Below are 230,686 nucleotides of genomic sequence, written 5' to 3'. Positions count from 1 at the left end.
CTTGTAACGATTGCACATCGGCGCGCTGCCCCATGGTCATCCGGGCCGGGTCAACCGGTAAAATATTAAACAGGAAAAACACCACAACCACAATACCCAGCATCACTGCTGCGGCATACCAAATTTTGCGGAGCAGGTAAGCTATCATTTTTTAAAGTAAGTGTTTACCAATACATCATACGATGGCATGTTATGATAGTGCCATTTGTTAATTACCACACCATTTTTCATCAGCAATATGCCCGGGTTAGAGCGCACCATGCTTTTTAACGGTACGCCGTCAGCATAAAATATCTCGGGCACCAGGTGATGAGCTTTACTAAAAACCGCCGCATCGGTGGGCGAGTTTGATGTGAGCAGGATAGTTCTGGTATTAAAGTTTTGTGTCAGGTTTATAGCAAGGGCATTCAGCTTATTAATGGCCTCATCATTGGTATGGTTTAAATTATATGCTACGATAATAAGGTTGTAAAATGGATTGCTCAGTAATTCCTGGGTGTAATTGTTGCCCTGCGCATCCTGTATAGCCAAATCGCTAATTTTAGGTTTGAAGCCCTGTTTTATCAACTTGCTTTCCGGGTCGCCTTTTACTTCCCAGTTGTTATCCTTCCAGATACCGCTTTTGGTATAGTCGGTGCTGTTCATGGTCTTTTCGGCACCGGTAGATTTATTTTTCAGGTGATAGGTAATTTCGTATTCGTCGGGTTGCGCGCCGGGTGGCGTTTTCATTTCTTCGGGCAGGTTAGCGCCAACTTTGTACGGCAGAAAATCCAGCACCGGTAAAAAATTATAAGTATAAATACCCACCCCGAACGAAAAGATGACCGCTACAATAAAGGCCATCCGCCCAGCTTCGGGCTTCAGGATAGGCTTTAAACTTTTCCTGCTTGCAAACAGCACCAATACCAGCACCAGCAATATCATGTCCTTACTGAAAGACTGCCACGGGGTAAGCGGTATAGCATCGCCAAAGCAGCCGCAGGTTTGCACCACTTTAAAATAGGCTGAATAGAAGGTCAGAAAGCCGAAGAAAATAATGAGTAATAATAATCCCCAGGTTACCTGCACCGCGCGCCAGCCTATCAGCAGGGCAAAGCCCAATATCATCTCCAGCGCGCAAAGAAATATAGCGAAATACAGGGCATAGCTGCTTAAGAACAGCATATGAAAAACTTCGAAATATTCTTCCAGTTTATACGAAAACCCCAATGGGTCGTTAGCTTTTATCAGGCCCGAAAAAATGAACAACAAGCCCACCACAATGCGGCAAAACCACATCAATGCATTCGGGAATAATGTTTTTTGTTGTGCTTTCATAGTAATAATAGAATAGGCATTATAGGCATCAATTCATTTGCACATCTGCATATTTGCACACCTGCACATTCATTAAGCTACCCCTAATTTTATCAGCGCAAAAACCGAGTAATTCAGCATATCCTGGTAATTAGCTTTTACCCCTTCCGATGCCAGGGTTGCGCCTTTATTATCTTCAATTTGTTTAACACGCAGCAGCTTCATCAAAATCAGGTCGGTTAACGAGCTGATGCGCATATCGCGCCAGGCTTCACCGTAATCATGGTTTTTGGCAAACATCAGATCTTTAGTTTCCTGCACCTTGGCATCAAACATGTTATTTACATGCTCAACAGAAAGCTCATAGGGTGTATCTTCTGTGCTATCCAGCTGCATCATGGCAATAACGCAATAGTTTACAATGCCAATGTATTCGCCGGTAATGTCTTCACCAACCTTCGATACTTTTTTCTCTTCCAGCGTGCGGATACGCTGCGCTTTAATAAATATTTGATCGGTGATGGATTCAATACGTAAAATGCGCCAGGCCGTGCCATAGTCGCGGGTCTTTTTAATGAAAAGCCCTTTGCAAACGTTAATAACCGCGTCGTATTCTTTTGATGTATCTTTCAATGCTATACTAATATAGTAAGGATATATGCCAACAAGCATACTCTTACTTGCAAAGATATAAAGTAACTTTACATCACGTTTAGGTTGACGAGATTAATTAACGCCATGATTTTATTTTACTCTTTGATTGTCTTGATTCTCCCATTTATAATTTTTATAAATGTCCTTATATATCATTTTACCATTAAAAAAGCGCTGAATAATTATATTATTCCCAAGCTAAAAGAAAACGATTTAGCATTTATTCAATATAAATGGCCGGGATTGTTTTCAAATGGAAATTTTAAAAATGCGCCAAAACTAACGCCTATGAATAGAAACGGTCAGCCTTCAAGTTCGCTTTATGCAGATATTATTTATTATACGCCTATGGGTGAAACAAAGAGGGTTACGGCAAGAATTGATACCTCATTTTTTCTTATTAAAAATGTAAGTTACAGTGCTAATGTTTAAGTCGATCTAATGACAGGGATTCCATTTTTTCAGAAAAAACAGACAATTAATGCCGGCGGTAAATTGATAGACCTATCCACCCCGAAGGTGATGGGCATTATTAACCTAACGCCCGATTCTTTTTACGCCGGCAGCCGCAAACCTGCCGTTGAGGATGCCCTGCAACAAGCCGAAAAAATGCTGAATGAGGGCGCTGCCTTTCTTGACCTTGGCGCCTATTCATCCCGTCCGGGTGCTGTTGATATTTCCATCCAGGAGGAAACTGACAGGCTGTTACCCGTAGTAGAAGCTATCGTCAAAAGTTTCAATAATGCGGTGCTCTCTATCGATACCTTTCGTTCGTCTGTAGCCGAAGCGGCGATAAAAGCGGGGGCACATATCATTAACGATATATCCGGCGGTCAGTTAGACGATGCCATGTTTGACACCATTGCCCGCCTGCAAGTACCTTACATTTTAATGCATATGAAAGGTACGCCGCAAACCATGGTGCAGGAAGCAAAGTATGATGACGTATTTAATGAGGTGCTTAGCTACTTTGCGCAGCGTTATGAAAAATTGCGCGCCATGGGCGTGCACGATGTGATCATCGACCCGGGATTTGGGTTTGCCAAAACACCACAACAGGGGTATGAGTTAATGAGTAAAATGCAGGGATTTGAAATGCTGCAATTGCCGTTAATGGCAGGTGTATCGCGCAAGCGGATGATCTATGGCATGCTTGGTAATACCGCTGCAGAGGCGTTAAACGGCACTACAGCCCTAAATACAATAGCCCTAACCAAAGGGGCTAATATTTTGCGGGTACACGATGTAAAAGAAGCTGTAGAGGCGGTAAAGATTTGGGAAATGTGCCGGTAAATCACCGGCGCAAAAGAGGGTGATTTTGATTTTCAACCCCTCTTTACGCGGAACGCGAAGAGAGGGTGGTCCAGCGTAGCGAAGACCGGGTGAGTCGACGCTTACAACTTTTCGTCCTCTTTTAACTTGCCCTTTATTTCCGGATGTTGTGGAGGTAGTTTTTTAACCACATGCTCAATCTCGGTTTGTTCAACATGCACAGCGTATTCCGAAGGTTGTATCAGGCTACCGCTGGCCTCGGCATATACCTGGGTAAATTCGGCGCCTATGTACAGTATGGCCGAAGTATAGTATATCCACACCAGTATTACGATAACCGAGCCGGCTGTACCGTATGCAGAGCTGGTAGCAGTAAACTGAATATACAAGCCAATAAGGTATTTACCAACCATAAACAGTAACGCAGTAAAAAATGCCCCCGAACGTACGTCCTTCCATTTGATCTCCACATCGGGTAAAAATTTAAAGATGATGGCAAATAACACCGAGATAACTATAAACGACAACGCTACATTAATGCCATTAAATACCCATATAGTAAGCCCAGGTAAAAAGTGTTCCAGTTTATGACTGATGGCTAAAACTATAAGGTTAATGACAAGCGAAACCAGCAGCAAAAAGCCCAGGGAAATAATAAGTGAGAAAGATAAAAAACGGTTTTGCAGCAACTTCACCCAACCGCGCTTAGGCTTGGCTTTTACACGCCAAATGATATTAAGCGAGTCCTGTATTTCAACAAACATACTTGTGGCGCCTATTATTAAAGTAACCGCGCCTGAAATTACAGCAATACCTGTTTTGCCCGAAAGATTTAACCCGTCTACCATTCCTTTTATTTGTAAGGCTGCGGCCGGCCCAAAGACTTTTATCATTTCGGGAAATACGGTTGTGAAAGCATTTTTAAATACAATGCTTACCATGCCTATAAGAAGTAAGAGCAGCGGGGCCATGGAAAATACCGTGTAATAAGCCAAGGACGCACTAAGTTTCAGGCCGTTATCATTAACGAAGCCCGAGAAACAGGCAACCAGTACCTTCCACATCTTTTTTAAAAACGCCCGGTTAAAAATTTTCATGGTAACAAATTCAATAATAGGATAATATGTTTACATTTAAGATGATTTGGCTTTTCATCATGAAAAAAAATTCCATAAAACTTACCTTATTCAACCTGCTGTGTATCTGTTTAATGCTAAGCAATTATAATGCCTTAGCACAAAAAACTACTATTTGGATAGTGCGCCATGCCGAAAAAGCTGCTACACCGCCAGATGACCCTGAATTATCAAGCGCCGGGCAAAAACGTGCGAAAGATCTGGCCAAACTGCTTAAACACGAGAAAATTGCAGGTATTTACGTTACCGATTATACACGCACCCGGCTTACAGCCAAACCAACAGCCGATAAATTTACCCTGGTAGCCGAAACCTATGACCCGGCCGATCTGAAAGCTTTTGCAGGCAAGGTGCTTCAATACTATAAAGGCCATAATGTATTAATTGTCGGGCATTCCAATACGGTTATCCCCACACTGGCCGCCTTTGGTGGCGAACGGCCATTCAGCACTTTAGCCGATGATGATTATGATATGATCTTTAAGCTGACCATTAAGGATGGTAATACCGAACTGGAGATAAAAAACTACGGCGAGCAACATCACGTCACTCAAATCCCCGAGAAATATTTGGGCTACAATACCGAACATTTTGTAAAGCCAGCCTCACGGTTTTAGTGCCTATATCATTTTTTTGGCGCCGATAAATAATAATGCCACAACAGCATAGTAGCTACAGTGCGGTAAGGCTGCCACGCTTTAGCCAGCGCTACTAATTCCTCGCGCGTGGTGGCTGGCTCCAAACCTTTTACCCGTTTAAAAGCATTCACCGCCGCAAGATCGCCAACGGGAAAAATATCGGCACGCTTCAAAACAAACATCAGGTAAACGTCCACCGTCCAGTTGCCAATCCCTTTCAGGGACACCAGCTGGGCGCGCACTTCATCATCGGGCATTTGTTCAAACGCGTCCAGATCAATTTGTCCGCTTAATATGGCCTCGGCCAGGTATCGCACGTAAGTCATTTTCTGCCGGCTTAAATAGCAGGACCTCATTTCCTCATCCGTTAGCACCAGCACATTGGCAGGGGTAATTTCCTGCACACGTTCACGCAGTTTATTTAAGGCCGAGAGCGCCGAGGCCAGCGATACCTGCTGCTCTAAAATAATATGCACCAATGATTCGAAACTGTTTGGCCGCGACCATAATGGCGGGTAGCCATAGGTTTGGATAACGCTGGAAAGATCGGTGTCGATGTTGGCCAGTGCATCGCAAATAGTGTGAAAGTTATCGGGTGTAAACTTGTTGAGCATGTAATTGTTATTTAAAAATACTAATTTTTTTAGGAATTGGCGTTTTCTTTTTTCAATTTTACCATATATGAATAACCTGCCCCCTTTAGCCGAACGCATGCGACCTGCCACCCTGGATGATTATGTTGGCCAGAAACACCTGGTTGGCCCGGGCGCGGTATTGCGTAAAGCTATTGAATCGGGCTCGTTACCATCTATGATATTTTGGGGCCCGCCGGGTGTGGGGAAAACTACGCTGGCTTATATCATATCGCAATCGTTGTATCGCCCGTTCTTTTCGCTAAGCGCGATAAATTCAGGGGTGAAGGATGTGCGCGAGGTAATTGAAAAAGCGTCGCTGTTAAAAGAGCAGGGCGAGATTTTGCCGATACTTTTTATTGATGAGATACACCGCTTCTCTAAATCGCAGCAGGATTCATTGCTGGGCGCGGTTGAGCGGGGGATTGTTACGCTGATTGGCGCTACTACGGAAAACCCGTCATTCGAGGTTATCTCGGCTTTGCTGTCGCGCTGCCAGGTTTATATTTTAAAAGCGCTGGAAGAAAGCGACCTGCTGAACCTTTTGGACAAGGCCATGAAGGAAGACGAGGTGTTGAAGCGTAAGAAGATAGTTATTAAGGAACACGAAGCTTTGCTGCGCCTTTCAGGCGGCGATGCCCGCAAACTGCTGAACATATTTGAATTACTGGTTAACGCTTTCGAGGGTAAAACCATCACCCTAACCAACGATGTAGTGCTGGAACATGTACAGCAGAACATGGCCTTGTACGATAAAACCGGTGAACAGCATTACGATATTATCTCGGCCTTCATCAAATCTATGCGGGGCAGCGACCCTAACGGCGCGGTATACTGGCTGGCCCGGATGATAGTCGGAGGGGAAGATCCGCTGTTTATCTCGCGGCGTATGCTGATCCTGGCCGCCGAGGACATTGGCAATGCCAACCCGAATGCCCTGCTGCTGGCCCAAAGCTGCTTCAACGCGGTGCAGGTTATCGGTATGCCCGAGTCACAACTGATCATGTCACAAACGGCCATTTATTTGGCTACATCACCAAAAAGTAATGCGGCCACCACCGCCATCAGTTCAGCTATTGCTTTAGTAAAACAAACCGGCGATTTGCCCGTGCCCTTGCATTTGCGCAATGCACCAACCAAACTGATGAAAAATATTGGCTACGGCAAAGATTACAAATACGCTCATAATTTTGAAGGCAACTTCACCGACCTGGATTTTTTACCCGATGCCATAAAAGGCACGCAAATTTACCAGCCCGGCAATAATCCCAAAGAGAATGAAACCCGGGAGAAGTTGAAAAAATTATGGGGCAACCGCTACAAATATTAAAACACGGGATTTTAAAAGAAAAATAGAAAGAACCGGTAAAAAACGACAAAAGGCGAAAAAATTAACTTTTCGCCTTTTGCTATTTTAGTACTTGTGGAATTGGGTTTATAGCTTGTTCCCGCCGCCAACACCGCCGCCGCCCGATTGATCATCCGGGTTCATGTCATCCTGGTTACCATTGTTCTTATCTTTTTTGCCTTTTTTCCTGCTTCCATCATCAGGTGTTGAGCCAAAACGATAAGATAAAGTGAAGGTATAAGTGCGGCTTGCAAAACGGCGCTGCGACTCAGAATGATACGGATATAACCCTGTTGTGTTATCAATGATCGATCCGAATTTGCGGGTGTTGAATATATCGCGTACGTTGCCGCTAATATTCAGTGCTTTTGTTAAATCGTACCGCAAACCGCCGTCTAAACCCGCCATAGCGCGCTGATGGCCCTGGGTAATTACCTGTGGCGCCTGGTAGTCGCCGCGTAATTGCATGCCTAATTTTTTAACTGGTTTTAAGTTAGCGGTAAGGTTAGCATTCCAGGCAAAACCCGATGATGAAGGCAAGCCTAAATCTGCATTGCCCTGTAAATTACGGTAGTAAGCGTTTACGTTGGCCGTCAAATCAATAGTCTGCGTAGCATTAATCCGGGCAATTAATTCAAAACCGCTGTTTTGGGCAGTTGCAATGTTTTCAAAATGCAAACGGGTTACCGATGTGCTTAACGGCGTACGTATCTGCTGGATATCATCGTTGGTTAAGCGATAATAAAGGGATGAGGTTAAAGTCAGCGTTTTCCAATAGTTAATATAGCTAAACTCAAATGAGTGGGTATCCTCCGGTTTCAGATCGGGGTTGCCCTGCTGGTAATTGTAGGGATCGCTCTTATCCAAAAATGGCGATATCTGCCTGTCGCGCGGGCGGCTTACCCGGCGGGTATAGCTTAATTGTAAAGTTTGATTATCGCTTAGTTTATCGCTTAAAAATAAACTTGGATAAATACGGAAATAATCCTGCGAGTGCCGTTCGCCGTTATCGCGCAGCAAAGTGCGGATGCGGGCATCCTCTAATCGTAAACCACCCTGAATACCAAACTTGCCAAATTGCTGCTGGTAGTTGGTGTAGATAGCATGGATCTGTTCCTGATATAAAAAGTGATTGGTTTGATTAGCGTCGGGCACGTAAGTATTGCCTGTAAGTAAGTCGTAAACATCATTACGGTTATCATTTTGCGCAAAAGTGCTGCGATAGCCGGCTTCCAGTTTACGGCCCTGGCTCATGGGTAAACTAAAATCGGCCTGGAGATTAACATTATAGCTTTTTTGGCCATTATCATTAAACTGCCTGTGTATACTGGTATAGGGGGGAACATAATTGTTGTAGTGGATCAATTGAGAATCAACTGCCGCTTCGCGCCCAATGGAATATCCGACATTTGCCGTTAATACCTCGCCTTGTTTTTTGTAACGATGTTCAAAATCACTATTAAAGTCGTAATTGCTGTTACCGTGACTGTATGATGTTGTATTTTGTTGGGTATAGCGTGTTAATATATGCGCACTATCAACAGTAGTATTGCCAAACTGTGCACGATTACGGTTACGCAGGTTAGCGTTGGCATTAAAGCTAAGCGTGGTTTTATCATCCAGGTTAAAATCTACCCCCGCACGGATGTTATGTGCATTAAAATCAAAAGCCTGGTTAGCAATTTGATTTTGCAGAACCGGGTTATTAAAGGCGTCTACAGATGTACGGTTGGTGTACCCATCCCCTTCACGATGCGCTTTGCGGTAACTGTAATTAGCATACAGATTTACCGATTTGGTTTGATATGCAAGGTTAGCACTACCGTTATAAGTGTGTTGGTAACCAATTGACCCAGATAATGAACCATTTAACCCTAAGCGCGCATTCTTCTTCAACACAATATTAATAATACCTGATTGACCTTCGGCATCGTATTTTGATGATGGGTTGGTGATCACCTCGATATTTTCGATAGAACTTGCTGGGATAGATTGCAAAATATCGGCCATGTTACTGCCGGTTAGGGCCGATGGCTTACCATTGATCAATACTCTTACATTGCTTGAACCGCGTAGGTTAAGGTTACCATCAACATCAACCTGTACAGAAGGTACGTTGCTTAACAGATCGGTAGCTGAGCCGCCCTGGCTTACCAGGCTTTGGTCTACACTAAAAACTTTTTTATCAATCCCGATTTGAATAGTGCTGCGCTGCGCTTTAATGGCAACTTCTTTAAGTACACCCTTTATAGCTTTTAATTTAAGGTTGCTGAAAACGTATACCCGTTTTTTAGGGCTAATGGCAATACTGTCCTTAGTTACCGTGCCGTAGCCAACATAAGTGGCGCGCAACAGGTAAAACCCATCGGCGATATTATCAAGCTTAAAGTTCCCCTGTAGGTCAGTTTGGATGCTTTTTGCAGGTAAATTATCTGATTTCTTTATGAGTGAAACGGTTGCAAATTCTAAAGGCTGGTTGGTGGCGCCGTCGATTAGTTTTCCGCTCACCGAACCTTTAACAGGTACTTGCTGTGCAAAAATGTTAGTGACACTTATAAATAATAACAGACTTAGGACATACTTAAAATTCATGCCGCAAAAGTCATTGTTTAAACCTGTTTTTACTATATAAGCTTTGTAACTTTATTGCTAAGCAGGATAGTACGATGGTAAATTTTTGATTACGAAAGGATATTGTCATTGCGAGGAGCGTAGCGACGTGGTAATCTCGTAGGTTGCAAACCTACGAGATTACCACGCTATCGCTCGCAATTGTAAAGGGTTATTTTAAAGCTTTCGCGCTGGCCAAAACGTCTTCAGTTTTGGGTACTTTATCAAATGCTTTCACCCATTTATGCGCGCTGTTATACATGGCAATATAGGGGGTGGTTTTAACTTCGTAATATTTTTGCACCAGCATGGTATAGCCTTCGGTGCCAAGTGTAAAGTTTACGTATTTTTTCAGGTCGTAATCACGTCTAAATTCACGAATGCCACGGATATCATAATCTTTAGACCAAGTGATCATCACTATCTGGATATTTTTTAACTGGTTCAGTTTGGGCTTTAACTCATACATCATCCGCTGGCAGTGGCTGCAATCGGGCGAGAAGTAAATAATAACCACCGGTTTCTCCTTTTTTAAGTTTGCAGGGGTAAACCAGGTGCTATCAGAGGTTAAAATACGGAATGGCGCGATAGGTTTTGGCTTCACAGCCGTATCGGCTTTTTGTGCTTGTATACAGCTAACCGTAGCGATAAGGATTAATAAAAGCAGTATGCGTTTCATGGTTTTAAGTATTTTTTAATAAAGGTATTTCATCTATTCAGCCTCCAGCAATTCCATCTGCCAGGCTATATGTTCTTCAGTTATAGGATATAACGCGTTATTACGGATAGTCTGATAAACGGCTTCAAATAAATGTGTGTAATCCCCTTTTAGCGATGTAATTTGTTCGGTATGTTTTTTGTCATCTAAATCTGCTAAAATAAGTTTGCCTTCGCAACCAGCCGGCTCCTGCCCATAAGCTGGGTCGGTTGGTTTCATATTTTTATCCAATTGTTCTTCCTGCACATCACATCTATTCTTAATAAAGCTGCCCAAAGTACCATGCACCACAAACGATGGCAGCGGCCCCGCTATCAGCAAACCCGATGTTAAATTTACATTCAATTGGTTTGGATAGGTCAATTGAAAGCTGAAATAATCGATCACTTCCGAATTTTCGCGATGAATAGCCGTTATCTTGCGGAAAGACAGCGGTCGCCCAAACAAACTAATTGCCTGGTCTATCAAATGCGGGCCAAGGTCATACACTAAACCATTGGGCGGTAGGGTTGCATCCTCCTTAAACTTTTTAGGGCTTAACTCGGGTTTGTACCTGTCATACCTAAAATTAACCTCTATCAGGTTGCCCAAACGTCCGCTTTCTATTACTTGTTTAACTGCTAAAAAATCGCTGTCCCAACGGCGGTTCTGATATACCATTACGTGGTTACCAGTTTCGCGGGATAAATCATATAAAGCTTTAAATTCGGCAGTGGTAGCAGCTACGGGTTTTTCTATCAGCACATGCTTCCCGGCTTTTAAAGCTTGCCGGGCAAAATCAAAGTGGGTATACCCTGGTGTATTGACTACAATCAGTTCAATTTCAGGGTCGTTCAGCAACTCGTCTACAGTATTATAACTAACAATACCCGGATATGTACCAGCCATTATTTTCCGGCTGCGCTCAACAACTGCCTTCAATTTAAAGCCAGGGTGCGTACTTAAAAATGGCGCCTGAAATATCCTGCCAGACATGCCGTAGGCCATTAAACCGGTTACAATAGGTGCAGACATAGCTACGCAATTATACGAATTAGTGTTGTGGCTGAAAAATAAACTAAAAGAAAACGGGACCCCTCTTTCAAAGTGTCCCGTTCAAACCGGTATAGGCTGTACGGCTATTTCATTCCATCTTTAATGGTTTGTACATGCTGTAAATGCATTTTCAATGTAGGTAGCGTTTTATCAACAAACGCCTTAATGTCAGGGTCTTTTGCATTTTTAGATTCATCTTCAAACATAGAGACGGTTTTCTTATGATCATCAAGCATTTTATCTATATAATCTTTGTCAAAATCGGCACCCGATTTTTTTGAAAGATCATCGGCAGTTTTTTGTTTATCATCGCTTATAGTAGCGGGTAAGGTAATGTTTTTGCTTTTAGCTAATGCCATTAGTTCATCATTTGCTTTGGTATGGTCAGTTATCATCATGCTGGCAAATTCTTTTGCTTTAGCATTGGTAGCTTTTGTTTGCGCCAGTTTAGATAAGGCAACTTCGGCCATACCGCCATTAGCCGCATCCACAGCAAATTTCGAATCAGTTTCGTTTACAGTAATGGCTGGTGCGCCTGCTGTGCTGCTGTCTTTTTTAGCAGTGTCAATTTTAGCACTATTAGCGCTGTCTGCTGCTTCAGTACTGGATTTTGTTCCGCTGCATGATTGTACCGTCCAGGCAGCGCAACACATCATCATTAAATAAATAAGCTTTTTCATGGTTATTGTTTGTTAATTTTAATTAACTACAAACACCTCGTTTTTAAGTTTTAATTAATTGAATTGTATTTTTAATTTATTTGTGGTTAATGATAATATTAACAATACTATCATATAGCAATGAGTTTGAAAACCATCGCTATGTTTCATTATGGCGGGCCTGCTGTATTCTCACAACTTTTATTATTTTTGGGCGGACAAAAACTAAAAAACAACTATGAACTTTCCAGCTGAATTAAAATACACCAAAGACCACGAGTGGATACGCGTTGAAGGCGGCGAAGCATATATTGGCATTACCGAATTTGCGCAGCGCGAATTGGGTGATATTGTTTATGTAGATATCACTTCGGTAGGAAAAGAGGTGGCAAGTGAAGATGTTTTTGGCACTGTAGAGGCTGTTAAAACAGTATCAGACCTGTTTATGCCGGTAACCGGGACCGTACTTGAAGTTAATTCAAAACTTGATAGTCAGCCCGAACTGGTGAACACCGACCCTTATGGCGATGGATGGATGGTAAAGGTTAGCCTGGCAAATGCAGCTGATGTAGACGGTTTACTTACAGCAGATGCCTACCAGGCTATTGTTGGCGCATAATTTAATAGAATGCTTTTTAAATATCACAGGCCCGCAATTTTGTGGGCCTTACTTATTTTAATATTGTGCAGTATATCATTCGGCTCGGTAGGGCATTCGCACCTATTTTTCCCGGGATTTGATAAACTGGTGCATTGCGGTTTATTTTTTGTATTGACCGTGTTGATGTGCAACGGCTTTATCAGAAAACACAGTACAGATAATTTTGCCGTTATTGATGCACTAAAAGTATTTATAATAGCGTTATCCTATGGTGCGCTAATAGAAGTACTGCAACTATTTGTTTTTACCTGGCGCGGCGCCGAGTGGGCTGATCTATTTTCAGACGCTGTTGGCGCAGGTATGGGAGTTTTTGGTACCTTAGTAATATTATACGCTTCAACAAATGCGAAAAATTAAATACATGGTATTGATTTTGGCCTGCCTGGGCCTTAATTCGTGCGGCATTTTTAAAAAGAGCTGCAACTGCCCGCATTTTTATAAATCAAAATAAGTGCCTTTCCGGGTGTAACACCTGCAATTTCCCCGTGTCTATTTAGCAAAGAAGTAAAATTTTTGTTGTATTTACGAATATTTCGTAAAGTAACTAATGAAATAGTCATCTTAGTAACACATTTATTATTACTACTGTAATTATACTATGAAGAAAACTTTATACCCAATTCTCTTTATTTTATTAGTTGCATTTGGCACGGCTTTCGGTCAGGCACCTAAACGTTTAATCAAGGCAAAAGTTATTAATACCCAAAACGAACCTGTTGAGTTTGCGACAGCATCGGTTATATTAAACGGGCCCGATTCATCTATAGTTAAAAGCACTATGACCGATAAGAACGGGGCGCTTGAAATACCAGGTATTGCCAACGGGAGCTATCGTATCATTATTTCTCAATTAGGGTTAAAACATAAAGTGGTACACTTTAATGTTACCGCGCAAAAACCTTTTGTTGATTTGGGTACGCTAACCATGGAAAATGAAGTACGCAATTTAAATCAGGTAAACATTTCGGCAGAAAAAGCGCCTGTCACCATTAAGAAAGATACTGTTGAATTTAACGCCGGATCGTACAAAACACAAAAGAACGATAACGTTGAGCAACTGTTTAAAAAGATACCCGGTGTTGATGTTGATAAGGATGGCAAAATTACCGCTCAGGGACAGGAGGTAAAAAAGGTATTGGTTGATGGTAAAGAGTTTTTTGGCAACGACCCCAAAGCTGTAACGAAAAACCTGCCGGCTGATGCCATTGATAAAGTACAGATTATTGATGATAAAACCGATAAAGCCAAGAATACCGGGATTGATGACGGCGAACGCAATAAGGTAATGAACGTTACCCTAAAAGCCGATAAAAAGAAAGGCTGGTTTGGCAACATGGCGGCAGCCCGCGGTAATGATAACCGCTACCTGGGCCAGTTTAACATGAACCATTTTGATAATAAAAAACAAATGTCTATCCTATCGTTAAGCAATAATGTTAACGAATCCGGCTTTTCATACGAAGACCTTAATAATTTTGCAGGCGGCAATGCTTTCAGCACCTTTGGCTCAAGCGATGGTTCTAATAGTATTTATATTGGCGCCAATGGACGGGCTAATATTAACAATGCGTTTTCAGGAGTTAATGGCGGTCTGATTACTAACCATACCGCAGGGTTGAATTATACTGACGAATACGGCAAAAAAGGTCAATTGAAATTCAATACCAGCTTTGTAACTGTCATCTCTAAAAACGATATCAGCCAAACATCTAATTTACAGGATGTACCTAATAATTTGTTTACGAATCAGTTTAGCAATGGAAACAACACCAGTAACAGTTACCGGCTTTCGGTTAACATGGAATATAAGATAGACAGTTTGAACAATTTAGTATTTAAGCCTAACTTTTCGTACAGTTTAAAGAAAAATTATTCGTTATTATCATCAGGAACCGCCAGGCAAACTGCCGATAGTGTAAACAATATCCGCCAACTGCTTGACCAAACAACCCACAGTCCGGCTTATGGGGGCCAGTTTACATTGAACCATAAATTCCACAATGGCAAGGGTTCGCTTAATCTTTACACAACCGGGAATTACTCGGCTAACAACGCCGATTACATTAACCAGGCAACCACCCGCTATTTTGTAAGCAGTCAGCCCAGCACTAATACTAATCAGCAGGCATCGCAGGATAATAATGCCAGCTTTTTAACAAGTACCGCATCCTTTGTACGCCAGTTAAACAAGGCAAAAAAGCTATCACTGAATATTAGTCAAACTGCAGATATCCGAAAACAAAACGCTAACCAGTACACGGTTGATTACAACGCTGTCACTGGAAATTATGAAATATTTAACCCTTTATACAGCGGCAACTCTGATAACAGGAGCCATAAGTATACCACTACCGCCGGTTTAAGCAAGGGGGGCGAATCATACACCTTATCAGTTAATGCCGCGGTTGCCGAACAGGGCTTGCATGGTATATCGTATGCCAACAATGTAGCCAATAACGTAAGCCGTGATAGCTGGGCTTTTGTTCCTAATGCCAGCTTTAGTTATCGCAAAAAAAATGGGTATAATTTATATTTTAATGTGGGTACCAATGTTTCCCTGCCATCGGCGACCGATCTGCAAACGGTGTTTAACAATACTAATCAGTTATATATCCGTCAGGGCAACCCCGACCTTACCCAGTCGCGATCGCTTAATGCTAACGTCAATTATAACTATTACGATTTCAAGAATAACAATTACATTAACTTTTACATTAATTACAATACCACCTGGAATGGTTTTTCAACCGCCAGCACTGTGGATGCAAACGGCATCACCACCTCTAAACCTATAAATGTTGATGGAAATTTTAATTTTAGCGGCGGCTTTAATGTAGGCAGGCCCACAAAAATAAAAGGCCTGAAATATAGTTTTGGTTCTTATTCATCAGTTAACCGTAACATTAATTTTATAAATGGTAACCGTAATGCGGTTACGCGTATATCGCCTGCTTTAAATGCCGGCACAAGTTACGACAAGGAAAAACTTCAGCTAAGCCTGCGCTTTTACGGAACATACAACAATGCCGTAAACTCGTACCAGCATGTAGCCGACAGGAGCTATTTTACTTATAGCAATAACGCCAGTGCAAGCGTGCTGCCGGTTAAAGGCTGGCGCATTTTTAGCGATATCAACCAAACACTTTACCGCGGGCAACCCGCCAGCGCCAATACTTCATATTATTTATGGAATGCAGGTATTGAGCATTATTTTTTAGAGAAACAAAATTTAACACTCTCACTAAACGCGTTCGATCTGTTGAACCAGAATTCGGGCCTGCAACGATCTATTAGTACAACCGGCGTAATTACAAATAACCAAACTAACACCCTGGGCCAATATTTTTATATGAAATTGGTATATAAAATAACTAAAGTTGGCGGCGAGAACAAGAATAATGGCTTGATTATCATGCGTTAATAAAGGGCAATAATCTATACAAACTTTTTACAAAAGAATCACATTGCTTATTTGGATTTAATTTAAATAACCTCTACATTTGAATCGTTCTAAATAACGACTAATGAGGCTTTCGCAACTTAAAGTAGGTAGTAAAGGGATAGTAAAGGAATTTACCGACCTGGAAATGTCTGTAAAACTGATGGAGATGGGCTGTTTACCCGGTGAAGAAGTATTAGTGGAACGCATTGCTCCGCTTGGCGACCCTATCGCTATCAATGTATCGGGCTACCAGTTAAGTTTACGTAAAAGGGAAGCCTCGACCATTATTCTGCAATAGCGAATTGAATTGAAAGCCGAGCTGAGAGTTGCACTTGTAGGGAATCCTAATACCGGTAAATCAACACTCTTTAATGTTTTAACCGGGCTTAATCAAAAAATTGGAAATTTTCCGGGGGTTACCGTTGATAAAAAAATAGGCTATTGCGATTTGCCCGATGGCCGCCATGCCGAGATTATTGACTTACCTGGCACTTATAGCCTCTACCCCAAAAGCCAGGACGAATCTATCGTATTTTCTGTTTTGGCCGATAGCCATAACCCGCATCAACCCGACTTGGTTGTGATGGTGCTGGACGCAACCAATCTTAAGCGTAATCTGCTACTTTATACCCAGGTGGCCGATTTAAAGATACCGGTAATTGTGGCCTTGAACATGATGGACCTGGCCAATAAGAACCTGATTAGTATCGACATCAACAAGTTCGCTATGAGATTGGGGGTGCCGGTTATCCCTATCGCCGCGCGCAGGGTTGACGGTATTGATAAACTAAAAGAGGCCATATCTTTCGCCAACAAGTTTGCGCTGCAGCAAGAAAGCATTGACGTAACCGCCATAGCGCCAGGATTAATTGCTAATATAGCCAAGGAAATACCCACTGATAATCCATATTTTGCTTTGCAACTGGCGCACCAGCACGAACACCTGAAGTTTTTAACGCCCGAGCAAAGCCAGCGCATTGAAGATTTGGAAGCGGTGCACGCCTTCCACTCGCAAAAGGCGCAGGCAACCGAAACCATTGCCCGCTATTATTTTATAAACGAACTCTTAGCCGAAACGGTTAAAAAACCCGAAGGCATACAAGGCGAAAGCAACAGCAACCGCATTGATAAAATACTAACGCATAAAATATTTGGCCTGATTATTTTCCTTGCCATTTTATTGTTCATGTTCCAATCGATATTTGCCTGGTCGGCTTATCCGATGGAGCTGATAGCTGATGCTTTTGTTTGGGTGCAGGATAAATTGCACCAGGTGCTGCCCGCCGGGCCGGCCACCAATTTACTTGCCGATGGTATAGTTGGTGGTTTAAGCGGGGTTATGGTGTTCATCCCGCAAATTGCTATCCTGTTTGCCTTTATATCTATACTGGAAGATACCGGTTACATGTCGCGAGTTACGTTTATGATGGACAAGATCATGCGTAAGGTTGGCCTTAACGGGAAATCGGTAGTGCCGCTGATAGGCGGCTTTGCCTGTGCCGTGCCATCTATAATGAGCACCCGTACTATTGAGAACTGGAAAGACAGGATGATTACCATTATGGTTACCCCATTAGTTACCTGTTCGGCCCGGTTACCTGTTTATACCTTGCTGATTGCTTTGGTAGTACCTAACCGCAATGTATGGTGGATATTCAACATGCAGGGCCTGGCCCTAACCGCTATGTATGTGCTCAGTTTGGTTTCAGCCATGGTAGTAGCCTATGTATTTAAGTTTATTTTAAAAGGCCGCGAACGGGGCTATTTTATAATGGAACTTCCGGTATACCGTATGCCGCGTTGGAGCAATGTGCTGCATTCTATGTACGATAGAGCGAAAGCTTTTGTATTGCAGGCAGGTAAAGTAATTATTGCTGTATCGGTTATCCTGTGGGTAATGGCCAGCTACGGCCCCGGTAAGCGCTTTGCAAACATTGATAAAAAGTATAAACAGCCCCAGTATAAAACCATGAACGCAAATGACATGCGCCATGCTATCGCGTCTGAAAAATTAGAAGGTAGTTATGCCGGTGTATTAGGTCATGTAATTGAACCGGTTATTCGCCCTTTAGGTTTCGATTGGAAAATAGGTATTGCGCTTATTACATCCTTTGCCGCCCGCGAAGTGTTTGTAGGTACCATGGCTACTATTTATAGCGTTGATGGCGATGCCGATAAACTGGAAACCGTACAAAAGAAAATGGCCAATGCCATTAATCCCAAAACAGGGCAGCCCGTGTTTACTGTGGCTGTAGCATTTTCATTAATGATGTTTTATGCTTTTGCTATGCAGTGCGCAAGTACTATAGCCGTAGTGTACCGTGAAACCAAAAACTGGCGCTGGCCCGCAGCCCAATTTGCTTATATGACCGTACTGGCATATGTAATTAGCTTCATCACCTACCAGGTATTGAAGTAGAGAGCAAGGGATTTTATCGCAATTGCTTACTTTTGCAGGATGGAAATTTTACCGGCAGATTTACAGCTTTACCTGGAAACCCATTGCGATATTGAGCCTGAAGCGCTTAAAAAGATCAATCGCGATACCTATTTAAAGATCCTGAAACCGCACATGCTATCGGGGCATTACCAGGGACGATTACTGAGTATGCTAAGTAAGATGATGGCCCCAAGCCGCATTTTAGAGGTTGGCACTTTTACCGGCTACGCTACTATTTGCCTGGCCGAAGGGCTTACCGAAACAGGGTTTATTGATACCATTGAAATAAACGCTGAACTGGAAGAACTGCTAAATCAACACTTTAAATCCACAAATGTGGAAAAAAAGATAAGGTTGCATATCGGCCCTGCAGCACAAATAATAGCCGGTTTTGACGGCCCGCCGCTTGATTTGGTGTTCATAGATGCTGATAAAAAAAATAATTTGCTTTACTTTGCGCTCGTACTTGAAAAAGTAAGACCGGGAGGTTTAATTATAATTGATAATGTTTTGTGGAAAGGTAAGGTGTATGGCGACGCCCAGGATACCGATACAAAACTGATCCGCGAACTAAATGACAGCATTGCTGCCAATCCGCAGGTGGAGAAATTGATCCTCCCCGTACGCGATGGTTTATTGCTCATCAGAAAAAAGTAAATTATGAAGAAAACATTACTGCTTACCCTTTTAGTGGTTACTACTTTTGCCGCTTCGGCCCAGGAGAAAAACACTTCACAATCCTACATCGAGAAATTTAAAGACAACGCTATTGCCATTATGCACCAAAGCGGTATCCCCGCCAGCATTATTTTAGGCATTGCCATGCACGAAAGCGCTAACGGCAACAGCGCCATTGCCAAAAACCTGAACAACCAGTTTGGCATGAAAGGCGGCACAACATCGGTATATTACAAAAACAAAAAGAAGGTGCGCAGCGCCTATAAGGCTTACGATTCGGTGCTTGACTCATTTAACGATTTCGCCCGTATCATGACCGAGAAGAAAAAATTCAGCCATCTGGCCGAAGAACTAACTACTACCGATTATGTAGGCTGGGTTAAAGGTATACAGCGCAGTGGCTATGCCAGCAGTAAGAAATGGGGCAGCCAGGTTTTAGCGTTAATAAACAAATACAACCTAAACGCTTTCGATAGCAACAAAAGTGATAGCACCGAATTTGCGCAAGCGCCGATGGTGAAGGCTAAACAATAAATTTTCTTATGTTTGGCTTAATGATAGCCAACTTTTATAAATATTACGCGACAGGTAGCCTGGCTATCATGTCGCTTTTTTGTTTGGGAATAGTTTCGTGCTCATCGCACAAAAAAATAATTAGCAGCGCTAATCCGGGGGTATCCAATAGCGAGGCAAGGCGCAATAACGAAGCCCTGCAAAAGCAACGCCACGACGCGATAGCCAACTATCCTACTTACACCACTCTGCAATATATTGATAAGTTTAAAACTATAGCTATCCAGGAGATGAACCTATATGGCATCCCCGCCAGCATTACACTGGCGCAGGGCTTGTTTGAATCGGGCAATGGCAATGGCGAACTGGCGCGGGTAGCCAACAACCACTTCGGCATAAAATGCACCAGCGATTGGAAAGGCAAAAGTTATTATAAGGACGACGACCAGGTGAACGATTGCTTTCGCGTGTACGACCGTGCTGAGGATTCGTTCCGCGATCATTCGGAATTTTTAAAACGGAAGCGTTATGCGAGGTTATTTGAACTGGACAAGAACGATTATATAGGCTGGGCCAACGGCCTGAAAGATGCCGGTTATGCCACCAATCCAAAATACCCGCAATTACTGATAGGCGTTATCCAAAAGTACAACCTTGACCAATATGACCGTCCGGAAGGTACTGTACAAAAAATAAAACGCGAGGACAGGGTACTTACGCAGATCAACCAAAATATCGGCAAAGCCATTAAAGACTCGCTGGTGAATGCCACGCCAACTGATAAAACCTATACCATTAAACAGGGCGATACACTATACTCCATATCTAAGCGTTTTGGCTTAACGGTTGACGAGTTAAAAGCACTAAACAATATGGCCGACAATACGATTAAGATAGGCCAGAAGCTGGTGGTGGCCAAGTAAAAGGCCCCTCTCCGATGTTAATATTTGTTAAATAATAAAACGCTAAGCATTTAAGGCATAGCTTTGTAGTACTAATGAGGTTTTGGCTTTTGGTATGTATCTGTGGGTTAGCCATACAATCCTTTGCGCAGGAAAGGGTTGCGGAAGGTGTTGTGTTTGATAAGGTAACCAAAGAGCGGATTGCCAAAGTAAATATCATTAACCTGCGCACAAAGCAATCTATTTATAACACCCTTAAGGCCGAATTTAAGATAAACGTTTTGCCCGACGATAAACTTGTGGTTAGTAAACTTGGGTACTTTACCGATACTGTAAAAGTTCCGGCTAACAATACACTGCTTATTTACTTAAGTCCAACAGCTATTCAACTAAAACAGGTAAACATTAAAGATACCTTACAAAGTCCCTATAAAAGGTATTTAGCCACCAAATCGGAATACAGCAAGGCCTATGGCTCTAATGCTTATCGCGATGTTTTGAGCCTGTCGCCAGGCTCGGGTGCGGGGATTAGTATAGATGCGTTATGGACTTCTTTCAGTCGCGAAGGCCGGAACGCCCAAAAACTACAGGGGTATATAGAACAGGAATATCACGAAAACCAGATCGACTTTCGTTTCAATAAACAATTTGTAGCCAATATTACCGGTTTAAAGGACCCCATGCTTACTGATTTTATGCAAAAATACCGCCCGGGCTATTATACGGTTGTCAATGCCAATCAGTACGAGTTCATCGCTTCTATACGGGCTAACTTAAAGCGCTATCTGCGTAATCAAAAGGCATTTTCGCTGCCCGATTTGAAATAATAATCGAGGCAATTATTTGCCGTTATCTAATTTTATTTAAATATTTTAGCAATAGTGTCCATATCTGCATTTGTGGGTTGTCATTAGGTTTTTAACACTTAAAATATTAACAACATGAAAAATTTCTTATTCCTGTACCGGGCCGACTATAATGCCATGCCCGAGCGTACACCCGAACAAATGCAAGCTACCACACAAAGGTGGATGGACTGGATTGGTAGCATTGCCGCCCAAAACCATTTAGTTGACAGAGGCAACCGTTTAGAATCCACAGGCAAAGTATTAAGTGGCAATAACGTAGAAACGGACGGCCCTTTTACAGAAATTAAAGAAGCGCTTATGGGTTACTCCGTAGTTAATGCTGATAACTACGAACAGGCAATGAAACTGGCAGCCGGCTGCCCTATATTACCCGGCGGCAGTATTGAAGTCCGTGAAATAAGCGTAATGTAACGCTGCAATATTATAAACAAGCCCCCACTATATGGGGGCTTTTATTTACAATGGAAAGCCAGGAACTGATACCACATTTATTCCGCACAGAATACAGTAAAATTACGGCTGTGCTTTGCCGTTTGTTTGGCTTTGACCATATAGAGATTGCCGAAGACATTGCAAGCGATACCTTTTTAACCGCATCTGAAACCTGGGGAATAAACGGCCTGCCCGAAAACCCGGTGGCCTGGTTATATGGTGTTGCCAAAAACAAGGCTAAAAATTATTTAAGGCACCACCAGGTATTTACATCAAAGGTTGCGGTGTCACTTAGTTCGGCTCCCCATATGTCTCCAGAATTAGACATCGACCTGTCCAACCAAAATATTACCGACAGCCAGCTACAGATGTTGTTTGCTATTTGCAACCCGCTTATATCGTCAGAGGGGCAAATTAGCCTGGCGTTGCGCATACTTTGTGGCTTTGGGATAAGTGAAATAGCCGATGCTTTTTTAATAAGCAAAGAAACGGTTACTAAAAGAATATACCGGGCTAAGGAGACGCTGCGGCTGGCTAACATAAAAATCGAATTCCCCCCGCCTTCCGAATTGGACAAAAGGCTGGATGTTGTACTGACAACTTTATACCTGTTGTTTAACGAGGGGTATTATTCTGTAAATCACAAAAGTACCTTACGTAAAGATTTTTGTTTAGAGGCTATGCGCTTAGCTTTCCAGCTGATAGAAAATCCCAGTACAAATTTACCAGCGGTTAACGCGTTGCTTGCCTTAATGAGTTTTCAGGCGTCGCGTTTTGATGCCAGGATAGATGAATCCGGCGAACTTATTTTATATGCCGACCAGGACGAGCGCTTATGGGATGAAGAACTGATTACCCAGGGAAAGCATTTTTTAGACCGTGCATCAAAGGGGAAAACTTTTTCAAAATACCACCTGGAAGCCGGTATAGCTTATTGGCATACACTTAAAGAAGACACACCAATTAAATGGCAAAATATTTTAATGCTGTATAACGAATTACTTATTTTAAGCTATTCGCCCATGGCAGCATTAAACCGCACCTATGCCCTTTATAAATGCAAAGGGAAGCCTGCAGCCATAGTTGAAGCAGAAAAATTAAAGCTAAATAACAATCACCTATATTATGCGCTGCTTGGAGAGTTATACACCGATGTTGATAATATCACGGCCAGGCAACATTTCACAACAGCATTAAAATTATCAAAAACACCTGCTGATAAGCTGGCTATGCAAAAGAAAATAGGGCAACTGAGCGTTAGTTAAAAAACATTAAACTTTAATTGAAGCTGATTTTTGCTTTTCTTTGCGCTAACCATGTTAAAAACAGTATCTGTATTATTTTTTATTAGCTGCCTTTATTTTGCTTTGCCTGCATCGGCACAAAAAACTGATAGTCTAAAAAAAGCCGACAGCCTGAAAATTGATACCAACCTGCTGAATAAATATAGAATTGAGCCCCGCCGCAATGCCATTCCCATCCGGGTAAAACCCGCGGTGATACATGAGGAACTGATCCCTGTATCCATGATGGATTATAAAATTAACTATTGGCGCAAATGGATCACCTTTGGCATCAATCTTAACCAATCGGCCTTTAGTAATAACTGGGCTGCGGGTGGCGTAAGCTCGTTAGCCATAGGTGGCAATTTTGATTATAAAACCGAATATAACAAAGCCCCTTTTGATTATACTGCTGAACTATTGGGGCTTTACGGCCGGGTAACGAATAAGGGCCAGATAGCCCGCAAAACTAACGATCGGTTGTTTTTTGATAATAAGGTAGCTACCCAGCTTTCAAAACGCTGGCTCTTTTTCGGGTCGTTAACGTTCGAATCGCAATTTGATAAGGGATATCAATACCCTTCCAATGGTTCAGCACCGCAGCTTATCTCCAGCTTAATGTCGCCCGGCTATTTAACCGAGTCTGTCGGTATCGAGTATAAGCCTAATAAAGTGTTCGATCTGCGGATAGGTACGGGTACGGCCCGTCAAACTTTTGTGCTTGATACCACTATTTATCACCGCATTCCATCCAACTATGGTGTGGCGCCGGGGCGCACATTTAAAAACGAACTGGCTTTCCAGGTAGTAGCTACTTATGATAAGGATATTATGCAGAACATGCATTTTGGCGTGCGTTATGCCGGGTTTATCCCCTATGGGCGTGGTTTGATCAATATCGACCACCGCATGGATGCCGTGCTGATGGCAAAAGTAAACAAACTCATCAACGTTAATATTACCACCACGGTATTGTTTGATAATGATACTTCTACCAAACCACAAGCTACCGAAGGTTTAGCTTTAGGTATTATTTATAAGTTTCCGTGATTTAGTGAGTAGTTGCGACAATAAACAAATCACTAATCAACTACTCACCAATCACTAACCCCGTTTCTTCTTCAAGTTCTGATAATCAATATAATACAGCACTTTAATAGAATAATTATTATTTTTGGGCTGATTGAATGTGTTATCGAAATTATTAAAGTAGCCGTATTTGGCCATATTGGTATTAGTAAGCGACGAGCTTTTCCAGGCTAAACTAAGCACGCTACCCGGCGAGAACTGCCACTCGTATATCATGTCTATATTCCAAACATTATAATTCTGATCGTTAGCTGTATCGAAATGATTTGAGGTAAGGTTAGCTAATTCACCATTTTGCGCCAGGTCAAAAAATTCTTTGTTATTTAATTTAGACCAATAGTGCCTTAACCGGAACGACAAGCCAGCGACGTTATTAAAGGTGTATTTGATATTAAAGATATTCTCCAGCGTTTGCACATTACGGCGGGCAAAAATGGGGTTATTATTCAGTGTATCCATTGTTGAAAAACCGGCGTTGTTTAAGCGTGGCATATACGTTACATCTTCTCCAAACGAAAACTTGTTACTGATGCGATAGTTATAAGAAACTTCACCATCATAGCCACGCCCTTTAAACCTGTTATAAACCCGATACGCAAAATAAATACCACCATGTAAGCGGGTATTACTGTTGGTATTAAGGTTAAAATTAAAGTTATTATCTCCGGATGTGCGGTAATATCGCCCGGCTACCCTGGGTTCATAAAAATCGTTACCTGAGCGGTTATTATTTAAATTAATATTGCTTTGCCAGTTATTTTTGAAACGGAAGTATGAGCCTACGTTAAGATTAAGGTTTTGATAAGCCGATTCTTTAAGTCTGCGCGAATAATATGCATTGGCAAAAACACCCCATTGGTTAAACAATTTACTGGGCTTATAAATAAAGTATTGCAAATTTAGATTATGGTTTAAATAGTTATTATTAAACAATATACCCAGATCGTTCTGGTTATATTTATCATCTACCAGATCCTGCGTAATGGCACCGGTGAAACTACCCTGTGTTTTGGCAAAGCTGAGTTCATAACTATAACCTGTAACCGTTGGCTGATCATGATAGAATAAATTACTCATCATGCCATAGCCGTTTATGTTGTACGAATTTTTCTTATTGTTCAGGTTAAATACCACCCCGCCAACATCGGCATTATAATCCTTGCCAAACCTGTCTACATTGGTATTGATCAGCGTTACTGCCGAATTATTCTTCAGGTTTTGATCAAGCACCAGGATGTTATAATTGGTTAAGGGAGATGTCTCTACCTCCCTGCGGTTACCATTCGCGTCTTCAACAATGGCATTAGCGCTATTGGTAATGGCGTTAAAAAAGCCGATACCCAACCCGTTTGATAACCGCCCTGATATTTTTGTGGCGTTCAATAAGCGTGTTTCGCTTGGGTTGCTTATTACCGATTCGGTTGGTTTTAACCCATCGTAAGCTTTGCCATAATCAATTGGCGATCCGCCTATCCTTCTGCTATAAAATAAATTCCCCTTATTAAACAGCTCGGTGCCTTCGGTAAAAAAGGGCCGGTTTTCTGTATATTTTACTTCAAAAGGCGTAAGGTTTAACACTTTATTATCCGATTGTACCTGCCCAAAATCGGGGATCAGGGTAACATCCAGGGTAAAGCTTTGATTAATGCCGTATTTAACATCCATCCCGCCATTTACCGAACCTGTAGTGTTTTTAACCCCGGCAGTATTGTACGGATAGTGATTTAAATAGGTTGAGAAGTAAGGGTAAAATGCAAGGCGCAATGGCGGCGTAATACTTTTCAATCCGGTTAATTGCCCTTCCTGGTTCATCAAACCGTTTTTCTTAGGGTCAAGTTCATTCCAAAAAAGTTGCTTTTGTTCACTTTGCCTTTTACGGATAAAATTCAGTCCCCAGGTTTGCGCGTCCTTTTTGCCAAAGCGCAATGCCGAGTATGGGATTTTAAACTCTGCCGTCCACCCGTGTTCATCCACTTTCACGTTGCTTTCCCAAACCCCGTTCCACGATCCATCCTCGTTGCTGCCACCGCTGCCTGCCGGGATATACTTTGCATCAAATTGCACACCAGCCGCGGTGACATAAAAGCCTGTGCCATTTATACCATCGAGATAGGTATCCAGTATCATTCCAAAATAATCATCGTTAGCTATATTGTCGCGGGTGGTTAGTTCGCGTGCTACCTTACCGGCCGATGTTTCATGCATGCGGGCAGCTACATAAATAGCCGCGTTATCATAAGCGATTTTAACTTCAGTACGTTCTTCGTTTTTCTCGTGCCGGCCTGCTACCGGGTTGTTTTCAACAAAATCGGTAGCAATGGGGGCGTTCTTCCACACATCATCGTCAAGTACGCCATCAATTTTAGGCGGGGTAGTTACCTTAATGGCTTCCAGTTTTTTAACCGGGGCTTGCGCAAAAACGCATACTGTTAAACAGGATAGGCAAAGGCCAAAGATGGTCTTCATTTTCAGTTAAAAATAGTTATGTTAGCAATAAGACGCCAAAGCTACCCCAATGGTTACACGAAATTTGTTAAGGGATGGTTAAAAAACTGGCAAAATTGTTAAAATCAGGGTAATATAAATTATATATACCTTGTAAAAAATTATCACAAGATGTATTTAAAACTTATCCGATTGTTAATGGCGGGCCCGCTGTTAAGTGTAATATTGAATGTACATGCGCAATCGCCTGTTATTATTTCAAAAGATATACGCTTACCGCAGGACACTACGATTAGCAATTTGCTTATTAGTTCGTTAAACGGTTTCCTGGCACAAAAAGAGCATCCTGCAAAAAACAATAGCTATGTTTTAAAAGATGACCTCCCGGAAACAGCGATACTACTGAGGGAAATGCAGGGCATTGAACAAAACGCCACCTTAAACGATATTAACTTTTATAAGCCGTATCTAACAAATATAATACAGTTGAACAGCGGTGATTTTATAATCCAATTATCATACATCGGGCAAAGCGCAAATACACCTGTAATACGCGGCAGCTACCGGTTTATGGCAAAAAAACAAGATGACCGGTTCTGTTTCTATTCGCCATTAAGACAACAAACAGCTACATGGAAAACCAAACGGGTAAATTATATCACCTGCTATTATAAAGACACCATTAACCTTGCCGAAGTTAAAAGTTATAAGCGAACACTTGATTATTATCAAATTAAATTAAAAACTCCGACACGGCCGGTTAGACTATATTATTGTGATAATTCATCCGAAGTACTTGAGGTATTAGGGGTTGACTATATAGCTAACTATAACGGCATAAAAAATATTAGCCGTACCGTGCATGAAAACAATATAGATTTGGTACTAAATGGCGGTTACACCACAGGCACACGTTTTGACCCACACGACTTGTTTCATGAACGCCTGCGCCTGGTAATGAACCCCGATATTATTAACCGACCAGTTGATGAAGGCTGCGCTTATTTATATGGGGGAAGCTGGGGCTATACCTGTCTTGAAATAAAAGACCGGTTTAAAAAATGGTTGGCCGCCAACCCTAACCCCGACTGGCTAACGTTATACCTCAGTGTGGCTAACTTTGAAGCCGGGCAAAAACCACTTAAAGTGGCTTATGTATTAAATGCATTAATAGCCCAAAAACTTGAAAAAGAAAAAGGGATGCCTGCGGTAATGGAATTGCTTAGTTGCGGCAAACGTGAACAGGGCGATGCCAATTATTTTCGCACGTTGGAAAAACTAACAGGCATAACTAAAGCCGATTTTAATATAAAGATGGCAGCATTGGTAAAAAGTGTTGATTAGCACTTTTTACTGATAAATCTGTATTGTCTTGTTCCTATTCCTGTAAACTATGTGGTTAATTAACTACCTTTGTAACCGCAAATTTTTGAATTAAAAGCACTGAATATAACATGTTTGAAAATCTTTCAGATAAGCTCGACAGGGCGTTTAAGGTCCTGAAAGGACAAGGAACTATTACTGAAATAAACGTGGCTGAAACCATGAAGGAGATCCGCAAGGCCCTTCTGGATGCCGACGTTAACTATAAAACCGCCAAAGCATTTACCGATGATGTAAGGCAAAAAGCCATTGGTCAAAATGTATTGACCAGCATTTCACCCGGTCAGTTATTGACCAAGGTAATGAACGATGAGCTGACCGAGTTGATGGGCGGCACAACGTCGGAAATTAACTTTACCGGTCCGCTAACCATTATCCTTATAGCAGGTTTGAATGGCGCTGGTAAAACTACCTTTAGCGGCAAACTGGCCAACTTTTTAAAAACACAGAAAAACAAAAAACCTTTGCTGGTTGCCGGCGACGTTTACCGCCCGGCGGCGATAGACCAGCTGGAGGTTTTAGGCGGCCAAATAGGCATCCCGGTTTATGCTAACCGCGAAAGCACCGACCCTATTGCCATTGCCAGGGAGGGTGTGGCTTTAGCCAAACAGCAAGGCAACAACGTAGTGATTATAGATACCGCCGGCCGTTTAGCTATAGACGAGGCCATGATGGTTGAAATAGAGCAGGTAAAAGCCGCTGTTAACCCTAACGAGATTTTATTTGTGGTTGATGCCATGACCGGCCAGGATGCCGTGAATACCGCCAAGGTGTTTAACGACCGCCTGGATTTTACCGGCGCGGTGCTGACCAAGTTGGATGGCGATACCCGTGGTGGTGCTGCGTTATCTATTAAATCGGTAGTGAATAAGCCGATAAAATTTATTGGTACGGGCGAAAAGATGGAAGCGCTTGATGTTTTCCACCCCGACCGTATGGCTTCGCGTATTTTGGGTATGGGCGATGTGGTTTCGTTGGTGGAACGCGCTCAGCAGCAGTTTGACGAGAAGGAAGCCGCCGAACTGCAAAAGAAGATACGCAAGAATAAATTCGACTTTAACGACTTTTATAGCCAGATACAGCAGATCAAAAAAATGGGTAACATGAAAGATCTGATGGGGATGATACCGGGCGTTGGCAAAATGATGAAGGATGTGGAAGTGGGCGATGATGCCTTTAAAAATATTGAAGCCATTATCCAATCTATGACCCCGCACGAAAAAGAAAACCCTGACGCTATTAATCAAAGCCGCCGCAACCGCATAGCCAAAGGCTCGGGCACTAACATTACCGAAGTTAACCGCCTAATAAAACAATTTGAGGATATGCGCAAAGTAATGAAACAAATGAGTAACCCTGCCGCTATGGCCAACATGATGCGCCGCATGCCTAAGATGTAATTCGAAAGGTAATAGGATAAAGAAACCCCGGGCAAATATGTTCGGGGTTTTTTGTTTGGGTTTTGCTATCTTAGTAAACCTATGAAAAAATCCTTACTCCTATTTTCTTTTATCATATTCGTCATTAGCCATACTTCCTTTGCCCAGGTTAACGTAGGCGATTCTAAACGATGGATCAAGATGGCGTTGAATACCGGTCAGGTTAAATATAACAGCTCTCAATCAGAAACTGATTCATCCTATACATTCAAGGTCGGGGGTAAGTATAGCGCGCAAGAACTGTATTTTAAATTCGATAAATCGAATAATTGTATTTATCAAAAACGGACCTTTGAATGCGACACTTGCTTTCACAACGAATTGAAAAGTATTTTAGGTAAAAGCAGGTACAAATGGAAGTCATCAGCTAAAGGTGAATACCTTTCAAAATCATCAAAACAACTACTGATGACTGTTGATGAATCAAAGCAATTGTTTACCATTACCCAGTTATACATGCGCGAAAAGGATTATCAGGCTATGTATGATAAAGCAACGGCAATACCGGCAAATTAGTTCTCTACAGGCATTTCGCGCAATTGCTGCGGGGTAAGTTTCATATATCCAGGCGGCGCGTTGAATATCCCCACAGGTACTGATTCATACCTAATCTCCTTCAATGTTGTTTTGGTAACCATCCCGTTTTGATTAGTGCTGAACGCTACCGGCACGCCTAATTCGGGGTTAAACACCATAGTCAAAAAACCGGGGGGCACAGTTACATTGTGGGTAAACCAGGTGCTGGTGGTATCCCCGTTGAATTTATTTTTCATAATATATTGCTGCACGTCGTAACCCGCTATTTTCTTTGTCGCAGTGCCTTTAATAAAATCATACATCTTCATGTCCGGCAATTCTTTTGCCTGGTCATCTTTATTATACTGCACCTCAAAGCGCCTCACGCCCGATTTTAGCAGGCAAAGCATATAATTAGTGGGCTGATGGGTGATCATCGTGGTCGATTCCTGGTCGGTGCCTTGTACGGTAGCTACCGAATCATCTTTAAAATATACCGTGGAGGTTTTAGGCAGGTAAGCTTCGTAAGTCTGTAAGCTATCGGGTAAAGTATATTGCAACTGATATACCATTACTCCTTCTTTCTTCTTAGTGCATGCACTTAAAACTATAACACATAGCACTGCCGTAAACAAAGTAGCTTTATAAATCATATGGCAAAAGTAATGTTTCGGGGTTACAATACGCTTATTTACCCAGTTGGCAACATTATAACCTATCATTCAACACCCATAACATTAACTTATAGTGTATTTTTATTAACCCAAAGGCAACCAATTGGATCTTAACATAGTAATTGTAGGGTAATTTATTTTAAAAACCCAACTATGAAAACACTAAAATCCGGCTATTTCCTAATAGCGACTGCGATGATCACCTTACTAAGTGCATCATGTAAAAAAGACAACAGCGTTAACGATAACCCTCCAAAAGTTTTAACCGGGGTACAGTTAACCACTAATGCCAAGTTTGGCGCCTTACTTACAGATAACAACGGCTTTTCGCTTTATTTTTTCTCTAAAGATGCAGCAAACACCTCTACCTGCATTGATGCCTGTGCTATTATCTGGCCACCCTTTTTTAAAGAAAACCCGTCTATTGGCACTGGTTTATCTGCAACAGATTTTGCTGTGATAACCCGCCCCGACGGATCAAAGCAGAATACCTACAAAGGCTGGCCACTGTATTATTACAGTAAGGATGCCGCTGCGGGTGATACCAATGGCGATGCGTTTGGCAACCTTTGGGCCATAGCAAAAGCCGATTACACCGTAATGTTTGCCAATGCCCAGCTTACTGGCTTAGATGGGGTACAATACACAGACCAGGGCGTAGCAGGTACTGGCAGCTCGCAATTTATTACCGATGCCAACGGTCGGACGTTGTACATGTTTACTAAAGATACCCACAACACAAATACCTTCACCAAGGCCGATTTAAGCAACAATACCGTTTGGCCAATGGCTGAGGTGACTGCCATAGGCAGCATCCCCACAGTACTGGGCGATAAAAGCCAATTCGGCACCATTACTGTGTTTGGCAAAGCCCAATTGGTGTTTAAAGGCCATCCATTATATTATTTTGGACAAGATGCAGGGGTACGTGGCAGTACAAAAGGGGTAAGCTTCCCTACGCCCGGCGCTGCTATTTGGAGAGTAAATAATAACAATACTGTAGTACTGTAACCAATTTATTAATATTTAACAAAAAGGGTGTGTGGCAACTGCCACACACCCTTTTTGTTAAAGCTCTTGTTATGATAAAATGAAGCGTTTTGAGGCGTGCCCCCTCAGCTACTCACCATCATGTCATTACATTAACAGCATTATCAAACTCATCACAATCATTAAGCCGTCTTCAATAATGGTAACAGTGCTCATGGGTAAATTGAATACAGCGCCAAGGCATGCACAGCGTATCCGGCGTTTATTAAGTACGCTTTGTACTACGCCTACTAAACTTACCGACATTACAACCAGTGTTATGATATTGGTGATGTACGGCAGGGCATTGGCTGCATATAAAAAGCCCAGGCCCAGTTCAATAAATACGTAAACAAACCCCCAGGCTTTTACGCGCCTGGCAATCAGATCGTACATGGAATAGCTATCTGCGAACCCCTGTATATCTAAAATTTTAAAAAAAGAAAACACCAGGAAAAACCCACTCATAAAAATCCGCATAGCTTTTAACCAATTAAAGCCTGCTGAGCTATTTCCAGTAATAAACGCAATAACTAACAGGTAAGCGGCTATAACCAAAATAGGCTTATAGGTTTGCAGCCATGTTTTATTTTCGGCTTCATCGCTTTGCGTTATTTTATGGTGTTGTTGTGCAATTTCACTTAACTGGTATTTAGGGTAACCAGCAAGCGCCAATTGCAATTCGGAAGTAGGGATATGTCTCGACATGGTGATATCGGCTGTCCCTTCGGCTAATGAGATATCTATTTTTTGCACGCCGGGTAAGGCTGCTAAAAGGCTTTGTACTTTTGCCAGGCACCCGCTGCAAGTCATGCCGGTTATTTGATAAGTATGTGTCATTTTCTTTAATTTTAATAACACAAAATTACCCCCTGTAACTGCCTTAGGCTTTACATAATTCCGGCAATAAGTTACAAGATTTTACAGGTTATCTAAACTGGCACGATTGTGATTATTCAGTGCCTTAAAAGCCGACGTTGTTAAGCCGGTAACCTGTTTAAACTGCGCCGAAAGGTGCGCCACACTGCTATATCCTGTTTGGTAGGCGATTTGAGATAAAGTCAGTTCATTATAAACCAGTAACTCTTTTACACGTTCTATTTTTTGCAATATGTAATATTTCTCTATAGTTTGGCCTTCTACCGATGAGAAAAGGTTGCTTAGATAAGTATATTCATGATTAAGTTTATCGGCCAGTACTACCGAAAGCTTTAAAACCTGCGCCCCGGTCCTATAATGAACCAAATCAATTATAGTAGTTTTAATCTGCTCTATTATTCGGCTTTTATAGTCGTCTATCAATTCAAACCCAAGAGTCTTTAAACCCTCTTGCAGTTGCGTCAGTTGACCTGCTAGGGGTGCTTGCTGAAAGGTGACTTCGCCCAATTCAATCTGTGCTGGTACAAGTCCGGCCTTTGCAAGCTCGGCTTTAACTGCCATTTTGCAACGGTCGCAAACCATGTTACGGATATATATTTTCACAACTTATATGGGTTGTTGTTTTAAACTATTATTTCTGCGCACAATTTACATCTTTTAAATCAGCTTATATTTTGGCGCTATCCCAATAAGGAACCCATTTGCTATAATTACATATATTCGTTAAAAAAAACATGCCTAACATAACCTGTAAAATAAAGAGCCGATGGTTAATTGTAATATGGACTTTAGCAGCATTGCCAATTACAACTTTTGCCCAGCAAAAAAACCAATATGTGAAAATTGAAACAGCACAGGGTTCGTGCATTGTAATGCTGTATAACGAAACCCCGGTACACCGCGATAATTTTATTAAGCTGGTAAAAAGTGGCTGTTTTGATAAAACTACTTTCAACCGCATACTAAAAGGGTTCGTTATACAGGGCGGCGACCCCGATTCCCTGTACGAGAAAGGCAAAGTATTAAAACCCGAACAACGATGGATAAAGCCCGAGATTAATCCGGCGTTGTTTCATAAACGCGGCGTATTGGCCATGGGCCGCGATGATAATAAAGCAAAAGAATCGTTCTCCACGCAGATTTATTTTGTAGATGGAAAAACCTATACCGACCCCATGCTGGATGCTATAGAAAAACGGTCTGGTATTACCATCCCTGAAGCACATCGCGAAGTATACCGCACCATAGGCGGCACGCCATCGCTGGATGGGAATTATACCGTATTTGGCGAAATAGTACAGGGTATGGACTGGATCGATAAAACAACCGCTGTAAAAGTTAATAAAGCCGGCAACCCTGATAAAGAGGTTTGGATGAAGGTTAGGGTGTTAACGCCAAAAGAGGCGAAAAACTTTGAAGCACATTGATTTAAAATCTATCCTAAAACTTTACAACACTACCTGCTGTAACATTCCGGGGCACGTCGTATCTAACACGGCTACAAGGAAATAATTATTACCAATGCCCGATTTTGAAACCATTTATCTTACCTACTCTCCCCAAATATTCAGGGTGTGTATGGGTTATGTAAATAACCATGAACAGGCTAAAGATCTAACTCAGGAAACCTTTGTTTCGGTATGGCGGAATTTACCGGGTTTCAGAAACGAATCTAAAATAAGCACCTGGATATTCCGCATTGCAACTAACAATTGCCTGCGCGCTATAGAAATAAATAAGAGGACAATTAAGGTTGAGCTGCCTGTTAATTTACCCGAATTGCAGGAAGAATCGGACGAAGAGAAGCTGGCCTTTTTATATCGTGCTATTGGCGACTTGGAAGAAATGGAAAGGATTATCATCTCACTGGTGCTGGAAGATCTACCCCAGGCGGAAATAGCCGACATTGTGGGTTTAAGTCCCGTTAATACCCGGGTAAAGATCCATCGGATAAAAGAGAAACTGGCAAAAAAATTTAAAAGTAATGGACAATTTGAATGAGCTTAAAACAATTTGGCAAACAGCCAAGGCCGACGATTTACCAAGTGCCGCGGAAATGCTGCGTATAGTAAAGCAATTCCGTAATAGAAAACTGCGTAACAAAACATGGGCTATTGTAGTAGGGGTGATAGGGATCATCGTTTCTATAACAATTGTTAGCATTACACCCCATTTAATGTTGAGTACAAAAGCCGGTGTGGCCTGCACTATTGCTGCCTGCGTTGTTTTGGCTACCACAAATATCCGATCTATTAAAAGATTTATTGATTTAAAAGATTGCAGTAACCTTGAGTTTATTTCATTTTTAGAACAAACCCGTCGTAACCAATTATATTATCATCAAAAAACACAGGTAACCGGCATGATACTAAGTTTTGCCGGGATGCTATTGTACCTGTACGAGTTTGTACATAAAAGCCCAATCTTAACCCTGGTTTTTTACACACTGGCGATTAGCTGGATACTATTTATGTGGTTTTATAAAAGGCCACGCGACTTTAAGAAGCAATCGGAAAAGTTAAATGGTACTATTAAAAAGTTTGAAAAAATTACAGATCAAATAAAATGAGAACAGGAAAGATACAAAAACCCGAAATGCTTTTAATCAGCATTGGCTTGCTTATAACAAGTGGCAGCGCGCTTATTAATCGCTGGCTAAACTTACCCGATTTTCTAACCGGTACGCTAATGGGTTTCGGCGTAGGTATGGAAATAGTGGGCTTGGCTTTATTGGCAAAACACAAGCGCAGCCGTTTAGTTAATTAGTGCACCTGCTTACCAGAACCCCCTTCAGCTTTTACAAGTGAAGGGGTTCTGCTTTAATTTTTACGCTCCTATTTATTACTTAACCGCCTTAGCCGTAGGCTCCGGGGTGGGCATAGCAATTCCGTTTACCACTACATTTTCAAACACCAGGCCCTTAAAGTCGTCCCGATCAAACGTAGTGTTTTTGGCAGTTACGTTCACATTGCTCAGGGAAATATCGCCAAAGGTAGTAGCACCCGGGTTACCCACGATTTTCCCTAAAGATGCGCAGCTACCTTTTATGTTACTAATCTTAATATTACGCACTATAGATGTTGGCGGCGCCTGGCCTTTCAAATCAAAATACTGGCTCCAGGGGGCGACATTGAAAATAGCGCTGCCGTTCTCCATGGTAATATCGCTGATGCTGATATTTTCATATTGCTGTGGGGTATCCGGGCGCAGTTTTAAACGCATTACAACCGGTTTACGGGTAATGCAACGCTCAATTTTCACATCGCGTACAAGGGTGGCTTCGCTGCCGCAGGTCATAATACCGCCACCGGCTTCAAAAACGCAATCGTGTATGTAAATACGTTCTACCGGCGGGCTGTCTTTATCCTGCATGGCAAACGGGCCTTTAGAGCCTTTCAGGGCAATATCATCATCACCAACAGAAAAGAAACTGTTGCTGATGGTAATATCCTGCGAACTATCTACATCTATCCCATCCGAGCTTGGCGCATGGTCATCCGGTACTTTACCATCAGGCGCTACAAATCGGCAATTGTTTACAGTTAAATTGCTGCAACGGTAAAGGTGCAGGTTCCAAAAGCCCGAATTAGTGAAGGCTATGCCATCTATTTTTACATCTTTGCAATTTTGGATCAGGGCCAGGCGCGGGCGCGGCACACTCAGGTTTGTAGTTTTAGGGTCGGCTGAGCGTTTGCTGTAAAATTCTTTCCAAAATGGCTGGCCGCTGCCATCCAGCACTCCTTTACCGGTAATGCGCAGGTGCGTTATCTTATCGGCATTTATCAGCGCCGAGGGCCATTCTTCAAAGTGGCCCTCAATTCGGGTACTGCTTTTAGGGTAATCCTTAATATCAGTCGATCCTTTCAGCACCGAACCCTCCAGCATTTCAATATTTACGCCCTGTTTAATAAAAATTGATCCGCTTAAAAATATACCCTTGGGGATCACGACCGTGCCTCCGCCATTTTTTGCGCACTTATCAATTACGGCTTGTATAGCCACGGTATTCAATGTCTTCGAATCACCCACGGCGCCCATCTCGGCAATATTATAGCGTTTAGGGTCATCGTATTTATCTGTATTGTTATGGGCATTAGCCAAATTGCTTGTCGCGATGAATGACGACAATAGCCATGCAGCTATGGTTAGTTTATTATTCATATGTATGTGCTATTTAAGCAGGTTTAATTGTAAAGGCTAACTTACAATTATTGGATCAATATAACCGTACTGGCCTTTCCTGATTTTAGAGGCGTGTTTCTCATAACTTAATTTATCTTTGGCAAAATTTACATCTATGGCAAAGGCATCTGAAGTTAAAGTAGGGAATATATTACGCTTTAATGGCGAACTGGTAACTGTTACCGAGGTACTGCACCGTACACCAGGTAAAGGCGGGGCTTTTTATTTGGATAAATTCCGCAATATTAAAACCGGCAAAATTGTAGAGGCCCGTTTAGGCACCGATGAACAGGTAGAGATTTGCCGTGTAGAAACTAATGATTATCAATATCTGTACGAAGAAGGCGAAAATATGGTGATTATGGATAACGTTACTTACGATCAGTTCAGTATCCCAAAATCTTTGTTTGGCCCGGCGGTAAAGTTCCTGAAAGAAGGCATGAGTGTGATTGTTTCTTTTGAAAGTGAGGAACCGATAATGGCACAGGCACCTAATTTTGTAGAACTGGAAATTACCTATGCCGAACCGGCTGTTAAAGGCGATACCTCATCAGGCGCGTTAAAAACGGCAACGACAGAAAACGGAGTTGAGTTAAAAGTGCCCTTGTTTGTAAACCAGGGTGATAAAATAAAAGTCGACACCCGAACGGGCGAATATGTAGAAAGGGTAAAATAGATTTCCACTGATTTTTCGTTTATTTTTTTCCTTCCGAACTTAAATTTGCTTTTTTTCGTATAAAAGCCAATTAACGTTTGTCAGATAAGATAAGAAATGGCCCAGTCGACAGTTTTTTTATATTTTTTAAAAAAAACAAGTCGTTTTATTAAAAAAAAACATTTTTTTTTCTTGTTGCTGGCCCTTATCCTTTGCAATAAAGGGTTTAGTCAGGTCATTATTCCGGTTAATCTATCAGGGTCCGCAGATACTTCCGTAACCATTAGCTCCAGCAGAAGCGGTAGCTATTGCGGCGACAACAGTTGCGTTGTTTTTGTGGTAACATTAAATCCCGGATCCGATCTTTTAAATATTTCTTCTGGCCAATTAGCTGCCTCAAACTTTTACACCGTTAACTGTGGTGCTCAAACACCGGTAGGTACACCTGTTTGTGTAAGTGGCTTAACTACAGCCAATGTCGCTTTTTGTAAGCCTGGCAATAACTCTATTACTTATACTATAACTGCTTCAACATCCGTACATGCCTCTGGTGACATAACATTAAGGCAGGGCTGTACAGGGGCTATGTCGGTTACAGGGTTAAGTGCATCAACTATTACATGGACTTCGGTATATCCAGGCGCGGCGGGCGCTTATAATTCTTACTTAAGCTGCACATCTGGCTGTACAAGTACAAACGTAACGCCACTTGCAGGCGCACCGGCTTATATTGATTATAAGGTTAGTGGCATTGTAACCAATTGTGCTAACACTAAAACGGATACTGTACGTGTATACACTGTACCCGCAATGACGGTTGCACTCACCCCAACAAATCCGGTTATTTGTTCCGGGGGTTCGGGCAATATTATCTTAACAGCTACCCCATCTGGTGGCAATCCCCCGTATGCCTATGCCTGGAGTACAGGTGCGACAACACAATCCATCACAGTAACTTCTATTGGCACTTATTCCGTTTCTGTTTCCGACAATACAAGTGGCTGTGCGCCAACTCCGCAAAGTGTTACCGTTACCGCCGCGCCAACTCCGGCAGCACCAACGGCCGCCGGCGCGGTTACCTGTGCAAATAGCACAGCTACAGTAACCGCAACTGCACCCGGCGGAACTTATCAATGGTATAACACCGCTTCAGGTGGCACGCCGCTTTTTACCGGTGCAAGTTATACTACACCGGCATTAACTTCAACCACTACTTATTATGTAGAAACTACTGTAGGCGGGTGTATCAGCCCACGTACGGCAGTAACCGTTACGGTTAATCCAATACCTGCCGCGCCTACCGCGGCATCAACTTCAACCTGTAACGGCAGCAGTGCAACCTTAACCGCAACCGCGCCCGGCGGGACTTATGATTGGTATAATGCAGCCTCGGGTGGAACACTATTAGGTTCTGGTTCCACATATACAACACCAGCCCTTACTACAAATACCACCTATTATGTACAGACTACCGTAAACGGTTGTGTAAGCGCACGTACACCTGTTACCGTAAGTATAATTCCAACCCCGGTTGCCCCAACAGCAGCCGGAACCACCACCTGTAGCGGTACTGCTGTAACTTTAATGGCTACTGCACCTGGCGGAAACTATGATTGGTATGATTCTGCGACCGGCGGGACACTATTACTGAGCGGGGCAACGTATACTACACCTGTTTTAACTGCCACCACTACTTATTATGTGCAGACTACCGTAAACGGCTGTATAAGCGCGCGTACACCTGTAACTGTTACGGTAAACGCCATCCCGGCTGCGCCCACGGCAGCCCCGGCCACCATTTGTTATGGCACTACGGCAACATTATCGGCTACCGCACCGGGCGGCACTTATCAATGGTATGATGCGGCATCTGGCGGTACTTTATTGACTACAGGGACAACTTACACTTCGTCACCATTAACAACAAATACTACTTACTACGTTCAAACTATAGTTAACGGCTGTACAAGCCCGCGTTCGGCGGTAAATGTAACGGTAAATCCGGCTACCCCGGCGCCTACTGCATCGGGTACCACAATTTGCAGCGGCAGCCCTGCAACTTTAACAGCCACAGCGCCGGGCGGCACGTATGATTGGTTTTCAGTCGCCTCAGGCGGGACATCATTATTTACCGGCGCTACGTACACTACACCGGCATTAACAACCACCACAACCTATTACGTACAGGCAACCGTAAACGGCTGTGCAGGCCCGCGCACAGCAGTGACAGCGACGGTGAACCCTATTCCTGCGGCCCCTACCGCGCCGGGTACTGCTATTTGTTATGGCAATACTGCCAGTCTGACTGCTACCGCACCGGGTGGTATTTACGATTGGTATGATAGCGCTTCGGGCGGCACCTTGTTAAGCACCGGTGCAAGTTATACTACTGCGGTTTTAACTGCCACGACAACTTATTACGTGCAAACAACGGTAAACGGATGTGTTAGCGCACGTACTGCTGTAACAGTTACTGTTAACCCATTACCAGTTGCCCCAACCGCCTCCGGAAGTACCATTTGCCCGGGTTCAACGGCAACTTTAACAGCCACTGCCCCGGGCGGAACATACAACTGGTATAGCGCCGCTTCTGGCGGAACATCCCTTTATACCGGTGCCTCTTATACTACACCGGCATTATCAACCACTACTACCTATTATGTGGATGCCACTTCCGCCTCTGGCTGTACAGGCCCGCGTACAGCAGTTACAGCAACCGTAATACCACCTGTAGATCCTACTTTTTATTACCCTTCGGGGACTTTTTGTAAAACAGGCACCAACCCAACACCAACTGTAATGTACCCATCCGGTGGAACATTCAGTTCGACGCCAGGACTTGTATTTGTTGATAATCAAACCGGTGAAATAAATCTGGCTGCCAGCACGCTGGGCACATATACTATCACATTTGTTACCAATAGCACCTGCGTATATAGCAGTAGCTCAAGCATTACTATTACAAGTGCACCCGACGCCACATTTAGTTATAGTGGGCCATATTGCCAAAATCAGGCAAACCCCCTGCCTACATTTGCCCCAGGTAGCAGCGCAGGTATATTCAGCAGTTCAGATCCCGCACTTGTATTTTTAAACACAAGCACCGGGGAAATTGATTTGCAGCACAGCGCAACCGGCACTTATACTGTAACAAATACCATTGCGCCTGCGGGTGGTTGCGCCGCAGCATCAGCTACAAATACCATAACCATTAACCCTGTTGCAACTGTAAATGCTGGGATAGACCAAATTGTATGTTCAGGGCAAACGGTTACATTAAATGGCACTATAGGCGGGGGCGCAACCAGTGCCACATGGTCGGGCGGAACCGGAACCTTTTCTAATAATTTATCACCCGCCACTACCTATACATTAGGCCCCGGCGAAACCAGCGTGACGCTCACTTTAACAACCGATGACCCGGCCGGGCCTTGTGGCGCTGTGTCAGATCAGATAACGATTACTGTTAACCCCACACCTGTAGTTACCAGTGCAGCCAGTGCGGTGACCTGTAATAACACCGCCCAGAATTATACCATTACCGGCAGCGTGAGCGGCACAACTTATACCTGGGGAAGGGCCGCTGTGGCGGGCATCAGCAATACTACGGTAAGCGGGCAGACAACCGATCTGATCACCGAAACGCTGGTCAACACAACTTCAGCTCCTATTAATGTGGCTTATAGCATTGTGCCTTTGGCAAACGGTTGTACAGGGCCTACATTTACTTATACGGTTACCGTGAACCCAACACCTATTGTTACCAGCGCAACCAGTGCGACTACCTGTAACAATACCGCACAAAACTATACTATTACCGGTAGTGTGAGTGGTACAACCTATACCTGGGGAAGGGCTACTGTCGCCGGAATCAGCAATGCAGCGGTATCGGGACAAACCAGCAGTACCATTGCCGAAACACTAGTCAATACAACTTCAGCACCTATTGATGTGGCTTATAGCATTGTTCCCGCAGCAAACGGTTGTACAGGGCCCACATTTACTTATACCGTTACTGTTAACCCAACGCCGACAGTTACCAGCGCAGCAAGTGCGGTGCTCTGCGATAATACCGCACAGGCCTATACCATTACCGGTAGTGTGAGCGGTACCACTTATACCTGGGGCAGGACGGCGGTGGCAGGTATCAGCAATACGGCGGTAAGCGGGCAGACAACCGGGGTGATCACCGAAACACTGGTCAATACAACATCCGCTCCGGTCAATGTAGTTTATAGCATTGTGCCTTCGGCGAATGGTTGTACAGGCCCCACATTTACTTACACGGTTACCGTGAACCCCACACCGACAGTTACCAGTGCAGCCAGCGGGGTGATCTGTAATAATACCGCCCAGAATTACACCATCACCGGCAGCGTGAGTGGTACCACCTATACCTGGAGCCGGGCCGCTGTCGCCGGTATCAGCAATGCAGCGGTAAGCGGGCAGACCAGTAACATCATTAACGAAGTATTAACCAATACAACAAACGCGGCGGTTTCAGTAACTTACAGTATCATTCCCGAAGCTAATGGCTGTACAGGGCCGACATTCACTTATACCGTTACCGTGAACCCAACGCCAACCGTTACCAGCGCGGCCAGTGCAACTACTTGTAACAATACCGCACAGAGCTATTCCATTACCAGCAATGTGAGCGGAACTACTTTTTCATGGAGCCGGGCAACCGTGGCAGGCATCAGCAATGCAGCGGTATCAGGGCAAACCAGTAACACCATTACCGAAACGCTGGTCAATACTACAGCTGCCCCTATTGATGTCACTTATACTATTATTCCTACAGCCAACGGCTGTCCCGGGCCGGCATTTACTTATACTGTTACCGTTAATCCAACACCCACGGTTACCAGCGCAACAAGTGCTGTTACCTGTAATAATACAGATCAGAACTATACCATCACTGGTAATGTAAGTGGTACCGTGTTTACATGGAGCAGGGCTACTATTGCTGGAATTAGCAATGCGGCGGTTACAGGGCAAACATCTAATCCCATTACGGAGTCGTTGGATAACACAACATCGGCACCAATAAATGTAATCTACACTATCGTCCCTTCGGCAAATGGCTGTACAGGGCCAACATTTACCTACACCGTTACCGTTAACCCGACACCAACAGTTACCAGTGCAGCAAGTGCTGCTACCTGTAACAATACCGCCCAGAACTATACCATTACCGGTAGCGTGAGCGGCACAACCTATATATGGGACAGGGCAGCTGTTGCGGGCATCAGCAATGCAGCAGTAAGCGGGCAGACATCTAACACGATCACCGAAAAACTCATCAACACCACATCAACCCCAATTGATGTGCTTTACGCTATCACTCCTACAGCAAACGGCTGTACCGGGCCAACATTTATTTATACTATTACCGTTAACCCAACACCAAGGGTTACAAGTCCAGCAAATGATATTACCTGTAACAATACGGCACTAAACTATACCATCACCAGCAATGTTAGCGGGACAACTTATACCTGGGGAAGGGCTACTGTCGCAGGGATCAGCAATACTGCTGTAAGCGGACAAACAACCAATACGATAACTGAAAGCCTGATCAATACCACCGCAACGCCGATCAATGTGCGCTACTCTATCATTCCTACAGCCAACGGTTGTTCTGGCCCGACATTTACCTATACCGTTACCATTAACCCCACACCTATAGTTACCAGTGCAGCAAGTGCAACCATCTGCGATAATACCGCCCAAAACTATACCATCACCAGCAATGTTAGCGGGGCAACCTATACCTGGGACCGGGCTGCTGTGACAGGCATCAGCAATACAGCAGCAAGCGGCCAAACGACGGATCTGATCACCGAAACGCTGATCAATACAACTTCGGCTCCGATTGATGTGATCTATACTATCGTTCCTTCGGCCAATGGTTGTACAGGGCCTACATTTACCTATACGGTTACCGTTAACCCCACACCTACTGTTACCAGCGCAGCCAGTGCAACTACCTGTAATAATATCGCCCAGAACTATACCATTACCAGCAATGTGGCCGGAACTACTTTTTCATGGAGCCGGGCAACCGTGGCAGGCATCAGCAATGCAGCAGTATCGGGACAAACCAGCGGTACCATTACCGAAACACTGGTCAATACAACTTCAGCACCTATTGATGTGTCCTATAGCATTGTTCCCGCAGCAAACGGTTGTACAGGGCCGGCATTTACCTATACGGTTACTGTTAACCCAACACCGACAGTTACCAGCGCAGCAAGTGCGGTGATCTGCGATAATACGGCACAGAATTATACCATTACCAGTAATGTGAGCGGCACAACCTATATATGGGGAAGGGCGGCTGTGGCTGGGATCAGCAATACAGCAGTAAGCGGCCAAACAACGGATCTGATCACCGAAACGCTGGTTAATACTACTTCCGCTCCGGTCAATGTGACCTATAGCATTGTTCCCTCGGCAAATGGTTGTATAGGGCCCACATTTACTTATACGGTTACCGTGAACCCAACACCTACTGTTACCAGCGCAGCCAGTGCAACTACCTGTAACAATACCGCACAGAACTATACTATTACCGGTAGTGTGAGTGGTACAACCTATATATGGGGAAGGGCTACTGTCGCCGGAATCAGCAATGTAGCGGTATCGGGACAAACCAGCAGTACAATTACCGAAACACTGGTTAATACAACTGTTGCACCTGTTGATGTGATCTACACAATCGTTCCTTCGGCAAATGGCTGTACAGGGCCTGCATTTACTTATACCATTACTGTTAACCCAACGCCGACAGTTACCAGTGCAACAAGTGCAACTACCTGTAACAACACCGCACAGAACTATACCATCACCGGCAGCGTGAGTGGCACAACTTATACTTGGGGAAGGGCTGCAGTAGCCGGGATTAGCAATGTGGCAGTCAGCGGGCAAACAGTCAACATTATTACCGAAACGCTGATCAATACTACTTCAGCTCCGATCAATGTGACCTATAGCATTGTTCCCGCGGCAAACGGTTGTACGGGGCCCACATTTACTTTTACGGTTACCGTTAACCCAACGCCTGTAGTTACCAGTGCAGCAAGTGCAACTACCTGTAATAATACCGCACAGAACTATACCATTACCAGCAATGTGGCCGGAACTATTTTTTCATGGAGCCGGGCCACTGTCGCTGGAATTAGCAATGCTGCAATATCAGGACAAACCAGCAGTACCATCACCGAAACCCTGGTCAATACAACTGCTGCTCCGATTGATGTGGTCTATACTATTATTCCTGCCGCTAATGGCTGTACAGGGCCTACATTTACTTATACCATCACCGTTAATCCAACACCGACAGTTACCAGCGCAGCAAGTGCAACTACCTGTAACAATATCGCACAGAACTATACTATTACAAGTAGCGTGAGCGGCACAACCTATACTTGGAGCCGGGCCACTGTTGCCGGGATTAGCAATGCTGCGGTATCGGGACAAACCAGCAGTAGCATCACCGAAACACTGGTTAATACAACTGTTGCACCAGTTGATGAGATCTATAGCATTGTTCCCGCAGCAAACGGTTGTACAGGGCCGGTATTTACCTATACTGTTACCGTTAATCCCACACCTGTAGTTACCAGTGCAGCCAGTGCGGTGACCTGTAATAACACCGCACAGAATTATACCATTACCGGCAGCGTGAGCGGCACAACTTATACCTGGGGAAGGGCCGCTGTGGCGGGCATCAGCAATGCAGCAATAAGCGGACAGACAACCGATCTGATCACTGAAACCCTGATCAACACCACTTCAGCTCCTATTAATGTGGCCTATAGCATTGTGCCTTTGGCAAACGGCTGTACAGGGCCTACATTTGCTTATACGGTTACCGTGAACCCAACGCCCACAGTTACCAGCGCGGCAAGCGGGGTAATTTGTAACAACACTGCCCAGAACTATACCATCACCGGCAGTGTAAGCGGCACCACCTATACCTGGAGCCGGGCCGTTGTCGCCGGGGTCAGCAATGCAGCGGTATCGGGGCAAACAACCGGGGTGATCACTGAAACTCTGGTTAATACAACTTCAGCACCGGTTGATGTGGTTTATACAATTGTGCCTTCGGCCAACGGTTGTCCCGGGCCGGCTTTTACTTATACCATTACCGCTAACCCTACACCTACTGTTACCAGTGCTGCCAGTGCGGTGATCTGTAATAACACGGCACAGAACTATACCATGACCAGCAATGTGAGCGGTACCACTTATACCTGGGGGAGAGCCACGGTCGCCGGTATCAGCAATACGGCAGTAAGCGGGCAGACAACCGGGGTGATCACTGAAACCCTGGTCAATACAACTTCAGCTCCTATTAATGTGGCTTATAGCATTGTGCCTTCGGCAAACGGCTGTACAGGCCCCACATTTACTTACACGGTTACCGTGAACCCAACGCCGACAGTTACCAGTGCAGCCAGTGGGGTGATCTGTAATAATACCGCCCAGAATTACACTATCACCGGCAGCGTGAGTGGTACCACCTATACCTGGGGCCGGGCCGCTGTCGCCGGCATCAGCAATGCAGCGGTAAGCGGGCAGACCAGTAACATCATTAACGAAGTATTAACCAATACAACAAACGCAGCAGTTTCCGTAACTTATAGTATCATTCCTGAAGCTAATGGCTGTACAGGGCCGGCATTCACTTATACCGTTACCGTGAACCCGACACCAACCATTACCAGTGCAGCCAGTGCAACTACCTGTAACAATACCGCACAGAACTATACCATCACCAGTAATGTGGCCGGCACAACCTATACATGGGGAAGGGCGGCGGTTGCCGGCATCAGCAATGCAGCCGTAAGCGGGCAGACCAGTAACACCATTACCGAAACGCTGGTCAATACAACTGCTGCCCCTGTTGATGTCACTTATACTATTATTCCTACAGCTAACGGCTGTCCCGGGCCGACATTTACTTATACTGTTACCGTGAACCCAACACCCACGGTTACCAGCGCTTCATCAGCTGTCGTTTGTAATGGTACCGCACAGGCGTATACCATCACCAGTAATGTTAGCGGGGCCACGTTCTCCTGGAGCCGCGCGGCAATAACCGGTATCAGCAACGCTGCGGTAACCGGTCAAACCAGCAACACTATTACCGAATTACTGACCAATACCACAGCGGCACCTATTGCTGTGCCTTATACTATCATTCCATTGTATAACGGCTGCGCGGGTACGCCGTTCACCTATACTGTAACGGTTAATCCAACACCCGTTGTAACCAATAATCCATTATCACAAACAGTTTGTTCGCAAACCGGCAGTATTGCTGTAAATCTTACGTCAAACGTTAGTGGTGTAATTTTCAAATGGGTGGGTGTCGCTACCGCTCAAGTTTCGGGCTTTACTACCAGCGGCACAGGGAATATACCATCGCAAATATTATTAAATACAGGCACAACGCAAGGTACACTCACCTACACCATTACGCCTTATTATAACGGCTGCCCGGGTACCCCTGCTGATTATATAATAACTATTAACCCCAAACCGTCTACGCCATCCGCCAGCAGTAATTCCCCGGTTTGTGAAAACTCTGTCCTTAATTTAACAACACCGGCAGTTAGCGGGGCTTCTTATGCATGGATAGGGCCAAACGGCTTTACATCAAATGCTCAAAATCCAACCATTAATAATGCTACACTTGCTGCGGGCGGCACATATTCCTTATTAGTTACAGTAAATGGCTGTACAAGTAATGTTGGCAGTGTTAATGTGGTCGTTGTCCCTACACCTGCCGCGCCAAAAGCTTCCAGCAACAGCCCACTTTGTTCCGGTAGTACACTTATTTTAAATGCAAATAATATTGCTGGCGCTACTTATAGCTGGACCGGGCCAAACGGCTTTACATCAAACGTACAAAACCCAACCATAAGTAATGTGACTGCGGCTGCGGGGGGGGTATATTCAGTGACGGCAACTGTTAATGGCTGTACCAGTATTGCCGGCACTACCACGGTTATAGTAAACACCATACCGGGCGCACCTACCACCACAAGCAATACCCCCGTTTGCGAAGGAAGTACGATCAGTTTATCGGTAACCAGTATCCCCGGACTAACCTATACCTGGACAGGGCCTAATAACTTTTTCTCAAACCTGCCAAATCCATCAATACCTGCAGCAAGCCAGGCTAATGCAGGTACTTATTATGTGACCGCTACGGCAGGTAATTGTACCGGCGTACCAACAGCTGTAAACGTAGTGGTTGATGCTACTCCTGTTAATCCTGTGGCTTCAAGTAATTCGCCGGTTTGTGCGGGAGACCCTATAACCCTTACCTCATCAACATTTATTGGCGCCGTTTATAAATGGACTGGGCCCAATGGATTTTCTTCAACCCTGCAAAACCCTGTTATAACCGGCGCTGCACTTACAAACACGGGTACTTATACCGTATCAATTACTGCGCCGGGTTGCTCGGTTACTGCATCTGCCGCCACCGCAGTGGTTGTAAATCAAATACCAATTGCGCCAACGGCGGGAAGCAACAGCCCTGTTTGCGTAGGGGATAATTTAAATCTGACCGCATCGGGCATAGCCGGCGCTACTTATAAATGGACAGGGCCTAATGGCTTTTCTTCAACCCTGCAAAACCCCATTATCAGCAATGCATCGGCCAACGCCGCCGGCACCTATAGCGTAACAGTAACGGTAAATAGCTGTACCAGCGCTGCTGCAACTACCAAAGTAATTATGAGTAAGCCCGAACAGGCTATTGCAGGTAATGATCAGGTGGTATGCGTCAATAATCCGAAAGTTATCCTGGCTGGCAGTATTATCGGCGATAACAACAATGGCGTATGGACCACCAGCGGCACAGGTACATTTTCACCATCAAATACCAGCCTATCGGGTACGTATTCGCCCTCGCCCGCCGATATGGCTGCAGGAAGCGTAACCCTCACCTTAAGTTCTACTAATAACGGTGGGTGCAGTATTTCATCTTCATCATTTAAAGTTATCATAAACCCCACGCCAATAGTAAGTGCCGGCGGCAACAAACTAATGTGTGCTGCTGACCCTACAGTAAACGTGAAAGGGAGCATTATTTATGCTACCGGAGGTAGATGGACAACATCGGGAACGGGTACTTTTATCCCTTCAGATAGGGAAATAAACGTTAACTATATGCCAAGCACTGCCGATAAAGCCGGCGGCTCTGTTAAGCTTACCTTATCATCAACAGGTAATAATTGTATAGCTGTTACCGATGCCATGACCTTAACAATAACACCATCGCCAACTATAAATTTGCCCGAGGTTAAATATGTTTTGCAAGGTCAAAATATTATCATGGACCCCCAGGTGACCGGATCAAATGTTGAATATTTATGGACCCCAGCATCATATTTAAGTTCAAGCACTACCAGGGCACCTGTTTTAAAGGCCACAGAAAGTCAATTATATACTTTAAGAGTTACTGGCCTGGGTGGATGTTTTGTTGAAAAACAAATTATGGTAAATGTGCTTAAACCAATTATACCGCCCAATACTTTTACCCCCAACGGAGACGGTATTAACGACTTATGGACGATAAAAGAATTGTCAGATTACCCCGGGGCGCAAGTATCTATTTTTAACCGTTACGGGATAAGGTTGTTTTATTCAAGGGGGTATGGTATACCATGGGATGGCACCTATAATGGAAAACCAGTACCTTTTGGCACATACTATTATCTTATCGATATTGGCATTTATGGGTCACCATTATCAGGTTATGTTACGGTGATCAGATAGTGTGGTCTTACCAACAGTGCGCCGCGCCGACGTTAACCTGAAGGGATTTAAAAAAATAGCCAATTGCTTATTGGGGTAGAACAGGGGCTGTCTTAAAAATAAGGCAGCCCCTGTTTTATCCAAAATAATTTTGGCAATTGCCTATACCAATTTTTGGTAAGATTATTTTTTCAATGACCCCAGATGCTTATAAGTGTTAATGAGCAAACCTGTGGGTGTGGCCTTCGAGTCAACAAAAGCAAGCTCCCGGGCATCAATATTATCTGATAATAAGCGCTTACCCTTGCCAAGCAAAACCGGATAGGTGATTAGTACAACCTCATCGGCCAAACCCTGGTCAAGCAATACGGATGTTAGCGTTGAACTACCTACAACGATCAGGTCGGGACCGTCCGTCGACTTAAGGTCGCGAATCCCCGCTACAATGTCACCGCTCAAACCTTTTACCGGCCCCCACTGCAGGCTATCAGGCCTATGGGTAACGATGTATTTGGTTGCAGCGTTTATAGCGTTGGCCATTGGAAAATCTCCGGCGGTAGGCCAAAAGCCACTAAATATATCATAGGTGCTGCGGGCCAGCAACAGGTCAAAGCCCGGCCCGTATGCCTCAAAAAGCATTGTCGCCCCGGCAGGGCTTCTGTAGGGTGTGGTCCACGCACCATAGGTGTAGTCGCCGTCATGTTCTATCACGCCATCCAGCGAGATATGTTCAAAGATCCTTATCTTTCTCATTTTGTTTCTATTTTCTATTAGTTTAATAATTATCCAAATTTAAAGAGGATGAGGAGCCTGCGTGATGTGCAATTGCGACAATATGTGGGTGTTTTAAACCATCTAATCCCACCTTGTTAGCGCCTATGCGGGCTATACACAAATAGCGTATGCCGTAATAACGTATCCCAAACGCAAAAAGCCTCTCATCTTTCGACCAAAGGCTCTTTTAAGCCTGATGAGGTAAACCAAACAGGCCTCAGGTCTAACTTTAGAACAAGCTTTGTCTACGCGACAAAGACCCACATATCGAAGAGACCCTGCCGCAGTTAAAAAAATGAAACCGGCATGCCGGCTGATGGATGCAAAAGCCGGCCCCGCTGTGTTAAGGCAATTCGCCTGATGGCCGTTTAATTTGCGTCCCACCTGCTATCGGTTTGCCAAAGTCGGGACTGCCATCTTTTTTCCATTTAAATTGCTGCAGCCGGATATTTCTGTTCCAGTTGCCTTTAGCTTCTTTTTTGGAATGATACATGATCCACCATTCTGTACCATCGGGCGATGTAGTAAAACTGGCATGCCCCACCCCAAACACATCGGGTGTACCGCGAAATACCGGGCCCGATTTTATCCAGTTGCCCGCGTTAAGCGGTGTCCTGGTAGGATCGGCCAATTTTAACTGACCTAAGCGATATGATGGTAACCATGATTCACGGGTAGAATAAATGATGAAGATATTTTCATCGTGCTTTAGAAATTCAGGCCCCTCATTCAAGTTCAGGGGGCCGCCTGTTTCCCAGGTTTGTTCAGGCGATGATATTTTCACCCTGTCTGAACTGATCGTCCAGGGGTTACTCATTTTGGCTATGTACAGGCATTGCGGTGTTTTATCAGTAGTTGGATTATGCTCCCAGCCCGACCAAACAGCGTACAGTTGGTTATTAATAAACCCCACCGTTAAATCGATAGCCCAAAAAGTACCGGTCGGGTCGGTATGGTCATCGCCCGTCTTCAGCATGCCTTTGTCTGTATAAGCACCTTGCGGGTCATCGGTTACCGATTCCAGCACACCGCTGCGCTGATGTATAAATGGCGGGCCCGACTCACCGGCGGCATAATAAATATACCATTTGCTGCCAATATGGTGCACTTCCGGCGCCCACAGACAGGCCTTATTCCAGCCGGTTTTAGGCTGGTGCCATACTTGTTTAAACTCACCTGGCCGCGACAGGTATTTTGATTTACTAATGCTTACCCCGCCGCGTTTTTGCAGGCACATGTAATAATAGCCGTTATCCTTAATTACCCAAGGGTCGGCCCCATCGCCAATTATATTATTAAATGTCCTGGTAGTATCAGTAAGGTTATTATAAGGTTTGGTAGCGCGTACTTTTAAGTTTAGGAATAGTGACAACAGCACAAATGCACCTTTCATCATATTAAACATGCACTTATTCGTTCTTGGTTTTAGTGGCCGATAAATTCGGTTCTTCTGCATTTACATCCTTTCGCCAGCTAAAAAGCAGTTTTTTCAGTTCTTCAACTTTATCGGGCATGGTATTAACCAGGTTATGGTTTTCATCGGGATCATCTTTAAGGTTGTATAATTCAAAACGTTTATCAATATAAAAATTGAGCAGTTTATAATCACCTTTTCTTACCGCGCTCGCCATTCGCGGTTTCCAGTCACCCGTTTCCGATGGATAATGCCAGTAAAAAGTATCTCTATCCGGTTTTATGCCTTTAGTAAGATAAGGTATCAAACTAACTCCGTCTAATAGTGTTGCTGCGGGTTTTGTAATCCCCGCGGCTTCTAAAAATGTCGGATACATATCTATGGTCCAAACCGGCAGGTCTGATTTGGTATTGGGTTTAATTTTACCCGGCCAGCGTATTATAAAATCCTCGCGGGTACCACCCTCATATAACCAGCCTTTACCCATACGCAGCCCCCCGTTATTACCCAGTTTAGCCGGCGATCCGTTATCTGAATAGAAGATCAGGATAGTATTATCGTCCAGGCCATTTTCTTTCAGCGTTTTCATCACCAGGCCTACGTTATCATCAATACGCTCTATCATAGCCGCAAGGTATGGGTTATCTGTATGCGGCGCTTCGTGCCGCGAATCCGGGCCGCCAAAAACTTTTAACGCCATGCCGTCGCCATATTTATTATCAAATTTTTTCTTGTACTTATCTACCAACGCCCCGGGCGCATCAAGTTTGGTATGCACGCTATAAAACGCCAGGTACAGAAAAAATGGCTGCTGTTTATTCCGTTCTATAAAATTTTTAGCCTCCTGGCCTTGCCTGTCGGTAAGGTATTCACCAGGCGCCCCTGAAGTTATCGTACTTATTTTATCATATGGATAAAAATAATCACCATCGGCAATATATTGTGTTTCTGATGCTATTACCTCATCAAAACCATGTTCTTTTGGTCCGCCCGGGTGGTTTTTAAAATCCGTATCCAAATGCCATTTCCCAATTATTCCGCTATGATAGCCTGCCGTTGCCAAAGCCCTGTTTACAGTAACATACTTAGCGGGATCAAGGAACCTGGTGGTTTTCTCGGGCAAAAAATCGGTAATATGTACACGCGCCGGATATTGCCCCGTCATTAAACTTACGCGTGTTGGCGAACAGATAGGCGCTGCCGCGTAAGCCTGGGTAAATAACATTCCTTGTTTGGCCAGTTCGGTTAAATGGGGCGTTTCGTTAAAAGTGTTACCATAAGCATTTAATTCACCCCATCCTAAATCATCGGCCAGGATGAAAATAATATTCGGTTTCCTTTTTGCTCGCTGTGCAAACAGCGTACAGCTGAAACAGGTAATTAAGCATAACAAAACACCCGCAGTATACTTCATAACAATAAGTTAAAAGGTTATAATATAATTTGCAATATAATTAAACCCGGTATGTAAAAAAATAAAACACTGACATTGCTTTTCAAAGAAATTGCACCTCCGCGTTTTCATAAACCCGGCGTGACAGTATAAAAAACCATGATAACTACAATCCCTTGTATCGATCTTTCGACCCAAGGCTCTTTTAAACTTGATGAGGTAGAAGGAACGCGCCAAATGTCGAACTTGTTTGCTGATTAAGAGCTATTTTAGAAAAATAATACGGCCGCTCCGTCAATCGAGACATACTGCACAGCACATCCAATTATTAAATTAGCATTAGTTGATTTTATTTAACTTTACTACAGGAAAATATCCCTAATAATGCTTTATCATAAATGCACTGTAAATTATTGATCATACTTCCTTGTTATAACGAGGAGGCCTCGTTACCCCATTTGTTATCTGAACTTAAGGGTATGCAATTCCCTGTTCAATATCATGTAGAGGTCGTGGTAGTAAATGATCGGTCGAAAGACAATACCAGCAAGATTGCAGGCGATTATGATGCAACGATATTGGATTTGCCAATTAACCTTGGTATAGGCGGCGCAGTGCAAAGTGGATTACTATACGCCATGAAAAACAATTTTGATCTTGCCGTGCAAATGGATGGCGATGGACAACACCCCCCCGCCGAACTTTTTAAACTGCTAAGCTGTTATGAATCATCGGGTGCTAACGTAGTGATTGGGTCAAGGTTTATTACTAAGGAAGGGTTTCAATCATCTTTTACCCGCCGGTTAGGTATCAGCTATTTTTACTTTCTAAATAAAGTATTTACCCGTCGCAATATTTATGACAGTACATCCGGGTTCCGATTATTTGATAAAAAGGCTATCCAACTGGCGTCACTATATTATCCCGATGAATACCCCGAGCCCGAATCGCTGGTTTTCTTTTCGCGGGCGGGATTTATGGTTAAAGAAACGCCCGTTATGATGGCGCGCCGCAATGGTGGGGAATCATCTATCGGTAACTTTGCTTCCCTGTATTATTGCATTAAGGTAACAATAGCAATGTTTTTTTCAGCGATACGTAAAATATAATTATATGGCCAGGATACAGATCATTACTATTATTACAAGCCTTTTATTCTTGTTTTATATTTCCCGTTTAATAATTAAGGGAAGGTTGCGCGAAGAGTATGCTATTGTATGGTGTGTATGCACCCTGGTGTTGGTGATTTTTTCTTTTTGGCGAAACGGGCTTAATGTAATGTCGAAACTATTTGGCGTTTTTGAACCACCCAATCTGGTATTTACAGCTTGTATTTTTATTATCCTTATTTATTTACTGCACCTAAGTGTGGTTGCCTCAAAACTACATAAACATAATAAACAAATTGCCCAGGAACTGGCCCTGTTAAAACAGGAGCTAAAAGCGATAAAGGAGAAGGCCGTTAAAGATTAAGCAATTCATAGCCATAAGGGCCTCCGTTACAAATTTAAACATCAGTTCGTCGCCGCTTGTATCGCCATGAACAATATCTCGCTATGATGGTGCCGTGAAAATCAAAAGAACTATTCTAATCCAGACGCGGGAACCTGTTGTTTTATTTATCGTTTTTATGGGAATTTGCCTCTTGCAGGTTATTTTTCATCAGTTGGTTATTGGGATTTAAGGCAAGGCCTTTTTTTCCGGCTGCAATGGCTTTATCCCACTGCCCCAATTTATTATAGGCTGCGCAAATGTTATTGTAAGCAAGGTCATAATCGGGTTTTATAGCCAATGCTTTGTAACTCTCCTCAATACATTTTTGGTAATTTCCGCTGTTAAAATAAGCAAGGCTTGAGTTTATATAATCCTGCGCGGTTTTGGTTTGCGCCTGTTTATTTTCCGGTTGTACGGGAGTATCTGTTATACGAGCCTTTGCCTGCGCCAAATTATTGGCCGCTAATTGAAAATTGGGTTTTAAAGCTAATGCGTGGTTAAGCGCGTTTATAGCTTGGGTATATTGCCCTAACATGTTATAGGCCGAGCCCATATTATTATACGCTTCCGGAAAATCGCGTTTTAGTTTGATAGCTTCCTTACAGGCTTCAATGCATTTTTCAAACTGCCCTGCATTATAATATTGTAAACTCAGATCAAGGTATTTTTCAGCAGAGGGGGCCTGTTTTACAAGATCAGCTGTCAGGTCGAGTTTGTTTTTACGTTCAATAGCCGCATTCAGATAGTTTTTGGCTTCGATATTATCCGGCGACATTTGAAGGGTAGTAGTTGCCAAACTTTTAAGATCGTTCCAGTTGCCCAGGTTTTGGTAAACATCCATCAATATAATACGCGCGTATAAATTAGCGGGGGCTATGGCTATTGCCTTTTGCAAATTCGCCGCCGCATCGGTATAACGGCCTTTCTGATTTAAATACCTGCCATAATATAAATAGGGATCAGGAGAGGTACCGCCATAATAAAGGCTTTTTTTGAAGTTTTCTTCCGCTTCAGCATCGTGGCCTGTAGCAGCTTTTAATATGGCTATGTTGATATACAGACTTGGATAGTATGGTAACAACTTTAACGCCTTATTATAATAAATTGCAGCTGTTGCATAATCGCCCTGGGCCATTTTTGTGAGGGCATAGTTCATCATCCCGCGGCCATTATCGGGGCTTTTAATGGTAACGTCGTACCACAAACCCTCATCGGTATGCCATACTTTATTGCGCTGGTATGTAGCATAGGCATAGGATGCTAAGGCGAAACATAAAACAAAAATGAATGCAGCTTTATATCCCGGTACATTTTTGGAAAACCATGGCGTTACTTTTTTAGCCAATAAACTAATTGACCAGCCTAAACTAATACATAACCCTACAAAAGGGAAAAACATGCGGTGGTCATTTAATACTTCGCCCAAAGGGATAATACTTGATGTAGGGATCAAGGTGATAAAAAACCAAATAATACCAAAGCTTATAGGGCGCAGCTGTTTTTTTTGAGAGGTAACAAACGCTATCATTATCATCACCAAAATAAAAAGCATGCCCGTAAAAAAACGCCAATTTAAAATATCAGGCAGTAAATGCCAATCTGTATCCGCACTTAAAGCATTAGGCACAAAAAACATCTGGAAATAATGCAAAATAACAAAAGGCTGGGTAATCAAATACTGCAAAGGCGATGAGCCACCCGGCTCCCAGTTTTTAGGTGTTAGTTTAGCTTGCAGCCAGTACATTATTAAACAGCAAATAAACGCCGGCAGTGTTTTTTTGATGACGGCAAAAACTTGCTTAAATCGTTCTTTTTTAAAAGCGTCGTATAAGCTCAACTCTGTTTCAAAAAATAAGATATAAACAAACAATAACGGCGCAAACATAATTGCGGGAGGTTTGGCTAAGGCACCTATAATAACGGGTAACAAATACAAATAATACTTGCGCGACCGTGCCGAGTATTGGTACAAAACAAATCCGCCTACCACTCCCAGGGTCGATTGCAGATCGGCCCGGGCAATAACGTAATTAACCGTCTCGGCTACAGCCGGATGTAGTAAATACCAGGTAACTGAAATAAGGGCTATGTAAGTATTGCGCGTACTATCGGGCAGCGAAATACTAAACACCCTGATAAAAAACCAAACCATCAACAACCCTTGAAGTAAAAATAATATAAAGGTGGTAAGGTGAAAATAAAACAAGTTATAACCATGACCCAGCCAGTAATCAAACGCCAGTGAGGTAACTACAACCGGCCGGTAAGCCTGGTTTGGCGGATACGAACTGATGGTGCTGCCATCCTTAAAAAATAAAGGGATATTGTGAATATTACGGATATAAATATTGTTTTGAACAGTATGAGCATCATCAAAATGAAACTCGTTATGGAAATGGTTAGAATAGGTGCCGGTACACAATATTATCATCAGTAATATACCAAGCCAGAAGTGCCGTTTTTTCACTTTGAATAAGATTAAGTGGCTTAATATATTAATTTTTATCAGGTTAAAAAAACTGTTATTACCGCACTTATCTGCCCCGGTTATTTTGGATTCGTCCCGACATTTAGCGGCCAACATCGCTTTTTTTTAATTATCGAAAATTTGAAAGTGTTTTTTGTCTTCGTTTGGGTTTCGTTTTAATTAAAACAGGTATGCAATTAGGTAAGTAAATGGCATAAAGGTTAAATAATACACCTATGCGAAATATGAATAACTAATATGACAATAGATATTTTTCATTTTTTTTATTTGAAATAAATATTATTTTTTATATTTCAACTTCAAAAATATGAGTAAAGCCTTATCAAACCTGTTGTTATTATTGCTGGCAATATTTTGCTGTAACTTTGCCTTCGGGCAAACGTTAAACCGCACGGTTGTAAGCTCGGGCGGTGGGACGGCAACCGCAGGCAATATTATCCTGGCTTATAATATAGGCGAACCCACAGCTAATTTTTTGGTGAACCAGGCTGCGGGCCAGGCATTGCTGACTGGCTTTATACAGCCCGACTTTGATATAACCCTTACCGCACCCAATAATATCTCATCGCAATTGGTGCTTTTCCCCAATCCAACTCATACAGGTGTAAGCAAACTGGACTTTAAAAATATCCCGGATGGCAGTTACCAGGTAGATATTGTTGACGCCGTTGGGCATGTACTGTACACCAAGACGATTTTATACGCAAAGAACAATAATATTAATGTTGACCTGAATGTAACCAATTTTAAAGGCGGCACGTATTACGTGCGCGTGCGGAATGGCAGCGTACAGGGGCAATTAAAACTGATCAAACTTTAAACCATAAGTTATAGTGAAAAAACCTTTACTTATCACCTTATTCCTCTTGCTGTTTGCCTGCAGTGCTGTATTGGCACAAAGCCAAACATTTAAGTACCAGGCAGTAGCCCGAAATACCAACGGGACGCTGATAACTAATACTGCTATTAACGTCAGGATATCGATACGTAGCGTTAGTACTACAGGCAATGTTGATTATCAGGAAATTCAAAGCGTTACCACTAACCAGTTTGGTACCTTCAGTATAGATATTGGCGCGGGCACTGTGCAAAAAGGCACTTATGCTACTATCCCCTGGGCGGCATCACAAAAATTTATCCAAACAGAGATAGACTTGGGGCAAGGTTATGTTGATATGGGTGCCAGTAAACTGCTGAGTGTCCCTTACGCTATTTATGCATTTAACGCCACCGCAGGCGCAACGGGTGCTACCGGCGCAACGGGCCCAACAGGTGCTACCGGCGCAACAGGAGCAGCCGGAAGCAATGGTACCCCAGGTTTGCAGGGCTTACCCGGCGCTACGGGTGCTACAGGAGCACAGGGCATACAAGGAGTTACGGGAGCTACAGGTGCTACCGGGGCACAAGGCATTACAGGAGCACAAGGCATTACAGGAGCAACTGGCGCTACAGGTGCGCAGGGTATACAAGGTGCTACGGGCGCAACCGGGGCACAAGGCATACAAGGTGTTACAGGAGCAACTGGCGCTACAGGTGCGCAGGGTATACAAGGTGTTACAGGAGCTACAGGTGCAACCGGGGCACAGGGCATACAAGGTGTTACCGGCTCTGCAGGAGCCATCGGTGCTACGGGAGCACAAGGCATACAAGGTGTTACAGGATCGACTGGCGCTACTGGCGCTACAGGTGCTACCGGAGCACAAGGCATACAAGGTGTCGCAGGGTCGACTGGCGCTACTGGTGCAACAGGATCAACAGGTGCCACAGGTGCTACGGGAGCCCAGGGGCCACAAGGTAATACCGGTCCTGCTGGTGTAACGGGTGCTACTGGTGCTACGGGAGCACAAGGAGCTACCGGACCTACCGGCGCACAAGGTGTTACGGGATCGGTTGGTGCAACAGGAGCTACGGGTGTTACAGGCGCTACGGGTGTAACCGGAGCAACTGGTGCAACTGGTGCAACTGGTTCAACAGGAGCACAAGGAGCTACCGGACCTACCGGCGCACAAGGTGTTACGGGATCGGTTGGTGCAATAGGTGCCAATGGCGCTACAGGTGCAACGGGTGTTACAGGCGCTACAGGTGTAACCGGAGCTACAGGCGCAACAGGTGTTACGGGTGTTACGGGTGCTACTGGTGCAACAGGTGCTACTGGAGTTACGGGTGCTACTGGAGTTACAGGTGCTACTGGAGTTACAGGTGTAACCGGCGCGACAGGCGTTACGGGTGCAACAGGTGCTACTGGAGTTACAGGTGCTACTGGAGTTACGGGTGCTACTGGAGTTACAGGCGCTACTGGCGCTACTGGTGTAACCGGCGCGACAGGCGTTACAGGTGCCACCGGTTCTACTGGTGCAACAGGTGCTACTGGCGTTACAGGTGTAACCGGCGCGACAGGCGTTACAGGTGCCACCGGTTCTACTGGTGCAACAGGTGCTACTGGTGCAACAGGTGCTACTGGCGTTACAGGTGTAACCGGCGCGACAGGCGTTACGGGTGCTACTGGCGTTACAGGTGTAACCGGCGCGACAGGCGTTACGGGTGCTACAGGTAGTAACGGCGCTGCCGGTCCTACTGGCGCAACGGGTGCAACGGGTGCTGGATTTGCTAATGGTACTGCTGCTAACCAATTATATATTACTGGTAGTACTCCTTTTGCTCCTACCAGTCCGGTTACTACTTTGCCTACGGCGGCATTCCCGGCATTAACGGGCGATATTACAACTACCGCAGGTTCATTGGCAACCTCTCTTACAACTAATAGTGCAACTACGGGCAATAGGATAGTTACGGCTTTAGGGCAGGCCAACACCGGCACTATACCGGCGGCAAGGCTGGGTACCAGCTCCGGTTCGGCTACAACTTTCTTAAATGGTACAGGCGCATTTAGTTCACCCACCGCCGCCCCAAGTTTTTCTGTAGGTGCAACGGTAACTACCAACACTACTATTTCAGGCTCTTCCGTTGTATATCCGGTAAATGATGGTGTAACGATAACTCTCCCACTGGCATCAACGGCCGGGCAGGTAATTATATTGATAGATGCTACAGCTCAGTCAACAGGTATCACTATACAAAGACAGGGCAGCAATACCATAACCGATGGCCAAAGCGGAAGCGTTAATGTAACTTCAGTTGCTGGCTATGCCATATTCCGCTTGGTAAGTGATGGTGCCGGTCACTGGTACGGTTTCTAATAAATGGAAAAGATGTGGTAAAACAGCATGGTAATGAAATACTGTCCTGAAGTAAATGACTGTTGATTAGGATATTATAGGCCCCAAATTGGGGCCTTTTTTTGTGCATTATAGAAGAGATTGATGTTTTGACGAAGTCACCAAGGTAATCTAAATCTATTAACCGAACAGACTGCAACAAGGTTATGCGGATAATACCTGCCGCGAAACCCTGATTATTGCCTGTATAAATCTGGCCTAAATGTGGGGTATTTAGTACTCCGTTTGAGATTAGCTCCTGTTTCAAACTTGGATTGATCGAAACGAAAGTATTTAAATGTAAACAGATGATCATAAAATGCGCGGGAAGCTATTTTGCTCATTTTTGCGTCTGGCCGTTCATCCTCTTTATACCATCAAGCAAATGGTTAATAGCAACACATCCGCCAATGGACGATGACATACCAGCCTCTATGGCCTGCCCGTCCGGCACTACCAGCATATCGGCAATACCTATCACCAAGTCATCTGCAATTGTGGTACCGGGCCGCACAACGGCTCCGCCAGACCGGTTCATGGCCATATCCAGTAAGGCTTGCTGCCGGGGTATAATGGTAGGCTTGCCTGCCTGAATGATGATAGTGCTGTCGACAAACTTGGTTGATACGATCCCCCTGGCTACCACAGGCTGTTCGGTACCGTTGATGTAGCCACAGGTAAAAACCTCTTGTCCTTCGCTCACTTGGTTAAAAGTACCCAGTTTTAGGTAGGGTACCGCCGGGTGATTGGGGCTTGCCCAAATCAACAGGCAATAATCGTAACTAATGGCACCGAAATAATCTTTATTCAGTAGGTCAAGCAGTATGCCCACCTCGGCTTGTTTGCCGTCAGCAGTGGTCACTTTTATTTTTTTTAAACTGGTAATGGCATTGGTTTTGGGGTCGCGTACAATAGCAGGCGCTATGCTGTGCCAGGTCGTCAATATCAGGCCATCAGCGCGTACAAAAAATCCCGCCGATGGGCGCGGGTCTCCCTCTGTGTTAATTTTAACTGTACAAGCTTTGATGTAGGCTACCCTATCAGGCGTAAGCCATTGCCCCCTTGCAAATAGGGGCAGGCACAGCAGACAGTAGTATAACGTTTTTTTCATAAATTAATGATTCCGCCGGAACCATCGACATACAAATGCACAAGGTTTGATTTGTCAATGGCCAAAAAAGACTTACAAACCGTACCTACTGTCCGCCCTTCAGTTTGCCGGCAAAACTGTACCGCAGGGTAAAGCGCAGTGTATTTGCCAGGGGGCTGGTGCTTTGGCTGGCAATGAGGTAACTAAAATCAAGGCCAAACTCCTGGTATTTGTAACCCGCGCCTAGGGTAAGGTAGCGTCGGTCGCCTTTAGCGGGGTTTTCGTAAAAATAACCTGTACGTATGGCAAATTGCTTGTTATACATATACTCAATGCCTGGCGAGAAAGCGATCTCTTTCAGCTCTTCGCTAAACCCGCCCGGGGCATCTCCAAACGAACTGAATATGCCCGACACAATAGATTTGTTATCATCACTGCCACTGATGATATTACCCCCGGCATCCCTTATAGGCGGGGTAGGCACCAGCAGTTTGTTAATATCAAAGGCAAAAGTGAAGGTATTTAACTGGTCGATAGCAATTTCATCGGCAATGCCTATCCTAAGGTTGGTGGGCAAAAAATATTTATCTCCACCCGTATAATAATTTACTTTGGTGCCAATGTTGGAGATATGGATACCATATGAGAACTGCGCTTCGCGCTTAAACTGCTGGACAGATTTTTTATAGAAGAGGGAAACATCGGCTGCCAGGGCATTGCCCGCATGGCTGCCCGAGCTGCCCAATATGGGATCGGAACTAATAATGGCCGAGTGGATAAACCGTGCAGAGAGGCCTAAAGAAAGGTTCGCGCCAAACTTACGCGCCAGCGTAGCGTCAAACGAAAACTCATTAGGCTGGTACGATCCCAAAGGCACTTCGTTAGCATCATAAACATTAACCTTACCTAGGTTGAAATAACAAAAAGAGAAACCAATGGCGTTGCGCTCATCGATCTTTTTGGCGAAGTTAAGGTAAGCCAGGTTAGCGTCGGGTGCTACATGACGCAGCCAGGGGCTGTATGATAAGGAAATGTGATTGTCGTTATCTAAAAATGCCAGCTTCGAGGGGTTCCAGTGGGTATCAAACTCGGTCGGGGATAAGGCTGCCCCGGCATCGCCCATAGCACCGGACCGCGCATCGGGTGCGATGGTTAAAAAGGGCACGGCGGTGAATATCGAGTTCGACCCGCCACCGTTGGTATTGATACTTTGCCCGAGTGAAATATTAAACAATACCAACAAAAAAAACAGGGGACCAATAGATTTCATTGCGGCGGCATTAGGGCTTTTTATGTAATAAAACTAAATAATTGTGATAAACAGCAACTGTTAAAAATAATACTTTTTTCAATATAATAAGAATATATTTTTATAATATTTATTCTTATCGCGGGATGTTACTTTAAGCAAGATATTATTTAAAAAGCATAGCTTTTCGGCTATTAAATGGCTCACTGTGTACTTGCAAAAGTGTTATATTTAGTAAATTTTTTGCAATGGATTTGAATGCTTGTCCGGTATGCGCCAGGTCATTAAAACTTAAATATAAACTGAAATTTGATATTTATAAATGTGCCGGTTGCGGTCTGTATGTTGCTGATGCCCGTTTTGATCATTCATTTTCATCAAATGTAGATACAGCCGTGCGGGGTACCGGCCTGCGGGAATTGCGCACCGCAAATTTTGAGCTGATCATTGAAGAAATAAAACGCCTGTACCAATCAAACAGTACCAACATCAAGGGTTTGGAAATTGGCTGCGGCAATGGCTGGTGGTTAGCGGTTTGCAAAAAAAATGGGATAAACTGCGCAGGTATCGAACCCGAAACATCTTTTAAAAAAGGACATCAGGAGAACGGATTTGAGGTGACCTATGGCTTTTATCCCGATAAAAAAAACACAACAAAATACGACTTTGTTATTTTTAATGATGTTTTTGAACACATACCTGATGTGAATAGTTTGGCAGCATCGATAAATGCAGATTTAAACGAAAATGGTTACCTGATTATCAACATACCTTTAAGCGACGGTTTTTTCAGCAGATGTGCCCGGGTATTTAATAAACTCGGTATTAAAAGTTTTTTGAACAGGATGTGGCAGTTTGATTTCCATAGCCCACATTATACCTACTTTAATGCGGAGAACCTCAACCAACTTGTCAGTAAACATGGTTTTACAAAAATCAGCGAGTTTAGACTAAATACGCTGGACTTTGACCATATTAAAGAAAGGGTAACCACTGATAAAAAAGTTAGCCGGGTTACGGTGGCCATGGCTGCATTATTAAAGGGTGCTAAACCCCTAATAAATGCCGCCAAGCCTGATATAAAAGTGTTTTTCTTTAAAAAGACATCGTCTGAATGCTAAAGTTTGTTTTTTATTAGCTATGCCGCTTGCCTCAAACATATTTCTTTTTAGCATCGATTTGGAGGATGTTCGGAATTTATTACCCGAGGGGAAACTTTATCGCGAACGTGTGCCGCAAATGACCGGGCAATACCTGGCTTTTTTGAAAAAACACCAGGCCAGGTGCACTTTTTTTGTAGTTGGCGATCAACTGCGTGCTTACCCTGACCTAATTAAGCAAATTATAGACGATGGCCACGAAATAGCCTGCCATACCGATACGCACTTGCCTTTAAACAAGCTAACCGCACAATTATTCCGTGCCGATATGGACAGTTTCCTAAAATCGGCACACAAATTAAGTATAGGTAACATAACAGGCTTTAGGGCGCCAATTTTTTCGTTAACAGAACAAACGGCATGGGCTTACAGTGTTTTGAAAGAGTTTGGTTTTACCTATTCCAGTTCGGTGCTGCCTGCAAAAAACCCTTTATACGGCTGGGAAGATTTTGGTCCCGGTTTTAAATTGATAGATGGTATATTGGAAATGCCCATTACATTGCATCCTCTTTTTAAAACCCCGCTGGCCGGTGGCGTATATTTACGAATGTTCCCATTTTTTATGTTAAAAAGTCCTATTAAAAATCTGACCCAAAAGGCTATTCCGCTTCAAAGCTATTTACATCCGTATGATATCGATTGCGATCAGGAGAGGTTTATGCATCCCGGAATTAACAACAGTAAAGTTTATAACTACCTGATGTATTATAACCGCAGTTCGGTTTTTACCAAGCTGGAGCGCATTATGAACCTTGGGCTTACCATTATACCTTATAACGAATATCTTACCTCTGTTAATTTAAGCAATGTCTAAAATACTGGTTACTGACTGTTGGACACGGAAAACGCTATCAGCTGTGCGCTCACTGGGGCGTGAAGGTTTGATAGTTGACGCGGTTTCCCATACCCGCATAGCACCAGGGATATATTCGTCATTTGTGCGCCAATATTTCATCGTACCAGATCCCAAAAAAGACCCGGAAGGCTACCTGAGATCGATACTTGAATTACTGCAGCGTGAGCAGTATGCATGTATCATGCCATTTGAAGAATCGTCTATCGAATTGTTTTTAAACGCCCGTGCGCAAATAGAACAATACGCCAGATTGCCCATACCATCGGCAAAAGCCTACCATGCCGCAAATAACAAGTGGGAGGTGTTGCAATTGGCCAAAAAGTTAAATATACCCATGCCGCAAAGCCACCGGCCCGAAACTCCCGCTGAAGTAGACGAGGCTTTAAACGCACTGCAATTCCCCATCATTATTAAACCGGTAAGCAGCAGCGGGTCACGTGGTATAAAAAAAGTAACGAACAGACAGCAGTTTGATAAAGATTATGCCGAAGTTGTAAAAGCCTACGGTTACCCAATTATACAAGAATGCATTGATTGGCAGGGCGAGGGTTGCGGAGTTGGCATATTGGCACAGGACGGAGATATTCTGGCCAATTTTAGTTATAAACGCTTGCGCGAATTCCCGGTACAAGGCGGTCCCAGCACCCTGCGTGAAAGCACAGCCGACGATGAAACAAAATTGTATGCCGCCAACCTGCTGAAAGAACTGAACTGGGATGGTGTGGCCATGGTTGAGTTTAAACGTGATCCGGTAACTAAAGTGCCTAAGCTTATGGAAATAAACCCCAGGTTTTGGGGGTCGTTGGATTTGAGTTATGTTGCGGGAGTAAATTTCCCCTACCTGTTGTATTTGTTTGCCACCGGGCAGCAAGTTATGCAGCCCATTTACAAAACCGGGACTATAGGCCGATGGCTTTTGCCGGGTGATCTGGCGCATTTTTTAGGTAACCCCAACCGGTTTAAAATGGAGCCCTCATTCTTTAATTTTATTAATGATAATACTTATTATGATGACTTTAAAAAAGACGATATTAAAGGCAACATAGCTACTGTATTATGTACTATTGCGATGGTGTTTGACCCGGAAATATGGAAAATAGGTGTGTTTAGGAAGTAAATATTACAAAGCTTCTAAAGTGAGACGATGACAACTATCGTGCATATTTCAAATAAATTGCATAAAAAACGAAAGGCACAGTAATATCACTGTGCCCCTGTTCGACTTGTCGTCTTCGGTAGCGGGAACGCGTCAAAAGTCGAACCTTTTGGAAGATTTACAGGAGATTGAAAATGTTAAAGAATATATTAATGGCCTATTAAATATTTGACAATTTGATACATAAAATCCTAAATCCATTTTACATTTAATGTTAAGGAACTACTAAAACAGTATTTGCAACTTCGCGCTCACCGGCATGGTCGTACTTCTTGTTATCTGATGGATAATTGACTATACCATGGTCGGGTTCGCCCTTAATGTACATGGCAGATGATCCGCCACCATCAAGGTTAAGGGCGGTAACGCAGCCCAGCCAACGCATGGTTTGCTGAAGTTCTATAAGGTTCATCCCAGCCGATTCTTCGAAACGGCCATCAACTACCAATAGCATCGTTGTACCATCGGCTAGTTTGCCCACAGCGGTACGCGGGTGGCGTTTCCTGCTAAAGTCATCGGTTCCAATAGGCATATTCTTATTATCAATTATTAGCAAAGGCCCCGACGTCATGATATCACGGGCACTTATTGTATTCTCCCATTCAAAATTTAATGTATCGGGTTTTAAAATAGTCGCTCCGCTATCGCTTAGTGCAAGCACACCTAATTGGGGACGTCTGCGGGCAGTTTGTTTTGCGGCAATTTTATTAGGGGTAATCAAAATACCATCTTTACGCAGGTACGTACCGGATCGGTTGTAGGCCAGTTTAGAAGGTTCCAGTTTGGGCACATGGTTTAATTCTGGGTGGCTGTCAGGGTCGGCACCACGCATTTTAAAGAACGAACCATTAATGCCTGCCAGCGCATGGTAACGTTTGGCTTGCTGCGAGGTTGTTTCCAGCGAATCGGAGTACCCCACTATTAAACGTACACTTTTGGTATGCGCAGGTATAACGATGATACTGATATTCTCGTTTGCGCCAAATAAGCTATGATTGGTAAGGTGCGTGGTTTTCCAGTAAACTTTAGCATTTATTTTTTTAACCGACCAAGTGGCATGCACTAACGCAACAGAATCTGTTTGCGCGAATAAACGGATGCTTAATAATAACGCGCAAAGCAGCACGGGGTACTTTTTCATAGACGTACTTAAATAATGGAAGATATAAACATAATGATAAAAAGGGAGCCCCCGCGCAGGAGGCTCCAATATTCGTTTTAGTGACCGGCTATCACGCAAATAGCGTCCTGCATAGTAATTCGTTGCTGATAATATTGATCGTGTGGGGTACCGGGTATAGCGCTACAGCTTCCGTCCCAGTCGGGATAGTCAATTACAGAAATACCGCCGGAAACACCACCATTGTTACCCTCTTTAGCGGATGTTACTCCCATCATGTACATGCTTGATGAACCGCCGCCATCCATATTGATCGCCCACGTTGGATGAAAAAACCGCTGCACAAATTCTGTCGCATCGGCTGTAGTCATGCCGTACCTTGCAGGTGCGGTAACTGAACCTAACGCGTAACAATCATCTGTTGCCGTGCCACCATAAGGTATTTCTATCCCATCAATGCATATCAACAGTATATGATTGTTAATTATTGGTAAAGCAACAATACTACGTGCAGCTATAATATCACGTAAATTCTGAGGTGTGGTGGGGCTGGTAACCCCCCAATCAGTTTTGAGTAGCGTATTATTTTCAATTGGTACACTATTTCTGATTAATAAAGGTGCCCCAGACATCATATATGGCCTAAGTGTCGGGCTAAACGGATCCTGGTTCATATCGCTTTGTTCCATGCCGGGGTTGCCAGAAGCATCAACATAAAACATAGCATCATGATAATGCCAGTAACGTGTATGGTCACCGGCGTTTGCCCCCTGCGTCCATGAATCAGCCAACCAATAACTGGTGCCGCTATTGCGCAAATAGGCACAGAATTTTCCGTTACTACCTGTAGCGAATGTACCACTCATTGCAGCTATCACGTTGGTTGGGCTGCCTATAATATTGGATACCGTGGTATGGTTAGCCTGTACATCAATATGCTTGAAATCCAGGTGATTTACGCTCAAATCAATATCTATCACGTTAATGTTTTGCGATTTGTTGGTTGCAGCGCTTGGCAGATAAAACCTGTTTCCCCGGTATCTATACCATTTAACACCCGCATAGGTACTGGTATCCATGGGTGTCCATCCCTCCGTAAACTGAATAACACGTGTTTCAGGAGTTAATTTGCGTATGGTATGATTAAATGCATCGGCCACGTAAAAATTACCTGAGTTATCGATAGCTATAGAAGTAGGGGTGTCAAATTTGGTATTGAACCTCCCGTCAGTAGTGCCATTGTAGCCACCTGTTCCTGCAACCGTGTTTACATATGAGCCGGAGTTGCTTATACGGCGTATTTGATGGTAGCCAATATCGGTTACATAAATACAGCCATCGTTAGCTACCGTTACACCGTAAGGCTGGCCGAAAGTGGCTACGCCATTGTCGGCGTCTACATCGTAACTTGTTCCGGCTACACCTGCAAGCCTGTACACAGCCTTTGCTGTTGTAATTTTACGGATGCAATTATTATTACGGTCGGCAACTATAACGCTACCGGCAGCATCAATTGCCACACCTGAAGGGTTATTGAACTCGGCGGCTGTACCGGTACCAGCCAAAAAGCCAGCCGTGCCCGATCCGGCGTAAACCGAAGTGGTATAAGAGGAGCCACTGTGCGCAATTTTTTTAATGACATTGTTATGTGCATCTGCCACGTAAAGTGTCGAACCGTCCGATGTAACAGCAACATCGATAGGAAAGTTAAAAGAATTGGGGGCTGTGCCGCCGCCGGCGATAGTTGTTACTACACCTGCTGAGGTTATTTTACGGATACGGTTGTTGTCGCGGTCGGCGACATAGATGTTATTCGAGCCATCGATAGCTATCCTGATAGGCGAATCGAACCGTGCCGCAGTGCCCGTGCCATCAACTAACCCGGCTGTGGTTGACCCCGCAAACGTAGATACCACACCCGCCGGAGTGATTTTGCGGATAAGGTTATTGCCGCAGTCGGCAACAAACATATTACCATTCGAATCGAACGCTAAACCTTCGGGGGTATGGAAGGTAGAAGTTGAGGGCGTGGAGCCGTTTGTAGTACCATAAGTACCCGCAGTGCCAGCATAAGTAGACACATAGAAAGCCGAATCGTTGCTGGCTACAATGCCGTTTTCTTTAAGTTTAGGCGAGCCGAAGGCTGAACCTGTGGCGTCAACCGGTGTTACAGAATTTAAAGGTTTTTTGCACGAGCACATACCTATGGCCAATGCAAAACATACATAGATAAAATTTTTCATACGGTGTTTTAATTAGTGTTAGATGATTTAATAACATAAGTGCACATATATAGCAGCCGCTTGGTTATTTAGCTGCCGGGTAGATCGTAATTTGGGTATACCTCCTTTCTTTGGTTTACAATTTGATCCTGGTGCGTTCTAATTAATGGCCCCCCTTTTTAGTAGATGCAGGGTTATCTTAAATATTTTCGTAGTATGGGTTCAATAAGTGGTTGCAGTTTTTCTACAAAACGGAAACTACCTAAGTCATTCGGATGAATACCATCGGTGCTGCCCTCGTGGTCGTCGCCTAAAAAGCCATTGGTATCGAGGTAATAGAAATCTTTGGTTTTAATTTTTAGCAGATTATGGGCAATACTATCTATGGCCATGTTCTGCGCTTTTACCATAGCATTAACTTTGGCATCAACAAAGCTTTGTTCGCGCACAATGCTGTTCAGCATGATGATGGGTTTACCGGGATGTGCCGCTTGTATGGCTTTGATCATATTCAATGCGCGCTCTTTCACCACCGCATCCGATGAGTTGGGGATACAATCCAATATGTACGCATCAGCTTTAACATCATTAAGCATAGCTATAACCGCTGGTTCCATTTTTGCACTACCACTGACACCGGCATTTATAAAATCGAACCCTAAACGGCGCGATAGTGCGGCCGGATAGGCCAAGCCGGGGCGACTCGCCGAGGCTCCTTCGGTAATGCTTGAGCCATACACTAATACGCGCTTTTTAGTTTCGGGGCGCGATTTGATGTAACTACCCGAGTCGATACCTATTTCAAGACTGCTCAATTCGGAATAGATGGGCAGGTACAGGGTGAAACTTTTTTCGCTGTTATCCATATTTTCCACCAATACACCATTGCTACAATCTTTATCCGGCCGCCCTACACCTGAATATTGCCACTTGCCATTTTTGTGTACATACAGATCTAACCCTTTACTGGCTATTGGTGTAAGATTGGGGTAGGTAACGGGTTTGTTTACGCACCATTTGGCGGTAATACTGGTACTATTAGTACTAAAGCAAACCGCTAACCCTGCTGAATAGGTATACAAGCGTTTAACAGCAGCCGGCATTGCTTTGTAGTTAACGGTATCAACTCGTTGGAAGGGTTGTACTGTTGTAAACATTTTACCCGATGTATACAGCGTGGCGGCATTAGTATAAACCTGCTTTTTGGCTTGCGCTTGCAGGTGGGAAGGTACCGCGGTTAATAAAATAATGAAGGCCGTCGCTGTTAATTTGCGGCCAATGCCAAACATGATTGATCGTTTCATATGAAATTTAATACAATAGGTTATCCGTTCGCGCCTGTTTTCGACCTGATGAAAGAGGCTAATTGGGCGGCGTTACTTAAACCTTCCCGGATTTTACCAGGAAGGTTTGTGATCTTTAAAATTGGATAAGATTATTGCCCGAGTGGAATTCTATTTCCAACCAGGGTTTTGAACAATTTTGGGGTTTAACGTAATATCTTCAGATGGTATAGGGTATAAATAATCCTTATTCTCATCAAAAGTAATGGTGATACCTTTTAGTGGGAAGAAATTGCCCGAGGTGCCATTGGTAAGCGCTTTTTGCGTGACGTTAACAATGCTGGATGTGCCAGTCGGTGCGCCGGATGCGTTGCCATTGTGCAGGTAAACATCGGTTTTGCCATCGTTATTAAAATCAAACGCTCCCAGGCTTGGAAAATAGATGCCTAATAGCGGCTGTTCTATTTTTTTACCTTCTTTCCAGCGCATCAGGTCATCCCAGCGCAGGCCTTCGTTAAACATTTCAATGCGGCGTTCACGACGGATTTCCAAAATAACCCCTTTATTCGCACCCTTATCTACGTTAGGATACTGGGTCAGCAAAAATGGGTCGGGACTGGCATTTGCCGCAGCCATGTTCATGTTTGGCATGCCGGCGCGCGCACGCAGTAAGTTCACAGATTTATCCAGATCGGCCTGGGTTAAAGTGCCCAATTCAGCTTTCGCCTCAGCATAAACCAATAAGGCTTCAGCGTATCTGAATAAGATAAAGTCTGCGTAACCTCCGTTAGACACCCATTGATCACGTGTTGAAAGCGCTTTAATAACCCGGTAACCGGTAGTAGTAATGCTCAAATTAACAGGCTCGCGAGCGGTTTCGCCGTAGGCCGCAAAGTCGGGGCCGGCGGTGGTTTGGGTCAGGCGCGGGTCGCGATTTTGCATTTCATCGTAAAATTGCTTGGTTTGATAATTAGGGATGTCTGTAAAACGTGTGCCATCTTTCATCAGGTAGGTGTTTATCATATCCTTAGGGATCCCGTAGGCGCCACCGGTAGCCGAGGTCATAAAATAGTTTACACCGTTTGTGGGCGGAAAAGTTTTGTTATAATCCCGCGCTAAGATTGTTTCTGTAGCATCCTGATCTATACGGGCAAAGTAATCTCGGTAGGCGGTAGCCGGGCCACCAGCTGTATATAGTTTGTAAGCCCCCGAACTGATCAATGCATCGGCAGCCGAAACAGCTTCGTTAAGCATGGTTTGATAATTGGCAATACCATGATATTTGCGCCACGTACCCTCAAACAAACAAATGCGGGCTTTTAAAGCCAATGCGGTGTACCCGGTAATGGTGTTAACCTGCACAGTTTTAGGGATGTTGGCAATAGCGTAGTTAATATCGGCCAGCACGGTATCCATCACCACCGTGCGTGAATCACGTGCACGGTAAAGATCTGGGTCATCCGCAGTTAACACATGTGTGTATAGGGGTACATCGCCAAAAGTTTTTACCTTATCGTAATAAAAATATGCTCTGAAATAGCGGGCTATACCGCCATATTTTTGCTTTGCAGCAGCATCGGGACATTTACCATAATTTGCCAGAAAATAGTTTATCGAACGTAAAGCGGCAAAATTCCAACCGCCTGATCCACGCGCTACAGGCGTAACCCGGGCGCCTTTTACACGGTCGGTAGCCAGCAGGGGCAATATGTTGTCAGACGATGCATCATCTGTGTAAACAGTATATACAAGTCCCGACGAAACCGGTACCAGGTCATAAAAATCGTTTGTGTACACCTGCAGGTCCGTAGCATTGTTAAAAAACGTCTGTGCGTCTATTTTATCAGGTGGTGTTACATTAAGGTAGTCTTTTTTACAGCTTACGGCGCCAATGGTAATTAAACCAATTAATGCCATGTATATCTTCTTTTTCATCTTTTTTAAGGTTATAAAGTAATGCTTAAACCAAGTGAATAAACTTTGCCTAACGGATAAGATTCGCCGGCACGGGCTATTGCACCCGAACTGGCACTGGTATACACGTTTTGTGGACTTGAATAATCAATGCCCGAGCCTGCAGTTTCCGGGTCGATGTATTTTGTAAGGCCGCCAAAGCTCCAGGTAAATAGGTTTTCGCCAGTGAAGTATACACGTAACCTATCAATGCCAGCTTTTTTGGTCAGCTTTAAGGGGAAGGTGTAGCCTATGGTTAGGTTTTTCACCCGTAAATAACCTACATTGGTCAGGTAATAGTCGTTAATCTCGCCCAATGACCGTAAAGTGCCTAATGAAGCATAGCCCCTTACCGCCTGCGGATAAGTATTACCGGGATTCTCTGGCGTCCAGGCATTGGTGATTAAGTCTTTACGGATAAATGAAAGATATGGCCTTTCGTATGGCCCCCAGTAAATATCACCGGTTGGATACCAATCCTGGTGCATAACACCTGTACCTGCTACCATCACATCAAAATTTTTCCAATCGGCGCTGAAGTTAAAGCCGAACGGAAATTTAGGCATTACGTTACCGATTTTAACCAGGTCGCCATGATCGGCAACGGTGTTTTTACCTTTATTGATAGCACCGTCACCATTAACATCTACGTATTTAATATCACCGGCATGCAGGCCTTTCCATTGTGCGTTTTGCACAATGTTTATCTCGTAGTTGTATACTTGGCCTAATGATGTTGCCGGGTTTACAAACTTAGCCTGATAGGCTGCCGCCTCCGCGTCCGATTGGAACTGTCCATCAATGTGGTAGCCATAAATATCGCCTAATTTCTGGCCTTCATAAAATGCGCTCATTAAGCCGCTTGGGTTAGGATATTTCGTTATTACACCTACAAAGTTGTAAAGGCTGAATGTGGTTTTAAGGCGCAACGGAGAACCAGCCAAATCAAAGTTGGTATTGTAGCTTAATTGTAGCTCGAACCCTCTATCGCGCAGGCTGGCAATATTTTCTTTGGGCTCTGAAGCTCCGAAAACCGATGGCAACGGTTGGCCGGGAACATACATACCCGATACGTTTTTCTCATACCAATCGAACGACACATTAAAATGATCGTTAAATAAGCCAAGGTCGGCACCAAAATCTATCGTTTTTGAATTCTCCCAGGTTACCACACTTGGCAATGGCGCAGGGGCGCCTACATAGTTAAGTTTTGCTCCGTTAGCTAACCAAAAAGTTTGGCCGGCCGAAAGGATTTGCGAGAAGGTATACAGGTCGATGTTCTGGTTACCCAACTGGCCATATGATCCCCTCAGTTTTAACGAACCGATAGCCTTTTGCAATGGTTTGAAAAAACCTTCGTGACTAACGTACCAACCGGCTGATACCGATGGGAAGAAACCATAGCGACTGGTTATGGGGAAGCGGGAAGACCCATCATACCGGCCGTTAATTTCTAATAAATATTTGTTTTTATAATCGTAATTAAACCGGCCAAAGTATCCCCGAATAGCCCAAAGGCTGCCATTTCCTGTCGCCTGCAATAAGTTAGTACCCAGGTTCAAACTTGATAAATTGCTTACCAGTAAGTTTCCCTGTTCGGCGGTAATGTTATCGGCACTAAAGTCTTCCTGGTTGTAACCCAATAGCAATTTAAAATGATGGGCATCATTAAATAAGCTTTTGCTGTAAGTACCATATATGTTCAGCGCATTGTAATAGTTGCGGTTACGCTGTTCGGTGAGGGTGTTTAAACCTACCGTCTGTAAATTCGCTTTTAGGGTAGTTAAATAAGTAATAGGGTTTTCGCGTGTGGTAACAGCGGCGTGATTAACTGTATTGCTATAGTCAAAGTTAAACACCAGGTCTTTAATTGGTGTTAAACGCGCGCTAAGCGTATTTACAAATTGCTCTGAATAAGTTTTTTGAAAGCTGCTTTTATCGCCCAAAGCGGCAACTTCGCCATAACCGTTAAAATCGTAAGGTACGCCATCTATACTGCTGGGCATAAACGGGAATAAAAAGTAATAAGTATTACCATTGTAAATGCCGGTTGAACTAACATAGCCTGCTTTAGAACCGCCATATTCCGTCATGTCGGCGGTGCTTACCTGTATGTTGTCAGAAATGCTGAGCCATTTGTTAATGTTGTAGTTCAAGTTGCCTTTGATATTGTATTTAATAAGCTTAGCGTCAACATTAGCCTGTATGGTACCAACATTGTAAGCCCGGCCCGATAAATAGCCCTGCACCTTATCGTTACCCCCTGAAATAGAAAGATTGTGTGTTTGCGATGGCTGCCATTTCCTGAAAAGCATATCGTACCAATTGGTTTTACCAAAAAATTTGTAGCTACCATCGGCTTGCTTTTCGTTAAAAGGCGCTAAAGTACCATCGGCTACCTGGCGCTCTTTGGCGTAATCGGCATCGGTATAGTTGGTGTAATTAGTGCCATTATACCCTGATAAGAAAGCATCGACGATTTTGCCGTATTCGTACGGGTCAGAGATATAATCGGTGCGCACAATTGGCGTGGTGCGGCCAAAGTTATTGGTATAGTTAACCACTGTATTACCAGCTTTGCCTTTTTTGGTGGTAATCAATATCACACCAAAAGAACCGCGGGCACCATAAATCGCAGCCGAAGCCGCATCCTTTAAAACGGTTACCGTTTCGACGTCCAGCGGGTTTACTCGGTCGATATCGCCTTGTATACCATCAATCAATATCAACGGTGAGCCACCGTTTACCGAATTAAAGCCACGAATATTGATATCGGGTTTATCGCCCGGATTACCCGTATTGGCCTGGATATTTAAACCCGGTAATAACCCCTGCAAAGAATTGGCAATATTTGGGGTTGGATGATAACCCAGATCCTCACTTGATATTTGGGCGACAGCGCCGGTTAAGTTCACTCTTTTTTGTGTGCCGTAACCTACTACCACTACTTCATTTACCGCCTTGATATCTTCCAGCAATACCACATTACTTAAACTGGGATCGTTAGCGGCAATCTCCTTTGAAACATACCCCGTATAAGTGATCAATAAAATATCATCAGCCGGGATGTCTTTGATCTCAAACGTACCGTTCACATCGGCAACCACAGCTTTGTTCGATTTTTTTGAACGTATAGTAGCACCGATTAAAGGCACCCCCTTGCTGTCTATAACCTTGCCCCGCACGGTAATAGGGGCAAAAGCGGCTTCAGCCATTGCGGCGGTAACCGGCCTTTGCTGCAGTAAAATAGTTTTATCCACTATTTTATAGCTTAGCGCGATGTTTTTGAAACATTCGGTCAATGCGTCTTCAATGGAAGCATCACTAATATGGATATTAACTTTTTGCTTAACGTCTTTTGAATCGTAAAAGAACACATAGCCAGACTGCGATTCAATGGCTCTTAATACCTTTTTTAATGGCGCGTTATTTTCATCGAGCGTAATACGCTGACTGAAACTTTTTGCGCTAACCTGCACCAATGCCAAAACAAGGAAAAGGGTAGTTAATTTCATCACCATCAATAATTTAGGAGGGAGCCACACCTTGGGCATAGCTTTAGTAAAAACATAAAATTTCATTACTTTTGTAAAGTTTGGGTTAATGACTTGAAATAGTTCGCCAATTATTTATCCCGGTTGCTATCGGGAAAAGGGTTGACCCAAATATTGCCGTAGATGTGCTTCGACTCACTTCTGCGGTTTTTTTTTGAGCGCCCTGCTGCGTATTAACGCCGATATTGTAAATGTTCTCTCATATGGTGCTGTTTATATTGGTTAAGTTTATGGTGTTACAATGATTTTTCGTCCTTCCAGTCTAAAATGTATTTGTTTATAGCTTAAAATATCCGATACTTTTAGCGCGCTGGTATTGCGATATATTTTACCTGAGAACTGCCGCTGCGGTATTTTACCTTCATAACTCACATCCACATCGTACCAGCGGGCCAACTGCCGCATTACGGTTTCTATACTGGCATCGTGAAACTCGAACATACCTTTGTGCCAGGCAACTGCTTCTTCTGTATCGGCATTCTCATCCAGTTTAATGGTTTGGTTAGGTTGCACAATAGCTTGCTGACCAGGTTTTAAGGTTAGGTCACTACTTTTGTTAGTTAACCTGATACTGCCCTCAAGCAAAGTGGCTTTAATATTAGGTTCATCGCTATAGGCGTTGACATTGAATTGGGTGCCCAAATCTTCAATTGTTTGCCCAGCTACACGTACGCGAAACGGCTTAGCAGCATTGTGTACCACTTCGAAATAAGCCTCGCCGGTTATTTCTACCTGCCTGCTGTTACCTGTAAATGCGGATGGATAAGTGATGGATGATGCCGCATTTAACCACACACGTGTACCGTCGGCTAATGTAAGGTCAAATTTGCCGCCGCGTGGGGTTTTTAAGGTATTATAAGTCACCTCCTCAACAGCGGCATTATGGTCCGATTTATAAATGACTTTACCGTCGGCTGTTTTATTAATCACAGCATTAGCTTCCTTAGCCAGCTGGCCGTTTTGGGCGTTAGTAAGGTTAATTTGTTTACCGTTGGAAAGGATCAGTACAGCTTTGTTGCCTCCTGGGGCAATATCGTGCTGCATTACATGTTTGGCTACCAAACGCGGCGGCGCAACTTCATTTTTTCGGGTAATAAAATAAACTGATACGCTGAGAGCCAGTAATACCGTCGCTGCCACAGCTATGCGCGGCCAAAGGCTTTTTTGTTTTCGTACCTGTACTACAACTTGATCCTTATCAATCACATGCCTTAGCCTATCTAAAACTTTATCGCTTAAGATATGCAGATGAGCATCATTCCCTTCAAACTCAGGGGTTTCTAATTCATGGGTAATAAGCTGGCGTAAATAAGCCTTGCTATCCGTATTAAAATAGCTGATAAGCGATTCCACCTCGGCTGCAGTACAGCGGTTCTCGAGGTAACGGCTAAAAATTTCTTTAAGTTGGGAATTTTCCAAACAGGTGCTTTTTAACGCTATTACGCATGAAGCATAACCGGCATATGCTCGGATAAAAAATATTTTTAAGATTTGAATATTTGCGACGCGCTGGCCACCATTAGCGTAAGTAGGGCCAGATCGGCAGAATTGAAATACTTTTTGACAGCACGACCAGCTTTTACCATATGGTCGTTTACGGTTCCGGCAGATATGCCCAATAACGTGGCTACCTCGTCGTAGCTTTTACCTTCTATTTTACAGAGGATGAAAACTTTTTGGCGCTGAGGAGGCAGGGATTCAATAGCCTGTTTTAAAAGTGATTCATTATCTTTCAGGTCGAGAGTGTCTTCTGTATCATTACACAACTCGGTAGATATCGCGACTAAATGGGCCAGCAGTTTTTTATCATAAGCGGCACGCCTGAAAAGATCGGTGATTTTATTTTCGGCCATCCTGAACAGATATGGCCTTAACGATTGCTCGGCGTCGATAATTTCGCGCCTCTGCCAAAGTTTTAAAAAAATATCCTGTAAAAGTTCGGCAGCAATGTCTTCATCTTTCACCAAAAGGATCAGTTTTTTCAGGATGCGTACGCTGTAAAGCTGATAGAGTTTTTCAAAAGCCCGCGCATCGCCGGTATTTAACCGCCGGATCAACTCTTTTTCCGCTTCTAATGCTGCCGGAGTTTGGAGATACATGAAACAGTATGCTTAACAGTTTTGAATGCTCAATAATAAACATTCCGCATATAAAGCTAAGTACAAATATTTAATGTTAATACATTGGAAACAATTTGTTTACATGTTTATAAAAAATGTGGCTTTTTTATTAAAAATGGCGTTTGAAATAGGTTAAGGACTGACTTTGAGACTGATTTATACTATTGAAACTGATTATTTCATTTGCTCAGAAGGCAGCGAAATGTCAAACATTTATCAACATATACTAATTTGGAAGCTTAGCAGGAAATAAAAAGAGCCTTCGATCTTCCGACCAAAGGCTCTTTTAAACTTGATGAGGTAGCGGGAGCAGGACTCGAACCTACGACCTTCGGGTTATGAGCCCGACGAGCTACCAACTGCTCCATCCCGCACTATTTTGTTGTTGTTACATAACGGACATAACCCCGAAATGTTTGTTCCAATTATCAAAAATGCGATTTGCACTCCGTTTTAATTGGACTGCAAAGATATAATTCGTTTCTTTGCAGTCCAAATAATATTTTAATTATTTTTTTATGAGTCATAAGGCGGGTTTTGTAAGCATCATTGGCAAGCCTAACGCGGGTAAATCCACGTTAATGAATGCCCTTGTGGGCGAAAAAATGTCCATCATTACCCCAAAGGCCCAAACTACCCGTCACCGTATTTTAGGTATGGTGAATACCGATGACTACCAGGTGGTGTTCTCTGATACTCCCGGCATCATTAAACCGCACTATGCCCTGCACGAAAGCATGATGCACCAGGTGCAGGGGTCGATAGTGGATGCCGACCTGATTTTGCTGGTGACCGATATTAACGAAAAACACGACGAGACCGACGTGATGAAAAGGCTGGAGGGTGTTCAATCACCGGTGATCGTATTGATCAACAAGGCTGATCTAAGCGATGCCGATACTATCAACCAAAAGGTAGCTTATTGGGAAGAAACCTTACAGCCGTTGGCCGTGTTTGCCATATCGGCCTTAAAAGCGCCAAATACGCAGGAACTGCTGAAGTTTATTGTGAGTTACCTACCCGAACATGCGCCTTATTATGAAAAGGATGCGCTGACCGACAGGAACGACCGGTTCTTTGCATCGGAGATGATACGCGAGCAGATATTTAAACAATACAAAAAAGAAATTCCTTACAGCACCGAGGTTATTATCACCGCGTTTAAAGAGGAGGAAAAGCTATATCGCATCAGCGCCGAAATTATTGTTGAGCGCGACTCGCAAAAGAATATCATTATTGGCCAGGGCGGCAGTATGCTTAAAATAGTAGGCACCTACGCTCGCCGGTCGATGGAAGATTTCTATCAGAAAAAGATCTTCCTGGAGATGTTTGTGAAAGTAATAAGCGACTGGCGCAGCAAAAAAAATTACCTGAAGAAATTTGGGTATGATGATTAAATAATTCTAAGTTCTGAGTAATAAGTCCTGAGCCCCCGATCTCCCTGATTATTCACAACTTTTCTTATAAATTAGTGTTGACTTAAGACTCAATACTTAAAACTTACGACTTAACAAATGAGTAACATAGTAGCCATAGTGGGCAGGCCCAATGTAGGCAAATCAACATTATACAACCGTTTAACCGAAAGCCGCAAAGCTATTGTGGACGATTTTAGCGGCGTAACCCGCGACCGTCACTACGGCGTAGCCGAATGGGTAGGCCGTAACTTTACTGTTATTGATACCGGCGGCTATGTAGCCAACAGTGATGATGTTTTTGAAGCTGCCATCCGTGAACAGGTAATTATCGCTATTGAAGAAGCCACTGTTATCCTTTTTGTAGTTGATGTAACCACCGGCATTACCGATCTGGACGACGAAATTGCAACTTTGCTGCGCCGTAGCAAAAAACCGGTATTTGTGGTAGTAAATAAGGTAGACCATGGCCTGCTACAATCTGACGCCAGTATATTTTACAGCTTTGGCCTGGGCGAGATATATAATATTTCATCCATGACCGGCAGCGGCACCGGCGAACTGCTGGACGAGGTAGTGAAAACCTTTGACGAAGATGTTGTTGAAGAGAACACCCTGCCCAAATATGCTATTGTTGGCCGTCCTAATGTGGGTAAATCATCTATCATTAATTCATTAATTGGTAAAGACCGAAATATAGTTACCCCGGTTGCCGGTACCACGCGCGATAGTATCCATATCCACTACAACCAATACGGTCACGAGTTTATGCTGATCGACACCGCCGGTTTACGTAAAAAAACGAAGGTGAAGGAGAACATCGAATTTTATTCGGTGATGCGCACTATTAAAGCACTTGAAGAAGCCGATGTAGTGATCCTGATGCTTGATGCCGTAGAGGGTATAGAATCGCAGGATGTGAATATTTTTCACCTGGCCGAAAAAAATAAGAAAGGTGTAGTAATAGTGGTCAATAAATGGGATCTCATCGAAAAAAACACTAAAACAGTAAAAGTTTTTGAAGAGACCATTCGCCAAAAATTGGCGCCGTTTACCGATGTGCCAATCGTGTTTACATCGGTAACCGAAAAGCAGCGTGTGCTTAAAGTGCTGGAAACAGCTAACCATGTTTACAGCAATCGTGCTAAAAAAATACCTACATCAAAGTTAAATGATGTGATGCTGCCAATTATAGAGAACAATCCGCCACCGGCATTAAAAGGCAAGTTTGTGAAGATAAAATACATTACTCAAATTAAGGGTACGTCGCCCATGTTTGCCTTCTTTTGTAACCTGCCGCAATATATTAAAGAAGGTTATATGCGCTTTTTAGAGAACAAACTGCGCGAGAACTTTGATTTTACAGGCGTACCTATACAGATATTCTTCAGGCAGAAATAATCCTGAGGTGAAAGGTTAACGGTAAAAGGTTTTACAAGCAGGCCGAAGCATCATGCTTCGGCCTGTTTGTTTTGGGATTTAAAACTCCACGTGCACCCTTAATGAAAACACATTTACCGGGCCACGGTCTTTGTTATAAGCCGGGTTTATAATAAACTGGTAACCGGGACTTAGCCATATCTTTTTTTCCAACGCGTTTATTTTGTAGTATGCTTCGGCAACCATTTCTGTACTATAGTTTAGTTTGCCATCGCCAATAATAAAGCCATAGCCGCCGGCTGCCAAATAATCCCGGTGATCCTTAGAGAGGCCGTTAGCTACAAAGGCCAGTCCTAACTCGTCATCGGCACGCTTCCATGATTTTCCTTTCAGCACACCGCCAAAACTAAACGAGCGGTCTATTTCGGTAAAAAACCAGGTTTGCGTTTTGCCATCGTTATAGCTCAATTTTGCAAATACACCCAGGTCATTGATCAGGCTTTGTTCGGCATTCAATCCAAAGCCAAATTTGCGGTGGCCGTAAGTCAGTAAGGTATCAACTTCCGGATTTACCGGCTTACGGTTCAGTGCATCGCGGTAGCTGCCCATTTTTCCATTATTATTAAAGGCCAGCAGGCGGAAGGCGCCCGGAAGACCATTCATGTTATAGCGTTTTTCAAACTCCAATGTTTGGCTGTTGGCTTTGCCAATCCGTTCGTCCCAGATAGCGCCATTGGCTTCGGTAGTTACCATAGTGTAAGCAAAGCGCAGTGTCCAGGTGGGTTGGGCAAATTTAGTATATAAACCCATTACATATCCCCGGGTGTTGGCCGGGTAATCCCAGGCGCCGTTGCTCATCAGCGACCAATTCATAAACTGTGTGCGCGGGTCGTGGCTGTAGCTATTGTTATCAAAATAATCGGCCATACCAAACTTACCGATGGTAAAGCTGAAATGCCTTTTGCTTAAAGTACCTGCCAGTTGGTTGGCTTCATCGGTCAGGGTGTCTTTATCATTGCCCCACTCGAAATTTTGAGTATAAAACAAACGCGCGATATATATTTTCGGCGCATCGCCACCTACACGGAAGGTTTCGCCATTGGGGAACCCGGCTACACCCAGTGTTTTACTCAGCCCCGCCCCTCCCGACATCTCGGGGTTAAAATAAACCTGCGCGCCTTTCCATAAACGTGCGCCACCATACAAAGTGGTGGTTAACGATGTCTGGGTTTCCTCGCCTGTTTGCAGGCTGTTATCGCCCGTATATTTTGCGCTGAAGGCCGGTTTATTTTGGGTAATGATCGTCTGCTGAAAATGCAGGTTAAAGCGTTGCTGCTTCAGGGTATCCTGGGCAGATGCTGTAAAGCAAGTAGTTATAATGGCTATAGTAAATAGTATCAGTCTTTTCATATGGTTAATAAACGCTTAGGCATAAAAAATGTTTAAGCAAATCTAATAATAAATTTAGGCAAGCCTAAATTTATTTGCATTCCATGTAAAACTGATCAAGGTAGGCCTGCATAAATTGGTGTCGCTGCTGGGCCAGTTGTTTGCCCGTTGCTGTGTTCATTTTATCTTTCAACAGCAAAAGTTTTTCGTAAAAATGATTAATGGAAGGTGCAGTAGTATTTTTATACTCCTCTTTGGTCATATTTAGGTTAGGAGGTATTTCGGGATTATATATCTCCCGCCCTTTAAACCCGCCATAAGTGAAAGCGCGGGCAATGCCTATAGCGCCAATGGCATCCAGGCGGTCAGCATCCTGTACAATGCCCATCTCTATGGAATAAAAACCAGGACTATCGAAGCCGGACTTGAAAGACATATGCCTGATGATCTGCGCCACATGTTCTACCACCTCATCCTCAACACCAATACTTTTTAAATAATTTGCAGCGGTACGGGGGCCTATTTCCTCATCGCCGTTGTGGAACTTACTATCGGCAATATCGTGCAGCAGGGCGGCTAACTCAACGGTCAGGTGGTCTACCGTTTCAGTTTGTGCTATTAGCCTGGCATTATTCCAAACCCTGTAAATATGCCACCAATCATGGCCGCCTTCAGCATTTTGAAGGGTTTCCTTTACAAAGTCGCGCGTTCTTTCAATAATTGTGTCTCTGGTCATATAAGCAGTCAAAGCTGCAAATATAACACGATAAAGGCCCGTTAAACTATATTTCGTTAACTACATGTAACAAAGTGTCGTCATTCAGGCTTATCAGATCAACAGGGTCAACATCCAATATTTGGGCTATTTGAAACAACCTTTCAACTGTAATTTTTGTGTATCCCAGTTCAATTTTGCTATAAGCATTTTGCGATATAGCTAATTTTACCGCCATATAATCCTGGGTATACTTTTTTGATTCCCTGATCCTTCTGATGTTTACGGCTACTGATCTGATTTTACTTTCCAGTGTTTCCTTCATAAAATGAGCTAATTGTGATCGCCCTATTTACGAGATTTGAAAACGCCCGGATTTCTGCCTGCCTAAAAAAAATTAAAATTTGTGAGTAAAAATGCTGTCCATTTTTAGGCAACCACTTTTGGTTTCACCATTTTTGATGCGATAAAGGCAAAAAAGCCCATTATCAAGCCAAAAATTATGCCCGATGGGATGGCTAAAAACAACGTATATAATCGTGGATGGGTTCCCATTTTATTGGTCATGTCTGCCACACCGGGATGGTGCGCCATATACGAACTAAAAAAGATAAGGTGCCCCATAGTAACCCAAATGCTGTTAAAGAGGCTTAATACAAAACCATGCAGGAAATACTTGCCTGTACAAACTTTGGCAATAACATACGCACAGAAAATAAATATCACCAGCCAAAAACACCATTCAAATTTTTCGGGGATAAGCGAAACGGTGGCAAAAGCCATAATTAGCCCAAACAGGGACAATTGCAGTAAAAGTTTAAGGTTCATAAGAGTGATAAATTGATACTTAAATGTAAGTATTAATTTATTAATAAAAGCAAGAAATAATAGATATTAAATTATCGGTCAGTTAGTTATGCTTTCCTGATCGTAAAATGGCTTGTGTTTGGTTATCATTAAAACCACACCATTGGTAGCTTTTTCGCTTATTATCCCTTTAGCTGCTTTTTCTTTAAACTGGTTAATTACTTTAATGCCTGCTGTAGGTGTTTTATTAATTACTGCCGCGTTAATATTCCGGCCATCAGCAAAAACCGGCTGGCTTTTTGCTACGGATGTAAAGTGCGCCTCTAATTTTGCGGTGTCGGTATTACGTGTGGGCACAGCATTGTTTGCACTGTATTTGTGCGCGTTTTGGTCGATAGCGTTTTTTGTTTTTATGGTGGCAAGATTGCTTACGGTATCTTTACCATTACTTTCGGTATCGTTATCTTTAAGTGCGAAACTGATGGGGACAGTAAACTGTGCACGCACCAATCTGCCATTTTGCATGGCCGGTTTCCATTTAGGCGAATTTTTTATCACCCTAACCGCTTCTTCATCGGCACCACTGCCAATACCGCGCAACACTTTAATATCGGTTATGGAACCATCTTTTTCAACCACAAAGGTCAGGAAAACTTTACCCTGTACATGGTTTTCGCGCGCTACGGCGGGGTAACGGATATTTTTAGACAGGTAGTTGCCAAAAGCGGGCAAGCCGCCTGGAAATTCGGTCATTTGCTCAACAGCGGTAAATACTTCATTGCCTTCATCGGCCATTGTTTTATCCCCTGTTAGCGTAAAGCTAATAGGGATGGTAAACTGTTGCCTGATGGCCTGCCCGTTTTGCATGGCGGGCGCCCATTTAGGCATTGCGGCTACTACTTTTAGCGCCTCTTCATCGGCGCCGCCGCCAATGCCATGTATTACTTTAGGATTGCTGACCGTCCCATCCTTTTCAACTATAAAAGTACAATAAACTTTGCCCTGGATATTTTTTTGCCGGGCTTCCGCGGGATAACGGATATTGCCGCCTACATAACTATTAAAAGCCGCCTGTCCGCCGGGGAATGATGCATTTTGTGTGATAGCAGTATATTTAACGTTGCCGCTTAAATTAACCGGCTGTAAACTGCTTTCGTCCATTGCAGCCTGGCTGGCGGCCTGTTCATTTTGCCTGATAGCTGCAGCGAGGTCGGCCTGGTCATCGGCCGATAAATGTTCGGGGTCAAATGTCCGTGCGGCGGGCGTAGTAAATACGTGTTGGGCGGTATTGTTAATAACCTGTATGGTTTTACTGTTATTTACCGTTGCCGACGACAGTACCAGCATCAGCATAAATAACGGGGCCGACAGCCCATATTTCATCAGCATTACCCGGTTCGATTTGTTTTTGTGCAGCATCATAATACGCCGCTTCAATAAACTGCTATTAAAAAACGGGTTAACCAGGTGATACGGCGGTGTAATAAAGGTTTGACTAAGCAGCAGCATAGCGTATTCTGCTTTATTAGCGCCGGCTTTTAAAACATCCCTGTCGGCAATAAATTCATGGATATGCTTAACAGCGTTGCGGTACATGTATACCACCGGGTTAAACCAGTTTAGTATCATAATGGCTTCCAGCAGTAAAATATCTGCCGAATGCCAATGCCGCGCGTGCGCCTGTTCGTGCGCGGTAATTACCTCGTTATCCGTATCCCTTTCTTCAATTCTTATCCTGTTAAAGAATGAATAAGTAGTATCGGATTTTGGCTGACTAATAACATAATTGATAACGGCCAGCTGGTAAAAGAATTTAACGGTAAGTACCAATATACCCAGCGCATAAATACCACCGGCTATTTGCCCCAAGGTTAAGGCATGTTCGGCTTTGGCAGTGACATTGAAACTATACATTACGGCAGGACCCACATGGTAAATTGTTTCCTGTACCTTTTGTGTAATAAACAGGGTTTTTATCCAGTCGGACTGTATCACCGGTATCATGAACGACAATAACGCCGAACTTACCAGGTATACCCTGTTCAGGTTAAAAAAGGTCTCCTTACGCAGAAATAATGCGTAAAAAGTAAAAAACAATGTGAGGTACACATTAGCCAGTAATAAATAATGCCACCAGGTCATATATATTTATAGTTAAGCCATTATTTGTCTTTCAGTCTTTCTATCAGCTTCATAATTTCATCCGCTTCTTTCAGGTCTATCTTTTCTTTTTGGACAAAGAACGAGAACATCCGTTTCACTGAATTATCAAAATAGCCATTTAAAAGTTTATCGGTCGCAAAATACTGGTACTGTTCGCGGCTGATGATGGGGTGGTACTGGTGGCTTTTACCAAATGCGGTATGATCGATAAACCCTTTGGTTTCCAGTATCCTGATAATGGTAGACACCGTGTTATAAGCAGGTTTAGGCTCCGGCAAAATATCAATTACATCTTTAACAAAACCCTTTTTTAATTGCCAAAGCACCTGCATAATCTGTTCTTCGGCACGGGTTAATTCTTTAATTTCCATAGTACAATAGTTTAAAGCCCCATCTGGCACGGGGCAACATGCATGTTTACATAAAGCTAAAACTAATATTTTAGTTTCGCAAATTTATTTGCACAATTAAAACATTTTAGCTACCCTGCGCTTTCTAATCCCAATTATGAATATCACCTTTCACGGCGCTGCCCGGCATGTAACCGGCAGCAAACATTTATTACAATTAAACAACGGCACCAATATATTGCTGGACTGCGGCTTGTTCCAGGGCCTGGGCGAGCATACCGACGATATGAACGGTCACTTTGGCTTTAATCCTAAAAAGGTTGATCACATGGTACTATCGCACGCCCATATTGACCATTGCGGATTGATACCACGACTGGTAGCCGAAGGCTTTAGCGGGCCAATATACTGCACCCCTGCAACGTTAGACCTGGCGACGATATTATTGCTCGATTCGGCCAAGATACAGGAGCAGGACATTAGCTATACCAATAAGCACCGTAAAAAGAAGGGGCTACCGCCGCTTGAAATTTTATATACTGAAGCGGATGTAAACCAGGCTTTAAGCCAGTTTAAAACGGTAGATTATCACCAGGAGTTTAATATTACACCCGATGTTAAACTTTATTTTAGCGATGCGGGCCACGTAGTAGGCAGCGCGGTAATGCACCTAACCGTGACCGAAGATGGCAAAGAAACCCATATTACTTTTAGCGGCGATGTAGGCCGCTATGGCGATATGATACTAAAAAGCCCGCAGAACTTCCGCCAAAGCGATTATATTTTGCTGGAATCGACCTATGGCGATTCGCTGCATGCGGATATTGGGCCTATAGAGGATGCCCTGCAACAAATTATTAACGATACCTGTATTAACCGCAAAGGGAAGGTGATCATCCCGGCATTCAGCGTGGGCCGTACGCAGGAAATTTTATACGCCCTGAACGCATTAGAGCTAAAGGGCGAGTTACCGGCGGTACCTTATTATGTTGATAGTCCGCTATCGCTAAAAGCTACCCAGGTTTTAAAGGACCATCCCGAAGTTTTTAACAGGAACGTTAACAAAGTGATGCAAAAGGACAGTGACCCTTTTGATTTTAAGAACCTGCGCTTTGTGGAGTCGACCGAGGAATCTATCGCTTTAAATGAAAACCCGCAACCCTGCGTTATTATCTCCTCATCGGGCATGGCCGAGGCCGGGCGGGTGAAGCACCACATTAAAAACAACATCGGCAGCAGCAAAAACACCATACTAATGGTAGGTTATTGCGAGCCAAACTCGTTAGGCGGCCACCTGCTGAACGGTGATAAACAGGTTTATATTTTTGGCGATATGTATAACGTGGTGGCCAATGTGCAGGCTATTAATTCGATGAGCGCCCACGGCGATTACGAAGACCTGTTACATTTCCTGGCCTGCCAGGATGCCGGCAAAGTAAGTAAGGTGTTTTTAGTGCATGGGGAATATAATATACAGCAACGCTTTGCACAACGCATTAAAGATGCTGGTTTTAACAATGTTGAAATACCATTTCAGCATCAGAAGATTGTGCTGGAGTAAATTTTAAAAATCAAGCTCCCCTCTTGAAAGTGGGTGTGTTAGCCGGGTGTGATGGCGGGGGGTATGTCCTTTCGCATTAAAGGACATACCCCTACCCCTCTCTCAAGAGGGGAATCGCACAAATCCCCTGCTTTCATTCTTTATCTTTTCACCTTATTCAGCACCAATTGCCAGTTCACGTAAGTTTCGGTACTACCGGTCAGCTTTTGGATCAGGTCAATAGCATCCGGGAAAAAGTATTCGGTTAGCACCAATGTGCCTACTCCGTTTTTAGGGTTAAAAGGTGTACCGGCTACATAATCCTTCTCGCCATTATTGGCGCGTTTCTTATCAAACGCAACAGTGCTGTTCACAAATTCGCCGTGTGTTTTGGCGCCGGTAAGATAAGGCAGCAACCATTCCACCGACTTTTTGATAGATGTCTGCGCAGGCGATTCGTAGATATAGTAATTAACCCCGGTGGCGCGCTTTAAAATGATGGCCAGCTTTAGCATGGGTTCCAGGTCGTACACATGGTAGTGCAGGGCATCGCGCAGTTTAAAATCAACACTCGACCCATCAGGCAGCAGGTTCTTTGCTATTTGCTCGCGCAGGCCGTCAATAGCATATTGCTGATACTTTTTATCGCCAATGGCAAAACCGATCTCGCCAATTTCCTTCAATCGGTGCGAGTGCCAGTTATTGTACGACGTTTCTCTGCCGGGTTTAAACTTTTTAATTTCCATTTCGGCGGTTTGCGTCAGCCAGTTGCTGATCAGTTTATTATTGGCCGCGTCCAGGTCGCCTTTTATCAGGTCGTAAGCCTCTACCGCCGGGTCAAGGTTGGTATCATCAATGGGATCGCCGTTAGGCACATTCTTTTGCGACCAGGCGGCCAAAAACTCAACCGCTTTATCCAGGTATTTCTTATTGCCCCCGGTGCGGTACATTAAAGCCAGCGCATACATTTTGCGCATATCATTAAAAGCCAGTGCCGTTGCTGTTTTTTTAGGGTCGCCTTTTAAGCGCCCTTCGGTATGGATGGTATCAATAGGATTTGGGGTGTCCGTTAATGCGGCATCGGCAGCTTTTTGCATTTCCATAAAACGGGCTTTGGCCGAAGCATCGGTACTGCATAATTGCTTTAGTTTGCCAATTTCGGCAGCGTTTAAACTTACATATTGCGCATTTGCGGCAAAGGCAAAGCATGCCATAGCGGCCAACAGGAATATTCTTTTCATATCACAGGTTTATAATTATATGAAGGTATAAAAGCCCCATGGTTTAAGCTAATAAAATGGGTTTGGCTTATTGGCTTTTTGTTATGCTGGTTAGGCATGGAATTTGCCAATGATTATTAGATTTAAATGAAAAGTTGTAAATTTATATTATGACATTAACAGAGTTAAAAAAATCCATCCACGAGAAGATCGATACGCTTGATAATCCTGAGTTATTAGAGTTGGTTAATCAATTAATTCAAGAAGAGCATGCTGTTTATGAAGTTCCTGAAGAACATTTAAAGGATATTGAACAAGGGAAACAAGATATTAAAAATGGTGACTTTATAACACTTGAACAATTTGAAAAGCGATATGAAAAATGGCTAAAAGATTAATTGTATCAAGGAAAGCCTATCTAAATATAGATTACATCATTGAATTTAATAATACCAGAAATCAATCAAATACATATTCTATAAAGTTCGTTAAACAAATTTTTAAAGAATTTAACGTTCTAACAAAACATCCATTTTTAGGAAAACCGACAAGAAATAATAGTTATGTATTAATCTGGAGAGATTATTGCATTTATTACCTTATAGAGAATGATCGAATAATAATCCTATCTGTCAATCACCAAAAGCAAAACATCCGGTAACTCACAACCCCTTCACAAACTCCCTCATTGCATCCCCCGGGTTTTCCTGGCGCATAAAATTCTCGCCGATTAAAAATCCGTTAAAGCCGGCTGTTTTTAATTGCTTAATGGTTTCTGTATTGCTGATAGCACTTTCAGATACCTTTAAAAATTCGGCAGGGATATGTTCAGCCAGTTTAAAAGATGTTTCTACCGATACGGTAAAATCGGCCAGGTTGCGGTTGTTTACGCCTATAGCATCAACATTGGGGTTTATGCTGCGTTGCAGTTCTTCCAGGTTATGCACTTCCAACAGCACGCTTAAGCCTAAGCTTTTAGCCAGCGAGGCCAGGGTTTGTATCTCATCCGGGGTAAGGATAGCGGCAATCAACAGAATAATATCCGCGCCCCAGGCTTTGGCTTCCAACACCTGGTATTCGTCTATCATAAAATCTTTACGCAGCAGCGGAACGCTGTTAACCCTGCGTGCTGCGATCAGATCGGCCGCCTTACCCATAAAAAATCCGGTGTCGGTTAGTACCGATATTGCGGATGCGCCAGCAGCTGCATAACCGGTGGTCACATCCTCGACAGTCACCTTATCGTTGATGATCCCTTTCGATGGCGAACGGCGTTTAAACTCAGCAATAATGCCCGTGCGGGCCGGATCAAGCAGGAACTGGCGCAGCGAATAGGGCTGGCGGTTAAAAAATTCCGTTGCTTCTAATTGGGCAATACTGGTTTGCTGTTTAGCCGCGGCAACTTCTTCACGTTTGCGGACAACTATTTTATCAAGGATAGTCATTGTTCAAAAGTATGTCATTGCGAGGAACGAAGCAATCGCACACCCAAAAAGCGGTTATGCATAGTTCGCGATTGTTTCGTTCCTCGCAATGACAGGTGGAGTATTGTTAGCTATTTAACCAATTCTGCATCATTTCTTTCCCATATTCCGTCAATACCGATTCGGGGTGGAACTGTACCCCACGGACATCATATTGTTTATGACGCAGCGCCATAATGGAATTATCTTTTTCATCAATGGCGGTAATTTCCAGGCTATCGGGGAAACCCTCGCGCGATACAACCCACGAGTGGTAACGGCCTACGTTTATAGAATCCGGCAACCCGTTAAATAATTTTTCTGAACCATCGGTTACTTTTATAGGCGTAGCAATCCCATGCATAGGCCGGCTTAAATTATATAGCTGACCGCCAAAAACCTCGGCAATGGCCTGCTGACCTAAGCACACCCCAAATATACTTTTTGTAGGCGCGTATGTTTTGATCACATCCAGCAATAGTCCCGCTTCCGATGGGATACCCGGACCCGGCGAGAGAATGATCTTATCAAAAGCGGCAACATCCTCCATTTTGAATTGGTCGTTACGCCATACCTCGCATTCCAGGCCAATCTCATTAACCAAATGCACCAGGTTGTAGGTGAAAGAATCGTAATTATCTATTATTAAAATTTTATTATTCATTTTGCACGTCCATCCGCTATAAAAAAGGCGAAAATTATTTATTATTATTTAAAATTATCTTTAATTATTCGATTACAGTTCCGTTGCCATCTCTAACGCCTTGCGCAATGCGGCAATCTTATTATCCACTTCTTTCAGTTCACTCTCCGCTACCGAATCGGCTACAATGCCGGCACCGGCCTGGTAGTGTAGGGTATTGTTCTTACTCAAAAATGAACGGATCATAATAGCGTGATTAAAATCGCCGTTAAAGCCTAGATAGCCTATAGCGCCGCTATAAAAGTTGCGTTTGATATTCTCATTTTCGTCAATTATCTCCATAGCCCTGTATTTTGGCGCACCGCTTAGTGTGCCGGCAGGGTAGGTATCGGCCACTACTTTAAATGATGATACGCCAGGGCGCAAAGTCCCACTTACGTGCGATACCAAATGTATCAGGTGTGAATAATACTGCACTTCTTTAAAGGCCTTCACTTCCACGTTGGTACAATGGCGGCTAAGGTCGTTACGGGCCAGATCAACCAGCATTACGTGTTCGGCCGATTCTTTGGGGTCGGCTTCCAGGGCGCGGGCTATTTCGGCGTCTTTCTCGTCGTCGCCGCTGCGTTTAAAGGTACCGGCTATAGGGAATATGCTGGCTACACGGTTCTTCACGGTGATCTGTGCTTCGGGTGATGAACCAAAGATCCTGAAATCGCCGTAATCAAAATAGAACAGGTAAGGCGATGGGTTGATAGACCGCAGCGCACGGTAAACGTTAAATTCATCGCCGCTGAATTGTTGCGAAAACGCCCTTGAGGGGACGATCTGGAACACATCGCCGCGATAAATATGCTGCTTCATTTTCTCTACTATGGCCATAAAGCCCTCGTTCGTGAGGTTACTCTGTTCGCTTCCAGCCGTTTGAAAATGATATTCAGGGAAATTTTTGTTACGGATTAGGTATGATATTTTCTCCAGGCCTTTACCGTCCCCTGTTTCACCTACCTGATTCTCAAAAATATAGAGTTCATTCTTGAAATGGTCTATCGCTATGATATATTTATAAATATGGTACTGCATTTCGGGGATGCGGCGCGAAGTATCATCCGATTTTTTTAAACGGATAGTTTCAAAATGCTCAACCGCCTCGTGCGTGAAATAACCGAATAAGCCGTTCGATATGATCTTCAGCTTGGTATCCGTGGTTTCAAACGCCGCCAGGAATTCGTCTATCTTAGGTAACAACTCAAACTGGCCTGCCTTATAATCTTCCTGTGTACCATCCGGGTATTTAATGTTCAATTCGTTGGCGGTAAGTGTTAAGCCGCCAATGGGTTCGCAGCATACATAGCTCATGCTGTTTTCGCGACTATGGTAATCCGAACTTTCCAGCAGCAGCGAATTTGGGAATACATCGCGCAGGCGCAGGTAAATGCTTACCGGCGTGGTGGTATCAGCTAATAGCTTCGTGTGTGTGGTATTAATTTTTATTTTTTTCATTAGTATATGTAAATGGCCTAAAACGAAAAAACCCGGTGTTGGTGCACCGGGTTCATAATAGGTTTATAATCGCTTAGTTATTCAGATCACAAATTTACCGGCTGCCAAAATTACTTTGGTGCCACCAGCTAAATTTATGGTTGATTTGGATCATTGGATAGCAAAAATATAAATAAAATTTAATCTGCAAACTTTTTCTCAAAAAAACATTTAATTGGTCATACCCAGCAACGGTCTGTGGCTTTGTATTATAGCTACAACTATTACCAAAGTAGCTAAAATATAAAATATGGCAATGGCCCGGTGCTTGGCTTCAGGCGCAACAGCTTTCTTTGAGCGGCTATGCCCAATAGTGATCAACACAATGGCAATGATCATCATACTAATATGTTCAACCGTCCAGTAACGCAGTTCATTATTCTTCATGGTGCTGCTGGCAAATTGTACCAGCGGACTTAAAAAATAAAGTATCAACCCAATAAGTAATTGTGTATGCGCCGATATCATGGCAAACAAATTCATCTTGCGGTTACCATTGGTATAAGGCTTTTTGCCCAGCCAGCCTGCTAATGATTGTATAATGGCTATCAGCACCAGTATAAAAACGATGTAACGAAAGCCCGAGTGGAAATTTTTAAAGAAAGTGTACATAATGGATTATTTTATTTCAAATATATAGATGCGTTATGATATAATGAATATCCTGTGATGATTATTCTGCACAACCTTTGACGCTTATAAATTTATGCTTGTATGCCCAATTTATTTGATTAGTGCCCGCCAATCTTGTTTTTAGCGTCTAAATTCAACCGGAATGATGTAACAAATGTATGATATTAAGAGCGATTGCACCCCCCGAAGGTAATTTTCAATATTTTAGTAAAAAAACCCTTAAACAAAATGAAGAAACTATTACTTTTTTGTTTTGCCTTGTTACTTATGCATTTATGCCGCGCCCAGGATACCTACCCGGTAAATGGCGCGTGGGATATCCGCCCCGGGCAATACGCATTTACCAACGCTACTATAGTAGTTAGCGCTGATCAAACCATAACCAACGGGACATTACTGGTTAAAGACAGAGTTATTGAAGCCGTGGGCACAGGCGTTGCCGTACCAAAAGGCTATATAACGATTGATTTGAAAGGCAAATTTATCTATCCTTCGCTGGTTGACGCTTTTACCAGTTACGGAACACCCGAAATCGCGCGTGCCCAGTTTGGTGCGGGTGGCTTTACAGGCATCCGTACTTCGGTAATGTCAACAACCAAGCCGGGCGCTTTTGGCTGGAACGAAGCCATTAAGCCTGAAATGAATGTAAAGAGTATTTTCCATGTTAATTCAACCGCTGCGGCCGATCTGAAAAAATATGGCTTTGGCGCCGTACAATCTATCATCCGCGATGGTATTGCCCGTGGTACCGCATCGGCGGTAAGTCTTGGCGATGAGCGTGATAACTTTGTGATGTTGAATGATGTTTCATCAGCTAACTATTCTTTCAGTAAAGGCACAGCCGCTACTAATTATCCTTCATCATTAATGGGTAGCGTGGCTTTATTGCGCCAATCATACTTAGATGCACAGTGGTATAAAAACACGAAAGAGGAATATAACATATCGTTAGACGAATTTAACAAAACCCAAAACTTACCGCAGATATTTGAAGTTGGCGACCCTGCCAGCATATTGCGTGCTGCCAAAATTGGTAAGGAGTTTGGCAAGCAATACATTTACAAAACCGATGGTAAAGAGTATCAGCGTATAGATGCCATGAAAGCGCTGAACAGTACGTTCATTATCCCGCTTAGCTTCCCTGCACCGTATGATGTAGAAGACCCTATTGATGCCCGCAGCGTAAGCTTTGAGCAATTGAAAGATTGGGAACTGGCGCCAACCAACCCGGCAGCTTTAGAGAAAGCCGGTATTAAGTTCGCTATTACGTCAACTGGTGTAGCCAGTCCACGCGATTTCTGGACAAACCTGCGCAAGGCTATGGACTTCGGTTTGACTGAAAAACAAGCTTTAAACGCGCTGACCACTGTCCCTGCCGAAATGCTGGGCATCAGTGATAAAGTAGGCACGCTTACTAAAGGTAAAATGGCCAACTTCCTCATCACTTCAGCAAACTTATTTAAGGCTGACAATGTGATCTACGAAAACTGGGTGGAAGGCCGCCAGTTTGTGGTAAGCAAAATGGACGTATCTGATATTAAAGGTAAATTCACCATCACCGGTGATGGCCTTGCCAATACTACCTTAACGGTAAATGGAACAGCTGGTGCTTACACCGCAACTATCGATCGCGCTGGTGCCGATAGCACCCGTGCTACAGGTACATTTACCCGTGCCGGCGATATTGTAAGTTTATATTTCGATTTCCAGAACAAACCCAAAGGCGCTATCCGCTTATCGGGTTATATCGCCTCAACTTCACCTTTAACCTTCAAAGGCGAATCAATTATGCCTGATGGCACCATGGGCAAATGGACAGCCACATACAGTGGCCCTGCCCCTGCAGGCGGCTTTGGCGGTCGTGGTGGCTTTGGTGGTAACCGTGGTGGTGCCCCTGGAGGCGCCACTGGTGCTGATGCGGCTAAAACAAACACAACTGTTGGCCCGGTAATTTATCCGTTTGTGGCCTATGGTAACGCAGCATTACCAAAAGCCGAAACTACCTTATTTAAAAACGGCACCGTTTGGACCAACGAAAAAGAGGGCATCCTTAAAAATACCGACGTACTGATTGAGAACGGCAAAATTAAAGCTATTGGTAAAAACCTTGCTGCGCCTGCAGGCGCTAAAGTGGTTGATGCTACTAACAAACATATCTCTGCCGGTATTGTAGATGAGCACTCGCACATTGCAGCTACAGGCGGTATTAACGAGGGTTCACAAGCTGTAACTGCCGAAGTGCGTATCCAGGATGTTTTAGATGCTGAGGATATTAACCTTTACCGCCAACTGGCCGGTGGTGTTACAACCTCACACATCCTGCATGGTTCGGCTAACCCAATTGGCGGTCAAACCCAGTTGATCAAACACCGCTGGGGTGTATTGCCTGATGAAATGAAATTTGAAGGCAGCGATGGCTTCATCAAATTTGCATTGGGCGAGAACGTTAAAGGCAGTAACAACAACGGTATTAACACCAATCCGCGTTTCCCGCAAACACGTATGGGTGTAGAAGAAGTTTATATCGACGAATTTACCCGCGCCAAAGAATACCTGGCTGCACGTGCTGTTAAAGGCAATAATGTGCGCCGCGATCTGGAGCTGGATGCCATTGGCGAGATACTGAATAACAAACGCTTCATCACGTGCCACTCTTACGTACAATCAGAAATTAACATGCTGATGCATGTGTCTGATTCCATGGGCTTCCACATCAATACCTTCACCCACATTTTAGAAGGTTATAAAGTGGCTGATAAGATGAAAGCGCATAACATTGCCGGTTCAACCTTTAGCGACTGGTGGGCTTACAAAAATGAGGTGGCCGAAGCTATCCCATACAATGGTAAACTGATGCACGAAGTTGGTTTGGTTACAGGCTTTAACTCAGATGATGAGGAGATGGCCCGCCGCCTGAACCAGGAAGCTGGTAAAGCCGTAACCTATGGCAAAATGAGCGAGGAAGAAGCCCTGAAACTGGTTACCCTGAACCCTGCTAAAATGCTGCACGTTGATAATAAAATTGGCAGTATTAAAGTTGGCAAAGATGCCGACGTGGTAGTGTGGTCGGCTGACCCGCTTTCAATTTATGCGGTGTGCGAGAAAACCTATGTGGATGGTATACCTTACTGGGATATTGAAAAAGATGCCGAGAACCAAAAAGCGATAAAAGCCGAAAGCGGCCGCATCATCCAAAAAATGATAGAAGCTAAAAGTGGTGGCGCTGCTGTACAAAGGGGCGCAGGTAATGCTGGTCGCAGGCCACGTTACGAATGCGAAACTTTGGAAGAAGGTAATTTTGTAGTAGCAGATGATACTTATGTACAAGATGCGAAGGAACGTGCTGAACAACACGCGGCACAAAGGGCACAGAACAAATAATCCTTAATTGAAAACGAACATGAAAAGAACCATATTAAGTTTAGGAGGATTATTGCTTGGCACAGTCCTCACATACGCGCAGGCTAACATATCGCCTGCAAAACCACAAGGCAAAGCTATCGTTATTACCGGCGCTACCATTCATATTGGTAACGGGAAGGTGATCAATAACGGCTATATCGCTTTTGATAAAGGTAAAATTACGGCCATTGGCGAAGGCAGCGCACCCGCAATCAATGGTGCCGATGTTATTGATGCTAAAGGCAAACAGGTATACCCCGGCTTTATTTGCCCGGTAACCACCTTAGGTTTGGTGGAAATTGAAGAAGGCGCGCGTGGTACAGTGGATGAAGCTGAAACCGGCGACCTTAATCCGCACGTACGGTCGTTAATTGCTTACAACACGGATTCAAAAGTTATCCCGACTGTACGCTCGAACGGGGTATTACTGGCACAACCAACGCCTACCAGCGGGTTAATTTCCGGCGAATCATCGGTAGTGCAACTGGATGCCTGGAACTGGGAAGATGCAGCATATAAAAAGGACATTGCAATTCACTTAACCTGGCCAAGTGCGGGCGGCGGCGGTCGCCGTGGCGGCGGTTTCCGCCGGGGCGCTATCCCAACAACCGGCCCGCAGGAAACCCCGCAAGAGCGTGCCCAAAAAGCGCTGGATGCCATTACTAACCTATTTGCCCAGGCTAAAGCCTATTCAGAAATTGCCAAACCCGAGGTTACCAACTTAAGGTTTGCAGCTATGAAAGGTTTATTTGATGGTAGCAAAAAACTGTTTGTAAATGCCGATGGCGCTAAAGAAATAGTTCAGGCTATCAACTTTGCAAAGTCGTTCGGCATATCGCTGGTTATTGTAGGCGGTAAGCAATCGTACCTGGTAGCTGACGCTTTGCGCGAAAACAACGTACCGGTAATTATCCGCGAAACACAAACCGTACCTGAAAGGGACGAGGATGATGTGTACCTGCCTTATAAATTACCACACCTGTTACAGGATGCCGGTGTATTATATGGTTTAACTGGCATCGCTTTCTGGCGCCAGCGCAACCTGCCTTTCGAGGCTGGCCAGGCAGTTGGCTACGGTTTAAGCAAAGAGCAGGCCTTGTCGATGATCACCATGAACAACGCCAAAATTTTAGGGATTGATAAAACTACCGGGACACTTGAAACAGGCAAGGATGCCAACCTGTTCATTTCAGGCGGCGACGCTTTAGATATGATCACCATTGATGTTCAAAAAGCCTTTATACAAGGCCGTGACATTAATTTGGACAATCTGCACAAACAACTTTACCGAAAATTTGCCGGTAAATATGGTTTGGAGCCGAAGTTGTAAGAATTATCTAATAACCTTATTAAAGGCCGCGATATATATCGCGGCCTTTTTTTATTATTTTAGTACCAAACCCATCACAATGCAAAAGTTTAAACTATTAACAATTTGCCTCGTTATATCAGTTATTACTAGCTGTGGCATCAATTACAAATATTTAAAGCATCGCGAAACGCCCTATTTTACTAAGGCAACCATTCAATTTACTAAAACGATAGGATCTTTAGTACGGAAAAAATTTAAAAACGGCGGGCATAATATTGCACCTTATATCGTTAGCGGGGTAATGCCTGCTGATGAATATATTGATACATCTTCCCTTTATCGGGATAAATTAGTGAGCTATAGTGCCCGCATTGAGACCGAGGATACGGACATTATACGAGTGATCTGGAGTTACGATCCCAAACAATATGAAAGCGCCCCGCCCGAGCCAATACTATTCCCCTATCCACATGAAATAAGCTATACGAACAGGCATTATCTCATGAAGTTTGTCCCGGTTGACGATTTCAAACGGATGCGACTGGAACACGTGTGGGATAACACTGACAACGTTCCGGGTATAAAATTCAAAGATGTTCTGTATCTTTCCCGCACCTACAGTCCGGCTAAAGGCGATTTCACAAGTCAGGTTTATCCCCAGCTGTTTTACAATGAATTTTCAAGCCTTGGAGAAATCTTCGAATTTGTTATGATCGATGGCAAAAGAGTGAAATGCTACCTGATTACTTCCGATATGTACGATGGCAATTCACCGCATTACATTCGGTGGAAAATAAAAATTTAGCCCATTCGTTACACATCCGTAAAGTTAAGGTCTTAGCAAAGTCATATTACATGTTGCAACATTTTATTTTGGCCTGATATTAGCACTTTTGGTCAAAACAATTAATGTATGCGTATTGAAATAATTTCCGGCAGCCCGCGCCATAACAGCGTAACTAAGCGGTTGGCCCTATATTTACAACAATTTTTTACAGATAAAACCGAACACAGTATTGGGTTGATTGACATGCGCGAACATGAGCTGCCTATGATACAAAGCGTTTTCTCAAACCCGGAACAAGCACCCGAACAGCACCGCGAACTGGCCGCCCGTATGTTCGCCGCCGACGCGTTTATACTGGTTACCCCTGAATATAATGGCAGTTATTCACCGGCGTTAAAAAACCTGATCGATCATTTTCCAAAACAGGTACATAAAACATTCGGGCTGGTTACCGCATCGGTAGGGGCGCTTGGTGGCATGCGCGCCGCACAGCAATTATTATTATTAATGGGCGGCATATTTGGCATTGCTTCACCTTACATGCTGGTTACGCCATTTGTAGACAAGAAATTTGATGCTGATGGTAATTTGTTAGACGAATCATTCCAGGCCAGCGTAGATACTTTTGTCCACGAGTTTTTATGGCTGGCGGAAAGGGTTTCAAAATAGCATAACGAGAGGCGTCAGGGGTATGTCCTTTTTACGATTCGTAAATTTAAAGGACAACCCTATTAAAGTTTTTGCTAACTCATTTGTAGTGCATCCCCTCTCTCATTTGTAGTGCATCCCCTCTCAAGAGGGGAATTAGCATTTCCTATTTAAAGCGTACCATCAAATTGGGCGTCATTGCAGGCATCTTGATTTTGTAGCGATAGCTGCCGTTAAACTCGTCCTCTTCTTTCAAAAATTCGTGGCCTTTTTTGCTGATCCAAAACGTTTCTGAATATGTTGATCCGTTTGGCGATTTCCCCTCCTCATACAGTTTCCAGCAATCAACTTTGGTATTATCCAGCAGGGTGATCACTTCGCTGCCGGTTACTTTGTACAATACATATTTTGGCGGCGATAGCGCTGCATCGTAAAAATTTATAGCAAAGGTTTTCCCAGGCGCCAGGGGCAGCATCTCAAAAGTTTCTATATCCAGGTTCCAGTTAAAGTTAGGTTCGGTAAAATCGAGTTTAAAAGTTTTGTGTACGTTCCCGGCTATGGTATCAGCACCTGCAATTTTGTTAAGGTACCAGTTATACGCCCGGGTTTTCGCCCCGTTAGATTCGGCATGATAGACAGGCGAAAAATCAGACGCTTTATTAACCGAGTACACCGTGCGGTAACTGGCGCTATCGGCCCCTAACCAGTGCTGGCTGATATTAAAAACTGCTTCTCCATCGCGCATGTCTTTTTTGATATCGCGCAGCCATAGCCAAAACCTCAAAGTATGGGTTTGTTTAGGCTGCTGAAAATAAACCAGGTATTGTTTCAAGCCCGGGTTTAGGTACGCGGTGTTCAACTGGTGCCCTTTTTTTAAATTAATGGTATCGATTTTCTGGGCATTGGCTGTTAATGTCCCGATTAATAATACGATGGCTAACATGCCACGATAAACATAATTGCGCATAGTAATAGTTTTGAGGCTGTTAGATTACGTGACAATGGTTTTTGTTACACAGGTAACCGATTACGAAGCATAAAGGTGAGATTGGCCTGTCAATCAGGTAAGGCCCGAACAAGAAATGATATAAAATGAACTTAATCTTAAACAAATCAAACCAAAATTATATTTTTGTAGAAAATAGATCGCATACACAATACATATAGCATATGAAAGGCTTTATTTCAAACACATTCTTCGGATATTTTAATTACCTGCTGGCTGTTACCATGATGGCATCGCCCTGGTTATTCCATTTTGTTGACGCCCGCGGCGCTGCATTATTTTTCCCTTTTATGTTTGGTTTGCACCAATTGATCATGGCTATCTTCAGCCGTGCAAAAGGTGGAATGGTAGGTGTGTTCCCGGTGCAAATGCATTGCTTCCTGGATACATTTTCGGGCTTTGTATTAATGTGCACTCCGTGGATGTATGGCTTTGCCCCTAAAGTATGGTTGCCACATGTAGCATTTGGCGCTATTATTTTCATATTAGGCGTATGGACAAAAAACTCGCCACTAATTAATCAACCGCATGAAATGGTGCCTGAACGCGGCATTCAATCAACCGATGCGCACGAAGGACGGATGATGGTGTAATTAGCAGAATTTACTTACGATATAAAGAGGCCCCGATTTTTGGGGCCTCTCTCGTTTTAAGTTATCGGTATATAAAAATCAACCCTGCTTAAATTTTCAGGATGCTGGGTAAAGTCATTATGATATATCTCAAAAACATCCTTATCCGATTTTTTATAGCCATTCTTGCTCAGCCATACAAATAGCTCGCCCCAAACCGGGCCAAAATCTTCGGGTTTAATTTCATAATGGCCTACTACATATTTCCCTTTATTAATAGTTATTAGCCCAACCGCTCCATCCACGGTGATAGGGTCTTTTAAAATCAGGCAAGCGCTCATCCTGATTTTTTCCGGCGCTGTTATTTTAAAACTATCATGATAAATGGTTAATGGTTGAATATTGCCATCCCTTAATAAGCCCTTTTCGGCTGCCCAGGCAAACAACTTTTTATAAGTAATATCCAGGTTATCATGACCAATGTGGGAAATATAAGCTAGTTTCAATTCAGGCATTTCTTTTACTTCAATATTTGCATTCATAGTTTGCAGTTTTTGCTCATCAACACTGCAAATGTATGGTTCAAACAAGCCGGGGCTTTGTCCATTCTTGCTATTCGCTTGACTTATCTTGCTAAATCGGCCAGGGCACGTGACTCGAAATAACGTGGGGCTAATCCTATAAAACTTTTTAAATGCCCGTGTAAACGATGAATTACTGCTGAAACCATATTTAGTATATAGTTCGGTAATACTTACCTGCTTTTGCCGCATTAATACTGCCGCAGCCTTCTCTATCCGCTTGCGAATGATGTAACTGTTTAGTGGTTCATTCACAACCGATTTAAATACCCGGTGAAAATGGTACGGCGAAAAATTAGCAATGCCGGCAATTAAATCTATTGACAACTCGCTGTCAAGATGTTCATCAATATATTGGATTGCCTTATTTACCCGCTTGATGTGATCGGCTACAACGTCAGTATTTTTAGCTATTGCCATTATCAAATTTATAAAAAAAGCGACCGTATCAATTAAATGATACCGTCGCTCACATTAAACTAAAAATATAAAGAAAGCTAAAAAGCCATCCCGATGGTTGAAAGCGGGATGTCCCTATTAAGAGCAGCCCATACTGCTGCCACAATTTAAACATTTATAACATGTACCCGAACGCACAGTGGTATGCCCGCACACATTACAGGCCGGCGCATCGCTTTGTACACCCATGCTTACATCAAAACTTACCTGTTTTTTGGCGGCAGTATTGTTTACTGCAACCGGTTCATAAACATTGCTTTGGTCGGGATTAAAATCGTCGTCGCTTAGTTGAGGATTACCGGTAATACCATTCTGTTCGGTTAACACATGCACCAGGTCGGTACGGTTCTGGTATTCGTAGCCTAGCATCCTGAAGATGTAATCGATAATAGAAGTTGCGCTTTTGATGTTATCATGCCCCATTACCATCCCCGCGGGCTCAAAGCGCGTAAAAGTAAATTTCTCTACATATTCCTCCAGTGGTACTCCATACTGCAAACCAACCGATACCGCAATGGCAAAGCAGTTCATCAGCGAGCGGAAGGTAGCGCCTTCCTTGTGCATATCTACAAATATTTCACCCAGAGTACCGTCTTCATATTCGCCTGTGCGCACAAATACGGTTTGCCCGTCTATACTGGCTTTTTGGGTAAATCCACGGCGTTTGGCAGGAAGGCTCTTCTTCTGCACTACGCGTGATAGTTCGCGCATAAAGTTAGTATCCTTCGATTTTTCCATAATGGCTATGGCTGCCTCTATCACCTGCTCGGGGGTTAAATCACTTAGCTTTACGTTGGCAGCTTCACCCAAAACTTCCTCTACGGTTTCCAGCTTATCGTCGGCTTCTTCCTTAACATCCGATTTGGTTGATAATGGTTGAGATAACTTACAGCCATCGCGATACAGCGCATTAGCTTTCAGGCCCAAAGCCCACGAAAGCTCGTAGCAATCTTTTATCTCATCTACCTGGGCCTCGTTGGGCAGGTTAATGGTTTTAGATATAGCGCCCGACAGGAATGGCTGTGCTGCAGCCATCATTTTAATGTGTCCATGCGCGTGGATATAACGTTCGCCCTTGGCCCCGCATTTATTGGCACAATCAAATATTTCGTAGTGTTCCTGTTTAAGGTAAGGTGCACCTTCAACGGTCATAGTGCCGCAGATGTATTCATTAGCTTCGGCTATTTGCTGTTTGCTGAAACCTAAAGCACGCAGCAGGTTAAAATCATGCGCATTGTATTGTTCGGTGGTAAAGCCCAGGCGTTTCAGGCAATCTTCGCCAACTGTCCACACATTAAAACCAAAGCTAACTTCAAAAGCCGATACCATAGCCTTATCCAGCTTCTCCAGTTCAGCATCGGTAAACCCTTTGGTTTTTAAACTCTGCAAGTTAATATGCGGCGCATTGTTTAATGTAGCGCTGCCTTTAGCGTAATTAATAATAGTGTCTATCTCATGTTCGGCATAACCCAAATTGCGTAAAGCTGCAGGCACCGCCTGGTTTATTATTTTAAAGTATCCACCACCAGATAATTTCTTAAATTTTACCAAGGCAAAATCAGGCTCAATCCCGGTGGTATCGCAATCCATTACCAGTCCTATAGTTCCCGTTGGGGCAATAACAGTAGTCTGGGCATTGCGATAGCCATATTTTTCGCCCATTTCCAAAGCTTTATCCCAGGCATTGCAAGCGGCGCTTAATAAATAATCGGGGCAATGTTTTTGATCGATGCCGGGAGGGGCTATTTCCAGACCTTCATAGTTTCCGGTAGAGTTATATGCAGCGTAACGATGATTGCGCATTACGCGCAGCATATGCTTTTTATTTTCCTCGTAGCGGCTAAAAGTTCCTAATTCGCGGGCCATCTCGGCCGATGTGGCATAGGCTGTACCCGTCATAATAGCGGTAATAGCGCCGCCAATTGCCCGGGCCTTGTCACTATCATAAGGGATACCGTTTACCATCAGGGCCGAACCTAAGTTAGCATAGCCTAAACCAAGCGTACGGTAATCATATGATAATTGTGCTACCTCTTTAGACGGGAATTGTGCCATCAATACCGAGATCTCTAACACAATGGTCCAAATGCGGCAGGCATGTTCAAAGCCTTTTACATCAAAAGCGCGTGTTTCCTTATCGAAAAAATGTTCGAGATTAATAGATGCCAGGTTACAGGCTGTATTATCCAGGAACATATATTCCGAACATGGGTTCGAGGCATTAATGCGACCGCCCTCTGGGCAGGTATGCCATTCGTTTATGGTGGTATCAAACTGCACCCCCGGATCGGCACAGGCCCAAGCTGCAAAAGCGATATCATCCCATAGTTTTTGTGCCGGGATAGATTTAATGGCCTTACCGCTCATCCTACTGATCAAATCCCACGGTTTACCGCCTTTTAAGGCATTAAAAAATGCATTGGGGATACGCACCGAATTGTTAGAGTTTTGGCCGCTAACGGTTCGGTAGGCCTCTCCTTCGTAATCAGAAGAGTAGCCGGCAGCAATCAATGCGGCAACCTTCTTCTCCTCTTCAACTTTCCAATTTACAAAGCTTTCTATTTCGGGGTGATCAAGATCTAAACAAACCATTTTGGCTGCCCGGCGTGTAGTACCGCCCGATTTGATGGCCCCCGCGGCACGGTCGCCAATTTTCAGGAACGACATCAGGCCTGATGAATAACCGCCGCCCGAAAGCTTTTCGTTATCACCACGTATTTTACTAAAGTTAGTGCCAACACCCGATCCATATTTAAAAATCCGGGCTTCACGAACCCACAAATCCATAATGCCGCCATCATTCACCAGGTCATCATCAACCGAAAGTATAAAACAAGCATGCGGTTGCGGCCGCTCGTAAGCTGAAGTTGATTTGCTTAGTTTCCCCGTAGCGGGATCGACATAATAATGGCCTTGTGGCTTCCCGGTAATGTCATAAGATGTATGCAGACCTGTATTGAACCATTGTGGCGAGTTTGGCGCTGCCAGCTGGCCAACTATGGTATAAACTATCTCATCATAAAAAACCTGGGCATCAGCCGCCGAGGCAAAGTAATTATATTTTTCGCCCCACACTTTCCAGCAATTGGCCATACGATGGGCTACTTGCTTTATGCTTTTCTCAGCACCGGTAGTCCCGTCAGCTTGTGGCACCCCTGCTTTGCGAAAGTATTTTTGAGCTAATATATCTGTAGCCACCTGCGACCAGCTTGAAGGCACTTCTACATCGTTCATTTCAAACACTGCGTCGCCGCTGGGATTGCGGATAATGGATGAGCGTTTGTCATATTTAAACAATTCGTATACAGGTATGCCATCTTTGGTGAAATACCTATCCAGCTTTAAACCTTTACTATTTTCGGCAGCTTGTTTTTTTGTAGATGTTTTGCTCATTTAAGTAGTTGTGTTAAAGTGAATTTGCCGTTAAGAAAATGTGAAAGGGTTTTAAATCAAATTTATCTTTCACAAAAAGGTAATCCATCGCCGAGTTTTCAACATATCAACAGACTGGCGCCTGTATTGAATGCGATTTTTAATATCAGGCTTATTTTCAGATATTTAAACGTGTGGAAAACTAATAAAACAGGCGGTTTTTATAATTGTTACTACTTAATTGTACCCATACTACTTAAACCATTAATATAGTGTGCAGTCATAAGTTTGTATACTTACTTAGCCATGAGAATAATAAGCATTTATTGGGATTATTATTTCGGTACCAACCACAGGCTTATTTTAAAAGCCTGTAAAGCCGGGGTATATTAATACCAGGGGCTGTGTATTGCAGCCTGATTAAAAAAGGATTTGCTATGTTATTTATTAATAAACCCATAGGGCATATTAGTAAATACCCCGCCGGTAATTACATCATTTGTTACCGAAACAATATTGCCACTACTGTCATAATTTGCTGTTTTATTACTGAAACTAAATGTACCGCTTATTAAACCACTGGCAGTATTTATTGATGAAATAGTGAAGGTGCCATTCCCCGAAGCTGCCGTTGCAACCGGTACAAACACGTAACTTCCGTTGTTATCTTTTTGTTGAGTGCTGTACACCATTAGTGGATTGCCAGAATTATTAACTGTATTGGCGCCCGTGGGAAAATCGTTTGTAGCAACAGCATTACTTAATGTAACTGTACAGGCTATTTGTTTTTGGCTATGTGTACCAGTAAAACTGAATACTTTAGTTTTGGTTGCAGTATTATAAATAATGGTAGCATTAAGCGTATCCGGCGTCCAACTTGTTCCATTTATAGTTGCTGTTAGTTGCGCTGGGGTTGTGGCAGGATCGCCCGAAGTGCTTTTTTTACAGTTTTGAAAAAACAGGATAAGCAGGATTGCTAATGCAGATAAGGAGATTTTTTTCATGATATAGGTAATTTCCCACGTTAACGGCGATGCTTAGGTATCCTGTATATCACTTACGTGTTTTTCACATATTTTAACATTTGAAATGAGGTCGAAGGTTGAAGATAAGTTGAGAAACAAGTTCGGCATGACGGTTTAGCATAACAAAAAGGGGAGCAATTGCTCCCCTTTTTGTTATGCTATAAGACCAATCTCTAATTAACCAGCCTTTAATCCCTATAATTAGTCAATCACCGTAACTTTAAGCATATTGGTTTTACCTTGCTTGGCAATTGGCACGGCAGCAGTATTAATAACTACATCGCCAATTTCAATCAGGTTTTCTTTTTTCAGGATGTTGTTTACATCGCTGATGGTTTTATCGGTGCTTTCTAATTTATCATAGTAAAACGCTTTTACACCCCAAACAAGGCTTAGTGCGTTCAACAGGTTTTTATTTGATGTAAAAATATAAGTGCTTGCCTTAGGGCGATGGCTTGAAATTTCGAAGGCTGTGTAGCCCGAGAAGGTCATGGATATAATACCCACTGCGTTAGTATGCCCCGCTAAATGCACGGCCGATTCGCAAACAGCGTTGCTAATGGTATTTGAAACAGGTATTTTATCGTATGCTTCTTTTGATGAGTTGAACGGATATCCCTGTTCTTCCACATTACGGACAATTTTGGCCATCGTTTCAATAACTATTACCGGGAATTCACCAACCGATGTTTCACCACTCAACATCACTGCGTCGGCACCATCTAATACCGAGTTAGCCACGTCGTTCACTTCGGCGCGTGTTGGGCGCGGGGTGGTGATCATGCTTTCCAGCATTTGGGTAGCAATAATAACAGGTTTTGAAGCCGCGCGGCATTTGCGGGCAATCATTTTTTGCAACAAGGGTACTTCTTCCAATGGCATTTCCACACCAAGGTCTCCGCGGGCTACCATTATACCATCAGTTGCTTCAATAATACCATCTATATTGTCAATAGCTTCGGGTTTTTCAATTTTAGCAATAACGCGCGATGCTTTTCCGCTACGGCTGATAATCCGTTTCAATTCCACAATATCCTCGGCAGTACGCACAAACGAAAGGCCTATCCACTCTACATCATTCGCCAAAGCAAAATCAAGGTTTATTAAGTCTTCTTCGGTTAAGCTTGGAATAGATACCTTGGTATTTGGCAGGTTAACGCCTTTGCGCGATGTCAGGATACCGCCGTGCACAACTTCGCAAACCACCAGATCTTTTTTGTTAGTTTCAATAACCTTCATTTGAATTTTGCCGTCGTCCAGCAAAATAATTTCGCCGGCTTTTACATCCTGCGGGAAGGTATCGTAGGTAATATATATCTGGTTATCATCGCCAATACATTCCTGCGTGGTCATGTTAATACGTTTACCATTGGCCAGGTGTATGCCGCCATCTTTAACCAAGCCTATGCGGATCTTCGGGCCTTGTAAATCGGCCAGGATACCTACGTTAACTTTATATTTATCGTTTATTTCGCGAATAATGTCGATTGTTTTCTGATGATCTTCAGGCCTGCCGTGCGAAAAGTTAAGGCGGCAAACGTTAACGCCCGCTTTTATCATAGCCATCAATACGTCTTTTTTAGCCGACGCAGGGCCCATTGTAGCAACTATTTTGGTTCTGTTGTAAGATAATTTCATATTTATTGGTTTAATACGGGCTTAGCAGCCGCAATATAGTGTATTTATAACACCTTGTAAAAATTGCGCTAAAATAACAGATTTTCCCGTGATTTTATCTTTTTCGGATCAATCTTTATCGCGGCTACCACTTCGGGTATTTTATTTAGGCCGTTAATAATATCATTAAGGTCCTGGTCGTCTATATAATTTTTGATCATTAAAAAATAATCGGCCTCGCGCATTTCAGGAATTAGAAGACCATCGGCACCCCGATTTGCGATAAGATAAAAGGAGGTTTCGCTTGCTTCCCAATAATACTCGTACATGGAAAAAGGTACCGCCTGGGCAGAAGTTGGATAAATATTTACCTCCAGATCATCAACCCGTACAAAATTAAAGTGCAAATACTTGTTCACAAGGTAACAAAGGCGATAATCTTTCTGGGCTGATGTTATAGCTATCAGCACAAAATCCAGGTCGATTTCAAACTTTAAAAGCTTTTTATTCAAAGTAATATACTTAAGTTCGTAAAATTACAAAACAGAAACATCAGGACTAAAATATTGTTACATTTAATACAAAGATTTTAGATTTGATATTTGATTTAATTTATTTTTCTTTGCACAGAATTAATTAATCATTTAAAACGTAAAGACTATGTCTGATATCGCTTCAAGAGTTAAAGCTATTATCGTAGAAAAATTAGGTGTTGACGAAAGTGAAGTTACACCTGAAGCAAGTTTCACCAACGACTTAGGTGCTGACTCTTTAGACACCGTGGAATTGATCATGGAGTTTGAAAAAGAATTTAACGTGGCCATCCCTGACGATCAGGCAGAAACCATTGGTACCGTTGGCCAAGCCATCGCTTACCTTGAAAAAAACGTTAAATAAGCTTCCTTTTTAACATTCTTAGATGGAGTTTAAAAGAGTTGTTGTAACCGGGCTTGGTGCTCTTACTCCTATTGGCAATACAGTTTCAGAATATTGGAACGGATTGATCAATGGAGTAAGCGGCGCAGCTTTGATTAAAAGTTTTGATACCACAAAATTCAAAACACAGTTTGCCTGTGAAGTAAAGAATTTTGATGCGGATGCTTTTTTAGGCAGAAAGGACGCACGTAAACTGGACCCTTTTGTTCAATACGCGCTGTATTCTACCGAAGAGGCTGTGAACGACGCCGGTTTAAATTTCGAAAAACTGGATACCAGCCGCATAGGTGTAATATGGGGTTCGGGCATTGGCGGCTTGAAAACCTTTTTAGACGAGGTGGTTACCTTTGCCAAAGGTGACGGTACGCCACGCTTCAATCCTTTCTTTATTCCTAAAATGATAGCTGATATAGCCCCGGGCCATATCTCTATTAAATACGGTTTACGCGGCCCTAACTTCACTACAGTTTCAGCCTGTGCATCATCAAACAATTCGTTAATTGATGCCTTTAACTACATCCGTTTAGGCAAAGCCAATATGTTTATCAGCGGTGGTAGCGAAGCTATTATTAATGAAGCTGGCATTGGTGGCTTTAATGCCATGCACGCCCTTTCAACCCGTAACGATGACCCTGCAACCGCCTCGAGGCCTTTTGATCTTGACCGCGACGGCTTTGTAGCTGGCGAAGGCGCAGGTACCATTATACTGGAAGAACTGGAGCATGCCAAGGCACGCGGCGCTAAAATTTATGCAGAAATGATGGGTGGCGGCATGAGTGCCGACGCTTATCACATGACTGCACCACACCCTGAAGGGTTAGGGGCGGCGCTTGTAATGAAAGCGGCCTTAGAAGATGCGGGCATGACATCAGCCGATATTGATTATGTGAACGTTCACGGCACATCGACCCCAATTGGCGACCCGCAAGAAGTAAAGGCAATAACCGACGCTTACGGCGATGATATTTACCGCATCAATGTTAGCTCAACCAAATCAATGACCGGTCATTTATTAGGTGCAGCTGGCGCAGTGGAAGCTATCGCAGCTATTATGGCTGTGAAGCACGATATTGTACCCCCTACTATAAACCACTTTACAGACGATCCGGCATTTGATCCACGTATTAATTTCACCTTTAACAAAGCACAAAAACGTGTGGTAAGGGCGGCGCAGAGTAATGGGTTTGGATTTGGCGGGCACAATGCTTCCGTTATATTTAAAAAATACGAAGACTAAAGTTTACTAAATGCCAATAACAGGGTTTTATAAGCTTTATCTGTCACCGAACAGAAAATATGTTAAACAATTAAATAATTTGCTCGGCTTTGTACCGGGCAATTTGTCTTTATACCGCATGGCATTCCGCCACAAATCGGTAGCCGCCAACGTAAAAAAGGGCGTAAAAAACAGTAATGAGCGGCTTGAGTTTTTAGGCGATGCCGTCTTGGGCAGCGTAGTAGCCGAGGTATTGTTTAAATTATACCCATATGGCGACGAAGGTTTCTTAACCGAACTACGATCAAAAATTGTAAGCCGGGTTAACCTTAACCAGCTGGCCCGCAAGCTGGGTTTTGAAAACCTGATTGAATATGATAATCGCATGGTAAGCAATACCCGCCAGGGATCTTTACTGGGTGATGCATTTGAGGCACTAATAGGCGCCGTATACCTTGATAAAGGTTATGATTTTACCAAGAATTTCCTGATCAACCATATCATCAAGTCGCACATTGACATCCATACACTTGAGCAAACTGAAACCAACTTTAAAAGTAAACTGATCGAATGGTGCCAACGCCATGGTAAAGATGTAAGTTTTGATTTGGCGGAGAACCAGGAAGGGGAAAGCACTAAACTATTTAGTGTACACGCTGTTATCGATGGTGAAATAATGGGCCTTGGCAAAGAATTCAGTAAAAAGAACGCGGAAAAATTAGCCGCGGAAAAGGCCTGCGAAGCTTTAGGAATATAAAGATTAGTGCAAAGAATTGCCTTCATACCAATTTTACTAAAGCTTTATTATGCTTTTTTAGAGAGCTTAGTAATATGTGTGAATAAGATAAAGCAAAAGAGCATATTCGATTAGTCTTTAAAACCTTTCAAATATGCTCTCCGATGCTTCTTTTTAAGTCGGGATGAGAAGATTCGAACTTCCGACCTCCAGCACCCCATGATTGCTCTATATTGCCTTTAATGTTGTTAAATCTGTTAATAAACGATGTATTTACACTTTGTTACCTTGTAAGGAGTAAACAAAGAGGTAAACATTTAAGAGTAAAGGTACAATCTTCGATAGTTTTATCATAAGCATAAGTTTAAGTGAATAAATGAATTATGATGCTCTACAGGCGTAAGGATTGACTAAATGCAAGGAGGAACGGAATAAATAGGTTTAGGTAGACATAGGAGCGTTTATGCCGTAGTTCCTTGCCTTGTGTCATATCCTCTTGCCTAACTTTGCTAATAATTCATTACTTCACCTACCTATGTCTATAATTTCCAATTCAAGAATTTCAATATTTCTTACTTTATAGGGGTAATACAAAAGCTGAATTGGATACAATGTTAATTCAATAAAATGAGGATTTCTTAGTTTATAGGGGTAGTTAAAATCTTGAATCAATATAAAAAATGATAGCTATTGCCACTCTAACCTGACTTTTTAAAAGGTAAAACTTCTTGGTGAAAGCTTAATGTCAATTGAGGAATGTTGAAATTTCTTGGTTTATAAAGGTATCGCAAAATCTTGAATCAGCATCATGGACAGTTAATAAGCAAGGGTATATACCCTCCGTTAATAGCTGGATATCGTGCGCGGATTCGCATAAGAACATCTTCCCTACCATTTAAAAGATAAACTCACTTTAAAACTACTACCAGTTGTACAAATCCCTACTATCATCTAATAATACATTGGGTAAGCTGTTAATCCCTGTAATTACCACAATGGAGGCTGTGTCTGAATACGTATTGCTGAAGACGTTTAATCCTTCATTCGGAAATAACACGTTAAATGAATACTGTTCCATCATTTCTTCAAGCCTTTTCTTTTCTACCCTTCCTATTGCCGAGCTAGTTATCGCTGAAATGATTACTCCTGTTTGGCGGCGGTCTTGATCAAAGATTTTTTTTATAAAGACCTTAAAAGAATTAGGTTTAGATTCACTCATGTAAACCAACTTCTCAGTAGGGGAAGGCAACAGCTTCACGTTGTCGTAAATCTCCACATTTTTGTTAATCATAGCTTTGATTAACTCACTCATATTGATAATTGGATTATCCAATACAACCATCGATTTTCTTTGCTTGTCTACGATAACATAGGTATCATTTCTTTTAACAAGAACATATCTTGAGTTAAGGTTATTCAGTATATCTCTCTGTAAGTCCATTATTGTTAACCTAAATACGGTGTATTGATATTGAATGTAATTCTCTGATGCCCTATCGGTAATATCACCGATTGAATTTGAGGAGAGCCTGAATCTTGAACAGATTCGAGCCATTGAATATCATATATACTCGGAAATACGGTTCCGTTAGGGTGCGTATGTTTAATCAAAATCTCCTTTTCATCAACAGGTAATGAAACGCTATTATTATCACCAATGTACAAAAAGTATCCCAACTTGCCGATTGTAAATACAACAGCGAATTCAATTTTAAATCTAACAGTAAGAGTTCTTAAAACCATGTCTGAAGGCAAGTTATCCAGGTATATAGCATATCCATACCTTGGCAAACCATTGTTTTCAAACATTTCTAATAGCTCTTCTGGGAGAAACATGCTAAGTTATGCTAATTCCTTGGCATACATTTCAGCTTGTTCCAGCACTGTATCGGTAGCACGAGCTTCATCGTCAGGTGGGTATTTATGGAAACGTAAAACTCGTTTTACTTCCCGCTTTACCCTGTCTTTAACCGATTGACGGACAGTCCAGTCAATTGTGGTGTTGCTTTTTACCCGTTGTACTAATTCCTTAGCGATGATAAGTAGCTTGCTATCCCCTAACATATCCATAGCCGATTGATTGCAGGCAAGGGCGTCATAAAATGCCTTCTCGGGCTCGGTTAACCCTAATGAGTTACCCAGCTCGGTTTCCCGGTTAACATCATGTGATAACTCAAGCAACAGTTCCATCATTTCAAGGGCGGTAATGGATTTGTTATTGTATTTATTGATAGCAGCCATTAGCTTTTCAGTAAGGCTTTTGTTAACTACAAGGTTCTTCTTAAAACGTATTTTAATTTGATCTGAGAGTAATTTCTTTAGTAACTCAATAGCGACATTCTTTTGCTTCATGTTACGTATCTCGTTCATGAAATCTTCGCTAAATATTGATACCTCGGGTTTGTCTAAGCCTGCCTGATCTAACAGATTTACTATGCCATCAGTTGCTATGGCGGTTTCAACCATTGATTTTATGGTGTTCTCAAACTCTCTGCGGCGTTGGCCGGTTACGGCTATATCGAATTTTGCTAACCGTGCTTTAACGGCCTGAAAGAATGCCACATCCTCTGTTATTATCTTAGCTTCCGGCTCTGATTTGGCTAAGGCATATGCCTGGCCTAACGAAGTAACTTCTTTGATATATCGCTCTTTGCCATTATCTAAGCCCAATATATGTTCTTCCGCTTCCAATATTATGTCCATTTTAACACCTGTACTGGCTTTGAAATAAGGCTTGTAATCGAAGTTGTGATACATCTGCTCAACAACTTCAAGCTTGGTAAGCATTAAGTTAACAGCTTCCGCAATGTCAAGTGTAATAGCGCCATTACCATTATTCTCCGTGTAAGTTTTTAAGGCCGCCTTCAGGTTGCCCGTTACTGGAACATAATCTACTATTAAGCCTCCTGGCTTATCATTAAATACCCTATTAACTCTTGCTATGGCCTGCATTAAGTTGTGGCCGCTCATGTCTTTGTCAAGATACAACGTATGCAATACCGGTGCATCAAAGCCCGTTAACCACATGTCAACCACAATAACCATTTGCAATGGGTCGCGCTTTTCTTTCAAACGTGCAGCTATTAATGCACGTTTGGCTTTGGTTCGGATATGATCTTGCAAATGCTTCTCATCAGATGAACTACCAGTCATTATAACTTTAACGCCCCCATACTCATCACGGGTGTCATGCCATTCAGGTTTGAGCGCTACTATCTCATTATATAAAGCCACTGCAATATTGCGATTCATAGCAACTATTAATGCTTTCCCGCTAAAGACCTCTGCACGGCTCTCAAAATGAATAAGTATATCCTTAGCTATCATTTTCAATCTTTCGGGATGACCAATGATTGCTTCTTGCCGTGTTGAACGCTCGATCGCCTTGTTAATAGTATATTCGGGCAACCCTTCGGCCACCATATTCAATTGATTCTCTAAATCTTCAGTAAATATCCTGTCAAGTTTCAGTTTTGCAAACCTATTTTCATAATAGATTGGCACGGTCGCTCCGTCCCTTACGGCGCGCTCTATGTCGTATATATCTACGTACTCACCAAATACGGCTTGAGTATTCTTATCATTACTTTCAACGGGTGTGCCTGTAAAGCCGATAAACGTTGCACCAGGCAAGGCATCGTGCATGTGCTTAGCAAAGCCATAAGTGGTTTCGTTACCAACTTCGTTGCCGGCAGCATCTTTTATATACCTAACCTTAGCTTCAAACCCATATTGAGTACGGTGGGCTTCATCAGCAATCACAATGATGTTGCGCCTATCGGATAGTTGTGCGAACTGCGTTGAACCTTCTTCGGGCAAGAACTTTTGTATGGTAGTGAAGAACACACCACCCGATTGCCGGTTTTTTAATTCTTTTACCAACGCTATTCTGCTCTCTATTTGTACAGGCACTTGCCTCAATAATTGCGAGCAATTGGCAAACGTATCGAAGAGTTGCTCATCCAGGTCGTTCCTGTCTGTAATAATAATTACTGTGGGGTTGTCAAGCGCTTTAACCAATAGGCCAGTAAAGAATACCATTGATAGCGATTTGCCCGAACCCTGTGTGTGCCAAACCACACCACCTTTACGGTTGCCTCCTTCAATACTGGCTTCCTGTGCCGATACGATAGCTTTCTTCACGGCATAGTATTGATGGTAAGCAGCTATTTTCTTCACCACTTCAATACGTACTGTTTTAGTAGCTAAGTCTTCAACTTTAGTCTTTTCAAATACAATAAAGTTTAATATCAGATCGGTAAGGACGGTTGTGTTTAATAACCCATCCATCATTACCGCGAGTTCGCTGGTCTTGTTAGAGGCGATAGTTTTACCATCAGCAGTTTTCCAAGCCATAAAGCGTGATATATCGCTAGTTATTGTACCTAATTTTGCTTCCAAGCCATCACTTATAATCTCGAAGCAGTTGTAATTAAACAATGTTGGTATCGTGCGATGATATGTTTGGAATTGATGGTATGCTTTCTCGACTGTTGCGTTGTGGTCTGTTGCATTTTTAAGTTCAAGCACAACAATTGGCACCCCGTTAAGATAAAGTATAACATCAGGCCGCTTATGCTGGCCATTCTCTATTATTGTTACCTGATGAGTAACATGCCATGAGTTATTAGAAGAATTTGCCTCGTCGATAAGCTTGGCCTTAACCGTTCTTTCTTCGCCATTATCAGTATAAACAACATCAACTCCTTCAACCAATAGCTTATGAAAGTATTGATTGCTCGCCATTAAATCACTATGCCCAGGTGTACGCAGCACTTCCTTTACAGCTTGTTGCAAAGTTGCTGATCCAATGGTTGGATTGATGCGTATTAAAGCATCTTGCAGATAAGTTTCAATGACAACATCAGCAAACCCGTTCCGAAGGGATGTATCAACATCGGGGTCAAGCTGGTGTGGATGGATATAGGTAAAGCCTTTAGTTTGCAATACCTCTATTACCCATAGCTCTATGTCATTTTCAACTACGCGTGTCATGCTTCGGCCATTTCGGTTAGTTTAACAGATCCGTTCATTAATTTAGATAGAAGGGTATCGCGTAGACTTTCTAATTGATGTATTTGTTTAATGTTGTTATTTATTTTCGCCAACAAAAGGGCGGTTCTTTCACTAAAAGCCGAAACTTTTAAGTTGTCAGGTCGTCTTAATCCTAAATTGGTTATTAAATCAGGACTAACTCGTTGATGACTTCCGCTTGTTCCTGAAGCAGCGCTGCTTAATGTATCCGTCACATCCGAAGATTTAAGAAAGAAATAAATGTACTCACGAAACGCGTCTTCTTTTGCTTCAAAAACCTGAAACTCCGTTGAACAAACGCTGATGTTTTCCGCTTCATGTATATACCAAACCCTTGAGGTTCCTGGATTTAATTTTGATATCAATGTTTGATTAGATCGAACCTGATATTTATTACTAAGAATGGCAGAACCAAATTCATGCTTAGGTTGCTTACCATGATCATAAGATGGCAAACTATAATGATGATAGATTTGATTTGGATTGGCTGCTGGATTTATACTTACTTTTACGTGGTTTGCAATTGTTGAAAAGGAAGTTTGCTCCCAACTATCCTGCGCCTCTACAATAAACATCTGCTTGAAAAAGGTTTCACCTAAAGACTCAAGTGTGTTGCTGTTGCGCTGTAACAAGTCTATTTTATCATCTATACTGCTGAGAACCTCAGTAATAGCAGAACTTATCTGTGGATCTTTAGGTGCGATAATATCTAACTTCCTCAATGATCCGAGTGTTATATAGGGCTGACTTGTGCCTGTTTTCTGTGCTTCTAATACGTTCCGACCAGTCTTAGACTGAAGGTAATAAAACAGCCATTTGGCTTTAACTTCATCGAGGGTCTTGTAAATCCCAACATTTTTAACAGCGTATTCAACAATCGCGTTTCTTTCAATATAACAAAAACCGCAATATTCTCCTATCATGCTTACAATGACATCCCACTGATCAACCTTACTTCGCCTGATGATTTTGTTGTAATCGTCCAAACTAATATGATAAGCGTTTTCGATATCAATTTCCCTTCCTTTAATATGCTTAGACGTAATTAGTGGCAAACCATTGGCGACTTGCTTAGGACTATCGTGCGTCCCATCTGTTACTTTATGACAATATTTGTCAGCCTTTAAAACCTCCCAACCAAATGGAATTAATCCATATTCTGTTTCAATCCAATCAGACATTTGAGGCCTCCACAATTTTAGAAAGGTTTGACTTAATTCTTTCATTCAGTGCCGATTCTTGTAACATTTGGTTATGCAGTTCTATTTGCAAATAATTAAACCGCTCAGTGAAGTCAAAATCATCCTCTTCGTCAGGTAGCCCTATAAATCTGCCGGGAGTTAATACAAAATCCATAGCTTCAATATCAGCCACAACAGTTGATTTGCAGAAACCAGGTATATCTTCGTATTCATCTCTGGTATTTAACCAATGATGGTAAGTCTCTGATATTTGTTTTATATCGTTTTCATCAAATTCTCGGGTACGCCTGTTAACCAAGTGCCCTAGGTTACGAGCGTCAATAAATAGTACTTCACCTTTACGTAAACGATTAGTATCACGATTTAAAAACCAAAGGCAAGCGGGTATTTGTGTATTTAGGAACAACTTTGTTGGTAGATTGATAATGCAGTCTATTACACCGGCCTCAACCATATTCTTTCTTATTTCATACTCACTACCTTGTTTAGTAGTTAATGCTCCTTTACTTAAAACGATTCCTGCTTTGCCTTTAGGCGCAAGGTGATACAAGAAATGTTGCAGCCAAGCGTAGTTAGCGTTGCCATTGGGTGGAACACCATATTTCCAACGTCCGTCCTGCCTAAGCAACTCCCCACTCCAATCTGACACATTAAAGGGTGGGTTGGCTATAATATAGTCGGCTTTCAAGTCGGGGTGTGCATCTTTAAGGAAGCTGCCTTCGCTATTCCATTTCACTTGTTCAGGGTCAATACCGCGTATGGCTAAATTCATTACGCACAGCTTCCATGTTGTTTGGTTGCTTTCCTGACCGTATATAGTAATATCATCAATTCTTCCCTGGTGTTGCTCAACAAACTTCTCAGACATTACAAACATACCACCACTACCACAGCAAGGGTCGTAAACCTTACCCTTTGTTGGTTCGAGCATAGCGATAAGTAATGATACTACTGAGCGAGGCGTGTAAAATTGGCCGCCTTTACGGCCTTCTGCTAACGCGAATTGACCAAGAAAGTATTCGTATACTACGCCAAATAAGTCTTTACGTTGGGCAGCCTCTGTGCCCAAATCCATGTTGTTAATTAAGTCTATAAGTTCGCCAAGCGTAACTTTATCAAGCTTTGATTGCGCAAATTGCTTAAACAATACACCGCGTATCTTCGGGTTGTCCTTTTCAATCAAATCCATCGCTGTGTCAACTTCCTCGCCAATGGTTGGCAGTTTAGCCCTGGTTACTATGTAATTCCAGCGGGCTTTCTCCGGTACAAAGAATACATACTCTGCGCTGTAAACCAACTTATCTTCGGGGTCGTCATAAGCATACTCGCCCTCCTTCTTTAATATCTTTTGGTGCAATACATCAAAGGCATCGGAAACGTACTTTAGAAACAGTAAGCCTAACACGTAGCTTTTGTATTCGGCAGCATCAATGTTCTTACGAAGCTTATCGGCAGTGAGGAACAGTATCTGTTCCATTGGTTTATTATCCTGAGGTTTAGCTGGTTTAGTTTTAGCCATATCTACAATACGTGATTTGCTAAGTTATGAGATTAATAGCAGTTTGAAAGTTAAATATACAGATTGGCTGCTACCAATCAAATAGCAATCCTTGTCTGCCATTTATAGGGTGAGCCGCACTCACAGGATTGAAAGGCGTACTGAACTTTGACTTATCATTATTACCTCTTAAAGGTCTAAGCCAAATGCGGCTCTTTTCAGGCTCGGTAAATTCGATGTAATAAGGTATATAATGTGTACCGACCAAAGTTGTGCAAATTTGGTAGCCCGTGTAAAACTCGTTGCTTAAACTGTTCATGTGTGCTATTTCACCTTGTAAAGAGTTAAATAGCATATTGATCAAAGCCATTTTACAGCAAGTCAAATCAAGGTCAGCACCGTAAAGCTGTAAAGAACGGTCTATCTTAGCTGTGGCTAATAGCATCCTGCCACTGCCGCAAGCAGGATCTAAAACGGTTTGCGATACCCGAGAGGTTGTGCCGATTTGCATCATCGCCATCATATCGCACAAGTGCTGAGGAGTGAAGTATTGCCCCATGTGACCCTTAGATATTGCGTGCATATAAAGTTCGCCCAGCGGGTCTGTAAAGCCATCTGCGAGGTCACCAATCATAGTGATAAGAGTTGTTAATTGCTTGACTTTGGGGTGGGTTTGATAAGCCTCAATGACGGATTGCTGTTCGGTTTCATTGTTGCACTTTTTGAAGAGTAACAGCGTCCAATTCAGCATTTCAGTGAATACAGTAGGCAGTGATTGGCCGTAGGCAAATCGTTCGAACTCGGTTAGCAGGTGTTTAATCTGTGTCATGGCAGAAAGTTTTTAGTCGAGGGAATTCTCGAACGAACTCACTGCTGAACAGCAGAATAAAGGCAAGGTGGAGATATAAGTAAATGCGGAGGCTCCCGATGGGATACCCATTTACGTTATACTACCTTGAACGAAGTGACTGTATTACTGTTGTGAGGCTAACTTTGAGTAGAGAATCCGTATCGAATCACTTTTTTAGGGAATTTGAGTATTATTGTCGAACAGCCTATTAACCGTAATGATATGAATTATAAATATGTAAAGAACATAGGGAATGGAGGTTTCGGAATAGTCGATAAGGTGCTTGGTAACGATGGCAAGCACTATGCGAGGAAAACTTTTCAAGTTAATCAAGGTCCGGGCTTTCCATTGAATTTGGAAGCTAACGTAAAAAAACGTTTTATCAGAGAAGCAAAGATGCAAAGTGGTCTTGTTCATCCGAATATCGTTCCCGTCATAGAGAAAGATTTGGATTCAGATCCGCCATCATTCATCATGCCTTTGGCTAATAGCACCTTGGAGGAGGATTTGACGAAAGATAACACTCTCAATGGTAATTACATGAATGCGATATTGGATATCATAGCAGGCTTAGAGGAACTACATGCTATGTCAATTTATCACAGAGATTTGAAACCAGCAAACGTATTAGGCTACATTGATCCTGCAACTGGCGTTACTAATTACGCTATCACTGATTTTGGTTTAATGTCAATCTCTGTAACCAACATTTCAGCTATTACCCAAACAGGGATGAGGATGAAATCCGATTATTACACTGCGCCTGAAATTGTAAAGGATTTGAAGAAAGCTTCCGCTCAAAGCGATATATATTCGTTAGGTTGCATTTTGCATGATATGGTCGCTACAGATGACAGGATACCGTGTAATGAAATTAAGGATTCATGTGACTTTGGCGGAATTCTTTTAGCTTGCACAAGGCAAGATCCAGCGAGAAGATTTAAAAGTGTTACAGCTGTCCGGGATGCACTATTGTCTTTGGGTCAGGTAAGTCTGAAACCTAAAACCTATCATGGGGCACAAATATTTGATTTGCTTGCTAAAGATGCGGATGATCTCGACGAACATGAATGGCAAAGCATAGTTGATTTCATTGACGACAATGCTGATAGCGATGACTCTAAAGCTGTATTGAGAAAGTTGTCTTTAAAACAAATTGATGCAATCATCCTTGGACATCCCAAATTGGCTGCTAAACTTGGTATAATATATGCTGACTGGATAAGAACTGAGTCTTTCTTATGGGATCAGTGTGATGGCTTGAGTATCAGGCTCGAAAAGTTTATAAATTCAGGCAAAACTGATGTCAAGGCTGAATGCCTAATGGCTATGCTTTATTTAGGTACAAGTCATAATCGTTTTTACGTTGAACGCAAATTTGCAAGGCTTATAAATAAGGAATTGGAATTGGATGTAGCTAAAAGATTAGCAATAGAGTTACGAGCAGATAGCGAAGACGCATGTCGGGCTATCAGTCATTTAAAAAGGTCTATTGATGTAACACTAAGTGAAATCCATCCTTTGCTAAATGAAACTATAAAGGAAATTTGCTATGCAAGATAGTCACTACATATTTACTGAAATTGGGCCAAGGCTTGAAAATCAAGACGCAGTACATGTTGGCATCAAAGCACAGTATTTAATTGCGTGCCTTGCAGATGGCGTTGGAGGGGAAAATTGCGGGAGTATCGCTTCTACACAAAGTATTCAATACTTTATCGAAATGGTTAATCCCAAAGAAGAACGACTTGACGTAACTATCCAAGAAGTACATAACGAAATAGTTTTATTACAAGCTAAGGACCCTCGATGCAAAGGTATGGCATCTACCTTCACAGCGTGTGTCATCGACGGGATGAAACTTGTCGGTTGTCAAGTTGGCGACACAAGGCTTTGTGTTTTGCGAGGAAACGGAATTAAACAATTGACTGAATTGCATACTGAAGCTAATCGACTTTATAAATCAGGTCAGTTAACAAAAGAAGCTTATGCAAATTATCCCAGAAAAAACATTATAGAAAGTGCAATCGGAATGAAGACTGTACCCAAAGTACAGATTTTTGAATTTGAGTTGCACCCTAAAGATAGGTTGCTACTAACTAGTGATGGAATTCATGACTTGGTCACTAAAAGAGAGTTTAGAGACCTATCATTGAAAAGTGAGACAATTGAAAGTTTTGGGGAGAATATTAAAGGATGCTTGAAAAATAAAGTACTTCAGGATAACGCTTCTTTTATCGTCATTGGTATATAATGCTATCGAGCCTGTAAAACCAACGATGGCGAAGCAAAGTTGGTTGCGAGTAAAGCAAAAGGTCTCGGTAGAGAAAGCCTGCAAGGTGACTACCGAGTATCTACGACAAATAACTGGCGATGTGAATGAGCACTGTGGAGTTTGTATTATCAATCATTGGTAACATAGACGTGGCATAAGTAATGCAATAGATTAGTTAGAGCTTTCAATATACCTTAGCCATTCCGCATTTTCAAGAATATATTTTTCATCGATTTCGCTTAGCTCCATCAAATCACGCAATGTTCTACCAACTTTGGTTAATCCTAAGTTGACAAAGTGGTCGGATGGTATCATAAACTCTAGTTTAAATTCTAGCTCTGCTATTACCCCCATTTGTTTCATCTCTTCTACTTCCAAAGCTAAATCGGCTTTAGACGATTTTAATGGGGCCTGTGTAGAAAAACCTACTTTATTTGAAGTAGATAAAGTATAAAGTAACTCGGTACCAGGTAATGGTTTTCTCCGTTTAATTAGTTCGAATTTCGCACTATTCGCAAGCAGTTCTAACATCGTAAGCTGTCTAAACGACAACTTATCAGCGAGTCTCAATAGTAAATTTGCATAACCCCTGTCAATATTGGATTCAAAGTATATATTCGCAACAAGATAGCCATAGTGTTTTATTTTCAGCTCCTCGAACTCACGTTGTGCGAATTGTAAAGCACCTTCTAATATTTCTTGTGAAGCAGAACGTTCATTACTATCTCCATTGAATAACCCATCAGTCCTTGGCTGTTCGCCATTTTGAACCCTTTGATTAATTTTAGAAAGGGCATAACTAAATGCTGCGCCAACCCTAACTCGTTCACGATCTCCAAGGATACTTTGCTTTATATCCGCTCCGATCGATGCAAATGTTTCAATAATTATTGGAGACATTACACTTCCAACCATTGCGCCTTCAATCCCGGGAAAATGTGCACCTAATCCTGTAGCGATAGCCGTTCCAGTGATGGAAGAACCTAAACGAATCCAATCAGTGATAGCTTTTGGATCAACTTTTATGCTTGACGGAATTAATTTAGAATGACTCATCTGCTAATATAAAGAATTTAGCTCACCGTTCCTACGCGAATAGAGCCTGTCGTCCCTCAAAAGAAACGCGTGAGCGTGATTGAGGGAATGCTTCACAAAGGCTTGGCGCTGGTTTTGACTTTGGGCCTGTGCGTTGCAACTTCAAAACCTGTGATCAAGACTGAAGCGACAGGCGAGGCGTAGGTGAGCAAAATTGTGATGAGCGATTTGCTTAATATAATAAACGTTGCAAGCTTCACCTGGTTGCAAACCAAGTGAAGTGAAGCATTAGTGAATGTATTAAAAGCAAGAGGAAGCGAATATGGAGCAACGTCATTCGCTATTGCCAAAGTGGGTGCCGGATTGCGACAACGGAGCAGTTACCTTTTAAAGTGTCAGCATGACTATTTACAAGGTAACAACATCTGGCGACTGCTTTGCAGCGTTTCAGTTGCGAAATGCGAATGTTCCTGTGCGGTATGGCCTGTACGGTTGGACAAGTCAGAAGCGCAGCTATCCTTTGCTCTCTTAAGCAACTCCCGAGGGTAAAGGAATAGCGTAGCTTATGATAAAAAATTTGAGGTTTACCACCATAAACTTCACGGGCAGTCCACCATGTTGAAGATTAAAGTTTCTGTTATGTGTTTAACTAATTGAATATAAGCTAATTGACAACGGTTTCATATTGTTAGCATTGTGCAAAAAAACGACGTTATGTGCAAAACTATGGCGTACAAAAGATTTGTTAGGCCCTTATCTTTGTAAAAGCGAAAAGGAAGCGCAATGCTTCCTTTCGACCTGTTTGATTTGCAAATGGTAACCTGGCAAGGTTATCAAGAGAACTGACTTAAATGCTTTATATGCAAGTTTAGCAGTCCGTTGGGGTCCTGGGTAGGTGACAGCCTATTCCAGGACTTTTTTGTTATATTAAATTTGATATAACAAATGTAAGAGGATAATAAGAAACTTAATTAACATAAGCAAAAGAATTCTCAACAAACGTACGAGAAGAACTACAAGCACAAGAACCAAAAGGAGCACGAGCACAACGAAAAATCAGAACAACGAGAAGAGATTGCACAATGCGACACGTAAACTAAACGCGAGCAACGAGGGATTAGTGAGTTTGCGATGTTGTAGGAAGGTTCTTATAGTTAGAACATAGATGGAATTTTGCTTTGTATATCCTCAAGCAGGCTTCTCAAGCGTGCATTTTCATCTGTCAGTTCCATTATGGTCACTTCATGTTTTGCAGTCAACAGGCTCTCGGTTGCTGAATAATTGACAAACTTTTTATATAATCGAGTGATGTCCTCTATTGTAGCTTTGCAGGTCAAAGTAAGCTCTCTATGGAATGGGTCGGTATAAGTGAAACGTATTGGTTCTGTAACATAAGATATTGTATCCACTGAAGGATCGTATTTAGGCAATATACTTTCAATAGCTACGCTCCATCCATTGATTACAAAAACATTGCCGCCACTAAAGCTGTTAACTCCATAACTTTTATGTGTTAAGTAAACCTCTACGTAAGGCACACTTCTAACCTGCGTGAATGTTCCAAATGTTGATTGGTTACCAAGAACCAATGTTACAGTCATAAATGAAAAGTCTGATGATGTTAGGACATCTCTTCTTTGAAACTGGAATTCAGAGTTAATGACAAAGTATTGTGTCTCCTTAGATATTGGCATAACAGTTGATTTTAAGCAATATATAAATTATTCCTTAACCTATTAATGTTGGGTTGTATTTCATGTTTTAAAAAGAGCCAACGAGTGCGGCAGGCTCTGTTATTTAATTAATTTACCTTTTAAAGAAATGAAGGAAAGCTACTCTGTGCGCATTGTGGTGTCCCTCTGACGCCTAGTCCTTGATGTGATTTCAGCAGAAACTAAATCCATTGTACTGGCACCGGCTCTGGCACAAACTGATTCTATCTTGTTGCCTTCCTTCAATGCGATCATCAAACGCTCAGCTGTATAAGAACTTGCCTCTAATGGATAGAATTGAACGATTACAGCTTCACCATCAGAAGTGATTATTTGCATCACACCATTATTGTAATTCACCGCTCCAATAGTCCCATTCACAATATAGCGGTTTACGTCAATATCACGCTGGTTATCAGGTGTAGCATACAAATCGGAAAAGCTAAATGAATAAGTGGGTCTTGAAGTCACATTTGGCACGACATTGCTGATTGGCCTTGTAGTGTCACTAGTAACGGTTGGGGTTATGGTAGGTGGTTCAGGCGTTACTCTCGCACTATCAGCAGTTGGCTGAACAATGTGTTTATAAAGCAGTGTGCGGATGCCGCTTTCCTTCTGCCAGTAATGCCAGTCCTGAAATTTATTGAGCTCATCGATGTTTATATCTCCGATATGTAGAAAGGTTTTATCCGCATTACCGTATTTATCAGTACCGTTTGATTGTAAGTAAACTTCGCATATTCCTGATTTACCTTTTAAAAGGTCATACACTTTGTAGTCCAATTTGTCAAAGTCACCATTGAACTGATTGAAGCCCGTCATGCCATAGCTCCAGGGAAACTCAGTTACGTTTAGTTGATAAGGCGTATAGCCTTTGAGTTCAAGGTAGGGTTTGCTTTTGAACATGCTAACAGCTTTATCCCGCAAGTCAGGTGTGAAGGCTACTACCATAGCAAGTACTATAAAGCCATAAAATAAATACTCGAAAGTCTGTTTAAGGTTATTTTGCATCTGTGTGAGGTTTGGTACCGATGCAGTCCGTCAAAGGTGGGTTGTAAACACAATAAGCGCAGGACTGAACTTAGTCTGCGTCTTAGAGGTACGGCAAATACCTGACAACAACAAACAAGCCAGTACCCACGCCTATCGCGCGGGTGCCTGAACTAATTTGCTCTCGTTGTCTAATTAAATTTGCCGTTTTCTAAGACAAGAACAATAAGCTAAACACTTATATCTTAATTATATGTAATGGTAAGTTTTACTGTACTGCTGTTACCTCCGTTTCCAACGAAGATAACAACTAAGTAAATATTATGCTACTGCCATTACAGCTTTTCTTTTTTCTGAAGCTGGTTTATGTGGTATCACTTTAAGCGTATGATGCCTCATTCGTTCTTCAACGGTTTCATACAATACCGAGCAATCATAAATCACATAGTCAGTATTAACACAGCGTTCAATGTTGATGTTTGTTTGTTCTTTAGCCGTGTAACTGTATAGCATCCTAACGAAACGTGATGTAATAGTTGAGTATTCAGAATCGTTTCCGTTCATTAGTTCGAAGCCAAAGTGGATTGTTAGTTCATCTGCTTCACATTCCAAGCTTAGGTATAGCAGAGGACTAATAATTTCGTGGACTTTGGTACCGAAGCCCATTGGCGAACGATCTTCACGTTCAAGGATGCATCTAAGCTCATGCCTCTCCAAGGTAGCCAACAGCTTTTTAGTGTCCTTCAGTAGCTTAAAATAGGCATCTTTTACTACCTTATTAAAAGGTAACTGCGCTGATGTAGCGGCTTGTGTGCTTTTCATGGTTATTGGGTTAAGGGTTAATAAATAGGTTAAAATGAAAATAGCCTGGCTATTGGCCAAGCTATTGTAATGTTCGTGTGGTAACCGACTTAGTTACCTTGTAAAGAATGAATAAATCGCGGCTCCTGTACCTGCAACACTTTGTCGTAATACGCTTTAAAGTCAGGTTGTAACTGAGCTTCACTTGTATTGCGATCAAGTGGATAAGCCCTAATCATGTGCCTGATGTCGCTTTCACAAGGACAACTGCTGAAAGCAAATTCTACTTCATAGGTGTAAAGCAAGGAGCAGTTTAAGGCCCAATAAAATGAAGGCGTCATAAAGCAGTGCATACCGAATATTCCCTCCGAGGTATCATGTTTATAATCACGTTCGAAGTATCTCTCTGTAGGTTTCAGATGCTGCTGTTTTATAAAGGTGATGATGCGGTGATAAGCAGCTTCTGTACTTTCGTTCATCATCTTTACATACTTTTCGGGCCTGCTCATGGCTATAGTCCAGCGTTTGTTTTGTTTGGTTTTGAGAAATAAATTGTTTTGCACTTCCATTGGTTAATGATTAAATAGGTTAGTGATTAGGTGAGGTTTAGTTGATAGCTATCCAGGTGGCAGCATTGCTTGACAATGCTTAGTCAACTTAGCAAGTTTCTTCCGTAGGAACGAAAACGAAGCGACTGGGGTAGGCTATTGGCTTAAACCTCACGTAAATATTTAGTTTGATATCGGACACTGGCAAGGGGGTACAAATCAGAGCTAAGCGCGTGTTTAAGCCACAGATTAACTTTTGAAAACTCGATCACTCAAATAATCGACCAAAGTATAGATAGAGGCAGGGGTAGGTATTTTAAGGCATACTGAAAAAAATATTTTTAGAATTTAGCGATACAAGGTCTATATATATAATGTGAAGTTTTAGCGCATTCAGAAATCTTGCTATTTCTAAATTAGGTGTATACATTCGCTTATTAAACAAACGTAATGCAAATGAATATAAATGATTTAGTTTGGGACATGACCCAAAGCTTACACGATGATGTACCTTATAAAATAGTAGCCATCCATGGAGATGAAGCTGTGATAGAGCGTACACAACTACTAAACGGGATGCTGTTTGTTAATCAATCAATCAAACTATCAAGCTTGAAACTGATTGTTTAGCTGTCGGTAAAATCGTTAATGGCAAAAGCAGCTCTATGGCTGCCTTGTTGCCTAACTCAAGAATTAGAGACCCTGTATTAAATTAAAAAAAACAACAATGTCTGAGTTAGATTGATAGATTATCATCAACGATTGCATACCCTAACCGGATATTTTTATCGTCATGCCATAGCGCTTAGCTTCAAACGTTTTCTTTGTTGTTAGGATGTAAACGTTTTCTTTAGAAATTTGGGAACGCTTACCTTCAAAGTAACGAAGGATATGAGCAGCTGATACCCTATATGTGATACCTTGTTTCTTATATATAGCGGTTAACTCATCAACGATCTTAGATTCGGGAACTGTTGTGTATTCAGAAAATCTAGACTGTACAAATGGTGCTGCTGCTACAATGATATTGTGTGCTTTGGCTGCTTTGATTGCTGCTTGAATAGTTTCTCTAATGTATTCAGTTCCTTCTAAACCGTGCAAGCCCAATAGATTGTAAGCCTCACCTATCAATGGATAATTTCTATACAAAGTTGCTTTGATCTGCGCTAAATCAGGAGTAAGAAGTATTGCACCACCTGGCTTTGCAGTGTACCTATCCATTAGCATAGCAACTTGCCGCCACTTATCTTTTTTGGTTGGTTGCCGTGAAAGTCGCCTGAAATCATTGTCGCCAACAACATACTCCTCTGTAGCATGGGTAATATTAAAATGGTCAGATACTTCAGTATATGCCTCTTTTAATCTATCAGAAGATACATAATAGTTCTTAACTCGCTCTTCATTAAGGTCGTTATCGATCATAAAGTTATTGCGTTTACCCTCTGTAAAGAAACTTGCTATCGGAGAGTTCTTCACAAAAAATTCGAGAGTTTCCTTACTTGCTTTGTGCTTTGCCTTTTTGAACAACATAAGGATATGTTCATACGTATCTAAGCATCCATTTAAATAGTTCGAAGCTTCGTGCTCATCCATTACCGCTAAGAAGGGGTCATAATTTGTTATGTGGGTCAGACTTGTAACGCCTTTACGGAAGCGTCCTGCTATCTGTATTACCTCGGTATGTGGGTCAAGTATACTATGGTCAGCAAAAATGATATCGGAAATCATTATAACATCAGGTTTGTGATTCAATAGAATATCAAAAGCAGAAAAGTAGCGACTGGTGAAGAAATTGTATCTACCCATCTGTTTTACGCTAAACTCACTTGAAGCGTTCATATACCCTAACTCCATTAGCTTAACAACACTTTCATTCCCACAAAAAACTTTGCTTTCATACTTAATTGCTAATGTTTCAATGATTGCGTGGATACCTTTCGTCGAATTGATAAAGATGCATACTGTCTCACTTTGCAGGTCATCGAGTTTTGCCTTCAACGATGCAATGACATTGTTCGTACTAAGGACTGTCAATGGCTGGCTATAATCAAACTCTGGTTGAATAAAATAGTTGACAAACTCTTTAAATCGGTCGTCACTAAACGGCAGGGTTGTAGCAGATACTAATGCTTTGTTTTTAAACCGAAAGAACAAGTCAAGTGGTGCTGCTATGGCACCGCGATATGAAATGTCCGTGATAATGCGTTCGCATTCATCGTAAAGTAAGAACCAATCAGCATACAATGACTCCAATTGGCCGTCGAAAGCTTTCATTACTTTACTGATAAAACCTTCGGGCGTGGTAAGTATCTTCTTGTAGTTCCCTGGCTTTAAGAGGTAAACCTTTATATCGTCAACATCAATACCTTTATAAACTCCGAGGATCTGTTGGTCGGTAAACATTTTATTATGCTCCTCAACCTTGCTTTTAATCACAGGCACATTCGGTAAGATTATAATACTACGGTGCTTCGCATATCGGATTTCGTATGTTGTTATGCCACACCCGGGAACAATCTTATGAGTAATGCTGTTAGTGGGTATACCTGTTGATTTGTATGGTTCAATATCGCTCAAATACTTATGTATTGGTAATGCGATTACGTTACGTTTTAAGTACATCTTGATAATAGTTTTCCTGTCAATGCTGTTAAGGCACTGTTAGGCTGTTAAAAAAATAAAATTGATTAAGCCCGGTACGGATGTACCAGGCAATTGATGCTTAGGCGTTCATCGCTTCTTCAACAAGTTCCTCAAGGGTAAAACCTACTACAAACTTGCCGTTCATGTAATCATTTAAGAAACGTGTTGTACCATCTTCAAGGATAAATTTACCTCCCGTATTGGCGTTAACATGTTGCAGGTTAAGGTAAGCATACCTACGGCCTCCTTTGTCTGTTCTGGACGCGATAGTTCCTACTATTCGTAGACCTTCTGACATGCCTTTTAAAATCTCTTGCATTTCGGAAATTTCCTGTGGTCGCAGGGTCTTTACAAATGAAAGCAATGTTTCATTGTTGTAATACGCATTAGTTCCATCCTTGCCTAAGAATTGTTTTGCCGTCAACTTGGGCCTACCGTCATTCAGTAGCGCAGCGATTGTTTCGCCATGAAGTTTATTATAAATGTTCATTGTTTTCCTCGGCTTGGTTAATACCGATTGAGGCAAGTATCGTAATACCAAATAGTACCTCAGGGAAATCAGGTCGTGCTAACTTTTTTTGTTTTGCTTTCCTTTCTTTTGATACGTTTTGCGTATGCGATGATATTTGAACGCATGTAGTCCTTTGCCTGGTAGTCATTACTAACAAATGGTTTGGGAACCATCAGCTTTAAACAACACAACATTTCATAAAGGAATGTAAGTTGCGCGTCCGTAAAGTTTTGATTCTTCCTTACCTTCATGTGTGTTTCACCATTAAGATAAGGAAGTAAGCTGAAAGCGAGTTCTGTATTTTGTTTATCCCTTAAGGCTTGACTGACTGATTTGAGGTCTTTAATTGTCATGCGTACTGCACGTTGTAATTCTTCCTGGATAACCTCACCTCCGTTGCCTAAATACTGTGGGCGTCCGTTCAAGTCATTTATATTCAACTTATCCACGTTGTTAAGGATACTATCATGCACCCATTGTCTCAACACGGGGTCGGTTAAACTAAAGGACCCCTCGCCGCTTTGAATCAGTATGGAACTTAATAAGCTGTTTTGCATTGTAACAATTAGTCCAGCAAGCTCTTTAGTTCGCAGTGCAACTCTGTGTTCATCCACAATTGCATCCAACTCTGCCTGTTGTTCGATTAAACGGGTTAAAGCTATGAATAAAAGGTCATCGTTATGATGTTGTAATCCATTACTCGTTGTAAGTTCAGTAAAGGCATTGCAAACCTCGTTTGCTGTTTCAAAGGTTGTATAAGTGTTAACTTCAAGTGCACATCCTTCAGCGTATGATTGCTCAAATGATTCAGCAGTGCTATCAAATTGCAGGTACTTACTTAAGACCTTAAAATTAGGCTTCAAATGAAACACGAGTAACTCCATATCCAAAGGTAAAAAAAGTGATGGAGGTGTTCCATCACCAATTTAAACTTCAAACATCTTATTCTCCCAACTTTCAATCTCACCCTTTTCAAACTCAGCTAAGTATGTCTGAGTTTGCTCTTGCGTGGCATGACCTAAGGCTTCGGTTATATAAGCAGTGTTAGCACCGGAACGTTTTAAACCTGTCGCATATGTATGTCTCCCAACGTTTGTCGTCAACTTCAAACTCGGTTCATCTATCAAATTGGCAAGCTTCTTGAGATTGTCATTAACGGCTTTAAGGGCTGTTTTCTTTCTCGTGTACTGTTGTTTTGTAGTGGTGTGTATTTTAGGATTGAGTATAGGAAACACATAACCTCCTGGTATCTCATATTGCTGTTTAAAGAACTTCAAAATAGTAAGTGCATGGCTGTTAAGTGGAATGTTGAACTTTCCACGTGTCTTCCTACGAGTATAAGTTAGCGTGTTGTCTACTATATCTTTCCATTTAAGAAAAGTCATGTCAACAAAGTTCATTCCTCGACAGTAGTAGCTAAAAAGAAACACCTGCTGAGCAAAGTGCAGAGATGACCCTGGCTTTAAGTCCAAAGCTTTAATTTTACTAACTCTATCCAGCATTATCGCAATCTTTTTAGTGTTGTGATCAAGACGCTTGTTGATGCTGTACCTCTTCTCGCCAAATGGGTATTCGTCCTTATTAAATAACTTATCCTCAATAGCTTGGTTAATAACCCTTTGAAGGTTACGCATCTTCACGCTTATCGTGGTATCCATGTTGTTGCGAACATTACGCATCCAGTATTCAAAACTTTCAAGGAAACGGAAGTTAACATCAATCAACATAGCCGAAGGCTTGAATTTATTTAATATACTCTTATTCTCCCTATACAAGCCAGCCATTCCCTCGCGTTGTTGTTCTTCTAATATTAAGATTTGCTGAGAGTAGTAGTCCTGGAGGGAGACTGATTGGACTGCCTCTGCCACAACGGTAACAGGTGTTGTCGCATACTCTTTGTGTTTAAGGTCTGCTTCAAATTGCTCGAAGCTAAACATAATGTTTTGCTCCTCGTAGCGTGTAAGGATGAGTTGCGCTTCCGTTAGCTTTGTTTTTAAGATGCTGTTACATTCTTTATAAGGTAAAAACGTTTTCCGGAACTTGCCCAAGCCATTGTCTTCCGCCTCAGCAGGCTTCCAATCAGCGGTCGTGCATCGCCATGGTAACGATTGATTAGTTACAAGGGTGCTAAGTGGATAATAGCGGCTTTGCCTTTCGTGTGTTGCTCTAATAGCAACTGCATATTCATTGTTAGATAATTTCTTTGTAGTCTTTAAAACTACTGCTACTGTAGCCATAACTTGTTGTGTTACGACAATTAGGAGTAATCACGGGGGTAAACAAAGGAGTAAACAAAAGCAGAAGAGCATATCCGATTAGTATTTAAACCTTTCAAATATGCTCTCTGATGCTTCTTTTAAGTCGGGATGAGAAGATTCGAACTTCCGACCTCCAGCACCCCATGCTGGCGCGATACCGGGCTACGCTACATCCCGAGCTTTAATTAATTCATGAGCTACAGCGCATAACCTTCTATTAGCTGATTAAACACTATGTTGAATTATTTTTATAATAGTAGTACACGTATTACAACGCAAATATAAAAAGTTGAGTTCTATGTGCAAATGTTAAATGAAACCTTATTGGCAGTTAAATCATTTTATTTATCAAAATAAATCGATGGGCATCCTACTTTGGTTGGCAACGCTCCAAAGAGCTATATAGACTTACAGTAATCTTTTTTATTGGCATTTAATTTGCCTTGTAGTTGACACAGAAGCAATAAGTTGTTTAACCTGCGGTCGCAATTCATGTCCATTTTTGTAAAACAACTTATTTATGACCCAGAATAAAGAGATGATTGATGCTTATGAAAAAATTTAAAACACCCCTATTAATTGCCTGTATACTGCTTGTAGCAGCCTGCAATAAGCTTTCTAACAACATAGTGCCTTCGCCTGTTAACCAAAAAACTAAACCAGCCTCCCTTACTATTGTGATATTAGGTTCATCAACAGCGCAAGGATTCGGGGCCAACCCTATAGATTCATCATGGGCAAAAAAGCTACAGGTTGCTGTCAATAAAACAACACTAGCTAACTTTATCAATTTAGCTTACGAGGGATATACTACCTACAATGTTTTGCCAAGTAACTGTATAATTCATGGGAAACCAACGCCTGATACCGCCCGTAATATCACTAAGGCTTTATTGTATAAACCAAACCTGGTGCTTATTAGTCTGCCAAACAACGATATAGCCGCTAATTATACTAATATGGAGATTTTAAGCAACTTTCAACGGCTTACTCATGTGCTGGATTCTGTTAAGGTTCCTTACATTATTTTTGGCACTCAGCCTCGCGATTTTAGCGCCGCCACAGAACGTATGCAGCTGAAAACACTAAACGATACACTGAAAAGTGTTTATTCCTATCATGTAAACGATTTTTTAATGTCACTAAGCACCCCTACCTACTCCATAAAATCAACTATGGAATATGGGGATGGCATACATCTTAACAATGCAGGACACACTGTTATTTTCAATTCAACATTACAGCATCCGATATTAAAGCAACAGCTTGAGCAATGACATTGTGGTGCTATTATGACCCGAGGTTTGTTTGAAAAAGAAAGGGAAAATACTGTAGGAGCATTTTCCCTTTTAGTGGTCCCGACGAGAATCGAACTCATATCTAGAGTTTAGGAAACTCCTATTCTATCCGTTGAACTACGGGACCTATTGAATGTGCAAATGCGCGGATGTACACTTTTGCAAATTCTTATTGCGTTTGCAAAAGTGCAAATTATACCTGATTTAGGCAAACCCATTTACACATACGCATATTTGCATATGTGAACATTTAAAATTACCTGATTACCGACCCATTATGCATGCCTTCTCCTGGTGATACAAAGGTTAGTTTCCCTTGTGCGTTTTCGGCCATTAGGATCATCCCCTGCGATACAATGCCTTTTATTTCGCGCGGTTCAAGGTTTACCAATATGCTTACTTGCCTGCCAATAATATTCTCGGGCTCAAAGTGCTCGGCAATACCCGATACCACCGTGCGCTGATCGATACCAGTATCAATGGTCAGCTTCATCAGCTTTTTAGTTTTGGCTACCTTTTCAGCAGTAAGTATAGTCCCTACACGGATATCCATGGTGGCAAAGCTTTCGTAATTGACATCAGCTTTCGCGGGGGTAATTTCCGGTACGACAGCTTCAGCAACAACCTGCTTTTTAGCTTGGAGCTTGGCTATTTGTTTTTCAACCACTTCATCCTCTACCTTTTCAAATAGTAATGATGCCGCTGCCAATTCGTGCCCGTCGGCAAAAACCGCTTCTTCATCAAAACCAATATTATTATTCGGCCAATTTAGCATAGCCAATATCTTTTTGGCCGTGGCTGGTAAAAATGGCTGCAAGCCCGTAGCTATATGCACTATCAGCACCAGGCAATTATGCAACGCTTCGCGCGCGCCGGCTTCGTCGGTTTTTATGGTTTTCCATGGCTCCTGCTCGGTAAGGTAACGGTTACCCAAACGGGCCATATCCATTACAGCCTGCAGGCCCTGGCGAAATTTGTAGGCATCCAGGCTGCGTTCCATCTCATCGTACAAATTGCCTATTTCTGTAGTCAGGCTATCATTTTTTAATATAGCGCCACCTACAACTTTTCCGTCAAAAAACTTATGCATCAATATCATCACCCGGTTAACAAAATTACCCAGTATAGCTACTAATTCGTTATTTACGCGGGCTTGGTAATCCTTCCAGGTAAACTCGCTGTCGCTGGTTTCAGGCAGTATGCTGGTTAAAACATAACGCAACTCGTCCTGCTTGCCAGGAAACTCTTCCAGGTATTCGTGCAGCCAAACCGCGTGATTGCGTGATGTGGACAGTTTATCGCCTTCCAGGTTTAAAAACTCGTTTGCAGGCACGTTCTGCGGCAATATATATTCGCCATGTGCATGTAGTATGGATGGGAAAATAATACAGTGGAATACAATATTATCCTTACCAATAAAGTGCAGCAGACAAGCATCGTCGGCTTCATCTTTTTGTTTCTTCCAGTATAGTTGCCAGTCTTTACTATTATCTATAGCCCATTGCTTAGTGGCCGATATATAGCCGATAGGTGCGTCCATCCAAACGTAAAGCTTTTTGCCTTTGGCTTCTTCCAGCGGTACATCAATACCCCAATCCAGGTCCCGAGTCATTGATCGGGGCTGTAAGCCCGATTTTAACCATGAGGTACATTGCCCAAATACGTTCACTTTCCATTCACCTTCTTTATCAGCAATCCAGTTCTCCAGCCAGGGCTGGTATTTATCCAATGGTAAAAACCAGTGTTTGGTGGGTTTTAATATAGGGGTCTTTCCACTTAGGGTTGATACCGGGTTGATCAGGTCTGTAGGGTTTAGCGATGTGCCGCAACGCTCGCACTGGTCGCCGTAAGCATTTGGGTTACTGCAATTAGGGCAGGTGCCGGTAATGTAACGGTCGGCCAGGAACTGTTGGTAGTCCTCGTCAAAATATTGTTCGGAGTATTTTTCTATAAACTCGCCTTTCTCGTACAGGTTCAGGAAGAACTCCTGCGATAGATCATGATGTATGGGCGATGAGGTGCGGTGATAAATATCAAAACTAATCCCAAACTCCTCGAAGCTTTGTTTGATCTGTCCGTGGTACTTATCAATAATAGCCTGCGGCGTTGTGCCTTCTTTTTTTGCTTTTATGGTGATAGCCGCCCCATGCTCATCCGACCCGCAAATGTATACTACGTCCTTTTTCTTCAAACGCAGATAGCGTACGAAAATATCGGCAGGCATATAAGCGCCGGCCAGGTGCCCAATATGCAAAGGGCCGTTAGCATAAGGCAGCGCCGAGGTAATGGTATATCTTTTATAATGATCAATTTGTGACATAGGGTGCAAAGATACTGAATAGTCCGGAAGTGGGAAAGACGGTAAGCCCGGAAGCTGGTCGCCCCCTCAAATCATGGTTTACATGGTTTACATGGTTTACATGGTTTACAAAATTCTATGTAAATTTTTAGTTAACTAACTTATTATAACATAATTATGTGTTTACACATGGCAAAATGTGTAAACCATACAAAGATGCCATTAACTGCTTTGCCTTAAATTTGCCGACCGCCTATCTTTAAAATCTTTCGGGCTTCTTACTTACCGTCTTCCGGACTTTCCTATATTTGAATCCGGGCTTTCCGACTTACAATGTTCCGGATTAACTATGATCATTCCACATTTAAAAAAGGGCGATAAAATAGCCATTACCTGTCCTGCCAAAAAATTACCGAGACCAATGACCGAAGCAGTTAAAGTGCTGCAAAGCTGGGGCCTTGAAGTAATACAGGGCGAAACCCTGCAAGCCAGTTATCACCAGTTTGCCGGCGATGACGAATTGCGTGCCCGCGACCTGCAAAACTTTATTGATGACGATAGCGTAAAAGCCATTATTGCCGCCCGGGGCGGGTACGGAACAGTACGTATAGTAGATATGGTTGATTACAGCAAGCTGGCCACTCACCCGAAATGGATTGTTGGGTTTAGTGATATTACAGTTTTACATAGCCATTTGCATACTAATTACGGGCTGCAAACCATCCACGGGCAAATGCCGGTAAATGTACCCGACGCTTCGTCACAATCGCTTATATCGCTTAAAAAGACCCTGTTTGGCGAAGCCGTTACCTATAGCTTTAAATCACATAGTTTAAACCGGGCGGGTGAAGCTTCGGCCCCGGTTATAGGGGGCAATTTAAGTTTGCTTATCGCGATGCTGGGTTCCGTATCAGATATGGATTATACCGGTAAAATATTGTTTCTTGAAGACGTAGGTGAATACTATTATTCAATAGACCGTATGCTGCATACCCTAAAGCGCGCTGGCAAGCTAAGTAAGCTGGCGGGTTTAATAATTGGCGGGTTTACCGAGCTAAAGGATAATGATATCCCATTTGGCATTAGCCTGCATAACATAGTAATGCACCTGGTTGGCGAATATACCTACCCGGTTTGCTTTGATTTTCCGGCAGGCCATATTCCCGATAATCATGCTATCATTTTCGGTAAAACATTAAATTTATCTGTAGAAGATCACCATGTAACCGCATCATACACTTAAAAACATCACATATGGCAATTTTTGGCAACTTAGGTAATTACCGCAATTTTGGCTTACTCATTATCCGCGTAGGTTTAGGCTTAATGTTCATCTTTCATGGCTTGCCTAAATTAGAAGGCGGTGTAAAAAGTTGGGAAACAATAGGCAGCGCTATGGGCAGTGCAGGCATTCATTTTTTCCCGGTATTTTGGGGACTGGCATCGGCTGTAGTTGAAACAGTTGGGGGGTTTCTGCTTATTTTAGGTTTAGCTTTCCGCCCGGTGTGTTTATTATTAGTTATTGATTTGGTGGTGGCCGCCCTGTTCCACTTTCACAAAGGAGAGGGGCTGATGGGCGCATCGCACGCCATTGAAGATGCCATTATGTTTGCCGGATTGTTATTTGTAGGCCCGGGTAAATACAGTGTCGATAAAAAGTAGCCATATAAAAAGCCCCGGGATAATTAATATCCCAGGGCTCAAATCGTCCCGGTTTCATTCTTATATTATAAATTATGGAAAGCCCCGGTTGCTTGCCCTAATTAACATTTGGAGCGTTTATCTTCCTATAGCTGGGTTATATACCTGCTCGGTGGCCGACATTGGCCAGATATAAGCGGGTGCTGTTGCCGGCAATACGCCAATAGTAGCGCCCTTAGCCGGGATATCCATGTGCAAGCGCCATAAATCTAACCAGCGTTTGCCTTCAGCTAAAAATTCGATATTTCTTTCTTCCAGGATATTGGCTATAGTAGGTATAATAGCGGGTGCTCCCGGATCTGAACGCTGCCTAACCGCGTTCAATAAAGCAATGGCCTGAAGATCGGCAACACCGTTTACATTTACACGTGCTTCGGCCAGGTTAAGCAATACTTCAGAGTAACGCATAACCGGTGCCCAATCTGTATACGGCGAGCCGGTTGGGTACTTGTTAGAATAAGTTTTGGTACCCGATACTTTTGTTAAGCCACGGCGTGCATCTGTCGCCCTCCAGTTAGGGTCGGTAAACAATTGGCTGGATGCATTAATGTAAAATTCACCTGTTGTATTAACAAAATATGTAGCCAGTTGATTTTGGGTACCAGGGGTTTCTGCAGTAGTGAACGGTAACGAGAATACAGACTCGGTAGTTGTGTACGGCGTTTTGAAAACATTGGCAATATTAGCCTGCAGCGCATAAGGTACACCAGTTGTCGCGGTAAACGGAGCGGTAAGCGTTACAATTTTATTAGCTTGTGTAATTACGTTAGCATAGTCGCCTTTAGCTAAATAAACGCGTGTTGATAGCGCTATCGCTGTATTGCGCGATGCGCGGGTAGTATTTGATGTAGCATCAAGCGTTGTACCTGTAGTGAAATATGCTAAAGGCAGGTTAGCTTCGGCAAAAGTAAGGTCGGAAATAATTTGCGTGTAAACCTGTGCTACTGTAGCGGGTGCCAGTGTATAATCACCAGCAGATGAATTACCTGTAAGGCGCAATGGTACACCCGGGCTTGCGCCGTTACTAACCGCATAAGGCTGGCAATACATGTTTAACAACGCGAAATAATTTAACGCGCGTAAAAAGCGTGCTTCAGCAACATAGTTGTTAGTTAATGTAGCGTTCCCTAATACTGCGCTGCCCGAAGCTGCCATACCATCTATAAACAAATTACAATCGTTAATAGAAAGGTAGCATTGTCCCCATAAACCTACAACTTCGGTATCGTTACTGGTGTTGGCTTCCCGCCAGGTATTGTAATCAGTGATACCATTTGACGTAGCATTTATCCAGTTATCTCCTTTAGCCTCGTCGGCTTCAATATAGCGCCCTCCAAATGACGCGCCACTGCGCACGGTAGCATATAGACCAAGCACCCCAGCTTGTATACGCGCTACTGTACTAAATTGTGCATATCCTTGATTTGATATTGACGTTGGTAGCGCGGGGGTTAAGGCTGATTTTTGGCACGAGTAGCATGCAAGCAAGCCGACGCACATTGATAATATAATTTTCTTTTTCATCTTTGATCTCTTTAATAATTAAAATTTAAGCGATATACCAGCCGTGATAACCCTTGCATTAGCGGCCGTATTACGATCTATACCCTGGGTAGAGTTACCTGTACCACCTGCGCTAACTTCCGGATCCGGCCCGGGATACTTGGTTATAATAGCCAGGTTTTGTGCTGATACAAATACACGCAAGTTTGAAATATTTACCTTACTGGTGATGTTTTTAGGTATGGTATAACCAAAGTTAACTGTTTTTAATTTCAGGAAATCGCCTTTATAAACATTAAAATCGGATGGAAGACCTGTACCGTTAGATACGTTATCACCATAGTAAACCTGTGGATATTGTGCCGTTTGGCCTGGTGTAGTCCAGTGGTTAAGTATTATGGTGGAGTTATTCCAAAAACGCTGATCGGTTAAAGTGGCTTGTGTTCCATAATAAACACTAAAACCTAACTGATAGGTACATAAGATGTTCAAATCAAACCCTTTGTAACTGAATGTATTACTAAAGCCGCCATATGCTTTTGGCGTAGAATTGGCATAGTTAACCGCATCAGCTGCCTGGGTAATGGCCGGCGCGGCAGTACCATCCATGTAATACCATTTTTGCGTTGGTGTTGCCGTAGTACCTGTAGGCGCGTACTCCACTTTAGTTCCAGCAGCGTTTATCCAAATACGACGCCCGTTGTTAGGATCAACACCGGCTGAGCGGATCATCCACAAATTACCGATAGAGTAGCCCACCTGGCTGATATTAGTGATCTCGCTTGTGGTAGTACCGCTGGTATATTGATTGATACCGGTTGCCAGGGCTGTAATTTTATTTTGGTTAAAGCTAATGTTAAAATTAGCGGTCCATCTGAATGATGAGTTTTGAATAATACTTGCATTCAAATCAAATTCCAAACCTTTGTTCCACATTGAACCAACGTTAACCAGCGGGTTACTTGCTAAACCAGCTGATGGTGGGGCCGGAACGTTATATAACAAACCATTAATATTGTTATAATATGCTGCTGCATCCAGGGTCAGTCTGTCTTTAAAGAAACCAACGGTGAAGCCGATATCAGTTTTTTTGCTGGTTTCCCATCCTAATTTATCATTGCCGGTTGAACTTGGCAATACGGTGCCCTGGCCGTTATATAAACCAGAAGCGCTGTATAAGGTATATGAACCAAAGTCGCCCACATTGCTATTACCAACCTGCGCATAACTACCTCTAAGCTTCAAACTGCTGAAAACCTTGTCAAAATGCATGTTGTCCCAAAATTTCTCCTTATCAACCACCCAGCTAGCGCCAAAACCCGGAAAGTAGCCGTATTTTTTGTCGGCGCCGAAGCCCGAGTAACCGTCGCGGCGGATTGTTCCCGACAAAAAGTATTTCTCATCAAAGTTATAATTCAAACGGCCAAAGAAGGAAACCAAATAGTTTACCCCAATGCCGCCGCCGCCATAGGTAGTAGTTGAATAACCGGCCTGAATAACGTTGAACGCAGGATCAGACAAAACCGAACGGTTTAACTGGAAACTGTTTGTATTGGTACCACGTTGTTCGTTACCTAATAATAACGAGAAGTTATGCTTACCGAAAAAAGTGTGATCAAATTGTGCAGTATTGTCCCAAACATATCTTTTGTTAGTAGACTCAAAAGCAAGCGCCGAAGCAGTGTTAACACCAGAAACATAGTTAGTGATTGGGTTTGTGAAGCTGTCAGCGGTATTAAATATAATGTCGGCACCATACAATGTTTTCAGGGTTATCCACGGTGTTGGTTTAACCTGCAGGTAAACGTTGGCCGAAGTATGGCTTATCTCTGCATTAGCACGGTCGAGTGCTAATGCTGATACTGGATTGGTATAAGCAATAGTACCGTAAGCCGAACCTACGTTACCTTGCGTGCCCATACCTGCACCGTTGGTATTATAGCTTCCGTCGGCATTATAAGGAGATATATCCGGTGGAAGCAACAACGCCTCGCGGCCTAAACCGGCGGTGGCATACTGCTCGCCCGCAAGTGATCCTGAAGTAACTGCAGCAAGGCTTAACTGATCTACATAAGAAACTTTCATGCCCAGTGTAATGTACTTGTTAGCCTTATGATCAATGTTAAAGTTCATCCCTTTGTTCTTATAGGCATCGCGTCTGATAATGCCTTCCTGACTGCTCCAGTTGGCCGATCCATAGTAAGTTGTTTTTTCTGTCCCGCCGCTAATGCTGGTGCTTACATTATAGGTTTTACCCGTGTGGTAAACAAGGTCGGCCCATTTGGTATCAACCTGGTTGCCGGAAGCATCGGTGGTAAAACCTGCATGGCCAAAACCACTTGCTGGTACTGTTGCCGCGCTATAAACCCCCGCATTTACCATTGCCTCATTTTTTAAAGCGACGTACTGCGCTGCATTTAGTACCTGCGGTAATCTTGAAACATTAGTAACACCAGTGTAAGCATTCACACTTATAACCGCGGTGCCCTTTTTACCTTTTTTGGTTGTGATAAATACTACACCATTGGCACCCTGGCTACCATAAATAGCCGTTGCGGCACCATCTTTGGCAATGTCAATACTTTCAATATCGTTAGGATCGATATTCGATAATGCGCTGCCACCAGATTCGTTACCATAATCGCCTGCAAACACCGTAACACCATCTACAACAAATAATGGCTGCGAACTCAACGAAATGGAGTTTGTACCGCGGATACGGAAAACCGGGGTGGTATTTGATACACCATTTGCAATGGTAATCTGCGCACCCGGTGCGCGGCCACCTAAAGCCTGCTGAAAGTTTTGAACCGGCTGTTCAACCACCTCTGAACCTTTTACAGTGGCGATATTACCCACATTGGCACGCTTGGTAGTAGTACCATAACCCACCACCTGAACCTCTGCAAGTGATTTAGTGTCCGATTCGAGCGATACGTTTAGTATGCTCCCGGTAATCTTTTCTGTTTTTTTCAAATAACCGATGGAAGTAAATACCAGCGATTGAGGCCCCGAAGGCACCTTGATGGTGTAAGAACCACTGCCATTGGTGGTGACGCCGGATTTTGTACCAGCCACAACAACTGTTACGCCAGGGATCGGCGCGCCGTCATCTTTACCGGTAACTGTACCGGTAATCGTTCTTGATTGTGAATAAGCTTTTGAGCTCAATAACAACAATACAAAAACAAATTTGAGTAAATTTTTTTTCATGCGTTAATAGTTTGATCAATTAATTCCGTTAAATTATGATAAAATCAACAATTATACAATATGTATTATCAAAATTTTAACAAAAAAGCGCGCAGATTAACAAACATCTAAGGGCACTTTTCACGTTATACGAAATATTATTAATAGAAAATTAATTAATAACAATATTATGATAAACAAACCTTGTACTTTTCACTAACATACGCGTACAACGCATTTAATAATTACTTAATAAGTAATTATTAAATGCTTGTTTTTTATATTATAGGCTTAAAAGCCTAAATTTAATTGAAGCAAACTCCGAAAGCATTATACAAGTTAAAAACAAAAAAAAGCCCCCCGATTGCTCGGGGGGCTTGATTATTTAAAGTGGTTTCGTTAAGGAACAGTAACTTTGTAAACTAATTTATTGAATTGATCCACAATTGTGCCTAAACCATCCGCAGAGTTAATAATTAGCGGAAGCGCATAAATAGTAGTTGGATTAGCTGTTTGTAAAGTTTTTACAGCCGCAGCATCAACTACAAATTGTATAACGCCTTGTCCCTGTGCAAGGGTTGCAGGCACCGCGCCAATAATTGGTACAGTGGCACTCGCAACAACTGGCTGACCAGTACCCGGTGGAATTGTGACATTTGTTGAACCACCAGTAATTGTATATGTACTTGCGGGTAACAAGGTGTAAGTTGGCGCAAGCGCAGTCAACTGTGCCTGGGTCATTAACGATGCGTTAACAGTTACTGCAGCAGTTGTAGGGCTTGGCGATTGTACCGTAACCAAAAAGTTAACATTTATTTTACCTGTACTGGCTCCAAGTGCAGCTGTTTGCAATGCTGTACCTTTATTTGCGGCTAGTGCAAAATCAACCACCGGTGCATTGTCTTCGAAATGATATTCCCTCGATTTATCTTTAAGGCATGAGCTAAATAAAGCCGTGGCCATTAAAGAAACTAAGGCAATTTTTATATTAAATAGTTTTTTCATTTTCTTTAATTTTTAAATTATTTGGCCCAAAAAATCTTTGAATATAAGTCTGTCCCGCCAGCTTGCGCGCTAACGTTTACACCGTTGGTATTAAATTCTGTTGTTGGGTACGGCAACCTTTGTACATATTGTGTGGCGGTAACACCAGTTAAAATAGACAATGGTACTTTAGGATAACCTGTACGACGTAGTTCAGTATAAGCTTCTAATGGGTTGTACGGATCAAATGATGCCCATTTTTGGGTAATAATCGCTTCTTCTCTTAAATCATCGGATGCTAACGCTGGATAAGCGTGAGTAGCTAAGTAAGCGCTAGCTTGTGCGCCAGTTAAACCCAATTCGATAAACGATGCAGTAACACCATTGTTATAAGCAGCAGCCTGTTCGAGAGTACCGCCCGGCATTAAGCCTGCTTTAATTGCTTCAGCTTGCAGGAAGTAAGATTCGGCCGCGCTGATAAGCGGTGCGGCTTTAGTTGGATTTAACACAAATGAACTTAACCTGCTTGGAGTTAAACCCGGAGGCTGAGTTTCTCCCAATTTAGTACCCACCACAGTGCCACTGGTGGTATTCTTAGCGTAAATTTGGAATAAACGAGGATCATTAGGGGCAGTATCAGTCCCTGTACCGCTCCATCCTAAGCCTGGTGATGGTGCCGCACTTCCGCCGCCTGGTGCTGTAGCAGATGCGTTACCTGCACCAGTATTTACAAAAAAGTTGATCGCAAACGTGTTAGCTTGATAAACTGGTGTGTTAGTTTGTGTAGCGCCTGATGCTTTGAAACCATAAGCTACATCAAGAGGGGCCTGCAAAACGTCGGTATTAGTATAACCTGGCTGTACGTTACCTTCAGATGAGGTAGTAAGATAGCCGAAAGAGGCAGTAGCAGCTATAGATGTAGTAAGCGCGGCTTTTTTTGTTGCAAATAACGCAGTGTTTGATGACTGGTGAATTGCCAGGCGCAATTTTAAAGTATTAGCAAATGCAGCCCATTTCAACATACCGGTTTTGTCGGTAGCACCATAAACCAGATCAGATTTACCTGGATATGTGCTTGTAGCTGGCGCTGTATTGATCATATTGATCGCAGCATCCAATTGCTTAACCAGGTCATCATAAATGGCTGAACCATTATCATAAGAAGGGTTCAGATTGGTAGGATCTAAAGCGCTGCTATATGGCACGTTGTTATATTGATCCACCAGTTGCTGAAAATCATACGCGATCATAATTTTAGCAATGGCTATAAAATTAGGATTGGTAGTAGCCTTCAGGATCGAATTATAATTCGAGATATTCAGATACAACGATGTAAAGTTATCATATGTATCAGTGGTAATGGAATAAAGCAGCAGTGACGGGCTGGGTTGAAAACTTGTACTATAAGCCATATAACCATCCCAGGCTAAATATTGCACCTGGCTTGTACCATTAGTTATGGTGGCCGTACGGGTAAGCGCGCCTGTCAATTGCAGCGCCGGGGTAGTAACCGCCGGGGTGTTGGGGTTATTAGCCAGCTCGCTCAGGTATGTTTTCTTACAACTGCTTCCGGCAATAGCAAGTGTTATTAAAATTGTCGAGATATACTTTTTCATTATTTGTCAGATTAAAATGTAAGATTTAAAGTAGCTCCAAAAAATCTTGATGGCGGAAGCTGTGAAGTGCTTTGTGAACCTGTAGCATTACCTGTCCCTCCAAACTCAGGATCGGTATGGAACCTGTTAGAGGCTGGTACTATCATCAGCAGGTTACGGCCATTAATGGCAATTGAAGCTCTTTTAATTGCCTTGGTTTTTTTAACCAGTTGTGTAACATTAAATTCAAGGTTTGCTTCACGTAATTTCCAAAATGCAGCGCTGGTAGTATAAGTACTTGCAACAGTATAAAATGAACCGCTATCCCAGAATAGTAAGTTACCATCCCGAACGGCTACATTGGTATTAGGAACATAAACCGGTGCTGCAGTAGTACCAGTATTGATTACTGAATTTGGGAATACAAAACGTTCGCGGCCATTTGTCGCTGAAAACGCCGAAGAACCTGCAATAGTAGCAGAACGCTCTGTACCGTCATAAAATACGTTACCTGTGCGGAATTCTTCTACTAAATTCAGGGTCATAAATTTGTAGGTCAATCTTTGATTTAAGCCTAAAATATATTTAGGTGTCATACGGCCCAAATTAACCAGGGCAGCAGCGGTTGAAGGATAGCCCGTTGTAGCGCTAACAATAACGTGGCCTTGCGGATCGCGGGCTACATCATTAGCAACTAATACTGGGAAAGGTGATCCCACCAAAGCCTGCTCGTTACTACCTATGGATACTGAATTTAAGCCGTTAAGTAATGAAATTACCTTTGAATCCTGGATAGCTAAGTTACCACCAAATGATAAACCAAATTTATTTCTTTGTTGTTGCAAGGCATCTACGTCCAGTTTAAATTCGAAACCGTTATTCTGCATATCGCCCACGTTAACCAAAGTGTTTTGATAACCAATTGATGGGGTGGTATTAATCCCGATAGTTTGATTGGTAGTATGATCATTGTAGTAAGTTACGCTACCATTAATACGGCTATCAAGAAAGCCAAAATCAACACCAACTTCAACTTCTTTGGTAATTTCGGGTTTTAGGTTGGGGTTATTTAAGGTAGTATTTAACGATAAACCGGCTAAGCTACCATAAGGGAAATTGGTTGCAACACTGTAACTGGTTGGTATATAGCCGTATGGATTTACGTTAACATCACCCACTTGTGCGTAACTGCCCCTTACTTTTAAGTAGTTAATAACTTTGTTGCCTTTTAACATTGGCAATGCGTTGGTTAATATAACTGATGCATTTACTGAAGGGAACCAGATTGAGCGGTTAGCATCGTTAAGGCGCGAATCATGCTCATTTCTTAAAGTACCTTCAATATTAGCCCAATCCTTGTAACCAACACTTAAATCTCCAAAATAAGCTATTTGACGTATTTTTCCGGTAATAACACCAGTTGAAGGTATACCAGAAGCAAACGCAATATTATAAAAGTTCTCTATCAGCAAATTTGTAGTGCTATTACTTATTTGATTACCATACTCTTGCCAGATAGTGTTACCTACACGCAGGTTAGTTTTAAAATCGGTAAAAAAATCATGATGAAAACTTGCAATAATGTCTTGCGTTAAACGAGAGTAACCTTGCGGGCCCGCTATACTAGAGTTGTTAGCAAAGAACGAACCGTCACCAAACTGAGTAGTGTTTGTTACGTTACCCGGAACAAGCGGTACACCTGCAGATGAAGCCCTGTTACCTGTGCCTCCTGGATCAGATAGCGCATAGTCAGAGTAATTAATTTGCGCTACGGTATTTTGAGATGTAATATTGCCAAGGTTATCAGCTAAACGATAGGTTATATCAACCCATTTAGTCGGGGTTAATGTACCGGTAAAGCTACCATTAAATGCATCTAAGCGACGGTTAGTACGATTATCATGCAAGCCGGCGTAGGGGTTAACATCATAAGAATTAAAGAAAGTACTGCGGTCAGCAAACGGCGCAGTGATATCCTGAAAATTTTGCAGCGGTGCCCAACTTGGCGTATTTAACAACGTGCTGTAAACATTGTATGGACTAAGGTTGGTATAAGCGCTGGTATAGCTGGCGGTGAAATCTGCCTTAAATATACCATAAGTACGGTTAGCACTTACACGTACAATGTTACGTGTATACTTTTCGCCGGGAGTTGGATTTGTTCTGTCTAAATGGTTGGCAGAAATATTAAAGCCGTTAACATTATCACCCTGGGCATAAGACACGTTTTGCGTTGCACTATGGCCTGTTTGAAAAAATGCATAACGCGGATCAACCGAAGGTGTAGCATAAGGATATTTCTGTACAGTTCCATCCTGCAAAGGTATACCTAATACTTCCATGTGCCCATCATAAGCCGGGCCGTAAGATTGGTTTTCGTATCCAGGTACACTGGTAATGAAACCGGTAACAGCATCAGCAAACGGAACACCTTCACCACCATAACTGCCAAAACGTGTTTGCAGTTTAGGAAAATAAGCTAATTTCTCTAACTGGTAAGTGCTGGTTACGTTAATTTGCGGAGCACCTGAACGGGAACCTTTTTTAGTGGTAATAACGATAACACCATTTGAAGCTTCAGAACCGTAAAGAGCTGATGCAGATGGCCCGTTCAAAATGTCGGTGCTTTCAATATCATCAGGGTTTAAAGTATTCACATCATTTGGTGAAATTGGCACACCATTAAGTACTACTAACGCAAAGTTGTTGCCATTAATGTGACGATTACCCCGTAATATAAAACGGGTTTGCGGGTCGATACCGTTATCTCCTGTGGTAACCACCAAACCAGCCACCTTAGCAGTTAAGCCGTTAGTGAAATTTGTTGCGCCACTCTGGGTCAACTCTTTGGTTCCAATAGTTGTGGCGGTGTAACCCAAACTACCTGAAGTTTTCTTAACACCAAAAGCGGTATTAATTACAACTTCACTTAATTGGTTCGCTGAAGCTTCCAGCGTCACACTCACTACGTTGTTTGCGGGTACAGGAACCTCTACGGTTTTGTAACCTGTAAACGATATAGATAACGTTGCTCTTGGTGGTACGCTGATGGAGAATTTGCCATCTCCATTGGTTTGTGTACCGAAAGATGTTCCTTTAACCACGATTGAAGCACCAGGAAGCGGCAAGCCATCCTCCTTTGCCTTTACAGTACCAGTAACAGTTCGGTTTTGTGCAAACACCTGGCTGGAGCACAGCACGAGAAAGCACAAACTTGCTAGTAGAAGTTTTTTCATGTTAATAATAAGATCAGTTAATACTTAGTTAATTAATTCTAAAAGTAATATTAAATTAATAACAAGAGAAATTTTTTGTTAAAAAATGTTAAAAATCAACTCTTTTTTATATTGATAATTAACAAAATTTAAAATATTTAGTACTATGTATTGCATAATACAATCTAAAACATATATCTTTGTATTATGATTGTAGAAAACACACAAACCCAAATGCGGAAAGGAATACTGGAGTATTGCATACTTTCCATTATAGCTAAGGGCGAAATATATGCATCAGACATTATTGCTGAGCTAAAAAAAGCCCAACTGCTTGTAGTTGAGGGTACTCTGTACCCGCTGCTTACCCGTTTAAAAAACAATGGCTTGCTTACCTATAACTGGGTCGAGTCGGTTTCGGGGCCGCCACGTAAGTATTACACGCTATCCGATGAAGGCAGGAACGTACTTAGCCAGCTGGATACTACCTGGCAGGAACTGGCCTTTGCCGTACAAACATCTATTGAAGGAAGAAACAACCCCAACGCTTAACATTAACAAAATCATGAATAAAACTATCATCATAAATATAAACGGCATCGTTTTCCATATAGAAGAGGATGCTTACGAAGTGCTAAAGAATTACATGACAGATGTAAAAAGGCATTTCCTTGATTCGGCAGATAGCCTGGAGATCACTACAGATATTGAAAACCGCATTGCTGAGATGTTTAACGAATTACTTGCACAGGAAAATAAACAGGTAATTGTTGAGCAGGATGTGCAAACGGTGATAAGCCAAATGGGTACAGTTGAGGATTTTGCTTCGGCAGATGAGGACGGCCCGCAAGCCCCCAGCCATGCCGCCTATACGCAAGCTACCCAAAATCGCCGCCTTTTCCGCGATCCGGACGATCATCTGGCGGCAGGTGTGTGCGCTGGTATTGCTAATTATTTTGATATACAGCCTGTTTGGATACGGTTGGCATTTGCTGTGGCGTTTTGCTTTTTCGGCACAGGCTTGTTCCTATACATTATTTTATGGATAGTAGTACCAAAAGCTATTACCCGCGCCGACCGCATGGCCATGAAAGGCGAGCCGCTGGACCTGCAAGGCTTTAAACGCAACTTTGAATATGAATTAAAGGGCGTACAAGGTTCGGTAAACAACCTGCACAGCGAGGCAAAGCCTTTTATTTATAAGACACGCGACTTTGCCGGCGATTTCTTCGACCATCTGCGTTCTTTTCTTGGCGGTGCCGGTAAAGTGCTTATCAAGCTGCTGGGTATTGCTATTATGCTGGCCTGTATAGGGTTTACCATAGCATTAATCGTAGGTATGTTCACTTTCTTTGCTTACGGGCAGCGGAATATAGTGCATGTTTTTCCATTCAGCATGTTAAACCACGAGTATAATATGCCTTTTATGCTGTGCGGATTCTTGTTATTGTTCATCCCTTTAATAGGTATGGCCTTGCTGGCAAGTCGCCTGGTATTCAACCGTACAACTGTTGGCCGTACTACAGGTTTCACTTTATTGGCAGCCTGGCTGGTATCACTATTTGTGGTGGTTTATTACAGCATCCAAATAGCAGCCGAATTCCGCTCGGGTGGTAAAATGAACCAGACAGTTAATATTGTACCTAATGCTAAAAACACGTACTATCTGAAAGTAAACGACGTAAAATACCTTACTGCTGAGGATAGCGCCAAGCTGGACCTGAAACACTCGGTAGCCGGCAGGATCATAGTTGACGATAATGAGTATAACAACGATTGGGATGACAACAATATGCCGAACAATGTGAGCATTAGCATTGAACGCAGCGATGTAACCCAACCTGTATTAGTAGAATCATTCAGGGCGCGTGGGCGCGACTACGCCGATGCTTTACAAAACGCGCAGGACATTACCTATCATTTTACCCAGAAAGACAGCGTGTTGACCTTTGACCGCCACATACAGCTGCCACATAACAAAGCATGGCGCGGACAGGAGGTTAGGCTTACCCTTAAAGTGCCATTGAACAGTAAACTGGTTATTGACCGCGAGATGGACCGCTACCTGGACGGTATTAATGTGTACGATTGCCAGGAGAACAATAAGCTTGACCAATCTGCACCGGCCCCATTTATTATGACCGAAGGCGGGTTACAATGCAAAATTGACACGCTGGCCATAAAAGCCGATACCACAAAAAATGAACAATGAAAACCCAATTGAAATATATAGCCCTGCTGCTGGTCAGCGGGGTTATTATTCCCTTATGCAGCAATTGTTTTAAGGCAACAACACACGCAGGTACCATTCCCGCAGGCAAACAGGTTATGGATACGCCCATAAAGCGCGACGGCAGTTTCCATTTTTATTTTATTAATGATGTTACCGAGAAATTATTACCTGTTTTAACTTTTTTTAAATAGGCGTAACCAGGTACTGCATTTCTGCATCATAATACAAATCCGGTTACGGCCCAGTTCTGCTCCGGTTTATTAATCTTTTAATATCAAGTTTTTAAAAAGACAAAAAATCTTTAACAGGATAACTATTGCCAAAATTATACACTTATAAATCACTCAAAATGAAACCATTCACAAATAAATTACACCTTATATATATACTGCTATTGGCTTTGCTGCCAGCAGCAGGGTTTGCCCAGGGCCCAAAACCTTCGGCAAAAATTACAGGCAGCATTATTACCGCCGAAAATAAACCGGTTGAATTTGCCACAGTAAGCTTATTACGCGCCAAAGACTCGTCGGTAGTTAAAGGCACGCTGGGCACAGACAAAGGCACCTATACATTAAATAATATTGTCCCGGGCAATTACGTGGTTAAGGCTACCGCGGTTGGATACACTAAAGGCGTAAGTAAAACCATTGCTGTAAATGCACCAGCTACGTTTACCGTACCAGCTATAAGTGTCCGGGCATCGGCAAAAACATTAAAAACCGTAAATATTCAAACCGCGAAACCATTACTTGAGCGCAAACTTGACCGCATGGTTATGAACGTAGAAAACAGCGCATTGGCAGCCGGCAATTCGGCTATGGATATATTGGAGCGCGCGCCCGGTATAAGCATTGATAAAGATGACAACATTAGTCTTAATGGCAAAAATGGTGTCACGGTAATGATAAATGACAAGTTAACCTACCTGTCATCAGCACAATTAGCTACACTGCTACGTTCAACTGATGGCAATAACATCGCTACTATAGAACTAATCACTAACCCATCAGCTAAGTATGATGCATCAGGCAATTCGGGTATTATTAATATCAAACTAAAAAAGAACCGCCAGGTTGGTACCAGTGGTACGCTTACCGCAGGAGCTGGTTACGGGATATTCTGGAAGGATAACGAGAGTCTTTCTTTAAATCACAAAGAAGGGAAATTGAATATCTATACCAACATTAGTCACAATGATGAGAACCGCGAAAACAATATTAATATTAAACGCGTGGTACAACAATCGGCCGGGAGCACTTATTTCGATCAAAATAGTCGCTTAATCTCTCCAAATCATTATAACAACTACCGTGTAGGGGCCGACTACGATCTTTCCAAAAAGAACACCATTGGTTTTGTAGTAAATGGCTATACTAATTTCGAAAGCGATAGCAGCAGCAGCGCAACACGTATTGGAAAAACTATAGCAGTAGGCGATTCATCGCTGAAAAGCAATTCGCAAAGCTTACAGCATTATACCAACTTTGCCGCCAACATGAACGATCGCTGGCAAATAGACACCCTTGGCCAGGAATTAAGCATCGATTTGGATTATTCCCGCTTTAATAACGAAGTGAATGCCAATTACCTGAATAGTATCTATTTCGCTAACGGTTCGTTAAAACAAGCCGAGTACCTGCGCAACCAATCGCCATCTATTATTAATATACGCACCGCTAAGGCCGATTATACTTATCCATTTTCAAAAACATTGAAACTTGAAGCCGGCGCAAAGTTCAGTAATGTAAAAACTGACAATAATTTATTAGCTGAATTACGCAATGCTTCCGGTAATTATGTAAACGACCCAAGCCGGACAAACCACTTTATTTACCAGGAAAAGATTGACGCGGGTTATGTTAACCTGGGTAAAAGCTATAAGAACACCTCATTCCAGTTGGGTGTCAGGGCCGAGTACACTACATCTAACGGCTACCTGGTTAACAGTCCGCCAGTGGTGAAGCATTATCTGGACTTTTTCCCAAGTGTATTTATCAATCATAGCATCAATAAAAAGAACGATATCGGCTTCTCTTATAGCCGCCGTATCGACCGCCCTGATTATGGCAGCCTTAATCCATTTGTATTTTATTTGGACAAATACACTTACCAGCAGGGTAACCCGTTCCTGAAGCCGCAATACACCCACGCACTTGAAGTTGACTATACCTGGAACAAAACCATCAACGTGGCATTAAACTATAGCCACACTACCGATGTAATTAACCAGATCATCCTGACCGATACCGTTAAAAAGGCATCATATCAAACCAATTTGAACTTACAGGTGCAAAACTCGTACAGCATGAATTTCAGTTCGCCTTATACTATTGCCAAGTGGTGGACAGGTAATGCTAACGTGAATATGTTTTACAATAAGTTTGAATCGAACGGCTTACTGGGGGCTAACTTAAACGATGGCTCTTTTGCCTACCAGGCCAGGGCTACACAAAACCTTACCTTTATTAAAGGCTACCGTATAGAAGTCACCGGCGTATACCGTTCGGCACGTACAAATGGCATATTTAATATGAAGGAACAATATACTGCCGATGCAGGTGTTAGTCATAGCTTTGCTAACAAGAGGGCAAATATTAAGCTGAACATGAGCGACATATTCAATACCCGCCGCAATAATGTAACCAGCATGTATCAATCGGTAAACCTGGAAGTACACCAGAAAAACGAAAGCCGGGTTACCCGCCTCACCTTTACCTACAGCTTTGGCAACAACAAAATAAAAGCCCGCCAGCATCAAACCGGCGCCGACGCAGAAAAGAGCCGTGTTGGCGGAGGTAACTAATACACATCCGCAAGCCTATTGAAACAGGCTGATATATTTATAAAAAATCCCGGTTACGCATGTAGCCGGGATTTTTTTTCGTTCCGGTGTAACCTTGGGGTACATTTCTGCATCTTAATAACAAAATCCGGTTACGGCCCAGTTCTGCGCCGGTTTAATAAAAGCTTTAATAAACAATTTAAAAAGACGAAAAAATCTTAAAGGATAACTATTGTCAAAATTATACACTTATACACACTTAATAATGAAACCATTTACCAATAAACTATATCTTATATATATACTGCTACTTGCATTTATGCCCACGATAAGTTTTGCCCAGGCTATAAAACCGGCCGCCAAAATTACGGGGAGCATTGTTACTACTGAAAATAAACCTGTTGAATTTGCTACCGTTAGCTTGCTGCGTACCAAAGATTCCGCGATAGTAAAAGGGGCGCTTGGTAACGAAGCCGGTGTATACGCACTTACCAACATAGCCAACGGTAACTATATCATTAAAATAAGCGCGGTTGGTTACAACAAAGGCTTAAGCAAGCCATTTACAGTAAGCGGAAATAATGTGACCGTGCCCGCCATCAGCATGCAATCTTCGGCGCAGGCATTAAAAACAGTAAACATCCAATCGGCACGACCGCTAATTGAACGCAAACTCGACCGTACAGTAATGAACGTGGAGAATAGTGTATTGGCTGCAGGTAACTCGGCTATGGAGATACTGGAACGCGCGCCCGGCGTAAGCATTGACAAGGATGACAATATTAGCCTGAATGGCAAAAGCGGCGTAACCGTAATGATAAACGATAAGCTTACTTACCTATCGTCAGCGCAACTGGCCACGCTACTGCGTTCTACCGATGGTACCAATATTGCCGCCATAGAACTGATCACTAACCCATCAGCTAAATATGATGCTTCGGGCAATTCGGGTATTATCAATATCCGCTTAAAGAAAAATCGCGAAGTGGGCAGCAGCGGTAGCATCACTACCGGTGTTGCCTACGGTCACACGTGGAAAGACAATCAAAACCTGTCGCTGAACCATAAAGATGGTAAACTGAACATGTTTGGCACTTTTAGCCATAACGATAATAGTAACCTGCAAAATCTGAATATCCGCCGCGTGGTTGATAGCGTTGGCTCGCTTACCTATTTCAACCAATATACGCCCATGCAAAACACTAACCATAACAACAGCTATCGTGTTGGGGCCGATTACGATCTAACCAAGCACAACACCGTAGGCTTTATTGTGAATGGCTATGATAATACCCGTGTAGATAATTTACCTACCGTAACCTACATAGGTAAAACATTGGATGTCACCAACGCTTTGTTAAACAGCACATCCGAATCGCATCAGCACTATAAAAACTTTGCCGCCAACGTTAACGATCGCTGGCAGATAGATACCCTGGGCCAGTCGTTAGGTATCGACCTGGATTATGCCAAGTTCAGCAATACCAATAATGCCGCGTATGCTACTTATAGTTATAAACCCAACGGACAGCAATCACAAGCGCCGGTATTTTTGCGCAACCAGTCACCATCGGTTATTGATATCCGCACCGCTAAGGCCGATTACGCTTACCCTTTCAGCAAATCGTTAAAATTAGAAACAGGCGCGAAATTCAGCGATGTAAAAACCGATAACAATTTGCAGGCGCAAAGGCAAAACGGCGCAGGTGTTTATGTAAATGATGCTACCCGCACCAATCACTTTGTTTACCAGGAGAAAATTGACGCGGGTTATGCTAACCTGGGCAAAACCTGGAAAAAAACATCTGCACAAATTGGCGTACGCGCCGAATATACTACGTCGTTAGCTACCCTGGCCGGGACGCCGCCTGTACCGCGCAATTACATTGATTTTTTTCCAAGCTTTTTTGTTAACCACACCTTATCTAAAAGGAATGAAATTGGGTTTTCCTACAGTCGCCGTATCGATAGGCCAAGTTATGATAACCTGAACCCATTTGTGTTTTATTTAGATTCGTTAACTTACGTACAGGGTAACCCTTTCTTGAAGCCACAGTATACCCATGCGTTTGAACTGCATTACACCTGGAATAATACGATAAACGTAAACCTGAATTACAGCCATACCAGCGACGTAATTACACAGATAATTTTGACAGATGCCGTTAAAAAGGCCACCTTCCAAACCAACCTGAACTTAGATGCACAGGATGCTTACGGGTTAAATATCAATTCGCCTTATACTATTAATAATTGGTGGAGCGGCAATGTTAACCTGAATACGTTTTACCTGCTTAATAAAGCAAACAATTTGCTGGGGGCTAAACTAAACGTTGGCCAGCTTGCTTACCAGTTCCGCACTACCCAAACCTTTACCTTTATTAAAGGCTATCGGTTGGAAATATTAACTAACTATAAATCGGATATTAAAGTCGGTATTTACGATGTACGCCCGCAGTATAATATAGATGGCGGTATCAGTCACTCTTTTGCCAACAAAAAGGCAAACATCAAATTCTCGGTAAGTGATATATTTAATACACGCACCAACAATGTAAACAGCATGTACCAATCGGTTAACCTGCAAATAACTCAAAAGGGCGAGACACGTGTTAGTCGGTTAACATTCACTTACAACTTCGGTAACAATAAAATAAAAGCCCGTCAACACCAAACCGGCGCCGACGACGAAAGCAACAGGGCAGGGAAAGGTTAAGCCCCCCGGCCCCCTGAAGGGGGAATAATGTGCAAATGAGAAAATGTGCAGATATGCAAATGAAAAAGAGGTGTTCAGATTTAAATCGGGACACCTCTTTCGTTTAGTTCTTTAGGCTTTATAACTCCCCTTCAGGGGGCTGGGGGCTTCTTACTGCCCTACCATAAACACCGCGTTGCTAAACAGCAGCTTGCCATTCTCCCAAAACTCACGGAACAGGGGATCGTCAACCATATAAACTACCGTGCCGCGGCCCAAGTTTTGCACGCCAAGCAGCATGCCGTCGGCAATTTTGGCTTTGCTTTTCTGGCCTACAAAGCCCGCGACATAGGCGTCTTTCTTTATGGTTCCTACATTCCAGCCGTTATCGCCCAATAGTTCGTAAATATTATCGTCAAGCTTTAGCGTGTAGTAATAGTTTGGCAAACCAAAGCCCAGCGGGTGACTGTTATCCAGTTTCATGCGGTAGATGGCGCCCGGTACTGTCGAACGCAAGGCCTCGTGTTCACGCTCGCTGTAAATTCTAACTTCTTGTACTTTTTTAGTTTTACTTTCGTCTTTTTCGTCCTTTTTATCCTTTTTTACCGCTGCGAACCCTTTCTTATCGCCCAACTGACCGATAGCATCGCCCATTACTATTAATTTACCGCCGTCGCGTACCCAAGCCTGTAATTTATCAGCCGGTAATTCATTGTAATTCCCATCAGGAACGATCAGTACGTCAAAATCTGCCAGTTTTACCCGGCCCATATCCTGATAGCGCACCAGCGTTACCGGGTAACCTATTTGCTGTTCAAAAAAATGCCATATTTCGCCCATCGCCTCCGAATTGGTGCCCTCGTTACTTAGCAGCATTACACGGGGCTTACTGATAAAGTGCACTTCTTTCGACCCGATATCCGCACCCTTATCTACAAAACCCGAATTAAGCGGCACCAGCCTGCGCCCAAACATATTGGCCGTTTGCACTACCACCTGATCAAAGTCAGACCGGCTATTGCCCGCTTTGGTGATGATAAGCGACCCCGCGCTAAACTTTTTACCGCTCGTTTCAAAAGCATTTTCGGCATAGCGCACTTTAACGCCTTTTTTTAGCAGGGCCGCTAAAAACTTCACATCCTCTATTGATTGCCAGCCGCCCACATAAGCATAGGCTTTGGTGGCATCCATTGGGGCTTCGGTGGTGTGGGTGTAATTGGTTTCAATACCTTTTATAGATTCCTTTACACCGTAGGCTTTTAACCCATAAGCGTAAGGTAAGGACCATGCCGTAATATCATACGTATTCGAATCGGCCACAAAGGTTTTGGGTTCGAACAATACATTCAGCAATACCGATTTTGGCTGATAGGCATTAATGACCATATCATCGGCGGTAATATTAAATGGTTCTGATTTGGCTGTGAAGTAATTATAGCCGCTAAGCACCGGCTTATTTAAGCCGAAGGCATACTGAATGTTATTCCTATCCAATAATTTGGCAAGCGCCGCTATCTTATCTTTATTCTCATTTTTAACTACATAGGTTTTATACTCGCCCGATGGGTTGGTACGGCTGTCGTCAAAAAACTTTTTGTATTCAGCTAATACTTTTTGCGCGTTCAGCGACGCTATCTCTACCGTACTTAAACTATTTGATAAATGGTGCTCTATCCTGTCGGCCAGGGTCAGCGTATCGCCGCTTTTGGTTAGCACTGCCAGTCCGCCGCTAATACCGCCCTGCTCATAGGTCATCCCGATGGAACCGTTATAGAGCGGGTAAGTATCGCCATACGATGGATATAGCAGGTCAAACTCCTCGCGGGTAAAATACATCCAGCCATTCTGGTCGAAATATTTAGCGTTGTTTTTACCAATGGTGGTTTGAAATTCGCGCTGCCAGCTGGTAATTACCCGGTGGAAAGGTTCGGCAGCCGGAGCAAAATAGTAAGGGCTGTTATACCCCTGTTCGTGAAAATCAACATGGATCTGCGGCAGCCATTGATTAAATAAACCCACGCGCGCCTGTGTTTCTTTTTGAACCTGCCAGGCCCAGTCTCGGTTCAAATCAAAATAATAGTGGTTCACCCGCCCGCCAGGCCAAGGTTCGGTATGCTCGCGCGAGGCATTACTGGCGTCGGGTATCATATCGCCCACCTGGTTGTAATAGTTTACGTAGCGGTCGCGCCCATCGGGGTTAAGGCAGGGGTCTATCGCTACTACCGTGTTTTTTAACCAGGGCTGAGTACGGGTATTAGCCGGGTCGGCCAGATCAAACAGTGCCTGCATAGCCGCTTCGCTTGATGATGGTTCATTACCATGCACATTATAACTTAACCACACAATAACCGGCGGATTGTTAATGGCCGGGCTTTTTTCCAGCCCCGCTAACGACAGGTTGTATTTGCGGATGGCATCCAAACGGTTAATATTCTCTTCCGAACCGATAAACATAGTCATCAGCGGGCGACCTTCGTTAGTGATGCCGTATTGCAGCAACTTTACGTTTTTAGAGTTTTGCGCCACATACCTGAAATACTCGGCAATACGCGAGTGAAAGGTAAAATGCGTGCCCAGCTTATAGCCCAGAAACTCGGACGGCGACTGCAGCGACTGCGCCCCAGCCAGGCTGTAAACGGTTAGGAATAAGATAAATGAGAGTAATTTTTTAATCATACGTAAAAGCTAATTTAATAAGATTTATTGGGATAAACTACAGTCTGTAACATACTGACCGTCATGCCGAACTTGTTTCGGCATCCCATTGTGTAGGTTACCTATGTTATTATACTTTGCAGATGAGATGCCGAAACAAGTTCGGCATGACGCGATAAAACTCCCGCTCAAAATCCGCACATTTGCATATCTTCAAATTTGCACATCTAAACCCATGACACCCGCACAGGCGCTTCAAAAATATTACGGTTACAGCGAATTCCGTCACAAGCAGGAAGAAATTATCCGGCAGGTATTAAACGGCGGCGATGCTATGGTGCTAATGCCTACCGGCGGGGGTAAATCGCTTTGTTACCAATTGCCTGCGGTATTGCTGGACGGACTGACAATTGTGATCTCCCCACTTATTGCCTTGATGAAAGACCAGGTTGATGCGCTGAACGTAACCGGTATCCCCGCGGCTTATTTGAATTCGACCCAAAGCAGCGGCGAGCAGCAGGCTATCATAAGCCGCTTAAAAAACAATGAAATAAAGTTGCTATACCTGGCACCCGAGCGTTTGTTTAAAACCGGCAACCGCTTAACCGAGTTTTTGCAATCGTTAAAGGTCTCGCTTATCGCGATAGATGAGGCGCATTGTATATCGCACTGGGGGCACGATTTCCGCCCTGAATACCTGATGCTGGCAGGTTTGAAAGATGCCTTCCCGGCTATACCGGTAATTGCGCTAACCGCCACTGCCGATCAGCTAACCCGTAAGGATATATTGGAGAAACTCGCCTTGCATAACCCCGCGCAGTTTGTATCATCATTTAACCGGGCAAATATTACATACACCGTTACGCCTAAAAAGAACAGCCTGAACCAGTTGCTGGCCTTTTTGGATCAACATAAAGATGATTCAGGGATTATCTACTGTTTGTCGCGGCAATCGACAGAAGATTTGGCAGCGCAACTAAAAAAAGAAGGCTTCCTTGCCGAAGCTTACCATGCGGGTTTAAGTAACGATATTAAGGCCCGCAACCAGGAAGCTTTTCTGCGCGATGAGGTGCGCATTATTGTGGCTACCATCGCCTTCGGTATGGGTATCAATAAATCGAACGTGCGCTGGGTGGTGCATATGGACCTGCCAAAAAACATTGAGGGTTATTACCAGGAAACCGGCAGGGCCGGTCGTGACGGCCTGCCATCTGACGCGTTACTATTTTATTCGCCGGGCGATGCCTTCAAGCTGCAAAACTTTGCCCGTATTGAAGGTAACGAAGACCAAAGCCGCATTATGCTACGCAAACTGGATGATATGGTAAAGTTTTGCCAGCTGACTACCTGTCGACGCAAATATCTGCTGAATTACTTTAACGAGAGTTTCCCCGACACCTGCGGCAGCTGTGATGTGTGCCTGAGCGATTATCAAAAGTTTGACGGAACACTCATCGCCCAAAAAGCACTGTCGGCCGTAGCGCGGTTAAAAGAATCGTTTGGCAGCGGCTATGTGATAGATATTTTGCGCGGATCGAACAACTCGAAACTTCGCCCCGAACATAAACAACTAAAAACTTATGGCATTGGTGCCGATTTGAGCAAAGCCGACTGGCAGCGTTACCTGCGCGAATTGATCACTCTTGGTTACCTAAAGGTATCCGATGGCGCTTACCCTGTTTTAATGCTGACCAATAAAAGTGAAGCCGTTTTAAAGGGTCAGCAAACTGTTGAACTCACGTTAAGCCAAACCACCGAAGAAGAGCATCACGAAGCATTACCACACGAAGCCGAACTGTTATCCCGTCTAAAAACCATCCGCACGGAAATTGCCAACCAGGAAAATGTGCCGGCCTATATCATCCTGTCGGATGCTACTTTGCTGGAACTGGCTACCTATCTGCCGCAAAGTATGGACGAACTAAAATATATCTCGGGCTTTGGCGAGGTGAAACTGGCTAAATATGGCGAGCTGTTTTTAACCACCGTTGTAAATTATTGTGATGAAAAGGGGCTGGTATCGCAAATAAAAAACCGCCCCGTAAAGCGCGAGCGCAAAGCCATCAAAACAAGCAGTAAAAACACCCGTAACGATAGCTTTGAATTATATAAACAAGGCAAAACAATTGCCGAAATAGCCCAACTGCGCGAACTTAACCCGCAGACTATTGAAAACCATCTTTACCAGTTTATACAAACCGGCGAACTGGAAGTAACCACCTTCGTAGCCGAAAGTAAAATACCCACCATTACCGATGCCATTGAAAGCTACGGCGCCGAACGCCTGGCCCCGCTAAAAGAAATTTTAGGCGATGATTATAGTTATACCGAAATTAAAGCGGTTGTAGCGTGGATGAATAGAGAGCAGTTCACCCGCCGCTTTTTACATTAAAGGATGATAAGTTATTGACCGCGTACCTACATTAGTTTCGTGGCCTTAGCCTTAGTCCCAGCATTACATTCAACACACCGGTTACTACAAATGCCATAGCGGTCCAAATTAAAATGGTCATTGAACCAAACACCGGGTTAAACCATATCATCCCAACAAATAACAATATCACAATGGCGCCCAATATCAGCACCGCTGCGTTGCCATGTTTGCGGTAAGCCAGCACCGTAATCCCTTTAAACAGAAAATAAAACCCTATGATGATGCGCAACACCACTAAACTTGCCGCCAAATGGCTCATCAGGATAAGGCCCAGCAGCAGGTCTGTCAGTCCGGCAAATAAATGCCAGCCGCGGTTGCCCGTACCGTAATCGCGGTAGGCGCGCAACAATTCGGCTACGCCGGCTAAAAGTATAATAAGGCCGAACGAGAAACCCAGCGCCACAAAGCCACTGGCCGGTTTGGCAAACAGATACACCCCCAGGGCTATAAATAACAACCCTCGTATTATAAACACCCACCAAAGGCGCAGGCTGCGGTCAAGCGTAATTTCCATGTGATTGAGCTTTTTTATATCAAACTGAAAATGATAGAAATGGTTTTGAGCGAGGGGTTGCCTTTATTTATTATTATCTAAAACCTCCATAAAAATCGCCTACTTATTTCTCATTATCCAATAATCATTGTTTATGATTATAATTTTAATTATAGTATTTATCTATAACTCATTGACCTTTTCAATAATATAAGCCACCAAAAAAGCGTATTTTTGCCTTAAATATTAATAACACTTAAAAATATACAACTATGTTAACGATAGGACAGAAATTCCCTTCATTTTCTAAAACAGCCGTAGTAAGCCTTGAAAAAGGTAAAGAGTTTGAAACCATCACTTCAGATTTTTTGGTGAATGAAGATAACGTTTGGACTGTAATGTTTTGGTGGCCAAAGGATTTCACTTTTGTTTGCCCCACAGAAATTGCAGAATTCAATAAAAACTTTACCGAATTTCGTGACCGTGATGCCCGCCTGATCGGCGCTTCAACCGACTCTGAATTTGTACATGCAGCCTGGAGAAGGGACCACGACGATTTGCGCGATTTGAAATTCCCGATGCTGGCTGATACTTCAAAATCATTGGCTGAAGACCTGGGTATTTTAGAACCAACCGAAAAAATCGCTTACCGCGCTACTTTTATTATTGATCCTCAGGGCATTATCCGTTGGGTTAGCGTTAACGACCTTAGTGTTGGCCGTAACGTAAAAGAAGTTTTACGCGTACTGGACGGTTTACAAACCGACGAACTTTGCCCATGCAACTGGGAAAAAGGCCAGGAAACTTTAACAGTTTAAAATAACCTCACCCCAAACCCCTCTCCAGCAGAGAGGGGCTTTATTCTTATTCTATTAACTAAAACAAATAAGTCTCCCCTACAGGGGGAGATTTAGAGGGGGCCCTATGAACGAATCTACCGAAATAATCAACGAAATATTAACAGCCATTGGGGTTGATACCGCCTACCGTACCGAAAGCCTGAGTTTGCTGGAGAAAGGTGAATCGCGTTACCTGCGCGATTTGAAACTGAATTTCACCAGTACCCTTACGTCCGAGCATTTAAGCACAAAAGAGTGCGCATTGCTTGGGCTTAGCGTGGCCATCAATAATAATAACATCCCGCTTACCCAATATTTTACCCGTTACGCCGAAGAACAGGGCGCTACCGCCCCGGATATAGCCGAAGCAGCAGGTTGTGCATCGTTATTGGCGGCTAATAATGTTTTTTACCGCTTCCGCCATTTTACGCAGAAAGAAAAATACACACAAATACCTGCACGCATCCGCATGCAGCTGATGATGAAACCAGTAACCGGCAAAGAGTTTTTTGAACTGATGAGCTTGGCTATTTCAGCAGTAAATGGATGTGAAATGTGTGTGAACGCGCACGAAGATTCTTTAATTAAACTTGGCACTACCGAAGAGCGGATCTTTGACGCAGTACGTATTGCATCGTTAGTAACCGCTACCGGGAAAGTTATTTTTTAAATATCCTTTTTGTCATTGCGAGGAGCGAGCACGTGGCCATCTTATAGTATCGTTAATCGAGCTGTGAGATGACCACGCTATCGCTCGCAATGACAATTCTAGTTTACTTGTACCATCTCTATTCATTTCCTACCCTTCGTTAATTCTCTTCTTAGAAGCAGACCTGAGGATGTTTATATATCGAATACCTGCAGCACAAATTCTGCATAGCTTAAACTACTGTCCTTTGCTTTCCTTCTTAAAACTACTGGCCTTAATAATCAATATGACTTTTCAATAGCAAATCTTGTAGTACATTTGTCAGGTAAACTTACAAGTTTAGCTGACAATAAAACAGTGGACAATCAACAGACACGTCAATTAGCCAGTAGCCTGCGTAATATTGTTACAAGGCTTACTAAAAAACTGCGTAAACAATCGCCGGCGGGAGAAAAACTGTCTTTAACCGAACGGTCTACCATCGCATTGTTAGATCAGCATAAGCAATTGCTACCCAGTGAGCTTGCTGATATGGAGCACATTACCAAACAATCCATGTCGCAGGTGCTCAACCACTTGCTGGAGATGGGACTAATTATCCGTACAGCTTCAAAAACAGATAAACGTAAAGTACTTATCTCCCTAACAGAACAAGGCGCAGCATTACTTTACAAAGTGCGTAACGAGCGCGAAGAATGGCTAAATAAAGCTTTGAACGAGGTATGCAGTCCAGAAGAGCATGAACTTTTGCAAAAAACATTAGTGTCACTTGCTAAACTGGTTGATTGGGAATGATGAATTTATAATTTAAACAAGGCCTCTCCCAAAAGGGAGAGGGTGCAAGGAGAAGTGAGGTAATGAATATTAGTACATTTAAAGCTATTAAAAGCTACAACTACCGGTTATATCTTTTCGGCCAATCTGTTTCGCTGATTGGCACCTGGATGCAAAAAACCGCTGTTAGTTGGGTGGTATACGAACTGACACAATCTAAATTTATGCTGGGCCTGACGTTGTTTGCCAGTATGTTCCCTTCATTTTTGTTCTCCTTTTTAGGAGGGGTAGCCGCCGATAGGTATAATAAGTTCCGCCTGTTATTAGTAACCCAGGTGGCCTCCATGGTTCAGGCTGTACTATTAACCATATTGGTGTTCACCAAAAGCTATAATGTATGGGAGATAATAGCACTTAGCGTAATGCTGGGGATTATTAACGCCTTTGATGTCCCTGCCCGGCAGTCGTTGGTGTATGATATGGTTGATAATAAAGCCGACCTGCCGAATGCCCTGGCGCTTAATTCATCTATGGTAAATCTTTCAAGGCTGATCGGCCCGGGTATAGCCGGCCTGGTTATTGAAAAATGGGGGAACGACTTTTGTTTTGGGCTGAATGCGCTAAGTTTTGTGGCGGTTATTGGTTCGTTGCTGATGATGAAACTGCCTGAATACCAGTCACGCCCCCATACCAAAAACATGTTTGGCGAACTGAAAGAAGGCTTTGTATACCTGAAAAACACACCCAGCATTTCCTTCATTTTAGTAATGTTAGCAGCAATTAGTTTATTTGTACTGCCTTACAGTACGCTAATACCGGTTTACGCTAAAGATATTTTTAAAGGGACCGCATCAACTTTTGGTGTGATAGACAGCGTAATTGGTTTGGGCGCATTTTCAGGTGCAATGTTCCTGGCATCTTTAAAACCCGGCCGCGATTTAAAAAAGATCTTAGCGATAAACACCTTGATATTTGGCGCTGGCTTAGCCCTGTTTGCACATGAAACCAACTATCCCCTGGCCTTAATATTCGCCACACTAAGCGGCTTTGGTATGATGTCGCAAATAACCATCAGTAATACGCTGATACAAACTACCGTAGCGCCTGAAATGCGTGGCCGGATCATAAGCTTTTACGCCACCGCTTTCTTTGGGATGCAACCGCTGGGCGGATTGCTGATTGGCGGATTATCGCAGTGGATAGGGGTACAAAATACTATTCTGGCCGAGGGCGGGGTAGCTTTGGTAATTGGTGTATTGCACCTGCGTTTCCTAAGGAAAAAGAAAATACAAAAAAGGGAGCAGGTGATACTGGAACAGCAGCCCGTAGAATTAGCCCCATCGAATATCATCCGGAATAATCCATTTCTAAACAAAGCCTCTTAGCATTCAGTTGTTACCCCCCGGTAAAGGGATTACACCAAACGTTCTGATGGAACGTAATAAATGCTGGTTTACATTGTTACCAACCAACCGTTCCTAACGGAACGGTTCTTATTTTCATCCCGTAGGGATGTTAGGTGGGTAGAAATAGGAGAAATTGCACCGTTCCATCGGAACGATTGGTGATGACCAATATGCCTTTTCGTTGCTATTACTCAGTAAAGGGGGTTAAAACCGGCGCGGTAATCTCATAGCTGGACTTCCAAACTATGTGATTACCGCGCCGGCTCACCTTACGCAAACAAATTGCGTTATATTTTATCTTAAAACTTATTAAACCCGCCACCCATTTTAACTATCTGGAAGCTGTCGTACGCCATTTTCTTGTTGTATTCCATGGCCAATGTTTTATGGTTAATCAGGTCTACAATGGTTCCTATAAGGCAAAAACCCCCAGTAAAAAAGTAAACAAGCCCCATTCCTATCTGGCCCAGCACAAACCGGTGCACACCAGCTATGCCTAAAAAGCCTATCAGTGTAAACAGCAACACATCCTGTGCGCTTTTGCGTTTGCCTGCATAAACATTAAAGAAATATTTTTGCTGATTTTCGTCCAGTCCTGCGGTAGCTTGTTGTAAAAAGCCTATTTCTTCGGCGGTAATACCGGGAAGCATCATATAGGCGTTAGGTTGCATGTCCATTTTATTCTGTTTTAATGATTGATTGTGATGTAAAACTAAGATACAACTAAACATTGGCCTAAACAATATTGGCGGGCAGGGCAAACATATCGGCGAACGACGGTTTTTTGGCGGTTAAACTACGCTATTGAAAAGGGGGATGGTAATATGTCCGATATTGATTCAAGGCTAAGGTATAAACCCGCCAAAGCAGTACACCCAATACCGGTATGCCAAACCAATGGGCATGAAACGATGCGCTGATATTCCCCCGAAACAAATAACTGATAGCATGCCCAATACCACAACCGGGACACCAGGTTATCCCCATACGCCGAAACGGACACAGTACAAAATGCGGTTGTGCCGGGTCGCTGAAAGCCAGCGCTATTAAAGCAGCTATCCAAAATAATAGTTCAAAATTTGTCTTGATAAACTTCAGCACATATCAAATATAGGCATAAAAAAACAGCGTCCCGATTTGACCGGGACGCTGTTTTATTGAATGAGATACTAATCTTTAATCTTTAATTAACTAATCTCTCCCTTAAAGTGTCTTATGCCTATTCATCAATATTAACGAAACCGCAAGCGCTTCTAAAATACCTACCAGCAACGCGCCAAACATGCGGCCCGAAAAATCGGTAAAGTTTACGCCGCCAGATACATAATTGAGATATAAAATAGCTATAAACACGGCAATAACACCGCCAACTATCAATGTTTTAAAGCATTGTACCAAAGCCTCCAGGAAACTAATTACGCCGCTCATTTCATTTTCGCGGTAAGCGCGCACCCCAAAAAATAAACCAACAAAGGGGATCAGTACCGATAAGTATTCGTATGGGGCTATTTGATGCGCGCCGGTGGTATTGTAGCCCATCCAGTGCATGGTGAATAGCCATAAACCGCTAAGTATGCCTATTACAAGGCCGGTAATAAATGCATTTTTCATTTTGTTATAATGTTTGGTTAAATCAGCTTAAACACAAACCACAGGTTTGTAATGTAATAAGTATAATCAGGCGTGGTTTGTTTTATGTATACGGTGTTTTTTGCTGAAAAGGTTGTCTGTAATAATATTTATTACGGAACATACAGGCCTGAATTTTGTTGCAGGTTAACCGCCCTTAACTAATCACAAACACCTATATTTGCATTGGTTTGAATGTCCGTGATATTTTAGAGCAGTATAAGGCTGACGAACGGGTGAAGCAATTGGCTACAGCGCTAAATGCTTCAAAAAACCCAAGGGTACAGCTGCGTGGTTTGGTTGGATCGAGTGATGCGACCGTGGCGGTAGCTTTGTATTTTTTGCAGCACAAGCCCATGGTGTTTGTACTGCCCGACCGCGAGGAAGCCGGCTTTTTCCAGGCCGACCTGGAAAGCCTGACCGGCAAAGAAGTGCTGCTTTTCCCTTCATCATACCGTAAACCATTTGAATTTACCCAGCCCGATAGCAGCAACGTTTTAGCCCGTGCCGAAGTGCTGAATGAGCTTACACACACCACCGATTTCGGCCAGCTGATAGTTACTTACCCCGAGGCACTAGCCGAAAAGGTGATCGACCGGGCATCACTGGAAAAGAATACGCTGGAAATTGCCGTTAACAGCAAACTCAGTATCGATTTTATTAACGAGTTCCTGGTTGAATATGATTTCGACCGGGTTGATTTTGTGTACGAACCAGGCCAGTTTTCGGTACGCGGCGGTATTGTAGATATTTTCTCCTTTTCGCACGACCTGCCTTACCGGGTAGAATTCTTTGGCGATCTGATAGAATCCATCCGTACTTTCGAGATTGAAAGCCAGCTATCTGTTGAACAGGTAAAAAGCATTACCATTGTACCCAACGTACAATCCAAATTCCTGACGGAGCATAATATTTCCCTGCTGGAATTTATCGACCCCGCGACCAGCATCTGGATAAAAGATGTGCAGTTCACCTTTGATATTATTAAAGATGGGTTTAAAAAAGCGACCAATTTATGGAAAGCGCTATCTGCAGATGAAAAACAGCAGAACCCGGATTGGATCGACCCCAAGTTTAACTTTACCGATGACAAGCTGATTGCCGATCAACTGCACGATTTTGCTATTACCGAATTTGGTAAGCAATTTTTTTATACCGCTAATCAAACCGTTAGTTTCGACATCCGTCCGCAGCCGTCTTTTAATAAAGATTTTACACTGCTGATCCATAATTTTAAGAATAACGAAGCCGAGGGCATCACTAATTTTATTCTTACCGATTCAGCACGCCAGGTAGAGCGGCTTTACGCGATATTGGATGACCTGGATAAATCGGTAAAGTTTACCCCGCTTAGTATTTCCATCCGCGAAGGCTTTGTTGACCGCGAGCAGAAAATAGCCTGCTACACCGACCACCAGATATTTGACCGTTATTATAAGTACAAGTTGAAGAAAGGGTATCAGCGTTCGCAAGCCATTACCTTAAAAGAACTGCGCGACCTGAAGCCTGGCGATTATGTGACGCACATTGACCATGGTATTGGCAAATACGCCGGCCTGGAAAAGGTTGAGGTAAGCGGCAAAATGCAGGAGATGATCCGTTTGGTTTATGCCGATAACGACTTGCTGTATGTGAACATCAATTCGTTGAACCGTATTTCCAAGTATAGTGGCAAAGAGGGCACAGTGCCTAAAATGAACAAACTGGGTACCGATACCTGGGAAAGGCTGAAGAAAACCACAAAAAAAAAAGTTAAAGACATTGCCCGCGACCTGATCAAGCTTTATGCTGTGCGTAAGGCCCAAAGCGGTAATGCTTTCTCGCCCGATAGTTACCTGCAAACCGAACTGGAAGCATCGTTTATTTACGAAGATACCCCCGACCAGGAAAAGGCTACAGCCGATTTCAAGAAAGATATGGAATCGCCGCACCCTATGGACAGGCTAATATGCGGCGACGTAGGTTTCGGTAAAACCGAAGTAGCCATCCGCGCGGCATTTAAAGCAGTTGCCGATAGCAAACAGGTAGCCGTATTGGTGCCTACTACCATTTTGGCAGCCCAACACCACAAGACCTTTACTGACAGGCTAAAAGGCTTTCCGGCTAATATTGATTATGTAAACCGGTTTAAAACCAGCAAGCAGATAAAAGAAACGCTTGAAAAGTTGAAGGAGGGAAAGGTTGATATCATCATTGGCACACATCGTTTGGTGAGCAAGGATGTGAGGTTTAAGGACCTGGGCCTGATGATCATCGACGAGGAGCAAAAATTTGGGGTGTCTACCAAAGAGAAGCTAAAACAAATGCGTGCTAATGTGGATACGCTGACGCTGACGGCTACGCCAATCCCGCGTACACTGCACTTCTCGTTAATGGGTGCACGCGATCTTTCTATCATATCAACTCCGCCACCAAATCGCCAGCCGGTAGTTACCGAGTTGCATGTATTTAATGATAAACTGATAAAAGAAGCCATTGAATACGAGCTTGACCGCCAGGGACAGGTGTTTTTTATTCACAACCGCGTGGCCGATCTGCCGCAACTGGGCGGGATGATCCATAAACTGGTACCTAAGGCACGTATTGGTATCGCCCATGGGCAACTGGAGGGTGACGCGCTGGAAGATGTAATGCTGAAGTTTGTGAACCATGAATATGATATACTGGTGGCGACTACCATTATTGAAGCCGGCCTGGATATCCCTAACGCCAATACCATTATTATCAATTACGCCCATATGTTTGGCTTGAGCGACCTGCACCAGATGCGCGGTCGTGTGGGGCGAAGCAATAAAAAGGCTTTTTGTTATTTGTTAAGTCCACCGTTATCAACCTTGACGTCAGAAGCCCGCAAACGATTGAGCGCCATTGAGGAATTTAGCGATTTGGGCAGCGGCTTTAACGTAGCCATGCGCGATTTGGATATCCGTGGCAGCGGTAACTTGCTGGGAGCAGAACAAAGCGGGTTTATTGCCGAGATCGGTTTTGAAATGTACCATAAGATACTGGATGAAGCCATACAGGAACTGAAAGACGATGAGTTTAAAGGCGTATTCCCGGATGATAAACCTCGACCATATGTAACCTTTACGCAGATAGATACCGACCTGGAGATTCTTATCCCTGATGAGTATGTAACCAATATAGGCGAACGTTATAACCTGTACACCGAATTATCCAAACTTGAAAACGAAGCCGAGTTGCGGGCTTTCGAACAGCAATTAGTAGATCGATTTGGCCCGATCCCACCCCAGGTAAACGATTTGCTGAACACCATGCGCCTGCAATGGCTGGGCAAAATAATTGGCTTCGAGAAGATCTCGCTGAAAAAGAATGTGCTGCGCGGCTATTTTATAGCCAATCAGCAATCGCCGTACTTTGAGACGAACGCCTTCCAAAATGTGCTTACATTTTTGCAATATAATCACCGTCGCGCAAACCTGAAAGAGATCAAAAACAGCCTGCGGTTAAGTATCGAAAATGTGCCTGGTATTAATGAAGCCGTTTCTTTATTAGAAGAAGTAGCGGGAACTGTCGATATACAATAACTCAGCTCTTAAAACCCTGTCGTAGTTTTAGTCAAACTTCTGTTTAACTGTGTTATCTGACATAACCAGCTTTATTTGTGATGGATCGGTCACAATAATTTCGGGTTTGTTTTTGTATTCAATGATCTTTCCGGTAACTGTAACGTCCTTGCCTTTATAATCAACTTCGGGGTTGCCTTTAAATTTTGCTTTATCGGCACCGGGTATCATTAAGGTAAGTAATTGATTGGGGTTATAACCGCCGATATCCAACAAGGTCATTTTGTTGTTCTCAAAGTATTTACCGCTAAAAACTTTGTCGGTTATGGTAACGGTTTCACCAATATGTTTGGCTGCGTCTTTAGCCGGGATAACGGTTTGTGCCGATACCTTGCCGGCCATTACCGTAAAAAATGCCAGTATAATGATATTTTTCATATGGTGAAGATAAGAATTACTTATAAGAGATACATCATGGGAATTAGGGCCAATAAATATATTAAACCTGCATCGGGACACCTGGGTAACTGCTCACACAGCCGCAAAAGCATGCAGGTATTTATCAATATACTCCTGTTTACTTTTGCTTTTATACTGCATTATAAAGCGCGGATGCTCCAGCGCTATGATCTCGCCAAAAAACTGGAACTGTTCATTCAGCTTGTTTAAAAACTTTTGGTTTTGCCCGGTACCAAAACAAAAACAGATATCCGTAGCTACGCCTAAGGCAATTTGCGCTTTAATATTATTTATAATGTCGTCCCTTACTGCGGCAATTAATTGCGGGCTATCGTAATAATTATAGTTAACCTCTTTCCCTTTGTTATCCATCTTCACAAAACCCAGCGGAAATGCCGAGTTGAAATAAAACTTGCTGTAAAACCGCTCAGGGCCGCCGTAAGCCTTTATCATTTCATAAATGAATACCGACGACGGCTCGTGCGTTTCCGGCCCGTTATAAGCAATATGGCATTCACTTTTCAAGCGTTTCGGGTCGGTAAACGGGATACCGGTTAAGCCGCCGCCAAACCTGCCGGGATTTATGCCGATAACCAAATGGCGCTGATTATTATCATCGTAATATTTTTTATAAAACTGGCTGGCTATTTCCCTAACCGATTCGTGAACAAACGGATTCATAATAGCAATCCCATCCGGCAGTTTATTATCAAAGTGCAGGTTATTATTGAAGTTGATCACTCTATCGGCAAACGTCATAGTGTAGGTTAATGTAAGAACAAAAGTAACGTATAAAACAAAAAAGCGCCCTGCTTTAGGGCGCTTTAATATCTTTCGGTCTTCCAGACTATAACTTAATCTCTTCCTCTTTTGCGTTAAAGAAATGGAACTCGGTAATCTGATAGGCCGGGTTCGATTTAACTTTTATCCACTGGTTGTATTTAAAGTACCATTTCATCTGGCGTGTTACCAGGCCCTTTTTAATGTAAGCTTCAATATACGGATGAACGCAAAGTGTAATACTTTTTTCATTCTGTTCAACCAGTATATAGTTAAAATTATTCTCAATATCGTCCAGCAACAATATGGTAGGGCGGATGGTGCCGGTACCATTACAGGTAGGGCAAACCTCGCTGGTTACAATATTCATTTCAGGGCGTACACGCTGGCGGGTAATTTGCACCAGGCCAAATTTGCTTGGCGGCAAAATTGTATGCTTAGCGCGATCGTGCGACATCTCCGACTTCAGATAGTCGAACAGGTCCTTACGGTTATTCGGCTTATGCATATCAATAAAGTCGATCACCACAATGCCGCCCATATCACGCAAACGCAACTGGCGGGCAATTTCCTTCGCAGCCTCTTTATTTACCTGGAAAGCATTTTCTTCCTGGTTCTCTTTGTTAGCTGTGCGGTTACCGCTGTTTACGTCAATAACGTGCAGGGCTTCCGTGTGTTCAATCACCAAATAAGCACCACCGGCCAGGTTCACCGTTTTACCAAACGCACCTTTTATCTGCTTTTCAATACCGTAATGCTCAAAAATGGGGTCCTTGTGCTTATGTAGGCGTACAATGTTCTCCATCTCGGGCGATATATCATGCACGTACGATTTGATCTCTTCGTAAATAGAGGTCTCATTTACGTAAATATGCTGAAAATCGGGGTTTAACAGATCGCGCAGCAGGGTACTGGTGCGGTCAATTTCGCCCAATACTTTTTTGCCGGGATCGGTAGCGGGTAAGCGGGTAATAAACGTTTCCCACTTAGATACCAGGTCAAGCAAATCCTTCTGCATTTCTTCAACACCCTTACCTTCAGATACCGTACGGATGATAACACCAAAATGCTTTGGCTTAATGCTTTCTATGATCTTGCGCAGACGGTTACGTTCGGTATTGCTTTTTATCTTTTTCGATATAGATATCGCTTCAGAAAAAGGCACCAGCACCACATAGCGGCCGGCTATAGATATGTCCGAACTTAATCGCGGCCCCTTGGTAGAGATAGGCTCTTTAGCTATTTGTACAGGAATTAACTGGCCTTTAGTTAATACCTCGGATATCTTACCCGATTTATTAATGTCGGCATCCATTTTAAAATTATCCAATAGCTTAGACTGGTACCCGCCGCTTTTAACCTGTTTGGTTAATTTAAGCAAGCTTTGTACCTGTGGCCCAAGGTCAAGATAATGCAAAAAGGCGTCCTTCTCGTATCCTACATCAACAAAAGCGGCATTTAACCCTGGCATAATCTTTTTGATACGGCCAAGGTAAAGGTCACCAACAGTATAATTATTGCTGATATGCTCTTTGTGTAGTTCTACAAGTTGTTTATCCTGTAATAAGGCAATAGTAGCCCCGTTGGGGGTCGAATCGATAATTAATTCTTTTATCAACTGCTACTCCATTTCTTAAACCAGGCGAAATGCCCGGTTATTGCTGAAGGTAAACAATAAAATAACAAACCCGTTAAAAGCAGGTAAAATAAGCTATTTTTCAATAGCTTATTTTTTCTTATGCCTGTTTTTTCTCAAACGTTTTTTACGTTTGTGCGTGGCCATTTTATGTCTTTTACGTTTTTTACCGCTTGGCATAGTTGTAATTTTTTAATGTGTTAATTAATTTTTTAATTCTTTTATAAAATCATCAATGCGCTTCCCAAAAGTCGGGTCGGGCATTAGTTCTTTACATTTTTGATAAGCATCAATTGCTTGTTGCTTTTGGCCCAGCTGCTTATAGCTTTCGGCCAGGTAAAAATAAGGTTCAACCTCGGGCTTTTGAGCTATCAGTGTTTTAAACCTTACTACCGCCTTTTCATACTGGCCCGATTTCATCGAGAACATCCCTAAATTAAGGTTTGCGCTCCGGTTATTCGGGTCTTTAGCAACCACCTCCAGCAACAAGCTAATCCCTTGCATGGGCGATGGTGCGCCGCCATTTACATAAGCTACGCCTAAGCCGGCTTTTGCATCCAGGTTATCGGGCTGCAATTTGTTAGCGTTCTGTAAAGCCTCCACCGCGTTCATCACAAACGCCGATTGAAGGCTCGAATCCTGACTTAGCCTGTACGCATCATTAAAGCGTGTACCGGCGTTTAGCCAATCGTTAAAATCATGCTGTTTGCGGGCAAGTTCAAGGTAGTAAAAGGCAGCAGGCGCGGGTTGGTTTACATCATCCCATTGTTTGGCCAGTTGCCTTTGCAGTTCTTCCTTTTGCTTTTCGCCTGCAGCTTGTTTTAATTGCGATTCCAGGTCGGTTATTTTTGCCGATAAATTGGCCCCGATAGCGGTTTTGGCTGTTGCCGAAACCATATCTGCACTAATATTTGCAGCCGGCGCCGGTTTTGAACCAGCTACCATGCCGTTATTAGCGTGGCCTTCTTTAGGTTTAATTAAACCTTTTACCGGCAATGAGTACAAATAGCCCACTATAACAAGTACTGCTACAATGATGGCTATTTGTTTTCCTTTCATGCCCCTTTAAATTATTTAGCTGATTTTGCTTTGTTACCTGTCCTTACTTTTTCAACAAAAGTTTTGGCTGGTTTAAAACTTGGCACAAAGTGCTCGGGGATGATGATGGCAGTATTCTTTGAAATATTACGCGCTGTTTTTTTAGCACGTTTTTTCACTACAAAACTTCCGAAACCTCTAACATAAACGTTTTCGCCGCCTACCATAGATGTTTTAACCACCTTGAAGAACGCCTCAACAGTTTCCTGAACGTCTACTTTCTCAATACCTGTCTTAGATGAGATCTCAGCTATAATTTCTGCCTTAGTCATATCTGATTTTCTTTTTATTTATTATGTAAATACTTAACTGTTTTGGGGTTGCAAAAGTATTGCTTTATTCGGAAAGATTGAAATAAAAGATGATTTTTTTCCACATCGCCCATAAATCGTTACAAATGACCTATGCTTATTGCTTATTTTTGTTCCTTATGGACTTCCCTAACGAGCTATTGCATTGGTATCACCAAAACAAACGCGACCTGCCATGGCGGCATACAAATGATGCCTATGTGATATGGCTTTCGGAAATTATTTTGCAGCAAACACGTGTAGAACAGGGGCTTCCTTATTTTAACCGTTTCCTGGAAAAGTATCCTACTGTAAGTGATTTTGCCGCCGCTACCGAGGATGAGGTGCTAAACCTATGGCAAGGATTGGGCTATTATTCGCGTGGCCGCAATATGTTAATAACCGCAAGGCTGGTACAGGAACAATATGGGGGTGTTTTTCCATCATCGTGGGAACAGCTGATAAAACTAAAGGGTATTGGCGAATATACGGCTGCCGCTATCGCATCGTTTGCGGGTAACGAACCGCGTGCCGTGGTTGATGGAAATGTGTACCGTGTACTGGCCCGGTATTTTGGCATTGACGAGCCTATAAATAGTACGCAGGGCGCAAAAACCTTCCGCAAGCTGGCAAATGAATTGCTTAACCGCAATGAGCCCGCACTGCATAACCAAGCCATGATGGAGTTTGGCGCGCTGCTTTGCAAACCCAAAAACCCGGCGTGCGGTATTTGTCCGGTTAGGGAAGGCTGCTATGCTTTTAAGCATAATGCTATTACTACACTTCCTGTAAAACTTAATAAACTTAAAATTCGTAAAAGGTTTTTTAACTATCTATTAATAAAAGATGGCGACCTTATTTTAATGCATAAACGAGGAGCAGGGGATATTTGGACCAATATGTACCAGTTACCGTTAATTGAAACAGCCGAGCTAATGGAGCCGCACCATGTGCTTGATTTACCTGCAGCAAAGTCTTTTTTATCTGAAAACACCAGTGTAAAAGCTATATCGGCAGTGCATAAACACGTGCTTACCCATCAGCATTTATACGTTAGGTTTATAGAATTGGATGGTTTTAAGAACAAGCCGACAGGGGACTTTTTTTTCATAGAAGTAAAAAAAATAAAAAATTTAGCGCTCCCTCAAATCATTTTTATATTTTTAACTAAATTTTTAAATTAAAAACTAATTTCCCGTTTTAAACTATGTCTGGAATTAATAAAGTTATCCTTGTAGGGCACTTGGGTAAAGATCCTGAAATTCGTCATTTAGAAGGAGGAGTAGCGGTAGCAAGCTTTCCGCTGGCTACTTCCGAAACTTTTAACAAAGATGGCAGGAAAGTTGAGCAAACCGAATGGCACAACATTGTAATGTGGCGGGGGTTAGCCGATGTAGCTGCTAAGTTTCTGCAAAAGGGAAAATTGGTTTACATAGAAGGCAAAATCCGCACACGATCGTTTGAAGACAAAGAGGGCGTTAAAAAGTACACCACAGAAATAGTAGCCGAAAACTTTACCATGCTGGGAAGGAAAAGTGATTTTGATGATAATAACCAACGTACATCCGTAAAATCTGAAGGCGTAACCGATTTTGGCGCGGCCAATGACGATTTGCCATTTTAGCCAAAAGGGCCTTTTAAAACACGAAAACGCCCGGTGCAATGCACCGGGCGTTTTTTGTATATATTATTGTCATTGCGAGACTACCTTCCTCCGGGCGGGCAATGTTCCTTTAAATACTGGGTATATAGCGTGCGCAGGTGTAAACTTGTACCCGGCCCTTCAAATATGCCATGCGTACGGTTGGGGTACGACATCAGCTGGAACTGCTTGTTATACTTAACCAATTCATTGATCAGCATTTCAGCGTTTTTATAGTGTACATTGTCATCACCTGTACCATGGATATACAGCAAATTACCACGCAGGTTTTTGGCATAGGTAACCGGTGACCCTTTAATAAACGGCTCGCGCCCGGCAGCATCTGTCGGCACGCCCATATAACGCTCCTGGTAAATATTATCGTACGATAATTGCCAACCTACGGCAGCTACTGCTATCCCTGTTTTGTATATCTCAGGATATTGGAACATCAGGTTAAGAGTGGATGAACCACCGCCGCTCCAGCCCCAAACGGCCACACGACTTGAATCCACAAACGGCCATTTTAAAATTTCCTTAGCAGCCATTGCCTGATCGCGGATATTAATTAAGCCGATATTTTTGTAGATAGATTTGCGCCATTCGCGGCCTTTGGGTACAGGTGCGCCACGGTTATCCAGCGACATGTAGATATAACCATCATTGGCCATGCTACCCACATACTCGCCGTTACGGCCAACACCATACCTGTCTGGCGCTGTTTGCGAAGCCGGTTCACCATACACAAAAAACACAACCGGGTATTTCTTATTCGGATCAAAATTGGTTGGTTTAACCATCCAGCCGTCCATTTCAATGCCATCCACTGTTTTTACCTTAAAAAACTCGGGGCCTTTTGCTTTATCAGCCGGGTTAACTGAAATTACAGTACCGCTTAAATGTTTATGATCGGGCAAGCTTACCGTTTCGCTTGCCGGTAGGGTATAGCTGTTAGAGAAATTATGCGAAGCTATTTTGCCATTCGGCGATATTTCATAGCTGTGTGTGCCGGGCTCATCCATTGGGCTAACGCGTGTAGCCTTGCCGCCGGTAATTTTAACACTATATAGGTATTTCTGCGTAGCATTATCCGGAGATGCCGTGAAGTAGATCACCCCGTCGGCCTCATCAACCTGGTCAATGCTTATTACGTCGTAATCACCTTTAGTAATTAATTCCTGCTTACCATCGCGGTCGACAGTGTAAATATGGTTCCAGCCGTCTTTTTCGCTTAGCCAAACAAACTTTTTGCCTTTATCCAGCCATGTCCAGCCTTCGGCATCGCGCACATCAACCCAGGCTTTATCTTTTTCGGTATAGATAACATGCGCGGTGGCATTTGAAATATTAGCGATAAAGATCCGGCTCTCATTTTGCGGACGGTTCAATTGTAATAAAATCAACTCGTTACCATTGCCAGCCCATTCCATACGCGGGATATAGTGCTGTATCGGATCGCCCGGAACATTCATCCATTTAGTTTTTGCGGTAGCCACATCAACTACGCCAATTTTGCACGAACTTGGGTTTTCCCCGGCAACTGGGTATTCCACCGGAACAGTAAATGAATAGGTAGAATCGGTAGTATTCAGCATCAGATAGTTGCGTATCTTGCTGGCATCTATTTGCCAATAGGCAATGTTACGCCCATCCGGCGACCAGCGGAAACCGTCGCGGCAATCAAATTCCTCTTCGTAGGCCCAGTCGAAAGTGCCATTTATAAGCTTTTTTGTTCCGTCTTTAGTAAGCGGTTTTATAATACCGGTGGCCAGGTCCTCCATATAAATATTGTGTTCGCTCACATACGCCACTTTGCTGCCATCGGGCGAGAATTTGGCAAACATCAATGATGATTCGGGTTTACCTTTACCCAGTTTTTTTAAGGTCTTCTTTTGCAGGTCGTACACCCAGTAATCGCCGCGGGTATCGTAGCGCCATACGCGTTTGGTATTAGTGTTTAACAATACTTTGTTACCGTCATCCGAAAATGAAAACCGGCGTGGAGATAGGGCTGTTTCACCTTTAGGGGTTAACATAGCCGCCGTTACGATGGTAGTACTTTTTGAGGCATCGCGAATGTCCAGCTCAACAATATTGCCGCCTTGCAGCCGATAGTACTGATAGCCATCTTTTGCCCATTGGGTGCCGCCGCGCTGTGCCATTGTTACCTGACACATAAGCAATAAACAACCCATTAATAAAATTGTCCCGGTGTAGTGAAATTTTTTATGCATTCTTTTTAATTTTTTGTGATTTTTAATGATTATAGTTAAAACTTTAACGGTATAATGCATTATTAAAATTTGACGTTAAATTAATACTTTCTTCAGCATAAATTAGGGGTACGGTCATGAAAAAAATATTCTTCTTTTGCATTGGTTTTATATTGTTAACCGGCATGGCCAAAGCCCAGGCCGACAGAAATAATTTCCTACGGGACAGCCTGGATGTTTACATGAACCGCGCACTAACCAATTGGCGCATACCAGGCGCGGCGGTGTGCGTGGTGAAAGACGGCAAAGTAGTGGTGATGAAAACCTATGGCGTGAAAGAGCTGGGTCTTACCAACAAGGTTGACGAGAACACGCTGTTTATGATAGGCAGCAATACCAAGGCCTTCACCGCTACCGCTTTGGCCATGCTGCAGGATAAAAAACTGCTATCGCTGGATGATAAAGTAACCAAATACATTCCCGAGTTTAAACTGGATAACAAAGCCGCAGGCGAACAAGCTATTATCCGCGACCTGTTATGCCATCGCCTGGGGTTCCAAACCTTCCAGGGCGATTTCACTTTTTATAATACCAATCTGTCCCGCAGGGAAGTGATAGAAAAAATGGGGCATGTGAAAGCGGTTTATCCTTTCCGAACCAAATGGGGGTATACAAATTCGGCATTTTTAACTGCCGGCGAGATCATCCCGAAGGTGACCGGCAAATCGTGGGAGGCTTACCTGAAAGATAATATTTTTGCCCCATTGGGCATGACCAATACCTTAGCGCTTACTGCCCAAATGCCCCAGTCGTTAAATCGTACTGCCGCGCACACGCTGGTTGATGGCCGCCTGATGGCCATACCTTATTGCCAGATTGACGCGCTGGCCCCGGCAGGCGCCATATGCTCATCTATTAACGATATGAGCAAGTGGGTAATGGCCCTGCTGGATAACGGTAAAGTAGGCAGCCGACAAGTGATACCCGCGGCGGCTATTGCCGCCACCCACGAGCCCCAGGACGTGGTAAAAAGCATCCGCCATTTAAACGGGGAAACCAATTATGAACTGTATGGCATGGGCTGGTTTTTGCAGGATTACGCAGGCCATCGCCTGGTGATGCATGATGGCGGGGTAAATGGTTATGTATCGTCGGTAACATTGGTGCCACAGGACCGTTTAGGCATTATCATCCTTACCAATACCGACCAGAATAGCCTTTACGAAGCCTTGCGCTGGGAAATTATGGATGCTTACTTTAAACTGCCTTACCGTAACTACAGTGAAGCCTATTTGAATTTTTTCAAAACGAACCAGGCTAATGATCAGTTAATTGATAAAAAACTACGCGACTCGGTAGCCCTGCATTTACCCAGTGCTTTACCTTTAACCGCGTACACGGGCAAATATTTTAATGATCTGTACGGCAACATGACCGTTAGCATTGGCGGCGAGCTTGATCAGTTGCAGCTACGTTTTGAGCATCACCCCAAAATGTTTGCTACCGCGCAGCCTTTAGGCGGCAACCGTTTTTACGTGGTATTTTCGGACCCGGAATTTGGCAAGGCTGTATTCCCGTTCACGTTCTCGGGCGGTAAGCTAAGTGGCGTACGGGTTAAGGTAGCCGATTTTATTGAACAAACACCCTACGATTTTAAGAAAGTGCAATAATGATCTTTTTGTCATTGCCACGCTCGCTGCAATGACAAATTGATTATGTTATTTCGAACTCAATATATACAGCGGCGCCGCATCTTCCGATAATTGTTGTTTATTATAGGCCACTGTAATTTTATAAAAGCCCGATTTATCTACTTTTCTTAAAGCTTTTACCGATATCTGCCTGGCCTGCTGACCTTGTTTTTTATAAATGATGCGGTAATTTTTATCATCGCGGTTAGCTAAGGCATTAACCAGCGAGTCGACGGTGTGCTTGTCATCGTAAATTAAGGTGCGCTTGCTATCAAAGCTTAAATCGCTGCCGTTAAGTACATAGGTTACTGTGTCGCCGGGAAAATCTCTGTTAGCCCCGGTACGCAGCGTGTTTTTAGACTGGCCGGTGTTCTGTTGAGCGGTATTTTGTTGATTAGTGCCCTGCTGGTTGTTATTTTGGTTGTTGTTTTGCTGAGTGGTTGTCTGCTGGGCGTAAGCGTTGGCACTAAACAGGCCTGCGCAAACAAGGGTTATTATTGCAGCCCTTATGGCTTGTGTTTTTGATGTTTTCATAACGGTTATAATAGTTCACACTTTATAACCAATAAACGCGCTTTCTGTTCGTATAAAAACAACCGTATGCTGCGGTAAGCATTACTCCGTCGCAACGGCTGGTAATAATGATAAAAACAAAAAGCCACTCAATGAGTGGCTTTTTGTTATGGTAGTAAATTTATTTAAATGGCGGTTTCACCACTTTGGCTTTAATTTTATTATCGCGGATAAGGATAAATATTTCCGATCCTTCCTTAGCAAATTCATTTTTTACATAACCCATGCCAATGGCTTTTTGCAACGATGGCGATTGCGTACCCGAGGTTACCCGGCCAATGTTATTCCCATCGGCGTCAACTATCTGGTAATCATGTCGTGGTATCCCACGGTCTATCATTTCAAAACCTATCAGCTTTTGTTTTACGCCTTCGTTTTTTTGCTGTTGCAAGGCAGCACTGTTCACAAAATCCTTACTGAATTTGGTTACCCATCCCAGGCCGGCTTCTAATGGCGATGTATTATCATCAATATCGTTGCCGTATAAACAAAAGCCCATTTCCAAACGCAGGGTGTCGCGCGCGCCCAAACCAATTGGCTTAATACCAAAGGCTTCGCCAGCCTTAAAAACGGCATCCCATAATTGCTGCGCATGTTCGTTTTCTACATATAACTCAAAGCCGCCCGCGCCGGTATAACCGGTTGCAGAGATCAGTACGTTATCAATGCCCGCAAATTTGCCCTTTTTAAAGGTGTAGTACTCCATCGATCCAAGATCGGTATCGGTCAGGCTTTGAAGCGCCTCGGCTGCTTTAGGGCCCTGTACAGCCAGTAACGAAGTGCGGTTGGATATATCTTTCATATCTACACCAAAAGTGTTATGCTGACTTATCCAGTTCCAGTCCTTTTCAATGTTCGACGCGTTGACTACCAGCATATAGGTTTTATCATCTATGCGATAAACCAGCAGGTCATCAACAATGCCACCGGTGTTATTTGGCAGGCACGCGTATTGTACCTTGCCATCGTACAGTTTCGATGCATCGTTACTGCTAACTTTTTGGATCAGGTCTAAGGCTTTATCACCCTTCAGGATAAACTCGCCCATATGACTTACGTCAAACACGCCAACGGCTTTGCGTACGGTTTCGTGCTCGGCGTTGATGCCGTTATATTGCACAGGCATATTGTAACCAGCAAAAGGCACCATTTTAGCGCCCAGTTTAATGTGTGTATCGGTTAATGCGGTATTCTTCATAAAATTTATTGGTGCGCAAAAATAGGGAAATAAACGCAGATTATTTACCCAGTACCTTATGGTAAAATTTAACCAGGTTAACGCTAATGGCATGTATATCGTGCTGGTTCTCAATCATGCGGCGGGCATTAAGGCCAACGTTTTGGCAAAACTCCTCATCGGCAATACAGCGTTTAATGGCATTAAAAAATTCGGTACGGGTATCGGCAATCAGGATGTTCACGCCATTGGTGTATTGTATCCCTTCGGCACCAAGACTGGTAGAGATAATACATTTTTGCATAGCCATCCCCTCTACAATTTTCACCCGCATCCCCCCGCCTGAAAGCAGCGGGACGATCATAATGGACTTGCTGTTCACAAACTCCAGCGCATCGTCAACCTCTCCCTGGATATATATTTTGCCCATTATTTCGTACTCATCAAACTGTTCGGGAATATCGTTACCGGCTACATAAAACTTAACCCTCAGGTCGCCCTCTACTAAATCGTTATGAAAGTTTTCTAAAAACCATTCAATCCCCTCCCGGTTAGGCATCCAATTTAACGACCCTAAAAAGAACAGGCTCGGGTACTCGGTTTTTTCGGGCTCGGGCTGGTACCGTTGCATATCTATCCCAACCGGTATCACATCAATGTTCACTTTTGCGCCATAGCCTTCCATGGTTATTTTATCCTGCTGGGTAAATACGGCAATGGCATCAAAACTGTTTAAGTGCTGTAGTTCATATTTCTTTATACGCCGGGCTACCATTTTCAGGAACCAGCGTTTAAACGGATCGTTTTTTTGTATAGCCAGGCGTTCCCAAACCTGGTGTTCTATATTATGGGCGCGATAAACCAATTTGGCTTTAGAGTTTTTGCGGACCCCTTCAAGGTAAGGTGCAACAAATAACCCCTCAAATTGGATAATATCATAAGCGGTATTCCTCACTTCGCCTATCAGCAGGCGTTCGAAAGCGGGATCATAATATTTATCGATATTAGCAGAATGCTGACTGAACAGGTTGATGAACGCATCCAGCATGGAGATGCTGGTATCAATAGGGTACGACCGGTAGTTGATCCGTTCCAGCAACTCGTCGGTTTCCATCACTTTACCATTTTGCTTCTTATCGTTCAGTGAAACCAATGATACATTGTGCCCCTGGTTAACCAGGCCCCTGATGGTGTTGCCAACCACAATGGGGTAGCCGCCGTTTTGGGGGAATGGTATACGGTGCGTCAGTATCAATATCTTCACAAAGGGCTTGTTTGCTGGTTTGTTAACAAAAATAGCATCCTAAGCCCGGCAAACAAACTATTTTAAAAAATACTTAACTGCGGGTCGCTTACGCGGAAGGTGCGGCGATGGTAGGGTGTATAGCCAATTTTCATCACCGTTTCGCGATGCTTAATGGTAGGGTAACCTTTATTGGTATGCCAATCGTATTCGGGGTGTTCAAGGGCAATTTGTTTCATGTAATCGTCCCGGTAAGTTTTAGCCAGGATAGATGCCGCCGCAATGCTAAAATACTTACCGTCGCCCTCAACAATACAGGCATGAGGAATGGTTTTGTATTTATTGAAACGGTTCCCGTCTATGATCAGGAACTCGGGTTTTAGGTGCAGCAGGTCAAGTGCCCGGTGCATAGCCAGAAATGACGCGTTAAGGATATTGATCTCGTCAATCTCAAAATTATCAACCGATGCTACCGCATAGGCAATGGCTGTTTGCTCTATTTCGGTACGTAGCTGATACCGGTCGGCTTCGTTCAGCTGCTTTGAGTCATTCAGCAAATAATGGTCAAAATCGTGCGCCAGGATAACCGCAGCAGCAAATACCGGCCCGGCCAAACAGCCACGCCCAGCTTCATCGCAACCGGCTTCAAGAAGATCGTACTGGTACCTGGCTAATAACATCGCTACAAAATTACACTATAACGTAATGTTAGCAAGAATAATATTTGCACACTGTTTGTTAATAACCCCAATCTGTAGGTTAGGCAGATCAGAAATTAAATCATGAAATCAATCTGCTATGATAAGGGGGTCTACATGAATAGGAAGGCTGAAAATGTCTCTAAAATATCCTCAACGTCAGCAAAGTAATATCATCAATTGGCTTGCCTTTTACAACCAGGTTCAGGTGGTCCATCAGCATTTGGTTAAACCTGTCGGGCGAGTGTTCGCCGTTATTGATCACAAATTTCACCAGTTGCTCCTCGTTCCATTGTTTACCCTGATCTACCTCATAATCCATCAGTCCATCGGTATAATTAATAATAAGCGTACCTGGTTCCACATCAATTTCGCCCTGGTTAATAAAAGGCAGCTCTTCAAAAGCGCCTATCATGGTAGTACCTAATTTTAACGCTACCGCCTCGCCCTCGGCATATAATATCGATGGGTTATGCCCGGCATTGATATAGTTCATCTTGCGGGTTTGCTGGTTGTATTTGGCCAGGAACAGGGTTATAAATTTCTCGCCCCGGGTGTTTTTAATTACAATGCTATTCAACCGCTCTATAATACTGGTCAAGTCATCTTCTACCATGGCCCAGGCACGCAAACTGGCCTGGAAGTTGGCCATCAGCAAAGCGGCCGAGATGCCCTTACCCGACACATCGGCAATACACCAGATCAGTTCGTGATCGTTTATACGGATAAAGTCGAAGTAATCGCCGCCTATATTTTGATGGGGCAGGTATTTGGCGCCTATTTCCACCGCCGAATCGCGGTGTAACCTCACGGGGATCAGCATATTCTGCACTTCCGACGCCAACTCCATTTCGCGCTGAAAACGTTCGGTCTCTAACCGCTGGCGGAACAGCTTTTTGTTTTGCAACGCCACAATAATGGCATTAACCAGCGTTTGGATAAAGGCCAGGTCGTTATCCACCATTTCGGCGCTTGAGTTGAAATCGCCTATAAGTGTATATGCCAGGGGCTTGTTTTTATCGTAAAAAGGGATAAAGTAGCTATAGCCTTTCAGCAGGCCGGGCTCGTTCCCATTAAGTTTGGTAGGCAGACGAATTTTTTTTAGACCGGAGCAGGCTTTTAACAATACCGGCAATGTTTCAAACTGACCGCCGTATTTTGATATGCAAATAAAGCTTTTATCTTTCTCTATCATCAACCTGAACTTGCCCACGTTCAGGTGCGTTTGCAAAATAGCCTCCATCATTTGGATGAGGACAGGCGTAGACGAATTTTTGTTAATAGCCCGGGTAATTTCAAGTAATGAGTTTAACTCTGACTGCCGTTTAAGCAGCAGGCGTATCAACTCGTCTTCACCCTGATCTTGTTTAGTGTAATGCATTAGGCAGCCTTTGAAGCTGACACTAAAATAGAAATTAATTTTTTATAATCGGGTACTCTGCGATTTTATATCAAAAGCATCGCGCAAGCCAACAGTCACCAGGTTAAAAGCATACACCATCAGCATAATAGCCAGGCCGGGAGCCAGTGCTAAATAGGCCAGGTCCATAATAATGTAGCCGTAATGTTCGCGTATCATGCCGCCCCAGGTGGGCATAGGCGGCTGCGCCCCAAACCCAAGAAAACTCAGGCCTGCTTCCAACAAAATAGCCGAAGCAAAGTTTGATGAGGCCAGCACCAGGATGGGCCCTGTAATATTTGGCAAAATGTGCCGGGTAATAATGCGGTAATTATTAAAGCCCATAGCGCGGGCTGCCTCAATGTATTCAACTTGCTTTAGTCCCATTACCTGTCCGCGTACCAAGCGGGCAACTTCTACCCACATGGATAAGCCTACGGCAATAAATATTTGCCAAAGGCCTTTGCCCAGCGCAAATGATAAGGCAATAACCAGTAATAATGCAGGCAGCGACCATAAAATATTCATCAGCCAGCTTAAGGCAGCGTCAACCTTGCCGCCGTAATAACCCGCCGAAGCACCTATAACTACACCGGTAATTAAACTGATAATAACTGCCATTAAACCTACCGAAAGGGAAATACGGGTACCAAGTATCAGCCTGCTAAGCAAATCGCGCCCGTAAAGGTCGGTACCCAGTATGTAGGTTTTTTTAATGATCTGGTTTTCTTTTATCTCGTCAGCAAACTTATCATACAACGCTTTACTTAAGGGTAAATGCGTTTGTTTCCCGGTATACCAATTGATGGTAACTTCATCATACTTATTATATTCGGCCTTTTTGCCGCTCACTACCTCAAAAATGTTATAGGCTTTATGTTCGGGCTTATCCTCGGCGCCAATATATTCATCTACATAAATAGAATCTTTAATAATACGCCAGGCAGTGACGGGCACATTAGTATAAAAATCGGGCTGGCCCGACCATAACTTTTGGAAAATGTTAACCGTATCTACAGCGTTGCTTTTGCGGATGCGGAGCATGGTAAAACTGCTGCCGGGCTTCTTCAGGCTTATCTGTAGTATCATGTCGTTAGCCTGCGGGGTGCCATCGGGCATAACAAGATAACCCAGTATTGCGATAACAACCGAAAGCGCAATAAATATCAAGCCGCCAACAGCAAGTTTGTTGCGTTTAAAGGCATACAGCGCACGTTGGGTTGGGGTTAGATCAGCCATTTAAAAGTTCAAAGTCTTCAGTCTGCTAATATACATTTTACCAATTTTGGAGAATAAGAAATGAAGAATTTGATTTTTTACTAACGACTTAAGACTTCCGACTTATTTATTCTTCATCTCGTCTTTTATCGCACGCAAAAACTCGTTGGCATGTTGCGAACCAATAATATAGATCAGGCCGTCACGGTCGGTTAAATGGATGGCATCACTGCCGGCGGTATAAAATCGGATGGTGCCGCTTTTGTGCAAGTTATAAACCGGGTTATTGAACAGGTAGCGGCTATAGCTGCCCTTTTCTACCTTTACAATGCTGTTCAGATCTATTTTAACCAGTTTGCTGCTCCATAAGCCATCGATCAACACGCTTTTGTTAATTACACGGATGCGGAAGTGCAGCAGGAATCCCATTAATATAGAAATAATAATAATGGCAAAGCCCACTACTGCCAGCAAGTCGCCGTTACGTTCGCGTTCGTCGGTAAAAAAGTAGGCGGCAAAGCAAAACATGGCCAGCACCAAACGGATGGTTATCGGTATCCATTCGCGGCCCAGGTATTGTTTTTCTATAAAGACCGAATTATCGTTCATGGTGTTTTATACAGTTCGAATATAGTAACTTTTTTAGTTTTACCGCTCACTTTATAACGGTCATCCAGACGGTATCCGGCAATCCAAATTACTTCATTATTGCCATTTACCAATACCGGCACCTGGTTTTTATGGTGCAAAGGTACTTTTTGATGTATAAAAAAGTCACTCAATTTTTGTTTTGACCGCATTCCAAGAGGGTAAAAATAATCGCCTCGCTGCCACGGCCTGATACTGAGCGGATACACCAGCTTAGCTGCATCTACCGAAACAGCCATTGGGTTATCTTTAACAATTAACGGGCTATCATCGTGCAGCAAAGTTAAACGGTATGGGCCGTAGTTTACCCCGGCAGTATCGTTGTTTATTTCTATAGATGATAAAATATCCCCTGCCGTACTTTTCAATATCAGCTCACCGCGATCTAACAATAACGTATATCCGGTCGTTTCAAATATTCTTCCCGCGTGTTTATCCAGCGAAGCTATTATACTATCCACGTGCTCCTGGTTAAAACCGTAAGGTTGCAGCAGGTGAAATAATAACAAGCGCTGCGGTTTCAGGTTTTTAACGGCATCAACAGACAGGTGCAGTTCTCCATCATGTTCGGTAAAACGCTGCCTTTGCCGGGATACTTCCAATTCAAGCAACGTTTCCAGTTCGCGGAAATGCTGCAGGTTGCGCTCAAATGTTTCTTCCAGCGAAGGATTAAGTTCCTTTAGCTTGGGGATAACTTCCAGTCTTATTTTGTTACGGGCATATTTTGTGGAAGCATTACTGCTATCTTCAACATACGCAATGTTATTCGCGGTTACCAGGTGTTCAATTTCTTGCCGTTGCATAAAAAGCATGGGCCTTACCAGCGCGCCGTTTTTGGGCAGTATGCCGTGCATGCCGGCAATCCCCGTCCCGCGGGTAAGGTTCAACAATATTGTTTCAATCGTATCGTTTTGGTGATGCGCTAAGGCAATGGCATCATAGTGGTTTTGTACACGTATGCTTTCAAACCAATGATAGCGCAACTGGCGTGCCGCCATTTGAATAGATATTTTATGCTGGCGGGCATAGGCTTCTGTATCAAAATTAATGGTATGAAAATTGACCTTTAAAGTATCAGCTAACCCGCGGCAAAAAGCCTGATCGGTATCGGCAGCGGCGCCCCTTAACTGGAAATTGCAATGTGCAATGCCGAAATGATAACCCGCGGCAGCCAGTAAATGGGCCATTAAAACCGAATCCGTGCCCCCGCTAACCGCCGCTAAAACCTTGCTCCCGCTGTTAAAAAGCTGGTTTTGGTCAATAAAGCGACTGAAACGATCGGCAGGGAGCATGCAGCAAAATTATTAATTTAATAAGCGCGACCAAAAAACTAATTTTGTCAACGTGAGGAAACAGCTCTTAACGTATATTATACTACTGCTTTCTGTAGCTGCCCTGGGGCAGAAAAAAATGACCATTAACCTAACCAGGTCCGACAAAACTATTGGCTCGAAGCTGAACGGTGTGGATATTTTTAGGGTATATAATGGCACTTTTGTACAGAAGTTCTCGACCCTGCGGGCAGATAGCGCCATTATTTATCCCAATACAAATACTTTCGATGCCTTTGGTCACGTAGTAATTACCCAGGGCGATACCCTGCATGTATATGCGGATAAGCTGAACTATAACGATAATACCAAAACCGCACTGTTAAACGATCATGTGAAATTGGTAGATAAAGACGCTACTTTAACTACCAATATCCTGAACTATAATACTGCTACCAAATACGGCACCTATATAGAGGGCGGTAAACTGGTAAATAAAGAGAACACCTTGGTAAGTAAAAATGGCTATTACTCGGCTATTACCCGCGATGCTTATTTTCGTTATGATGTGGTAACCACCAGTCCCGATGCGTTGATAAAAACAGATACCATGCGCTACAACTCTGGTTCGCGCATTACTTATTTTTACGGGCCTACCCATATTTATGGTAAAAAGGATAAAGACACACTTTATACCGAAAATGGCAGTTATAATACCCGGACTGAGCAGGCTTTTTTTGGCAAAAAGAACCGCTATTCGCAAGGCACAAAATCGTTAAAAGGGGATAGCTTATTTTATGATAAGCTGAAAGGTTACGGAAGGGCTATTAGACATATCACCTTTGAAGATACCGAACAAAAAACTACGATAAAGGGCAACCTGGGCGAATATTATAAAGCCGAAGACCGTGCGGTAATCACACAAAACCCATACGTTATTTTTGTGACGGAAGACAAGGATACCACCCGGAAAGATACCGTAAGCAAGATGGCACCACCGCCGCAAAAGCAGGATGGCGTAAAGGAAGCGATTAAAAGTGCTGCAACTACAACAAAAACGGCCCGACTGGATAACCCGCAGGCAAACATCCCGAAAAATATCCCGGCAGGGAAGGCAGACTCGCTGGCTAAAACCATAGCGGCCATGCCAGCTGTAAAAAACACCATGCCGGTAATTACTGATAAGCAAAAGGACAGTATAAAAAACATCGCGTTAAGCAAAACAGCCAACCTTGCCGCGCCTAAAAATACCCGGGTAGCTACAGTTCCGCAAACAACAAAGACCACTATCCCTGCTGCTAAAGATAGCCTGGCTGCCAAACCCGCCTTAGCAGTTAAAGACAGCGCCCGCCGGGTAAAGCGCGATACCATGTATATTGGCGCCGATACGCTGGAAACGCAGATTGTTACCTATAAGTTTTTGAAAAACCTGCAGGAACAGCGCCGGCTGGCTGGCATACACGACACCAGTGTTGTCCCGCGCAAACCTTTTGTGCCTTATACCAAGGCTACTATGCCCAAATTTCTTATAAAGGAAATGCCCCAACCGATATTTGATGTGCCTACGTTTAAAGACAGGCCTTTATTTAGCAAGGTTGTAACAGATAGCACAAAGCTGGCGGCGGCGGCAAGAGGTGCAAAGGATACTACGGCAAAGACAACCGTGAATGTAAAAGGGGCTAAGAATATAAAACCGGTTGATAAGGCAAGCGCTGTAACCGACAAGAATAAAAAGACGGATGCAAAAACGGGGACTAACCGCCAAATATTAGGCAAGGCCAAAATGCTGGCCGATTCGCTTAAAGCGGATTCTATAGCAAAGATTGTCAAGCCGAAATTAAGCGATACCAGCCGGATAAGAATATTAAGCGCGCACCATAATGTACGTATATTCAAATCCGACCTGCAGGGCAAATCCGATTCACTTTTCTATAGCTCGGCCGATTCTATTATCCGAAGCTTTGTGAAACCCATATATTGGACACAGGGCGCACAATTATCCGGCGATACCATCTATATGGAAATGAAAAACAAAAAGCTGGATAACATGGATGTGTTCCCCAACGCGCTAATTGTTTATATAGAAAAAAACGACTCCACCCATTTTAACCAAATGGCGGGCAAGCGCTTGCGGGCCTATTTTAAAGACAGTAAAATATCGCACGCTACGGTAAGGGGCAACGCGGAAACCGTTTATTTTAACCGGAACAAAGCAGGCAAGGTGACAGAGATGCAACGCTCGTTAAGCGGGGGAATAAACCTTAACATGAAGAACGGTGAGATGGCTAATACCGCTTTTATATTAAGTCCGGATCATAAAGTAACCCCTATAGCCAAAGTAAAGGAAGATGATAAAATACTGAAAGGCTTTATCTGGAAACCAAAGGAGCGCCCAGCTTCAAAAGAAGATGTGATTAACCCGAAAAAGCATGTGGTTGAAAAACCCGCACCTGCAGGCAAAGGCAAAGCACCGGTTAAGGGGGCATTGCAAAAATCAGCGGGGAACAAAACCGATTCGGTTAAAACTATAAAACCCCAATTAAAGGCGCTTAAAAAAGATTCGACTGTTGCTAAAGCAGATTCGGTTACGAAATTGCCAGCGGTTAAAGTAAAGCGGGATACGGTTGCGAAGAAGCCTTAATAATCGCATAACAATAAAACCGCCCCGGATTAACGGGACGGCTTACGGTTTATGTATTGGTTTAGCGTGCGTAGTTAGTTATTTAACAGGTAGATTTTAAACTCGTTAAAATCAGCTTTTAGGGCCGTTGCCTGTTTGGGTTTTGCAGACAAGTTTTTTACCTGCTCAGGTATCTCAACCGCTTTGCTAATTTGCTTCGGAAATACATCGGGGAACTTGCAAGGGTGCGCGGTAGAGAGGAATACGCCAGTGGCGCCATTGTCCTGTTTTTCCATATAGTCAGTAAGCGCCAGCCAGGCAATAGCGGTATGCGGACAGGCCACATATTTATACGCGCCAAATATTTTTACAATGGCTTTCACGGTATCCTCGTCGTTAAAACTATAGCCGGTGATGAGTTTTTTTAATGCCTCGGTATCATTTTTAAACAGGTCGGCAATGCGCACCCAGTTGCTGGGGCTGCTTACATCCATGGCGTTGCTTAAGGTAGCTACGGTTGGTTTGGGCTGATATACCCCTGTCTTTAAAAATTCGGGCACGGTATCGTTTGCGTTTGTGGCCGCAATAAACTGTTGTACAGGCAAGCCCATTTTCCAGGCCAGTAAACCTGCCCCAATATTACCAAAGTTGCCACTTGGCACAGCAAATACCACTTTGTTTTTACCCTGGCGCAATAGCTGCGCATAAGCGTTAAAATAATAAAAGGTCTGCGGGATAAGCCGTGCTATATTGATAGAGTTGGCAGATGTTAACCTGAATTTCTCATTCAGCTCCGTATCTGTAAATGCCTGTTTCACCAGGGCCTGGCAATCATCAAAAGTGCCGTCAACTTCCAGTGCACGGATATTTTGTCCGTTAGTGGTCAATTGCTGTTCCTGCATACCGCTTACTTTGCCTTTGGGGTACAGGATAGTAACCCGGGTATTGGGCACCCCTAAAAACCCTAAGGCTACCGCACCGCCCGTATCGCCTGATGTGGCAACCAAAACGTCCAGCTGCTTTTCACCGGCTTCTAAAAAATATGCCATCACCCGACTCATAAACCGCGCGCCAAAATCTTTAAAAGCTAGTGAAGGTCCATGGAATAACTCCAGCACATATACATCTTCTTCCAGTTCAACTACCGGTGCGTCAAAGTTTATCGCATCGTTTATCAGCGCTTGCAAGTCACCGTCAGGAATAGCACCCTGTAGCATATGTTTAGCCACCGTGTAAGCAATCTCGGGTAAAGTGTATTTATCCAGGTGATCGATAAAGTCCTGTGGTAGCGGCGATATTTCTACCGGCATGTAAAGCCCTTTATCCTGGGGCATGCTGTTAAAAACAGCTTCTTTGAAGTTTACTCTTGATGATAGATCGTTAGTGCTGTATAGTTTCATTTTTTTATTGTGATTTCACCGATGTTGCTTCGATTTCACCGATTTACTTTTTATTATTTGTCATTGCGAGCGTAGCGTACCAATCGCACACCCTCAAAGCGATTTGCATAGTTCGCGATTGCTTCGTTCCTCGCAATGACAGTTGGGGTAGGGATTACAAAACCCTTGGCCCTTTATCATTTATGGTTGATACGTAGCTGTTGGAATTGATCTTTATTCCGGTTAAAAATGCCTGCAGTTTTTTGGTAATATTATGTGCTGTTTGCTCATCGCGGGTAAAGGCAAATACCGATGGGCCCGAGCCTGAGATACCAAAACTTACCGCGCCCAGTTCCATCGCCATATCGCGCATCTGGTAAAAGCCGGGGATCAGCATGCTACGCACAGGTTCAACAAGTACGTCTTTCATACTGCGACCGATCAGGTCTATATCATTCATAAACAAACCGCTTACCAGTCCGGCTACATTGCCCCATTGGGTTACGGCATCCTTCATGTTTATTTTGTTGCGGATGATCTGCCTTGCTTCGCGGGTTGGTACATCCACATCGGGGAATACAATAGCACAATACAGTCCGGCGGGATGTGGTAAACGCACAACATCCAACGGCTCGTAACTGCGGATAAGCACAAAGCCGCCCATCAGCGCCGGGGCTACGTTATCTGCATGGCCGTGCCCGCAGGCCATTTCCTCGCCTTTCATGGCAAAGGGTAATAGTTTAGCTACGTCGTTATCATCACCCAGCAGGGTTTTTATGGCAAACAACCCCGCCACCGTGCTGGCCGAGCTTGAACCCAGGCCACTGCCTATCGGCATTTTTTTATGCAATTCAATATCCAACCCCAAATGCGGCTGACCGACGCTTTCCAAATAATGCCTTACACTTACGCTCACGGTATTCTTAGCCGGATCAAGTGGCAGGCGGCCGTTATCGCCGGTAATTTTGCTGATGGTAATGCCGGGTTTATCGGTAACACGCATCACTACTTCATCGCCCGGCTCGTTCACGGCAAAGCCCAGTACGTCAAAACCGCATACTACGTTGGCGACAGTAGCTGGCGCGAAGACCTGTATTGTTTTGCTGTCTTTCGCTTGGCTAACTTTTTTATCAGGCAGAATTAGATCTTCCATTTCCTTTTATTTTTATAAATTATGTCATTTCGAAACGTAGTGAGAAATCTTATACTGTTTGATTTGTCGCGCGTATAAGATTTCTCCTCGTACCTCGTTCGAAATGACATTTCGTTTATTTTGTTTTTATATCATTCGCAATTGGCATTCCACACTTCGCATTTACCCTAATTCGCGCCCACGTTTATTAAATCAGCAAATACACCGGCGGCGGTAACCTCGGCGCCGGCGCCGGGGCCCTTTACCACCATTGGGCGGTCTTTGTAGCGATCGGTATTAAAGGCTATAATGTTATCGCTGCCGCTCATGGTATAAAACGGGTGTTCCGCATCTACCATTTGCAGGCTGATACTGGCTTTGCCATTTTCCAGTTTACCAATGTAGCGCAATACCTTATTCCCGCTTTCAGCCTCGTTTTTCAGGTTATCGAAGAAGGCGTTCTCGGCTTTCAGTGTCGCATAAAAATCTTCCACGGTGGCGGCGTCTAAACTGGCTTGCGGTAGTATATTGTCTATCTGCACATCGGTGGCTTCCATTTGGTAACCGGCGTCGCGGGCCAGTATCAGCATTTTTCGCATAAAGTCGGTACCACGCAAATCATCACGCGGGTCAGGTTCGGTATAGCCTAATTCCTGCGCCATTTTTACCACATCATGGAAGTTAGCGTCGCCTTTAAAGTTGTTGAAAATAAAGGATATAGTCCCCGAAAGGATAGCCTCTATCTTCTGCAGCCTATCGCCGCTGGCCATCAGGTCTTTTAATGTGCGGATGATTGGCAAGCCTGCGCCAACATTGGTCTCATAAAAGAAGTCGACACCGTGCGCACGGGCAGCATCATGAAAGGCTTTGTACTGGTTATATTTACCCGAGTTGCCTATTTTATTACAGGTAACTACCGATATATTCGATTTAAAAATACCTTCGTAAAACTCAATAGGTTTTGGACTGGCCGTATTATCAATAAATACGCAGTTTGGCAGGTTTAGGCTCTTCATGCGGGCCACAAACTCGGCCAGGTCGGCTTGTTCGCCTTTGCTTTGCAGTGTATCTTCCCAGGTGTCCAGATCGAACCCATCAGTATCGAATGCCATTTTACGGGTGTTACTAATACCGGCTATTTTTACCTGTATGCCATTATTCTCTTCCAAGAACCCTTTATGCTGATTTAACTGCCTGAATAAAGTTTTGCCGATATTACCCGTACCTAAGCAAAAGGCATGCAGGGTTTTATTCAATTGACTAAAGAAGGCATCGTGCACAGCATTCAGCGCCTTGGCCAGGTCCTTGCCAGAGATGATCACCGAGATATTATATTCTGACGAACCTTGCGCAATGGCGCGGACATTCACACCGTTACGGCCCAGCGCATGGAACAATTTACCCGACATACCAGGCGTTTGCTTCATGTTTTCGCCCACAATGGCCAGCACCGACAGATCTTCTTCTATCACCGGATATTCCAATTTTTTAGCTAAAAGCTCCAGTTCAAACTCTTGCTCTATCAGTTGTTTAGCACGCCCGGCATCGTGAGGCTGCACCGCGAAGGTGATGCTATGTTCAGATGATGACTGAGTGATGAGTATCACGTTGATCTGCTCGCGGGCCAGCAGCGAGAATAGCCTGCCGCTAAAGCCTGCTTTGCCTACCATGCCGCTCCCCTCCAGATTGATGATGCTGATCTTATTCACCGATGAGATACCCTTGATAGCCAAACCGGATGCTTTGCAATCCGACCGGATCACTGTGCCTTCAAATGCGGTATCGAAAGTGTTTTTAATTACGATAGGGATTTTCTTCAGGAAAGCCGGTATCATGGTTGGCGGGTAGATCACCTTCGCGCCGAAGTAAGAAAGCTCCATCGCCTCGGTATAACTCAATTCGGGCAGCGAAAAGGCTTTTTTAACCATGCGCGGGTCGGCGGTCATCATACCGTTCACGTCGGTCCATATCTCAATTTCACTGGCATTCAGTATCGAACCAAAAAGCGCCGCAGTATAATCGCTGCCGCCACGGCCCAGTGTGGTTACATTACCGGCATCGTTACTGGCAATAAAACCGGTGGCGAATAAGATTTTGCCGGGATTAGCTGCATACAGATCTTTTACCAAAATGCCGGTCAGGTCCATATTAACCTTGGCCTGCCCGTAGGCGCTGTCGGTTTTAATCACTTCGGTAGCATCAACAAATACACAGCCCGGAAAATATTGCAAACCTATGCGGCTGATCATCAATGTTGAACAGCGTTCGCCATAACTCAGTATCAGGTCGCGGCTTTTGGGGGTAAGTTCGCGCAGGGTCAGCACACCTTGCAGCAAATCTTCCAGTTGGTTAAAGTATAGCTTAAGGCGGGTAAATACCGGGTTTTGCTGCTGCACATCCAGCAGTTCTTTAACTACCGAAAAATGGCGGGTTTCCAATTCAGCTAGGTGAGCGGTAAAATCTTTACCGTTTGCAGCATTTTCGGCCATCTCGGCCAGCAGGTTCGTTACCCCGCTCATAGCAGATAGCACTACTACCGGAGCACCGTTGCTTAGGTCCTCTTGTTTTAATATATCAATTACAGTGCTGATGCTTTGCGCGCTGCCTACCGATGTCCCTCCGAATTTTAAAACTTTCATTATTAGCGTTATTCAATTGTGTTAAACAAAAACGCCTTCCTCTTTGCTGGAGGAAGGCGTTTTTGTGGTTCTGTATCTGTTACACCAAACGATTATCTTCCTCCAAGGTTTATCCCGGTGGTAATAATAATTGTTGTTATGGTGTTGTTAATTATCATGCTTTTTAATGACGACAAATTAAGTAGATTAATATTAAAGATGCAAGAAAAAAGAATAATATTTTTTATGACGGCAAAAAACAGGGTAAAACAGCAGGATAATTTTACTATGCATGCATAATTAAGAATATTGTTTTGAAGACAGAAGTGGGTTGTTAAATCCTGTCTTCCTTTCAATCGGTTTAATCATGGTTCAGACTATTTCCGTAATTTTACCCCCTATGCAGGGACTCATCATAAAATCTACCGGAAGCTGGTACCAGGTGCAAACGCCGGATGGCAACCGCTATGAGGCCCGCATTAAGGGCAAGTTCCGTATTAAAGGATTAACTACAACTAACCCCATAGCTGTTGGCGACCAAGTTGATTTTGAGTTTGAACCCGGCAGCGATAACGCCGTGATCAACCACCTGCACCCGCGCAAAAATTATATTATCCGTAAGTCTATCAACCTTTCCAAACAGGCGCAGATCATTGCGGCTAACCTCGATCAGGCTTTTTTGGTGGTTACGCTGGCTTCGCCACGCACGTCGCTGGGTTTTATCGACCGGTTTTTGGTAACTGCCGAGGCTTATGATATCCCGGCTTGCCTGATCTATAACAAACTCGACCTGTTTAGCGACGAAGGCCTGGAAATACTGGCCGACCATAAAAGTATATACGAAAAGATAGGGTATCCCTGTTATGCAGTTTCTGCATTAGAGGGAACTAATATTGAAATTATTCGACAGCTCATCGCCAATAAAACAACCTTGTTTTCAGGCCATTCAGGTGTGGGAAAATCAAGTCTCATTAATGCTTTGCTGCCCGAACTGGCCATCCGTACAGGAGAGGTATCCGACTGGAGCGATAAGGGCATGCACACTACCACTTTTGCCGAAATGCACGAATTGCCCGGCGGCGGTTTTATTGTAGACACGCCCGGCATACGCGAATTAGGCGTGATAGATATTGAAAAAGGCGAGTTAAGCCATTTCTTCCCCGAAATGCGCGAACGTATGAACCAGTGCCGTTTTAACAACTGCCGTCATATTAACGAGCCTGGCTGCGCCATAGTTGCCTCGGTTGAGGCTGGCGAGATTGAACTATCCCGTTACGAAAGTTACCTGAGTATTTACCACGGTAACGATACCAGGGCTTAATTAATTGAACCTGTAGCGAAACCGGAGATAAGTACGTATTAACTATAAACCATCAATCACTAATCTAATCATGGCTTTCAACCTTAAACCACTTTCATTTGCAGCGGGCTTGCTGCTTTTACTTAGTTCGTGCGCAACGGTTTACACACCGGCGCTGTACCATCAGGATATTGCCTATATGCCCAAACCTGCATCGTTTGATTCGGTGAGCACAAAAGTTTATGTCTCTGCTGGCGCTAATATTTATCCCGACGCTTATTTCAAGGATATGGTTTATAGCGGACAGGCCAATTTAAGCGTAGGCCATACTTTTAAGGGCTTTAACATGGCCTACGGCGTTTTCACCGAGCTTGGCGATTATAAAAACAGCGGTCAGGATTATTCGTCTCCCAACTATTTTTCCGACCGTTCTTTTGGAGCGGTGGGTGGCCGGTTCTCGGCTAACTTATACAAGAAATTCGATCATGCCGATTTCCGTTTCATTGGTGTTGAAGCCGCCTATAGTCACGAATATGGCGATTTTGCTACTTTAAAAAAGAATCTTAAGCCTGAAAGCTATTATTATGTTGATCCCAGGACCGACCTGTTTTCGGTAGGGTTAACCAGCGAAGTGCTTTTTAATTCGGCAGAAAACCCGCAGCTACGCCATGGTTTGCGGGGCTTTTTAGGCGTTACGCTTGGGCATAATGAGTTAAACAACACCTTAAATAAGGATGATGAACCAGGCGAAAGGCTATTTCGCGAAGTGTTCCCGAAGTTTAGTTATTTCATCAATTACAAACATCTTTTCGGTATAATTGACGTAGGCAACGGCTTTATGGGCCGCATTGGTTATAGCTTTTAAGGCATTACTAAAACCAATTTATTTATCCTCGACGATTCACCAGGCATACTGGTTGGCAATTGCATAGCCTGGCCATTTTTCCAGATGGTTGCTATCCCCGAATGGCTATAGCCGCCCGCATATACATCCGTTCCATTAACAGCAATGCTTAATGCTGCAGACAGGGCACCCGAGTCGTGGAAAATGACCTGTCCATTTTTCCAAATGGTTGCGCCATTGTTATTGCCGGCAACATATACATCATTGCCCGAAACAGTAATGGCATTGGCTACGGCCTGGCCCTGGGATGCAAGCTGTACCCTAACCCCATTTTTCCAATAAACTGCGGTAACGGTGCTATTGATAACCCCGTTACCGCATAAGTATACATCACTCCCGCTTATGGTCATGGCCGTAGCATCAGAGGATGATGTGGTATCGCGCACTTTTACCAGGGCCCCATTTTTTACATAGCCTGCAACCTGGGTATTGGTGGTTGTAAGGGCATTGGTCAGCAGGTACGTATCGCTGCCGCTAAATGCCAGGTCCAGATAATCCCGAATGCCCGCTATAGGGGGTAACGTTATAGCTACATCGTTTTTCCAGATTACCGGATAAGTGCTGGTACTTGTACCAGCAAAGCCAAACATGTAGGTATCGTCCCCGCGGAAAGCAATGCGTTTTATGGTGCTGGCTGCAAATCCCGCCGAAACGTCCTTTAAACCGCCATTTTTCCAGTAGGCAGCCCGGGCCATACCATTGGTGCCGGTAAGCGAGCCTGCTGTATAAATAGCTGTACCGTGTAGTGCAATGGTATTTGTTAAAGCATTAGCAGAGATAGGAGCCTGTAGCGACATAAACTGCCCGTTCTTCCAGTAAGCAGGTGTGGAAATATTGGCCATGCTGACACTACCCAGGGCAAAAATGTCAAAAGAAGGTTTGGGTGCTGCGCCTTTTTTACAGGCTGATAAAAGAACAATAACTAATGTAAGGCAAAACGTAATATTTCTGGTAGATAACATAATAAGTATAATGGTTATTAATTTATTTGATCTTGTCCTTAGACACCTGCTAATACCGCCTTTTTATTAATTAGGTTGCCTCTTAATACGACGCGGACTTTGTTTTGGATAAATCGGTAGGTAAAGGATCATCACACCCCAATTCTATAAAATAGAAATAAAGTGTTTACCTTTCTCTCGTGCCACAAAAGCGGACAACAGGCACTAATTTTTTATTTTGATAAAATATGCGTGCAGTATTACAACGTGTTTCTGAAGCCAAATGCACGGTTGACGGCCATATTACCGGGCAAATAAATAATGGCTTTTTAGTTTTATTAGGGATAGAAGATGCCGATACCGGCGAGGACTTGCATTGGCTGGCGCAGAAGATTGCAGGCATGCGCATATTTGGCGATGAGAATGGTTTGATGAACAAAAGCCTGGCAGATGTGGATGGCGACATCCTGCTTATCTCACAATTTACCCTTTTTGCCCAGACAAAAAAAGGCAACCGGCCCTCGTTTATCCGTGCGGCCAGGCCAGATAAGGCTGTCCCCCTGTACGAGCAGATGATAGAAGTGCTAACACAACTTACCGGTAAAAAAATTGCCACCGGCATATTTGGTGCCGATATGAAAATTAGCCTGGTGAACGATGGCCCTGTTACTATAATAATGGATACAAAAGATAAAGACAACCATTAACAACTATGACGATAGAAGAAGCCCAGCAATTAGTAGATAACTGGATAAAAACCACAGGTGTCCGCTATTTTAACGAACTAACTAATACCGCCATGCTGATGGAAGAAGTTGGCGAGGTAGCCCGTATTATGGCCCGGCAATATGGTGAACAATCGTTTAAAAAATCGGATACCGAAGTTAACCTGGCCGATGAAATGGCCGATGTGCTGTTTGTGCTGATTTGCCTGGCTAACCAAACCGGCATTAACCTTACCGAGGCGCTGGAAAAAAACCTGGAAAAGAAAACCATCCGCGATGCCAACCGTCACAGGGATAACGAAAAGTTACAATAGTTATATGCTTTAAAATTAAAGGCCAGCCATCGGGATTATGATGATTGACCATTTTAAGAATATGTTATAACGCCAATAAAGCCTTATTTAATCGCCTCCAATTTTACGCAAAGCTCGAAGCGCTCTTTATTTTCAACCAGTTTAAACATAGGGTCTGGCGAATCGTTAAATTCGATTTGGCGAATGTTTCTAAATCCAACTTTTTGAAGCTCGTTAATGGCTGATTCATTATCCCAAAGCCACAGGTGACCCAGGTAGCCAAACGCCTGTTTAGCACGGCCCTTTAAAGTAGCCGGGCGCTCGTCCATTCCCATAATGGTTCTTTTGATAAACCGGATACAAGCTTCAGGATCACCTTTTGCCTTATCGGCAAGATAATCGTCAACCAATACTTTAATATCCGGCATAATTAACCTGAATGTGCCACCCGGTTTCAGCATTTTATAAGTATTGGCAATTGCTTTCCTAAAATCACCTAACGACATATGTTCAAGCACGTGCGAGCAATAGGCCCCATCAACCGAGTTGTCTTGTATCCCGGGCAAGCCCTTAGTAATATCGCCGTATTGCACGTTTTTATCAAAAACCTGCCCAAGGTTACTGCGCAGTAACCAACCCAGTACCGGCGTATTCTGGATACGTAACGTTGGCGAAACATCAAAGTTTTTCCACTCGGGCGGGGCACATTGTCCGCATCCATAATGCACGTACAATTTATTATCGTTCATTTGTTGTTAAGCAGGGCTTTATTTTGTTAAAGTGAATCAGGCAAATTTAAATCAAGTAATCTGTATCAAAAATATTTCAAAAAAAATACTTGTAACTTTAATACTACATCGCATTATTTTATAGGTGCTGCCGGTCGCGCAGGGTTGGGCGGCGGGGTTACCGTTGTTGGCGGCGCGGTTGGCACACGTTTTATCCGGGCGTTCAACTCATCAATAGGCATAGTCAGCATGCGGCCAACAGGCTGCTTGCCACGGTAGGTAATTACCCGCAGCTGTTTAGCATCTTTCGGCACAATTAATGGCGCGGTATATTTTGGATAGAACCTGTCGGGGAATGAATTATCGAAACTGTAATAAATATCCAGGCCGGGAACCTCGGTTGTTAACTCAATCCTCAATTCGTTATTCGGAGCTATGGATGGAAGAAACGAGGGATCGTATACACTTGGCGCATATTTTATTTCCGCCTCATCTAAACGCTGAAAATGACTTTCAACCCGGCTAAAAAAACCTGGCCAGTTTTTTGTCCCTTTGGGCGACCATACCGATTCGGAAATAGCCATGCCACGCGGCCAAAGCATATATTCTACCTGGCGAAAGTTGTATACCTGTTCTGTCCACAGGTTACCCTGGCCGCCTTTTATCAAACTGGCATTTACACCATCGGGCACAGGTTCAAACTGGTAAGCCTTGCTTAAACGCAACGATGCATAAACATGCGGCTCGGTAATACGGTCGGATTGCATATAATCCAGGTAAGCAAAGTCGGTAGGGCTCATTACTACCTCGTGGCCCTGGCGGGCTGCTTCAATACCGCCTTTAACCCCGCGCCAGCTCATTACAGCTGCATTAGGGCCAAGGCCCCCTTCAACAATTTCATCCCAGCCCATAAATTTTTTGCCTTTGCTTTCTACTATTTTTTCCAGGCGTTTTTCAAAATAGGCCTGCACCTCTTTCATGTCCTTTAGGGTATCTTTTACCATTAGGGCTTTTACGGCATCGCTTTGAGCCCAAAAGTTTTTAGCACATTCATCGCCACCCATGTGCATGTAGGGGAATGGGAACAATTGTGCCACTTCGGTTACTACCTTATCTAAAAACTCGTACACTTTCTCGTTAGCCGGGCATAGGGTATTATCAACTAAGGCGGTATTGCCCGTACTGGACCAGTTCATAATTTTTTCGCCCGAGCGTACATGGTATTGGTCTGCGCCCGGCGTGCACGATAGTTCGGGGTACGCCACTACTGCTGCCAGGCTGTGCCCGGGTACATCAATTTCGGGCATAATATTTACATAGCGTTCCTTAGCGTAAGCCACCAGTTCGCGGATATCATCCTGGGTATAAAAGCCGCCATAATCGCGGGGTTCATCAGCCGTTGGGGGTATAAAGGTGCCAAAGTCGCCTACTTTTTTAACGTTCCAGGCGCCCACCTGGGTTAGGCGGGGCAGACTTTTAATTTCTATACGCCAACCTTCGTCATCGGTTAAATGCAGGTGAAGTAGGTTAAACTTGTATTTAACCATATCATCAATAAAGTGCTTCACTTCGGCCTTAGTAAAAAAGTGGCGGGAAACATCAAACATCAGTCCGCGCCAGGCAAAGCGCGGGTAATCGGTTATCTCTACAAAAGGGATCTTCCAGGTTATGCCGGTTACCTTGTCTGCGCTTTCAATTTGTTTAGGCATTAACTGTACCAGTGTTTGTACCCCATAAAACAGGCCTGCCGGCTGGTTAGCTCTAATAACAACCCCTTTTGCTGTTACCGACAGGTGGTACCCTTCCGCACCTATCACAGGGTCGGCCTTGGTGTTTAAAGCAAGCCTGATCACGGCTGGTAAAGCCTGCTGGGTAGCTGTAACAAATATGCCCGCGTTGGTTAATTTGGCAGTAAGGTAATTACTCACCGGCTTTGCAGAGGCTGGCGCCACTATTATTATATTTTTATGCAGCGTAAGGCTGCCCGTATGTTTAACTATGTTAACCGGCTTAGGAATAATGGCCGGTTCGGTGTTGGCAGTTTGCGCTATAACAGCGGTACTAAACAGGCAAATGCCCGTTAGCAGGAATAGTTTTTTCATAGTAGCAGGTAGTTATCCGATTAATTTAGCAGTTCAAGCACTTGCTTTATGCTTTCAACACTTTTAAACCTATCATGTTCAATATTATTATCAATTTGTTCGTGCGCCCAGGTAATGTGGTAGGGCACATGCACGGCATGGCCCCCAACATTTAGTACCGGCAATATATCAGATTTTAACGAATTACCCACCATCATCAACTCGTGCGGTTGTATATCCAGGTGACGGATCAGCTTCATATAATTGGCATCATCTTTTTCAGACATCACTTCGATATGGTGAAAATAATGGCTCAGGCCCGATTTACGCAATTTGCGTTCCTGATCAAGCAGATCGCCTTTGGTGGCTACCACTAAACGGTATTTCCCTTTCAGCGCTGTCAGCACCTCTTCAACACCTTCCAATAATTCAATGGGTTCATCCAGCACCGCCTTGCCTAATTGAATAATACGGTCTACAACATCAATACTAATGGTTTTGTCGGATACCGTCATGGCGGTCTCTATCATCGAGAGGATAAAGCCTTTTACGCCATAACCATACAACGGCAGGTTGCCAATTTCTATTTTCAGCAATTCGCGCTCTATATTATGCTGCGACAGGTAGCCGCTCATTAATTCACAGAAGGCTTCTTCGGTACGTCTGAAATAAGGTTCGTTCACCCAAAGGGTATCATCGGCGTCAAAAGCTATCACTTTTATATCCATGTCGCTAAATTAGTGTCTAAACAATAACAATTATATAAATTGATTCGCATTTGATGAAAAAGCCTCCGCTTAATCTTCTGCTAACGTATATATACATTTAAAACAAAATATACCCTATTTATCTTTTATATTACACCGTTTTTAATTTCCCCGTAACAGAAACGCCCGCGATGGAAAAAATTGTAAAGATACTTGAGATAACAGACGTAACACATAATGTAAAAGCCTTTAGGATAGAGAAACCTGACGGCTATCGTTTTGAGCCCGGACAAGCTACTGAAGTATCTATTAATAAGCCCGAATGGAAAGACGAAAAACGGCCCTTTACCTTCACCAGCTTAAACGAATGGCCTTATTTGGAATTTACCATTAAAGGCTATCACGACCATGACGGGGTAACCCATAATTTGCACCAGCTAAATGCAGGCGATGAATTAATACTGCGCGATGTTTGGGGTGCTATCCAGTATAAAACTGATGGTTATTTTATAGCCGGCGGGGCAGGTATTACACCCTTTATAGCAATATTGCGCCATTTGCATAAAGACCGTAAACTACGCACTAACCAGCTTTTTTTTGCCAATAAAACTGAAAAAGATATTATTTACCACCACGAACTGGACGCCATGCTGGGTAAAAATGCGCAGTATATCCTATCGGTCGAGCAAAACCCCAAATATGACAGCGGGCACATTGACAAAGCTTACCTTACCAAGCACGTTAAAGATTTCAGTAAGCCATTTTATGTTTGCGGACCTGATGAGATGGTGAATGGAATAGTAGCGATATTAAAGGAATTGGGCGCCGACCCCGATTCAGTGGTGTTTGAAAAGTAACTACAGCTGCTTCTCGTAACAATAAAAGCGCATACCGGGGCGAAACTCCAGGCCTATTTCTCCGGCGAACACGTAACCGGTTTTAATAAACAGATTCTGCGCAATAGTATTCTGACTGTTGGTATCGATCCTTAAAAATTTGATCCCCCTGCGAATAGCTTCTTTCTCGGCTTGTTGCATTAACGCTACAGCAATACCCTGCCCTTTATAACGCGGACTAACAGCCAGCCGGTGTACCACAATAGCGGTTTCACTAATATCTAAACCAACCTGTGCATATTCAGGGTATTGTTCGGTAGTGATAGCAGCAACACCTGCAATTTCGCCCGCTACATCGGCTAACCAAAGCTGGTTTACATTAATATCCTGTTCAAAAACGGCGGGGTTAGGATAAGTATTGTCCCACTGTAAATTCCCAACGGCACGCATTTGGGGGACAACCTCTGCAATTACCTGCATAATAGCAGGGATATCGTTTAATGTGGCAACACGTATTTGCATGGGTGCAAAATAAGAAAATTTGACTCACCCCGCGACATTTCATGTGCGACCCTCTCTTCGCTTGCGGCGAAAAGAGGGTGGGAAGCAGCGCCGACCGGGCGAGTTACACCAACACCTCACAATTATATCCGCATGTGCGGAGCAGGTGCTTTGTTTTTTCGGTACAAATGTTCTCCCCTTCAACGCGCAGCACCCTGTCGCAATCCTCCAGATCGAAGTTTACGCGGCTGCCCGGGAACAGCGATACCAGTTTTGCTACCAGTAAATCAGCTGTTCCTGTTTGTTGTACATCCGTTTTAAAAACCTCTATCATATTGGTTAATTGTTATTGTTCCAGTACCGTTTTTAAGTTTGTAAGGCTGGTGTGCAGGTCTTTTTTTAACGTCTTTTTCAGGTTAAGCACTATGTGCATTAGTTTCATCATAAAATTGCGTTTACCAAAAAAAGCCCAGGTAACTTTGGTTTGCCCGTTGGTCAACCCTTCTGTTGCTATGTACGATTCGGCCTCGCCCTGAAAAGGTTCGATAAACCGCAGGTGATAGTCCACCTTTTTGTTGTCGGTAAGACCGGTAATGGTTTGTTCGCCTTTGCCAACCTGCTTATTATCGCTTTCCCAGGCGTAAAAGAAGCCCACGGTGCCATCGGTGCCTTTAAAGGTTTTGCGCACGTTAGGGTCAATCATTACCCATTTATTGTATGTGCCCTGGTTTTCAAGATATTTTACGTAATTGAACACAGTTGCCACTGGTTTGTTTATTACGATGTCCGTTTCAATCGCATAATCATCGGATGATAGTGCCGCAGCAATAAGTAATACAACGATAATTGCACCGATGATAAGAAAGATGATACTTAGTATGCCCATAACATTTCTGTTTTAATTTTAATTATTAACAGCTGCTTTAGCCGCAAGCCTTTTGTGGTAATAGATGTATGATACTGCCAGCAAGGCAAAAAATATCAGCATGGGCGCAGCTTGCGTCACCGTTGCGCCAGTGGCTAACGATGAATAGGTAGCGCCTATTAAATCGAAGGTAAAACCGGCATAAGCCCATTCTTTCAATTTAGGGAAACCAGGTATCAAAAGCACAATACTACCTAAAACTTTAGCAACACCAATAAACGATACAAAGTAAACCGGGTAACCTAATTGATCGTGCACCATTTTAACGGCTTCGGGTGTGGCCATGGCATCAACAATACCTCCGCCGCCCATTACAAGGCATATCAGCACGGTGCTTATCCAGCATATGATATTTGTTTTTTTCATGATCCTGTTGTTTTAAAGTGATTGGTTTTGGGGCTGCACTTTTACAGTTTCATATTTATTCCAGAATCCATAGGTTACAAACAAATAGGCCAGGAATACCAAAGGCAAAATAACGTATGAAACAGGGTGATGCGAGCAAATGTGGGAGACAAATGCCCCGATAAATGTAAAAGCCAAACCGGCAAACGCCCATTCTTTAACCAATACGTATTTTGTTTGCAATAACGCTACAACCCCCAATAATTTCAGCACACCCAAAAGCGGCATGATATAAATAGGATAACCCAGCTGATGCAATGCATCAATACCCGCCTGTTGTTTGGTAATGCCACCAATGGCATCAAAAGTGGTGAACAGGCATAACAGGATAACCAGCACCCAGTATATAATTTTAATAGTTTTTGGTTTCATGGTTTTAGTATTACTTATTGTAATTCAGCATCCAGCTGATGCCGTATTTATCTTTTACAGCACCAAATATGGCACCCCAAAACTGATCTTTCAACGGATCCATAATAGTACCATCAACAGCCAGTTTATTAAAAAAGGTATTGATCTCTTCTTCGCTGGTACAGGTAATGGCCAATTGTATGATATTGCCGGCAATATGGCCGTTAGGGCCCGACATATCAGAACCCATCATAATAATATCATCGCCATTTGTAAGCGCGGCATGATAAATAGCCCCTTCGGGTGCCGATTGCCAGTATTGCTCCATTGGCGAGCCCTTTACTTCACGAAATTCCAGGTCGCCGCCAAAAATGTCTTTGTAAAACGTCATCGCTTCACGTGTTTTTCCGTTAAAGCCGATGTAGGGATTGATTTTGCTCATGTCTGCTGTTTTTTAAGTTTATATTCCTTTTTTATAAAGATAATTCTGTCACATCACCAGTCACCATGTCGGTACGCATTAGTGCCAGGCATAAAAGTTCGGAAGGGCTTTTATACCATTCAATACAATGCGCCGAGCCATCGAGCCGTTTATCCGCCACCAGTCGATTAAATATATTCATAATCATCATTTCATTCTGCTGCCAGTTCATCAGCGTTTCGCCCAGGTAAAAACCCTTTTGTATACTAAAAGGCGATAGGCCTAATTTTATTCCTTCCCCATCAAAGTTCTCGGAAGCGGCAGCACGGTACCTGATCACCCCATTCTGCGGTTTTGATATTCCAAAAACATCGCGCCCCTCCATATTTTTTACTATCTTATTTAACCGGTCAAAGGCTTCCATTATACCCCTGGGAAACGATTTTGCCTCTACACAAAAAACCTTCACATCATGCTTTATACTATACAACTCCATTTCTAATTAACTGAACAATACAAAATTAGGGCAAAACACCCTGTTAAAAAGGGTGTAAATACGGCATTATGAGGCGGTAAATGCGACAATTGTTTTTTAATTTAGCAATATGAAGCACATATCAATCCTTGTACCGCTTGGGCATACCAGCTTGCCGAATATCGACGGCAGTCACCAGATATTGTCGCAGGTAAACACTTTTATGGCCGACATGGGTAAACCGCCATTATTTAATGTACAGCTGGTGGGGTTAGATAATCATATACCACAACGCAATGGCATGTTTACCATTAAGCCTGATGTACTGGTTACCGATGTGGCAAAAACCGACCTGATCATTATCCCGGCCATGTATGGCGATATTGCTGAGGTAGTGGAAGCGAACAAGGTATTTTTGCCCTGGATAGTTGAGCAATACCAAAAAGGGGCACAAATTGCCAGCTTATGCATTGGGGCTTTTTTCCTCGCATCAACCGGGTTGCTTGACGGCAAGCAGGCGGCCACACATTGGTCGCTGGCGCATGTTTTTCGACAAATATACCCTGACGTGAATTTAGTTGACGATAAGATTATGACCGAAGACGACGGCATTTATACCAGCGGCGGCGCTTATTCGTATCTTAACCTGCTGGTTTACCTGGTTGAGAAGTTTGCGGGGCGCGAAATTGCTATCCTGATCTCTAAATCGTTTATGATCGATATCGATCGGATCAGTCAATCGCCGTTCATCATTTTCCAGGGGCAAAAAGCGCACGAGGATGAGCCGGTAAAAAAAGCACAGGAATTTATTGAAAATAATTTTGCCGATAGAATTACGGTAGACCAGCTTGCGGATATGCTGGCCCTTGGCCGCCGCAGTTTGGAAAGGCGCTTTAAACACGCCACCAGCAATACCGTTACCGAGTATATACAACGCGTAAAGATAGAAGCCGCTAAAAAAAGTTTTGAAAGCAGCCGGAAGAATATTAATGAAGTTATGTACGATGTAGGCTATACCGATACCAAAGCCTTCCGCACCGTATTTAAAAAAGTAACGGGGCTGTCACCGGTGGAGTATAGGAATAAGTATAATAAGGAACTGGCAGCTTAGCCAGGTTGGCAGTTTTAAGTTTGCAGTAGCTGGTGTATCTCTTATTACCGCTACTGCAAACTTTTCCCTACGGCCTTGGTGGCGGTGGTGGCGGTCCCGGATGACGCGGCAGATTCACGTGCGGCAAAGTGATGTGCACTCTGCTACGGCGATGATAAACCCTGCGGTGTACTACTGGGCGACGCAAAACAGGGCGGCGTAATGCAGGGCGCGGGCCTGGTGGCTTTGGCGGCGGCGGTGGTAGTTGCCTTACCACAGTAATAGTGGCTGTTTCCTTAACCGCTGCATTAACAGATACTGTTGCTGTAAACACAAACAAGGCTACAGCAATTATTCTGATGATCTTCATGCTATTAAAAGGTTAAATGAGTTGATTATGATAGTTAACCGTTATAGCAAGTTAATGTTTTAATAGGACATTGAAAAACAAGCGCATGTCATTTCTCCTCGTACCTCGTTCGAAATGACATGCGTAACACTTGTCGCTTGTATAAGATTTCTCCCTTCGGTTCGAAATGACAGGTTTTTTATCTATTAAACCAATTCCTTCTTTTTCACATTCACCGGTTGGGGTACTTTTACATAATAGCCTGTACCATCGTAAACACGTTTGCGCGGATGGCTTTGGCAGGCGGGACTACAGCAGCCTTCCAATTTTTCGCCGCAGGTATCGCATTGGGTAAAGTGTTCGTTGCATTCCGGGTTGGCGCAATTGATCATCTTATCGCTAGTGGTACCACAATTGCGGCAGGTAGAAACTACAACCGGGTTAACCGTATTCACATCAACCGAAAGCCGGTTATCGAACACATAACACTTGCCTTCAAAATCCTTACCACCCGTTTCCTTGCCATATTTAATGATTCCTCCGTGCAACTGGTAAACATCATTAAACCCTTCGTGCAGTAACAGCGCCGATGCTTTTTCGCATTTGATGCCGCCGGTGCAGTAAGTTAGTATTTTCTTATCCTTAAATTTTGCCAGTTCGTTGATCTTGGCGGGGAAATCGCGAAAGTTCTCGATATCCAGCGTCACCGCGTTTTTAAAGCGGCCCAGGGAGTGTTCATAGTCCGACCGCACATCAAGGATCACCACATCGTCCCTATCCTTCATCGCCAAAAACTCGACAGGTTCAAGGTGTTTGCCGGTTTGGCGGTTAGGGTCTATCATGTTTGGGTCGCGCAGGCCCGAATGCACAATTTCCGATTTATAGCGGCAGTGCATCTTTACAAATGAAGGCTCGGCTACGTCGTCAATTTTAAAATCGGTTTTGGCAAAGCGCTCATCAGCGTGTATGGCATCCATATATGCCTTACAGGCCTCAACCGTGCCCGAAACTGTGCCGTTCAGGCCCTCTTCGGCTACAATAATACGGCCTACCAGGTTCAGGCTTTTACAAAATTTTAAATGGTCGGCGGCAAATTGCTCCGCATCTGCTATTGTTGAATAACAATAGTAAAGTAGTGTTTGATATTTTTCCATGAACCATTGATACTGCTGCAAACAGCGTTTAATGCGGTGCAAAGATAAATATTTAAGCCGAGACCTGAAAACTGAGCTTAGCCCCTGCGGCTAACACGCCTGCCCTGGGCCTTCAATATCATTTTTATGGCTTCTGCTAATAATCGCTGACCGTCTTCATTTAACACAGGGTTTGCTCTTTCATCATTCACCTCGTACATTATTTGACCGGCCTTATTACGTTCAACATTTAATTCCTCGTCATTCTTCCTGAATTTTAAATAACCATTAGGCGACATATCGACCACCGCTTTGTTGTCTTCGGCAAAACCTATTCGGCCCGTATACTCAACCCGAATTGAATTTTGACCATCGTGTATGGAGATAGTATTGTGCCTCCCCCAATTACAAGATGCAGCGATAAGCGACAGGCTTAACGCTAAAAAAAGTATTTGCAATTTTTTCATGTTTGAATTTATTTAATGATTTAAACAAAACTAATATAAAACATGGTAATATGCAATACATAGTACTATAAATTATTATTTTATTTCATCTGCAATAAAAAAAGGCCGCAAAATTTAATTTACGGCCATTTATATTGGGTTTATTCCAGCTTTTAGTCAATCATCTCAAAACGAGTGTAAGGCACCAGCACTTCAGGTATTTTTATGCCGTTTTCGGTTTGGTTGTTCTCCAGCAATGTAGCCACAATACGCGGCAGGGCCAGGGCGCTGCCATTCAATGTATGCGCTAACTGGGTTTTACCTTCAGCATTGCGGTAACGCAGTTTAAGCCGGTTGCTTTGAAAAGTCTCAAAATTCGATACAGATGATACTTCCAGCCAGCGTTGCTGGGCCGCGCTCCAGGTTTCCATATCGTAAGTTAGGGCCGATGCAAACCCCATATCACCGCCGCACAGGCGTAGTACACGGTAGGGTAAGCCCAACTTCTGCAACAGGCTTTGCACATGTTTGCTCATGCGTTCAAGTACATCGTACGATGTTTCGGGCTGTACTACCTGCACAATTTCCACTTTATCAAACTGGTGCAAACGGTTCAATCCACGCACATGCGCACCGTATGAACCAGCCTCGCGGCGGAAACATGGCGTATACCCACAATTCTTCACCGGCAGTTCGTCGGCCTTTAAAATCACATCCCGGTACAAATTGGTAATAGGCACTTCGGCGGTCGGGATCAGGTATAGGTTATCCAAACCAACAAAATACATTTGTCCCTCTTTATCAGGCAATTGCCCGGTACCAAAGCCCGATGCTTCATTTACCAAAAGCGGCAGCATTACTTCGGCATAACCCGCTTTCTCGGCCTCGTCTAAAAAAAAGCTGATCAATGCGCGCTGTAACTTAGCGCCTTTTCCTTTATAAACCGGGAAACCTGCACCGGTTATCTTTACGCCCAGTTCAAAGTCAATCAGGTTATATTTTGCCGCCAATTCCCAGTGTGGCAATGCATTTGCAGGCAATTGTGGTTTATCCCCATTTTCCAGCACCACTTCGTTTTCTTCGGGCGTTAAGCCTTTGGGAACGCTGCTATGCGGCAGATTAGGCAGTAACACAATTTTTTGTTGTAAAGCCTCATCAACCGCGGCTAATTCTTCAGTGAACTTTTTAATATCTTCTTTCCAGGCGCCGGTTTGACCTTTTAAAGCTTCGGCTTCCTCTTTTTTACCTGTGCGCATCAGCTCGCCAATTTGTTTGGCTGATGCGTTGGCTTTAGACTGCAAGTCTTCGCTGGAAATCTGTAACGAACGGCGTTGCTCATCTAATTTGATGATCTCATCAACCAAACCTGGCTGTTTGAAATTTTTTACAGCCAAACGTTCTAAAACCTGTTCCCTGTTATCGCGGATATAACTAACTTGCAGCATTATTTAATTTTTTAGGCAAAGATATAATTAGTTCATGGTTTATGGTTCATTGTTCATAGCGAAAATTAAACCGTACATCCAAATACCATGAACCATTATCTATGAACCATGAACCCAACCGGCAAACTATACTTAGTACCAACACCCATAGGCAACCTGGAGGATATGACCTACCGGGCCGTCCGTATATTAAAAGAGGCCGACCTGATATTGGCTGAAGATACGCGGACATCGGCACCAATGCTGAAGCATTTTGGGGTTATCGGGCGCGTATTTGCCCACCATCAGCACAACGAGCACCAAAGCAGTAGTGAGATTGTTAAGTTTTTATTGGAAGGCAAAAATATTGCGCTGATATCTGATGCGGGTACGCCGGCAATTTCCGACCCGGGTTTTTTCCTGGTGCGTGAAGCTTTAAAACACGGGATAGCTATAGAATGCTTACCTGGTGCTACGGCATTTGTCCCGGCACTGGTGAACTCCGGCTTCCCCACGGATAGGTTTTGCTTTGAAGGGTTTCTGCCGTTGAAAAAAGGCCGGCAAACCCGTTATAAGGCTTTAGCTGCAGAAGACCGCACCATTATTTTATATGAATCGCCACACCGATTGATGAAAACGTTGGAGGAAATGATTACCTACTTTGGTGCCGGCCGCCAATTATCCGTATCGCGCGAGCTGACCAAGATGTTTGAAGAGACCGTACGTGGAACAGTAGCTGAAGTAAAGGCTTATTACGAAACGCATCCGGCCAAAGGCGAGTTTGTAATATGTGTGGAAGGTGTTTCCGCCAAACCATCGAAAGAAAAAAAGTACAGGGATGAGGAAGAGTAACCAATTTCACTTTCCAAATTGTAACTTTACAGCATACAACGCGCTTCAGCATGTCCGATAAACGCATACCGATACTTACTCATCAGCAAATTCAGCAAAAGCTGGACAGAATTGCTTACCAGATATTAGAAGATAATTTCGATGAAACCGAACTGGTAATTGCCGGTATTTTGCCCCGCGGCAACTTCCTGGCCGCGCGCCTGAAGAAAATATTGGATAAAATAGCCCCGTTCAAAAGCATGCTTATTACCATTGAAATTGATAAAGTAGCTTCTCATTTAACAGCTAAATTGGATACCGATATTGCCGTATGCGCTAATAAAGTAGTGATATTAGTTGATGATGTGTTAAACAGCGGCAAAACCCTGGCCTATGGCTTCGGCGTTTTCCTTGATGTGCCGCTTAAAAAGCTGCGTACAGTGGTCTTAATAGACCGCAATCATAAAAACTTCCCAGTAACTACAGACTATGCGGGAATAGCCCTGTCAACCGTTTTAAAAGAGCATGTAGAAGTAGTGCTAAGCGAAGAAGGCGGCCAGGACGAGGTTTATTTGAGATAATTTACTATTTCACCAGTACTACAACTACCGTATCTAATACCTCCCGGCGGGTTTTCCTGTTCAAAAACTGCGGTTTTAGCATCGATATCCAGTAATTATCGTACGATTTCACCGGTTCGGTGTCCCAGCCCTTTTTAATTAACCCGTTAACAAAATGACTATTCCCGAACAGATAAAATGGTTTTGCCGGGATAGGGCCACGGCCATATGGATCGATCGTTTGTATTTTTCCCCGGATGTAGAAATCGAGCGGAAAATTGTAGGCATCACCGGTTTGCGCTACCGGGTAGTTATGGGTATTCAGGCGGTTTATATCAAACGCCGCCTCGCTGCCAGCCTGATATTTTAATAATGACGGGTAGAACGCCAGGTTAAGATACAGATTGACCACAAACGCTGTAATAACCGTGCGGATAAAGGTTTTGCGGATATCGGTAACGCCCACATGCTTGGGGATAGACATCAGCATGATCAACAACACTATGATGATAATTACCACCGGCCAAATTGGCCCGGCGGGTTTGAAAAAATATTGCAGGGCTACAATTACTCCCAACAGCAATACAATAATTACCGATTGCGCCCGCTGTATCGCGTATCTGCTTTTATTTTCTTGTACGCCCGACAGATAAGCCGCCAATTGAATAGCAAAAAGTGGGAAAACGATATTGAGATAATAAGGGAGCTGAAATTTAGATGCCGAGAAAACCAAAAAGGTAAGTAAAGCCCCACACAGACAAAACCATTGGCTGTTTTTAACATCCTTACTTTGCTTGCGTATGGATTGGTAAATAGCCGCGAATAATAATAACGACCACGGCAAAAAAGCCCAGGCCAGGGTATGCACAAAAAAGAATGGGTCACCGCTGCCTTTTATGGGACCGGTGTTGAAAAAGCGCCCAAATTGGCTATCCCAAAAAAAGAATTTTACACCCGATACGTTGTGCTTATCAAAAACCAGCTTTTCGGGATGCAGATCAAACTGTTGGTACAGGCAATATATCTCGGGTAATATAAAAATCGCGGTAAGCACAATAGCCAGCAGCCAGCGTAAATGAAAAAGCTGCCGCCATTGTTTGGTAATTATTAAATGCCCAACAATAGCGCCCCCGATAGGAATAACGGCAAACATGCCCTTAGTCATAATAGATAACGCGGTGAACACGCAGCCCCACAATAGCTGCCAGTAATTATTCCTGGTATAGGCCCGGTATAAATGATAAATAGCTGCGATGATCAGCCCGGTTAAATACGGCTCGGCACGCACATCATTATTGGATATAATAATGTGTTCGGCTGTCAGCAATATCAATACCGACCATAAGGCTATTTCCTGGTTATACAGTGCCTTAGCGAAACGGTAAGTATAAACCGCACCCATCATTAAAAACAGGATGCCTGGCAGCTTATATGCCCAGGTTTGAAAGCCAAATGCCTCGAAAAACAAAGCGGTAACCCAAAACGGGAAATGGGGCTTATCTAAAAATTCCTTGCCCTGGGCGTACAGATCAATATAATCTTGCCGCTGTACCATGGTTTTGGCAATGCTGGCATAAAAGGTTCCATCCGGACCAATAATAGTGATGAATAACCCGCTGAAATTAACCAGCACTCCCATGCCAATTAAAATATAAAGCCACTTAAAATAAACAGGGTTGGTTTGCGGGTTCATTGCGGGGGTAAAGATAGGGGAATTTAATTTCCCCCAATGTCATTTCGAACGAGGTACGAGGAGAAATCTTCTGCGTTTGGCATATCGCATGTAGAAGATTTCTCCCGCTGGTCGAAATGACATATTAGTGGTATTACTTACAATACTGTGTAATAAACTTATCGGCACGGTCGCTGCCAATATTGCGGATAAATTTCCAGTCGGTACATGCGCCATCCTGATCGCCTTGTTTTAGTTTATCAGCGGCTTGTTGTAGTACGTCGTCAATAAGTTCATCATCGAAACCCAGTTGTTTTTTCAGGGCCAGTATATAGCTTTCTTTGCTGGTATCTGCTTTACCGGCATATTTATTTTCGTAATAATTAGTTACCGCGTTTTCCAGCTCCTGCCGGTTGCGGTAGGCCGTAATGGCTTGTTCGCGGCTCATTTGTGTAGTTGTTGCGCAGCGCGACATATCTGGCTCAAAACGGATGGGGATGGTTAAATTGGCGGCTTCAATGCCGGGCTGTAATATCCAGTGCCCACGGGTCATTTTTACCACGCGCACAGCTTCATCATCCAGGTCGATGCCTAAACCAGGTGAGGCTTTTACCTGGTCTACAGTCCCATTTTTATTAACCCTGAAACTTATCTGTATAGTGGCGCCAATACAGTTCTTTACCGAAAATTCCGGATAAACGATATGGTCTTTCAAAAAGGCAGCAAGTGCTTGTTCGCCGCCTTTAAAGGCGGGCTGGGCAAATACCGCACAACAGCTGAATGACAGGACTATATATAAAACCAAACGTTTCATCATACATAAATATAAACGTTAACAAGTTAATTACATTATAGTTAGCGGCTGATAAACAAAAAAAGCCAACGTAGTAGTTGGCTTTTATATGATGTTATATTGGAACTTTGCTTACCACGATGACATATTAGCGTCCATCCAGTTAATGCGTTGCTGTAAAAAGTCTTTATAGTAAGCCACCTCTTTATCATAGCTGCCCAATACCACGGCATTAGGCCATACATAAGTATTAAGGATAGGCCAGCGTTCAAAGTTTTTTTGCTGAGATAATTTCAGATCAGCTGCAGTTTGGTCTATATCTGTAAATATTTGTTTTACTTCTTTATCTTTTATAGCGGCCCAACGGTTACGCACTTTTATAATAAAAGCGGGGTCCTGCGCTAAGCGAAGAAACCAACCGTCATCCCGGATAAACCAGATACCGGTAGGGTTTTTAGCCACAGTATAATCAATATTTCCACCGCTCAGGTCAAAGTCCCAAACCGGGCCCATGCCTAATTTGCCATTACGGTCCTTATAATAAAATATACTGCTAAACAATCTTGCATCTTCGTTTTGGACTATCTCATTTGTTAAATACCAGTTAACGAACGAATCGCTATTGAGGTATTTTTGATAGCCATTAACAGGGTCGGTAAAGTTTGCGGCATATATAGCGTCTTCCGTATCCTGTATGTATTTTTTAATATAAGCCAGTTGCTTAGCCGTAGGCACATCCGGCGATTTTACTGCAAAAGGATACCCTTTATTTGAATTGAACCATACGTCGGCGTCGCGTTTCTGGTCAAGCTCCAGCAGGTAACCACCCGTGTTATCGGCATCAGTTACGTTTTTATCTGTCAGTTCATTAATATCTACACGTCCTTTATTCACTTCAACCTGTGGGGTCAGTAAATAGTTGCCTACAAAATCACCGTTCAGCACCACTTCTACAAAGCGGCTATCTGGCGCCCAGTCCGACCCAAGCCTGCGGGCCAATAACATGGCTATGCGGTTGCGCATTAAGGTCTTATCATCATAATTAGCCAGTAACACCCAGTTTTTAGCGGCCGTCATACCCAGCATCGAAATTTTTGAGTCGAATTTTACGCGGTAGGGCTTTTTAAGAAATGCGCTTAATGTCCAGGTCGAATTACCGTGCCCGCGTATTTGCATGGTCATGCTCGTCACATCTTGTGGATAGGCCTGATTAGCGTCAATCACTACCTTGCCTTTTACATAAACCTCTTTTGATACGATAGCCGACGCGGATGTGATATACAGGATAGGCAAGCCGGTAAACACCTTAATCTTAACCGTATAAGTGTTTGTAACCCCAGATTTAGAGATAACGCTGAGCGTTACAGGCTTAGTAAAATCTGTAACGGTTACACCGCTTACCTGCAAAGTATCGCCATTTTTAATATTTGTGCCTTTGTTTTTTACCGCGTAGGTCAACGCAAATTTTTTGCCGACCTTATAATCGGGGACAACTGCCGTTATCTCGCCATTGGCGATGGTACAGGTAATATCAGTGGTTATTTTACCAACATTGTTTTTCGCCTCAATTTTAACCGACGTTAAAACGGCGCTATCAACCGTCACTACTGGTGTAACAGGGATAACCTCATCAACCTTAGCGCTTTTTTTACAGCACAAAAATGCTGCGGCAATAAATAAAAACAGGGCGTATTTCTTCAGCATATTTTTTCTCAAAATGAATATTACATCTAAATTGTACATAAATAACCCATGCGGTATTTATCCCACATATGGGTGCCTATCGAAAATTAGCTGTTTTTTGGTAGTGCAATACTTACAATAAACTTCTTTGGGGGTACGAGTTTATCAGTGCGTTGCAATGAACGCTGCAAAGGTAATAATATTTTTAAAAAAATAATTATAATGCTGGTAGCCAGTTGCTTCTTTTATAAATATTCTCCCAGGTTAAAACCAATAGACCGGTCATTCCTTTAGTATATATCTATAGTTTACTTAAATAGATAATTATGTTACTACCATTTGTTTTTGTTGCAATAGCAGTTTTTGTAGTGCTTGCAATTGTGTTGATCGTCAGGAAATCGAAAGGGAAGAAAGAGCTAAACCCCAATGTAGTATCGAAAGACAGGATAAAAGAGAAGCCGGCAGATGAGCAGCAGGATTAAGATTGGCGGCAATGATTAACAAACGAAAAAAGCCTCACATTTCTGTGAGGCTTTGTGGGAGTTACTGGGTTCGAACCAGTGACCCTCCCGATGTAAAATCGGGATGCTTTGAGCCTGCTGAGCTAAATTTTATTAATAAGCTTTTCTATCATTACCCGGCTTTTCCAGGCTTTAATTTGCTTTTCACGTTTAAGCGCATCAGCTTTGTTGGTATATTGTTCTGTGTGTTTTACTGTCCAGTCGCCTGTTTTTCCAGTAAATCCCGCATGATTAGTATTATGCTTCGCAAGTCGTTTCGCAATATCTTCGCACGAACCGACGTAGTATTTATTCTTTGAAATGGAATAAAGTATATAAACAAAATACATCATTAAATATAACGAAAAAAGCCCCACATTTCTGTGAGGCTTTGTGGGAGTTACTGGGTTCGAACCAGTGACCCTCTGCTTGTAAGGCAGATGCTCTGAACCAGCTGAGCTAAACTCCCTTTGTTTTTGTTTTGTCCGGCGGTTAGTGACTCTTCCGATTGAAATCGGAATGCTCTGAACCAGCTGAGCTAAACTCCCGTTTTGGGACTGCAAATATAGGCGTATGAGGTTACTTCGCAAAAAATAATTTAAATTATTTGTAACGGCCTTGTTTTAAGCTATTTGCCCGCTTCAAAAGCACCAAGATCTGGCGCCTTCCCTTTAAAGGCGAAACCAATATCCTCGCCCTTATCAATAAACTGACTGTTTGGTTTTAATTTCATAAAGCCATTATCAGGCAGGTTGCCATCACTTTTGCGCGGGGCTACAAGCAGCTTTTCATCAAGACTTACAAAATCTTCCGCTGTAGCCTTCAGGTTCAAATCGAAATAGTTGTGGCTTATGTCGCATTTGGCGGCATCCAGCATGGTAACTTCGTTGTTGCCTTTGTAGCCCAGGTTGTTGCGCATTTTATGGTTATAGCCGGGTACATCAGCCATTACATCATCGCGCAGGCGGTTCATCATATTAAAATTTACCCCGTTGCGGTAAGCGCTGTTATTATACCAAAAGCTGCCGTTAATGTGGTGGTTAGCATAAAACCCATTAGCTTTATTGCCTACTGCTAAGCAAAACTGTATGGTATTTTGCGGTACTGGATTCGGCACCTCGCTACCCGGACGACGGGCATAACCCCCGGCTTTAAAGCCGTTGCCATCGCCGGCGCTTTTAAAATTGGCATCGAAACCATTATAAAACGCCCAGCAATTTTCAAAGGTAGTGGCTTCGAAGGCGTTAATACAATCATAACCATCGTCGCTGTTAAACCAGGCGCGGCAACCCCTGAAAACATTACCCTTACTGCCAGGCTGGGGGTGGCAGCCAAAGCCATCGGTATTGCCGCCACGCCCATTTTCCGAAAAATCGTCGTAATTACGGTAGGCATCACAATTCAGGATCAGGTTGTCCGACCCGTTCAGTAAATAGAAACCGATGGCCATACCATCGTGCATACTTAGCATTTCATAAATGTTATGGCTGCCATGATTTTCAAAGCATTCGGACTGTGTATGCGTCTTTATAGTAACCTGTACCCCGGTAACTTCAAAACCCTTCAGGTGTATCCACGATCCGGTGACATAAAAGGCTGCCACCCTGAAATTAGCTGGTTTAACAGCCGAATATTCAAACACCGGTTTTTCTTTTGGGTAGGCCAAATAACTAATGTATTTGCCTGGCGCACCACTTTTATCTAAAAAAGTAACGCAGGCATAACCGCGTAATTGCCTGCTTATCTGTTCCTCCTTCATATGGTAAACGCCGCCACGGATATAAACCGTATCGCCGGGGTTAACCAGGGACTGCGCCCGCTGGATAGTGGACAGCGGCTTTTTCAAGGTTCCGGGGTTGTCGTCCTTCCCATCAACTGCTACATAATAAGTTGCCGAAAAGGATGCAAAACAACGCGCAGCAAAAAACAGGGTAAGTAAGGCTAATTTTTTCATTGGTAACTAATTGGTAAGTAAATCTCTATTTTTAACAGCAACCGGGCATCCTGCCGTATCCTGTTCTATCGGTAACAAATATGATAGATGGAAATTTAAATAAGCGGGGATGAGAAGCAAAAGGTATCAAAAATTAAACCGGCCGGTAGGCACACTTTGCGATTTGAGGGGGTAGATAACCACACACGCGGCAATAACCACGCTGCTGATCAGCACAAAATCAAAGTATGATGCCCATGTGGTGCCCCGTTCGCCAAAACCATTTATAAGAATTGCGAACAGTACCAGTAACAAACCTTCGAGCGCTGCCCAGGCTATTAGCTTTTTATTTTTTAATGATGTTTTGAATTCACAAATACGATCAAGCGCGACCTGGAATAAAAACCATAACGGCAACGATAACAACAGGCATTCCAGCAACAAAGTCAAATATCCGCCAAGCGGCAAATAAGCGCCCTCGCCCCGTGACGCAAAAAAATAGATGATATACACATGCGGAACGGCCAGTGCCGAGGTAAGCCATATCCTGAACGAATATTGTAGCGAATTGTAATACATAGGGTTTAGTGCCGTACAAATATAATTAATAAGCTTAATTATATTAAAGCAGAATTACCCGGTGATACATTGATAGTTTGCTAATATTACGCCCGTGCCTGTAATTATTTTGTCCTGCAGTTTTAATCGGGTAAATGGCGTACCCTGGTCAAAAAACCTAAACCCTTCGCCTAAAACTACGGGATGTATCATTAATATCATTTCGTCAACCAAACCATGCTGCATAAGCGAATGCACCAGCAAACCGCTGCCAAAAACAATCAGCGTTTTATCGTGCTCCTTTTTTAGTTTGGCAACAGCCTCGGTCGCTTCGCCTTCCAGCAATATCGAATTCTTCCAGGAATGTTTGTAATTAGGATTTTGTGATGCTACGAATTTCTGAACATCAGTGAGCGCCTGTGTCATTGGGTGTGATGGCTGCCTTACCTGCCAGCCTTCAAAAAGGTCTTCATAAGTTGTGCGGCCAGCCAATAATGACCAGCCACCCGCCATGCTTTTACCTATTATTTGCTGCATTTGCGGGTCGGCGCCAGCCATAGACCAACCACCGTGTTTAAAATTATTGCGGGTATCTTCATCGGCACGCGCCGGTGCCTGATAAACGCCATCAAGTGTTAGGTGTTCTATCACTACAACTTTGCACGGTGTATTTGCCATAACTGATATATTAACAGGTTTTAGTACTATTAACTAATAAGGGCTAATATGGTTTCAAGCTTGGCATTTATACCGCATTTACCGGGCTGCCTGCCCAGTTGGTCCCCGGCGCTAAACGTTCCCCTTTCATAACCAGCGATAATGGTTCGATATGATTATCATTACCCACTTCACTATCGTATAAAATAATAGTGCGCGCGCCAACGTTCACCCGTTCGCCAATTTTTACATAACCAATCTTCATCACCCTGTCTTCAAACAAATGTGTTTGCGGGCCACAATCTTCGTTCATGGCGGTATCGTCGCCAATTTCAATCATATCGTGCTCGGTAAAATCGGTAGTGTTCAGCCAAACGCGTTTCCCTGTTTTCATGCCCATCAGGCGCAGGGCTAAAGGAAGCCAGGGGGTGCCTTGCAGGTATTCAAGTAAAAAGGGAACGGCCAAAGCTTCATAAGTGGTAGTAATAGCCTCGCTACGCCATACTTTCCAGGTCCACATAGGTTTTTGTTCGGCTTTGTATTTGCCTATAAATATCCATTTTAACACCACCGTCAGCAGAAAAGCCGGGATACCCATCAAACCCAGGTAGTAAATAGGGAACCAGAACAGGCCTTCAAAAAAAGATTTATCTACAATAATATCATGCCCATAAGCAATGAACAGGATACTGAAACATATAATGGCGCTTTCGGGTAAAATAATCCGTATAAGCTCTACCATCCCGCGGGCAATTTTGCGTTTCCACGATGGGCGCGATACCAGCGATACATCAAAAGCATTACTTTCCTGCCGGCGGGGTATGGCTATGGCCGGCGAACCGAACCAGTCGCGGGCATTATTATCGGCCATTTGTTCCGGTGTTGGCGGGGTTGATAATACCCCGATCAGCATATCAGAGGGTAATGAATATCCCTGGGGGATCAAGGCGCTGTTGCCCACAAAACTCCGGCTGTTAATGGTAGTTTTTGCCAGCACCAACTGCTGCCCCCGGATGTCGGCTTCGCCAAGGGTTACCGCATCGGCAATAAAAGCATCATCTCCAATCTCCAATAAAGGATGGGTAGCGCTGCTGGCCGTAGATACCTCGGTGTTTTTCCCAACCTTAGCCCCCAGCGCCCTAAAAAACGTACCAATATAAACCGTAGCATAAATAGGGTGCATTACCACCAGGCTTAGGCTCATCAACTGGTCGGTAAACCATTTACGCACATAAAACCAACTATAAACGGGATACTTGCCGGGTTTAACTTTATACTGCAGCAAACGGGTCAGTAAAATAGTTTCAGCAGCAAACAAGGCAATGTATAATGCCGCCAGCGCAGGCACATTTACCAGGTAATTAAAGTTATAATCGGGCGCAGCATTATCAAGGTTGTTTACCGTAATAATGGTTGGGATAAGCGGGGTCAGTATAATGAACGGGAACGCGAATACCGATAGGGCAAACACCAGCTTATAACGGCGCATGGTACCTTCGCTAACCGGTATAGGCTGCGGCATATCGGCTAAGCTTTTAGTTTCTTTTAGCACCGCTGGGCTGCCCTGCCATACCTCACCGGGTTTAATCGTTTTTCCTGCCTGCAAATAACTCAGGTCCTGCAATTCCGCCCACTCCTCCATCACAGCGCCGCCGGCAATTAGTGCGCTGCTGCCAATGTAGGCATGATCTCCCAGGCTAATGCGGCGCAACTTCAACCACCCATCTTCTACATAAGCGTTGTTCAACGCCACGCCCGAACTGATGCTGACATCGGCCCCGATGGTTAACAGGTCTTCGGCGCCAATGGTTAGATTGCTCAATTGCGCATCGGGCGCAACTTTTACGCCCATCCACCGCAGGTAAACGGGGTAAAGCGGCGTACCGGTTAAAAACTGGACCGGCAATAAGTTCTGTAGTGTCCGCACAAACCACCAGCGGAAATAGTAACTGCCCCAAAGCGGATAATCGCCTTCCTTCATACGGCCTATCAGCATCCATTTTGACGCGATGGCTATTAACGTAAAAAATGGCGGGATAAGGCAAAATAGGCCAAGGGCTGTACCAATAGCGTATACTTTGCTTTCCATGTCCTGTTCTATATAGTAATAGCCCAGGTAGGGGATAAACACCTGTATGGCAAACAGCCCGTATATGATCATCAGCGATAGCGTTTGCGCAGCCCAGCAGGTATAATAGCGCCAGCTTTTCACTTTATTAAACTCGCGCGGTTGTTGTTCGGCAATAACTTTTTCCTCCCAGTTGGCGGCCAATACTTTTAGAGGGCGGTGCATGTACACATCCTTTAACGATGCCTGCGGCATGCCGGCATCCCTGCGCAGGCGCGATACAAAAGCCGCGGCCAGTAGCGAATGCCCACCCAGATCGTTAAAAAAGTCTTGTTCGGGGTCGATAGTTTTACCAGGGAATATTTTGTTAAGCACGGCATAAAAACGCACTTCAATTGGCGCGTTCATATCCAGTGTATCGTCCGTGGCAATATCGTCAAATGCCGATAGTTGTTCGGGTACAGGCAAGGCCTTGCGGTTAATTTTACCGCTGGGCATGCGGGGCATCTCGGGCAGGGTTACAATTACCGATGGCACCATGTACGATGGCAGTACTTTTCCTAACTCTGCGCGTATCAAATTTTCTTCCACACAAAGCATGTCCTTCAGCACAATATAACCCACCAGATGCTCCTGGTCGCCGGCGTCTTTTTTCACGGCTACCACCGCCGATGAGATACCGTCGATAGCGTTTAGGCGCACTTCAATCTCACCCAACTCTATCCGGTAGCCGCGCAGTTTTATCTGGTCGTCAAAACGGCCCTGCAAATCAATGGTGCCATCGGGTTTTATCAGGGCGGCATCGCCGGTACGGTATATTTTATCGCCGGGCATATCGGTTAACCCGGCAGGTTTATCTACAAATTTCTCACGGGTTAGCTGCGGCAGGTTCACATAGCCTTCGGCCAGTCCGGGCCCGCTGATAATTAATTCTCCCTGCTCGCCTTGTGGTACCTGGTTCAGGTTTTCATCTACTACTGCAAGGTTATAATTTGGCAATGGGTCGCCAATGGTAATTTCATCCCCAGGGTGCAAACGGGCTATGGTTGCGGTCACCGTGGTTTCAGTGGGGCCATAGCTATTGTAAAACGCACGATTAGGATTAGCGCCCCATCGGTTCAATACCTGTTTAGTACAAGCCTCGCCGCCCGCGTTTATTAACCGCAGCGTGGGGATATTATCATCCATAACCGCCAGTAAACTCGGCACAGCATGTAATATGGTAATGCCCTGTTGCTTTAATATATCAGCCAGTTCGTCGATAGATTTTGATGTGGTATTATCGGCAACCCAAATAGTGGCGCCGGCTAAATAACTTATCCAGGTTTCTTCGCACCACATATCAAACGATACCGAGAAGCCCTGGTAAACACGGTCGGCAGCAGTAATGTTAAACACACTTTGCTCGGCCCTTACCAAATGGCAAATATTGCGATGACTGATAGGTATTCCCTTAGGTTTGCCGGTACTGCCGGATGTATACAGTACATACGCGTTATTTTCGGGTATAGGGCCGTCACTGATCGCTACCAGCTCATCGCCGGATGGCATTGGTATTACCGTAAAGATAGGGCAACTTAAATTCAGCAAGTCTTCGCTAAAGCAAGCTGCGGCACCTACTTCAGTCATTACCAGTTCCACCCGTTCGGCTGGTTGTTCGCGGTCTATGGGTACATAAGCTGCTCCCACTTTTATAATACCCAATATGGCTGCATGTAGTTCTACACCGCGTTTATGCCATATGCCAATTTTATCGCCGGGGATAATCCCATTTTGGATAAGAAAGTTCGCTATGGCATCACTCCAGCGGTCAAGTTGCGCGTAAGTAATACTTTTATCTTCAAAAATAAGGGCAATGTTAGCGGCATATGCTATGGCGCTTTGCCTGAACATTTGCGCCAGGGTTTCATCACGTAACAGGTCGGGGCGAACATCACCACAGATAATACCGGTATGGGTTGCCAAAGTTAAAGCAGGGTTCACTTAGGGGAAATAATTAGGTTCCTGGTTAGGACACTCAATACTAAGGAATGTTTAACAGGAAAACTATTTTTAATGAACAGAAAAGCGATTCTTCACTAAAAATTCATTTTTTCAGGAAATTACATCGCTATATTTTTTCCTATCCGGGGATCTTCAGGCAATATTTCCATTTCAGGGAAATCAATATAGCCCGCGTACCACTGTATGGCATCAATTACGTCGAGCGCATCGTCAGGGGTAACGTTAATGGTTTCAAAAGCATATAATTTACCATGGGCATAACCATATAACTGTATCTCGTTAGTGTTCGGATCAAAGCGGTCCTTATCAATACAAAATACATTAACCTTTAACCCAGTATCCCGCGAGTGTATAACGTCCCGACAAGGGTTTTTCGGGTCGGTAGCTAACAGATATACATTGTGATCCATAATAAAAGTTAACAAAGCTTATAGCAGTTGGTTTCTATTATCTCAGTTATTTATAAAACATCATGCCCCATCCGCTATAAATTATTGATTAATAACATTTCCCATGAGTTAAAAAATACTCGCTTTGGGGAAGTAATTCCCATGGGGTATTAAGTATTCCTCAATTAAATGGCTGTTTTGGCTAAAATAGCCCGGGTTATTTAACTGGCATAACAATTGGATTAGATTTAATGCCCTCCAAAGGGCTGTTTTTCATAGGTAGATGTAGGGCCGGAATTAACTGCGAGAGTTGATCCGGTCTTTTTTTTGATACCTTGTCCCGCCTGTGGATTATTTATCAGTATACAAGTCTGCATTGCTGTTTCTTAATATCACCACCAAGCAATTTAACATTCATATTGTACAACCAATATAACAAAACTATACCTTTGAGTTATCATAAATTTAATAACGATGAAAGAAATATCAGTACAGGAGTTAAAAGATAAAATTGACAACGGCGAGGATTTTCAGTTAGTAGATGTACGCGAAGACTTTGAATATGAGATGTCGAACCTGGGCGGCACGCTGATACCGTTAGGCGGCATATTAATTGAAACCGATAAAATTGAGAAAGACAAACCTGTGGTGGTAATGTGCCGCAGCGGCAAACGCAGCGCAGTAGCTATTATGCAGTTAGAGGCGCAGGGCTTTACTAACTTATATAACCTGCAAGGTGGCATTACCGCCTGGGCGCAGGAGATTGACCCAACTATGCAAGTATACTAATGGGCGTAAAATTATTTTTAAACGTGCTATATACTATTGGTATATTTATATGCGCGGTTATTGCCTATTGGGGTTACCAGCATGCACGGTACGAGTTTATTATGGGTGGCATATTTGTAGCCGCCCTGTTTATTATACTTAAAATAAAACTACTGAAGGATTTAAAAAACCCTCAGAAATAACCTTAACCCCTTAAATTATGTTTATCGCAATTTTGGGGATCATTGTGCTGATTGTTGGCATGGTGCTCCGCCGTTCGCCCGAACCCGGCAGCCGTTTTGGCGGCATAGCCGTTTCTGTTGGTGTAGTGCTTTTTGTACTTGGCCTTTTGTTATCGTGTTTTAAAACTATTGAACCCGGTAAAGTAGGCGTACAGGTGTTGTTCGGCAAGGTGCAGGACAATGTTTTGGAAAGCGGACTTCACGTGATCAATCCGCTGGTTGATGTTACTACCTTCGATATCCAAACCCAGAATTACACTATGAGCGGCACCCATAACGAGGGGGATGTACAGGGCGACGACGCTATCCGCGTATTATCATCCGATGGATTAGAAGTAACTATCGACCTGTCCGTGCTGTATAACGTTATCCCTTACAAAACACCTTTTATTATGCAAAATATCGGTGTCGATTTTAAGGATAAAATTGTTCGTCCGGTTACCCGCACCGCCCTGCGCGATAATGCAGTGGCTTACCAGGCAGTCGATCTTTATTCAACCAAACGCCAGGAATTCCAGAATAAGATCAACAGCACTATCAGCAAAAATTTTGAGCAGAATGGTTTACGGGTGCAACAAATACTGGTGCGCAACATCAGCCTGCCCCAATCGGTAAAAGCCAGTATCGAATCGAAAATAAACGCCGAGCAGGAAGCACAGAAAATGCAGTTTGTGCTGCAAAAGGAACGCCAGGAGGCCGACCGGAAGCGTGTAGAAGCGCAGGGTATTGCCGATTATCAAAAGATATTAAGCACAGGTCTGTCCGACAAGCAATTGCAGTACGAGGCTATAAAAGCACAAAAAGAAATTGCCCTATCGCCAAATACCAAGGTGATTATAATGGGAGGCAAGGGTAACCCGATAATGCTTAGCGATAAATAAAATTTATTTCACCACCCCGCGTCATTGCGAGGAGTGAAACGACGTGGCAATCCCCGGCTTACAGAGCAGCTCTGCTTATTGGGGATTGCCACGCTACGCTCGCAATGACATGATTAAAACACAAAAGCCCGATGCAAACACATCGGGCTTTTGTTATTTCGGTTGGTAACTACCTCTAATCACCAATTAACTAATCACTATTTAGCAATACTGCTCAAACGCGCCGATCAGGTTATCGGCTATCATTTGTGCCGGGCGGCCTTCAATTTGGTGGCGCTCTATAATGTGCACTAATTTGCCATCCTTAAACAATGCCATTGATGGTGACGACGGCGGGTATGGCAACATATAAGCACGGGCTTTATCAACTGCATCTTTTTCCATACCGGCAAATACGGTTACCAGTTTATCGGGGTGCTTTTCGTTAGCGGCAGCCATACGTGCTGCGGGGCGCGCGTTAGCAGCAGCACAACCACATACCGAGTTTACCATCACAAATACAGTTCCTTCACTTTCAATGGCCTGGGTTACAGCTTCCGCGTCTTTCAATTCGGTAAAACCAACTTTGGTCAATTCTTCCCGCATTGGGGCTACTAAATATTCTGGGTACATCATTTTTTATGCTCTTTTTTTACAAGTACAAAAATATTAAAAATATATCCAATAAACTTTTTTACCCGAATTATAACATTATGCTGACCTTTTCCGTTTAACTTGAACCTTGACCAACGTGCGTAACAAACACAACGGTTAAATTGTTTTTAAACTATTGATTTAATTATTGCATGAACTTGAAACAGATGTATTTGAGGAGGAATTTTTTTACGAAAAAGTCATCGCAGCAACCCTTAGCTGATACTATCCACATTAAGACTAAAAATCTTAAGCGATTAAAAACATTAACCGGCATAACCCTTTTAGGCGCCGTAACCCTGTTTAGCATTGTGATAAACCTATCGCATAAAACCGAAGAGCAGGCTAACGAAAAAGCACAACTGGTAGCGCAGATCAATTCGTTGCATCAGCAACTGGGCCAGGAAGCAATGGCGCTTGATTCGGTAAACAACAAGCAGCAATCCAGTGATGAAAAGGCCATGACCTATATTGGCAGCATTGAGCAAAAGCTGACTAAAATTAATAATTACCTAAGTAAGCGCGGTTTGCATGGCTTTAGTTTTAAGCATATTGCCCCTGCAAAAAAAAACGACAGTAAAGAGGCCACCGCGCAGATCTATTCAAAATACGATAGCTATCTGACACGTTTGGTTAACAACGTGGCTTTTATGCCTATGGGCTACCCGCGGATGAGCGCTTTTACATCGTTTTTTGGTTATCGCGGCAACCCGTTTGATTTTGGTAACAGCGAGTTTCATCCCGGTATTGATTTTCGCGGCAAAACTGGCGACCCGGTTAAATGTACCGCCAACGGCACTGTAGAATCGGCCGGGCCAAATGGTGGTTATGGCAATTGTATCCGCATTAAACACATTAACAACCTGGAAACCCTATACGGGCACCTATCGCATATTAATGTGCACCCCGGTCAGAAAGTTAGTGTGGGCGACGTGATTGGCAAAGTCGGATCAACCGGCCGTTCAACCGGCTCGCACCTGCATTACGAAGTGCGCCGCAACGGTAAGCCTGTTAACCCTAAAGAATATCTGACGCTGAATTAATATCAATACAGCTATGCATATACCATTTCATACCAATTGAATATGGATTTTTAATACGAGGTTATTATATTGCACCTCCTAATTGTATTTGAATGAACGCTAAACGAAAAGATGTAAGTACTGTAATTATTCTGAATAAGAACCAGCATGGTACTAAAACCCTTCAGATCAAAACAAAGCATATTAGCAGGTTTAAACATTATGTTTTAGGCGTATTAGGCATAATTATTTGCCTGTCGGGCACCATAATTTACCTGAATAAGCAAAACCAAAAGCAGGAACAGGAAAAGCAACGACTAATGGCACAGATAGTTAGCCTTAAAGGGCAGCTGCCTGTAAAGGAAGTTAACAAAGCCGATAAAGATAAAGAAACCGCCCAGTCATACATCCAGGCTATTGAAAACAAACTGCAAAAGATCAACGGCTACCTGCGCAAACGCGGCTTGCCGGGCTTTTCAACCAAAAGCGTAGGCGGCAATGGCGATACCGAATCGGCTAAGCTGACCGATAAAGAAAAATATTCGCTGTATGATGAATATCTGGGCAGGTTAACCAAAACTATGGCCGCTACGCCCCTGGGTTACCCGCGCATCAGTTCCTTCACTTCGTTTTTTGGTTATCGCAGTGATCCGTTTGATAATGGCGCTGCAGAGTTTCACCCCGGGATTGATTTTAAAGGCCAAAAAGGCGATGGTGTAAAATGCACCGCTACAGGTACGGTAGTTTTTGCCGGCTGGTTTGGCGGCTATGGTAAATGCATCCGCATACAGCACATTGGCGGACTGGAAACCTTATACGGGCACCTTTCGCGTATTGAAGTAAAGGTGGGCCAGAAAGTAGAAGTTGGTGACAGAATAGGTGCAGTGGGTTCAACCGGCCACTCAACCGGTGCGCATTTGCATTATGAAGTACGAAAGAACGGCAAACCCGTAAACCCGGTAAAGTACCTTACTGTGAACAGTTAAATTATCCTACATAGCATTTATGGCCCTTTTTAAAAAGAACGGAAGCGTGGAGTTAGATCAGCAGACCATATCGAGCATCGTGAGCGAAGGTTGCGTAATTGAAGGCAACCTAAATGCCCCGGCATTTGTGCGTATTGACGGGCAGATAAACGGGAATGTAACTATTGAACAGGGTTTGATACTGGGCGAAAAAGGGAACATTCAGGGCAATGTACAAACCAAACAAATGGTGGTTTACGGCCATATTGATGGAGATATTACTACTGACGTATTAGAAATTCGCAGTACGGGTAAAATAACCGGCAAAATAACCACAGCCCGGATACAGGTTGATGCTGGCGCCGTGTATAACGGCAGCCTGAGTATGGCTTAATTGGCCATTGGTCATTTCGCAGCGCTGTCATTAGCGCATTGTAAATGACACAACCTTTCAGCATAAACCAGATAGCAGTGGAAAGCCCGGACAAAGCGCAGCGTAGTGAGGATTTGTAACGGATAGCAGGAACGACCATTAAAACAGCATAATCACTGCTTTTCTAACTCATGACCAACAAAAAGTTGATTTTATTTATCGTGTTATCAATAATCCCTTTTGTTGCGTTAGCGCACGGAGAAGAGGCTTTGCTTACGTTACTTATCATACCGGTATCTATAATTATTTTCTTC

At 43.3% G+C, this 230,686-nt stretch carries 197 protein-coding genes and 4 tRNA genes (2 of these 201 only partly in view); 85 read left to right on the top strand and 116 right to left on the bottom strand.

Features of this window, described 5'->3' with window-relative positions:
- The 3 genes from IRJ18_RS20800 to IRJ18_RS20790 form a co-directional block, all read right to left on the bottom strand.
- Positions 1–148 carry the start of an ABC transporter permease gene (locus IRJ18_RS20800; protein ID WP_194108200.1) on the bottom strand. It extends 911 nt beyond the left edge of the window, so the window shows 148 of its 1,059 coding nt (coding positions 1–148); the start codon lies at positions 146–148; its stop codon lies beyond the left edge, outside the window.
- Positions 145–1,317 carry a BT_3928 family protein gene (locus tag IRJ18_RS20795; protein ID WP_194108199.1) on the bottom strand — a complete coding sequence of 391 codons (1,173 nt, stop codon included), beginning with the start codon at positions 1,315–1,317 and terminating at the stop codon, positions 145–147. Before IRJ18_RS20795 ends, IRJ18_RS20800 begins: the two co-directional genes overlap by 4 nt.
- A gap of 72 nt (positions 1,318–1,389) precedes the next feature.
- On the bottom strand, positions 1,390–1,968 hold the full coding sequence (locus IRJ18_RS20790; RefSeq protein ID WP_194108198.1) for a DUF1599 domain-containing protein: 579 nt from the start codon (positions 1,966–1,968) through the stop codon (positions 1,390–1,392).
- A gap of 66 nt (positions 1,969–2,034) precedes the next feature.
- Here IRJ18_RS20790 and IRJ18_RS20785 point away from each other — a divergent pair, with 66 nt between their 5' ends.
- A complete protein-coding gene (locus IRJ18_RS20785) occupies positions 2,035–2,382 on the top strand; it encodes a hypothetical protein (protein WP_194108197.1) in 348 nt (115 codons plus the stop codon).
- 9 nt (positions 2,383–2,391) lie between these two features.
- Positions 2,392–3,243 carry a dihydropteroate synthase gene (gene folP / locus IRJ18_RS20780; RefSeq protein WP_194108196.1) on the top strand — a complete coding sequence of 284 codons (852 nt, stop codon included), beginning with the start codon at positions 2,392–2,394 and terminating at the stop codon, positions 3,241–3,243.
- Positions 3,244–3,344: 101 nt separating this feature from the next.
- Here the strand turns inward: folP and IRJ18_RS20775 are convergent, their stop codons facing one another.
- Positions 3,345–4,319 carry a YihY/virulence factor BrkB family protein gene (locus IRJ18_RS20775; RefSeq protein WP_194108195.1) on the bottom strand — a complete coding sequence of 325 codons (975 nt, stop codon included), beginning with the start codon at positions 4,317–4,319 and terminating at the stop codon, positions 3,345–3,347.
- Between the two features lie 59 nt (positions 4,320–4,378).
- Between IRJ18_RS20775 and IRJ18_RS20770 the strand changes: the two genes are divergently transcribed.
- Positions 4,379–4,975, top strand: a complete 597-nt coding sequence (locus IRJ18_RS20770) for a phosphoglycerate mutase family protein (RefSeq protein WP_194108194.1) — start codon at positions 4,379–4,381, stop codon at positions 4,973–4,975.
- Positions 4,976–4,983: 8 nt separating this feature from the next.
- Here the strand turns inward: IRJ18_RS20770 and IRJ18_RS20765 are convergent, their stop codons facing one another.
- Positions 4,984–5,610 (bottom strand): DNA-3-methyladenine glycosylase family protein, encoded by a 627-nt coding sequence (locus tag IRJ18_RS20765; RefSeq protein WP_194108193.1) that lies wholly within the window; start codon positions 5,608–5,610, stop codon positions 4,984–4,986.
- A 67-nt stretch (positions 5,611–5,677) separates the two neighbouring features.
- On the opposite strand from IRJ18_RS20765, the gene IRJ18_RS20760 reads away from it, so the two are divergent.
- Positions 5,678–6,958 (top strand): replication-associated recombination protein A, encoded by a 1,281-nt coding sequence (locus IRJ18_RS20760; protein ID WP_194108192.1) that lies wholly within the window; start codon positions 5,678–5,680, stop codon positions 6,956–6,958.
- A 105-nt stretch (positions 6,959–7,063) separates the two neighbouring features.
- Here IRJ18_RS20760 and IRJ18_RS20755 read toward each other — a convergent pair whose 3' ends face one another.
- From IRJ18_RS20755 to IRJ18_RS20740, 4 genes are all read right to left on the bottom strand, one after another.
- A complete protein-coding gene (locus tag IRJ18_RS20755; protein WP_194108191.1) occupies positions 7,064–9,568 on the bottom strand; it encodes an outer membrane beta-barrel family protein in 2,505 nt (834 codons plus the stop codon).
- A 190-nt stretch (positions 9,569–9,758) separates the two neighbouring features.
- The gene (locus IRJ18_RS20750) at positions 9,759–10,265 is read right to left on the bottom strand and encodes a TlpA family protein disulfide reductase (RefSeq protein ID WP_194108190.1); all 507 of its coding nucleotides are present in this window, start codon (positions 10,263–10,265) and stop codon (positions 9,759–9,761) included.
- Positions 10,266–10,298: 33 nt separating this feature from the next.
- Positions 10,299–11,318 (bottom strand): Gfo/Idh/MocA family oxidoreductase, encoded by a 1,020-nt coding sequence (locus IRJ18_RS20745; RefSeq protein WP_194108189.1) that lies wholly within the window; start codon positions 11,316–11,318, stop codon positions 10,299–10,301.
- Between the two features lie 104 nt (positions 11,319–11,422).
- A complete protein-coding gene (locus tag IRJ18_RS20740; RefSeq protein WP_194108188.1) occupies positions 11,423–12,019 on the bottom strand; it encodes a DUF4142 domain-containing protein in 597 nt (198 codons plus the stop codon).
- Positions 12,020–12,236: 217 nt separating this feature from the next.
- On the opposite strand from IRJ18_RS20740, the gene gcvH reads away from it, so the two are divergent.
- From gcvH to IRJ18_RS20680, 12 genes are all read left to right on the top strand, one after another.
- Complete coding sequence (gene gcvH, locus IRJ18_RS20735) at positions 12,237–12,617, top strand: glycine cleavage system protein GcvH (protein ID WP_194108187.1); 381 nt, start codon at positions 12,237–12,239, stop codon at positions 12,615–12,617.
- A gap of 9 nt (positions 12,618–12,626) precedes the next feature.
- Positions 12,627–13,016 (top strand): VanZ family protein, encoded by a 390-nt coding sequence (locus IRJ18_RS20730; RefSeq protein WP_194108186.1) that lies wholly within the window; start codon positions 12,627–12,629, stop codon positions 13,014–13,016.
- A gap of 241 nt (positions 13,017–13,257) precedes the next feature.
- On the top strand, positions 13,258–16,080 hold the full coding sequence (locus tag IRJ18_RS20725; RefSeq protein WP_194108185.1) for an outer membrane beta-barrel protein: 2,823 nt from the start codon (positions 13,258–13,260) through the stop codon (positions 16,078–16,080).
- Between the two features lie 103 nt (positions 16,081–16,183).
- On the top strand, positions 16,184–16,399 hold the full coding sequence (locus tag IRJ18_RS20720) for a FeoA family protein (RefSeq protein WP_194108184.1): 216 nt from the start codon (positions 16,184–16,186) through the stop codon (positions 16,397–16,399).
- Positions 16,400–16,408: 9 nt separating this feature from the next.
- Positions 16,409–18,520, top strand: coding sequence for a ferrous iron transport protein B (gene feoB / locus IRJ18_RS20715; RefSeq protein WP_194108183.1), 2,112 nt, complete (start codon positions 16,409–16,411; stop codon positions 18,518–18,520).
- Between the two features lie 39 nt (positions 18,521–18,559).
- Complete coding sequence (locus IRJ18_RS20710; RefSeq protein ID WP_194108182.1) at positions 18,560–19,198, top strand: O-methyltransferase; 639 nt, start codon at positions 18,560–18,562, stop codon at positions 19,196–19,198.
- 3 nt (positions 19,199–19,201) lie between these two features.
- Positions 19,202–19,753, top strand: a complete 552-nt coding sequence (locus IRJ18_RS20705; protein ID WP_194108181.1) for a glucosaminidase domain-containing protein — start codon at positions 19,202–19,204, stop codon at positions 19,751–19,753.
- Positions 19,754–19,761: 8 nt separating this feature from the next.
- A complete protein-coding gene (locus IRJ18_RS20700) occupies positions 19,762–20,655 on the top strand; it encodes a glucosaminidase domain-containing protein (protein ID WP_228072977.1) in 894 nt (297 codons plus the stop codon).
- A gap of 74 nt (positions 20,656–20,729) precedes the next feature.
- The gene (locus IRJ18_RS20695; RefSeq protein ID WP_194108180.1) at positions 20,730–21,461 is read left to right on the top strand and encodes a peptidase associated/transthyretin-like domain-containing protein; all 732 of its coding nucleotides are present in this window, start codon (positions 20,730–20,732) and stop codon (positions 21,459–21,461) included.
- 114 nt (positions 21,462–21,575) lie between these two features.
- Positions 21,576–21,914, top strand: coding sequence for a YciI family protein (locus IRJ18_RS20690; RefSeq protein WP_194108179.1), 339 nt, complete (start codon positions 21,576–21,578; stop codon positions 21,912–21,914).
- A 50-nt stretch (positions 21,915–21,964) separates the two neighbouring features.
- Complete coding sequence (locus tag IRJ18_RS20685) at positions 21,965–23,200, top strand: RNA polymerase sigma factor (RefSeq protein WP_194108178.1); 1,236 nt, start codon at positions 21,965–21,967, stop codon at positions 23,198–23,200.
- 51 nt (positions 23,201–23,251) lie between these two features.
- The gene (locus IRJ18_RS20680) at positions 23,252–24,268 is read left to right on the top strand and encodes a DUF3078 domain-containing protein (protein ID WP_194108177.1); all 1,017 of its coding nucleotides are present in this window, start codon (positions 23,252–23,254) and stop codon (positions 24,266–24,268) included.
- A gap of 54 nt (positions 24,269–24,322) precedes the next feature.
- On the opposite strand, the gene IRJ18_RS20675 is transcribed toward IRJ18_RS20680, so the two are convergent.
- Entirely contained in the window at positions 24,323–26,773 is a 2,451-nt protein-coding gene (locus tag IRJ18_RS20675; protein ID WP_194108176.1) for a DUF5916 domain-containing protein, read from the bottom strand.
- A 150-nt stretch (positions 26,774–26,923) separates the two neighbouring features.
- Here IRJ18_RS20675 and IRJ18_RS20670 point away from each other — a divergent pair, with 150 nt between their 5' ends.
- From IRJ18_RS20670 to IRJ18_RS20660, 3 genes are all read left to right on the top strand, one after another.
- Positions 26,924–28,096 carry a hypothetical protein gene (locus IRJ18_RS20670; RefSeq protein ID WP_194108175.1) on the top strand — a complete coding sequence of 391 codons (1,173 nt, stop codon included), beginning with the start codon at positions 26,924–26,926 and terminating at the stop codon, positions 28,094–28,096.
- Positions 28,097–28,206: 110 nt separating this feature from the next.
- Entirely contained in the window at positions 28,207–29,535 is a 1,329-nt protein-coding gene (gene ffh / locus IRJ18_RS20665) for a signal recognition particle protein (RefSeq protein WP_194108174.1), read from the top strand.
- Between the two features lie 81 nt (positions 29,536–29,616).
- Positions 29,617–30,090 (top strand): hypothetical protein, encoded by a 474-nt coding sequence (locus IRJ18_RS20660; RefSeq protein WP_194108173.1) that lies wholly within the window; start codon positions 29,617–29,619, stop codon positions 30,088–30,090.
- On the opposite strand, the gene IRJ18_RS20655 is transcribed toward IRJ18_RS20660, so the two are convergent.
- Positions 30,087–30,743, bottom strand: a complete 657-nt coding sequence (locus IRJ18_RS20655; protein WP_194108172.1) for a hypothetical protein — start codon at positions 30,741–30,743, stop codon at positions 30,087–30,089. The genes IRJ18_RS20660 and IRJ18_RS20655 overlap by 4 nt on opposite strands.
- 174 nt (positions 30,744–30,917) lie before the next feature.
- Here IRJ18_RS20655 and IRJ18_RS20650 point away from each other — a divergent pair, with 174 nt between their 5' ends.
- Positions 30,918–31,775, top strand: a complete 858-nt coding sequence (locus IRJ18_RS20650; protein WP_194108171.1) for a hypothetical protein — start codon at positions 30,918–30,920, stop codon at positions 31,773–31,775.
- 126 nt (positions 31,776–31,901) lie between these two features.
- On the opposite strand, the gene IRJ18_RS20645 is transcribed toward IRJ18_RS20650, so the two are convergent.
- Entirely contained in the window at positions 31,902–32,633 is a 732-nt protein-coding gene (locus IRJ18_RS20645; RefSeq protein WP_194108170.1) for a heavy-metal-associated domain-containing protein, read from the bottom strand.
- 81 nt (positions 32,634–32,714) lie between these two features.
- Positions 32,715–33,275 (bottom strand): helix-turn-helix domain-containing protein, encoded by a 561-nt coding sequence (locus IRJ18_RS20640; RefSeq protein WP_317174117.1) that lies wholly within the window; start codon positions 33,273–33,275, stop codon positions 32,715–32,717.
- A gap of 131 nt (positions 33,276–33,406) precedes the next feature.
- On the opposite strand from IRJ18_RS20640, the gene IRJ18_RS20635 reads away from it, so the two are divergent.
- The 4 genes from IRJ18_RS20635 (at position 33,407) to IRJ18_RS20620 (ending at position 35,438) form a co-directional block, all read left to right on the top strand.
- Positions 33,407–34,099: a peptidylprolyl isomerase gene (locus IRJ18_RS20635; protein ID WP_194108169.1), complete on the top strand. Its 693-nt coding sequence runs from the start codon at positions 33,407–33,409 to the stop codon at positions 34,097–34,099.
- A 94-nt stretch (positions 34,100–34,193) separates the two neighbouring features.
- Positions 34,194–34,673: an RNA polymerase sigma factor gene (locus tag IRJ18_RS20630; RefSeq protein ID WP_194108168.1), complete on the top strand. Its 480-nt coding sequence runs from the start codon at positions 34,194–34,196 to the stop codon at positions 34,671–34,673.
- Positions 34,657–35,241: a hypothetical protein gene (locus IRJ18_RS20625; RefSeq protein WP_194108167.1), complete on the top strand. Its 585-nt coding sequence runs from the start codon at positions 34,657–34,659 to the stop codon at positions 35,239–35,241. The genes IRJ18_RS20630 and IRJ18_RS20625 overlap by 17 nt, the downstream gene beginning before the upstream one ends.
- The gene (locus IRJ18_RS20620; protein WP_194108166.1) at positions 35,238–35,438 is read left to right on the top strand and encodes a hypothetical protein; all 201 of its coding nucleotides are present in this window, start codon (positions 35,238–35,240) and stop codon (positions 35,436–35,438) included. Before IRJ18_RS20625 ends, IRJ18_RS20620 begins: the two co-directional genes overlap by 4 nt.
- Positions 35,439–35,513: 75 nt before the next feature.
- Here the strand turns inward: IRJ18_RS20620 and IRJ18_RS20615 are convergent, their stop codons facing one another.
- Complete coding sequence (locus IRJ18_RS20615) at positions 35,514–36,833, bottom strand: glycoside hydrolase family 28 protein (protein ID WP_194108165.1); 1,320 nt, start codon at positions 36,831–36,833, stop codon at positions 35,514–35,516.
- Positions 36,834–36,969: 136 nt separating this feature from the next.
- Between IRJ18_RS20615 and efp the strand changes: the two genes are divergently transcribed.
- Entirely contained in the window at positions 36,970–37,530 is a 561-nt protein-coding gene (gene efp, locus IRJ18_RS20610; RefSeq protein ID WP_194108164.1) for an elongation factor P, read from the top strand.
- Between the two features lie 315 nt (positions 37,531–37,845).
- Positions 37,846–49,311: a PKD-like domain-containing protein gene (locus tag IRJ18_RS20605; protein ID WP_194108163.1), complete on the top strand. Its 11,466-nt coding sequence runs from the start codon at positions 37,846–37,848 to the stop codon at positions 49,309–49,311.
- A 162-nt stretch (positions 49,312–49,473) separates the two neighbouring features.
- Here the strand turns inward: IRJ18_RS20605 and IRJ18_RS20600 are convergent, their stop codons facing one another.
- From IRJ18_RS20600 to IRJ18_RS20590, 3 genes are all read right to left on the bottom strand, one after another.
- Positions 49,474–50,043 carry a dihydrofolate reductase family protein gene (locus tag IRJ18_RS20600; protein ID WP_194108162.1) on the bottom strand — a complete coding sequence of 190 codons (570 nt, stop codon included), beginning with the start codon at positions 50,041–50,043 and terminating at the stop codon, positions 49,474–49,476.
- Positions 50,044–50,407: 364 nt separating this feature from the next.
- Positions 50,408–51,460 (bottom strand): glycoside hydrolase family 43 protein, encoded by a 1,053-nt coding sequence (locus tag IRJ18_RS20595; RefSeq protein WP_228072975.1) that lies wholly within the window; start codon positions 51,458–51,460, stop codon positions 50,408–50,410.
- 13 nt (positions 51,461–51,473) lie between these two features.
- Complete coding sequence (locus tag IRJ18_RS20590) at positions 51,474–52,892, bottom strand: sulfatase (RefSeq protein WP_194108161.1); 1,419 nt, start codon at positions 52,890–52,892, stop codon at positions 51,474–51,476.
- Positions 52,893–53,269: 377 nt separating this feature from the next.
- On the opposite strand from IRJ18_RS20590, the gene IRJ18_RS20585 reads away from it, so the two are divergent.
- Positions 53,270–53,980 carry a glycosyltransferase family 2 protein gene (locus IRJ18_RS20585; protein WP_194108160.1) on the top strand — a complete coding sequence of 237 codons (711 nt, stop codon included), beginning with the start codon at positions 53,270–53,272 and terminating at the stop codon, positions 53,978–53,980.
- 4 nt (positions 53,981–53,984) lie between these two features.
- On the top strand, positions 53,985–54,344 hold the full coding sequence (locus IRJ18_RS20580) for a DUF2304 domain-containing protein (protein WP_194108159.1): 360 nt from the start codon (positions 53,985–53,987) through the stop codon (positions 54,342–54,344).
- Between the two features lie 142 nt (positions 54,345–54,486).
- On the opposite strand, the gene IRJ18_RS21260 is transcribed toward IRJ18_RS20580, so the two are convergent.
- Positions 54,487–56,832, bottom strand: coding sequence for a tetratricopeptide repeat protein (locus IRJ18_RS21260; protein WP_194108158.1), 2,346 nt, complete (start codon positions 56,830–56,832; stop codon positions 54,487–54,489).
- A 328-nt stretch (positions 56,833–57,160) separates the two neighbouring features.
- Between IRJ18_RS21260 and IRJ18_RS20570 the strand changes: the two genes are divergently transcribed.
- Together IRJ18_RS20570 and IRJ18_RS21255 are read left to right on the top strand one after the other, a co-directional pair.
- Entirely contained in the window at positions 57,161–57,673 is a 513-nt protein-coding gene (locus IRJ18_RS20570) for a T9SS type A sorting domain-containing protein (RefSeq protein ID WP_194108157.1), read from the top strand.
- A 13-nt stretch (positions 57,674–57,686) separates the two neighbouring features.
- Positions 57,687–60,050, top strand: coding sequence for a beta strand repeat-containing protein (locus tag IRJ18_RS21255; RefSeq protein WP_317174116.1), 2,364 nt, complete (start codon positions 57,687–57,689; stop codon positions 60,048–60,050).
- A 358-nt stretch (positions 60,051–60,408) separates the two neighbouring features.
- Here IRJ18_RS21255 and IRJ18_RS20560 read toward each other — a convergent pair whose 3' ends face one another.
- Complete coding sequence (locus IRJ18_RS20560) at positions 60,409–61,179, bottom strand: S1 family peptidase (RefSeq protein WP_194108156.1); 771 nt, start codon at positions 61,177–61,179, stop codon at positions 60,409–60,411.
- A gap of 85 nt (positions 61,180–61,264) precedes the next feature.
- Positions 61,265–62,428, bottom strand: coding sequence for a type IX secretion system outer membrane channel protein PorV (gene porV, locus IRJ18_RS20555; RefSeq protein WP_194108155.1), 1,164 nt, complete (start codon positions 62,426–62,428; stop codon positions 61,265–61,267).
- A 227-nt stretch (positions 62,429–62,655) separates the two neighbouring features.
- Here porV and IRJ18_RS20550 point away from each other — a divergent pair, with 227 nt between their 5' ends.
- Genes IRJ18_RS20550 through IRJ18_RS20540 form a run of 3 tightly spaced genes read left to right on the top strand, consistent with a single transcriptional unit; the run spans position 62,656 to position 65,540 of the window.
- Positions 62,656–63,528, top strand: a complete 873-nt coding sequence (locus IRJ18_RS20550; RefSeq protein ID WP_194108154.1) for a class I SAM-dependent methyltransferase — start codon at positions 62,656–62,658, stop codon at positions 63,526–63,528.
- Positions 63,529–63,547: 19 nt separating this feature from the next.
- Positions 63,548–64,381: a DUF3473 domain-containing protein gene (locus IRJ18_RS20545; RefSeq protein ID WP_194108153.1), complete on the top strand. Its 834-nt coding sequence runs from the start codon at positions 63,548–63,550 to the stop codon at positions 64,379–64,381.
- Entirely contained in the window at positions 64,374–65,540 is a 1,167-nt protein-coding gene (locus IRJ18_RS20540) for a carboxylate--amine ligase (protein ID WP_194108152.1), read from the top strand. Before IRJ18_RS20545 ends, IRJ18_RS20540 begins: the two co-directional genes overlap by 8 nt.
- A 253-nt stretch (positions 65,541–65,793) precedes the next feature.
- Here IRJ18_RS20540 and IRJ18_RS20535 read toward each other — a convergent pair whose 3' ends face one another.
- The 3 genes from IRJ18_RS20535 to IRJ18_RS20525 form a co-directional block, all read right to left on the bottom strand.
- The gene (locus IRJ18_RS20535; protein WP_194108151.1) at positions 65,794–66,720 is read right to left on the bottom strand and encodes a phosphodiester glycosidase family protein; all 927 of its coding nucleotides are present in this window, start codon (positions 66,718–66,720) and stop codon (positions 65,794–65,796) included.
- Positions 66,721–66,797: 77 nt separating this feature from the next.
- The gene (locus IRJ18_RS20530) at positions 66,798–68,942 is read right to left on the bottom strand and encodes a phosphodiester glycosidase family protein (RefSeq protein WP_194108150.1); all 2,145 of its coding nucleotides are present in this window, start codon (positions 68,940–68,942) and stop codon (positions 66,798–66,800) included.
- Between the two features lie 173 nt (positions 68,943–69,115).
- A complete protein-coding gene (locus tag IRJ18_RS20525) occupies positions 69,116–70,225 on the bottom strand; it encodes an SGNH/GDSL hydrolase family protein (protein ID WP_228072972.1) in 1,110 nt (369 codons plus the stop codon).
- Between IRJ18_RS20525 and IRJ18_RS21175 the strand changes: the two genes are divergently transcribed.
- On the top strand, positions 70,226–70,354 hold the full coding sequence (locus IRJ18_RS21175; protein WP_262893298.1) for a hypothetical protein: 129 nt from the start codon (positions 70,226–70,228) through the stop codon (positions 70,352–70,354).
- Between the two features lie 21 nt (positions 70,355–70,375).
- Here IRJ18_RS21175 and IRJ18_RS20520 read toward each other — a convergent pair whose 3' ends face one another.
- The 5 genes from IRJ18_RS20520 to IRJ18_RS20500 all read right to left on the bottom strand — a co-directional run bounded on the left by IRJ18_RS20520 (position 70,376) and on the right by IRJ18_RS20500 (position 78,205).
- Positions 70,376–72,139, bottom strand: a complete 1,764-nt coding sequence (locus IRJ18_RS20520; protein ID WP_194108149.1) for a RagB/SusD family nutrient uptake outer membrane protein — start codon at positions 72,137–72,139, stop codon at positions 70,376–70,378.
- 11 nt (positions 72,140–72,150) lie between these two features.
- Positions 72,151–75,738 (bottom strand): TonB-dependent receptor, encoded by a 3,588-nt coding sequence (locus tag IRJ18_RS20515; protein WP_228072970.1) that lies wholly within the window; start codon positions 75,736–75,738, stop codon positions 72,151–72,153.
- A 201-nt stretch (positions 75,739–75,939) separates the two neighbouring features.
- A complete protein-coding gene (locus IRJ18_RS20510) occupies positions 75,940–77,130 on the bottom strand; it encodes a FecR family protein (protein WP_194108148.1) in 1,191 nt (396 codons plus the stop codon).
- 65 nt (positions 77,131–77,195) lie between these two features.
- Positions 77,196–77,810: an RNA polymerase sigma factor gene (locus IRJ18_RS20505; protein WP_194108147.1), complete on the bottom strand. Its 615-nt coding sequence runs from the start codon at positions 77,808–77,810 to the stop codon at positions 77,196–77,198.
- A 322-nt stretch (positions 77,811–78,132) separates the two neighbouring features.
- Positions 78,133–78,205: transfer RNA gene (locus IRJ18_RS20500), tRNA-Met, on the bottom strand.
- Between the two features lie 144 nt (positions 78,206–78,349).
- Here IRJ18_RS20500 and era point away from each other — a divergent pair.
- Both era and der read left to right on the top strand, forming a co-directional pair.
- On the top strand, positions 78,350–79,228 hold the full coding sequence (era, locus tag IRJ18_RS20495; RefSeq protein WP_194108146.1) for a GTPase Era: 879 nt from the start codon (positions 78,350–78,352) through the stop codon (positions 79,226–79,228).
- 117 nt (positions 79,229–79,345) lie between these two features.
- Positions 79,346–80,647, top strand: a complete 1,302-nt coding sequence (gene der / locus IRJ18_RS20490) for a ribosome biogenesis GTPase Der (protein WP_194108145.1) — start codon at positions 79,346–79,348, stop codon at positions 80,645–80,647.
- Positions 80,648–80,725: 78 nt separating this feature from the next.
- Here der and IRJ18_RS20485 read toward each other — a convergent pair whose 3' ends face one another.
- The 6 genes from IRJ18_RS20485 to IRJ18_RS20460 all read right to left on the bottom strand — a co-directional run bounded on the left by IRJ18_RS20485 (position 80,726) and on the right by IRJ18_RS20460 (position 86,071).
- Entirely contained in the window at positions 80,726–82,036 is a 1,311-nt protein-coding gene (locus tag IRJ18_RS20485) for a carbohydrate porin (protein WP_194108144.1), read from the bottom strand.
- A 70-nt stretch (positions 82,037–82,106) separates the two neighbouring features.
- A complete protein-coding gene (locus tag IRJ18_RS20480) occupies positions 82,107–82,751 on the bottom strand; it encodes an HD domain-containing protein (protein ID WP_194108143.1) in 645 nt (214 codons plus the stop codon).
- A 46-nt stretch (positions 82,752–82,797) separates the two neighbouring features.
- Positions 82,798–83,055 carry a helix-turn-helix domain-containing protein gene (locus IRJ18_RS20475; RefSeq protein WP_194108142.1) on the bottom strand — a complete coding sequence of 86 codons (258 nt, stop codon included), beginning with the start codon at positions 83,053–83,055 and terminating at the stop codon, positions 82,798–82,800.
- Between the two features lie 104 nt (positions 83,056–83,159).
- On the bottom strand, positions 83,160–83,558 hold the full coding sequence (locus tag IRJ18_RS20470; RefSeq protein WP_194108141.1) for a hypothetical protein: 399 nt from the start codon (positions 83,556–83,558) through the stop codon (positions 83,160–83,162).
- Positions 83,559–83,636: 78 nt separating this feature from the next.
- A complete protein-coding gene (locus tag IRJ18_RS20465) occupies positions 83,637–85,679 on the bottom strand; it encodes a M56 family metallopeptidase (protein WP_194108140.1) in 2,043 nt (680 codons plus the stop codon).
- A gap of 20 nt (positions 85,680–85,699) precedes the next feature.
- Positions 85,700–86,071, bottom strand: a complete 372-nt coding sequence (locus IRJ18_RS20460) for a BlaI/MecI/CopY family transcriptional regulator (RefSeq protein ID WP_194108139.1) — start codon at positions 86,069–86,071, stop codon at positions 85,700–85,702.
- Positions 86,072–86,207: 136 nt separating this feature from the next.
- Between IRJ18_RS20460 and IRJ18_RS20455 the strand changes: the two genes are divergently transcribed.
- Entirely contained in the window at positions 86,208–87,611 is a 1,404-nt protein-coding gene (locus IRJ18_RS20455; RefSeq protein ID WP_194108138.1) for an MBL fold metallo-hydrolase RNA specificity domain-containing protein, read from the top strand.
- Positions 87,612–87,751: 140 nt separating this feature from the next.
- Here IRJ18_RS20455 and IRJ18_RS20450 read toward each other — a convergent pair whose 3' ends face one another.
- Positions 87,752–88,831, bottom strand: coding sequence for an alginate lyase family protein (locus IRJ18_RS20450; RefSeq protein WP_194108137.1), 1,080 nt, complete (start codon positions 88,829–88,831; stop codon positions 87,752–87,754).
- Between the two features lie 149 nt (positions 88,832–88,980).
- On the opposite strand from IRJ18_RS20450, the gene IRJ18_RS20445 reads away from it, so the two are divergent.
- Together IRJ18_RS20445 and IRJ18_RS21320 are read left to right on the top strand one after the other, a co-directional pair.
- Positions 88,981–89,208, top strand: a complete 228-nt coding sequence (locus IRJ18_RS20445; protein WP_194108136.1) for a hypothetical protein — start codon at positions 88,981–88,983, stop codon at positions 89,206–89,208.
- On the top strand, positions 89,193–89,471 hold the full coding sequence (locus IRJ18_RS21320; RefSeq protein WP_194108135.1) for a type II toxin-antitoxin system RelE/ParE family toxin: 279 nt from the start codon (positions 89,193–89,195) through the stop codon (positions 89,469–89,471). The genes IRJ18_RS20445 and IRJ18_RS21320 overlap by 16 nt, the downstream gene beginning before the upstream one ends.
- Before the next feature lies 1 nt (position 89,472).
- Here IRJ18_RS21320 and trpC read toward each other — a convergent pair whose 3' ends face one another.
- From trpC to IRJ18_RS20420, 4 genes are all read right to left on the bottom strand, one after another.
- Positions 89,473–90,255, bottom strand: coding sequence for an indole-3-glycerol phosphate synthase TrpC (gene trpC / locus IRJ18_RS20435; protein ID WP_194108134.1), 783 nt, complete (start codon positions 90,253–90,255; stop codon positions 89,473–89,475).
- A 106-nt stretch (positions 90,256–90,361) separates the two neighbouring features.
- Positions 90,362–90,937 carry an anthranilate synthase component II gene (locus tag IRJ18_RS20430; protein WP_194108133.1) on the bottom strand — a complete coding sequence of 192 codons (576 nt, stop codon included), beginning with the start codon at positions 90,935–90,937 and terminating at the stop codon, positions 90,362–90,364.
- A 72-nt stretch (positions 90,938–91,009) separates the two neighbouring features.
- Positions 91,010–92,419, bottom strand: a complete 1,410-nt coding sequence (locus IRJ18_RS20425; RefSeq protein WP_194108132.1) for an anthranilate synthase component I family protein — start codon at positions 92,417–92,419, stop codon at positions 91,010–91,012.
- A 210-nt stretch (positions 92,420–92,629) separates the two neighbouring features.
- Positions 92,630–93,070, bottom strand: a complete 441-nt coding sequence (locus IRJ18_RS20420; protein WP_194108131.1) for a cytochrome B — start codon at positions 93,068–93,070, stop codon at positions 92,630–92,632.
- 249 nt (positions 93,071–93,319) lie between these two features.
- Between IRJ18_RS20420 and IRJ18_RS20415 the strand changes: the two genes are divergently transcribed.
- The 4 genes from IRJ18_RS20415 (at position 93,320) to IRJ18_RS20400 (ending at position 99,261) form a co-directional block, all read left to right on the top strand.
- Positions 93,320–96,472 (top strand): amidohydrolase family protein, encoded by a 3,153-nt coding sequence (locus IRJ18_RS20415; RefSeq protein ID WP_194108130.1) that lies wholly within the window; start codon positions 93,320–93,322, stop codon positions 96,470–96,472.
- Between the two features lie 19 nt (positions 96,473–96,491).
- Positions 96,492–97,823: an amidohydrolase family protein gene (locus tag IRJ18_RS20410; protein WP_194108129.1), complete on the top strand. Its 1,332-nt coding sequence runs from the start codon at positions 96,492–96,494 to the stop codon at positions 97,821–97,823.
- Positions 97,824–97,902: 79 nt separating this feature from the next.
- On the top strand, positions 97,903–98,610 hold the full coding sequence (locus IRJ18_RS20405) for a hypothetical protein (protein ID WP_194108128.1): 708 nt from the start codon (positions 97,903–97,905) through the stop codon (positions 98,608–98,610).
- Between the two features lie 108 nt (positions 98,611–98,718).
- On the top strand, positions 98,719–99,261 hold the full coding sequence (locus tag IRJ18_RS20400; protein ID WP_194108127.1) for an NADPH-dependent FMN reductase: 543 nt from the start codon (positions 98,719–98,721) through the stop codon (positions 99,259–99,261).
- 145 nt (positions 99,262–99,406) lie between these two features.
- Here IRJ18_RS20400 and IRJ18_RS20395 read toward each other — a convergent pair whose 3' ends face one another.
- Complete coding sequence (locus IRJ18_RS20395; RefSeq protein ID WP_194108126.1) at positions 99,407–100,207, bottom strand: DUF3108 domain-containing protein; 801 nt, start codon at positions 100,205–100,207, stop codon at positions 99,407–99,409.
- 203 nt (positions 100,208–100,410) lie between these two features.
- On the opposite strand from IRJ18_RS20395, the gene IRJ18_RS20390 reads away from it, so the two are divergent.
- Positions 100,411–100,839 (top strand): SPW repeat domain-containing protein, encoded by a 429-nt coding sequence (locus IRJ18_RS20390; RefSeq protein ID WP_194108125.1) that lies wholly within the window; start codon positions 100,411–100,413, stop codon positions 100,837–100,839.
- Positions 100,840–100,895: 56 nt separating this feature from the next.
- Here the strand turns inward: IRJ18_RS20390 and IRJ18_RS20385 are convergent, their stop codons facing one another.
- The 5 genes from IRJ18_RS20385 to IRJ18_RS20365 all read right to left on the bottom strand — a co-directional run bounded on the left by IRJ18_RS20385 (position 100,896) and on the right by IRJ18_RS20365 (position 108,384).
- On the bottom strand, positions 100,896–101,819 hold the full coding sequence (locus IRJ18_RS20385) for an AraC family transcriptional regulator (protein WP_194108124.1): 924 nt from the start codon (positions 101,817–101,819) through the stop codon (positions 100,896–100,898).
- A 117-nt stretch (positions 101,820–101,936) separates the two neighbouring features.
- Complete coding sequence (locus tag IRJ18_RS20380) at positions 101,937–105,251, bottom strand: vitamin B12-dependent ribonucleotide reductase (RefSeq protein ID WP_194108123.1); 3,315 nt, start codon at positions 105,249–105,251, stop codon at positions 101,937–101,939.
- Positions 105,252–105,670: 419 nt separating this feature from the next.
- Positions 105,671–106,234 carry a hypothetical protein gene (locus tag IRJ18_RS20375; RefSeq protein WP_194108122.1) on the bottom strand — a complete coding sequence of 188 codons (564 nt, stop codon included), beginning with the start codon at positions 106,232–106,234 and terminating at the stop codon, positions 105,671–105,673.
- Between the two features lie 222 nt (positions 106,235–106,456).
- Complete coding sequence (pyk, locus tag IRJ18_RS20370; protein WP_194108121.1) at positions 106,457–107,893, bottom strand: pyruvate kinase; 1,437 nt, start codon at positions 107,891–107,893, stop codon at positions 106,457–106,459.
- A gap of 68 nt (positions 107,894–107,961) precedes the next feature.
- Complete coding sequence (locus tag IRJ18_RS20365) at positions 107,962–108,384, bottom strand: IPExxxVDY family protein (protein WP_194108120.1); 423 nt, start codon at positions 108,382–108,384, stop codon at positions 107,962–107,964.
- 148 nt (positions 108,385–108,532) lie between these two features.
- Between IRJ18_RS20365 and IRJ18_RS20360 the strand changes: the two genes are divergently transcribed.
- From IRJ18_RS20360 to rnc, 3 genes are read left to right on the top strand one after another with little or no spacing between them, the layout of a single operon-like run.
- Positions 108,533–108,769: an acyl carrier protein gene (locus IRJ18_RS20360; protein WP_008508386.1), complete on the top strand. Its 237-nt coding sequence runs from the start codon at positions 108,533–108,535 to the stop codon at positions 108,767–108,769.
- 22 nt (positions 108,770–108,791) lie between these two features.
- Complete coding sequence (gene fabF / locus IRJ18_RS20355; RefSeq protein WP_194108119.1) at positions 108,792–110,045, top strand: beta-ketoacyl-ACP synthase II; 1,254 nt, start codon at positions 108,792–108,794, stop codon at positions 110,043–110,045.
- Between the two features lie 10 nt (positions 110,046–110,055).
- The gene (gene rnc, locus IRJ18_RS20350; RefSeq protein ID WP_194108118.1) at positions 110,056–110,781 is read left to right on the top strand and encodes a ribonuclease III; all 726 of its coding nucleotides are present in this window, start codon (positions 110,056–110,058) and stop codon (positions 110,779–110,781) included.
- A gap of 901 nt (positions 110,782–111,682) precedes the next feature.
- Here rnc and IRJ18_RS20345 read toward each other — a convergent pair.
- From IRJ18_RS20345 to IRJ18_RS20320, 6 genes are all read right to left on the bottom strand, one after another.
- Complete coding sequence (locus IRJ18_RS20345; protein WP_194108117.1) at positions 111,683–112,201, bottom strand: hypothetical protein; 519 nt, start codon at positions 112,199–112,201, stop codon at positions 111,683–111,685.
- 5 nt (positions 112,202–112,206) lie between these two features.
- On the bottom strand, positions 112,207–112,596 hold the full coding sequence (locus IRJ18_RS20340; protein ID WP_194108116.1) for a hypothetical protein: 390 nt from the start codon (positions 112,594–112,596) through the stop codon (positions 112,207–112,209).
- A gap of 6 nt (positions 112,597–112,602) precedes the next feature.
- Positions 112,603–115,755, bottom strand: coding sequence for a type I restriction endonuclease subunit R (locus IRJ18_RS20335; RefSeq protein WP_194108115.1), 3,153 nt, complete (start codon positions 115,753–115,755; stop codon positions 112,603–112,605).
- The gene (locus IRJ18_RS20330) at positions 115,752–117,020 is read right to left on the bottom strand and encodes a restriction endonuclease subunit S (protein ID WP_194108114.1); all 1,269 of its coding nucleotides are present in this window, start codon (positions 117,018–117,020) and stop codon (positions 115,752–115,754) included. Before IRJ18_RS20330 ends, IRJ18_RS20335 begins: the two co-directional genes overlap by 4 nt.
- On the bottom strand, positions 116,968–118,515 hold the full coding sequence (locus tag IRJ18_RS20325) for a type I restriction-modification system subunit M (RefSeq protein WP_194108113.1): 1,548 nt from the start codon (positions 118,513–118,515) through the stop codon (positions 116,968–116,970). Before IRJ18_RS20325 ends, IRJ18_RS20330 begins: the two co-directional genes overlap by 53 nt.
- Positions 118,516–118,585: 70 nt before the next feature.
- Complete coding sequence (locus IRJ18_RS20320; RefSeq protein ID WP_194108112.1) at positions 118,586–119,323, bottom strand: N-6 DNA methylase; 738 nt, start codon at positions 119,321–119,323, stop codon at positions 118,586–118,588.
- Positions 119,324–119,566: 243 nt separating this feature from the next.
- Between IRJ18_RS20320 and IRJ18_RS20315 the strand changes: the two genes are divergently transcribed.
- Together IRJ18_RS20315 and IRJ18_RS20310 are read left to right on the top strand one after the other, a co-directional pair.
- A complete protein-coding gene (locus IRJ18_RS20315; RefSeq protein ID WP_194108111.1) occupies positions 119,567–120,907 on the top strand; it encodes a serine/threonine-protein kinase in 1,341 nt (446 codons plus the stop codon).
- Positions 120,897–121,598: a PP2C family protein-serine/threonine phosphatase gene (locus IRJ18_RS20310; RefSeq protein ID WP_194108110.1), complete on the top strand. Its 702-nt coding sequence runs from the start codon at positions 120,897–120,899 to the stop codon at positions 121,596–121,598. Before IRJ18_RS20315 ends, IRJ18_RS20310 begins: the two co-directional genes overlap by 11 nt.
- A 192-nt stretch (positions 121,599–121,790) precedes the next feature.
- Here the strand turns inward: IRJ18_RS20310 and IRJ18_RS20305 are convergent, their stop codons facing one another.
- From IRJ18_RS20305 to IRJ18_RS20285, 5 genes are all read right to left on the bottom strand, one after another.
- Positions 121,791–122,675, bottom strand: a complete 885-nt coding sequence (locus IRJ18_RS20305) for a hypothetical protein (protein WP_194108109.1) — start codon at positions 122,673–122,675, stop codon at positions 121,791–121,793.
- Between the two features lie 1,133 nt (positions 122,676–123,808).
- Entirely contained in the window at positions 123,809–124,348 is a 540-nt protein-coding gene (locus tag IRJ18_RS20300) for a hypothetical protein (protein ID WP_194108108.1), read from the bottom strand.
- Between the two features lie 138 nt (positions 124,349–124,486).
- The gene (locus tag IRJ18_RS20295) at positions 124,487–125,377 is read right to left on the bottom strand and encodes a hypothetical protein (RefSeq protein WP_194108107.1); all 891 of its coding nucleotides are present in this window, start codon (positions 125,375–125,377) and stop codon (positions 124,487–124,489) included.
- Positions 125,378–125,677: 300 nt separating this feature from the next.
- Positions 125,678–126,238 carry a hypothetical protein gene (locus IRJ18_RS20290; RefSeq protein WP_194108106.1) on the bottom strand — a complete coding sequence of 187 codons (561 nt, stop codon included), beginning with the start codon at positions 126,236–126,238 and terminating at the stop codon, positions 125,678–125,680.
- Between the two features lie 29 nt (positions 126,239–126,267).
- Positions 126,268–126,726 carry a hypothetical protein gene (locus IRJ18_RS20285; RefSeq protein WP_194108105.1) on the bottom strand — a complete coding sequence of 153 codons (459 nt, stop codon included), beginning with the start codon at positions 126,724–126,726 and terminating at the stop codon, positions 126,268–126,270.
- A gap of 435 nt (positions 126,727–127,161) precedes the next feature.
- On the opposite strand from IRJ18_RS20285, the gene IRJ18_RS20280 reads away from it, so the two are divergent.
- Positions 127,162–127,335 (top strand): hypothetical protein, encoded by a 174-nt coding sequence (locus IRJ18_RS20280; RefSeq protein ID WP_194108104.1) that lies wholly within the window; start codon positions 127,162–127,164, stop codon positions 127,333–127,335.
- Between the two features lie 141 nt (positions 127,336–127,476).
- Here IRJ18_RS20280 and IRJ18_RS20275 read toward each other — a convergent pair whose 3' ends face one another.
- From IRJ18_RS20275 to IRJ18_RS20255, 5 genes are all read right to left on the bottom strand, one after another.
- On the bottom strand, positions 127,477–129,282 hold the full coding sequence (locus IRJ18_RS20275; protein ID WP_194108103.1) for a hypothetical protein: 1,806 nt from the start codon (positions 129,280–129,282) through the stop codon (positions 127,477–127,479).
- Positions 129,283–129,427: 145 nt separating this feature from the next.
- Positions 129,428–129,838: a hypothetical protein gene (locus tag IRJ18_RS20270; RefSeq protein ID WP_194108102.1), complete on the bottom strand. Its 411-nt coding sequence runs from the start codon at positions 129,836–129,838 to the stop codon at positions 129,428–129,430.
- A 68-nt stretch (positions 129,839–129,906) separates the two neighbouring features.
- Positions 129,907–130,743 carry a hypothetical protein gene (locus IRJ18_RS20265; RefSeq protein WP_194108101.1) on the bottom strand — a complete coding sequence of 279 codons (837 nt, stop codon included), beginning with the start codon at positions 130,741–130,743 and terminating at the stop codon, positions 129,907–129,909.
- A 42-nt stretch (positions 130,744–130,785) separates the two neighbouring features.
- Positions 130,786–132,096: a site-specific integrase gene (locus IRJ18_RS20260; RefSeq protein WP_194108100.1), complete on the bottom strand. Its 1,311-nt coding sequence runs from the start codon at positions 132,094–132,096 to the stop codon at positions 130,786–130,788.
- Positions 132,097–132,220: 124 nt separating this feature from the next.
- Positions 132,221–132,294 (bottom strand) — tRNA-Pro (locus IRJ18_RS20255).
- Between the two features lie 374 nt (positions 132,295–132,668).
- Between IRJ18_RS20255 and IRJ18_RS20250 the strand changes: the two genes are divergently transcribed.
- On the top strand, positions 132,669–133,394 hold the full coding sequence (locus tag IRJ18_RS20250) for an SGNH/GDSL hydrolase family protein (protein ID WP_194108099.1): 726 nt from the start codon (positions 132,669–132,671) through the stop codon (positions 133,392–133,394).
- Between the two features lie 76 nt (positions 133,395–133,470).
- On the opposite strand, the gene IRJ18_RS20245 is transcribed toward IRJ18_RS20250, so the two are convergent.
- A tRNA-Arg gene (locus tag IRJ18_RS20245) sits at positions 133,471–133,542 on the bottom strand.
- Positions 133,543–133,671: 129 nt separating this feature from the next.
- Positions 133,672–135,735 (bottom strand): methionine--tRNA ligase, encoded by a 2,064-nt coding sequence (gene metG, locus IRJ18_RS20240; protein ID WP_194108098.1) that lies wholly within the window; start codon positions 135,733–135,735, stop codon positions 133,672–133,674.
- Between the two features lie 328 nt (positions 135,736–136,063).
- On the opposite strand from metG, the gene IRJ18_RS20235 reads away from it, so the two are divergent.
- The gene (locus IRJ18_RS20235; protein WP_194108097.1) at positions 136,064–136,957 is read left to right on the top strand and encodes a S66 peptidase family protein; all 894 of its coding nucleotides are present in this window, start codon (positions 136,064–136,066) and stop codon (positions 136,955–136,957) included.
- An 11-nt stretch (positions 136,958–136,968) separates the two neighbouring features.
- Entirely contained in the window at positions 136,969–137,376 is a 408-nt protein-coding gene (locus tag IRJ18_RS20230; protein WP_194108096.1) for a DoxX family protein, read from the top strand.
- 117 nt (positions 137,377–137,493) lie between these two features.
- On the opposite strand, the gene IRJ18_RS20225 is transcribed toward IRJ18_RS20230, so the two are convergent.
- The 5 genes from IRJ18_RS20225 to IRJ18_RS20205 all read right to left on the bottom strand — a co-directional run bounded on the left by IRJ18_RS20225 (position 137,494) and on the right by IRJ18_RS20205 (position 147,925).
- Entirely contained in the window at positions 137,494–138,939 is a 1,446-nt protein-coding gene (locus IRJ18_RS20225; protein ID WP_194108095.1) for a RagB/SusD family nutrient uptake outer membrane protein, read from the bottom strand.
- Positions 138,940–138,957: 18 nt separating this feature from the next.
- Positions 138,958–142,131 carry a SusC/RagA family TonB-linked outer membrane protein gene (locus tag IRJ18_RS20220; protein ID WP_194108094.1) on the bottom strand — a complete coding sequence of 1,058 codons (3,174 nt, stop codon included), beginning with the start codon at positions 142,129–142,131 and terminating at the stop codon, positions 138,958–138,960.
- A gap of 378 nt (positions 142,132–142,509) precedes the next feature.
- Positions 142,510–143,115 carry a DUF1735 domain-containing protein gene (locus IRJ18_RS20215; RefSeq protein ID WP_194108093.1) on the bottom strand — a complete coding sequence of 202 codons (606 nt, stop codon included), beginning with the start codon at positions 143,113–143,115 and terminating at the stop codon, positions 142,510–142,512.
- Between the two features lie 17 nt (positions 143,116–143,132).
- Positions 143,133–144,710 (bottom strand): SusD/RagB family nutrient-binding outer membrane lipoprotein, encoded by a 1,578-nt coding sequence (locus tag IRJ18_RS20210; RefSeq protein ID WP_194108092.1) that lies wholly within the window; start codon positions 144,708–144,710, stop codon positions 143,133–143,135.
- 11 nt (positions 144,711–144,721) lie between these two features.
- Positions 144,722–147,925, bottom strand: a complete 3,204-nt coding sequence (locus IRJ18_RS20205; protein WP_194108091.1) for a SusC/RagA family TonB-linked outer membrane protein — start codon at positions 147,923–147,925, stop codon at positions 144,722–144,724.
- A gap of 186 nt (positions 147,926–148,111) precedes the next feature.
- On the opposite strand from IRJ18_RS20205, the gene IRJ18_RS20200 reads away from it, so the two are divergent.
- The 5 genes from IRJ18_RS20200 to IRJ18_RS20180 all read left to right on the top strand — a co-directional run bounded on the left by IRJ18_RS20200 (position 148,112) and on the right by IRJ18_RS20180 (position 155,635).
- Positions 148,112–148,456, top strand: coding sequence for a PadR family transcriptional regulator (locus IRJ18_RS20200; protein WP_194108090.1), 345 nt, complete (start codon positions 148,112–148,114; stop codon positions 148,454–148,456).
- 13 nt (positions 148,457–148,469) lie between these two features.
- Positions 148,470–150,116 carry a PspC domain-containing protein gene (locus IRJ18_RS20195; RefSeq protein ID WP_194108089.1) on the top strand — a complete coding sequence of 549 codons (1,647 nt, stop codon included), beginning with the start codon at positions 148,470–148,472 and terminating at the stop codon, positions 150,114–150,116.
- Positions 150,113–150,328, top strand: coding sequence for a hypothetical protein (locus IRJ18_RS20190; RefSeq protein ID WP_194108088.1), 216 nt, complete (start codon positions 150,113–150,115; stop codon positions 150,326–150,328). Before IRJ18_RS20195 ends, IRJ18_RS20190 begins: the two co-directional genes overlap by 4 nt.
- Before the next feature lie 158 nt (positions 150,329–150,486).
- Positions 150,487–152,940, top strand: coding sequence for an outer membrane beta-barrel family protein (locus IRJ18_RS20185; protein ID WP_194108087.1), 2,454 nt, complete (start codon positions 150,487–150,489; stop codon positions 152,938–152,940).
- 298 nt (positions 152,941–153,238) lie between these two features.
- The gene (locus IRJ18_RS20180; RefSeq protein WP_194108086.1) at positions 153,239–155,635 is read left to right on the top strand and encodes an outer membrane beta-barrel family protein; all 2,397 of its coding nucleotides are present in this window, start codon (positions 153,239–153,241) and stop codon (positions 155,633–155,635) included.
- A 150-nt stretch (positions 155,636–155,785) separates the two neighbouring features.
- On the opposite strand, the gene IRJ18_RS20175 is transcribed toward IRJ18_RS20180, so the two are convergent.
- Positions 155,786–158,290, bottom strand: coding sequence for a M14 family metallopeptidase (locus IRJ18_RS20175; protein ID WP_194108085.1), 2,505 nt, complete (start codon positions 158,288–158,290; stop codon positions 155,786–155,788).
- A 214-nt stretch (positions 158,291–158,504) separates the two neighbouring features.
- Here IRJ18_RS20175 and recQ point away from each other — a divergent pair, with 214 nt between their 5' ends.
- Positions 158,505–160,661 (top strand): DNA helicase RecQ, encoded by a 2,157-nt coding sequence (gene recQ / locus IRJ18_RS20170; protein ID WP_194108084.1) that lies wholly within the window; start codon positions 158,505–158,507, stop codon positions 160,659–160,661.
- A gap of 31 nt (positions 160,662–160,692) precedes the next feature.
- Here recQ and IRJ18_RS20165 read toward each other — a convergent pair whose 3' ends face one another.
- A complete protein-coding gene (locus tag IRJ18_RS20165; RefSeq protein ID WP_194108083.1) occupies positions 160,693–161,217 on the bottom strand; it encodes an HdeD family acid-resistance protein in 525 nt (174 codons plus the stop codon).
- 251 nt (positions 161,218–161,468) lie between these two features.
- On the opposite strand from IRJ18_RS20165, the gene IRJ18_RS20160 reads away from it, so the two are divergent.
- From IRJ18_RS20160 to IRJ18_RS20145, 4 genes are all read left to right on the top strand, one after another.
- The gene (locus tag IRJ18_RS20160; RefSeq protein ID WP_194108082.1) at positions 161,469–162,014 is read left to right on the top strand and encodes a peroxiredoxin; all 546 of its coding nucleotides are present in this window, start codon (positions 161,469–161,471) and stop codon (positions 162,012–162,014) included.
- Between the two features lie 106 nt (positions 162,015–162,120).
- Positions 162,121–162,705 (top strand): carboxymuconolactone decarboxylase family protein, encoded by a 585-nt coding sequence (locus tag IRJ18_RS20155; RefSeq protein ID WP_194108081.1) that lies wholly within the window; start codon positions 162,121–162,123, stop codon positions 162,703–162,705.
- 336 nt (positions 162,706–163,041) lie between these two features.
- Positions 163,042–163,479 (top strand): MarR family winged helix-turn-helix transcriptional regulator, encoded by a 438-nt coding sequence (locus IRJ18_RS20150; RefSeq protein ID WP_194108080.1) that lies wholly within the window; start codon positions 163,042–163,044, stop codon positions 163,477–163,479.
- 62 nt (positions 163,480–163,541) lie between these two features.
- On the top strand, positions 163,542–164,843 hold the full coding sequence (locus tag IRJ18_RS20145; RefSeq protein WP_194108079.1) for an MFS transporter: 1,302 nt from the start codon (positions 163,542–163,544) through the stop codon (positions 164,841–164,843).
- Between the two features lie 320 nt (positions 164,844–165,163).
- On the opposite strand, the gene IRJ18_RS20140 is transcribed toward IRJ18_RS20145, so the two are convergent.
- The 3 genes from IRJ18_RS20140 to IRJ18_RS20130 all read right to left on the bottom strand — a co-directional run bounded on the left by IRJ18_RS20140 (position 165,164) and on the right by IRJ18_RS20130 (position 166,475).
- On the bottom strand, positions 165,164–165,541 hold the full coding sequence (locus IRJ18_RS20140) for a TM2 domain-containing protein (RefSeq protein WP_194108078.1): 378 nt from the start codon (positions 165,539–165,541) through the stop codon (positions 165,164–165,166).
- Between the two features lie 124 nt (positions 165,542–165,665).
- A complete protein-coding gene (locus IRJ18_RS20135; RefSeq protein ID WP_317174114.1) occupies positions 165,666–165,965 on the bottom strand; it encodes a DUF2752 domain-containing protein in 300 nt (99 codons plus the stop codon).
- A 102-nt stretch (positions 165,966–166,067) separates the two neighbouring features.
- A complete protein-coding gene (locus IRJ18_RS20130; RefSeq protein ID WP_194108077.1) occupies positions 166,068–166,475 on the bottom strand; it encodes a DUF4199 domain-containing protein in 408 nt (135 codons plus the stop codon).
- Positions 166,476–166,684: 209 nt separating this feature from the next.
- On the opposite strand from IRJ18_RS20130, the gene mfd reads away from it, so the two are divergent.
- Positions 166,685–170,041, top strand: a complete 3,357-nt coding sequence (gene mfd, locus IRJ18_RS20125; protein WP_194108076.1) for a transcription-repair coupling factor — start codon at positions 166,685–166,687, stop codon at positions 170,039–170,041.
- 27 nt (positions 170,042–170,068) lie between these two features.
- On the opposite strand, the gene IRJ18_RS20120 is transcribed toward mfd, so the two are convergent.
- The 5 genes from IRJ18_RS20120 to IRJ18_RS20100 form a co-directional block, all read right to left on the bottom strand.
- Positions 170,069–170,458: a hypothetical protein gene (locus IRJ18_RS20120; RefSeq protein WP_194108075.1), complete on the bottom strand. Its 390-nt coding sequence runs from the start codon at positions 170,456–170,458 to the stop codon at positions 170,069–170,071.
- A 93-nt stretch (positions 170,459–170,551) separates the two neighbouring features.
- Positions 170,552–171,238 carry a uracil-DNA glycosylase family protein gene (locus IRJ18_RS20115; protein WP_194108074.1) on the bottom strand — a complete coding sequence of 229 codons (687 nt, stop codon included), beginning with the start codon at positions 171,236–171,238 and terminating at the stop codon, positions 170,552–170,554.
- A gap of 88 nt (positions 171,239–171,326) precedes the next feature.
- On the bottom strand, positions 171,327–172,877 hold the full coding sequence (locus tag IRJ18_RS20110) for an Rne/Rng family ribonuclease (protein WP_194108073.1): 1,551 nt from the start codon (positions 172,875–172,877) through the stop codon (positions 171,327–171,329).
- Between the two features lie 222 nt (positions 172,878–173,099).
- A complete protein-coding gene (locus tag IRJ18_RS20105; protein ID WP_194108072.1) occupies positions 173,100–173,954 on the bottom strand; it encodes a tetratricopeptide repeat protein in 855 nt (284 codons plus the stop codon).
- A gap of 11 nt (positions 173,955–173,965) precedes the next feature.
- Entirely contained in the window at positions 173,966–174,265 is a 300-nt protein-coding gene (locus IRJ18_RS20100; protein ID WP_194108071.1) for an HU family DNA-binding protein, read from the bottom strand.
- An 89-nt stretch (positions 174,266–174,354) separates the two neighbouring features.
- Between IRJ18_RS20100 and mutY the strand changes: the two genes are divergently transcribed.
- Together mutY and IRJ18_RS20090 are read left to right on the top strand one after the other, a co-directional pair.
- Positions 174,355–175,467: an A/G-specific adenine glycosylase gene (gene mutY, locus IRJ18_RS20095; protein ID WP_317174113.1), complete on the top strand. Its 1,113-nt coding sequence runs from the start codon at positions 174,355–174,357 to the stop codon at positions 175,465–175,467.
- A 23-nt stretch (positions 175,468–175,490) separates the two neighbouring features.
- Entirely contained in the window at positions 175,491–175,907 is a 417-nt protein-coding gene (locus IRJ18_RS20090) for a single-stranded DNA-binding protein (RefSeq protein WP_194108070.1), read from the top strand.
- Between the two features lie 80 nt (positions 175,908–175,987).
- Here the strand turns inward: IRJ18_RS20090 and IRJ18_RS20085 are convergent, their stop codons facing one another.
- Complete coding sequence (locus IRJ18_RS20085; RefSeq protein WP_228072965.1) at positions 175,988–178,102, bottom strand: S9 family peptidase; 2,115 nt, start codon at positions 178,100–178,102, stop codon at positions 175,988–175,990.
- A 173-nt stretch (positions 178,103–178,275) separates the two neighbouring features.
- On the opposite strand from IRJ18_RS20085, the gene IRJ18_RS20080 reads away from it, so the two are divergent.
- On the top strand, positions 178,276–179,808 hold the full coding sequence (locus IRJ18_RS20080) for a serine hydrolase (protein ID WP_194108069.1): 1,533 nt from the start codon (positions 178,276–178,278) through the stop codon (positions 179,806–179,808).
- A gap of 48 nt (positions 179,809–179,856) precedes the next feature.
- On the opposite strand, the gene IRJ18_RS20075 is transcribed toward IRJ18_RS20080, so the two are convergent.
- From IRJ18_RS20075 to tilS, 8 genes are all read right to left on the bottom strand, one after another.
- Positions 179,857–180,363: a hypothetical protein gene (locus tag IRJ18_RS20075; RefSeq protein WP_194108068.1), complete on the bottom strand. Its 507-nt coding sequence runs from the start codon at positions 180,361–180,363 to the stop codon at positions 179,857–179,859.
- A gap of 160 nt (positions 180,364–180,523) precedes the next feature.
- Complete coding sequence (gene gcvT / locus IRJ18_RS20070; RefSeq protein ID WP_194108067.1) at positions 180,524–181,600, bottom strand: glycine cleavage system aminomethyltransferase GcvT; 1,077 nt, start codon at positions 181,598–181,600, stop codon at positions 180,524–180,526.
- A gap of 40 nt (positions 181,601–181,640) precedes the next feature.
- Positions 181,641–182,843, bottom strand: a complete 1,203-nt coding sequence (locus IRJ18_RS20065) for a glycosyltransferase family 4 protein (protein ID WP_194108066.1) — start codon at positions 182,841–182,843, stop codon at positions 181,641–181,643.
- A gap of 62 nt (positions 182,844–182,905) precedes the next feature.
- Complete coding sequence (locus IRJ18_RS20060) at positions 182,906–183,502, bottom strand: ribonuclease HII (protein WP_194108065.1); 597 nt, start codon at positions 183,500–183,502, stop codon at positions 182,906–182,908.
- Between the two features lie 160 nt (positions 183,503–183,662).
- Positions 183,663–184,901: a PP2C family protein-serine/threonine phosphatase gene (locus tag IRJ18_RS20055; RefSeq protein ID WP_194108064.1), complete on the bottom strand. Its 1,239-nt coding sequence runs from the start codon at positions 184,899–184,901 to the stop codon at positions 183,663–183,665.
- A 42-nt stretch (positions 184,902–184,943) separates the two neighbouring features.
- On the bottom strand, positions 184,944–186,158 hold the full coding sequence (locus tag IRJ18_RS20050; protein ID WP_194108063.1) for an ABC transporter permease: 1,215 nt from the start codon (positions 186,156–186,158) through the stop codon (positions 184,944–184,946).
- Positions 186,159–186,260: 102 nt separating this feature from the next.
- Positions 186,261–186,746 carry a hypothetical protein gene (locus tag IRJ18_RS20045; RefSeq protein ID WP_194108062.1) on the bottom strand — a complete coding sequence of 162 codons (486 nt, stop codon included), beginning with the start codon at positions 186,744–186,746 and terminating at the stop codon, positions 186,261–186,263.
- Positions 186,743–188,077 (bottom strand): tRNA lysidine(34) synthetase TilS, encoded by a 1,335-nt coding sequence (tilS, locus tag IRJ18_RS20040; protein WP_194108061.1) that lies wholly within the window; start codon positions 188,075–188,077, stop codon positions 186,743–186,745. Before tilS ends, IRJ18_RS20045 begins: the two co-directional genes overlap by 4 nt.
- 52 nt (positions 188,078–188,129) lie before the next feature.
- Between tilS and IRJ18_RS20035 the strand changes: the two genes are divergently transcribed.
- A complete protein-coding gene (locus IRJ18_RS20035) occupies positions 188,130–190,697 on the top strand; it encodes an OstA-like protein (protein ID WP_194108060.1) in 2,568 nt (855 codons plus the stop codon).
- A gap of 74 nt (positions 190,698–190,771) precedes the next feature.
- Here IRJ18_RS20035 and thrC read toward each other — a convergent pair whose 3' ends face one another.
- The 3 genes from thrC to thrA all read right to left on the bottom strand — a co-directional run bounded on the left by thrC (position 190,772) and on the right by thrA (position 195,826).
- Complete coding sequence (thrC, locus tag IRJ18_RS20030; RefSeq protein ID WP_194108059.1) at positions 190,772–192,076, bottom strand: threonine synthase; 1,305 nt, start codon at positions 192,074–192,076, stop codon at positions 190,772–190,774.
- Positions 192,077–192,230: 154 nt separating this feature from the next.
- On the bottom strand, positions 192,231–193,208 hold the full coding sequence (locus tag IRJ18_RS20025) for a homoserine kinase (RefSeq protein ID WP_194108058.1): 978 nt from the start codon (positions 193,206–193,208) through the stop codon (positions 192,231–192,233).
- Between the two features lie 167 nt (positions 193,209–193,375).
- Positions 193,376–195,826, bottom strand: coding sequence for a bifunctional aspartate kinase/homoserine dehydrogenase I (gene thrA / locus IRJ18_RS20020; RefSeq protein ID WP_194108057.1), 2,451 nt, complete (start codon positions 195,824–195,826; stop codon positions 193,376–193,378).
- Positions 195,827–195,844: 18 nt separating this feature from the next.
- On the opposite strand from thrA, the gene IRJ18_RS20015 reads away from it, so the two are divergent.
- The 3 genes from IRJ18_RS20015 to IRJ18_RS20005 all read left to right on the top strand — a co-directional run bounded on the left by IRJ18_RS20015 (position 195,845) and on the right by IRJ18_RS20005 (position 197,970).
- A complete protein-coding gene (locus IRJ18_RS20015) occupies positions 195,845–196,105 on the top strand; it encodes a hypothetical protein (RefSeq protein WP_194108056.1) in 261 nt (86 codons plus the stop codon).
- Between the two features lie 100 nt (positions 196,106–196,205).
- A complete protein-coding gene (rsgA, locus tag IRJ18_RS20010) occupies positions 196,206–197,126 on the top strand; it encodes a ribosome small subunit-dependent GTPase A (RefSeq protein WP_194108055.1) in 921 nt (306 codons plus the stop codon).
- A gap of 70 nt (positions 197,127–197,196) precedes the next feature.
- Positions 197,197–197,970: a hypothetical protein gene (locus IRJ18_RS20005; RefSeq protein ID WP_194108054.1), complete on the top strand. Its 774-nt coding sequence runs from the start codon at positions 197,197–197,199 to the stop codon at positions 197,968–197,970.
- Here the strand turns inward: IRJ18_RS20005 and IRJ18_RS20000 are convergent.
- Positions 197,967–198,971 carry a hypothetical protein gene (locus IRJ18_RS20000; RefSeq protein WP_194108053.1) on the bottom strand — a complete coding sequence of 335 codons (1,005 nt, stop codon included), beginning with the start codon at positions 198,969–198,971 and terminating at the stop codon, positions 197,967–197,969. The genes IRJ18_RS20005 and IRJ18_RS20000 overlap by 4 nt on opposite strands.
- Before the next feature lie 227 nt (positions 198,972–199,198).
- Here IRJ18_RS20000 and dtd point away from each other — a divergent pair, with 227 nt between their 5' ends.
- Together dtd and IRJ18_RS19990 are read left to right on the top strand one after the other, a co-directional pair.
- Positions 199,199–199,657 carry a D-aminoacyl-tRNA deacylase gene (gene dtd, locus IRJ18_RS19995; RefSeq protein ID WP_194108052.1) on the top strand — a complete coding sequence of 153 codons (459 nt, stop codon included), beginning with the start codon at positions 199,199–199,201 and terminating at the stop codon, positions 199,655–199,657.
- Between the two features lie 5 nt (positions 199,658–199,662).
- A complete protein-coding gene (locus tag IRJ18_RS19990) occupies positions 199,663–199,989 on the top strand; it encodes a nucleotide pyrophosphohydrolase (RefSeq protein WP_194108051.1) in 327 nt (108 codons plus the stop codon).
- Between the two features lie 83 nt (positions 199,990–200,072).
- Here the strand turns inward: IRJ18_RS19990 and IRJ18_RS19985 are convergent, their stop codons facing one another.
- The 3 genes from IRJ18_RS19985 to IRJ18_RS19975 form a co-directional block, all read right to left on the bottom strand.
- Entirely contained in the window at positions 200,073–200,717 is a 645-nt protein-coding gene (locus IRJ18_RS19985; protein WP_194108050.1) for a class I SAM-dependent methyltransferase, read from the bottom strand.
- 113 nt (positions 200,718–200,830) lie between these two features.
- Complete coding sequence (locus tag IRJ18_RS19980; protein WP_194108049.1) at positions 200,831–202,798, bottom strand: beta-N-acetylhexosaminidase; 1,968 nt, start codon at positions 202,796–202,798, stop codon at positions 200,831–200,833.
- 20 nt (positions 202,799–202,818) lie between these two features.
- Positions 202,819–203,505, bottom strand: a complete 687-nt coding sequence (locus IRJ18_RS19975; RefSeq protein WP_194108048.1) for an HAD family hydrolase — start codon at positions 203,503–203,505, stop codon at positions 202,819–202,821.
- 170 nt (positions 203,506–203,675) lie between these two features.
- Here IRJ18_RS19975 and IRJ18_RS19970 point away from each other — a divergent pair, with 170 nt between their 5' ends.
- Complete coding sequence (locus IRJ18_RS19970; RefSeq protein ID WP_194108047.1) at positions 203,676–204,341, top strand: FAD-binding oxidoreductase; 666 nt, start codon at positions 203,676–203,678, stop codon at positions 204,339–204,341.
- Here IRJ18_RS19970 and IRJ18_RS19965 read toward each other — a convergent pair whose 3' ends face one another.
- The 7 genes from IRJ18_RS19965 to IRJ18_RS19935 all read right to left on the bottom strand — a co-directional run bounded on the left by IRJ18_RS19965 (position 204,342) and on the right by IRJ18_RS19935 (position 207,419).
- Positions 204,342–204,842, bottom strand: a complete 501-nt coding sequence (locus tag IRJ18_RS19965; protein ID WP_194108046.1) for a GNAT family N-acetyltransferase — start codon at positions 204,840–204,842, stop codon at positions 204,342–204,344.
- A 103-nt stretch (positions 204,843–204,945) separates the two neighbouring features.
- A complete protein-coding gene (locus IRJ18_RS19960) occupies positions 204,946–205,155 on the bottom strand; it encodes a hypothetical protein (protein ID WP_194108045.1) in 210 nt (69 codons plus the stop codon).
- A gap of 12 nt (positions 205,156–205,167) precedes the next feature.
- A complete protein-coding gene (locus IRJ18_RS19955) occupies positions 205,168–205,707 on the bottom strand; it encodes an SRPBCC family protein (RefSeq protein ID WP_194108044.1) in 540 nt (179 codons plus the stop codon).
- An 18-nt stretch (positions 205,708–205,725) separates the two neighbouring features.
- Positions 205,726–206,112 (bottom strand): DoxX family protein, encoded by a 387-nt coding sequence (locus IRJ18_RS19950; RefSeq protein WP_194108043.1) that lies wholly within the window; start codon positions 206,110–206,112, stop codon positions 205,726–205,728.
- Positions 206,113–206,124: 12 nt separating this feature from the next.
- On the bottom strand, positions 206,125–206,523 hold the full coding sequence (locus tag IRJ18_RS19945) for a DoxX family protein (protein WP_194108042.1): 399 nt from the start codon (positions 206,521–206,523) through the stop codon (positions 206,125–206,127).
- A 10-nt stretch (positions 206,524–206,533) separates the two neighbouring features.
- The gene (locus tag IRJ18_RS19940; RefSeq protein WP_194108041.1) at positions 206,534–206,944 is read right to left on the bottom strand and encodes a VOC family protein; all 411 of its coding nucleotides are present in this window, start codon (positions 206,942–206,944) and stop codon (positions 206,534–206,536) included.
- 31 nt (positions 206,945–206,975) lie between these two features.
- Complete coding sequence (locus IRJ18_RS19935) at positions 206,976–207,419, bottom strand: transcriptional regulator (RefSeq protein ID WP_194108040.1); 444 nt, start codon at positions 207,417–207,419, stop codon at positions 206,976–206,978.
- 109 nt (positions 207,420–207,528) lie between these two features.
- Between IRJ18_RS19935 and IRJ18_RS19930 the strand changes: the two genes are divergently transcribed.
- Positions 207,529–208,509 (top strand): GlxA family transcriptional regulator, encoded by a 981-nt coding sequence (locus IRJ18_RS19930; protein ID WP_194108039.1) that lies wholly within the window; start codon positions 207,529–207,531, stop codon positions 208,507–208,509.
- A 67-nt stretch (positions 208,510–208,576) separates the two neighbouring features.
- Here IRJ18_RS19930 and IRJ18_RS19925 read toward each other — a convergent pair whose 3' ends face one another.
- The 4 genes from IRJ18_RS19925 to serS all read right to left on the bottom strand — a co-directional run bounded on the left by IRJ18_RS19925 (position 208,577) and on the right by serS (position 211,861).
- Positions 208,577–208,858, bottom strand: coding sequence for a hypothetical protein (locus IRJ18_RS19925; protein WP_194108038.1), 282 nt, complete (start codon positions 208,856–208,858; stop codon positions 208,577–208,579).
- A 185-nt stretch (positions 208,859–209,043) separates the two neighbouring features.
- Positions 209,044–209,991 carry an oxygen-dependent tRNA uridine(34) hydroxylase TrhO gene (trhO, locus tag IRJ18_RS19920; protein ID WP_194108037.1) on the bottom strand — a complete coding sequence of 316 codons (948 nt, stop codon included), beginning with the start codon at positions 209,989–209,991 and terminating at the stop codon, positions 209,044–209,046.
- A 77-nt stretch (positions 209,992–210,068) separates the two neighbouring features.
- Positions 210,069–210,437, bottom strand: coding sequence for a hypothetical protein (locus IRJ18_RS19915; RefSeq protein WP_194108036.1), 369 nt, complete (start codon positions 210,435–210,437; stop codon positions 210,069–210,071).
- 152 nt (positions 210,438–210,589) lie between these two features.
- Complete coding sequence (gene serS, locus IRJ18_RS19910) at positions 210,590–211,861, bottom strand: serine--tRNA ligase (protein ID WP_194108035.1); 1,272 nt, start codon at positions 211,859–211,861, stop codon at positions 210,590–210,592.
- Between the two features lie 108 nt (positions 211,862–211,969).
- Here serS and rsmI point away from each other — a divergent pair, with 108 nt between their 5' ends.
- Together rsmI and IRJ18_RS19900 are read left to right on the top strand one after the other, a co-directional pair.
- A complete protein-coding gene (gene rsmI / locus IRJ18_RS19905; RefSeq protein WP_194108034.1) occupies positions 211,970–212,692 on the top strand; it encodes a 16S rRNA (cytidine(1402)-2'-O)-methyltransferase in 723 nt (240 codons plus the stop codon).
- Between the two features lie 50 nt (positions 212,693–212,742).
- Positions 212,743–213,252, top strand: a complete 510-nt coding sequence (locus IRJ18_RS19900; protein WP_194108033.1) for a phosphoribosyltransferase family protein — start codon at positions 212,743–212,745, stop codon at positions 213,250–213,252.
- Positions 213,253–213,256: 4 nt separating this feature from the next.
- Here the strand turns inward: IRJ18_RS19900 and IRJ18_RS19895 are convergent, their stop codons facing one another.
- From IRJ18_RS19895 to IRJ18_RS19885, 3 genes are all read right to left on the bottom strand, one after another.
- The gene (locus tag IRJ18_RS19895) at positions 213,257–214,924 is read right to left on the bottom strand and encodes an ArnT family glycosyltransferase (protein ID WP_194108032.1); all 1,668 of its coding nucleotides are present in this window, start codon (positions 214,922–214,924) and stop codon (positions 213,257–213,259) included.
- A gap of 133 nt (positions 214,925–215,057) precedes the next feature.
- Positions 215,058–215,720: a TonB family protein gene (locus tag IRJ18_RS19890; RefSeq protein ID WP_194108031.1), complete on the bottom strand. Its 663-nt coding sequence runs from the start codon at positions 215,718–215,720 to the stop codon at positions 215,058–215,060.
- A gap of 108 nt (positions 215,721–215,828) precedes the next feature.
- A complete protein-coding gene (locus tag IRJ18_RS19885; RefSeq protein WP_194108030.1) occupies positions 215,829–217,400 on the bottom strand; it encodes a CotH kinase family protein in 1,572 nt (523 codons plus the stop codon).
- A 305-nt stretch (positions 217,401–217,705) separates the two neighbouring features.
- On the opposite strand from IRJ18_RS19885, the gene IRJ18_RS19880 reads away from it, so the two are divergent.
- Entirely contained in the window at positions 217,706–217,861 is a 156-nt protein-coding gene (locus tag IRJ18_RS19880; protein WP_194108029.1) for a hypothetical protein, read from the top strand.
- Positions 217,862–217,983: 122 nt separating this feature from the next.
- Here IRJ18_RS19880 and IRJ18_RS19875 read toward each other — a convergent pair whose 3' ends face one another.
- The 7 genes from IRJ18_RS19875 to IRJ18_RS19845 form a co-directional block, all read right to left on the bottom strand.
- Positions 217,984–218,232, bottom strand: coding sequence for a GIY-YIG nuclease family protein (locus IRJ18_RS19875; protein ID WP_194108028.1), 249 nt, complete (start codon positions 218,230–218,232; stop codon positions 217,984–217,986).
- A gap of 41 nt (positions 218,233–218,273) precedes the next feature.
- Positions 218,274–218,348: transfer RNA gene (locus IRJ18_RS19870), tRNA-Val, on the bottom strand.
- A 159-nt stretch (positions 218,349–218,507) separates the two neighbouring features.
- Positions 218,508–219,833 (bottom strand): right-handed parallel beta-helix repeat-containing protein, encoded by a 1,326-nt coding sequence (locus IRJ18_RS19865; protein WP_194108027.1) that lies wholly within the window; start codon positions 219,831–219,833, stop codon positions 218,508–218,510.
- 126 nt (positions 219,834–219,959) lie between these two features.
- Positions 219,960–220,391, bottom strand: coding sequence for a hypothetical protein (locus tag IRJ18_RS19860; protein WP_194108026.1), 432 nt, complete (start codon positions 220,389–220,391; stop codon positions 219,960–219,962).
- A 54-nt stretch (positions 220,392–220,445) separates the two neighbouring features.
- A complete protein-coding gene (locus IRJ18_RS19855; protein ID WP_194108025.1) occupies positions 220,446–221,048 on the bottom strand; it encodes a dihydrofolate reductase family protein in 603 nt (200 codons plus the stop codon).
- Between the two features lie 67 nt (positions 221,049–221,115).
- Positions 221,116–225,078 carry a Pls/PosA family non-ribosomal peptide synthetase gene (locus tag IRJ18_RS19850; RefSeq protein WP_317174111.1) on the bottom strand — a complete coding sequence of 1,321 codons (3,963 nt, stop codon included), beginning with the start codon at positions 225,076–225,078 and terminating at the stop codon, positions 221,116–221,118.
- Between the two features lie 119 nt (positions 225,079–225,197).
- Complete coding sequence (locus IRJ18_RS19845; protein WP_194108024.1) at positions 225,198–225,509, bottom strand: hypothetical protein; 312 nt, start codon at positions 225,507–225,509, stop codon at positions 225,198–225,200.
- Between the two features lie 453 nt (positions 225,510–225,962).
- Here IRJ18_RS19845 and IRJ18_RS19840 point away from each other — a divergent pair, with 453 nt between their 5' ends.
- The 3 genes from IRJ18_RS19840 to IRJ18_RS19830 are packed head-to-tail and all read left to right on the top strand — an operon-like array spanning position 225,963 to position 227,379.
- Positions 225,963–226,277 carry a rhodanese-like domain-containing protein gene (locus IRJ18_RS19840; RefSeq protein ID WP_194108023.1) on the top strand — a complete coding sequence of 105 codons (315 nt, stop codon included), beginning with the start codon at positions 225,963–225,965 and terminating at the stop codon, positions 226,275–226,277.
- On the top strand, positions 226,277–226,459 hold the full coding sequence (locus IRJ18_RS19835) for a DUF6358 family protein (RefSeq protein ID WP_194108022.1): 183 nt from the start codon (positions 226,277–226,279) through the stop codon (positions 226,457–226,459). Before IRJ18_RS19840 ends, IRJ18_RS19835 begins: the two co-directional genes overlap by 1 nt.
- Before the next feature lie 17 nt (positions 226,460–226,476).
- Positions 226,477–227,379, top strand: a complete 903-nt coding sequence (locus IRJ18_RS19830) for a prohibitin family protein (RefSeq protein ID WP_194108021.1) — start codon at positions 226,477–226,479, stop codon at positions 227,377–227,379.
- 201 nt (positions 227,380–227,580) lie between these two features.
- Here IRJ18_RS19830 and IRJ18_RS19825 read toward each other — a convergent pair whose 3' ends face one another.
- Positions 227,581–227,991, bottom strand: a complete 411-nt coding sequence (locus tag IRJ18_RS19825) for a BrxA/BrxB family bacilliredoxin (protein WP_194108296.1) — start codon at positions 227,989–227,991, stop codon at positions 227,581–227,583.
- 194 nt (positions 227,992–228,185) lie between these two features.
- Here IRJ18_RS19825 and IRJ18_RS19820 point away from each other — a divergent pair, with 194 nt between their 5' ends.
- The 4 genes from IRJ18_RS19820 to IRJ18_RS19805 all read left to right on the top strand — a co-directional run.
- Positions 228,186–229,055: a M23 family metallopeptidase gene (locus IRJ18_RS19820; RefSeq protein ID WP_228072963.1), complete on the top strand. Its 870-nt coding sequence runs from the start codon at positions 228,186–228,188 to the stop codon at positions 229,053–229,055.
- A 92-nt stretch (positions 229,056–229,147) separates the two neighbouring features.
- On the top strand, positions 229,148–230,020 hold the full coding sequence (locus IRJ18_RS19815) for a M23 family metallopeptidase (RefSeq protein ID WP_194108019.1): 873 nt from the start codon (positions 229,148–229,150) through the stop codon (positions 230,018–230,020).
- A gap of 19 nt (positions 230,021–230,039) precedes the next feature.
- Positions 230,040–230,393, top strand: a complete 354-nt coding sequence (locus IRJ18_RS19810) for a bactofilin family protein (protein WP_194108018.1) — start codon at positions 230,040–230,042, stop codon at positions 230,391–230,393.
- Between the two features lie 170 nt (positions 230,394–230,563).
- Positions 230,564–230,686 carry the beginning of a hypothetical protein gene (locus tag IRJ18_RS19805; RefSeq protein WP_194108017.1) on the top strand. It continues 210 nt past the right edge of the window, so the window shows 123 of its 333 coding nt (coding positions 1–123); the start codon lies at positions 230,564–230,566; its stop codon lies off the right edge, out of view.

Source organism: Mucilaginibacter boryungensis (genome assembly GCF_015221995.1).
Classification (GTDB): Bacteria; Bacteroidota; Bacteroidia; order Sphingobacteriales; family Sphingobacteriaceae; genus Mucilaginibacter; species Mucilaginibacter boryungensis.
Note: the sequence above shows the minus strand (reverse complement) of the source record. Positions and strands in the feature narration are given on the sequence as shown.

Coding starts and splice junctions, on each gene's coding strand:
- IRJ18_RS20320 (WP_194108112.1), bottom strand. CDS start 119,323: ATGACACAGATTAAACACCTGCTAACCGAGTTCGAACGATTTGCCTAC.
- IRJ18_RS20145 (WP_194108079.1), top strand. CDS start 163,542: ATGAATATTAGTACATTTAAAGCTATTAAAAGCTACAACTACCGGTTA.
- IRJ18_RS20710 (WP_194108182.1), top strand. CDS start 18,560: ATGGAAATTTTACCGGCAGATTTACAGCTTTACCTGGAAACCCATTGC.
- IRJ18_RS20685 (WP_194108178.1), top strand. CDS start 21,965: ATGGAAAGCCAGGAACTGATACCACATTTATTCCGCACAGAATACAGT.
- IRJ18_RS20430 (WP_194108133.1), bottom strand. CDS start 90,937: ATGAATAATAAAATTTTAATAATAGATAATTACGATTCTTTCACCTAC.
- IRJ18_RS19955 (WP_194108044.1), bottom strand. CDS start 205,707: ATGGGCATACTAAGTATCATCTTTCTTATCATCGGTGCAATTATCGTT.
- folP (WP_194108196.1), top strand. CDS start 2,392: ATGACAGGGATTCCATTTTTTCAGAAAAAACAGACAATTAATGCCGGC.
- IRJ18_RS20270 (WP_194108102.1), bottom strand. CDS start 129,838: ATGAACATTTATAATAAACTTCATGGCGAAACAATCGCTGCGCTACTG.
- IRJ18_RS20535 (WP_194108151.1), bottom strand. CDS start 66,720: ATGAAAAAGTACCCCGTGCTGCTTTGCGCGTTATTATTAAGCATCCGT.
- IRJ18_RS20195 (WP_194108089.1), top strand. CDS start 148,470: ATGAATAAAACTATCATCATAAATATAAACGGCATCGTTTTCCATATA.
- IRJ18_RS20080 (WP_194108069.1), top strand. CDS start 178,276: ATGAAAAAAATATTCTTCTTTTGCATTGGTTTTATATTGTTAACCGGC.
- IRJ18_RS20425 (WP_194108132.1), bottom strand. CDS start 92,419: ATGAAAAAAATAAAAATTAATACCACACACACGAAGCTATTAGCTGAT.
- IRJ18_RS19895 (WP_194108032.1), bottom strand. CDS start 214,924: ATGAACCCGCAAACCAACCCTGTTTATTTTAAGTGGCTTTATATTTTA.
- IRJ18_RS20525 (WP_228072972.1), bottom strand. CDS start 70,225: ATGAAACGATCAATCATGTTTGGCATTGGCCGCAAATTAACAGCGACG.
- IRJ18_RS20285 (WP_194108105.1), bottom strand. CDS start 126,726: ATGGAAGTGCAAAACAATTTATTTCTCAAAACCAAACAAAACAAACGC.
- IRJ18_RS20235 (WP_194108097.1), top strand. CDS start 136,064: ATGATCATTCCACATTTAAAAAAGGGCGATAAAATAGCCATTACCTGT.
- IRJ18_RS19880 (WP_194108029.1), top strand. CDS start 217,706: ATGTTACTACCATTTGTTTTTGTTGCAATAGCAGTTTTTGTAGTGCTT.
- IRJ18_RS20265 (WP_194108101.1), bottom strand. CDS start 130,743: ATGGAGTTACTCGTGTTTCATTTGAAGCCTAATTTTAAGGTCTTAAGT.
- IRJ18_RS19830 (WP_194108021.1), top strand. CDS start 226,477: ATGTTTATCGCAATTTTGGGGATCATTGTGCTGATTGTTGGCATGGTG.
- IRJ18_RS20785 (WP_194108197.1), top strand. CDS start 2,035: ATGATTTTATTTTACTCTTTGATTGTCTTGATTCTCCCATTTATAATT.
- IRJ18_RS19810 (WP_194108018.1), top strand. CDS start 230,040: ATGGCCCTTTTTAAAAAGAACGGAAGCGTGGAGTTAGATCAGCAGACC.
- IRJ18_RS20750 (WP_194108190.1), bottom strand. CDS start 10,265: ATGAAACGCATACTGCTTTTATTAATCCTTATCGCTACGGTTAGCTGT.
- IRJ18_RS19925 (WP_194108038.1), bottom strand. CDS start 208,858: ATGAAGATCATCAGAATAATTGCTGTAGCCTTGTTTGTGTTTACAGCA.
- gcvH (WP_194108187.1), top strand. CDS start 12,237: ATGAACTTTCCAGCTGAATTAAAATACACCAAAGACCACGAGTGGATA.
- IRJ18_RS20260 (WP_194108100.1), bottom strand. CDS start 132,096: ATGGCTACAGTAGCAGTAGTTTTAAAGACTACAAAGAAATTATCTAAC.
- IRJ18_RS20520 (WP_194108149.1), bottom strand. CDS start 72,139: ATGAAAAAGAAGATATACATGGCATTAATTGGTTTAATTACCATTGGC.
- IRJ18_RS20450 (WP_194108137.1), bottom strand. CDS start 88,831: ATGAAAAGAATATTCCTGTTGGCCGCTATGGCATGCTTTGCCTTTGCC.
- IRJ18_RS20085 (WP_228072965.1), bottom strand. CDS start 178,102: ATGTGTCAGGTAACAATGGCACAGCGCGGCGGCACCCAATGGGCAAAA.
- IRJ18_RS20395 (WP_194108126.1), bottom strand. CDS start 100,207: ATGCGCAATTATGTTTATCGTGGCATGTTAGCCATCGTATTATTAATC.
- IRJ18_RS20360 (WP_008508386.1), top strand. CDS start 108,533: ATGTCTGATATCGCTTCAAGAGTTAAAGCTATTATCGTAGAAAAATTA.
- IRJ18_RS20205 (WP_194108091.1), bottom strand. CDS start 147,925: ATGAAAAAACTTCTACTAGCAAGTTTGTGCTTTCTCGTGCTGTGCTCC.
- IRJ18_RS20340 (WP_194108116.1), bottom strand. CDS start 112,596: ATGTTTCTCCCAGAAGAGCTATTAGAAATGTTTGAAAACAATGGTTTG.
- IRJ18_RS20315 (WP_194108111.1), top strand. CDS start 119,567: ATGAATTATAAATATGTAAAGAACATAGGGAATGGAGGTTTCGGAATA.
- IRJ18_RS20620 (WP_194108166.1), top strand. CDS start 35,238: ATGAGAACAGGAAAGATACAAAAACCCGAAATGCTTTTAATCAGCATT.
- IRJ18_RS20180 (WP_194108086.1), top strand. CDS start 153,239: ATGCCCACGATAAGTTTTGCCCAGGCTATAAAACCGGCCGCCAAAATT.
- IRJ18_RS20025 (WP_194108058.1), bottom strand. CDS start 193,208: ATGGAAGATCTAATTCTGCCTGATAAAAAAGTTAGCCAAGCGAAAGAC.
- rsgA (WP_194108055.1), top strand. CDS start 196,206: ATGCAGGGACTCATCATAAAATCTACCGGAAGCTGGTACCAGGTGCAA.
- IRJ18_RS20225 (WP_194108095.1), bottom strand. CDS start 138,939: ATGAAAAAGAAAATTATATTATCAATGTGCGTCGGCTTGCTTGCATGC.
- IRJ18_RS20250 (WP_194108099.1), top strand. CDS start 132,669: ATGAAAAAATTTAAAACACCCCTATTAATTGCCTGTATACTGCTTGTA.
- recQ (WP_194108084.1), top strand. CDS start 158,505: ATGACACCCGCACAGGCGCTTCAAAAATATTACGGTTACAGCGAATTC.
- IRJ18_RS20155 (WP_194108081.1), top strand. CDS start 162,121: ATGAACGAATCTACCGAAATAATCAACGAAATATTAACAGCCATTGGG.
- dtd (WP_194108052.1), top strand. CDS start 199,199: ATGCGTGCAGTATTACAACGTGTTTCTGAAGCCAAATGCACGGTTGAC.
- IRJ18_RS19900 (WP_194108033.1), top strand. CDS start 212,743: ATGTCCGATAAACGCATACCGATACTTACTCATCAGCAAATTCAGCAA.
- trhO (WP_194108037.1), bottom strand. CDS start 209,991: ATGGAAAAATATCAAACACTACTTTACTATTGTTATTCAACAATAGCA.
- IRJ18_RS20305 (WP_194108109.1), bottom strand. CDS start 122,675: ATGAGTCATTCTAAATTAATTCCGTCAAGCATAAAAGTTGATCCAAAA.
- IRJ18_RS20790 (WP_194108198.1), bottom strand. CDS start 1,968: ATGCTTGTTGGCATATATCCTTACTATATTAGTATAGCATTGAAAGAT.
- IRJ18_RS20090 (WP_194108070.1), top strand. CDS start 175,491: ATGTCTGGAATTAATAAAGTTATCCTTGTAGGGCACTTGGGTAAAGAT.
- IRJ18_RS20300 (WP_194108108.1), bottom strand. CDS start 124,348: ATGCCAATATCTAAGGAGACACAATACTTTGTCATTAACTCTGAATTC.
- pyk (WP_194108121.1), bottom strand. CDS start 107,893: ATGAAATTATCTTACAACAGAACCAAAATAGTTGCTACAATGGGCCCT.
- IRJ18_RS20405 (WP_194108128.1), top strand. CDS start 97,903: ATGCAAAAGTTTAAACTATTAACAATTTGCCTCGTTATATCAGTTATT.
- der (WP_194108145.1), top strand. CDS start 79,346: ATGAGTAACATAGTAGCCATAGTGGGCAGGCCCAATGTAGGCAAATCA.
- rsmI (WP_194108034.1), top strand. CDS start 211,970: ATGAACCCAACCGGCAAACTATACTTAGTACCAACACCCATAGGCAAC.
- IRJ18_RS20325 (WP_194108113.1), bottom strand. CDS start 118,515: ATGGCTAAAACTAAACCAGCTAAACCTCAGGATAATAAACCAATGGAA.
- rnc (WP_194108118.1), top strand. CDS start 110,056: ATGCCAATAACAGGGTTTTATAAGCTTTATCTGTCACCGAACAGAAAA.
- IRJ18_RS19980 (WP_194108049.1), bottom strand. CDS start 202,798: ATGAAAAAACTATTCCTGCTAACGGGCATTTGCCTGTTTAGTACCGCT.
- IRJ18_RS20590 (WP_194108161.1), bottom strand. CDS start 52,892: ATGAAGTATACTGCGGGTGTTTTGTTATGCTTAATTACCTGTTTCAGC.
- IRJ18_RS20465 (WP_194108140.1), bottom strand. CDS start 85,679: ATGACCTGGTGGCATTATTTATTACTGGCTAATGTGTACCTCACATTG.
- porV (WP_194108155.1), bottom strand. CDS start 62,428: ATGAAATCTATTGGTCCCCTGTTTTTTTTGTTGGTATTGTTTAATATT.
- IRJ18_RS20000 (WP_194108053.1), bottom strand. CDS start 198,971: ATGTTATCTACCAGAAATATTACGTTTTGCCTTACATTAGTTATTGTT.
- IRJ18_RS19985 (WP_194108050.1), bottom strand. CDS start 200,717: ATGAACGATAATAAATTGTACGTGCATTATGGATGCGGACAATGTGCC.
- era (WP_194108146.1), top strand. CDS start 78,350: ATGAGTCATAAGGCGGGTTTTGTAAGCATCATTGGCAAGCCTAACGCG.
- IRJ18_RS20115 (WP_194108074.1), bottom strand. CDS start 171,238: ATGACGTTTGCCGATAGAGTGATCAACTTCAATAATAACCTGCACTTT.
- IRJ18_RS20615 (WP_194108165.1), bottom strand. CDS start 36,833: ATGAATAATAAACTAACCATAGCTGCATGGCTATTGTCGTCATTCATC.
- IRJ18_RS20175 (WP_194108085.1), bottom strand. CDS start 158,290: ATGATTAAAAAATTACTCTCATTTATCTTATTCCTAACCGTTTACAGC.
- IRJ18_RS20730 (WP_194108186.1), top strand. CDS start 12,627: ATGCTTTTTAAATATCACAGGCCCGCAATTTTGTGGGCCTTACTTATT.
- IRJ18_RS20625 (WP_194108167.1), top strand. CDS start 34,657: ATGGACAATTTGAATGAGCTTAAAACAATTTGGCAAACAGCCAAGGCC.
- IRJ18_RS20400 (WP_194108127.1), top strand. CDS start 98,719: ATGCGTATTGAAATAATTTCCGGCAGCCCGCGCCATAACAGCGTAACT.
- thrA (WP_194108057.1), bottom strand. CDS start 195,826: ATGAAAGTTTTAAAATTCGGAGGGACATCGGTAGGCAGCGCGCAAAGC.
- IRJ18_RS20415 (WP_194108130.1), top strand. CDS start 93,320: ATGAAGAAACTATTACTTTTTTGTTTTGCCTTGTTACTTATGCATTTA.
- trpC (WP_194108134.1), bottom strand. CDS start 90,255: ATGACTATCCTTGATAAAATAGTTGTCCGCAAACGTGAAGAAGTTGCC.
- thrC (WP_194108059.1), bottom strand. CDS start 192,076: ATGAAACTATACAGCACTAACGATCTATCATCAAGAGTAAACTTCAAA.
- IRJ18_RS20705 (WP_194108181.1), top strand. CDS start 19,202: ATGAAGAAAACATTACTGCTTACCCTTTTAGTGGTTACTACTTTTGCC.
- IRJ18_RS20660 (WP_194108173.1), top strand. CDS start 29,617: ATGAAAAAATCCTTACTCCTATTTTCTTTTATCATATTCGTCATTAGC.
- IRJ18_RS20280 (WP_194108104.1), top strand. CDS start 127,162: ATGAATATAAATGATTTAGTTTGGGACATGACCCAAAGCTTACACGAT.
- IRJ18_RS20455 (WP_194108138.1), top strand. CDS start 86,208: ATGAATATCACCTTTCACGGCGCTGCCCGGCATGTAACCGGCAGCAAA.
- IRJ18_RS21175 (WP_262893298.1), top strand. CDS start 70,226: ATGAAATTTAATACAATAGGTTATCCGTTCGCGCCTGTTTTCGACCTG.
- IRJ18_RS20545 (WP_194108153.1), top strand. CDS start 63,548: ATGCCGCTTGCCTCAAACATATTTCTTTTTAGCATCGATTTGGAGGAT.
- IRJ18_RS19940 (WP_194108041.1), bottom strand. CDS start 206,944: ATGAGCAAAATCAATCCCTACATCGGCTTTAACGGAAAAACACGTGAA.
- IRJ18_RS19965 (WP_194108046.1), bottom strand. CDS start 204,842: ATGCAAATACGTGTTGCCACATTAAACGATATCCCTGCTATTATGCAG.
- IRJ18_RS20670 (WP_194108175.1), top strand. CDS start 26,924: ATGTATTTAAAACTTATCCGATTGTTAATGGCGGGCCCGCTGTTAAGT.
- IRJ18_RS19970 (WP_194108047.1), top strand. CDS start 203,676: ATGGAAAAAATTGTAAAGATACTTGAGATAACAGACGTAACACATAAT.
- IRJ18_RS20385 (WP_194108124.1), bottom strand. CDS start 101,819: ATGGCAATAGCTAAAAATACTGACGTTGTAGCCGATCACATCAAGCGG.
- IRJ18_RS20295 (WP_194108107.1), bottom strand. CDS start 125,377: ATGCAAAATAACCTTAAACAGACTTTCGAGTATTTATTTTATGGCTTT.
- IRJ18_RS20485 (WP_194108144.1), bottom strand. CDS start 82,036: ATGAAAAGACTGATACTATTTACTATAGCCATTATAACTACTTGCTTT.
- IRJ18_RS20725 (WP_194108185.1), top strand. CDS start 13,258: ATGAAGAAAACTTTATACCCAATTCTCTTTATTTTATTAGTTGCATTT.
- IRJ18_RS19875 (WP_194108028.1), bottom strand. CDS start 218,232: ATGATGTATTTTGTTTATATACTTTATTCCATTTCAAAGAATAAATAC.
- IRJ18_RS20645 (WP_194108170.1), bottom strand. CDS start 32,633: ATGACACATACTTATCAAATAACCGGCATGACTTGCAGCGGGTGCCTG.
- gcvT (WP_194108067.1), bottom strand. CDS start 181,600: ATGAAGAATACCGCATTAACCGATACACACATTAAACTGGGCGCTAAA.
- IRJ18_RS20335 (WP_194108115.1), bottom strand. CDS start 115,755: ATGACACGCGTAGTTGAAAATGACATAGAGCTATGGGTAATAGAGGTA.
- IRJ18_RS20050 (WP_194108063.1), bottom strand. CDS start 186,158: ATGGCTGATCTAACCCCAACCCAACGTGCGCTGTATGCCTTTAAACGC.
- IRJ18_RS19930 (WP_194108039.1), top strand. CDS start 207,529: ATGAAGCACATATCAATCCTTGTACCGCTTGGGCATACCAGCTTGCCG.
- IRJ18_RS20720 (WP_194108184.1), top strand. CDS start 16,184: ATGAGGCTTTCGCAACTTAAAGTAGGTAGTAAAGGGATAGTAAAGGAA.
- IRJ18_RS20775 (WP_194108195.1), bottom strand. CDS start 4,319: ATGAAAATTTTTAACCGGGCGTTTTTAAAAAAGATGTGGAAGGTACTG.
- IRJ18_RS20530 (WP_194108150.1), bottom strand. CDS start 68,942: ATGAAAAATTTTATCTATGTATGTTTTGCATTGGCCATAGGTATGTGC.
- IRJ18_RS20460 (WP_194108139.1), bottom strand. CDS start 86,071: ATGGAAATTAAAGAATTAACCCGTGCCGAAGAACAGATTATGCAGGTG.
- IRJ18_RS19845 (WP_194108024.1), bottom strand. CDS start 225,509: ATGGATCACAATGTATATCTGTTAGCTACCGACCCGAAAAACCCTTGT.
- IRJ18_RS20060 (WP_194108065.1), bottom strand. CDS start 183,502: ATGTTATTAGCCAGGTACCAGTACGATCTTCTTGAAGCCGGTTGCGAT.
- IRJ18_RS20580 (WP_194108159.1), top strand. CDS start 53,985: ATGGCCAGGATACAGATCATTACTATTATTACAAGCCTTTTATTCTTG.
- IRJ18_RS20310 (WP_194108110.1), top strand. CDS start 120,897: ATGCAAGATAGTCACTACATATTTACTGAAATTGGGCCAAGGCTTGAA.
- IRJ18_RS20160 (WP_194108082.1), top strand. CDS start 161,469: ATGTTAACGATAGGACAGAAATTCCCTTCATTTTCTAAAACAGCCGTA.
- IRJ18_RS20745 (WP_194108189.1), bottom strand. CDS start 11,318: ATGTCTGCACCTATTGTAACCGGTTTAATGGCCTACGGCATGTCTGGC.
- IRJ18_RS20515 (WP_228072970.1), bottom strand. CDS start 75,738: ATGAAATTTTATGTTTTTACTAAAGCTATGCCCAAGGTGTGGCTCCCT.
- IRJ18_RS19860 (WP_194108026.1), bottom strand. CDS start 220,391: ATGTATTACAATTCGCTACAATATTCGTTCAGGATATGGCTTACCTCG.
- IRJ18_RS20560 (WP_194108156.1), bottom strand. CDS start 61,179: ATGAAAAAAACGTTATACTACTGTCTGCTGTGCCTGCCCCTATTTGCA.
- IRJ18_RS20600 (WP_194108162.1), bottom strand. CDS start 50,043: ATGAGAAAGATAAGGATCTTTGAACATATCTCGCTGGATGGCGTGATA.
- IRJ18_RS20215 (WP_194108093.1), bottom strand. CDS start 143,115: ATGAAAAAACTATTTAATATAAAAATTGCCTTAGTTTCTTTAATGGCC.
- IRJ18_RS20655 (WP_194108172.1), bottom strand. CDS start 30,743: ATGATTTATAAAGCTACTTTGTTTACGGCAGTGCTATGTGTTATAGTT.
- IRJ18_RS20390 (WP_194108125.1), top strand. CDS start 100,411: ATGAAAGGCTTTATTTCAAACACATTCTTCGGATATTTTAATTACCTG.
- IRJ18_RS19945 (WP_194108042.1), bottom strand. CDS start 206,523: ATGAAACCAAAAACTATTAAAATTATATACTGGGTGCTGGTTATCCTG.
- IRJ18_RS20570 (WP_194108157.1), top strand. CDS start 57,161: ATGAGTAAAGCCTTATCAAACCTGTTGTTATTATTGCTGGCAATATTT.
- IRJ18_RS20210 (WP_194108092.1), bottom strand. CDS start 144,710: ATGAAAAAGTATATCTCGACAATTTTAATAACACTTGCTATTGCCGGA.
- IRJ18_RS20165 (WP_194108083.1), bottom strand. CDS start 161,217: ATGGAAATTACGCTTGACCGCAGCCTGCGCCTTTGGTGGGTGTTTATA.
- IRJ18_RS20105 (WP_194108072.1), bottom strand. CDS start 173,954: ATGAAAGGAAAACAAATAGCCATCATTGTAGCAGTACTTGTTATAGTG.
- IRJ18_RS20330 (WP_194108114.1), bottom strand. CDS start 117,020: ATGAAAGAATTAAGTCAAACCTTTCTAAAATTGTGGAGGCCTCAAATG.
- IRJ18_RS20795 (WP_194108199.1), bottom strand. CDS start 1,317: ATGAAAGCACAACAAAAAACATTATTCCCGAATGCATTGATGTGGTTT.
- IRJ18_RS20470 (WP_194108141.1), bottom strand. CDS start 83,558: ATGAACCTTAAACTTTTACTGCAATTGTCCCTGTTTGGGCTAATTATG.
- IRJ18_RS19990 (WP_194108051.1), top strand. CDS start 199,663: ATGACGATAGAAGAAGCCCAGCAATTAGTAGATAACTGGATAAAAACC.
- IRJ18_RS20185 (WP_194108087.1), top strand. CDS start 150,487: ATGAAACCATTCACAAATAAATTACACCTTATATATATACTGCTATTG.
- IRJ18_RS20635 (WP_194108169.1), top strand. CDS start 33,407: ATGCCTAACATAACCTGTAAAATAAAGAGCCGATGGTTAATTGTAATA.
- IRJ18_RS20375 (WP_194108122.1), bottom strand. CDS start 106,234: ATGAAAAAAATCTCCTTATCTGCATTAGCAATCCTGCTTATCCTGTTT.
- IRJ18_RS19960 (WP_194108045.1), bottom strand. CDS start 205,155: ATGATAGAGGTTTTTAAAACGGATGTACAACAAACAGGAACAGCTGAT.
- IRJ18_RS20220 (WP_194108094.1), bottom strand. CDS start 142,131: ATGAAAAAAAATTTACTCAAATTTGTTTTTGTATTGTTGTTATTGAGC.
- IRJ18_RS20740 (WP_194108188.1), bottom strand. CDS start 12,019: ATGAAAAAGCTTATTTATTTAATGATGATGTGTTGCGCTGCCTGGACG.
- IRJ18_RS19950 (WP_194108043.1), bottom strand. CDS start 206,112: ATGAAAAAAACAAATATCATATGCTGGATAAGCACCGTGCTGATATGC.
- IRJ18_RS20230 (WP_194108096.1), top strand. CDS start 136,969: ATGGCAATTTTTGGCAACTTAGGTAATTACCGCAATTTTGGCTTACTC.
- IRJ18_RS19815 (WP_194108019.1), top strand. CDS start 229,148: ATGAACGCTAAACGAAAAGATGTAAGTACTGTAATTATTCTGAATAAG.
- IRJ18_RS20130 (WP_194108077.1), bottom strand. CDS start 166,475: ATGAAAAATGCATTTATTACCGGCCTTGTAATAGGCATACTTAGCGGT.
- IRJ18_RS20055 (WP_194108064.1), bottom strand. CDS start 184,901: ATGCATTACACTAAACAAGATCAGGGTGAAGACGAGTTGATACGCCTG.
- IRJ18_RS21320 (WP_194108135.1), top strand. CDS start 89,193: ATGGCTAAAAGATTAATTGTATCAAGGAAAGCCTATCTAAATATAGAT.
- IRJ18_RS20380 (WP_194108123.1), bottom strand. CDS start 105,251: ATGAGCAAAACATCTACAAAAAAACAAGCTGCCGAAAATAGTAAAGGT.
- IRJ18_RS20700 (WP_228072977.1), top strand. CDS start 19,762: ATGTTTGGCTTAATGATAGCCAACTTTTATAAATATTACGCGACAGGT.
- IRJ18_RS20755 (WP_194108191.1), bottom strand. CDS start 9,568: ATGAATTTTAAGTATGTCCTAAGTCTGTTATTATTTATAAGTGTCACT.
- IRJ18_RS20765 (WP_194108193.1), bottom strand. CDS start 5,610: ATGCTCAACAAGTTTACACCCGATAACTTTCACACTATTTGCGATGCA.
- tilS (WP_194108061.1), bottom strand. CDS start 188,077: ATGCTCCCTGCCGATCGTTTCAGTCGCTTTATTGACCAAAACCAGCTT.
- IRJ18_RS19865 (WP_194108027.1), bottom strand. CDS start 219,833: ATGAAAAAATTAGCCTTACTTACCCTGTTTTTTGCTGCGCGTTGTTTT.
- IRJ18_RS20140 (WP_194108078.1), bottom strand. CDS start 165,541: ATGGACATGCAACCTAACGCCTATATGATGCTTCCCGGTATTACCGCC.
- IRJ18_RS20100 (WP_194108071.1), bottom strand. CDS start 174,265: ATGACTAAGGCAGAAATTATAGCTGAGATCTCATCTAAGACAGGTATT.
- IRJ18_RS20760 (WP_194108192.1), top strand. CDS start 5,678: ATGAATAACCTGCCCCCTTTAGCCGAACGCATGCGACCTGCCACCCTG.
- IRJ18_RS20680 (WP_194108177.1), top strand. CDS start 23,252: ATGTTAAAAACAGTATCTGTATTATTTTTTATTAGCTGCCTTTATTTT.
- IRJ18_RS20505 (WP_194108147.1), bottom strand. CDS start 77,810: ATGTATCTCCAAACTCCGGCAGCATTAGAAGCGGAAAAAGAGTTGATC.
- IRJ18_RS20345 (WP_194108117.1), bottom strand. CDS start 112,201: ATGGACTTACAGAGAGATATACTGAATAACCTTAACTCAAGATATGTT.
- IRJ18_RS20650 (WP_194108171.1), top strand. CDS start 30,918: ATGAAAACACTAAAATCCGGCTATTTCCTAATAGCGACTGCGATGATC.
- IRJ18_RS20540 (WP_194108152.1), top strand. CDS start 64,374: ATGTCTAAAATACTGGTTACTGACTGTTGGACACGGAAAACGCTATCA.
- IRJ18_RS19915 (WP_194108036.1), bottom strand. CDS start 210,437: ATGAAAAAATTGCAAATACTTTTTTTAGCGTTAAGCCTGTCGCTTATC.
- mutY (WP_317174113.1), top strand. CDS start 174,355: ATGATTTTTTTCCACATCGCCCATAAATCGTTACAAATGACCTATGCT.
- IRJ18_RS20695 (WP_194108180.1), top strand. CDS start 20,730: ATGAGGTTTTGGCTTTTGGTATGTATCTGTGGGTTAGCCATACAATCC.
- IRJ18_RS19835 (WP_194108022.1), top strand. CDS start 226,277: ATGGGCGTAAAATTATTTTTAAACGTGCTATATACTATTGGTATATTT.
- IRJ18_RS20475 (WP_194108142.1), bottom strand. CDS start 83,055: ATGAAGGAAACACTGGAAAGTAAAATCAGATCAGTAGCCGTAAACATC.
- IRJ18_RS20075 (WP_194108068.1), bottom strand. CDS start 180,363: ATGAAAACATCAAAAACACAAGCCATAAGGGCTGCAATAATAACCCTT.
- efp (WP_194108164.1), top strand. CDS start 36,970: ATGGCAAAGGCATCTGAAGTTAAAGTAGGGAATATATTACGCTTTAAT.
- IRJ18_RS20630 (WP_194108168.1), top strand. CDS start 34,194: ATGCCCGATTTTGAAACCATTTATCTTACCTACTCTCCCCAAATATTC.
- IRJ18_RS19855 (WP_194108025.1), bottom strand. CDS start 221,048: ATGGCAAATACACCGTGCAAAGTTGTAGTGATAGAACACCTAACACTT.
- fabF (WP_194108119.1), top strand. CDS start 108,792: ATGGAGTTTAAAAGAGTTGTTGTAACCGGGCTTGGTGCTCTTACTCCT.
- IRJ18_RS20420 (WP_194108131.1), bottom strand. CDS start 93,070: ATGTACACTTTCTTTAAAAATTTCCACTCGGGCTTTCGTTACATCGTT.
- IRJ18_RS19975 (WP_194108048.1), bottom strand. CDS start 203,505: ATGGATATAAAAGTGATAGCTTTTGACGCCGATGATACCCTTTGGGTG.
- IRJ18_RS20120 (WP_194108075.1), bottom strand. CDS start 170,458: ATGAAAAATATCATTATACTGGCATTTTTTACGGTAATGGCCGGCAAG.
- IRJ18_RS20595 (WP_228072975.1), bottom strand. CDS start 51,460: ATGATGAAAGGTGCATTTGTGCTGTTGTCACTATTCCTAAACTTAAAA.
- IRJ18_RS20445 (WP_194108136.1), top strand. CDS start 88,981: ATGACATTAACAGAGTTAAAAAAATCCATCCACGAGAAGATCGATACG.
- IRJ18_RS20480 (WP_194108143.1), bottom strand. CDS start 82,751: ATGACCAGAGACACAATTATTGAAAGAACGCGCGACTTTGTAAAGGAA.
- IRJ18_RS20550 (WP_194108154.1), top strand. CDS start 62,656: ATGGATTTGAATGCTTGTCCGGTATGCGCCAGGTCATTAAAACTTAAA.
- IRJ18_RS20045 (WP_194108062.1), bottom strand. CDS start 186,746: ATGAACGATAATTCGGTCTTTATAGAAAAACAATACCTGGGCCGCGAA.
- IRJ18_RS20410 (WP_194108129.1), top strand. CDS start 96,492: ATGAAAAGAACCATATTAAGTTTAGGAGGATTATTGCTTGGCACAGTC.
- metG (WP_194108098.1), bottom strand. CDS start 135,735: ATGTCACAAATTGATCATTATAAAAGATATACCATTACCTCGGCGCTG.
- IRJ18_RS20675 (WP_194108176.1), bottom strand. CDS start 26,773: ATGAAGACCATCTTTGGCCTTTGCCTATCCTGTTTAACAGTATGCGTT.
- IRJ18_RS20690 (WP_194108179.1), top strand. CDS start 21,576: ATGAAAAATTTCTTATTCCTGTACCGGGCCGACTATAATGCCATGCCC.
- IRJ18_RS19885 (WP_194108030.1), bottom strand. CDS start 217,400: ATGCTGAAGAAATACGCCCTGTTTTTATTTATTGCCGCAGCATTTTTG.
- IRJ18_RS20005 (WP_194108054.1), top strand. CDS start 197,197: ATGGCTTTCAACCTTAAACCACTTTCATTTGCAGCGGGCTTGCTGCTT.
- IRJ18_RS20190 (WP_194108088.1), top strand. CDS start 150,113: ATGAAAACCCAATTGAAATATATAGCCCTGCTGCTGGTCAGCGGGGTT.
- IRJ18_RS20200 (WP_194108090.1), top strand. CDS start 148,112: ATGATTGTAGAAAACACACAAACCCAAATGCGGAAAGGAATACTGGAG.
- IRJ18_RS20585 (WP_194108160.1), top strand. CDS start 53,270: ATGCACTGTAAATTATTGATCATACTTCCTTGTTATAACGAGGAGGCC.
- IRJ18_RS19825 (WP_194108296.1), bottom strand. CDS start 227,991: ATGTACCCAGAATATTTAGTAGCCCCAATGCGGGAAGAATTGACCAAA.
- ffh (WP_194108174.1), top strand. CDS start 28,207: ATGTTTGAAAATCTTTCAGATAAGCTCGACAGGGCGTTTAAGGTCCTG.
- IRJ18_RS19840 (WP_194108023.1), top strand. CDS start 225,963: ATGAAAGAAATATCAGTACAGGAGTTAAAAGATAAAATTGACAACGGC.
- IRJ18_RS19890 (WP_194108031.1), bottom strand. CDS start 215,720: ATGATGAAACGTTTGGTTTTATATATAGTCCTGTCATTCAGCTGTTGT.
- IRJ18_RS20770 (WP_194108194.1), top strand. CDS start 4,379: ATGAAAAAAAATTCCATAAAACTTACCTTATTCAACCTGCTGTGTATC.
- serS (WP_194108035.1), bottom strand. CDS start 211,861: ATGCTGCAAGTTAGTTATATCCGCGATAACAGGGAACAGGTTTTAGAA.
- IRJ18_RS19935 (WP_194108040.1), bottom strand. CDS start 207,419: ATGGAGTTGTATAGTATAAAGCATGATGTGAAGGTTTTTTGTGTAGAG.